Below are 230,686 nucleotides of genomic sequence, written 5' to 3'. Positions count from 1 at the left end.
CATCGGGGTGTCGTTCTCCTGTTCGGCCTTCGCCCGGACCTCGTCCGTCGTGAGCGCCACGCCCTCGTTGACGTGGGAGCTCTCCTCGAACACCGGGCTCTCCTTGAGCCGGAACCGGATCCACACGGCGAACAGCAGGATCACGGCGCTGCCGAGGAACGGGATGCGCCAGCCCCAGGCGAGGAGCTGCTCCTCGGAGAGGACGGCGACGAGGATGCCCCAGATCGCCGACGCACCGAGGGTGCCGCAGTTCGTGCCGAGCGCGACGAGCGAGGCGATGATGCCGCGACGCCTGGTCGGCGCGTACTCGGCGAGCATGACGCCCGCGCCGGAGATCTCCGCACCGGCGCCGAAGCCCTGCACGAGGCGCAGCACCACGAGAAGGACGGGCGCGAGGATGCCGATGTCGTGGACTGTCGGCAGTGCGCCGATGAGCGTCGTCGCACCGCCCATGAGGGCGATCGTGATGAACAGGACCTTGGTGCGGCCCACCCGGTCGCCGAGCCGTCCGAAGTACCACGCACCCACGGGGCGGGCGATGTAGCCGACCGCGTAGGTCGCCATCGCGGACACGACCGCGAGCGCAGGGCTCTCGCCTGCGAAGAACAGCTGGCCGAAGACCAGCCCGGCCGCGAGCGAGTACAGCTGGAAGTCCATGAACTCGAGCGCGGTGCCGAGCCAGCCGGACATCGCGGCACGTGCGAGATCGCCGGTGCTGCGCTCGGCCGGACTGTCCTTCATGGTGCCCGTGTCGGGCGGCGGTGCTGAAGTGGACATCGTTGTTCCTTCAGTTTCGGGCGGGACGGGGAAGGTGGACGGGGGAGGTCAGAACTCGATGAGGACCTTGCCGGAAGCAGCGGAGTCCTTCGCCGTCGCGAACGCCTCCACCGCTTCGGTCGCGGGGAGCACGTGCGTGACGACCTGGGCGATCGCGGGGTGGGCCGCGAGCATGTCGACGGCCTCGTCGATCTCCGTCGAGAAGCGGAACGTGCCGCGCAGCTGCACTTCCTTCGACACCAGCGGTGCGAGGTTCACGCCGATCGCGGTGTCGGCGAGCATGCCGACCTGGACGACGACACCTGCTCGGGCCGCCGACGCCACCGCTTGTGTGAGCGACACGGGCGCACCCGAGCACTCGAACACGACGGGGTAGCAGGTCGTCGGGACGTCATCGTGTCCGATGAGCAACGTCTCGTGGGCGCCGAGCGCGCGGGCTCGTTCGAGGGCGGATTCCTGGATGTCCCCGACGGCCACGTGCTCGACGCCGCGAGCGGCCAGCGCCGCGACGATCAGCAGGCCGACGGGGCCGGCGCCGAGCACGAGCGCGCGATCACCGAGGTGGCCGCCGGCGATCGTGAGCGCGTGCAGTGCGACGCCGAGAGGCTCGGCGAGCGCGGCGTCCCGCAGTGACAGACCTTCGGGCAGCCTGCGGAGCATGGGCTTTTCGACGAGCACGTACTCGGCGGCGGCGCCCTGGCGGTGCGGGAAGTCCGCGGCGCTGCCGAGGTAGTCGCCACCGGGCCACAGGTGTGGCCGGTCCGCGATGCCCTCCACCGGGGTGCCGTACCGCGCGGGGTGCACGGTCACCGGCGTGCCCTTCGCCCACTCACCACTCGGATCGGACTCGACTGTCGCGGAGAACTCGTGACCGGGCGCGAAGGGCTCGCGGACGAGGTTCTCCCCGTTCTTGCCGTGGAAGTAGTAGTGCAGGTCCGAACCGCAGATGCCGACGTACCGCACGCGCAGCAGCACCTCGCCGTCGGCGGGTTCGGGGACGGCGACGTCCTCGAGGCGCATGTCCTCGGCGCCGTGGATGAACAGGCCCTTCATCGGTGATCAGCTCCAGGAGGTCGGCAGGGCAGGCTCAGCGGGAAGCGGCGACGTCGGCGGCCGCGGCGCGCACACCGTCGCGGGAGATGAGGGTGAGCAGCTCGGCGACCCGGACGGTGAAGGCGTCCTGCTCGGCGAGGGCGTCCGGGAAGAAACCGCCGTTCATGATCCGGCGCACGTGGTCGGCAACGGTCACAGCGCCGTCGACGGCGGCGGCGAGCCGGTCGCGGGCGGGCTCCACGATGCGCTCGGCGAGCGGCTCCGGGGTGAAGCCCGCCGGCGGGGCGGCGCACGCGATCCACGCGGCGATGCACAGCGCGAGGTGGTGCGGCATGTCGCCGCGCCGGAGGTGGAACAGCGCCGCGTTGGGGATGCGCTGGAGGAGCTTGAGCGATCCGTCCGTGCCCACCTGGGTGGTCGCGTGCCCGATGAGCGGGTTGCGCCACCGGGCGTCCAGTTCGGACACGTACGCGTCGGCGTCGAACCCGGTGGGCGGGGTGAACGACGGAAGGTAGTCGTCGTTGATCCCGTTCAGGACCGCCTCGCGCACGAAGTCCTGTCCCCACGCGACATCGATCGTCGGCGCGCCGGAGAGGATTCCGAGGTAGGCGATGAGCGAGTGCGATCCGTTGAGCAGGCGCAGCTTGACCATCTCGTACGCCTCGATCTCGTTCGAGAACGTCGCACCGGCCAGATCCCAGGCGGGACGGCCGCCAGCGAAGTCGTCCTCGAGAACCCACATGGTGAAGTCCTCGGCGGGGACGGGACACAGGTCGTGGACGCCGAGCAGATCCGCGACGAGACGTGAGTGCTCGTCGGTCGTCTTCGGCACGATGCGGTCGACCATCCCGTTCGGGAACGACACCGACGAGGACACGAAGGACAACACGTCGTCGCTCACGCCTGCCGCCTGCAGGAACTCCTCCACCACGGCGCGCGTGACGTCGCCGGCTGACTGGAGGTTGTCGCAGGACAGGACCGCGAACGGCTCACCCGAGGCGGCGCGCTTCTCGAGACCGCGGGCGATCATGCCCACGGCGGTGCGCGGCGTCGAACCCGTCGCGAGGTCCGCGGCGACGGCAGGGGTGTCGAGCGCCAGCCTGCCGTTCGCGGGGTCGCGCGTGTAGCCGACCTCGGAGACGGTGAGCGAGACGATGCGGTGCGCCGGGTCCGCGATCGCGTCCACGACCGCGGCGGGGTCCTGGGCGGCTACGCCGGTGTCGCGGTGGACGTCGACCACGCCCGCCTCGGCGCCGTGTTCGGTGAGCTGGAGGATCGAGTAGATGTTGTCCTGGGCTCGCATCGGAGCCACGACCCGGTCCGACGAGTGCGCGAAGCCGCGGATGCCCCAGTCGCCACCGGCGGCGGCCATCGCCTGCGCGGTGTAGACCGCGCCGTGCGCGCGGTGGAAGTTGCCAAGGCCGAGGTGAACGATTCCCGTCCGGTCCGGCGCGGACGCTCCGATGCGCGATCCAGCGAGCACGCTCTTCCGGCCCAGTGGCTGTGTCATGACGTCCTTGTCCTTCCACGACGCACGGGCGGTGGTCCAGCACTGCCGCGCGTTGCGTTTCACATGGCGAACCGCTCGTTTTGTATGTCGGACCACAAGCTAGACTGACGTGGAGGCGCGATGCAACATCGACCGGGAAGACAATGGAGCCATGGAGACCGAACCCACGTCGGAGACGCCACCCGTCACGAGCCTCGACCGCGCACTCGTCGTGCTCGAGACGGTCGCGACAGCAGGCCCCGAGGGACTCGCGCTCAGCGAGATCGCGGCGAAAACAGGGATCAACAAGGGCTCGGTCCACCGGCTGCTCCGTGGCCTCGCGCACCGCGACTACGTGGCGCGCGACGGCGACGACCGCAACTACATCCTCGGCGAGGCGCTCAGGCGGATGGTGCGGACCTTCGGTGCCGACGACAACCTGCCGCTGCTGTTCCGGCCGCTGCTGCTCGAGCTGTCGCGCCGCACGGAGGAACTCGTCCACCTCGGAGTGCTCGACGGACGCCGCGTCGTCTACCTCGACAAGATCGAGCCGGAGCGCTCCGTCCGAGTGTGGTCGCGCGTCGGTCGACGCGCGCACATCGCGAGCACGGCACTCGGACGCGCGCTCATCGCCGCCGCTCCCCCCAGCGACTCGCTCCTGACCAGCTACGTCGAGGAAGCCGACCCCGACCACGCGCACCCCACGCTCGGCGAGAAGTTCCGCGCCGCGGTGGACTCCGCGCGCACGCACGGATGGGCGATCGAGAACCAGGAGAACGAAACCGGGATCGCCTGCGTCGGCATCGCCCTCACGTCCACGACCTCGCGAGACGTCGCGATCAGCGTCACCGGCCCCGCCGAGCGAATGACCACCGACCGCCTCGCCGAGATCGGCGCCCTGCTCCGCGAACTCGCCGCCGACCTCGCCCCGGAGGAGTACACCCTCACGCCGACAGCGGGATGACCAGGCTGAGTGCTCTGGTCGACCGGGCGAGCCTCCCCTGCTCACCGGCCACGGCACCCTCGCCATCACCCACCGCGAGGCGCCTCCGTTCCTGGCGCATGAACATCCTGACCGGATTTGCCGACAGCAATCTGCACATATGAGCACGCGCCGGTCCGCGAAAACCGGTAAATTGTCATCCAGGCCACAGGAAACACGGGGATCGCCTACTTGAACGTGTTTCTTCCGTCACCCGCAAGAATCGACTGAATGCCGAAAGGCAGGCAGCCGCTGCACCGAACGGATCAATCACGAGACGACCCGAGCGCGTGTTAGCACAGCTGATTCTATGAATTTCCACAGAGACTCCGCGGCGGACGGCAAGTAAGTTCGCAGATGCCGGGGCATTGATCCCGCGAATCACCTTGCCGCCGTGTCAACCAGAAGGAGCCGCGGTATGTCCTGCTCACCGGTGCCTGGGAGCGCTCTCTGGGTCCGCGAGGTGCTGGAGCAGGAATGGCGGCCGCGGTCCCGTCCGGTGGTGCGGCCGCTCTCCGGCGGCCTCGGCGAACCCCCGCTGACGCACACGGCAGGACTGTGGGCGTGCGCCTCCGGCGATCGGTCCTGGGTGTTCAAGGCGCAGCTCAACCCGGATGCCGTGCGCGATGCGGACTTCTACCCGCTGAAGCAGGGCGTGGTCGAGCACTGCGTGTCGCGCGGCGTTCCCGCGGCACGCGCGATCCCCACGGCGAGCGGTGCGCCCATCGCGCTCCGCGACGGTGTGGTGTGCGAGCTGCTCCCCCGCTACAGCGACGCGGCCCCGCACGGGGCAACGGCCGAACAGGTCGCCGAGGTCGTGCGCACCGCACTGCGGTTGCGCCACGCCCTGGACGAGGTCTCCCGCGCGACGGTCGAGGACCTGGCCCGCATGCCGGTGAATCCCCTCGTGGACCAGCCGGACTGGGCACTGGCCCTCGGTGAGGTCGAGGACCTGCTCAAGCTAGCCGAGGCCCGCGACGACGACTGGGCCGCACTGGCGGGCTCGGCTCTGCGGGAGGTGCTCGACACCGAACCGCTGCTGGCCGAGGCACCCGCGCCCCGCGCGGACTCCGCGGTGCACGCCGACCTGCACCGCCACCACTTCCTGCTGCGTTCCGGGCAGGTCGAGGCGATCCTCGACTTCGACAACCTGCGCGCCGGAGACCGGCTGCTGGACCTGGCCTGGACCGCCGAGCTGTGCCTGAGCGCGCCTGCGCCGGAGGACCCCGCCGGACCGGAGTCCCTGCGCGAGTTCGCCCGTCGATGCGTGGACGAGGAACTGCTCGAAGCCCGAGACCTCCGCAGGCTGATGCCGGCGTTGCTGGTGTTCTCGCTGCCCGTGCTCGTCGACATCGCCAAGGACATCCTCCAACGGGACATCCTCAGCCCGGTCTGGCAGCAGTACTTCCACCTGCTCTCCCCGGCCAGGAGAGCAAGAGTGCACAAGATCCTGCAAAACCTCTGAACAAATCCCTCCGGGGACGTCCCCCGTTTCCGATCGAGTTGAAACCGAGGGACGGCACAGCGCCGTGCCGTTTCCACGACGCACTGGAAAAGGTGAGCATGAGTTCGCAGCAAGTCGTGGCCCCCTGGCCGGCCGACCTGTCCTCCTACTGCTTCGAGGTCCCCTATTCAGAGCAGTCGATCCTGTTCGAGTCCGCATCCGGCGTTCGGCTGGTCGACGCCACCGGCAAGCGCTACCTCGACGGGCTTTCCGGCGTATTCGTGACGTGCTTCGGATACGACTGCGAGCCGATCGTCACCGCCGTCACCAAGCAGGTGCAGACGATGGCGTTCAACCCGCCGCTGCACGGCACCAACAAGTCCGCGATCGAGCTCAGCCGGCGGCTGGTGGACCTCGCGCCGGAGGGCATCACCGCGGCCAAGCTGGTCAACGGCGGCTCGGAGGCGGTCGAGGCCGCGATCCGGCTGGCCCGGCTGCACCACGCCTCGCGAGGCAACCAGGGCAAGCTGAAGGTGCTCAGCCACTACCACGGCTACCACGGCGCCACCTTCGGCTCGCTGTCGGTGACCGGCCGCCCCGACGTGACCCGGTTCGGCCCAGGACTGCCGGGAGTCGTGCACGTGTGGCCGCCCGACTGCCTGGAGTCCTTCTTCGGCGTGCCGCACGAGGATTCCGGCGCGCTGGCCGCCGCGATGATCGAGCGCACCATCGAGGCCGAAGGTCCCGACTCGGTGGCCGCCCTGGTGCTGGAGCCGGTCATCCACCTGCGCGGGATGGCGGTGCCGCCCGCCGACTACCTGCCGAAGGTGCGCGAGGTCTGCGACCGGCACGACGTGACGCTGATCTTCGACGAGATCGTCACCGGGTTCGGCCGCACCGGGGCACCGTTCGCCGCGCAGACCTTCGGCGTCACCCCCGACCTGATCTGCGCGGGCAAGGGCATCTCCGGTGGTTACGCCCCGCTGGCCGCGGTGCTGATCGGCGAGCACATCGCAGGCACGCTCGGCGAGCCGGGCGGACCGGTCTCGTTCGCGCCCTCGCACACCTACGCCGCCAACCCGGTGGCCTCGGCGGCCGGGCTGGCCGCGGTCGAGCTTTTCGAGAGCAGCAACGCGCTGGACTCGGTCGCCCGGCTGTCGGAGCGGACCGCGAGCGGTCTGCGCGCCCTGCTGGCCGGCCGGGGCGAGCTGCGCGCCGCCGGACTGCTGTTCGGCGTCACGGTGCGCCCGCACAGCGGCCCGGACCCGGAGGCGGGTTCCAAGGTCGCCGCCGCCTGCCTGCGGCGGGGGCTGATCGTGCGCGGCCAGGACGACTGGATCGTGCTCGCGCCGCCGTACGTGGCCGAGGACGCCGACATCGACGAGATCCTGTCGATCCTGGGCGAGGCCCTCGACGAGGTGTGCGGTGGTGCCGCATGAGCGAGCTGCTGTTCCGGTGCGAGGACCGGGTGATGAGTGTGCTGCCCACCCTGCGGGACGATGAGCGCGCGGTGGTCGAACGGGAGCTGGAGGCGCTTCGCGGGATCGAGCCCGCCGACCTGATGACCGAGATGCGCGCCGTGGCGCGGGCGGTGCCGGAGCGGGTCTACACCGACAGCGCCGACGTGCTGCTGCGGATGCACGAGATCACCGGTTCCGGCAACCACCAGAGCTGCCTGTCCTCGCTGGGCATCGTGCGGGCGTGCTTCGAGCTCGGTCTCACCGGCCAGGACGAGCAGGCACCGGTGCTGGTCGTCGGCCGCGGCCACATCGCTCCGAGCTTCTACGCCGAGCGCTACGTGCGCGGCGAGATCCCCTTCCTGCCACTGACCGCGCTGCACCACGGGCTGACCGGAGTCGTGCACAGCGACCTGGGGTTCACCAACACCATGCGCTACAGCCTGGGCGTGGGCGTGGCGCAGGCGGTGAGCACCGCGTGGGAGCTGACCCGCAGCGGCTCGCAGCGCAAGGTGGTGTGCCTGGCCGGCGACGGTGAGCTGCACGAGGGTTCGGCCTTCGAGGCGCTGCGCTTCGCACACGACGCGGGGCTGACCAACCTCGTGCTGGTGGTCGACGCCAACGACAAGGGCATCGAGCCGCTGAGCAAACCGCTCAACCGCGACTACCTGGCGGCCTACCTGCCGCGGCTGGAAGAGGTCGAAGGCACCGCGGAAGGCATCCACTCCGCACTCGGCAAGCTGATCGAGGCCCCGGGACCGGCGGCGCTGGTGTGCCGCACCGAGAAGGGGGCGCACAGCTTCAAGCCCAAGCCGACAGGCGCCGTCGCGAAACCGGCGAAGGTCTCGTTCGCCACCACCACCGGCCGCACGCTGGCCGAGCACCTGCGGTCCCGCCGGCGCTCCGCGGCGGTGTTCACCGCCGACATGGCGGCCCGGTTCGGGCTGCCGGACGGGCCGCGGTACACCAACGTCGGGCTGGCCGAGACCATCGGCGTCGGGATGACCCTCGGGCTGCCGGAAGACACCGTGAAGGTGGTCGCCACCGACGCCATGTACTACATGGACTCGCTGAACATGGTCACCGAGGCCACCACCAGCGTCTCCAACCTGATCCTGCTGGCGGGCCGCAGCTGGGGCGCCTGGGGCGGGGCGCACAACGCGTTCAACCTGCTGGGTCTGATGCTCAACACGCGGGTGTACGAGCCGATCAGCGCGCTGGAGCTGAACGCGTGTCTGGAACGCCAGCAGGCCCACCCCGGCACCGCGCACGTGCTGGCGATGGTGGACGCCAAGTTCGACCCGCCTGCGTGGGGCTGCTCCGCCGACATCGACGGCGCCACCTGGGTCACGCCACCCGCACCGGAGACCCGGCGAGCGGTGATCACCTTCGGCTACGCCGGGCTGCTGGTGGCCGAGGCCAACCAGGACGGCGGGCTGGCGCACCTGCACTGCGCGGCGCTGGACCCCGAGCTCGACCCGGAGCTGGTGCGCGGGCTGTCGGACTTCGCCGAGGTCATCTCGGTCGAGTACAACGGCGTCCAGGGCGGGTTCGGCGAGCGCCTGCGCGCCAAGTACCTCCTGCCCCTGCGGGTGCACGGCGTACGCGAGGACATCGCGAACGTGGTCCACGACCGCCAGCTCGTGCGCCACGGCATGAGCCCTCAGCAGCTCCGGAAGCTGCTCAGCGACTCCTCGGAGGTGATCGCGGGTGCGGGTGCACGCGCATGACTACCGGTCGCTGGACGTCTCGGGCATCCTCGACGGCGCGATCCTCATGCACCGCCAGATCGCGCACCTGCTCACCCGGCGCCAGAACGTCTTCCTGCACGACCTGACCCGCGGTGCCGAGCAGGTCAGGGGACTCCGCGACGGTGACGTGGTCTACGCGGGCTCGGGTCCCTACGCGTACCTCTACCACCGGTGGCGCGAGCGCAACGGCGTGGACTTCCGCATCGTGCGAGAGGTGCACACCGCGCTGTGGTCGGGGTACTGGCTCCAGGAGGAGCTGTGCGCACCCCTGGTTCGTCCGGGCGACATCGCGCTCTTCCCGACCGAGTACACCCGGCTGATGTACCGGCGCTGGTTCCCGTCGACCGACGTCGGCGGCTCGGCCGTCGCCTACCCGGTGCTGGACCGGCTGCCGCGGCTGCCCGCGCGCGGCACCTCCTCGGGGCCACTGCGGATCGGATACCTGGGCGCGTTGTCCCTGGCGAAGAACTTCGACCAGGTGCTCGACGTGTTCTCCCGGGTGCACCGCGAAACCGGCGGCGCGGCGAACCTCGTGGTCGCGGGCAAGCCGAACGCCCCGCAGTGGGAGGACGCGGCGGTCCTGGACCGGCTCGCGCGGTCCGGTGTGGACTCCTCGGCGGTGCGGATGGCCGGCATGCTGCGACCCGACGAGCTCTCGTCGTTCTTCACGCAGGTCGACGTGCTGATGTTTCCCAGCACGGCATCCCGGGAGACGCTGGGCAGGGTGGTGCTGGAAGCCCTCGCGCACGGCGTCGCGGTGCTGGCCGCCGACGTCGGTCCCGCGGTGGAGCTCCTGCCGGAGCGCAACCTCCTGCCGTCCACCTTGGACACCGAGTCGGAGTTCGTGATGAGCGAGGTCGGGCCGCTCGGACGCATCGACGGGGACGCGGCCGTAGCCACACTGGTGGAGCGCGACTTCGAACCCGCGGGGCTGTTGCGCATCGAGCCCTACGCCGACCGCACCTTCTGGCAGGCGATGACGGGCCGCCACACCACGCCCCAGATCCCCGCCGACGACCGGATCACCCGGGCGCTGCGGGTCGCTCCCCGCACCGGTGCCGACCTCGGCGTGGCGCTGGAGGAGTCGGCCGCCGTGTTCGCGGAGTACTTCGGCGGCGACTCCGACGCGCTGCTCGACCGGGTGGCCAAGGCCGAGGCCGAGACCGGGCGGGAACTGCCCGCCCTGCGCGAGATCGCGGGCAGCTCGAAGCGCAACCTCGCCGACTACAGGGCGCTGCCGCGGCTGCTCGACGGACTGGTGCTGCCGCCGCTGAGCTACCGGCTCAGCCGAACCGACGAACACGGGAAGTGAGCACATGGCACAGCACGACTACCACGACGACGTGTGCCTGGTGATCGGTGGAGCGCGGGGGATCGGCGCGTCGGTGGTGGAGGAGTTCGCCCGGCGCGGCGCGCAGGTCGTCGTCGCCGACACCGACCGGCTGCCGTCCCGCTACAACCACTACCGCTCGGCCGAGGTGACCGGCTTCGCCGAGGCGCAGGCACTGGCCGCCCGGCTCACCGCCGAGGGCCTGCGGGTGCGGGCCGCGCAGGTCGACGCGACCGACGAGGCGGCGGTCAAGCGGCTCTACGACGGCATCGCCGCCGACCCCGGCAGGCTGGACACCGTGGTCAACGCCTTCGGCGTGACCCACGTGTGCACTGTGGACGAGATGGAGCTGGACGAGTTCCGCTACGTCGTGTCCGGCAACCTCGACGGCGTCTTCCTGTCGTGCAAGCACGCGCTACCGCTGCTGAGGGAGAGCTCCGGGTCGATCGTGAACTTCTCCTCGGTGTCCGGGCGCACCGGATTCGGCAAGGTCGCGCACTACTGCGCGGGCAAGTTCGGCGTCGTCGGGTTCACCGCGGCGCTCGCGCTGGAGGAGGCCAAGCACGGGGTGCGGGCGAACGCGGTCTGCCCCGGCATCGTGCGGTCGAACATGTGGGAGTACCTGATCTCGGAGTTCACCCGCCCCGGCGAGACAGCGGAGGAGTGCTGGGAGCGGATGCGGTCGATGATCCCGCAGAAGGAGTTCCAGACCGGCGAGGACATCGCCGAGGCCGTGGCCTACCTGGCCTCGGCGCGCGCGGTGACCGGCCAGGCGCTGGGCGTGAACGGCGGGATGACGAACCCGTGAGCGAGGCGACATCGGCACCGGTCGGCACCCCGGTCGGTTTCGGCAGCGACTGGCGGCAGGTGGGCGACCCGGAGGCGTTCACCAGCTCCGACGGCGCGATGCGGGTCACCGCCCCGGCCGGGGCGGACCTGTTCTCCATGCCGGGCAGCTACGAGGGTTCCGGCGCGCCGATGCTGCGGCGCACGATCCGGGGCGACTTCACCGCGTGGTCGCGGGTGTCGGTCAGCGGCGAGAAGTTCGCCGACGCCGGCGGGCTGAGCCTGCACGCCGCCGACGGGTGGTTCAAGCTCTGCCTGGAGCGCACCCGCGGCGGCGGCTGGGCGGTGGTGACCGTGCTGTCGCGGCCGCACTCCGACGAGGCGATGGGCCCGGCACTGCCCGGCCCCGATGCCGAGCTGCTGCTGACCCGGCAGGGCACCCGGTACGCGGCGTTCGTCCGCGTGGCCGACGGTCTCGGGTGGCGCTTCGCGCGCACCTTCACCGGGTTCGACGACGCGGAGCCGGAGCTGGGGCTGTTCGCCCAGGCGCCGTTCTCCCCGTCGTGCACCGCCATCTTCTCCCCGCTGTCCCTCGGAACGAAGGCATTGCGTGACTCCCGTTGACCTGCCCGCCCCGAAGCGGGCGCAGACCGTCGCGGCAATGGTGCTGTCGCTGCCCCTCGGCGTCGTCACCGGGGCGGTCGGCGCCGCCCTGCCGCTGCTGCGCGAGGACTACGGCCTCAGCCCGACCGGCGGTGCCGAACTCGTCGTGCTCTACAACGCGGGTGCCTTCGCCGCGTTGGTCGCCCTCGGCGGCTCGTGGACGCGGCGTGCCCTGCCGGCCGTGCTCACCGCGCTGGTGGTCGTTTTCGCCTTCTGCTGCGCGGGAATGGCCTTCGCCGGAGCGGTGGCCGGGCCCGGCGTCGGCTGGCCGTTGATGTTGGCGCTGGCCACCGGCGCGGGCTTCGGCTACGGAGGACTGGTCCTGCAGCTCAACTCCTTCGTCGGTGAGTCGTTCGGCCACCGCCAGGTGCTGATGCTGAACCTGCTGCACGCAAGCTTCGGCGCGGGTGCGGTGGCCGGTCCGCTGTTCATGGGCGCGCTCGGCGGGGTGTCGGCGGTGCTCGCGGCCGCCGGGGGGCTGGCGGCGCTGTGCCTGCCCGTGCGGCGCATCGCACTGCCCCAGCCCGCGGCGGAGACGCTGGCGCCACGCAGCTCGCCGGTGGCCCTGCTGGCGATGTTCGCGGGGATCTCCCTGCTGTACGCGGGTTTGGAAAGCGCCATCGCGGCCTCGGCCTCGACGCACCTGGCCGCGGTGGGATACCCGGCAGCCGACGCCACGGCCCTGGTCGGGCTGTTCTGGGCCGGGCTCACCGCCGGCCGGCTGGTCGTGCCCGCGGTGGCCCGGGGCTGGAGCAGCCACCGGCTGGTCCTGACCGGTGTCCTGTCCGGGACCGCCGCGCTGATCTCCACCGTGCTACCCACCTGGGCACCGGTCGGCTACGCCCTGGCCGGGCTCGGTTTCTCGGTGGTGTTCCCCGCCGTGCTTGCGTGGGCGTTCACCGCGCTCGGCGACGGGCAGCGGGTCGCCTCGCTCCTGCTCGTCGCCAACCTGGCAGGCAGCGCCGCCCTGCCCGCCGCGGTCGCCGCGGCGAGCGGCTCGGCACCGGCGACCATCCCGGCGGCACTGACCGGGCTGGCAGTGCTGTGCGGCATCGCGATCCTGCTGCCGTTGCGCTGCACCCGCACCAAGACCGACCCGAACCCCAAGCACTGGAACGGAAAACCGCATGAACGCACCACGCCCCTCCCCGCAGCCGGTGACCGACCTGATGTGGGCGCAGTGGAAGACCAAGCTGCTGGTGAGCGCGCTTGAGACGGGCGTGTTCACCGCCCTCGCCGGTGGCTCGCTGCCGGAGGAGGCGCTGCGGGAGCGCGCCGGTGTGCATCCACGCACATCGCGCGACTTCTTCGACGCGCTCGTCGCGCTCGGACTGCTGCGCCGCGACGGCACCGGTTACGCGAACACGGCCGAATCCGCCGAGTACCTCCGCTCCGACCGGCCCGCCACCTACCTCGGCGACAGCGTCCTCCAGCAGTGCGCCGGGCTCGCCGACGACCTGACCGGGGTGCTGCGCACCGGCGTGTCGAGCCTCGACGTCAACACCGGCACCGAGTTCTACGACACCACCTACGCCTCCCCGGAGTCGGTGCGCGCGTTCCAGCGGGACATGACGGTGCTGAGCATCGGTTCGGCACTGGCGATGGCCGAAAAGTTCCCGTGGCAGGACTACAAGACGGTGGCCGACATCGGGTGCGCGGAGGGCGCGCTGCCAGGCCACCTGCTGCGCAGGCACCCGCACCTGCACGCGATCGGATTCGACCTCCCGGTCGCCGAGCACGGCTTCCTGGAGTACACCGGCAGGCTCGGTGTCGGCGACCGGGTGAGCTTTGCGGGCGGGGACTTCTTCGCCGACCCGATGCCCTCGGCGGACGTCCTCGTGCTCGGCCACATCCTGCACAACTGGGACGAGCGGCGGAAGCTGGAGCTGCTGAGCTCGGCGCACGCCGCGCTGCCCGAGGGCGGCGCGGTCATCGTCTACGAGACGTTGATCGACGACGGGCGCAGCGAGAACGCCGTCGGTCTGATCCTGAGCCTGATCATGCACATGGAGGTGCCCGGCGGCTACGACTACACGGGTGCGGACTGCCAGGAGTGGCTGCGGCGCACCGGTTTCCGGGGCACCTACGTCGAGCACCTGGACGGCCCCGAGTCGATGGTCGTGGGCTTCAAGTGAGCGAGCACTCGTCCCGCGTGGTGTTCTGGAACCTCTACGAGGCAGCCCTGGAACGCCGGCGCGGCGACGAACGACGCTGGCGGGCGCAGTGCGAGCTGGTGCGCGCGCTGCGCCCCACCGTGCTGATGACCACCGAAGGCTGGCACTGGAGCGACGCCGGCAGCGCGGCCTTCCACGACGCCGAGGACGCCTTCGGCATGCGGGGAGCGCTGTTCCCCGCCAAGACCGACTGCGACATGGCGATCTTCTGGCGTCCCGGAGTGGAACCGGTGCGCACCGATCCGCTCCCGTTCGGGCAGGCCCTCTGGCACGGCTACGGACAAGCCGTGCTGCGGCTGCCGGGCTGGGACGGTCCAGTGCGGTTCGTCGTCGCGCACCTCGACCCCTTCAGCCCCACGCACCGCCGCATCGAGTCCGACCACCTGCGCGCGCTCACCGACCCGCGAGCGGAGATACCGCTGGTGATCGGTATGGACGCCAACACCGTGCCACCGGGCGACCCGGAACCCGACTGGTTTCGCACACCGCCGCACAAGCGCGACCACCACCGGATGCCCGGCGAGACGACCTGCGACCGGGAACCCGTGCGGCGCATGCTCGGCTCCGACGAGCCGTTGCTGGTGGACGCCGGGGCGCACCGCGGTGACCGCTCGCCCACCGTCGGCCACACCGGCTCGGACGCGGCGGCCCGGCGCATCGACCTGTTGCTGCTGTCGCCGCGGCTGATCCCCACGCTGACGGGCTACGAGACCGTCCGGCACCCGCTGCTCGACGACACCGCGACGCCGGCCTCCGACCATCGGCCGGTGTCGGTGACCCTCTCCCCCTCGCCCCCGCAGACACGGGAAGGAACACCTTGCTGACCCGAGAGCACCTGGCCTCACTGCTCCCGCCCGGCGAGTTCTACCGCGCCGACGCCGAGGAGCTGGAACCCTACCGGCAGCGCTGCATCGAGCTGCTGGACGAGGCGAACGCGACGCGCACCGACGACCACGACACCCGCGCCCCGGTGCTGAAGGACCTGTTCGGCACGTGCGGGGTGCGCCCCTGGGTGTTCCCGAGGTTCCAGTGCGACTTCGGGCTCAACATCGAGCTCGGCGACCGGGCGCTGGTGAACTTCGACGTCATCATGCTCGACAGCGCGCCGATCCGGATCGGCGACGACGCCTTCATCGGTCCGCGCTGCCAGTTCTACACCTCCGACCACCCCTTCGACCCGGCGTTGCGCCGCGACATGTGGGAGATCGCCCGCCCGATCACCGTCGGCGACTCGGTGTGGTTCGGCGGCGGCGCGATCGTGCTGCCCGGCGTGACCATCGGCGACGAAGCGGTGATCGGCGCGGGCTCGGTCGTCACGCGCGACGTGCCCGCCGGGGTCCTCGCGGCGGGCAACCCCGCGCGGGTGCTGCGCCCGATCCGGAAGGAGGACCGTGGCGCCGCCGAGAAGTGACGTGACCGTGCTGTTCGACCTGGACGGCACCCTGATCGACTCGGTGCGGGGCGACTTCCTGGCGTGCTCGGCGCTGTTCGCCGAGCACGGCGGCGAGCTGCCCGCCCAGCGGTGGGCCGAGGAGGTCTGCGGCCGTCCGGACGGCTACGCGGAGCTGCTCGCCGAGCTGCCCGGAGCGGTCGACGACCGCTTCGCCCGGTTGCGGGAGCTGTGGGCGGAGCACATGAACCCCGGCGTCGTGGTCCTGCTGCCCGCGGTGCTGGAGCTGCTGGCGGCGCTGGAGTCGGCCGGGGTCGCGATGGCACTGGTCTCGGCATCGGACCGGGAGTGGGTGCGGCGCTGGCTCGTGCACTACGACCTGGCGCGGTTCTTCCGCGCCACGGTCTCCGGCGACGAGGTGGCCAACCGCAAGCCCGCTCCCGACCTGTACCTGGAGGCCGTGCGCAGGAGCGGGGCCGATCCGGGCCGCTGCCTGGCCGTCGAGGACTCGGTGACCGGTGTCCTCGCCGCCCGCGCGGCCGGAATCGCCGTCGCGGCCGTGCCCACCGAGCTGACCCGCGGCCTGGACTACTCGGCCGCCGACCACGTGCTCGACCGCATCGACGGGGTCGGCGCGCTGCTCGGCCTGCCCGCCTGACGAAAGGGGCCGTCGATGGCCTTGAAGAACGCGGCCGCCCGCTGGCTCACCGATTCGGTGCTCTACCAGGTCTACACGCCGAGCTTCGCCGACTCCGACGGCGACGGGATCGGCGACCTCGCCGGGATCACCGCACGCCTGGAGCACCTGGCCTGGCTCGGGGTGGACGCGGTGTGGCTCACGCCGTGCTTCGCCTCGCCGTTCCGGGACGGCGGCTACGACGTGCGGGACCACCTGCGCACCGCGCCGCGGCACGGGACCGACGACGACCTCACGGCTCTGGTCGAAGCCGCCGGACGGCTCGGCATCCGGGTGCTGCTCGACCTCGTCGCCGGCCACACCTCCGACACCCACGCCTGGTTCCGCGCCGCCGCCGACGATCCCGCCGACCACCGCTACATCTGGGCCGCGGAGAACGGGGCCGGGCTGCCCGAGGGCTTCACGCCCTCACCCGGCACGCGCCCCGGGGGCTACCTGCCGAACTTCTTCCCGTTCCAGCCCGCACTGAACTTCGGCTACGCGCGCCCGGACCCCCGCGAGCCGTGGCGGCAGCCGACCGATGCCGACGGGCCGGTGGAAAACCGTGCTGCGCTGGTCTCGATCATGGACCGCTGGCTGCGGCTGGGTGTCGCCGGCTTCCGGGTGGACATGGCGCATTCGCTGGTCAAGGACGACCCGGGCCACGGCGCGACGGCCGAGCTGTGGCGCGACGTCAGCGGCAGGCTGCGACGCCGGCATCCCGGTGCCGTGCTGCTGTCGGAGTGGGGAGATCCCGCGGTCGCGATCCCCGCGGGCTTCGACGTCGACCTGCTCGACCAGTTCGGCGGGGTCACCCTCGGCGGTCCGCTGAGGTCGCTGTGGCACAACCGGCAGGGCGTCGACTGGGACGGCTGGGACCCGGTGGACTGCTACTTCGCGCCGGAGGGCGGTGGTTCCTTCGAGCCGTTCCGCTCCGCGTGGCAGGCCGCCGCCGAGGCCACCGACGGGCTCGGCGTGATCGGGCTGCCCACCGCCAACCACGACTTCGCCCGCCTGGCCTGCGGGACGCGGACCGCGGACCAGCTCGCCGCGGCGTTCACCTTCCAGTTGACCTGGCCCACCCTGCCGGTCGTCTACTACGGCGACGAGATCGGGATGCGCTACGTGCCCGGTCTCGGCGACGTGGAAGGCAGTGTGCTCGTACCCGGCTACAACCGGGCCGGATCGCGCACCCCGATGCAGTGGGACGCCGGACCGAACGCGGGCTTCTCCACCGCACCCGCCGATCGGCTCATCCTGCCGGTCGACCCCGACCCGCGCCGCCCGGCGGTCTCCGAGCAGCGCGCCGACGAGAACTCGCTGCTGGCGCTGGTGCGCAGGCTGATCGGACTCCGGCGCTCGACTCCGGAACTCGGCTCCCACGGGTCCGTGGAGGTGCTGCACTCCGGTTATCCGCTGGTGTACCTCAGAGGCGGCCGATACCTGGTGGTCGTCAACCCCCGGGAGGAGCCTGCCACACATCCGGCACCGCACCTGGACACGTCGTCGGCGCGGTTGCTGGAGGGCTCCGGCATCCACCTGTCGGCAGGCGGGGTCAGCGCGGACGGCTTCGGATACGGAATCCACGACCTGTCCCGGTAGCCCGAGCGCCGGGAGCGCGGTGCCCGTTCGGAGTGATGGGGCTCCGGGCGGGCTCGCCGCTTGCGAAGCAAGGTCAGCGGCGGCTGCTCCCCCGTCAACTCCTTGGTCTGGACGAGTCCGCTGTGGACGACACAACGCCATCAGGGCGACGAACACGAACATCGTGCGGGGGCCGCTGAGGTCCACCACCCGCACGCACCTCGTTTCCGGGTGCCCGGTTCGCCGGCGATCTCCCGTCTCCACTCGCCGGCGCTCCCGATGGCACCCGGTGATTCCCCAGCATCGCGCCCATCGCGTTGACAACCGCGGGACGCGACTGCCAGCGTCGGCCGAGTACGGATCTGTCTACTTCAGATTCGCCATGTGTTCGTCTACTTGGGACACTGTCGGAAGAGGTCATGCGCGAAGTGCTCCGCGCCACGCCCGGCAGCGAGCCGGGAGCCACCAGCGGCGCCACTCAGCGGATGTACTCCGGACACACCCGCGGAGGCCACCGGCTGAGCTCGAGGATGCCGAGGGAGTACCCCTTCGACACCAGCGCGGGCCGGTTGGTGACCTTCAGCTTCCGCAGCAGCGTGGTCACGTGGTACTCCACACCCCCGCGCGACAGGAAGAGCTTGGCCGCGAGCTGGACGGTCGACTCGCCGGCCGCGACACCCTCCAGGATCCGGGCGTCGACCGGGCTGAGCAGCTTCTGCTTCGCGCCGGCGAGACGAGGCGGGCGTTCCTCCTCCTCGGGCTTCACCAGCACCATGATCGTCTCGACACGACCGTCGCCGCGCACCGCGACGCCGGTCAGCTCCCCCGCGAAGACCGACTCCTTCGGACCGACCGCCAGCATGTGCGCGTCGAACCGCGGGTGCTGGCCCTCCGCGAGCCGCTTGAGCTGGTGCTTGAGCACGCCCCGGACGCTGGGGTGCAGCAGACCGCAGAAGGACCGGTCCTGCATCTCGTGCGTGGTGCGGCCGAACTGCCGGCAGAACGACTCGTTGGCCTCCAGCACGCGCGCTTCCAGATCGAGGTTGGCCATGCACATCCCCGACTGCTCGAACAGCGAACGGTAGATGTCGCGATACACGCCGAGCTTTCGAGGGACCGCCGCCGGGGATGTCGTGGACTTGGCGATGACCGCGCCGGAACTCATCGATTATCGACCATCTTTCTCAAGGCGCCGAAGCAACGAATTCGAGGAGCAATTCCCCGGAAAATGCGGGAATTGTCGCAAAACTCAGCCTATGAATGGAAACGGCGAAGGTCAACAGCGCGGCCCGTTCGCCCTTAACCCTACGGTGCTTCGCGCCGTTGGTTCGGTCCGGTGCGGTCACCCCGGATGCGGCCCCCTGACCTGGTACAACGCGCGACAATGCCGGTGAGTGACGGGCAATGGGAGCAAAGTCGTCCGCATCGGCACCACAGCGCACGCGCTCATGTGGAAGTGTCCCGCGGAATGGAACCGGCGAGAATGATGAGCAACACAGCGACGATACTCCGGTTCGCGGTTGCGGATGGTTCCTCCGGCCCCGGGCTACAATCCGAGTGCGGCCGCAAGACCAGGCCGACCCGTGATGTTCAGTTTCCGGTACGAACTTGTCAAGTGCTTTTCGACCGCGCGACGGCTGATGGTCAGCTCCTCCGCGATCTCGGCGTTGGTGCGCCCCCGGGCCGCGAGCTCGGCCACGACCGCCTCACCGCGGGTGAGCTCCGGGCGGATCACCGGTGCCGACCCCGTGCTGCCGGCCATGATGTGCAGACCATCCTCCGCGGCTTCTCCCAGCCACTGGGCGCCGCACTGCTCGGCGGTGCGGCGACCACGCGCGAGGAGGCGATCGGCCTCGTCGCGATTGGTGTCGCGCAGGGCTTCGCCGAGCCTGATGAGGCTCTTGGCGCGCTCCAGCCGGTTGGGAGAGGTGCTGAGCACCTCGTTGGACTCGCGCAGCAGCGCGACCGCGCGAGCGCTGCCGCGGTGGATCAGCGCCCGGATGCGCAGCGCCCGGCCGAGCGGCGTGGGCGCGCCCCACGCCAGCGCGCGCTCGTAGTTCTCCTCGGCGAGGCGCACCGCCTCGCCGGTCCGGCCCATCCGGTGCGAGAGCACAGCCGCCCACGAGCGCCACGGATGCATCGCCGGGTTCTGCCACCCCGCGCTCTCCAGCAGCCGACCGCAGTCCAGGAACTGGGCGAGCGCGGCGGGGAGGTCGCCGCGTTCCACCGCGAGTGCGCCCGACAGCGAGCTCCGGGTCTCCATCAGCCAGAGGTCCTTCGCAGGCGGCGCCTTCTCCAGCACCCGCGTCGCCAGAGTCGTGTCCCGCTGCGCCAGGGCGACCAGCGCGAGAACCGTCGACGGCAACACCATCGCCTCGTCCGGCCACGACCGGTCGGTCAGCTCGAACGCGCGCTCTGCCTGGACGCGGGCCTCGGCCAGCCGGCCGCTGCCGAGCAGGAGCAGTCCCCGTTGCGCACCGACGAGCGCCTGCGGTGTCGAGTTGCTGTGGCGCCTCGCGTGCTCGTAGGCCGAGTCGACCCACGACCAACCGAGGTCCACCGAGTCCGTGGCGAGCAGGATCGCCGGCGCCAGCTGCAACGCCGTCATGGCGCCGTAGGAGTCGGTCGGTTCCTGTTCCAGCACGTCGCGGAGCCGGCCTGCGACCGATTCCGCCGTCGTCGCCGAACGCAGCGTCGCCGCCATCAGCAGGACCGTCCGCAGCTCGCGCTCCGCCGGTGTCGGCCAGTGCCCGTCGTCGGGCAGCCCGGCCAACCGGTCCACCGCATCGGCGAGCTTCGCCGGATCGCCGAGCCCCGCGAACCGGAGCCGCGCCTCCAGCCGCATCGCGAGATCCCGGTCGTGGCCCCGCAGATCGTCCGCGGGACCGAGACGCTCGGCGACGTCGCGCACCAGCTCGAAGACCAGCGTCCCGTCACCGGCCGCGGGAAGCGGAATCCGCGCCGCGACCGCCGCCCTCTCCCGCCCCGTTGGCATCAGCATGGCCGCCTGCGCGAGGTGGCGGAAAGCCACCCCCGGGTCCGCGTCCTGCTCCACCGCCGCCAGCTCGACCAACAGGCACGCCCGGTCGGCGCTGTCCGGCGGCAGATCCCGCACGGCACGCCGCAGGTAGCGCGAGGCCACCGCCGGCTCGCCCCGGCGTCGCGCGGCGGCCGCCGCGGCGCACAGCTGGTCGGTCTCCCAGCCCTCCCGGACGAGGTCGACCCCCAGCAACTGGGCCGCGACGTCCTCAGGCGGGCGACCGCTGCGGTCGAGCACGACCGCAGCCCGGCGGTGCAGCTCCGCGCTCTCCCCGGGGCCGAGCATCTCCTCGACCGCGGCCGGCAGCCCCGGGTCCAAGATCCCGACGTGCTCACCGCTCACCTCGAGCCAGCGGTCCGCCAGTGCGGCCAGTGCCGCCGGAAATCGCCAGGTATCGACCTCGGCCAGCCGCCGCACCACCCGCAGCTCCGCGCGGTCGCCCAGCACCGCGACCGCCTTGGCCACGGCAGCCACGTCGGCGTCGCGCCGCAGCAGCAGGCACAACCGCTCCTGCCGGAAGGCCGCGGCGGACTCGCGGAGCCGGTCCAGGTCGGCAGCCCGTCCCCTCAGCAGCTGGGACGACGCGCGGTTCAGCAGGGCCCGCAGCTCCGCGCAGTCGCCGCCCGTGAGGTCGTGGCAGGCCCGCGCGAACTCCTCGTCGTGGTCCGTGCCGAACTGCGCGGCGACGAGTTCGCGAACCGCCTCCAGCGGCAGGGGCTCAGCCCGCACGTGGTGTGCCGCCGCACCGGCGATCTCGCGGATCAGCGGGTCCCGGGTGCCGGCGCCGTCCGGCAGCACCACACCGATGAGCAGGCGCAGACCGCGGAGCCGGGCCGCCAGGAACGCCAGCGCGCGCGACGACGGCTCGTCCGCCCAGTGCAGGTCGTCGACGAGCAGCAGCACCGGCTCAGCCGCGCTGATCTCGGCCGACAGCGCGTGCAGCCCGTGCAGCACCCTCGCGAGCTCCGACGGCGCCTGTTCGGTGCGCTCGGATGGCGGGGAGCCGCAGACCAGCGGATCCAGCATCCTCCGCGTGGCCGCCGAGACCGCCACCTCGCAGTCCGGGACGAGCAGAGGCAGGAAGAGCTGGCGCACCACGCCCAGCGGGAATCCGCGTTCGCCGTGCACGCCCCCGGCCCACAGCACACGCGCCCCGGCACGGGTGCCGATGACGCCCAGCCTGCGCAGCAGGGCCGTCCGCCCCGAACCCGCGGAGCCGCCTATCAGCAGGACCCCTCCTGGCCCCGGCCGCACCCCGCGCACGGCCTCCTCCAGCACCGCCAGTTCGGCTTCCCGTGCCAGGAGCATCCGCCGCTCACTTCCCCCGGCCGGACCGCGCCCAGAACTCGGCCAGCTCCGCCCGGCCGCGGATGCGCAGCTTCCGGTAGACCTTCGTGAGCCGGAGCTCCACCGTGCGGATGGCCACCGACTGCTGCATCGCGATCTCCCGGTTCGTCACACCCCGCGCGGCCAGGCCGGCGACGGCACGTTCCTCTTCGGAAAGGACGTCGGTCGCCTCGCTCGGTCGCGGCGCGGGCTCCGAACGCAGGACCGACGTGTCGTGGAACTGCGGGGCGCTGCAGAGCTTCGCCAGCGAGACCTCCGGCATCTCGTCCAGCTTCGCCGAGACGCGCCACGTGTCGCTGAGCGCCTTCTCCTCCGCCACCAGCCGCCGCGCCGCCTCCCGGTCGCCGAGCCGGGCGTGCCCGGTGGCGGCGAGCGCCCGCCACCGCGACAGCATCGGGTTGTCCCAGTTGCGGCCGCGCAGGATCCGGCCGCACTCCAGCAACGCGGTCAGCGCGGCTTCGACCTCGCCGGCCTCCAGTCGCAGCCTGCCCCGCTCGCAGAGCAGGAACGCCCAGCTCACGCCCCACTGCGCGCCCGTCGGCAGGTCGGCCTCGGCGATCTGCCGCGCACGGGACATCCGGCCGCACAGGCGGTGAACGGCCACCTCGACGCCGACGTGGCGAACGGCGAGCGTCGGATGCCAGCACCGCACGGGCAGCGCGTCCGCGGCGGCGCGCAGGTCGTTGCACGCCCGCTCGTTCTGGCCGAGCCACACCGCTGCCTCGGCGCGGTGCAGCAGCGCCTGCGCGGCCAGCGCGCGGCTGCCCCGTCGCCGCGCCTCGGCCAGCACCGCGTTGAACCCGGCGAACGCGTCGCCCGGCTCCAGGCAGCACAGCAGTGCCCGGCTGGCCATGATCAGGGGCATCAGCGGCCCGTCACCACCGGACAGCGCCGTCTTCGCGAGGATCTGCGCGCGCTCGCGGTCCTGCCCCCGGGCAGCCAGGCGCCAGGCGAGCGCGCCGGCGCGGGCCGGGTCAGCCGGATCGTCCTCGATCGCGATCGGCGGCACCACCGGGATCTCCGGCTCCATCGGCCCCTCCTCCCGCACGATCCAGCCGAGCGCATCGAGCGCCTCGACCGATCCGGCGGGCAGGAAACCGGAACCACGCTGGCGCAGCGCCGAGATCAGGTGCCAGGCCGTCTCGTTGTCGCCGCGCGCCACGAGCATGTCGGCCGCGTGCAGCACCGACGGTGGCGGCCGCTCGTCCTGCGCGCCGGTCAGCACCTGCCACAACCGGCTGTCCGACGTCTCCGGGGAGTCGACGACCTCCAGCGCCGCGAGCCCGACCAGCACCCGGGCCCGTTCGTGCGGGTGCAGCGGCTCGTCCAGCGCCCGGCGGAACGCCGCCACGGCGCGCCCGCGCGCGCTCTGCCGCGTCCACTCCTCGGCGGCCGTGGCCAGCGCGGTGCCCGCCCAGGCCGCACCGACCGACGGTGCCCCGCAGAGCAGGTCGGCGACCGCCCGCGAAGGAATTCCGGTGCGATGCCCGAGTGCCGCGGCCCGCTGCCGGAGGAGGTCGCGTTCGCGGGGGTCCCCCAGCGCGAGGATGTCGGCCGCGAGACGGGGTTCGGCGAGCCTCGGCGACGGGCCCGGCAGCACCAGTCCGCTCGTCACCAGCGTTTCCACGGCCTCAGCCCGGTCGGCCGCCGACAAGCCGGTGAGCGTTGCCGCGGTCGGGAAGTCGAAGTCCTCCCCGCAGACGGCGAGCACGCGCAACAACTCCGCGGCGTGCTCGGGCAGGGCGCCGATGATCCGGTGCGCGCGTTCCGCCCGCACCGACCGCGCGAACCCGAGGAATTCCGGTCGCCGGGCCGGATCGGTCGGTCGCCCGTGCTCGGCCAGCAGATCCACGACCCGCCGGAGGACGGCGGGATGGCCGCCGGTGGCCTCGGCGGCGGCCTCGGCGAACTCCGGATCGGCTTCCTCCCCCGCGATGAGGGTCAGGAACTCGGCGGTCTCCTCGACGGTCAGCGGGTCCAACCACAGCTCGTGGACGTCGAAGGGGGCCTCGACATCGACGTGGCGGCTGAGCGGCCCGTGCGCGGTGAGGGCGAAGAGGACGGGAGCCCGGTCGGCGTGGCGGACCATCGCCTCCACGGTGCGCAGCGACCACGCGTCGGCCCATTGCAGGTCGTCGATGGCGACCACGAGCGGGCCGCGGCCGGCCGCGGCGGCGAACTCCCCGCACAGCGGCTCGATCGACGGCTCACCGGACGTGCACGCATCGGCCAGTTCGGCCGCGCGTCCGGGCGGGCACACCGAGTACAGCAGCTGCGTGACGGCGCTGAACGCAACCCCCGTCTCCGCGGGGGAACAGCGGGAGAACGCGGTGACGAATCCCGCGGCGGTGGCCGCCGCGGTCGCCCGGTCCAGGATGGCGCTGCGTCCGACACCGGGCGCGCCGGTCGCACAGACCATTCCGGACCGCCCGGACGCCAGCGCCCCGACGAGATCGGCGACGAGCCGCACCTCCGTGTCGCGTCCGATCAGGAAGGAAGGCGGCTGTACGGCAGGTGCCAGCGCACCAGTTGCACACCGTGCTTGCACCTGTACCTCCCAGTCACACCGCCGGATTCACTCGGACGCCGAACTTTGCACTGAAAGTCACTCACAACATACCAACCGCGAAAGCTCCGGGACCCGTACGGGGCGCCGGACACGAGCCTGTGGACGGTGGGTGAGCAGCTTGGCCGACCACGACACCTCGACACATCCCCGATCCGCCAAGCACTCCAACGCACTCCGCGCGACGAACGCCCGCGGACAAGTCCAAAGAGGACCGCGCTGCGGCGGGTGCGCAGCGTAGCGCCGGGTCAGGAGTGCGCACCCAGCGCGTCGGCCAGCTCGGCCCGCCCCTTCAGACCGAGCTTGCGGTAGACGCTCGTCAGGTGCAGCTCCACCGTTCGCACCGTGAGGAACAACGCCTCCGCGATCTCGCGGTTCGTGGCGCCCGTCACGGCCTTCGCTGCCACGCGGCGCTCACCTTCGCTCAGCACGTCCGCCGGTGACGCGGTGCCGCGGCGCATGCGACCACCCGCCTCGGCCAGCGCGGGCAGCGAAAGGCGCAACTGCAGCTCGTCGCGGCAGAGCACCGCCACGTCGATCGAACGGCGCAACCGGTCCCGCGCACCTTCGGCGTCGCCCCGGCGGAAAAGACGCTGTCCGAGCAGATACTCCGCCTTCGCGTACTCGAGCTTGGCGGGGCTGCCTGCCAGCAGGTCCACCGCCCCCGCGAGCAGGTCGATCCCGGCCGGCCCCGGCGTGAGCCTCCCCCGCGCGGCACGCACCATGCCCAGCGCGCGGCGCGTGCCCCAGCGCACGGCCTGCTCCTCGGCCAGCTCGAGGTCGGCGAACGCCTCCTCACCGCGGCCGAGTTCGATGAGCACGTCCACAGCGTCGTACCACCACGGCGCGAGCAGCGGGTTGCCGATTCCGCTCTCGGCCAGGCTGTCGCGGCAGCGGTGGAGGTGCTGCAGCGCGCCCACGTGGTCGCCCACGGCCGCCAACGCGCGACCGCGGGCGATCAACAGCCAGTGGTACTCGAAGGTGAACCGTTCCAGCCGTGGTCTCGTGACGGTCTCGAGGACGTGCAACGCCCGCGCGGGCTCTCCGCGCCGGACAAGCGCCAAGGCGAGCACCGCCTGCGGCAGCGCGACATCCGCCCAGGACTCCGGCATGACCATGTCGTGGGACGCCTGCGCGTCCGAAAGCGCCTCCTCGGCGTTGCCCGCCCACAGCTGCACGAGCGCGCGGGTGCTCGCGCACAGGGAGAACATCCACGCCGTGCCCCGCAGCTGGGCGTCCTCCAGCCAGCGGTTGAGGACCTCCAGCGACGCGTCGACGTGGTCGGCCAGGTACAGCGGCAGCACCGCGCTCAGCACCGCCCGCCCACCCAGCGTCACATCGCTGATCGCCCGCACCTGGTGCGCCCGGGCCGCCACCTCCGCGGCCGGCTGGCCCTGCAGGGCGGCCAGCGAAGCCAGCAGGGCGAGCAGCTGCCGCTCCTCGGCGGTGTCACCCGCGGGCAGCGGCACTCCCCGGAACCGCTCCCCGACCTGCCGGACCGTGGACTTCTCGTGGAGCCCCGAAAGCAGCAGCGCCGACTCGGCCAGCGTGCGCAACGAACGATCCGCCGGTGACGGGGCGCGACCGATCTCGGCATCGAGCGCGTCCAGTACCGACCCGACCAGTTCGAAGGCCCGGAGGGAGTTGCGCGCACCCAGTGACGTCAGCGCGTACTGGACGGCCAGCGGCACCCGCCGCCTCGGGTCGGTGACGAGGTCGAGCGCGCGGTCGAGGTGCCGCAGCGCCGCGCGCGGGTCGACGTGGGCCAGCACCTTGGCCAGGTGCACGAGCACGGGCACGTGGCTGTCGTCGGCTTCGAGGGCGCGCGTCAGGTACCGCGCGGCCGCCGCGGGGGCGCCGCGGCTTTCGGCCTCCACGGCGGCGTCCCGCAGCACGTTGGCGACCCACGGCTGCGGCGGTCCCGGCAGCCGCAGGAGCTGGCCCGCGACCTCCTCCGTCGAACGGCCGCTGTCGTTGAGCAGCATCGCCGCGCGCTCACGCAACGCCGTCAGCTCGGCCACCGGCACCGACTCCAGGACGGTCTGCCGGACCAGATCGTGGGCGTAGTGGAGCCGGTCGGGCAGCAGCAGCTCGTCGTCGCGGAGCGCGCGGACCGCGGCCGCGGCAGGTCCCGGCTGGGTACCCGCGAGCGCGGCGACCAGCTCGATGTCCTCGCCGCCGAGCACGGCGACGGCCCGCGCGACCGCGAGCGCGTCCGGGGACATCCGGTCCACCAGCGCCCCGGCGACGATCTGCCTGCCGAGCTCGTCGAGCGCGGCCGCGTTCACCGCGTCCTGCTCGACCGGCCCCTCGCGCAGGCGCGCGACGATGCTGCCGAGCAGGAAGGGAGTACCGCCGGTCACCTCGAAGCACTTGCGCACGAACGCGTCCTCCGGCTCGGCGCCGAAAGCGCGGCGGAGAACCGCCCGCACCGCCTCGGCGGTGAGCGGCTGGAGATCGACCGCAAGGCACCACGACGACGCACCGATCTCGGCCAGCACCTGCGGGTTCGGCACGTCGCGGCCCGTGCGCTGGGTCAGGAGCACCAGCAGCGGCAGCTCCTCCGAGCGGCGCAGCAGGAACCCCAGCCAGCTCAGCGAGGCCTCGTCGCACCAGTGCACGTCGTCGACGGCCAGGACCACGGGGCCCTTCTCGCAGAGCTCGGACACCAGCCAGTGCAGGCCGTACATCACCGAGTACGCGTCGACGGCCTCCGCCCTGGGCCGCGCGGGCAGCAGCGCGGGCCGCGCCAGCGCCGCACGACCCGCCAGGCGCGGGGAGTCACCGGTCAGACCCAGCGGTTCGAACAGCGCGCGCACCGCCGCGTAGGCGCTGGCGCCGCTCTCCGGGCAGCTCACCGACAGCACCGTCGGGGTGACCGGGTCCAGGTCGTCGAGTGCCGCGCCCAGCAGCTTCGTCCGGCCGATCCCGGCCGGTCCGCGCAGCAACACGGTCTGCCCCGTGCCGAGCGCGGCCATGCGGGCGCATTCCTCGAGCATCGACAGTTCCCGGTCCCGGCCGACGAGTGAGCTCACGTGCCCAGCCGCCCGCACGCGCATGCCGGATCTCCTCAACTCGACCGGACCGCGAAGCCGGGGCCGCCACTTCCGCATGATGGTAGCCCTAGAGGGGCACGCTACTGACCTGCACGTCGGCCGCACAACGGCCGCGTGCGGTTTCCAGTGTTTTCCCCAAGAACTCCGTGCCTCGAAGCCAGGCCCCGCACCGGCGGCGGCCGGAATTGGGGTTTCGCCTACTTCTGCCGCGATAGGAATGGGTCGCCACCGGCGGGGCGGTTCGGCGAACCGCCAGTACTCATCGTGGTGAGGAGACCCAAAATGGCGCCCTCGGCTGGGACCGGTTTGCTGCGCGGGCCGGACACGACGTTGCCGAACCGGCTGGCGCTTTCGGCACGCACCGTGCGGAACGCGCTGATCCCGACCCCGAAGCTGCGCGACTGGATCACCGAGCGCAACGCCGCTCAGCTGCACGAGGTGCAGCGAATCCCGTTCGCACGGCTGCACAGGTGGCGCTTCGACGACGCCACCGGCGACCTCGCCCACGACAGTGGCAGGTTCTTCCGCATCCAGGGCCTGCGAGCCAGCAGCGACCACGGGCCGGTGCCGTCCTGGACGCAGCCGATCATCAACCAGCCCGAGATCGGCATCCTGGGCATCCTGGTCCGCGAGATCGACGGAGTGCTGCACTGCCTCATGCAGGCCAAGACCGAGCCGGGCAACGTCAACGGCGTGCAGCTCTCACCGACCGTGCAGGCCACCCGCAGCAACTACACCCGGGTGCACGAGGGCAGCGCGGTGCCGTACCTGGAGTACTTCCGCCGCGCCGAGGAACGGCACGTGCTCAGCGACGTGCTGCAGTCCGAGCAGGGCTCCTGGTTCTACCGCAAGCGGAACCGGAACATGGTCGTGGAGGTGCACGAACCGGTCCCCGAGCACGAGGACTTCCGCTGGGTCACGCTCGGCCAGCTGCACGAGCTGCTCACCGAGGACAACCTGGTGAACATGGACGCGCGCACGGTGCTTTCCTGCATCCCCGGCGGATTCGAGGGCACCGGCGCCGGCGGATCGGAGCAGGCGGACACGCTGGCCCGGTCCTGCGATCCGCTGTCCGGCAGCCTGCACACCGCCTCCGAGGTGCGCAGCTGGATCACCTCGCGGCAGTCCGAGCACCTGGTGCACGCCGACCTCATGCCGCTCAACGCGGTGCGGCAGTGGCGGCGCGGGCCCGGCGAGATCCACCACGAGCGGCACAACTTCTTCAGCATCATCGCCGTCGACGTGCGCAGCAACAGCCGCGAGGTCGGCGGCTGGACCCAGCCGCTGCTGCGGCCGCACGGCATCGGGACGGTCGCCATGCTGGTCAAGCGGGTCGACGGGGTGCTGCACGCGCTGGTCAACGCCCGCGTCGAGCCCGGCTACCTCGACGTGGTGGAGCTCGCGCCGACCGTGCAGTGCACCCCGCAGAACTACGAACGGCTGGAAGTCGACTACCGCCCGCCGCTGCTGGACGTGGTGCTCGGCCGCACACCGGAGCAGGTGCTGTTCGACACCGAGCTCTCCGAGGAGGGCGGCCGGTTCTTCCAGGCCCGCAACCACTACCAGATCATCGAGGTCGCCCAGGACTTCCCGGACACCGGCCTGCCGGACTTCCGGTGGCTGACGCTCTGGCAGCTCACCGACCTGCTCAAGCACAGCCACTACGTCAACGTGCAGGCCCGCAGCCTGATCGCCTGCCTGAGGGGGTTGGCATGAGCGCCGTGCGGCTGGGAGTGCTGGGGTGCTCGGCGATCGCCCGGCGCCGCACGCTGCCCGCCGCCGCCCTGGTGCCGGAGCTGACCACGGCCGCGGTCGCCAGCCGCAGCCCCGAGAAGGCGCGGCGCTTCGCCGCCGAGTTCGGCACCGCCGCGACCGACTACGACTCGCTGCTGGCCGACCCCGGCATCGAGGCGGTCTACATCTCGCTGCCGACCGCGCTGCACCACGAGTGGACCCGGCGCGCGCTCGACGCGGGAAAGCACGTGCTGTGCGAGAAGCCGCTCACCGAGGACTCCGCGAAGACCCGTGAGCTGACCGAGCTCGCCGCGGACAAGGAACTGGTGCTGCGGGAGAACTTCGCGTTCCTGCACCACCCGGCGCACAGTCGTGTGCGCGAGCTGGTGGACCAGAACCGGCTGGGGCTGCTGCGCACGTTCACCGCGGCTTTCGGCATCCCACCGCTGACCGCCGGCGACATCCGCTACGCCGCCGAGCTCGGCGGCGGCGCGCTGCTCGACGTCGGCGTCTACCCGCTGCGCGCGGCGCTGTTGCTGCTCGGACCGGACCTGTCGGTGGCGGGCGCGACGCTGCGCGTCGACGAGTCGCTGGGAGTGGACGTCGCCGGGCACGCGCTGCTCGTCTCCGGTGGCGGCGTCTTCGCCAACCTGGAGTTCGGTTTCCAGCACTGCTACCGCTCGCGCTACGCGCTGTGGGGCAGCTCGGCGTCGCTGAGCATGGACCGCGCGTTCACGCCTCCGGCCCAGCACCAGCCGGTGCTGCGCATCGACGAGCAGGACCACGCCGAGGAGATCACGCTGGCGCCGTCGCACCAGTTCGTCTCCTCGGTCAGCGCGTTCGCGCATGCCGTGCGGCTGCGCAGCCCGTACGAGCGCGACTGGCTGGACGACGCGAACGCGCTCGCGGCACTGGTGGAGTCGGTGCGGGACCAAGCGGTCCTCGTTCCGGCGAAGGACCCGAACAGAGGACGTGAGCCTGATGGAGATCGTGGGGAACGGTTTCCTCGCGCGGAACCTGACCGCGCACTTCGGTGACGCGCACCCGGAGGTGACCGTGATCGCCGCCGGGGTGTCCACCGCCGCCAGCACCGACTTCCCGGCCTTCGACCGGGAGGGCGAGCTGGTCGCCGACGTGCTGCGCCGCTGCGGGCGGACCGCACGCACGGTGGTGCTGCTGTCCACCGCCTCGGCCGGCATCTACGGCGCGCAGGGCTCGCCGGGCACCGAGGACGGGCCGGTTTTCCCGCGCACCGTGTACGGGCGGCACAAGCTCGCGCTCGAGCGGGTGTGCGAGCTGTCCGGCACGCCGTACCTGATCATCCGGCTCACCCACGTGGTCGGCGCCGCCCAGCCGCCGGACCAGTTGCTGCCGACGCTGACCCGCAGCGTGCTCTCCGGCGTGGTGACCGTGCAGCCGGGCGCGCACCGGGACCTGCTCGACGTCCGGCACGTGGCACCCACGCTGGACGTCCTGCTGCGGCGCGGAGTCCGCGGCGAGGTCGTCAACCTCGCCACCGGGGCACCGATCCCGGTCCCGGCGATCGTGGACGGCATCGAGTCCAGACTGGACATCCAGGCGGTGCGGCGCACGGCGGCCCGGCCGCCGGAGCGGACCGTGGTGAGCACGGAGAAGCTGCGTACTCTCGTGCCGGAGTTCGCCGAGCACGACTTCGGCCACGGCTACCTCGACGACCTGCTGGACCGCTACCTGAGCTCACTGGTGCAGGACGCCCTCGCGCTCAACGCCTGAGCCTGACCGCCACCGTGGGAGTACCCGCCCGGGTACCCGTGAGTCTTTCCGGTCGCGCCGGCAACCCAAAAGACTCACGGACGCGGGAATCAGCTCACGAGACCGCGCAGCGAACCGACCACATCGGACGGTGCGGGCAGCGCGTTCGCCGCCACCGCGAGCTCTCGCGCCGAAGCGGTGAACGACGGCTCCCCCAGCAGCCGGTCCAGCGCCGACTTGATCCCGCCGAGGTCGGCTTCGTGGTTGGGGATGTCCAGTCCCGCACCGGCCGCGGTGACCCGGCCCGCCATCGCCGGCTGGTCGTAGCCGCACGGCAGCGACAGCTGCGGCACTCCGGCGACCACCGATGTCATGGTCACCCCGCCACCGCCGTAGTGCACCACCGCGTCGCACTCCGGCAGCACCAGGCTCAACGGCAGGTTCTCGCGAACGTGCACGCCCTCCGGCAGCGGACCGCTCCCGGCGACGTCGGCGGGAGAGGCCAGCAGCAGCACCTCGAACCCCAGCGACGCCGAAGCCTCCACCGCCTGCGGCATCTTGTTCACCACGGGACCGAACGTGCGCGTCGCCGAGCGCCCCCACACCACGCACACGCGCGGGCGGCCGGTGCGTCCGGGAAGGTCCAGCGGCACGGCGCCGGGGCCGTTGTAGGGGATGTACCGGCACGGGAGCAGATCGGCCTCGTTGCGCGGGCGAATGGCCGCCGGGCACGGGTCGAGCACGTGGTCGACGTGGTGGAAACCCATCTCGCCGACGCCGTAGCGCTCGAAGGCGGAGCTGGTGTCCTCCGGGGCCGCGGCCCGGCCCCGCGGGTGGCTGCCCACCGGGCCGTACTCGTCGGCGGTACCCACCGGACCCCACAGCTGCATCACGTCGGGCACTCCGGTGACCTTCGCGACCAGCGGGCCCTCCAGGCTCATCATGTCGTGCACCACCAGATCCGGGCGGAAGGACCGCGCGTAGGCCACCGCGGCGTCGGTGCTGCGCGTGGCGCGTTCGAGCAGCTCGGGCTGGATTCCCGCCTGCCACGTGGCGAAGTCGAAGGTGGTGACCTCCACCGGTTCCGCGGTGTCCGGGTGCAGCGGAGGCTCCGGGTACGGCCAGCGCCCCTGGATCGCCGAGAGCAGGTTCACCAGCCGCGCGCCGCGCAGGATGTCGATGCCGTCCAGCACCGGTACCGGCGTCAGGCCCGCCTGCGTCACCGCGGCCACATCGGTCTCGCAGCAGAGCACGCGCACGTCGTGCCCGGCCGCGCGCAGCGCCCAGCCCAGCGGGACCATCGGGAAGTAGTGCCCCGTCCACGACGACACCGCGAACAACACTCGCATGGCGCTCCTCTCCGCTCCGTTCCCTTCAGGACCACCAAGGTAGTTCGCCGTCAGGTGGGCGAATCCCCAGTATTCGGGCCGGATGGAGCACGCGCGGCCGCCGGGATCCCGCACGCCGCACGGCATCCGGCGAAGCGATGGACGAAAACCTAGTCTTCCCACGAGTTTTCGGCTGGTAGAGCGACTGGTCCGCCGGGACCGGCTGCCGCATGCTCGGGGCACGGCTCCCGGGGGCCGCGGTAAGTGCGGTGGCGGTCCCCAGGGCACCACGACTCCAGTTGCGGGGGATGCCACCGATGACCGTGCTCTCGACGGCCCGCACCGGCCGACCCGGCCACGGCGGACGGGACCCCGGGGCGCCGATGATCGAGGCCGTCGGCGTCGGCAAGACCTTCGGCCCGGTGCCCGCGCTGAGATCGGTCGACCTGGCCGTCCCCAGGGGCACCGTGCTCGGCCTGCTCGGGCACAACGGGGCGGGCAAGACGACGCTGGTGAACATCCTCACCACGATGCTGCCTGCCGGCTCCGGCACCGCCCGCGTCGCCGGCTTCGACGTCGCCGCGCAGCCGAGGGAGGTGCGCAAGCGCATCGGGCTGACCGGTCAGTTCGCCTCCGTCGACGAGCAGATGTCCGGGCGCGACAACCTGGTGATGCTGGCCCGGTTGCTCGGCGCGGACGCCGGACGGGCCAGGGCGCGGGCCGGCGAGCTGCTGGAGGCGTTCGACCTGACGGCGGCCTCCGGGCGGCGGGCCAAGACCTACTCCGGCGGAATGCGCCGGCGCCTGGACCTGGCGGCCTGCCTGGTCGGCAACCCGGAGGTGATCTTCCTGGACGAGCCGACCACCGGGCTGGACCCCTCCAGCCGGATGGCCGTGTGGGACATCGTGGAACGCCTGGTGACCGAGGGCACCACGGTGCTGCTGACCACGCAGTACCTCGACGAGGCGGACCGGCTCGCCGACACCATCACCGTGCTTTCGGCGGGGACCGTGATCGCCTCCGGTTCGGCCGCCGAGCTCAAGGCCCAGGTCGGGCAGCGGACGGTGACGATCGTGCCGGAGCCGGGCAGTGACCTGGCCGCGGGTTGCCGGGCGCTGCGGGCCGCCGGGATGGACCCCGCGGTCGGCCGGGAAGGCGCGGCGATCATCACGCCGATCGAGGCGTCGCGCGAGACCGCGACGGTGCTCCGCGTGCTGGAGGAGGCGGGCATCGAACCCGCCGAACTGGCCTTCGGGGAACCGACCCTGGACGACGTCTACCTCGCGCTGGCCCGCCACACCAGGACGGCGTGAACGCGCACCCGCGGTCGCCGGGCCCGCAAGGGCGGCGGTCGCGCGGTGCGGGCCAGGGCCGTGAGACCGCTCGACCGGCACGGCGCGCCCCGGTTCGCGGTTCCGGCCGGTGCTCCCGCGGCACCCGGCCCAACGGGCGCGCCTGCCGGAACACCTTCCGAACCTCAGTGGAGCGAGCATGACCGCAACCGCGCCGTTGCACTCGGACGCGCCGACCTCGTCCGCCCGGTGGGACGGGAGTTCCGTCCCCACCCAGATCGCCGTGCTGACGATGCGTTCGCTGCGCGCGTTCGTCACCGACCCCGGCCTCGTGCTGGTGGGGCTGATCCAGCCGGTGATGACGCTGTTCGTGTTCACCCAGATCTTCACGAACTTCGCGCTGGCCGCCAACCTCCCCAGCGGTACCGACTACCTCGACTTCCTGATGCCCGCGGTGCTGGTCAACCACGTGGTGCAGACCTCGTCGCAGACCGGCATCGGGCTGGTGGAGGACCTGCGCAACGGCATCGTCGCCCGCCTTCGCTCACTGCCGATCATGCCGAGCTCGCTGCTGCTGGCCCGCAGCATCTCGGACCTGATCCGCGGCGCGGTCCAGGTCGTGCTGATCATCGTGCTCGCCATGGCCGCGCTGGGTTACTCGCCGCAGGGCGGCCTCATGGGCACCGTGCTCTCGGCTCTGCTGACCCTGGGCGTCGGCAGCGCGCTGAGCTGGGCGTTCCTCGCGATGGGGGCGTGCCTGCGGCGGACCGAGCCGATGCAGAACATCAGCGTGCTGGTGATGGTGCCGCTGATGTTCATCTCCAGCGCTTTCGTGCCGATCAGCGAGCTGCCGGACTGGCTGGAGCTGGTCGCCCGGATCAATCCGCTGACCTACGCCGTCGACGCCTCCCGTGCGGTCGCCCTGGGCCTGGACGGCACCTACCTGGTGGCGCCGTCGCTGTTCATCAGCTTCGTGCTGGCCCTCGTCAGCGCACTGATCGCGATCCGCGGCTTCCGCCGCCCCCTGTAGCGGGCTCGCGTTTCGTCAACGGGCCTGCCACGGCGTGCCGTGGCAGGCCCGTTGGCGTCGAGGACTCGACTCACAGAGCCCGGCTCCACGACCGCGGAGGCCGTGGAGCCGGGCTCTGAGCAGGACCCGCCCGACGCTTCGATCAGGACTGACCGAGCTCGTTGTCCAGCATCTCGAACATGTCGTCGTCGGAGGCGCTGTCGAAGTCGAACCCGTCGCCGTCCTCGGCGCGATCGTCGCGCAGGGCCTGCCACCTGCCGCGCAGCAGCTCGAGTCGCCCGGTGACCTGCCCGTGCAGCTCGTCGTCGACTTCCACGTCCTCGAAGGACTTCAGCAGCCGGTCCAGCTCGGCCAGCATCGCCGCCGGGCCGTCCTGCGCCGGGGCCAGCTCCCCGAGCAGGTGCTCGACCAGCTCCACGGGCGTCGGGTAGTCGAACAGCAGCGTCGCCGGCAGCCGCAGGCCCGTCGCCGTCCCCATGCGGTTGCGGAACTCGACCGCGGTCAGCGAGTCGAACCCGAGGGCCTGGAACTCGCTCTGGGCCCGCACCTCCGAGGTGTCGGCGTGCCTGAGCACGGCCGCCGCCTGGGTGCGCACCACGTCGAGCAGCACCTCCCGCTGCTCCGTTGCCGCAAGCCCGTCGAGTCGCTGGGCCAGGTCGGCACCGCCACCTGCGGTGACGCGACGGGCCGGGGTCCGCACGAGTCCGCGCAGCAGCGGCCGGACCTCACCCTGCTCCCGCAGCGCGGCCAGGTCGAGCCGGACCGGGAGCAGCAGGGGCTGTTCGGAGCCCACGGCGGCGTCGAAGAGCGCGAGGCCCTGTTCGGCTGCCAGCGGCGGCATTCCGGAACGGGCGATCCGCTGGGCATCCTCCTCGGTGAGCGCGCTCGTCATACCGCCGGAGTCCCACGGACCCCACGCCAGCGACACGCCCGGCAAGTCCCGTGCCCGGCGGTACCGCGCCAGCGCGTCCAGGTAGGAGTTCGCGGCGGCGTAGTTGGCCTGCCCCGCCGCGCCGAAAACCCCGGCCACCGAGGAGAACAGCACGAAGGCGTCGAGGGGCAGCCGCTCGGTCGCTTCGTGCAGGTTCCACGCGGCGTCGGCCTTCGGCCGCAGTACGGCCGAGACACGCTCGGCGTCGAGTGAGCCGAGCACGCCGTCGTCGAGCACGCCCGCCGCGTGCACCACGGCGGTCAGCGGATGTTCGGCCGGGATCCCGTCGAGCAACAGGTCGAGCTGCTCGCGGTCGGCGAGGTCGCACGCGGCGACGGTCGCCTGCGCGCCCAGCTCCTCCAGTTCTGCCACGAGCTCCGAGGCGCCGTCCGCGGCCGGTCCGCGCCGGCTCGCCAGCAGCAGCCGCCGCACGCCTCGCTCGGCGAGGTGGCGGGCCATCAGCCTGCCGAGACCGCCGGTGCCTCCGGTGACGAGCACGGTGCCCTCGAGGTCCCAGGTGACCGGCTCCGCGGCTTCCGCACGCGCGAGCCGCAGCACCTTCGGCTCGTCGTCCTGAATGGACACCTCGGTCTCGGTGCAGCCGAGCGCCCGCAGCAGCGCGTCGGCGCTGATGTCCCCGTCGCCGAGGTCGATCACCCCGAACCTGCCGGGATTCTCCGACTCGGCGGTGCGCACCAGGCCGGCGGCCGCCGCGGCGGCCAGGTCGGAGTCAGCCCGCGTGACGAACACCAGCCGCGACGCACCGCGCCAGGACCGCACGAGTTCCAGCGCCCGGTGGACCAGCGCGTGCACCGGCTCCGGCTCACCGCCATCGCCGTGCAGCGAGCACAGCACGGGCCGCGACTCCGACTCCGGCACCGTACCGAGGTCGGCGTGCACCTCGGCGGTTTGCCCGGCCGACTTCAGCAGCTCCGCGAGGCCGAACGGGTCGCTGCCGACCAGCACCGGCGCCTCGCTCGGTTCCGGGACCTGCGGCAACGCCGTCCACGACGGCTGGAACAGCGAGTTCCGGCCGATGCCGAGACCACGCACCTCCTGCTGAGCCCGGGTGCGCAGCGTTGCGATCGAGGCGACCGGCTTCCCCGCCGCGTCCGCCAACGCGATGGTCAGCGTGTCCGGGCCGGTGCGCCGCATCCGCACCCGCAGCACCGAAGCGCCTGCGGCGTGCAGCGAGACTCGCTCCCACACGAACGGCACACCGCCCCCGGAGTCGGTGAGCATCGCCGCGTGCAGCGCGGAGTCCAGCAACGCCGGGTGCAGCCCGTAGGCGGTGGCGTCCACGTCGCCGGGGAGGCCGACCTCCGCGAACACCGCGTCGCCGTCGCGCCAGGCCGCCCGCAGGCCCTGGAACAGCGGGCCGTACTCGAACCCGAGGTCGGCGAAGGTCTCGTAGCAGCCCTCGACGTCAAGCTCGTCCGCCGCCGGAGGCCACTGGGCGTCGAAGTCCGCATCGTCGGGCCCGCTGCCCAGCACACCGCTGGCGTGGAGGGTCCAGTCGGACGCACCGTCCTGGCACGAATGCACGGTCAGCTCCCGCCGGCCCTCCTCATCAGGCGCCGCGGCGTACACCTGCACCCGCACGCCTCCCTCGGCAGGCAGGACCAGCGGAGCAACCAGCCTCAGCTCCTCGACCCGTTCGCAACCGGCCTCCTCGCCCGCGCGCAGCGCCAGCTCCAGCAATGCCGTGCCGGGCACCAGGACCGTGCCGCCCACCACGTGTTCGCACAGCCACGTGTGGGTGTGCCGGGAGAGCCTGCTGGTGAACAGCAGTCCCGCGGAGTCGGCGAGCTCCACGGCGGCGCCCAGCAGCGGATGTCCGGGCGCGGTCAGCCCAGCCGCGGCCACGTCGCCCGCGGCGGAAACCGGTGCATCAGGCCAGAACGTCCGCTGCTGGAACGGGTAGGTGGGCAGGTCCACGCGACGCGCACCGGGGAACAGCGCGCCCCAGTCCAGCCGGACGCCCCGCACGTGCAGGTGGCCGAGCGCGGTCAGCACCGCCTGCTCCTCCGCGGTGTCCCCGCGCATCGCCGGGATCAGCGCGGCGTCGGGGCCGGTCGACTCGCGGGCCATCGCGGTGAGCACGCCGTCCGGGCCGATCTCCAGGAACGTGCGCGCGCCCAGTTCGCCGAGCTCGCGGACGCCGTCGGCGAACCTGACCTCGTGGCGCACGTGGTCGACCCAGTGGTCCGGCCCGAGGTCGGTGATCTCGGCACCGGTCACGGTGGACACGATCGGGATCCGCGGTGCGCCGAAGGACAGTTCGGCCACGCCGGCGCGGAACTCCTCCAGCATCGGTTCCATCAGCGGCGAGTGGAAGGCGTGCGAGACCCGCAGTTGCGAGGTCCGGCGGCCGAGTTCCCGGAAGTGCCCGGCGATCTCGGCGACCGCCGCCTCGGTACCGGAGACCACGACGGCCCGCGGACCGTTGACGGCCGCGAGACCGACGTCGGACTCGCGGCCCTCCAGCAGCGGCGCGACCTCGTCCTCGCTCGCCTGCACGGCGGTCATCGCCCCGCCTTCGGGCAAGGACTGCATCAGCCGTCCCCGGGCCGTCACCAGCTTCGCGGCATCGGCCAGCGACAGCACTCCGGCCACATGCGCGGCCGTGATCTCACCGATCGAATGCCCGGTCAGGTGGTCCGGCCGGACACCCCACGCCTCGAACAGCCGGAACAGCGCCACTTCGACGGCGAACAGCGCGGGCTGCGAGAACTCCGTCCGGTTCAGCGCATCGGCGTCGTCGCCCCACACGATCTCCCGCAACGGGCGGTCGAGGTGCCGGTCCACGTCAGCGAACACCGCGTCCAGGGCTTCGGCGAAAACCGGGAAGCGGGCGTGCAGTTCGCGGCCCATGCCGAGCCGCTGCGAGCCCTGCCCGGTGAACAGCGCGGCGAGCTTTCCGGTCGTGGCGGAGCCTTCGACCACGGCCGGATCAGGGGTTCCGGCGGCCAGCGCGGTCAGCGAGCGCACCGCCTGGTCCTGGTCGGCGGCGAGCACGGCCGCCCGCCGGTCGAACGCGCTGCGGCCGGTGGCCAGCGAGTACCCGGTGTCGGCCAGGTCCGGGTGCTCGCTGCGCAGGTGCGCGGCGAGCCGGGTCGCTTGTGCGTGCAGAGCCTCGGGGGTCTGGCCGGAGACGACCAGCAGCGCGGGCCGATCGCTGTGCTCGCGATCCGATGGCGCGGTCTGCGGCCCTTGCTCCAGGATGAGGTGCGCGTTGGTGCCGCTGATCCCGAACGACGACACACCCGCACGCCGCACCCGACCGGTTTCAGGCCACTCGGTCGGCTTGGAGAGCAGCTCCACGGCCCCCGCCGACCAATCTACCTTCGACGACGGCGCATCCACGTGCAGGCTCTCGGGCAACACCCCATGCCGCATGGCCATGACCATCTTGATCACACCCGCCACACCCGCAGCAGCCTGCGTATGACCGATGTTCGACTTCACCGAACCCAGCAGCAGCGGAACCTCACGACCCTGACCATACGTCGCCAACAACGCCTGCGCCTCGATCGGATCACCCAACGTGGTCCCGGTCCCGTGCGCCTCCACCACATCCACATCGGACACATCCAGGCGCGCACTGTCCAACGCCGCACGAATCACCCGCTGCTGCGACGGACCATTCGGCGCCGTCAGACCATTCGACGCACCGTCCTGGTTGATCGCCGAACCCCGCAGCACTGCCAGCACCGGATGCCCGTGGCGTCGCGCATCCGACAACCGCTCCAGCAGCACCATTCCGATGCCCTCGGACCAGCCGACTCCGTCCGCCGCGTCCGAGAACGCCTTGCAACGCCCGTCGGGCGAGAGACCTCGTTGCCGGGAGAACTCGACGAACGCGGCCGGGGTCGACATCACCGTCACACCACCGGCCAACGCCAGCGAGCACTCCCCCGAGCGCAACGCCTGCGCCGCCCAATGCATCGACACCAACGACGACGAACACGCGGTGTCCACCGTCACCGCCGGACCTTCCAGCCCGAACGTGTAAGCCACCCGGCCGGAAGCGACGCTCGGCGCGCTCCCGTGCCCTTGGTAGCCGCTGTGCTCGGAGGCGGACAGCATGGTCCCGTAGTCGTTGTACATCACCCCGGCGAACACCCCGGTCCGGCCGCCGCGCAACGACACCGGATCGATCCCCGCCCGCTCGACCGCCTCCCAGCAGACCTGCAGCAGCAGCCGCTGCTGCGGATCGGTCGTGAGCGCTTCGCGCGGGCTCATCCCGAAGAACGCCGGGTCGAACTCGGCGGCATCGTGCAGGAACCCGCCGTGGCGGGTCGTGGAGGTGCCCACCGAATCCGGGTCCGGGTCGTACAGCGCGTCGAGATCCCAACCCCGATTGGCCGGAAAACCCGAGATCCCATCGCCACCATCCGACACCAACCGCCACAGATCCTCCGGCGAAGCCACCCCACCCGGATAACGGCACGCCATCCCGACCACCACGATCGGATCGTCCTCGACATCGCGGGTGACCTGCCGCGGCACCAGCACTTCCGGCTCCGCGCCCACCAACTCGCCGAGCAGGTGACCGGTCAGCGCGGACGGCGTCGGGTAGTCGAACACCAGCGTATGAGGCAGGCGCAACCCGACCTCGCTCCCGAGCCGGTTGCGCAGCTCCACCGCGGTCAGCGAGTCGAACCCGAGATCCTGGAAGGCGGCCTCCGGATCGACTTCACCCGCGCCGGAATGCCCCAGCACCGCGGCAACCTGGGCGCGGACGAGGTCCAGCACGAACTCGTGGCGCCGGTCCGAGTCCATCGCTGCCAGCCGCTCCCCCAGCGAGGTCGCTGCCGGGCGTGCCGCGATCCGCTGCCGAGCCGGGGTCCGCACGAGCCCGCGCAGCAGGTCGGGGACCTCGGGCTGCTCTCGCAGCACGGTGAAGTCGAACCGCACCGGCAGCAGCACCGCCCCGCCGCTGGCCAGCGCCGCGTCGAACAGCGCGAGGCCCTGCCGGTGGGTCAGCGGCGGCAGTCCGGACCTGGCGAGCCGCTGGCGGTCGGTGTCGGTAAGCGTGCCGGTCATGCCGCCGGTCTCCACCCACGGTCCCCACGCCAGCGACACCGCCGGCAGCCCGCTCGCGCGCCGACGGCGGGCGAGCCCGTCGAGGTAGGCGTTGGCAGCGGCGTAGTTGCCCTGACCGGCCGCACCGAACGTGCCGGCCAGCGAGGAGAACAGCACGAACGCCGAGACGTCACCGGCCAGTTCGTGCAGGTTCCACGCGGCGTCCACCTTCGGCCGCAGCACGGCCTCCAGCCGTTGCGGGGTGAGCGAGCCGAGCGCGCCGTCGTCGAGCACCCCGGCGGTGTGCACGACGGCGCCCACCGGGTGCTCGGCGAGCAGCCTGGCCAGCGCGTCGCGGTCGGCGACGTCGCACGAGGCGACCCGCACGTCGGCCGCCGACAGCTCCTCGACCAGTTCGGCCACGCCTTCGGCATCCGGTCCGCTGCGGCTGACCAGCAATAGTTCGCGGGCGCCGTGCTCGGTGACCAGGTGCCGGGCGACGGCGCGGCCCAGGCCGCCGGTGCCGCCCGTGACGAGGATCCGGCCGCACGAAGCCCAATCGACCGTCTCCGTCCGCTCCGGGGTGACGCGTGCCAACCGGCCTACGTGGCGGGTGCCACCGCGAATGGTCTGGGGCTCGGTCGCGCCGAGCGCCTGCGGCAACGCGGCCAGGGATTCGGGTGTGCCGTCGAGGTCCACCAACCCGAACGCGCCCGGGTTCTCCGCCTGCGCGGCCCGCACCAGACCCCGGACCGAGGACGCGGCGAGGTCGGTGGCGGCGTCCTCGGTGACGAAGACCAGGCGCCGCGAGCCGGCGAACCGCGCCTCGGCCTGTTGGAGGAGGTGGAGCACGCGGGCGCTCAGTTCGTGCACGGCCGCCGGGTGCGAGCCGGTCCGGCCCACCGGGACGAGCACCACGTCCACGTCCTCGGACAGCGCGTCGATGTCGGTGCAGACGTCCCGGTCCTCGGCCACCGCCGCGCCGAACTCGCCGTCGTCGAACCGCAGGACCACCGCGGAGCCCGCCTCAGTCCCGGTGTCTTCCGGCCGCCATTCCAGCCGGTACAGCGAGTCGTGCTCGGCGCCCCATGCCGCCTGCTCCGTGGAAACCGCGCGCAGGGACAACGAATCCACCGAGGCGACGGGTTCGCCGGAGGACGCGTCCGCCCTGATCGACACCGAGTCGGGGCCGTTCCGCGTGATCGTCACCCGCAGCGCGGTGGCGCCGGAGGCGTGCAGCGACATGCCCTGCCAGGAGAAAGGCAACGCGCCTTCGGGGAGATCGTCCAGCCACGCCGCCGCCTGCACACCGGCGTCCAGCAGCGCCGGGTGCACGCCGAACCCATCGGTGTCGGTGTCCTCCGGCAGCGCGACCTCGGCGAACACCGCCTCGCCCGACCGCCACAGCGCCCGCAAGCCCTGGAACACCGGACCGTAGGCCAAACCCGCTTCGGCGAACCGCGCGTACGCGCCGTCCAGATCGACCCGCTCAGCACCCTGCGGCGGCCACTCCGCCGCATCGGGGCCGGCCGGTGCGGGTCCGATACCGAGGACCCCGCTCGCGTGGTGGGTCCACGCCCGGCCTTCGGCGCTGTCGGGCCGCGAGTACACCTCGACGGTCCGCCTCCCGGCCTCGTCAGGGCCACCGACCCAGACCTGCACGCGGACCGCCTCACCGTCCGGCAGCACCAGGGGCGCGAGCAGCGCGAGCTCTTCGAGCCGGTCGCAGCCCGACTCGTCACCGGCGCGCAACGCCAGCTCGGCGAAGGCGGTACCCGGCACGACGACCGCGCCGCGCACCACGTGCTCGGCCAGCCACGGGTGCGACCGCGTGGAAAGCCTGCTGGTGAACAGGAACCCGTCTGCGTCCGCTCGCTCCACCGACGCGCCCAGCAGCGGGTGTCCGGCGGCGGTGAGCCCTGCCGAGCGCACGTCCCCGGCCCGGGCGGAGCGCATCGGCCAGAACCGGCGGTGCTGGAACGCATAGGTCGGCACGTCGGCCGGGCGCGTCCCGGCCAGCAACGGCGACCAGTCGACGGCGCGGCCGCGCGTGTGCAGTTCGGCCAGTGCGGTGAGGAAGGCCCGTTCTTCGTCCTGCTCCCGTCGCAGCAAGGCCACGGCGGCGGAGGCCGGTTCCTGCGCCGATTCGGCCGCGAGCGCGGTCAGCGAGCCGTCCGGGCCGACCTCCAGGAAGGTCCGCGCGCCGCGGCGCTCCAGCTCCCGCACGGCGTCGGCGAACCGGACCGCGGCCCGCACCTGCTCGACCCAGTGCTCGGGGTCGGTGAGCTCGCTCAGCTCACCGGTCACGGTGGACACGACGGGGATCGCGCCGGCGCCGAACGACAGGCTCCGCACCACTTCGCGGAACTCGTCCAGCATCGGCGCCATCAGCGGGGAGTGGAAGGCGTGCGAGACCCGCAGCCGGGTCGTCCTCCGGCCCAGCTCGGTGAAGTGCGCGGCCACGTCCGCCACGGCGGCTTCGGTGCCGGACACGACCACCGACCACGGGCCGTTGACCGCGGCCAGCCCCACTTCGGCCTCGCGATGTTCCAGCAGCGGGGCCACCTCGTCCTCGCTCGCCCGCACCGCGAGCATCGCGCCGCCCTCGGGCAGCGACTGCATGAGCCGCCCGCGCGCGGCCACCAGCCGGGCCGCGTCCGCCAGCGACAGCACGCCGCAGACGTGCGCGGCGGCGACCTCACCGACCGAGTGCCCGGCGAGCAGGTCCGGACGCACACCCCACGACTCCAGCAGCCGGAACAGCGCGACCTCGACCGCGAACAGCGCGGGCTGGGTGAACTCCGTGCGGTTCAGCGCGTCGGCGTCCTGGCCCCACACCACCTCGCGCAGCGGCCGGTGCAGGTGGGGGTCGAGGGCATCGGCGGCCGAGTCGAAGGCGTCCGCGAACGCGGCGAAGCGGGCGTGCAGCTCGCGGCCCATACCGATTCGCTGCGAGCCTTGCCCGGCGAAGAGGAACGCCAGCCCGCCTTCCACCGCCTTGCCATGCACCACGCCGCTGGGCGCTTTCCCGGACCACCTGCGCAACGCCTCCGCGGCCTCGGACGGCTCGTCGACGAGCACCACAGCGCGGTGCTCGAACGCCGTGCGCCCGGTGCACAGGGAGAACGCGATGTCGGCCGGGTGCTCCGCGGTGCCGTCGAGGTTCGCGGCGAGCCGCGCCGCCTGGTCGCGCAGCGCTTCCTCGGAACGAGCCGAGAGCACCCACGGCACCACACCGCCCCGCGGCTCGGACTCGCGTTCCGGCTCCGGTTCCGGCTGTTCGAGGACGACGTGCGCGTTCGTGCCGCTGATCCCGAACGAGGACACCCCGGCCCGGCGCGGACGGTTCCGCTCCGGCCACGCGGTCGGCTCGGCCAGCAGCCGCACGCGGCCGGACTCCCAGTCCACGTGCCCGGACGGCTCATCGGCGTGCAGCGTGCGCGGCAGCACCCCGTGCCGCATCGCCATGACCATCTTGATCACGCCCGCCACGCCCGCGGCGGCCTGCGCGTGCCCGATGTTGGACTTGACCGACCCCAGCAGCAGCGGCTCCTCGCGGTCCTGGCCGTAGGTCGCCAGCAACGCCTGCGCCTCGATCGGATCGCCCAGCACGGTCCCGGTGCCGTGCCCTTCCACCGCGTCGACCTCCTGGGCGGACAGCCCGGCGCCGGCCAGCGCCTGCCGGATGACCCGCTGCTGGGAGGGACCGTTCGGCGCGGTCAGCCCGTTGGAGGCGCCGTCCTGGTTGACCGCGCTGCCCCGCAGCACCGCGAGCACCCGGTGCTCGTTGCGCCGCGCGTCCGACAGCCGTTCCAGCACGACCACGCCGACGCCTTCGGACCAGCCCACCCCGTTCGCACCGGCCGAGAACGCCCGGCACCGGCCGTCCGGGGACAGCCCGCGCTGACGGGAGAACTCGACGAACGTGCTCGGCGTGGACATCACCGTCACCCCGCCGGCCAGGGCCAGCGAGCACTCCCCCGACCGCAGCGCCTGTGCGGCCAAGTGCATGCCGACCAGCGAGGACGAGCACGCGGTGTCCACCGTGACCGCCGGGCCCTCCAGGCCGAGGGTGTAGGAGACGCGGCCGGAGGCGATGCTGCCCGCGCTGCCGCTGCCCTGGTAGCCCTCCAGGTCCGGATCGTCGAGCAGGGTGGCGTAGTCGTTGTACATGACCCCGGCGAACACCCCGGTGCTGCTGCCGCGCAGGGACGCCGGATCGATCCCCGCCCGCTCGACCGCCTCCCAGGACACCTCCAGCAGCAGCCGCTGCTGCGCGTCGGTGGCCAGCGCCTCGCGAGGGCTCATCCCGAAGAACGCCGCGTCGAACTCGCCCGCGTCGTGCAGGAAGCCGCCGGAGCGCGTGTAGGACGTGCCGTGGTGGTCGGGGTCGGGGTGGTGGAGCGCGTCGAGATCCCAGCCGCGGCCGGTGGGGAACTCGCCGATCGCGTCCGCGCCGTCGGCCATCAGCCGCCAGAGGTCCTCCGGCGAGGTGACACCGCCCGGGTAGCGGCAGGCCATGCCGACGATGACCACCGGGTCGTCGGTGACCGCAGTGAGCGCGGCTGCCGGCGCGGTCGACTCGGCCGGAGTGCCGAACAGCTCCTCCTCGACGTGCCGGGCCAATCCCTCGGCGCTGGGGTAGTCGAACACGACGGTGGCCGCAAGCCGCAGCCCGGTCAGGGAGTTGAGCCCGTTGCGCAGCTCGACCGCGGTCAGCGAGTCGATCCCGAGCTCCTGGAATGCCTGCCTCGCCGGCACGTCCTGCGGTCCGGAGTGGCCGAGCGCCCGGGCGGCCTGCCCGCGCACCAGATCCAGCAGCACCGCCGCGCGCTCGTCGACGGGCAGTCCCGCCAGCCGCTCGGCGAGCGCGCGGGAGGCACCGCTGCCCGCGGAGGTCCGGCGCGTGCGAGTGGTGACCAGACCACGCAGGACCGCGGGGACGATCTCCTGCGATCGCAACGCCGCGAGGTCCAGCAGAGCCGGCACGACCACGGCGTCCTCAGTCGCGGTCGCCAGGTCGAACAGCCCGAGGCCCTGGCGGACCGGGAGCGGCGGCAGGCCCGAACGCACCATCCGCTCGCGGTCGACGTCGCTCAGACCGGCGGTCATGCCGCCGGTTTCCGCCCACGGCCCCCAAGCCAGCGAGACGCCCGGCAGCCCGGCCAGGCGCCGGTGCTGGGCGAGCGCGTCGAGGAAGGCGTTGGCGGCGGCGTAGTTGCCCTGCGCCGGAGAACCGAGCGTCCCCGCGAGCGAGGAGAACAGCACGAACGCCGAGACGTCACCGGCCAGCTCGTGCAGGTTCCACGCGGCGTCCACCTTCGGCCGCAGCACGGCCTCCAGCCGTTGCGGCGACAGCGAGCCGAGCACGCCGTCGTCGAGCACCCCGGCGGCGTGCACCACGGCGCCGACGTCGTAGCGCTGCAGGAGCGCGGCCAGCGCGTCGCGGTCGGCCACGTCGCAGGCGGCCACCTCGACATCGGCGTCCATCGCGGTCAGCTCGGCGACCAGCGGCACCACGCCTTCGGCCGTCCCGCCGCGGCGGCTGACCAGCAGCAGCCGGCGGACGCCGTGTTCGGCGACCAGGTGCCGGGCGACCGCGCCGCCCAGCCCGCCGGTTCCGCCGGTGATCAGCACGAGGTCGTCGGGGTCCCATGCCGCGGGCCGGGCGGACTCCGCGATCCGGGCGAGCCGGGCGGCCGACAGCACACCGTCGCGTACCCGCAGTTGGGGTTCGCCGGAGGCGAGCGCCTCCGCGATCAGGCCGGGGTCCGGTGCGCCTGCGTCGAGATCGAGCAGGACGAAGCCACCCGGGTTCTCCCGCTCGGCGGTGCGGACCAGGCCCCACACGGCGGCCGCGGCGAGGTCCCCGCCGTCGGTGGCGTGCCGGGTGACGAACACCAGGCGCTGCCCGGCGGGCTTGTGCTGGATCTTCTCCAGCACGTGGGCGGTCAGCGCATGCGCCGCCTCGTCGATCGGGCCGCGGCCCGCCGCGACGGGGACGAGCACGACATCGCGGCCTTCCGGGATACCGGCATCACGAAGGGCCTCGGCCAGCCCGAACCCGTCCCCTTCGACGGCGGCGGCGAACTCGCCGCCGTCGGCGCTCACCGGCGTCCACTCCAGCCGGAACAGCGAATCCTGCTTCGGGGCGGCGGGTTCGCCCGCGGCGCGCAGCGCCAGCGACTCGACCGTGGCCACGGCCGCACCCGACGGATCGGCCAGGGTGAGCGCCACCGTTCCGTCGTCGGCCGGGACGACCCGCACTCGCAGCGCGGACGCCCCGGCCGCATGCAGGGACACACCGTCCCAGGAGAAGGGCAGCCCACCCCGCTCGGCCTGCCCCCGGAGCTGCGAGATCACGTGCAGGGCGGCGTCGAACAGCGCCGGGTGCAGGCCGTAGGCGGCGGCGTCCGCCCGTGCGCTCTCCGGCAGCTCCACTTCGGCGAACAGCTCGTCACCGCGGCGCCATGCGGCGGTCAGCCCGCGGAAGGCCGGACCGTACTCGAAGCCGGCTGCGGCACTGGCGCCGTGGATTCCGTCCGGGTCGACCGCTTCGGCCCCAGTCGGTGGCCACGCGACCAGCTCCGCGCCGACCACGGCGCCGGAGGTGAGCGTCCCGCTCGCGTGCATGGTCCACGGTTCCTCCGGGTCGCCTTCCCGCCGCGAGTACACCTCGACGGGCCGCCGCCCGGATTCGGGTACCCCGAGCCGTACCTGCAACTGCACCGCACCGGATTCGGGCAGTACCAGCGGCGCGGCCAGCGTCAGGTCCGCGATCCGGTCGCAGCCGACCTCGTCGCCCGCGCGCGTGACCACCTCCACGAACGCCGTGCCCGGCAGCAGCACAGAGCCGCCCACCACGTGTTCGGCCAGCCACGGCGCGGTGATGCGGGAGAGCCTGCCGGTGAACAGCAGCTCGCCCGACTCGGCCACCTCGACCGCCCCGCCGAGCAGCGGATGCCCGGCCGGACGCACGCCGATCGAGGTGGCATCGCTCGCCGCCGTGGTCGGCACGGGCCAGAACGACTCGTGCTGGAAGGCGTAGGTGGGCAGCGGCACGCGCCGCGCGCCGGGGAAGACCGCCGGCCAGTCCAGCTCGACACCGCGTGCGTGCAGCCGGGCCATCGCCTCGAACGCGGTGCGCTCCTCGTGCTTGTCCTTGCGCAGCAACGGGAACGCGGCCGAGCCGTCCGGGGCGGACTGCTGGGCGAGCGCGGAGAGCACGGAGTCCGGTCCCAGTTCCAGGAACGTGGTCGTGGCCAGCTCGTGCATGGTCCGCACGCCGTCAGCGAAGCGGACCGCCTCGCGGACGTGACGCACCCAGTAGTCCGGGGTGGCGATCTCGGGGCCCGCCACCGCACCGGTCAGGTTCGACACCACGGGGATCTCCGGTGCGCTGAACCCGAATCCGGCGATCTCGGCCGCGAAGTCAGCGAGCATCGGTTCCACCAGCGGGGAATGGAAGGCGTGCGACACTCGCAGCCTGGTGGTCTTGCGGTCTTCGAAGTGCCGCGCGATCTCGCGCACCGTCTCCTCGGCGCCCGAGATCACCACCGAACCCGGGGCGTTCACCGCCGCGATCGAGACCTCGCCGGTCAGCAGCGGCAGCACCTCGTCCTCGGTGGCCCGCACCGAGATCATCGCGCCGCCGGGCGGCAACGCCTGCATGAGACGGGCCCGCGCGGCGACCAGCTTCGCCGCATCCGCCGGCGACAGCACACCGGCCACATGCGCGGCCGCGATCTCGCCAATGGAATGTCCAGCCAGGTAATCCGGCCGCACACCCCACGACTCCACCAACCGGAACAACGCCACCTCGACCGCGAACAACGCAGGCTGCGAAAACTCCGTCCGGTTCAGCGCATCGGCATCCTCACCCCACACGACCTCCCGCAACGGGCGGTCGAGGTGCTTTTCCAACTCGGTGAGCGTGCTGTCGAAAGCCTCGGCGAACGCCGGGAAGCGGGCGTGCAGATCGCGCCCCATGCCGAGCCGCTGCGAACCCTGCCCGGAGAACAGGAAGGCGAGCTTGCCCTCGGCTTCCTCGCCCTCGGTCAGCAGCGGGTCGGCTTCGCCGGTGGTCAGCGCGGCCAGTCCGCGCAACGCGTCGTCGCGGTCGCCGGCGACGACCACCGCGCGGTACTCGAAAGCGGACCGGGTGGTTGCCAGCGAGTACCCGAGGTCGGCCCGGGAGAGCTCCGGGTGGGCCTGGACGTGGCCGAGCAGCCGGGCAGCCTGCGTACGCAGCGCCTGCCGGGTCCGCCCGGACAGCACCCACGGCAGCACGCCCGCGTCGGCCTCCGCGCGCTCGACCGGTTCGGACGCGGGGGCCTGCTCCAGGATGACGTGCGCGTTGGTGCCGCTGATCCCGAACGACGACACACCCGCGCGCCGCTCGCGTCCCGTGTCGGGCCACTCGGCCGGCTCGGCCAGCAGCTCGACCGCGCCGGCCTCCCAGTCCACGTGGGACGACGGGATCGCGGAGTACAGGCTCTGCGGCAGCACCCCGTGCCGCATGGCCATGACCATCTTGATCACACCCGCCACGCCCGCGGCAGCCTGCGTATGACCGATGTTCGACTTCACCGAACCCAGCAGCAGCGGAACCTCACGGCCCTGGCCGTAAGTGGCCAGCAACGCCTGCGCCTCGATCGGATCACCCAACGTGGTCCCGGTCCCGTGCGCCTCGACGACATCGACCTCGTCGCCGGATAGACCGGCACTCGCGAGCGCCTGGCGGATGACCCGCTGCTGCGAAATGCCGTTGGGCGCGGTCAGCCCGTTGGACGCCCCGTCCTGGTTGACCGCCGAACCGCGCAGCACCGCCATGATCTCGTGGCCGTTGCGACGGGCATCCGACATCCGCTCCAGCACCACGATTCCGACGCCCTCGGACCAGCCGACACCGTCCGCCGCATCCGAGAACGCCTTGCAACGCCCGTCGAGTGCCAGCCCGCGCTGGCGGGAGAAGTCCACGAAGGTGCTCGGCGTGGACATCACCGTCACGCCGCCTGCCAGCGCGAGCGAGCACTCCCCCGCGCGCAACGCCTGCGCCGCCCAATGCATCGACACCAACGACGACGAACACGCGGTGTCCACCGTCACCGCCGGACCTTCGAACCCGAAGGTGTAGGCGACCCGGCCGGAAGCGACGCTCGGCGCGCTCCCGTTGCCCCGGTAGCCCTCGAACTCCTCGCCGGGAAGCATGGTGCCGTAGTCGTTGTACATCACCCCGGCGAACACCCCGGTCCGGCCGCCGCGCAACGACACCGGATCGATCCCCGCCCGCTCGACCGCCTCCCAGGACACCTCCAGGAGCAACCGCTGCTGCGAGTCGGTGGCCAGCGCCTCGCGAGGGTTCATCCCGAAGAACGCGCGGTCGAACAGGTCGGCGTCGTGCAGGAACCCGCCTTCGCGCACGTGCGTGCGGCCCGGCGTCTCCGGGTCCGGGTCGTAGAGGGCGTCGAGATCCCAACCCCGATTGGCCGGAAAACCCGTGACCCCGTCCCCACCATCCGACACCAACCGCCACAGATCCTCCGGCGAAGCCACCCCACCCGGATAACGGCACGCCATCCCGACCACGACGATCGGATCGTCCTCGATGCGCGCCGGCACAGGCGCGGTGACCACCTCGACCTCGGCGCCGAACAGTTCGTCGTGCAGGTATCCGGCAAGCGCGGTCGGAGTCGGGTAGTCGAAGACCAGCGTCGCGGGCAGGCGCAACCCGGTGTCGGCGTTGAGCCCGTTGCGCAGTTCCACCGCGGTCAGCGAGTCGAACCCGAGGTCCTGGAACTGCCTGGTGGCGGGCACCGATGACGCCCCGGAGTGGCCGAGCACCACCGCGATCCGCCCCCGCACGAGCTCCAGAACCGCCTCGCGCCGCTCGTCGGCGGGCAGCCCGGCCAGCCGGGAGGCCAACCCGTCGGCCGCCGCCGAACGGGCGGCGGTACGGCGGACCGGAGTCCGCACCAGGCCGCGCAGCAACGACGCGACCTCGCCTCCCGCCCGCAGCGCGGCGAGGTCCAGGCGCACCGGCAGCGGCGCTGCCTCGGCACCCGAAACCGCGGCGTCGAAGAGCGCGAGACCCTGTTCCAGTTCCAGAGGAACCATTCCGCTGCGGGTCAGGCGTTCCACGTCCACGTCGCGCAACGACCCGGTCATGCCGACGTCCTGCGTCCACGGCCCCCACGCCATCGAGGTCGCGGCCAGCCCGGCCGCACGCCGGTGCCGCGCCAGGGCGTCGAGGAAGGCGTTGCCCGCGGCGTACCCGCCCTGTCCGGCGCTGCCGAAGCTCGCCGCGACCGACGAGAACAGCACGAACGCCGTCAGCTCGTGGTCACGGGTGAGCTCGTGCAGGTTCCACGCGGCGTCCACCTTCGGCCGCAGCACGGCCGAGACCCGATCCGGTGTCATCGCACCGACCACGCCGTCGTCGACGACACCGGCGGTGTGCACCACGGCACGCAACGGCCGTTCGGAGGGGATCGAGTCGATCAGCTCGGCCAGCGCGGTGCGGTCGGCGACGTCGCAGGCGCGCACGGTCGCCTCCGCGCCCAGCTCGCGCAAGTCCGCGACCAGGTCCGCGGCTCCCGGCGCGCCGGCTCCGCGGCGGCTGAGCAGCAGCAGGTGCCGGACACCGTGCGCGCTCGCGAGGTGCCTGGCCAGGGCGCCGCCCAGGCCACCGGTGCCGCCGGTGATCAGCACGGTGCCCTCGGGCTCCCAGGTGATCCGCTCGTCCGGCACGCTCGACCGCGCCAGCCTGGCCGCCAGCACCTCCTCGCCGCGCACCAGCAAGTCGTGCTCGTCGGCCGCCAGCGCGGACGGGATGGCCCGCGGCGAAGCCGCGTCGTCGGCCTGGACGATTCCGAACCGGCCGGGGTTCTCGGTCTCGGCCACCCGCACGAGCCCGTGCACGGCTGCCGCGGCGGGGTCGGTTTCCGCGCTGCCGGTGGCGAACACCAGGCGGGCGCCGGCGAAGCGCTCCTGCGCCAGCCACTGCTGGATCAGTGCGAGCGCGCCGGTGGTGAGCTCGTGCGCGGAGTCGGCGAGTTCCGAGCTGCCTGCAACCGGCACGACGACCCGCTCCGGCACCTCCGCCAGCTCGTCGAGCTCGGCGACGTCGTGCACCTGGACTCCGGCCGAGCGCAACCGGTCAGCGAGGTCAGATTCTCCCAGCACCGCAACCGAGTCCGGCTGCGCGCCGGTCCGGACCGAATTCCAGTCCAGCCGGAACAACGACTGCCGCGCGATGGTCTCGGCACCGAGCCGCTCGGCCGGAACTTCCCGCGCCAGCAGGGATTCGAACGTCGCGACCGGCGCACCCCGGTCGTCGGCGACGACGACCTCCACCGCATCCTCACCCGCGCGCGAGATCCGTGCCCGCACGGTGGAGGCACCCGAGGCGTGCAGCGCGGCGCCCTCCCAGGCGAACGGCAGACCGCCCCGGCTGATCGGTCCCAGATCCTCGAACGCCGCGGCGTGCTGCGCGGCGTCCAGCAGCGCCGGGTGCAGGCCGAAGGCGGACGCCTCGGCGTCGTCGGGCAGGGCGACCTCGGCGAACACCTCGCCGGCACGGCGCCACACGCGACGCAGCCCGCGGAAGGCCGGGCCGTAGTCGAAGCCGATCTCGGCGAGCCGCTCGTAGCAGCCGGTCAGGTCGACCGCCTCGGCGCCGGTGGGCGGCCACTCGGTGAGCGCGACCGGCTCCGGCGCACCGGTGCTCAGCACTCCGGTGGCGTGCCGGGTCCACTCGCCGAGCTCGTCGGCGCGGGCGAACACCTCCAGCGCCCGGCGCCCGTCCTCGTCCGGCGCCGCGACCCGCACCTGCAACCGGACGGCGCCCTCGGCGGGCAGCTCCAGCGGCGCAGCCAGGGCGAGCTCCTCCACCCGCGCGCACCCCGCCTCGTCGGCCGCACGGATCGCCAGCTCCACGAATCCGGTGCCCGGGAACAGGACCCGGCGGCCGACGACGTGATCGGCCAGCCAGGGCTGGGTGTGGACGGACAGCTCGGCGCCGAACAGCAGTTCGTCGCCACCGGCGAGCTCCACGGCGCGCCCCAGCAGCGGGTGCCCGTCACCGGCTACAGGGCCGGCGGCGAGCGCGTCACCGCTGGCTCGCCCGGAGCCGTGCGGCCAGAACCGCTCGTGCTGGAAGGGATAGGTCGGCAGGTCCACGCGCCGCGCACCGGTGCCTGCCAGCATCGCCGCCCAGCGCACGTCGACGCCGGCCACGTGCAGCCGGGCGAGCGCGTGGGTCGCGGCGACCTCTTCGCGGCGGCCGTTGCGCAGCAGCGGCACGGCCACCGCCGGTTCGGCGGTCTCGGGCACCATCGCGGAGAGCACCGCGTCCGGGCCGAGCTCCAGGTGGGCCCGGACCCCGCGGTCGTGCAGCACCCGCACCGCATCGGCGAAGCGGACCGCCTCGCGGACGTGTCGGACCCAGTGGTCCGGTGACGAGAGCTCGGCCGAGTCCACCGCCCGGCCGGTCAGCGTGGACACGATCTGGATGTCCGGCGCTGCGAAGGGCAACCCCGCCACGACGGAGCGGAACTCCTCCAGCATCGGCTCCATCAGCGGCGAGTGGAAGGCGTGGCTCACCGCGAGCCGCTTGGCCTTCAGGCCCCGTCGCTCGCACTGCGAAGCGATGCCGACCAGCACCTCGTCGGCACCGGAGAGCACGATCGAAGCCGGTCCGTTGACCGCCGCGACACCCACCCGCTCCTCGTGCCCGGCGATGATCTCGGCGGCCTCGGACTCGCCGGCCTGCACCGCGAGCATCCCACCGCGCTCCGGCAGGGACTGCATCAGCCGCCCACGCGCGGCGACCAGCTTCGCCGCATCCGCCAGCGACAGCACACCGGCCACATGCGCAGCCGCGATCTCACCGATCGAATGCCCCACCAGGTAATCCGGCCGCACACCCCACGACTCCACCAACCGGAACAACGCCACCTCAACCGCGAACAACGCAGGCTGCGAAAACTCCGTCCGGTTCAGCACATCGGCGTCCTCGCCCCACACGACCTCCCGCAGCGGGCGGGGCAGGTGAGGATCGACTTCGGCGAGCACGGCGCCCAGGGCTTCGGCGAACACCGGGAAGCGGGCGTGCAGATCGCGCCCCATGCCGAGCCGCTGCGAACCCTGCCCGGAGAACAGGAAGGCCAGCAGGCACTCGTCGGCGGCCAGCCCGGTCGCGGCTTCGGTGAACCCGTCGGCGCCGGCCAGCAGCACCGAGCGGTGTTCGAAGGTGGACCGGGACTCGGCCAGGGTCAGCGCGATGTCGGTCGCCGGAACGCCGGGATGGTCGGCGGCGTAAGCCTTGACGAGGTCGACGTGCGCGGCCAGCGCCTCCGGGCTGCGAGCCGAGACTGGCAGCGCGATGACACCGGGCTCGATGCCGTGCGCGCGAGGCTCCTCAGCGACGGCAGCCGCCTGCTCGAGGATGACGTGCGCGTTGGTGCCGCTGATCCCGAACGACGACACACCGACACGACGCACGCGGCCGGTATCGGGCCACTGCCGGGCAGAACTCAGCAGCTCGACCGAACCTGCCGACCAATCCACCTTCGACGACGGCGCATCCACGTGCAGGCTTTCCGGCAACACTCCGTGCCGCATGGCCATGACCATCTTGATCACACCCGCCACGCCCGCGGCAGCCTGCGTGTGACCGATGTTCGACTTCACCGAACCCAGCAGCAGCGGAACCTCACGACCCTGACCGTATGTCGCCAGCAACGCCTGCGCCTCGATCGGATCACCCAACGTGGTCCCGGTCCCGTGTCCCTCCACCACATCCACATCGGACACATCCAGGCGCGCACTGTCCAACGCCGCACGAATCACCCGCTGCTGCGACGGACCATTCGGCGCCGTCAGACCATTCGACGCACCGTCCTGGTTGATCGCCGAGCCCCGCACCACTGCCAGCACCGGATGCCCGTGGCGTCGCGCATCCGACAACCGCTCCAGAACCAGCACGCCCGCGCCCTCGCCCCAGCCGGTGCCGTCGGCGGCCTCGGCGTAGGGCTTGCACCGGCCGTCGGCGGCCAGTCCCTTCTGCGAGGTGAACGCGACGAACGGTCCCGGCGTCGCCATCACCGAAGCACCGCCGGTCAGCGCCAGGGAGCACTCCCCGCCGCGCAGCGCCTGCACCGCCCAGTGCAGCGCCACCAGCGAGGAAGAGCAGCCGGTGTCCACCGTGGCCGCCGGGCCTTCCAAGCCGAACAGGTAGGACAGCCGGCCGGAGATCACGCTGGCCGCGTGCCCGGTCGTGGAGTACACCTCCACGTCCTCGTCGGATGCGGCGATGACCTTGCCGTAGTCCTGTCCGGTGGTGCCCATGAACACCCCGGTCTGGGTCCCCCGCAGGGAGGCCGGGTCGATGCCGGAGCGCTCGACCGCCTCCCACGCGGTCTCCAGCAGCAGGCGCTGCTGCGGGTCCATGGCGACCGCCTCGCGCGGGGAGACGCCGAAGAACCCGGCGTCGAAATCGGCCACGCCGTCGAGGAAACCGCCTTCCCTCGCCAAGCTCGCACCCTCGCCGTCGCCTGCGAGCCGGGCCAGGTCCCAGCCGCGGTCGGCAGGGAAAGCCGAGAGCGCGTCGCGGCCCTGCTCGACCAGGTCCCACAGCTGCTCCGGCGTGCTCACCCCGCCCGGGAACCGGCAGCCCATGCCGACGATCGCGATCGGCTCGGCCGAGGCCGACACCAACCGCTGGTTCTGCTCGCGCAGCCGCTCGATCTCCTTCAGCGAGGAGCGGAGCGCTTCGACGTACTCGTTGTCGGAGCCGGTCATCAGGCTCTCTCCCGCCTCAGTCGCCGGTGCCGGTCGCCAGTCGCAGCAGGCTCTCGGCATCCATGTCGTCGATCGAATCCGCCGGTACCCCGGCCGCCTCGGGCTCCTGCCCGCCGTCCTCGGCCAGCCGCAGCACCATGTCCAGCAGCCCGGCCTGGCGCAGCCGGCTGAGCGGGATCGTGGCGAGCACCTCGCGGATGCGCGCGTCCGGGTCTTCGGGTCCCTCGTCGGCCGCGGCGTCGCCGAACAGCTCGGCGGCCAGCAGGTTCGCCAGCGACGACGGGGTGGGGTGGTCGAAGACCAGTGCCGCGGGCAGCGGCAGGCCGGTGGCCGCGCGCAGCCGGTTGCGCAGTTCGACCGCGGTCACCGAGTCGAACCCGACGTCCTTGAACGCGCGGGAGGCCGGGATCGCCTCCGCCCCGTCGTAGCCCAGGGTCGCCGCCGCTTCGGCCCGCACGAGGTCGAGCAGCGCGCGGGAACGCTCCGCCGCGGGCAGTCCGGCCAGCCGCTCGCGCAGGCCCGATCCCGCGGCCCCGGCGGGCTCGGCCTCGGCGGCTCGCAGCGCTTCGCGGACCTCGGCCAGCTCCGACAGCAGCGGGCTCGGGCGTACCGAGGTGAAACCGGGCGCGAACCGCACCCAGTCCATCGAGGTGACCACGGCGGTCGCGACACCGTCCACAATGGCCTTGCCCATCGCGTCCAGCGCCTGCTCCGGGCGCATGGCGACCACGCCGTGCCGCCGCAGACGCGCACCCACCGCCGCTTCGGTGGCCATGCCCGCCTCGCCCCAGGTGCCCCACGCGATGGAGGTCGCCGGGAGCCCGCTCGCGCGGCGGTGTTCGGCCAAGCCGTCCAGGAACGCGTTCGCCGCGGCGTAACCCGGTTGACCACCGCTGCCCCACGCGGCCGCGCCGGAGGAGAACAGCACGAACGCGTCGAGCTCCCGGTCCCGCGTCAGCTCGTGCAGGTGCAGGGCGGCGTCGCGCTTCGAGCGCAGCAGCGCCGCGAGCTGGTCGTCGGTCAGCTCCCGCACCGCGTCGTCGCCTTCGGCCACCCCCGCGACGTGGAACACCGATGTGAGGTCGTCGATACCGCCCAGGACTCCGGAAAGCTGTTCGCGGTCGCCCGCGTCGCACGCCGCCACGGTCACCTTCGCCCCGAGCATCTCCAGCTCGGAGGCGAGCTCGTCCGCGCCGGGCGCTCGCGGTCCGCGCCGGCTGGTGAGCACCACGTGCTCGGCGCCGCGCTCCACCGCCCACCTCGCCACGAAGCCGCCGACGCCACCGGTGCCGCCGGTCACCAGAACCGTGCCGCGCGCCCGGAACTCCTCCGGTCGCGCGGGCGGGGCGTGCACGAGCCTGCGGCCGAACAGGCCGGACTCGCGGACCGCGACCTGGTCCTCATCGCCCGAAAGGACCGCGCGGAGTCCGCCGACCACCCGCTCGTCCACAACGTCGGGCAGGTCCACCAGCCCGCCCCACATCTCGGGATGCTCCAGGGCGACGACCCGGCCGAGTCCCCACACCCCGGCCTGCTCGGGGTCCACGTCCTCGTCGCCGATCGCGACCGCGCGGCGCGTGACCGCCCGCAGCGGCACGTCCAGCCCCGCGTCCAGCAGGGCCTGCACCAGCCGCAGCGTCGCCGACAACTGGGCCGGGACCTCGCCCGGTGCCGACGGCTCGACCTCGCTCAGCAACGACACCACGCCGGTGATCTCGTGCTCCGCGGCCACTTCCGCGAGCCTGTACGCCAGCTCCGCGCGCTGCTCGGATCCGGCCGGAAGCACCACCACGTCCTCGCCGAGGCCGTCGACGACCGCCGAGACCCACCTGTCGAGGGACTCCGGCACGACCACCAGGCGCATCCCGGTAGCCGCCGGCTGCGGCTCGGCCAGCCGGGTCCAGCCGACCCGGTACCGCAGCGAGTCCACCACCGCGTGGTGCCGCCTGCGCTCACGCCACTGCGACAGGGCCGGGAGCACGGTGCCCAGCACGGCGCCGTCGATCCCGAGCTCTTCGGCCAGCGCTTCCGGCCGGCCGTTCTCCACCAGCTCCCAGAACGCCGAGTCCGGCTCGTCCCCGGTCCTGCGCCGCGGGGTGAGCCAGTAGCGCTGGTGCTCGAACGGGTAGGTCGGCAGCTCCACGGTGCGAGCAGGCTCCCCGGTGAACAGCGCCGTCCAGTCCACCGCGACGCCGTGGGAGTACGCCTCGGCCAGCGACAGCAGCAGCCGGCGCGGGCCGCCTTCGTCTCGCCGGAGCGTGCCGAGCACGACCGCCGGGTCCGGGCAGGCGGCGTCGATGGTCTCCTCGACCGAGGACGCCAGCACCGGGTGCGCGCTGCACTCGATGAACACGCGGTGCCCGTCGGCCAGCAGCGCGCGCGTGGCCTGCTCCATCCGCACAGTGCGGCGCAGGTTCGCGTACCAGTAGTCGGCGGTGAGTTCGGTGGTGTCGATCCGCCCGCCGGTCACGGTCGAGTAGAACGGAATCCCGGCCGGACGCGGCGAGATCGCCGACAGGACCTCGGCCAGTTCGTCGCGCACCCGCTCCACGTGCGGGCCGTGCGAGGCGTAGTCCACGGCGACCTCACGGGCGCGGACTCCCTTGTGCCCGCACTCCGCGATCATCTCGGCCAGCGCCTCGGGTTCGCCGGACACGACCACCGACGACGGGCCGTTCACGACCGCCACGGAGATCCGGCCGTCCCACGCGCCGATCAGGTCGGCGACCGCGTCCTCGGAAGCCGCCACCGAGACCATGCCGCCCTGCCCCGCCAGTGCCAGCAGGGCCTTGCTCCGCAACGCGACCACCCGCGCGGCGTCGTCGAGCGACAGCGCCCCGGCCACGTGCGCCGCGGCGATCTCGCCCTGTGAATGGCCGATGACCGCGGCGGGCTCGGTCCCGTGCGCCCGCCACACCTCGGCGAGCGCGACCATCATCGAGAACAGCGCGGGTTGCACCACGTCGACGCGTTCGACGAGGTCCGGATCGGCCGATCCGCTCAGCACCGCGCGCAGCGACCAGTCCACGAACGGAGCCAGCGCGCGTTCGCAGTCGTCGATGCGCGCGGCGAAAACCTCCGACGAGGCCAGCAGGTCGCGGCCCATCCCCCACCACTGCGCACCTTGGCCGGGGAACACGAACACCGGTCCCGCACCACCGACATCGGTGCCCTGCACCACGTTGGTGGAGCTGCCCGACGACGACAGCGCCTCCAGGCCCGCGGTGAGCTCGGCCCGGTCTGCGCCGACGACGACCGCGCGGTGCTCGAAGCTGCTGCGCGTGGTCAGCAGCGACCAGGCGAGGTCGGCGGGCTCCGCTTCCACCAGTGGCAGCAGCCGGGCGGCCTGCTCGCGCAGCGCGGTGCCCGAACGGGCCGACAGCACCAGAGGCACGACCTCGTGGACCGGCGCGACCGGCTCACCGTCGACCGCCTCCTCGGCATCCGCCTGCTCCAGGATGACGTGCGCGTTCGTACCGCTGATCCCGAACGCCGACACCCCCGCGCGGCGCGGGCGCCCGTGCCACGGCCACTCGACCGCCTCGGTCAGCAGCCGCATCCGGCCGTCCGACCAGTCCACGTGCTGGGTGGGCCGCTCGGCGTGCAGCGTCGGCGGCAGCACCCCGTTGCGCAGGGCCAGCACCATCTTGATGACACCCGCGATGCCCGCGCTGGCCTGCGCGTGCCCGATGTTGGTCTTCAGCGAACCCAGCCACAGCGGACGCAGCGGGTCGCGGTCCTCGCCGTAGGTGGCCGCCAGCGCCTGCGCCTCGATGGGGTCGCCGAGCGCGGTACCGGTGCCGTGCGCCTCAACGACGTCGACCTCGCCCGGTTCGACACCGGCGTTGGCCAGCGCCTGGCGGATCACGCGCTGCTGGGCGGGTCCGTTCGGGGCGGTGAGCCCGTTGGAGGCGCCGTCCTGGTTGGTGGCCGAGCCGCGCACCACCGCCAGCACCGGGTGCCCGTTGCGCGTCGCGTCCGAAAGGCGTTCCAGCACGACGACGCCGACGCCCTCGGCCAGGCTCATCCCGTCCGCGCCCTCGGCGAAGGCCTTGCACCGCCCGTCCGCCGAGAGCGCACCGAGCCGGCTGAAGCCCAGGAAGTCCTGCGGCCCCGCGATGACCGTCGAGCCTGCCGCCAGCGCCAGCCCGCTCTCCCCGCTGCGCAGCGACTGGCACGCCAGGTGCAGCGCCACCAGCGACGACGAGCACGCGGTGTCCACCGTCACCGCCGGGCCCTCCAGCCCGAGCAGGTAGGAGATCCGCCCGGACAGGACGCTGGCGGCGGCGCCGGTGATGAACTGCCCCTCCGTGCCGTCGGCGACTCCGAACGCGCCGGCGCTGTAGCCCTGGTGGCTCGCCCCGACGAACGTGCCGGTGGCGCTGCCGCGCAACGTCTCCGGCACGATCCCGGCGCGCTCGATCGCTTCCCAGGCGGTTTCCAGCAGCAACCGCTGCTGCGGGTCCATCGCCCGGGCCTCGCGCGGGGAGATCCCGAAGAACGCGGCGTCGAAACCGGAGGCGTCGTCCAGGAAGCCGCCACGCACCGAGTACGTCGTTCCCGCTCGGTCGGGGTCCGGGTCGTAGAGCCCGGCGGTGTCCCAGCCGCGGTCGGCGGGGAACTCCGAGATCACGTCGGCTCCCTCGGACACCAGTCGCCACAGCTTCTCCGGGCTGTCGGCACCGCCGGGGAACCGGCACCCGATGCCGACGATGGCGATGGGCTCATCGGAGGCGGCGACCGCGGTCGCGGCGTGGGCTTCCCGCTCGCCGGAGAGCTGCGAGCCCAGGTGCACCGCCAGCGCCGACGGCGACGGGTGGTCGAAGACCACGGTGGTGGGCAGGGTCGTGCCGGTCGCGCGCACCAGCCGGTTGCGCAGCTCGACGGCGGTCACCGAGTCGAACCCGATCTCGCGGAACGTCCTGCGCTCCGCCAGGCCCGCGCCGTCCGCGTGCCCGAGCACCGCCGCGGCCTCGCCGCGCACCAGTTCCAGCAGGGTCCTCGCCCGTTCGGTTTCGGAAAGCGCGAGCAGCCGGTCGGCGAAGCCCTGGGTGCCGGTGGCCGCAGCGGTCCGGCCGGCCTGCCGCACCTCCGGCACGTCGTCGAACAGCGTCGTCGGCCGGCCGGAGGTGAACACCGGGTGGTAGGTGTCCCAGTCGATGTCGGTCAGGGCCAGCACCGAGGCGTCCTCGTCCAGGGCACGCTTGAGGCCCGAGTACGCCGTGTCCTGGTCGAGGATCCGCAGTCCGGTGCGCCGCACGCCGTGCCGGTCGGCCTCGGCGAGCTCCGGCGAGTCCGGCCACTTGCCCCAGTGCAGGGACAGCGCGGGGCGCCCGCGCGCCCTCCGGTTCTCCGCGAGCGCGGCGAGGTAGGCGTTGCCCGCCGCGTACGCCGCGTGCGACCCGCTGCCCCACATGCCCGCGATCGAGGAGTAGAGCACGAAGGCGTCCAGCTCCTCCTCGTCCAGCAGTTCGTCGAGATGCCGGGCGCCGGCGACCTTGGCGTGCACGGTCTCGGCGAAGTCCTCCAGCGTGGTCTTGTCCAGGGTGTGCAGACCGATGACCGCGGCCGCGTGCACGACGGTGCGGATCACGTGGCCTTCTGCCCTCAGACGGTCCAGCATCGCCGCGACGGCATCGCGGTCGGTGACGTCGCAGGGCTCCACGGCCACCGCCGCGCCGTGCTCGGCGAGCTCGGCCACCAGTTCCGGCATCCCCTCGGCGGCGAGCCCCCGCCGCGAGGTGAGGACGATCCGTTGCGCACCCTGCCCGGCCAGCCACCGCGCCAGATCCGGCGCGATGGCGCCGGTTCCCCCGGTCACCAGGACGGTGTCACGCGGCGCCCAGTCCCGGACCGGGCGTGGCGGCGCGGCCCGCACGAGGCGGCGAGCGAACACCCCGGCCGACCGGACCGCGAGCTGGTCCTCGCCGTCCCGCTGCGTCAGCGCCGCGGCCAGCAGCCCGGCCGGGCGCCCGTCGAGAGCGGCGGGCAGGTCCACACTCCCGCCCCAGCGCTGCGGATGCTCCAGCGCGGCGGTCCACGCGACGCCCATCACCTGCGACTGCACCGGGTTCGGCAGCGACTCGTCCGGTCGGCAGCGCACCGCCTCCCGCGTGAGCGCCCACACCGGGGCCTGGACTCCGGCGTCGCCGAGCGCCTGCACCAGCGAGACCGTCAGAGCCAGCCCGAGCGGCATGGCCGGGTACCGCTCGCCCGGCCGCTCGGCGAAGGCCAGTGTCGACACGATGCCGCTGAGACCGTCGGTGTCGGTCAGCCTGGCGGCGAGAACGTCCCGGTCGACGCAGGATTCGTCCAGCACGAGGCGCCGGACGTCGGCGCCCTGGCCTTTCAGCGCCTCGAGCACGTCGTCGTCCGCTGCCTCGGCGGTTGTGACCAGCAGCCAGTCCCCGGCGAGCGGGGCCGACCGCAGACCCGCGAGCGGCTTCCACCGCACCTCGTAGCGCCAGGCGTCGGACTCGGCGATGCCCCGGCGTTGGTCGTGCCACGACGACAACGCGGGCAGGACGGCTTCCAGTGCCTGCTGGTCGACGTGCAGGTCCGTCGCCAGCGACTCGGCATCGCCGCGCCGCACGGCCTGCCAGAACCCGGCGTCCTCGGCCTCGCCGGGCGCCGGAGCGGTCCAGAACCGCGCGCGCTGGAAGGGGTAGCTGGGCAGCTCCACCGCGCGGCCCCGGCCCAGCCCGTGCTTCCAGTCCACCGCGGCTCCGCGCACGAACGCCGAGGCCACGGAGGTCAGGAACCGGTCCATGCCGCCGTCGTCGCGGCGCAGCGTGCCGACCGCGACGGCGGGCTCGGCGTGGTGCTCGATGAGCTCCTGCATCCCGCCCAGCAGCACGGGGTGCGGACTCACTTCGATGAACGCGCGGTGCTGCTCGTCGAGCAGTGCCTCGATCGCCGGGGCGAACAGCACGGTCTCGCGCAGGTTGCGGTACCAGTACGCGGCATCCAGCTCACCGGGTTCGGACCACCGCCCGGTGGTGGTGGACAAGAGCGGGATGCGTGCCGCCTGCGGCTCGACGCCGGCGAGCTCGGCGAGCAGTTCCTCGCGCAGCGTCTCGACGTGGGCGGAGTGGGAGGCGTAATCGACCTGGATGCGCCGCACCCGCACACCGTCCCGGGCCAGCTCGCCGAACAGCTCGTCCAACGCCTCGGGGTCGCCCGAGACGGCGACCGAACGCGGCCCGTTGACCGAGGCGACCGAGATCCCGCGCGGCGCCACCAGCGGTTCGACCTCGGCGAGCGGCAAGGGGATGGACAGCATCCCGCCCGCCCCGGCCAGCCGCCGGGCGATGGCCTGGCTGCGCCGGGCCACGACCTTCGCGCCGTCGGCGAGCGACAGCGCGCCCGAGACCACCGCGGCGGCGATCTCGCCCTGCGAGTGCCCGACGACCGCATCGGGCCGGAGGCCGTGCGAACGCCACAGCTCGGCCAGCGAGACCATCACCGCGAACGTCGCGGGCTGCACGACGTCGACGCGCTCCAGGGAAGGTGCGCCGTCGGCTTCGCGCAGCACGTCGGTCAGCGACCAGTCCACGTGCGGGCGCAGCGCCTGCTCGCATTCGGCGATGCGGTGGGCGAAAACATCAGAGCTCGTCAGCAGGTCAGCGCCCATCCCGGCCCATTGCGAGCCCTGACCGGGGAAGACCAGCACCGTGCCGCCGTCCACATCGGCCGTTCCCTCGACCACGTCGGCGCCCGGAGCGCCGCCGGCAGCCGAGCCGAGTGCGGTGACCAACTCGTCGCGCCCGCGTCCGAGGACGACAGCCCGGTGCGCGAAGACCGAGCGGGCGCTGACCAGGGAGTGCCCGACGTCGCGGGCACGTAGCTCCGGGTTCCGCTGCACGTGGTGCAGCAACCGCTCCTCCTGCTCCCGCAGCGCGCCTTCGCTGTGCGCCGAGACCATCCACGAGACGACCGGGCCGGTCCGGTCCGGTTCCTCCGCGCCGGTGTGCTCCTCGGTCTGCTCAACCGGAGCCTCCTCCAGCACCGCGTGCGCGTTCGTCCCGCTGACGCCGAACGACGACACCGCAGCGCGCCGAGGCCGCTCACCCCGGGGCCACTCGACCTGTTCGGTCAGCAGCCGCACCGCGCCGGACTCCCAGTCCACGTGCGAGGACGGACGCTCGGCGTGCAGCGTTCTGGGCAGCGCCCCGTGCCGCAACGCCTGCACCACCTTGATCACGCCCCCGACCCCGGCGGCGGCCTGCGTGTGTCCCACGTTCGACTTCAGCGAGCCCAGCCACAGCGGCCTCTCGCGGCCCTGCCCGTAGGCCGCCAGCAACGCCTGCGCCTCGATCGGGTCCCCCAGCCGGGTTCCCGTGCCGTGCGCCTCGATCGCGTCCACATCGGACGGACGCAGGCCGGCCGCCCGCAGCGCCTGCTCGATCACCCGTTGCTGTGCCGGCCCGTTCGGCGCGGTCAGCCCGTTGGACGCACCGTCGGAGTTCACCGCCGACCCGCGCAGCACCGCAAGCACGCGGTGGCCCTTGCGGCGCGCGTCGCTGAGCCGTTCCAGCACGACGACACCGGCGCCCTCGGCCCAGCCGGTGCCGTCGGCGTCGTCGGAGAACGCCTTGCAGCGGCCGTTCGCCGCCAGCCCGCCCTGCCTGCTGAACTCCACGAACAGCGACGGGTCGGACATCACGGTGACCCCGCCCGCCAGCGCCAGCGAGGACTCGTCCTCGCGCAGCGACCGGGCCGCCAGGTGCAACGCCACCAGCGACGACGAGCACGCGGTGTCCACCGTGAGCGCCGGGCCCTGCAATCCCAGCGCGTAGGCCAGCCGTCCGGACATGACGCTGGAGGCGGTGCCGGTCATCGTGTAGCCCTGCAGCTCATCGGCCACAGCCTGCGAGCGGCCCCAGTGGTAGGCGCCGACGAACACCCCGCCCCGCGTGCCGCGCAGCGAGTCCGGCGCGATCCCGGCGTTCTCCACCGCCTCCCAGCACACCTCCAGCAGGACGCGCTGCTGCGGGTCCATCGCCCGCGCCTCGCGCGGGGAGATCCCGAAGAAGTCAGCGTCGAACTCGTCGGCGTCGTGGAGGAAACCGCCCGAGGTGGTCGCGCTGTCCCGCGCCAGCCGCGCGAGGTCCCACCCGCGGTTGGCGGGCGGACCCGAGATCGCGTCACCGCCGCCTGCGACGAGCTCCCACAGATCCTCGGGCGTGCGCACCCCGCCGGGGTAGCGGCAGGCCATCCCGACCACCGCGATCGGCTCGCGGGCCCGGCCCTCCAGTTCGTCGATGCGCCTGCGGGCGTGCCGCAGGTCGACGGTCATCCGCCGCAAGTAGTCGACGACTTTTTCCTGCTGGTCTTCCTGCACCGGTCAGTCCTCACATCAGCAGCGGGAGAAAGGTGGTCAGACGACGAACTCTTCGTCGATGAGGTCGAGCAGCCGGTCCACGGAGGCGTCGGTGATGTCGGCGTCGGCGACCGGTGCGGCGGAACCGCCGCGCACCCGCGCGGCGATCCGGTCGAGGCGGGCGGCGAGCTCCTCCCGCTGCTCGGAGTCGCCGGCGCCGGCGAGCACCCGCTCCTCGAGGTCGTCCAGCTGCACGGTCAGCGACTCCGAGCGGTCGTCGGCCAGTGCCTCGTCGAGGAACTCCGCGACCGAGGCCGGCGTGGGCCGGTCGAAGACCAGCGAGCTCGGCAGCGCGAGCCCGGTCACCCGGCACAGCCGGTCCCGCAGCTCGACACCGGTCAGCGACTCGAAGCCCATGTCCTTGAACACCCGGTCCGCCCCGACCGCGTCGAGCACGCGATGCCCGAGCACCGATGCGGCCTCCGCACGCACCAGGTCGAGCAGGAACGGTTTGCGCTTGCCTTCCGGCACGTCGTCCAGCCGCGCGGACAACCCGGGCCGCTCCGGTTCGGCCTCCGGCACGACCGGACGTGCACCGGCCTGCTCCGGCCAGTAGCGCTCGCGCTGGAACGGGTAGGTCGGCAGGTCCACCGGCCGCGCGCCGGTGCCCTCGAACAGCTCGCGCCAGTCGACCTCGGTGCCGGTGACGTGCAGCCGGGCCAGCGCGGTGACCCAGGCGACCTCTTCGTCGCGGTCCCGGCGCAGCGCGGCCACCACCGAGGCCGGGGCGTCGAGAGATTCGTGCACCATCGGCGAGAGCACGCCGTGCGGCCCGAACTCCAGGAACGTGGTGACGCCCGCGTGGCGCAGCGCGCGGACGCCGTCGCTGAAGCGCACCGGCTCGCGCACGTGCCGCACCCAGTACTCCGGGTCGGCCAGCTCGCCGGGCTCCGCGACGCGGCCGGTCAGGTTGGACACGACCGGGATCTCCGGTTCGCCGAGGCTGATCCCGCGCACGACCTCGCGGAAGGCGTCGAGCATCGGCTCCACCAGCGGCGAGTGGAAGGCGTGCGAGACGCGCAGGCGGTTCGTGCGGCGGCCGAGTCCCGCGAAGTGCGCGGCGACACCCTCCACCGCGTCGGCCGTTCCCGACACGACCACCGACCGCGGCCCGTTGACCGCGGCGAGGCTGACCTCCGGCGTCAGCAGCGCGCGCACCTCGTCTTCACCGGCCTGGATCGCCGCCATCGCGCCGCCCGCAGGCAGCGCCTGCATCATCTTGCCGCGCGCGCTGATCAGCGCTGCCGCGTCGGGAAGCGACAGCGCACCCGCGACGTGCGCCGCGGTGATCTCGCCCACGGAGTGCCCGGCCACGTAGGCGGGCCGCACGCCCTGCGACTCGGCGAGCCGGTGCAACGCGACCTCGATGGCGAACAGCGCGGGCTGGGTGTGCTCGGTGCGGTCCAGCCGCTCGGGGTCATTTCCCCAGATCACGCTCCGCAGCGGGTGGTCGAGGCGCCGGTCCAGCTCATCCAGCACCTCGTCCAGTGCCGCAGCGAAAACCGGAAACCGGTGGTAGAGGGCTTGGCCCATGCCGATGTGCTGCGCACCCTGCCCGGAGAACACCGCAGCGAGCGACCCGCCGTCCACGACCCCCCGCGCGGCCTCGACGAGCTCACCGCCCGTGCTCAGCAGCACCCCGCGGTGCTCGAACGCCGACCGGCGCGTGGCGAACGAGAAACCGAGATCAGCCACGTCGGCCGCGCCTGCGAGCTCGACGGCGCGGGCGATCTGCGCTTCCAGCGCGGCCTCCGTGCGGCCCGACACCGGGATCGCGACCGCGGCGGGCGTGACGCGCGCCGGAATCTCCTCCTGCGGGGCCGATATCCCCTGCTCCAGCACTACGTGCGCGTTCGTCCCGCCGATGCCGAACGACGAGACCCCCGTGCGGCGCGGGCGGTCCCGGCGCGGCCACGGCACGTGGTCGACGAGCACCTCCACCGCGCCGGAAGCCCAGTCCACCTCGGATGTGACCGCGCGCAGGCCGCCGATGCCGGGCAGGACTCCGTGCCGCATCGACAGCACCGCCTTGATCAGCCCCGCCATCCCGGCCGCCGCCTGCGCATGCCCCAGAGCACCCTTGACCGAACCCATCAAAAGCGGTGCGGCGCGGTCCTGGCCGTAGGTCGCCAGCACCGCCGCCGCCTCGACGGGGTCCCCGAGCCTGGTTCCGGTGCCGTGCGCCTCCAGCGCGCCGACGTCCGCGCCGGCCAACCCGGCGTCGGCCAGCGCGGCACGAATCACGGCCTGTTGCGCCGCACTGTTCGGTGCCGTGAGCCCCGACGAAGCGCCGTCGGAGTTCACCGCCGAACCCCGCACCACGGCGAGCACCTCATGACCGTTCGCGCGCGCCCGCGACAACGGCTCCAGCACCACCACCGCGACACCCTCCGACCAGACCGTGCCGTCGGCGTCGGCGGAGAAGGGCTTGCAGCGCGAGTCGGGCGCCAACCCGCCCTGACGGGCGTAGCCGACGAACGACGCCGGCGTGGACATCACCGTCACACCGGCCGCCAACGCCATCTCGCACTCGCCGGACCGCAGCGTCCGGCACGCCGTGTGCACGGCGACCAGAGAGGACGAGGACGCGGTGTCCACAGTGATCGCAGGGCCTTGCAGCCCCAGGAAGTAGGCCAGCCGCCCGGAAGTCACCGCCGGGGAGAAGCCGGTGACGGCGTGTCCGGAGAGGTCTTGCGGGCAATCCCGCGCCGCGACGGCGTAATCGTGCCCGTTCGTCCCGGCGAACACCCCGGTCCGGGTGCCCTCCAGCGAAAGCGGATCGGTCCCGGCGCGCTCGATCGCCTCCCACGCCACTTCCAGCAGCAGCCGCTGCTGGGGGTCCATGGCCAGCGCCTCGCGTGGTGAGATCCCGAAGAACGCGGCGTCGAAATCAGCCGCGTCCGCCAGGAAACCGCCCTCCGCGGGCACTCCCGCCGCGCTCAGGCCCGCCAGGTCCCAGCCGCGGTCGCCGGGCAGCGCCGACATAGCGCAGCCGCCCGAGACGACCAGCTCCCACAACTGCTCCGGGGACCGCACCCCGCCAGGGAACCGGCACGCCATCGACACCACGGCGACGGGGTCGGTCTCGCCGTCCGGGGCCGTCTTACGCGGGATAGTCATGCACTGCACCACCTCTGGCCTGGCTCGGGCGGGACCGCCACCACTGGTCACGGCGACCGTATTCGCGGCACCGCTGTACTTTTCCCCAGATTCGGCGAGGACCACGGTGGGAGGTGGTTGCCAGAACTAGGGATTCTCCTCGTCCTGATGTGGGAGAAACATCCTCGCCAGCACCGGCCCGCGTCCCGTCGGGACCCCGGGACGGCCAACTCGCGAAGGGTGTTGTTCATGGAGTCGACCCGGCGGCCGGTCCTGTTCGTCAGCCATCCGGAGAGTGGGCTGCTCAACCCGCTACTCGTGCTGGCCGAGGAGATGTCCCGGCGCGGCGTGGAGGACCTGCACTTCGCCACCGACGACAACCGGCGCGACGAGATCGAGGCGCTGCGCGACGACACCCCGGTGCGGTTCGTGCCGCTGGGCCCGGTGGTGCCGGAGATGTCGGCGGTCACCTGGGACGACGAGACCTACCGCGAGGTCACCCAGCGTTCGCGGTTCAAAGCGCACCGGGCCGTCATCCGGCACACGTTCTCCCCTGTGGCCCGCATCGCCAAGTACCGGGCGCTGGAGAAGGCGGTCGAGGAGATCCGGCCCGCGCTGATGGTCGTGGAGAGCATGTGCTCCTACGGCTACGAACTGGCCATCACCAAGAAGATCCCCTTCGTGCTGGGCGTGCCTTTCATGCCCAGCAACGTGCTCACCTCGCACGTGCCGTTCGCGAAGTCCTACACCGGGCCGGGCTTCCCCGTGCCGCACTCCGGGCTGCCCTACGCGATGAGCTTCGCGCAACGGATCGCCAACCAGCTCTTCAAGTTCCGCACGCTGGCGATGTTCATGACCAGGGAGCTGCGCGAGCGGGCCGCTCTGGACCAGCAGATCCGCGACGACCTCGGGGTCTCGCGCGAGGCCGCCGGGTTCATGTCCCGCATCGAGCACGCCGAGATGGTGCTGTGCTATTCGGTACCGGAGCTGGACTACCCCTTCCAGGTCCCGGAGCACATGCGGCTGGTCGGCACGATGGTGCCGCCGCTGCCGCAGGCGCCCGACGACGGCGGGCTGCAGGACTGGCTCAGCGCCCGCGAGTCGGTGGTCTACATGGGTTTCGGCACCGTCACCCGGCTCACCGGCGAACAGGTGCACGCACTGCTGGAGGTCACCCGCAGGCTCGGCGACCGCGGCACGCACGTGCTGTGGAAACTGCCCGCGGAGCAGCACCACCTGCTGCCGGACCGCGGGGAGCTGCCGGACAACCTCCGCGTGGAGAAGTGGGTTCCCTCGCAGCTGGACGTGCTCGCGCACCCGAACGTGCGGTTGTTCTTCACCCACGCCGGCGGCAACGGCTTCCACGAGGGACTGCACTTCGGCAAGCCGCTCGTCGTGCGTCCGCTGTGGGTGGACTGCGACGACCAGGCGGTACGCGGCCGCGACCTGGGCGTCAGCCTCACCCTGGACCGCCCCGAGACGATCGACGTGGACGACGTGCTGGACAAGCTGACCCGGGTGCTCGACGAGCCCTGCTTCCGCGCCCTCGCCGAGCGGTTCAGCCGGCTGCTGCACGAGGCCGGGGGCCGAGAGCGGGCGGCGGACCTGCTGCTGCAACTGCCCGCGATGCGCGACGACCGAGAGGCGAGGATCTGACGATGCCGGTGCGCTACCCCGTGTCCAAGCCCTGGCTGGCCGGGCGGGAGCTCGAGTACACCACGCAGGCCGTCACCGAGGGCTGGATCTCCTCGCAGGGCCCCTTCGTGCGGCGCTTCGAGGAGGAGTTCGCCCGCTACAACGCGATCGCGCACGGCGTCGCCTGCTCCTCCGGGACCACGGCGCTCACGCTGGCGCTGCGCGCGCTCGGGGTCGGTCCCGGCGACGAGGTGATCGTGCCCGAGTTCACCATGATCGCCAGCGCGTGGGCGGTCACCTACACCGGCGCCACACCGGTCTTCGTGGACTGCGCGGACGACCTGAACATCGACGTGGCGCTCATCGAGGAGCGGATCACCCCGCGCACCAAGGTGATCATGCCGGTGCACGTCTACGGCAGGCGCTGCGACATGGACCCGATCATGGAGCTCGCCCACGAGTACAACCTGCGCGTCGTGGAGGACTCCGCAGAGGCGCACGGCATCCGCCCGGTCGGCGACATCGCCTGCTTCTCGCTGTTCGCCAACAAGATCATCACCGCGGGCGAAGGCGGCATCTGCCTCACCGACGACGGGCGGCTGGCCGCGCAGATGGAGCACCTGCGCGGCATGGCGTTCTCCCGCGACCACAGCTTCCTGCACAAGAAGCTCGCCTACAACTTCCGGATGACGGCGATGCAGGCCGCGGTCGCGCTCGCCCAGACCGAGCGGCTCGACGAGGTCCTGACCGCCCGCGCCCGGATCGAGAAGCGCTACGACGAGGGGTTGCGCGACGTCGACGGCATCACGCTGATGCCCCGACGCGATGTGCTGTGGATGTACGACGTGCTGGCGCGCGACCGCGACGGCCTGCGCGAGTTCCTGGCCCGGGAAGGCATCGAGACGCGGCTGTTCTTCAAGCCGATGAGCCGCCAGCCCGGCTACCTCGCCCCGCACTGGCGCGAGCTCAACGCCAACCGGTTCGCCGAACGAGGTCTCTACCTGCCCACCCACACCGGGCTCACCGCCGACGACCAGGACCACATCGTTGGCAAGGTGCGCGAGTTCTACGCCGCTGACGACGACTGAGGAACGGGCCATGACCGGAACCGATACGAGTCTTGCCGACTTCCCGATGCGGCGTCCCGGCGTCGCGTTCCCTCCCCCGGAGTACGCGCACTTCCGCGAGCAGCCCGGCCTGGTCCGCTCCCGGTTGCCCACCGGCGCGGCGGTGTGGCTGGTGACCCGGCACGAGGACGTGCGCACGGTGCTCACCGACCCCCGCGTCAGCTCCAACCCGGACCACGACGGCTTCCCCAGCCTGCTGGGCAGGACCGGCGGGGTGCCCTCGCCGGACACCATGCCCGGCTGGTTCGTCGCGCTGGACCCGCCGGAGCACGACCGGTTCCGCAAGACCCTGATCCCGGAGTTCTCGGTGCGCCGCATCCGGCAGCTGCGCCCGGTGGTCGAGCGGATCGTCGGCGACCGCATCGACGCGATGCTCGCCGCGGGCGGCACCGCCGACCTGGTCGCCGACTTCGCGCTGCCGGTGCCGTCGCTGGTGATCTCCGGCCTGCTCGGGGTGCCGGAGGTCGATCGGGACTTCTTCGAGTCCAGGACACGGGTCCTGGTCACCACGACCTCCACCGACCAGCAGCGCGAGGCCGCCACCAAGCAGCTGCTGCGCTACCTCGACCGGCTGATCGCGATCAAGCGGAAGCGCCCGGGCGACGACCTGATCAGCCGGTTGCTGGCCGCGGGCACGATCACGCCCGCGGAGCTGTCCGGGGTGTCGATGCTGCTGCTGATCGCAGGACACGAGACGACCGCCAACAACATCGCCCTCGGCGTGCTCACTCTGCTCATGCACCCGCAGTGGATCGGCGACGCCGGGGTGGTCGAGGAACTGCTGCGCCTGCACTCGGTGGCCGACCTCGTGGCGCTTCGGGTCGCCACCGAGGACCTCGATGTCAGCGGACAGCTGATCAGGGCGGGTGAGGGCATCGTGCCGCTGGTCGCCGCGGCCAACCACGACGAGGGCGCCTTCGGCTGCCCGCACCGGTTCGACCCCGGCCGCAAGGCGCGCCACCACGTGGCGTTCGGCTACGGCGTGCACCAGTGCCTCGGGCAGAACCTGGTCCGCATCGAGATGGAAGCGGCCTACCAGGCGCTTTTCGACCGCATCCCCGGCCTGCGGCTCGCGCGGCCGGCAGCGGAACTGCCGTTCAAGTACGACGGCGTGCTCTTCGGGCTGCACTCGCTGCCGGTCCAATGGTGAACGGACTTCCCGACCCGCGAGGAGGACTCATGGTTGAGATCAGTGTCGACACCGAACGTTGCGTGGGCGCGGGCCAGTGCGTGCTCTCCGCCCCCGACGTCTTCGACCAGGACGACGACGGCATCGTGACGGTGCTGGAGGCGAACCCCGACGCCGACCAGGCGGCGGAGGTCGTGCAGGCCGAGCGGATCTGCCCGGCGCAGGCGATCACCGTGCGAGAGGGTTGAGCCTCGTCGGCTCGCCGTTCGACTTCCGGCGCTGCGGCGTCGGAAGCCGAACGCAACTTGATCGGCCGCGTCAGAGGTGCTCGGCGAAGAGCACGCGGCGGTAGGCCCATCTACGCGGCCGTAGCCCAGAACATCACCACCGAGTCGCAGGTGCGCACCACAGTCGAGTACCCGCGCTGATCTCGGTGTGGATCTTGCCGCCGTGGAACGGCTTCGGGGTGAGCTGAGCGAGTTTGTGGGCAAGGTGTTCGCCTCGGTGGCGCGGAAGGATCAGCGGCGGCAGGAGGACTGTTATCTGCGCGGGTTGATGCTGGATGGCCCGCGGAAGTCGATTCAGCCGATGGCTGAACGATTGCCGGATGGGAACATGCATGCCTTGAGACTTCCAGCGCGGCATCGCCGAACTCGGCATCACCTTCATCCGGCCCGACCGCCGCGATGAGAATTGCCGTCACGGCAACCTCGCGCTGATCCGGCAACGCACCGAGTCGATCATCAACACCGCCAAGGCCCGGCTCTCGATCGAGGGCCACGGCGCCCGAACCCCGGCCGGGATCATGACTCGCACCGCCCAGCGCATCGTCGCCCTGGCCGCGGCCATCTGGCACAACTGGGCCACCAACGCCCCGGTCAAACGTTCCCTCGTCGCCTACGACCACCGAGAACTCGGGGAATCAACCATCCAGCATCGGCGGCAGCCGCGTTCCAGCACCAGTTCGACGGGTCCGTCGAAGGCCGAGAGCAGATCGCCGGATACGGCCACGCCGTTCAGGTTCGCGGGAGAGCAACCTGTACGGCGTTCTGCCATGAGGTTGTCCGGCCGTGCCGCTTCACACCGTCGAAGTCACCGTTTCGGCCCAGTAATCAACAAAGGATGTAGTGGTGCACCATCAGCGACCTACTTTCGTAGATGCGAAATGCCGCCTTGGTTGCTAGCGACCGGGCACCGCACCCTGCTGAAATGATTGTCGCCATCGGAATTTCGGGGATCCGATGCTCGCAGCGGGGGAGCAATCTATCGGCCGGAGTCGTTCACTGCGGGAGATCCGGCTGGACAAGAAAGGAGATCGCACCTGGCGGTTTCAGTACCGGGATCGACAGTCTTGCCATTACTGAAATGAGGATGAAAATGAAGCGCAGGACAATTTCTTTGCTCGGCATGGCGGCTCTGACTGGAGCAGCGATGGCCGGTTTTGCTCCGGTGGCCGCGGCCGCGGACGACGCCGCGGAGGCCCAGGCTGGAAAGTTCTGGGTCTACCAGCACGACGACTACAAGGGGGGCTGGTACGGGTTTTCCAACACCGACTGGACCTTCACCAACAACTACTGGACGAACGCCGGAAACTCGGTCAACGACGGGGCGAGTTCGATGAAGAACGAGACCTCCCGTGAAGTCGTGATGTACGAGCACAAGGGCTATGCGGGAAGGACCTATTACGCCAAGCCGTATTCGGTCGACAGCGACCTGACGAACAACGGGTTCGACAACATGGCCAGCTCGCTCAGGTTCCGCTGAGCACCCGACCAATGAGTGGGGGCGCCGGCACCATTGCTGGTGCCCCCACGTCGTCCCGCAAGGGGGTTCAGTCACATGTCAGCACGCCGCCCGGTCCTGCTTCTGGCAGCCCTGTGGCTGGTCGCAGGGTGCTCCACCTCGACCGCGGAATCCGAAGCCGGCGACACGATCGCACCTGAGCCCTCTCATCAGGCGCGGAACATCGTGCTGCCGTTCGATTCCTACGAACTCTCTCTCAGTGACTACTACACCATATCCGATGCGCAGGACGTGCTCGCTCGCGAGTGCATGCGGGACCGGGGGCTGGAGTACCCGGTCATCGACCGGCCGACTGATGCCGAGGAGGTGAAGAACCGACGCCGCTACGGTGTCATCGAGCCTCTCGTCGCTGATCGGCTGGGCTACCACGTGAACGAGCACATGCCCGATCCGTACGGGATCGCCAAGAAAGAGGAAGTCCGGCAAGCAGGACTTGCCGAGAAGGAAGCCGAAGCTTTGGGCGACCCCGAGGTCGGGTGCAGTGCCCTGGCTTACAAGACGCTGGTTCGTGAGGCTGATTCCGATGTCAGCACAGATCTGTTCAACGGCCTGGGCGAGAAGATCATGGCCGAATCGCAAACGGAGCCCGAGGTAGCCCGAGCTTTGCGCGAATGGAGTGAATGCATGAGCAGTGCGGGCTTCGACTACTCGAACCCGTATGAGGCCGCGGGTGACGACCGGTGGTGGAAGGAGGGTGGCGAACTCGCGTCCAAGGAGGAAGTAGTCGCAGCCAGGGCCGACGTGCGTTGCAAGCAGCGTGTCGGGCTTGTGGGGATATGGTTCGAAGCGGAAAAGAAGCTCCAGCAGAACGCGATACGGGAGCACCCCGAATACTTTGCGGAGTTGGCAGCCGCGGGGCAGCGGCACATTGCTGCCGCTAAAGCCGTGTTGGGAAGGTAATCGGTCGGCGGATTGTGGAGTCGGGCGCGAAGCGGCGTTTCGGGATGGCGTGGAGGTTGTGCCAGCGGATCGGACCCATCGCGCGGAGCCGGACCGCGTCTGACTCGCCCCCCACCCTCGCCGTGCCCTGGCGCTCGTGAGCACCAGGGCCGCGAAGTAGGCGTTCCTCCGGCGCACCGGCCGCAAGCCGCACCGCGGCTCAAGCTCGGGGATCACCAGGTCACCGGCAGCTCCAGCAGACCACCGGACAGCTGCCCCGTCTCCATCCGCAGTTCCTCGGCGGGCACCGCGACCCGCAGGGTCGGGATGCGGCCGAACAGGGTGCTGAACGCGGTTTGCAGCTCCACCCGTGCCAGGGGTGCGCCGATGCAGTGCCAGATGCCGTGCCCGAAGGTCAGATGCGAGTTGGGCGCGCGCGTGATGTCGAACTCGTCCGGCCGGTCGAAGGCCGCGTCGTCGAAGTTCGACAGCGTGAAGTCCAGGAGCACCAAGTCACCCGCGCGGATGGTCGTGCCCCCGACCTCCACGTCGGCGGTGGCGTAGCGCGGCAGCATCGAGCTGCCCGCCTTGGCCGCGCGCAGCACCTCCTCCACCGCGATCGCCATCGCACCGGCTTCGCGCATCGCGGCGTCCCGCATCTCCGGGTTGTTCGACAGCACCAGCACGCCCACGTCGATGTGGCTGATCACGCTGTCCAGGCCCGCGAACAGCACGCCCGCGGCGAGCGTGCCGATGCGCTCGTCGTCCACCCCGGCCTCGCACAGCCGCGAGATCACGTCCTCACCGGGCCTGCCGCGCTTGCGCCCGACCAGCTCCGCCAGGTAGCCGAACAGCTCCTCGGCGCCCCGCTCGGCCGCGGCGGGGTCGTCGAGCACCGCCATCCGCCCCATCAGCTCGACGATCCTGAGCCGGTCCTCGGCAGGCACTCCGATCAGCTCGTAGAGCACGTTCAACGCGAACGGCTGCGAGAACACCGAGTGCAGGTCAGCGGGCGGGCCCTGGGCCAGCAGCGCCTGCACCGTCTCCTCGGCGAGCGCCTCGACCTTCGGGCGCAGCCGGGCCAGCCGGCGCGCGGAGAAGCTCGGCGTCAGCAGCGAGCGCATCTCGGCGTGCAGCTGCCGCGCCCGCTCCGGATCGGTGTCGGTGATCAGCAGGTTGAAGAACGGGGTGTCGACGTAGCGGGGCGCCGACGGCGGGTCCGGGTGCGAGCGGTTGAGCCGCTCGTCCTTGAGCAACTGCTTGACCGTGTCGTGCCGGGTCACCAGCCACGCCTCGTCACCGGCGGGAGTGCGGACCTTGCACACGGGTGCCCGCGCCTGCAGGTCGCGCAGTTGCTGTGGCGGGCGAAGCATGGCCGACGGGCCGGTGCCGAGCTCGGGCAATTCGCTCATGGGCGGTTCCTTCCCGATGTGGAGGGGTAGGCGGATATCGGTGTCCGGACGACGTCGGCCGGAGACAGCGCGTGGCGGTGGCCGGGCCGCGGCGAGCGGCGGAGTCAGCGTTCGACGGGAACCAACCCGGCCAGCCAGTCGCGCATGATCCCGGCGGTGCGGTCGGAGTGCTCCTTGGCGAGCGAGAGGTGGTCGGCCTCGACGGTGCGCACCGCGTCGGTGTCGATCGGCGGCTTCGGCGTGCTGCCGCGGCTGCCCGGCAGCGGCACGGAGCACTGCACCAGCAGCGTCGGCGCGGTGGTCACCGGTGCGTCGCTGATCGCGACGACCTTGTCGTACCAGTGCACCATCGCCGACAGGCGGGCGCTGTTGAGCTTGACCGAGGGCGAGTCGATGTCGGCCAGGTAGTAGCGGGCCACCTCGTCGTAGTCGACGTCGTCGCTCTCGTCGTAGCGCAGGCTCAGCGTGTCCAGCAGGATCACCGCCTCCGGCCGCACTCCCCAGGTCGCCTCCAGCATCCCGGCCGCGTGGTAGGCGATGGTCCCGCCGGTGGAGTGCCCGACCAGCACGAACGGGTCGCCTTCGCTGCCGTGCAGGGCGCTTTCGGCCACCGAACGAATCGCGGCGGTGCCGTCCTCGGGAAGGTTCTCCCCCGCACCGAAGCCGACCAGCGGCAGCGCCGAGACGTGCCTGCTGCCGCGGAAGTGCGCGGCGATCCGGGCGTACTGGTGCACCCCGCCGGTGGCTCCCGGCGAGCTGACACAGATCAGCCGCGGATCGGTGGGCCCGTCGGACAGTGTGACGGGTTCGGGCAGCACGTCGAGCTCCGCGGGGGTCTCGAACGTCGGACGGGTGGCGGCGACCGCACCGAGCATGCGCATGGATTCCTTCTGCTTGCCCGAATGCACGCCCGTCAGGAAGAGGTTCACGAGGGTGTCGTTGGGGTTGCCCCCCTGGGCCTGCCCGGCCGTTGCCCACTGGTCCTGCATCTCGTTGCGCAGCCAGCGGGCAAGCGCGGCCGGGGTCCTGGTGTCGAACACGACCGACGAGGCCAGCCGCAGGTCCAGCGCCTCGCCGAGCCGGTTGCGCAGCTCCACCGCGATCAGCGAGTCGAAGCCCAGCTCCAGGAATTCTCGCTCGGCGTCCACGGCGGAGGTGTCGCGGTGGCCCAGGACCGCCGCCGCCTGCTCGACGACCAGGCCGGTGATCAGCTCCTCCCGCCCGGCCGGGGTGGTCTCGCGCAAACGGTCCCGCAGCGTCTCCTGCGAGAACCCGGAGGAGGCCGCGGCGCGGCGTCGTGTGGGAACCAGTTCGCGCAGCACGGACGGAACGTGCCCCGGCGCCCGCACCCCGGTGGCGTTGGTGCGGATCGCCACCACCAGCTCCTCGTCGCGGCGCAGCGCCGCGTCGAACAGCGCCAAGCCCTGCTCCACGGACAGCGGTGGCAAACCCGAGTCAGCCATGCGCTGCACATCGGTCGCGCTGAGTTCGCCCGTCATACCGCTGGTCTGCGCCCACGGACCCCAGGCCAGCGATGTCGCGGTCAGTCCCTGGTCGCGGCGGAACCGGGCCAGCGCGTCGAGGAAGGCGTTGCCCGCGGCGTAGTTGCCCTGGCCGGGACCGCCCAGGACACCGGAGGCCGAGGAGTACAGCACGAACCGCGCCAGCGGCAGGTCGCGGGTGAGCTCGTGCAGGTGCCACGCCGCGTCGGCCTTCGGCGCCAGCACTCCGTCCAGCCGCTCCGGTGTCAGCGAACCGATCGCGCCGTCGTCGAGCACCCCCGCGGTGTGCACGACCACGCTCAGCGGGTGCTCGGGGGCGATTCCGGCCAGCAGGTCCTCCAGCGCGGAGCGGTCGGCGACGTCGCACGCGGCGACCCGCACCTCGGCCCCGTGCGCGGTGAGTTCGGCGCGCAGCTCCAGCGCGCCGGGCGCGTCCGGTCCCCGCCGGCCGGCCAGCACCAGGTGGCGCACACCGTGCTCGGACACCAGGTGCCGGGCCAGCTCCGCGCCCAGCCCGCCGGTGCCGCCGGTGATCAGGACCGTGCCTTCGGCGTCCCACCCGGGCTGATCCTCACCGGTGCCTTCCAGCGGCAGCAGCCGGGCTGCCCGGGCCTCGCGCTGCCGCAGAGCGAACTGCTGCTCGTCGGTGCCGAGCAGGCCCGGCAGCAGCGCCGCCGAGGTGAACGCGTCGTCGAGGTCGGCCAGCAGAAGCCGTCCGGGGTTCTCGGCCTGCGCGGACCGGACGAGCCCGCACACGGCGGCGGCTGCCGGGTCGGTGACGGGTTCGGCGTCCACCGCGACCGCGCCGCTGCTGACGAAGACCAGGTGGGTGCCGGCGTACCGCTGGTCGGACTGCCATTCCTGGAGCAGCGCCAGCGCGCGGTGGGTCAGCTCGTGCACCGCCCGCGGACCGGCCGAGTCGCCGCGGATCGGTACCAGGAAAGCGTCCGGGAGCGCGCCGACCCCGTCCAGGGTCTCGGCGTAGCCGATGACTTCCTCGTCCGCGCGGTGCAACGCGTAGGCGAGGTCGAACTCGTCACCTCCGATGATCGCCCAGCGCTTCCCGCGCACCGACTCGGGCACGGGAGACGGCAGCCACCGCACCCCGAACAGCGAGCTCTGCTCAGCGGCAGGTGACGTCTCCGTTGCCTCGCCGGGATCACCGAAGGTCAGGGACTCCACGCTGAGCACCGGGTTGCCCTGGGTGTCGACGGCGACGAGCTCGACTCCCTCACCCGATGTCGCCCGGATGCGCAGCGCAGTGGCACCGGTGGCGTGCAGGGACATCCCGCGCCACTCGACCGGCCGGGCCGCCGACGTGCCCGCGGCGGCCGCTTCGGGATCGGCGAGCGCGGCGGCCCGCGCCGCGGCGTCCAGCAGCAGCGGGTGGATACCGTGGCCGTCGGTGGCCTCGACCCCGGTGGGGAGCGCCACTTCGGCGAAGACCGCGCCGTCGTGCCGCCACGCGGCACGCAGGCCGTCGTCCACAGCCCCGTCCTCCAGCGCCACCGGCTCAGCCTCCGCGGGCACGGCCACGTCGAAGTCGACCGGCTCCGCGTCCGCGACGAGGACGCCGCTCGCGCACGCGATCCACGACTGCTCCCGCGCATCGGCCGGACGAGCGTGCACGGTGAACCCGCGCTGTCCCGTCTCGTCCGGTTCGGCGACCTTGACCTGCACCGACTGCGGTTCGCCCGCGTTGAGCGGTGCTTCGACGGACAGGGCCCGCACCCGGGCGCACCGGGTCTCGTCGCCTGCCCGGATCGCGAGTTCGGCCAGCACCGCTTCGGGCACCCGGTCTCCGCTGAGCCAGGGGTGCGTCTTCGCCGACAGGCGCCCGGTCAGCAGCAGTTCGCCACTGCCTGCCACGCCGGTCGCGGCGCCGAGCAGCGGGTGCTCGACGCGGCGCAGCCCGAGTCCGGTGGCGTCCCCGGTGGACGCGGCGGGAGAAGGCCAGTACCGCTGGTGCTGGAAGGCGTAGGTCGGCAGGTCCACCCGCCCGGCCCCGGTACCGGCGAAGTACTCCGCCCAGTCCACGTGGTGTCCGCGCACGTGCAGGCAACCGAGCGCACTCGCGAACGCGGACTCCTCCGGCCGGTCCCCGCGCAGCGCGGAGACGACTGCGGCGGTCTCGGGCAGGGATTCCTGCGCCATCGCCGAAAGCACGCCGTCCGGGCCGATCTCCAGGAACGTCGAGGCACCCTGCGCGGCCAGTGCGCGCACGCCGTCGGCGAACCGCACGGCCTCCCGCGCGTGCCGCACCCAGTACTCCGCGGTCCGCAGCTCGGCGGCCGTGGCGACCTCACCGGTCAGGTTCGACACCACCGGGATCGCGGGCTCGGCGAAGGACAACGCCGCGATCTCCGCGCGGAATCCGGCGAGCATCGGCTCCACCAGCGCCGAGTGGAACGCGTGGCTGGTGCGCAGCCGCTTGGTCCGGCGTCCCTCGGCCTCCAGCCGCCCCGCCACGGCGAGCACTGCGTCCTCCGCGCCCGACACGACCACCGAACGCGGGCCGTTGGCCGCCGCGATCGACACCTCGGCGCTCAGCGTCGGTGCGACCTCCTCCTCGGTCGCCTCCACGGCGACCATCGCACCGCCGGTCGGCAGCTCCCGCATCAACCGCGCGCGGACCGACACCAGCCGCGCGGCGTCCTCGAGGGAGAGCACCCCGGCGACGTGCGCGGCCGAGATCTCGCCGATCGAGTGCCCTGCCAGCAGGTCGGGCTTGATCCCGAGCGATTCGGCCAGGCGGAACAGGGCGACCTCGACGGCGAACAGGGCGGGCTGGGTGTTGCCGGTGTCGTCCAGCGCCGCGTGGTCCTCACCCCAGATCACATCGCGCAGCGGCGAGGCGCGGTGGCGGTCGAGCTCGGAGAGCACCTTCTCCAACGCCTCGGCGAACACCGGGAAGCGGCCGTGGAGCTCGCGGCCCATGCCGAGGCGCTGCGAGCCCTGCCCGGAGAACAGGAAGGCGAGCTTGCCGGTCGAGGTGCCGACGACGCCGCGGGCGACCTCGTCCACTCTGGACCCGGCGGCCAGCAGCACGGCCCGGTGCTCGAATGCCGAACGCCCCGTCGCCAAGGAGAAACCGACGTCCACCGGATCGAGGTGCGGTTGCCGCTCGTGCAGCGCGGTGATCCGCTCGACCTGGGCGGCGAGGGCATGCGCGGTGCGGGCGGACACCGGCCACGGCACCGCCGCCGGTCTCGGTTGGTCCCGCTCGACTCCGTCGCCCTCCGGCTCGGGGCCCTCCTCGAGGACGACGTGCGCGTTGGTACCGCTGATGCCGAAGGACGAGACCCCGGCGCGGCGCGGCCGGTCGACGTCCGGCCACCGGGTGCGCGCGGTCACGAGCTCCACCGCACCGGTGTCCCAGTCCACGTGCGGCGACGGTGCGTTGACGTGCAGGGTCGGCGGCAGCTCGCGGTGCCGCATCGCCTGCACCACCTTGATCACGCCGGCGACTCCGGCCGCGGCCTGGGTGTGCCCGAGGTTCGACTTCACCGACCCGAGCAGCAGCGGAACCTGGCGATCCCGGCCGTAGGTCGCCAGCAGCGCCTGCGCCTCGATCGGGTCGCCCAGCGCGGTACCGGTGCCGTGCGCCTCGACCGCGTCCACGTCGGCGGGGGACAGACCGGCACTGGCCAGCGCCTGCCGGACGACCCGTTGCTGCGCGGGTCCGTTCGGTGCGGTGAGCCCGTTGGACGCGCCGTCCTGGTTCACCGCGGAACCGCGCAGCACCGCCAGCACCGGATGGCCGTTGCGCTGGGCGTCGGCGAGCTTCTCCACCACCAGGACGCCCACGCCTTCCGACCAGGCGGTGCCGTCGGCGTCGTCGGAGAACGCCTTGCACCGCCCGTCCGGGGCGAGCCCGCCCTGCCTGCTGAACGAGGAGAAGTTCGCCGACGTGCTCATCACCGTCACGCCCCCGGCCAGGGCCAGCGAGCATTCCCCGCCGCGCAGCGACTGCGCGGCCAGGTGCAGTGCGACCAGCGACGACGAGCAGGCGGTGTCGATCGTGAGCGCCGGGCCCTCCAGCCCCAGCGCGAACGCCAGACGGCCGGACAGCACGCTGGCGGCCATGCCGGTGGAGGCGTGCCCCTCCATGTCCTGCCCGGACGACAGCAGCAGGTGGATGTAGTCCTGCCCGGTGGTGCCGACGAACACCCCGGTCCGGCTTCCGCGCAACCGCTTGGCGTCGATCCCGGCGCGCTCCAGCGCCTCCCAGGACACCTCCAGCACCTGGCGCTGCTGCGGGTCCATCGCGACCGCCTCCCGCGGCGAGATGTCGAAGAAACCCGCGTCGAAGTCGGCCGCCGCGCGCAGGAAACCGCCCCGCTTCGTGGCGCTGCGACCGCCGCCGAGCTCGTCGAGGTCCCAGCCCCGGTCGTCGGGGAACCCGGAGATCGCGTCCCCGCCCGCGCCCACCAGGTCCCACAGCCGCTCCGGTGAGTCGGCGGCGCCGGGGAACCGGCAGGCCATCCCGACGATCGCGACCGGCTCGTGCCTGCCGGACTCGGCCTCCTGGAGGCGCCGACGCGTCTCGTGCAGGTCCGCGGTGACCCACTTCAAGTAGTCGACGAGCGTGCTTTCGTCCGGCATCGTCGGTGCACCTTCCTCTCTGCCCGCGAAGGGGACCTTCGCCGCGCTGGCGAGCGGCCCGGGTACGGCGGTGGCGCTCAGCCCTCGTTCCGCCTGCCGAGTTCGTTGTCGATGAACGCCAGCACCTCGTCTGCGCTGGCCGTCTGGAGGCGGTCGCCGATCGCGGGTTCGTCCACGCCGCCGTCTGCGCCGGAGCCGTCGCCGCAGCGCTCCAGCAGGCGGCGCAGCCGCGTCGCGAGTTCGCCGCGGACCTCCTCGCCGGGACCACTGCCGTCCAGGGCGCGTTCGATCCGGTCGAGTCCGGCCAGCAACGCGGCCGCACCCTCCTGCGGCCCGCCGCCGAGGCTCTCGGCCAGCAGCACCGCCACGGCCAGCGGCGTCGGGTGGTCGAACACCAGCGTGGACGGCAGCCGGACACCGGTGACCGCGGCGATCCGGTTGCGCAGCTCGACGGCGGTCAGCGAGTCGACGCCGAGCGCGCGGAACTCCCGCTCCGCGCCGATCGCGTCGGTGGAGCCGTGTCCGAGCACCGCCGCCGCCTCCGCGCGCACCAGTCCCAGCAGTTCCTGCTCACGCGCTTCGGGATCAAGCCCGGACAGACGCTCCGCCAGCGCACCGCGCGCCGCGGAGTCCGCACTGCCGGCCACCGTGCGGCGGGCGGACCGGACGAGTCCGCGCAACAGTGCGGGCACATCGCCGCGGACCCGGTCGGTGCCGCCGGTGATGCCCAGCGGGACCACGAGCGGCTCGTCCGCGCCGATCGCCGCGTCGAACAGGGCCAGGCCGCGTTCGACCGGCAGCGGAGGTACGCCGTTGTCGTTGATGCGGCGCAGGTCCCGGTCGTCGAGCCCGGCGGTCATGCCGGTGCTCTGCTCCCAAGCGCTCCAGGCCAGCGACACCGCGGGCAGCCCCGCGGCGCGCCGGTGCGCGGCCAGCGCGTCGAGGTAGGCGTTGCCCGCCGCGTAGTTGGCCTGCCCGGGGCTGCCCATGACACCGGAGGCCGAGGAGTAGACGACGAACGCCGCCAGGTCCAGGTCCCGGGTCGCCTCATGCAGGTTCCACGCACCGTCGACCTTGGGCCGCAGCACCGCCTCCAGCCGTTGCGGCGTGAGCGACTCGACGACGCCGTCGTCGAGGACTCCGGCGGCGTGCACCACGGCGGTGAGCGGATGTTCGGCCGGCACCGCGGCGACCAGCTCGCGCACGGCGTCGCGGTCGGCGACGTCGCACGCGGCCACGGTGACCTCCGCGCCGTGGTCGAGCAGTTCCGCGCGCAGGCCCTCCGCTCCGGGAGCGTCCGGACCGCGGCTGCCGGCCAGCACCAGGTGCCGCACGCCGTGCTCGGCGACGAGATGACGGGCGAGCACACCGCCGAGCCCGCCGGTGCCACCGGTGATCACAACGGTGCCGTCCGGGTCCCAGGCACGGGGCACCGTGAGCACGATCTTGCCGATGTGGCGGGCCAGGCTCATCTCCCGGAACGCCTCGGGGGCGCGGCGCACGTCCCAGGAGCGCACCGGCAGCGGGCGCAGCGCGGCGTCCTCGAACAGCGCCACCAGCTCGCGGAGCATCGCCTGGATGCGGTCCGGATCGACCAGGCCGAGGTCGAAGGCCCGGTAGTCGGCGCCGGGAAGGTCCTCGCGGATGTCGGTCTTGCCCAGCTCGATGAACCGGCCGCCGTCGCCGAGCAGCCGCGCGGAGGCGTCGACGAACTCGCCGGAGAGCGCGTTGAGCACGACGTCGATGCCGCGTTCCCCTGCCACCTCCGCGAATTCGCCCTCGAAGCCGGTGGTCCGGGAGGAGGCGATGTGGTCGTCGGCCACGCCCAGCTCCCGCAGCGCGTCCCACTTGCCCTCGCTCGCGGTGGCGAACACCTCCGCGCCGAGGTGCCGCGCGATCTGGATCGCGGCCATGCCGACGCCGCCGGCACCGGCGTGGACCAGCACCCGCTCCCCCGCGCCGAGCCCGGCGAGGTCGACCAGCCCGTGGTAGGCGGTGAGGAACGCCAGCGGTACCGAGGCGGCAGTCGTCCAGGACCACTCCCGCGGCACCGGGGTCAGGAAGCGCTCGTCGATGGTCCCCTGCGGGCCGAACCCACCGAAGAGCATGCCCATCACCCGGTCGCCGACCCGCAGGTCCCGCACCTCGGGGCCGGTCTCCACGACCACGCCCGCGGCTTCGGAACCGAACAGCCCGGCCTCTCCGGGGTACATGCCGAGCGCGTTGAGCACGTCGCGGAAGTTCACGCCCGCGGCCTCGATCCGCACCCGCACGTCGCGGCCGGTGAGCGGCTCGACCGCGCAGGGCACGAGGGTGAGTCCGTCGAGGCTGCCCTTGCGCGTGCTGTCGAGCCGCCACGCGGTGCCGGCGGGCGGCACGAGCGCCTCGCCGTCGGCGAGAGGGGCGAGCCTGCCCACGTGCAACCGTCCGTTGCGCAGGACCGCCTGCGGCTCGTCCTGGTCCCCCAGGCCGAGCACCGCGGGCAGGGCGGCCATGGACTCGGCCGTGCCGTCGAGGTCGGCCAGGAGGAAGCGCCCCGGGTACTCGGCCTGCGCGGAGCGCACCAGACCCCACGCCGAGGCCGCCGCGAGGTCGCTCGGCCCGTCGCCGTCCACCGCCGCACGCGTCACGAACACCATGCGGGAGTGGGCGAACCGGTCGTCGCCGAGCCATTGCTGGACCAGCTCCAGCACCCTGCGGTTCACCGCGTGCACCGCCTGGACGTCGTTGCCGCCCACCAGCGGCACCGCGACCGCCTCCGGCACCGGATCCGGCAGCTCCGTTAACGCCGGGACCGGCTCGCCGAGCCGCAGGCCCCACTCGTCTAGCCCCAGCACCGCCCACGTGCCGGACACGGGTCCGGCCTCGTGCGGCACCCAGTCGACGTGGAACAGCGACTTCGACTCGTCCGGGCGGGTCGTGCTCGGCCGATCGGATACCTCGCGCACCACCAGCGAATCCACCGACAACACCGGAACGCCGTGCGGGTCCGCGGCCACGATCCGCACGGAGTCCTCGGCGTTCTTGACGATGCGCACCCGCAGTGCCGCGGCTCCGCTCGCGTGCAGCGAGACGCCGCTCCAGGAGAACGGCAGGAGTCCACGACCATCCCCTTCGGACAGTGCGAACACCGTGGCGTGCAGGACCGCGTCGAGCAGCGCAGGATGCACCCCGTACCGCTCGGCGTCCTCGGTGCGCTGCGGAAGCCGCACTTCGGCGAAGAACTCGCCATCGCCCTGCCACACCGCGTGCAGACCGCGGAACAAAGACCCGTAGGTGAGGCCACTGGCGGCGTAGTCGTCGTAGATGCCCGCGATGTCCACTTCGGATGTGCCAGGGGGTGGCCAGGTGCCGGTGTCGAAGTCCAGCACGTGCTCGGCTTCGGTGAGCGTGCCCGTGGCGTGCTGGGTCCACTCGCCCCCTGGATCGTCGGCGGGCCGGGAGTGCACGCGCAGCTCGCGTTCGCAGGACTCGTCAGCCGCACCGACGCGCAGCTGCACCCGCAACGCGCCCTGCGCGGGCAGCACCATCGGCGCGGCCAGAGTGAGATCGCGGACCTGCGCGCAGCCGGCCTGGTCGGCCGCGCGCACGGCGAGCTCCAGGAATCCCGTGCCGGGGAACATGATGTGACCGCCGACGACGTGGTCGGCCAGCCACGGGTGCGAAGCCAGCGACAGCCGTGCGGTGAACAGCAGCTCGCCGCTGCCCGCGAGTTCGACCGCGGCCCCCAGCAGCGGGTGATCGGCACTGGTCAGGCCGAGCCCGCTCGCGTCGCCGCGATCGACCGCCGCCCGCGGCCAGAACCGCTCGTGCTGGAAGGCGTAGGTCGGCAGGTCCACCCGCCGGGCACCGGAACCGGCGAAGAAACCGCTCCAGTCGACCTCCACGCCGTGCGCGTGCAGCCCCGCCAGCGCGGTCACGGCCGCGGTCCGGTCGTCGCGGTCGCGGCGCAGCACCGGGACCACCGGCGTGCCGGGCTCCAGCGAGTCCGACGCCATCCCCGCCAGCGCGCTGTCCGGGCCCACCTCCGCGAACACCGAGGCGCCTTCGGCGGCGAGAGCCTGCACTGCGTCGGCGAAACGCACGGCCTCCCGCACGTGGCGCACCCAGTGCTCGGGGTCGGCCAGCTCGGCGGCGGTGGCCACGCGCCCGGTCAGCGTCGACACGACGGGAAGCCGGGGCCTGCCGAACGACAGCCGCCGCACCACCGAGCGGAACTCCGCCAGCATCGGCTCCATCAACGGCGAGTGGAACGCGTGGCTGACGGTGAGCCTCCTGGTCCTGCGACCGCGCTCCTCGAACACCGCCGCGATGCGCTCCACCGCCTCGGTGACTCCGGACAGGACCACCGCGCCGGGCGCGTTCACCGCCGCGATCGCCACGTCGGGGCCGAGCAGGGCCGCCACCTCGTCCTCGCTCGCCCGCACGGACACCATCGCACCGCCCGCGGGCAGGGCCTGCATCAGCCGCCCGCGGGCGGCGACCAGCTCGGCGGCGTCGGCCGACGACAGCACGCCGGCGATGTGCGCGGCGCTGATCTCGCCGACCGAGTGGCCCGCGAGGAAGCCGGCCCGCACTCCCCAGGATTCGAGCAGCCGGTAGAGCGCGACCTCCACGGCGAACAACGCCGGCTGGGTGTAGGCGGTCTGATCCAGCGCCGCGGCCTCCGGGGTGCCCGGCTCGGCGAACAGCAGCTCGCGAAGCGGCCGGTCCAGGTGGCGGTCCAGCTCGGCGAGCACCTCGTCCAGGGCTTCGGCGAACGCCGGATACCGCGCGGCCAGTTCCCGCCCCGCTCCGGGGCGCTGCGCCCCCTGACCGGAGAACAGCACGGCGAGCTTGGCGGGATGCTCAGCGGTTCCGCGCCAAGCGGCGGAGCCTTCCGCGAGCCACGCCGCCAGCGCGTCGCGCAGCTCGCTCCGGTCGGTGCCCACGACGGCGAGCCGGTGCTCGAACGCGGCACGTCCGGTGGCCAGCGACAGCGCCGCGTCCGCCGGGCGCAGGTCCGGGTCGGAGTCCACGCGGGCGAGCAGTTCGACGACCTGGTCCCGCAACGCCCGCTCGGTGCGGCCGGACACGATCCACGGCACCGCACCGGGAACGGGCTCGGGCTCCACCACGGCCTCGTCGCCGGGGGCCTGCTCCAGGACGGCGTGCGAGTTGGTGCCGCTCACCCCGAACGAGGAGACCGCCGCCCGGCGCGGACGGCCGGTCACCGGCCACGGCCGCGTCTCGGTCAGCAGCTCGACCGCACCGGCGGACCAGTCGACGTGCGAGGAGGGCTGCTCGGCGTGCAGCGTGCGCGGCAGCACGCCGTGGCGCATCGCCTGCACCACCTTGATCACGCCGGCGACTCCGGCCGCCGCCTGGGTGTGCCCGAGATTCGACTTGACCGAACCCAGCAGCAGCGGCACCTCGCGATCCTCGCCGTAGGTGGCCAGCAGGCTGCGGGCCTCGATCGGGTCACCCAGCGGCGTGCCGGTCCCGTGCGCCTCCACCACGTCGACGTCCGAAGTGGACAGATCGGCCGCGGTGAGCGCCTGCTCGATCACCCGCCGCTGGGCCCGTCCGCTCGGCGCGGTGAACCCGTTCGACGCACCGTCGGAGTTCACCGCCGAACCCCGCAGCAGAGCCAGCACCGGATGCCCGTTGCGGCGGGCGTCGGAAACCCGCTCCAGCAGCAGGACTCCAACGCCTTCGGACCAGCCGGTCCCGTCGGCGGCGTCGGAGAACGCCTTGCAGCGCCCGTCGGTGGCCAGCCCGCCCTGGCGGCTGAACTCCACCAGCGAGCCCGGAGTGCACATCACGTTGACCCCGCCGGCCAGCGCCAGCTCGCACTCCCCCGCGCGCAGCGCGTGTGCCGCCTGGTGCAAGGCCACCAGCGACGAGGAGCACGCGGTGTCCACGGTGACGGCCGGGCCTTCCAGACCCAACTCGTAGGCGAGGCGACCGGAGGTGGCGCTGGCCGCGATGCCGGTGCCCACGTTGCCGTCGGCGTCGTCCAGCGAGCGCACCAGCAGGTGGGCGTAGTCCTGCCCGTTGGTGCCGACGAACACTCCGGTACGGCTGCCGCGCAGTCCGGTGGCGTCGATCCCGGCGCGCTCGATCGTCTCCCATGCCACCTCGAGCAACAGCCGCTGCTGCGGGTCCATGGTGAGCGCCTCGCGGGGCGAGATGCCGAAGAACCCGGGGTCGAAGTCGGCCGCGCAGTCCAGGAACCCGCCGCGCCGGGTGACGACGTTGCCGCGCTCGTCGGTGCCGGCGCCCCGCAGCGCCTCCAGGTCCCAGCCGCGGTCGGTGGGGAACTCGCCGATGGCGTCGCCACCGCCCGCGACCAGGTCCCACAGGTCCTCCGGTGAGGAGACCTTGCCGGGGAAGCGGCATCCCATCGAGACGATGGCGATCGGTTCGGTGCGCGCGGCGTGCAGCTGCCGGTTGTGCCGCCGAAGCCGCTCGGTCTCCTTCATCGCGGCGCGCAGGGCCTTCTCGACCCGGGAGTGCGCGGTCGGCTCGTTGGAGGTCATCATCCCGCTCCGTCGGTCTCGGATCAGTCGGTCGGATCAGTCGGTCGGGTCAGTCCGTCTCGTCGGCGCCCTCCAGCGCCGCGCGCACCAGGTCGTCGAGCGCCATGGAGTCGACCGACTCGTCGGCGTCCTCCGCTCCGTTCGTGCCATCGCCGTCGGCGCCCTGCTGTTCGGCGAGGGTGAGCAGCGAATCCAGCACCCCGGCGTCCCGCAGCCGCTCCAGCGGCACCGCGGCCAGCAGCCGCCGGATCCTGGTCTCCTCACGGCCCACGCCGCCGGGGTCCTCCCGGCGACCTTCGGACCCGGCGTCGTCGAGACCGAGCTCGTCGAGCAGGTGCCCGGCCAGCGCGGCCGGCGTCGGGTGCTCGAACACCAGCGTCGCGGCCAGGCTCAGGCCGGTGGCGGCGCCGAGCCGGTTGCGCAGCTCGACGGCGGCCAGCGAGTCGAACCCGAGGTCGCGGAACGCCCGCTGCGCTCCGACCGCATCGGCCCCGGTGTGCCCGAGGACGTCCGCGCAGCGGGCCCGCACCAGGTCCAGCACCACGTCCATCCGCCGTCCCGCGGGCAGCTCGGTCAGCTCGTCGCGAAGCGACGAGCCTCCGCCGACCGGGACCTGTTCGGTCGCCGCGGCGGGTTCGGCGTAGCCGGGCAGGTCCCGCAGCAGCGGGCTCGGCCGCGCGACGGTGAACGTCCGCGCGAACCTGTCCATGTCCACTTCGGCCACGAGCGGAGCGGCGAGGTCGCCGACCGCCAGCTCGCCCAGGGCCTTGAGCGCCAGCTCCGGTGCCATGGCGGCGATCCCGGTGCGACGGGCGCCGTCGCCGGCCCGCGCCCCGGCGGCCATGCCGTCGCCGGCCCACGCTCCCCACGCGATGGACGTCGCGGGCAGGCCCTCCGCCCTGCGCCGTTCGGCGAGCGCGTCGAGCACCGCGTTGGCCGCCGCGTAGTTGGCCTGTCCGGCGTTGCCGACCGCCGCCGCGGCCGAGGAGAACAGCACGAAGGCCGTCAGACCGCGGTCGCGAGTGAGCTCGTCGAGATGCAGCGCCGACGCCACCTTCGTGCGCAGCACCGGAGCGAACCGCTCGGGGGCGAGCCCGTCGATGATCCCGTCGTCGAGCACCCCGGCCGCGTGCACCACGCCGGTCAGCGGGTGCTCCTCGGGGATTCGGTCGAGTACCGCCGCCAGCTCGGCGCGGTCGGTCACGTCGCAGGCTTCGATCACCGCCGAGGCCCCGATCGCCCCCAGCTCGTCACGGAGTCCGGCCGCTCCGGGCGCGTCCAGGCCGCTGCGGCTGAGCAGCACCAGGTGCCGCGCGCCGTTCTCGGCGAGCCAGCGCGCGACCCGCGCGCCGAGGGAGCCGGTACCGCCGGTGACCAGCACGGTGCCGGTGGGCGACCAGCTCGTCCGCGGCCGTTGCGGCTCGGGAACCAGCCGCCGGCCGAAGACCGCCGAGGAGCGCACCGCGACCTGGTCCTCCCCGTCGATCCCGGCCAGCACGGCGGCGAACCTCTCGGTCACCCTGGCTTCGAGCCGTTCGGGAAGGTCAACCAGGCCGCCCCAGCGGTCCGGGTGCTCCAGTGCGGCGACCCGTCCGAGCCCCCACACCCCGGCTTGCGCCGGGTTCGCCGGGGCCTCCGAGCATCCGGTGGAGACCGCGCTGCGGGTGACCGTCCACAGCGGAGCGTCGATACCCGCATCGCCCAGTGCCTGCAGCAGCGTCGCGGTCAGCGCCGGTGCCTGCGGCACGGTGTTGCCGGAATCCCGCAGGGCCAGCAGCGACACGACACCGGTGGCCGAGCACCCGCGCAACCGCTCGGTGAGCTCAGCGCGGCTGATCTCGCCGACCTCGATGCGCTTCGAGGCACCGAGCACACCGAGGACCTGCTCGGTCCACTCGTCCGCGAGGCCCTCGGGCAGCACCGCCAGCCAGTCCCCGCTCGGTGGCGCCGAGGGCTTCGCGATCAGCGGCTTCCAGTGGAAGCGGTGCCGCCAGGAGTCCACGATGGACTCCTCTTGGTGCTGCTTGCGCCAGCCCGACAACGCCGGCAGGACTTTCGCCAGGGCTTCGTCCTCGACGTCCAGCCGCTTGGCGAGCGAGGCGAAGTCCTCCTCCGCCACGGCGTTCCAGAAGGTCTCGTCCGATGCCTCCGCGGCGACTTCGGGCTCGGGGGCCTCGGGCCAGAAGCGCTCGTGCTGGAAGGCGTAGGTCGGCAGGTCCACCCGGCGACCGGTTCCGGCGAAGAACTCCGACCACCGCGGCGAGGCGCCCGAGACGTGCAGTTCGGCCAACGCGGACACCAGGACCGCCTCCTCGCCGCGGTCGCGGCGCGTGGCCGGGACCGCCGTGGCGTCCGCCCCCAGCGTGCCGGTGACCAGCGCGGAGAGCACCGCGTCCGGCCCGAGCTCGCAGAAGGTGCGCACGCCGCGACCGGCGAGGGTACGCACGCCGTCGGCGAAGCGCACCGCGTGCCGCACGTGCCGCACCCAGTACTCCGGGTCGCACAGCTGCTCGGCGGTGGCGATGTCACCGGTCAGGTTCGACACGACCGGCACTTGCGGGGCGTCATAGGTGACTTCCCGTGCGACGCGCCGGAAGTCATCGAGCATGGCGTCCATCAGCGGCGAGTGGAACGCATGGCTGACCCGCAGGCGCCGGGTCCTGCGACCCTCCGCGGCGAGCTCGTCCGCGATCCGGGCGACCTCGGCCTCCGCCCCGGCGATCACTACGGAGCCGGGACCGTTGATCGCGGCGACCGACACCTGCTCGGTCAGCCGTGGGAGCACCTCGTCCTCGGTGGCCTGCACCGAGATCATCGCTCCCCGATCCGGGAGCGCCTGCATCAACCGCGCCCGCGCGGCCACCAGCTTCGCCGCGTCCGCCAGCGACAAGACCCCCGCCACGTGCGCGGCGGCGAGCTCACCGATGGAGTGCCCGGCCAGGAAGCTCGGTCGCAGGCCCCAGGACTCGACCAGCCGGTACAACGCCACCTCGAAGGCGAACAACGCCGGCTGCGTCCACCCCGTCTCATCCAGCAACCCCGCCTCAGCAGAACCCTCCTCAGCGAACATCACCTCCCGCAACCGACGATCCAGCTCCAGATCCAGATGAGCACACACCTCATCCAAAGACTCAGCGAACACCGGGAACCGACCACACAACTCAGCACCCATCCCCACACGCTGCGAACCCTGGCCCGAGAACAGCAACGCCAGCTTTCCGGGCCGCGAGGCATCGCCGCGCAGCACGTTGCCGACCGCGCGGTCCTCGGCCAGCGCGGTGAGCCCGGCGATCAGGGAGTCGCGGTCCTCGGCCAGCACCGCGGCCCGGTGCTCGAAGTGCGCACGGGTCGTGGCCTGCGAATGCGCGAGGTCGGCGAGTGCGCCCTCGTGCCCGGCGAGCCGCGCGGCCTGTGCCCGGAGAGCCTGGGGTGTGCGGCCCGAGACGACCACCGGCACCACGGTCGCCGGGGACTCGACGGGCTCGGCCACCTCGGTCGCCGGCGCCTGTTCCAGCACGACGTGCGCGTTGGTGCCGCTGGCGCCGAACGACGACACGGCGGCTCGCCGCGGGCGCCCGGTCTCCGGCCAGGGAGTGGCCCCGGTCAGCAGCCGCACCGCGCCCGAGTTCCAGTCCACGTGGGTGGAGGGCTCGTCGACGTGCAGCGTCCTGGGCAGCACGCCGTGGCGCATCGCCAGCACCGTCCGGATCACCCCGGCGACGCCTGCGGCGGACTGGGTGTGCCCGATGTTGGACTTCACCGACCCCAGCAGCAGCGGCCGCTCCCGGTCCTGCCCGTAGGTCGCCAGCAACGCCTGCGCCTCGATCGGGTCACCGAGGCGGGTGCCGGTGCCGTGCGCCTCCACCGCGTCGACCTCACCGCCGGGCAGGCCCGCGTCGGCCAGCGCCTTGCGGATCACCCGCTGCTGCGCCAGCCCGTTCGGCGCGGTCAGCCCATTGGAGGCGCCGTCGGAGTTGATCGCCGAACCGCGTAGCACCGCGAGCACCTCGTGCCCGTTGCGCCGCGCGTCGGACAACCGCTCGACCACAAGCATCCCGACGCCTTCGGCCCAGCCGGTGCCGTTGGCGGCCTCGGCGAACGCGCGGCAGCGCCCGTCCGGCGACAGCGCCCCCATCTCGCCGAACTCCACGAACCCGACCGGGCTCGACATCACCGTGACCCCGCCGGCAAGCGCGATCGAGCACTCCCCGGTGCGCAGTGCCTGGGCGGCCTGGTGCAGCGCGACCAGAGAGGACGAGCAGGCGGTGTCCACCGTGACGGTCGGGCCCTCCAGGCCGAACGTGTAGGCGAGGCGTCCGGAGATCAGGCTCGCCGACTGCGCGGTCCTGGCGTGCCCGATCTGCCCGGCAGGCGGCTGGTAGTCACCGGTGCCGCCACCGACGAACACGCCCGCGTCGGTGCCGCGCAGCGAAGCGGGGTCGATGCCGGCGCGTTCCAGCGCCTCCCACGCCGCCTCCAGCGTGATCCGCTGCTGCGGGTCCATCACCAGCGCCTCGCGCGGGGAGATGCCGAAGAACCCGGGGTCGAAGTCGGCGGCGCCGGGCAGGAAACCGCCTTCCCGGACCGCCATCGCCGACAGGTCCCAGCCGCGGTCGGTCGGTGCCGGGCCGATGGCGTCGACCTCGTCGCGCAGCAGCCGCCACAGGTCCTCCGGCGAGCGGACGCCGCCGGGATAGCGGCAGCTCATGCCGACGATCACGACCGGGTCGTCCTCGACCGCGACCGGAGCCGCGGCGGCGGCCTCCGTTCTCGTACCGCTGAGCTCGGAGTTCAGGTGCGCGGCCAGGGCGTTGGGGGTCGGGTGGTCGAAGACGAGCGTGGCTGGCAGCGCCAGCCCTGTCTCAGCGGTGAGGATGTTGCGCAGGTCCACGGCGGTGAGCGAGTCGAAGCCGAGGTCGCGGAACGCCAGCTCCCCTTCCAGCGCTTCGGGGTCGGCGAAGCCGAGCACGCGGGCGGCGGAGGTGCGGACCAGCTCGAGGATGCGCTCGGTGCGCTCGGACTCCGGCATATCCGCGAGGTCCTTGCGCAGCGCGTTCGCGCCGGGCTCGTCCCGCACGGCCTCCGGCAGTTCGGCCAGCAGCGGGCTCGGCCGCTCGGCGGTGAACGCGGGAGCGAACGTCGGCCAATCGACGTCGGCGATGGTCAGCACCGTCTCGTCGCCGCCGATGGCGCGGCCGAGGGCGGTCAGCGCCCGCCGCGAAGCCAGCGCCGCGAGCCCGTTGAACCGCTGGTGCGCCGCGGCCTCGTTCTCCGCGACGTCCCATGCGCTCCAGGACACCAGCAGAGCGGGCAGCCCGCGGGCCCGTCGCCGCCTGGCCAGGGCTTCGAGCCGAGCGCCGGCCGCTGCGTCCTCGGCGCGACCGCGCACGCCCCACGTGGCGGCGATCGAGGACATCAGCACGAAGGCTTCGAGCTGCATCCCGGCCGTCAGCGCGTCCAGGTTCTCCGCGACCTGCGCGGTTCCGGTGTGGAACACCGCGGTGAGTCCGGTCAGCTCCGCCAGGGCGCCGGCCAGCGCCTCGCGGTCGGCCGGGTCGCAGTCGAGGACCGTGGTGGGCACATCGAGCTGCGGGCCGGTTCCGAGAAACACCACGTGCTCGGCTCCGCTGTCCGCGAGCCAGCGGGCGAGGTGACCACCGGCCTCATCCTCGGCGCCGGTCACCAGGACGGTGCCGTGGGGATGCCACGGGGAGGAGCCGGGCGCCGGGGCGTGCACCAGCCTGCGTCCGAACGCGCCGGTGGCACGTACCGCCACCTGGTCTTCCTCACCACCGAGCACACCGGGCAGCCGGGAGATGGCCCGCTCCTCGGGCTGTTCCGGCAGATCGACCAGTCCTCCCCAGCGCGCCGGGTGCTCCAGCGCCGCGACGTGTCCGCGGCCCCATAGCTCGGCCTCGGCGCCGGGCTCCTCCGAGGCCCCGACCGCGACGGCGCCGCGGGTGAGCAGCCACAGCGGCGCCGAGACACCTCGCGCCTCCAGCGCGGACAGCAACTCCACCGGGCGAGCACCCAGCAACGAGACGACACCCGCATAACCGCCGGCGAGATCCGGCAGCGCACCGGCGTTGACTTCGCGGAACTCCGCACCGGACAGCGCATCGCGGACCGCTCGGGTCCAGTCGTCCGAGGCACCCTCCGGCACCAGCACCAGCCAGTCGCCCCGCGACGCCCCGCTCGGCGGCGGCGCCGGCAGCGGCTTCCACGTCGTGACGTAACGCCATTCGTCCACAACGGACTGTTCGTGGCGTTCCCGCCGCCAGGACGACAGGGCCGTGACGACGCTCGACAGCGCCTCGTCGTCGACGTCCAAGGTCTGCGCGAGCGAGCCCAGATCCTCGCTTTCCACGGCCGTCCAGAACTCGCCGTCCAGCGGATCGGCGTGCACCGCCGGTTCCGGCCAGAACCGCTCGCGCTGGAAGGCGTAGGTGGGCAGGGTGACCGTTCGAGCGGCAGTGCCGTCGAAGAACGCCTCCCAGTCGATCCGCACGCCTGCGGTGTGCAGGCGGGCCAGCGCCGTCGTCAGTGCGATCTCCTCGCCCCGGTCCTTGCGCAGCGACGCGACCAGCAGTGGCGCCTCGGCGTCGGCGAGGCTTTGCTGCGCGAGGGCGGTCAGCACGCCGTCCGGGCCGATTTCCAGGAAGCGGGTGACGCCGTGGTCGCGCAGGCTGCGCACGCCGTCGGCGAAGCGCACCGGGCGGCGGACGTGACGGACCCAGTGCTCCGGGTCGCACAGCTGCTCGGCGGTGGCGACTTCACCTGTCAGGTTCGACACGACCGGGATTCGCGGTGGCTCGAAGGACAGTCCGCGGGCCACGCGGCGGAAATCGCCGAGCATCGGGTCCATCAGCGGCGAGTGGAAGGCGTGGCTGACGGGGAGCTCGCGGGTCCGGCGGCCCTGCTCGGCGAAGTGCGCGGCGACGGCTCGGGCGGCTTCGGCCTCACCCGCGACGACCACGGCCTCCGGGCCGTTGACCGCGGCGACCGACACCTGTTCGGTCAGCAATGGCAGGACCTCGTCCTCGGCGGCCTGCACCGACACCATGACTCCGCCCGCCGGGAGAGCCTGCATCAACCGCGCTCGTCCGGCCACGAGCTTCGCGGCGTCCGGGAGCGAGAGCACACCGGCGACGTGCGCCGCGGCGATCTCTCCCACCGAGTGACCGGTCACGTGATCCGGCACGATGCCCCAGGATTCGACCAGCCGGTACAACGCCACCTCGAAGGCGAACAACGCCGGCTGCGTCCACCCCGTCTCATCCAACAACGCCGACTCCGGAGAGCCCTCCTCAGCGAACATCACCTCCCGCAACCGACGATCCAGCTCCAAGTCCAGATGAGCACACACCTCATCCAAAGACTCAGCGAACACCGGGAACCGGCCGCACAACTCACGACCCATCCCCACCCGCTGCGAACCCTGACCCGAGAACAGGAAGGCGCTGCGGCCGCCCGCCGCCTCCGCGACCCCGCGCGCCGCCTCGACAACACCGTCTGAAGTGGACAGCAGCACCGCCCGGTGCCGCAGCGCAGCGCGCCCGGTGGCCAGCGAGTAGGCGATGTCCACTGCGGACTCGTCGGAGCCTGCCGCGAACCCGGTCAGCTGCTCGATCTGCGCGTCCAGCGCGGGTCCGGACCGCCCGGACACCACCCACGGCACCATCTGCGGCCGCACGCGCGGCTCTGGACGTGCCGCGGTGTGCTCGGGCGCCTGCTCGACGATCAGGTGCGCGTTGGTGCCGCTGACGCCGAACGCCGACACCCCGGCCCGGCGCGGACGACCCGCGTCCGGCCAGGCGGTCTCGGCCCTCAGCAGCTCGATCGCGCCGGTCTCCCAGTCGACATGGGTGGTGGGGTTCTCGGCGTGCAGTGTCTTCGGCAGCACGCCGTGCCGCATCGCCAGTACGGCCTTGACCACGCCCGCCACCCCGGCGGCGGCCTGGGCGTGGCCGAGGTTGGACTTGACCGCGCCCAGCAGCAGCGGCTCGGAACGCTCGCGGCCGTAGGTCGCCAGCAGCGCCCGCGCCTCTATCGGGTCACCGAGCCGGGTGCCGGTGCCGTGCGCCTCCACCACATCGACGTCCATCGTGGACAGTCCAGCGTCGGCCAGCGCCCGCCGGATCACCCGCTGCTGCGCCAACCCGTTCGGTGCGGTCAGGCCGTTGGAGGCACCGTCCTGGTTGACCGCGCCGCCGCGCACCACGCCCCAGATCTCGCGCCCGTTGCGCACCGCGTCGGAAAGCCGCTCCAGCACCAGAATCCCGACTCCCTCGGACCAGGCGGTGCCGTCGGCGGCGTCGGAGAACGCCTTGCAGCGCCCGTCCGGGGCGAGCCCGCTCTGCGTGCTGAACTCGACGAACGAGTCCGGCCCCGACATCACCGACACGCCGCCGGCCAGCGCCAGGGAGCACTCGCCGCCGCGCAGCGCGTTCGCGGCCCAGTGCAGCGCGACCAGCGAGGACGAGCACGCGGTGTCCACCGTGACCGCGGGTCCCTCCAGGCCCAGGGTGTAGGACAGCCGCCCGGACATCACGCTGGCGGTGTTGCCGGTGGCGACGTGGCCCTGCACGTCCGCGGCCGCCTTGCGCAGCAGGTCGGCGTAGTCCTGACCGTTGGTGCCGACGAACACGCCGGTGTCGCTGCCGCGCAGCCGTTCCGGGTCGATCGCGGCCCGCTCCAGCGCCTCCCAGGTGGTCTCCAGCAGCAGCCGCTGCTGCGGGTCCATGGCCAGGGCTTCACGCGGGGAGATCCCGAAGAACGGCGCGTCGAAGTCGGCGACGCCGTCCAGGAACCCGCCCTCGCGGGTGGCTGAGGCCCCCGCCGCCAGCGCGTCGAGGTCCCAGCCCCGGTCGGTCGGGAACGGGCCGATCGCGTCACCGCCGGAGGCCAGCAGCTCCCACAGGTCCTCCGGGGAGCGGACTCCGCCGGGGAAGCGGCAGCCGATGCCGACGATGGCGATCGGGTCGTCGTCGGTCCGGGTGAGAGCGGCGGGCGCGTCCTGCGGCAGGGAGCCGACGAGCCCGGCCAGCAGGAAGTCCGCCAGGGCCAGCGGCGTCGGGTGGTCGAAGACCAGGGTGGACGGCAGGTCGAGCCCGGTCGCGGCGGCCAGCGCGTTGCGCAGCTCGACCGTGGTCAGCGAGTCGAACCCGAGGTCGCTGAAGGCGCGCTCCACGTCGATCGCCGCGGGATCGGAGTGCCCGAGCACCACCGCGACCTGGGCCAGCAGCAGGTCCAGCACGACCGGGCGGCGCTGAGGCGCCGGTAGGTCGGCCAGTCGCGCAGTCAGTCCGCCGGAGACCGGGACGGCCTCGTCCGCGCGGCTCTCACGAACCTCCGGCAGGTCGCTGACCAGCGGGTTCGGCCGTGTGGCGGCGAAGGCCGCGACGAACCGCTCCCAGTCGACGTCGGCGACCGCGAGCACGGTGTCGTCCTGCTCCAGGGCTCGGCGCAGCGCCGCGATGGCCCGTTGCGGTGCCATCGGGCTGAATCCGCCGCGCCGCACCCGGTCCTGGACGCCGCCGTCCACGGCCATGCCCGCCTCCGCCCACGGGCCCCACGCGATCGAGGTCGCGGGCAGCCCGGCCGCGCGGCGGGCCTCGGCCAGCGCGTCGAGGTAGGCGTTGGCCGCGGCGTAGTTGCCCTGCCCGGCCCCGCCGATGGTCCCCGCGGTGGAGGAGAACAGCACGAACGCCGACAGGTCCACCCCGGCGGTGAGCTCGTGCAAGTTGCGGGCCGAGGTGACCTTGCTGCGCAGCACCGACCGGAACTGCTCCGGGCTCAGCGCGTCGAGCACGCCGTCGTCGACGACCCCGGCGGTGTGCAGCACCGTGGTCAGCGGGAACTCCTCCGGGACCTCGCGCAGCAGCGCGGCCAGCGCGTCCCGGTCCGCGACGTCGCAGGCCGCGATCGTGACCCGCGCACCGAGCTCGGCGAGCTCCGCGCGCAGTTGCTCGGCACCCGGGGCGTCCTGACCCTGGCGGCTGACCAGCAGCAGATGCTGCGCGCCCGACTCGGCGAGCCAGCGGGCGACGCGGCGGCCGATTCCGCCGGTGCCTCCGGTGACCATAGCGGTCCCGCCGACGCTGAAGGGCTTCTCCTCCTCCGCCGAGACCGGGGCGTGGACGAGCCGGCGCGCGAAGATCCCGGACGGCCGCACGGCCACCTGGTCCTCGCTGCCGCCGAGCACCGCGGCGAGGCGCTCGGCGACGTTCTCCCCGCTCGCCGGGAGGTCGATCAACCCGCCCCAGCGCTGCGGCTGCTCCAGCGCGAGCGTCCGCCCGAGGCCCCACACCGCGGCCTGCTCCGGGACGGTGCCCTGCTCGGCCCGGCCGACGGCGACCGCTCCGCCGGTCAGCAGCCACAGCGGGGCGTCGATCCCGGCGTCGGCGAGAGCCTGGACGGCCGCGGTGTTGAGCAGCAGTCCCGCCGGGACGTCCGGCACGGTCTCGCCGCCGCCGAGCGCGAGCAGGGACACGACTCCGGCGAACCCATCACTGCCGTGCGGGAAACCGGCGTCGTCGGCCTCGGTCCGCAGCCGCCAGGCCAGCTCGGCGCGGTCCGCGCGGGGCACCTCGACGCGCACGACGTCGGCGCCGAGCGCTTCCAGCACGTGGTTCATCCGGTCCTCGTCGACCGATGCCGGCGTCAGCACCAGCCACGTGCCCCCGGGTGCGCTGTCCCCGCCGCGCACGGGCTTCCAGGTGCAGCGGTACCGCCATCCGTCCACAGTGGAGTTCTCCTGGCGCTTGCGGCGCCAGGACGACAGCGCGGGCACCATCGTGCGCACGGTCTGCTCGTCCAAGTCCAGCCCGGAGGCCAGCGCGGAGGTGTCGGACCGCTCCACCGCCGCCCAGAACTCCGCGTCCACCGTGTCGACCGCGGCTTCTTCCGCGGCGGTCCGCTCCGGCCAGAACCGCGTGCGCTGGAAGGCATAGGTGGGCAGGTCGACGAGACGGGCTCCGGAGCCGGCGAAGAACTCCGGCCAGTCCACGTCCAGCCCGGTGACCTCGAGCCGGGCCAGCGCCGTCGTGATCGCCTCGGTCTCGTCGCGGTCGCGGCGCAGCACCGGTACCAGCAGCGCGTCGTCACCGACGGTCTCCCTGGCCATGCCCGACAGCGCGCCGTCCGGGCCGAGCTCCACCATGGTGGTGGTACCGGCCTCGGCCAGGTACCGCACGGCGTCGGCGAAGCGGACCGTGCCGCGCACGTGCTCGACCCAGTAGTCGGCCGTGCACAGCCGTTCCGCGGTGGCGGGCGAGCCGGTCAGGGTCGACACGATCGGGATCGTCGGGGCACGGTAGGTGACCGACTCGGCGACGCCCCGGAACTCCGCCAGCATCGGCTCCATCAACGGCGAGTGGAACGCGTGGCTGACGTTGAGCCGCTTGACCCGACGACCCTGCGCCTCGAAATGCCCCGCGACCGCGGCCGCCTCGTCGCCATCACCGGACACGACGACCGAGTGCGGACCGTTGACCGCCGCAACCGACACCCGCTCGGTCAGCAGCGGCACCACCTCGTCTTCCGCGGCCTGCATGGAGATCATCGCGCCGCCTTCGGGGAGCGCCCCCATGAGCCGGCCGCGGGCCGCGACCAGCGCGCACGCGTCCTCCAGCGAGAACACACCCGCCACGTGAGCGGCAGCGATCTCACCGACGGAATGTCCCGCCAGGTAGTCCGGGCGCACGCCCCAGCTCTCCACCAGCCGGAACAGCGCCACCTCCAGTGCGAACAGCGCGGGCTGGGTGAAGGCGGTGGTGTCCAGCAGCGCGGCCTGCTCGGTACCGGCCTCCGCGAACAGGACGTCCCGCATCGGGGTGTCGAGTTCGGCGTCCAGGCAGGCCAGCACCTCGTCGAGGGCGTCGGCGAACACCGGGAACCGGCCGTACAGCCGACCGCCCATCCCGGCGCGCTGGCTGCCCTGACCGGTGAACAGCAACGCCATCCGACCGCCGGAAGCCCTGCCCAGCACCAGGTTCCCGGCCGGAAGGCCATCGCGCAGCGCGGTGAGCCCGGCGCGCAGCCCGGCCTGGTCCGCCGCGACGACCGCTGCCCGCCGCTCGAACCGGGACCGGGCGGTGGCCAGTGAGAACGCCAGATCGGTCAGGTTCAGCTCGTCGGCCCCGGACAGCAGTCGCGCGGCCTGCGCGCGCAGAGCGGTTTCGGTGCGCGCCGACAGCAGCGCCGGGACGACGCCGCCGATCGGCGTCCCCGCCTGCTCCTCCGCCGCCGGTGGCTGCTCCAGGATCGCGTGCGCGTTGGTGCCGCTGAGCCCGAACGACGACACCGCGGCGCGGCGCGGACGCCCGGTGTCGGGCCACTCGGCCTGCGAGCCGAGCAGTTCGATCGCCCCGGACGACCAGTCCACGTGCGAGGACGGCTGGTCCAGGTGCAGCGAGCGCGGCGCGCTGCCGTGCCGCAGCGCCATGACCATCTTGATGACACCCGCGACTCCGGAGGCCATCTGGGTGTGCCCGATGTTGGACTTCACCGACCCCAGCAGCAGCGGCCGCTCCCGGTCCTGCCCGTAGGTCGCCAGCAACGCCTGCGCCTCGATCGGGTCACCCAGCGCCGTGCCGGTGCCGTGGCCCTCCACGACGTCGACCTCCTGCGGCCGCACACCGGCGTCGGTCAGCGCCGCGCGGATCACGCGCTGCTGCGACAGCCCGTTGGGCGCGGTCAGCCCGTTGGACGCGCCGTCGGAGTTGATGGCCGAGCCCCGCACCAGCGCCAGCACCGGGTGCCCGTTGCGGCGCGCGTCGGACAGCCGCTCCACCAGGACCAGGCCGATGCCCTCGGCCAGGCTCATGCCGTCGGCCGAGTCCGAGTAGGCCTTGCAGCGGCCGTCGGCGGCCATCGCGCGCTGGCGGCTGAAGCCGACGAACGCGCTGGGCGTCGACATCACCGACACTCCGCCCGCCAGCGCCAGCGAGCTCTCCCCCCGTCGCAGCGACTGGCACGCCAGGTGCAGCGCGACCAGCGAGGACGAGCACGCGGTGTCCAGCGTGACCGCCGGTCCTTCCAACCCGTACAGATAGCTCAGCCGCCCGGACAGGATGCTCGCCAGCGCGCCGGTGATCATGTGGCCCTCGGAGCCGTCGGCGGCGTTGGCGTTGTAGTCCTGGTAGCTCGCGCCGATGAACGCACCCGTGCTGCTGCCGCGCAGCCGTTCCGGGTCGATCCCGGCGCGCTCGAAGACCTCCCAGGTGGTCTCCAGCAGCAGGCGCTGCTGCGGGTCCATCGCCAGCGCCTCGCGCGGGGAGATCCCGAAGAACTCCGCGTCGAAGTCGGCCGCGTCGTGCAGGAACCCGCCGCGCGTGGAGTAGGTCCTGCCCTGCCGGTCCGGGTCGGGGTCGTAGAGGCCCTCGGCGTCCCAGCCGCGGTCGGCGGGGAACTCCGAGATCACGTCCGCACCGCTGACCAGCAGCTCCCACAGCTGCTCCGGAGAGCTGACCCCGCCGGGGTAGCGGCAGCTCATGCCGACGATGGCGATCGGTTCGTCATCGACGGCCCCTGCGGTCGTGGAGCCGGTCTCCACGGCGGTCGTCCCGGCGATCTCGGTGCGCAGGAACTCCACCAGCGCCGAGGGGTTCGGGTGGTCGAAGACCATCGTGGTCGGCAGCGTGAGGCCGGTCGCCGCGGCGATCCGGTTGCGCAGCTCCACCGCGGTCAGCGAGTCGAACCCGGCGTCCCGGAACGCGCGGCGTTCGCCGAGGGCCTCCGACGAGGTGTGCCCGAGGGCCGTGGCGGCCTCGGCGCGCACCAGATCGAGCAGCATCCGCTTCTGCTCCGCAGCCGGCCGGCTGCGCAGTGCCGCGGCGAACTCGCCGCCCACGGCGCTCGCACTGGCCTGCTCGGCCCGCTCCGCGATCGCGCGGACCTCGGGGATCTCGTCGAACAGCGCGGTCGGGCGGGCGGCGGCGAACACCGGGTGGTAGCGGTCCCAGTCCACGTCGGCGACCGCGAGCGCGGTCTCGTCGTGCTCCAGGGCACCGCGCAGCCCCGCCAGCGCCAGCCCTGGGGGCATGAAGACCAGCCCGCTGCGGCGGATCTCGTCCGGGTCGACGCGTCCGAGCTTCTGGTCGTCGGCCCAGATCCCCCACGAGACCGATGTGGCGGTCAGCCCGCGAGCACGGCGGTTCTCGGCCAGCGCGGCGAGGTAGGCGTTGCCCGCGACGTAGGCGGCGTGCCTGCCGCTTCCCCACATGCCCGCGGTCGAGGAGAACAGCACGAAGGCGTCGAGCCGGTCGTCGTCGAGCAGTTCGTCCAGCAGCCGGGCGCCCACCACCTTCGCGCGCAGCACGTCGGCGAACGACTCGGTCGTGGCCTCGGAGATCGGCTCCAGGCCGATGAACGCCGCGGTGTGCAGCACGGTGCGAACCGTGCGGCCTTCGTTCTCCAGGTGCGCCAACAGGTTCCGGACCGACTCGCGGTCGCCGAGGTCGCAGGGCAGCATCTCGGCGTCGGCACCCAGCTCGGTCAGTTCGGCGAGCAGCTCGGCCGCTCCCGGTGCCTGCGCGCCGCGGCGGCTGGTGAGCACGATGTGCTCGGCGCCCTGCTCGGCCAGCCAGCGCGCCAGATGCGGTGCGAGGGTGCCGGTGCCTCCGGTGACCAGCGTGGTCCCCCGCGGGGTCCAGGAGCGCGCCGGCGCGCGGTCACCCGCCGGGGCGCGCACGACGCGGCGGGCGAAGACCCCCGAGGCGCGGACGGCGAGCTGGTCCTCCTCGCCGATCCCGGCCAGCGCGGCGGACAGCCGCTGCCCGGCCCGCTCGTCGAGGTGCTCGGGCAGGTCGAGCACGCCGCCCCAGCGCTGCGGGTGCTCCAGCGCGGCGGTCCAGCCGAGGCCGAGGACCTGCGCCTGCTCCGGGTTGGTGACCCGTTCGGCGCGGGTGGTGGCCACGGCGCCGCGGGTGAGCAGCCACAGCGGGGCTTCGACCTCGGCATCGCCGAGGGCCTGGACCAGGGTCACCGACAGCGCCAGGCCGAGCGGGAGCTCGGGGTAGCGCGTGGTGGGCTGCTCGGCCAACGCCAGCAGGCACACCGCACCGGCGATCCGCTCGGCGTCCTCGGCCGCTGAGATCTCCGCGGCCAGGCGTGCGGTGGCTGCCTCGCGGTCCAGGCACGACTCGTCCAGTTCCACGCGCCGCACCCTCGCCCCGTTGGCGGTCAGCGCGGCGGTCACCGCCGAGTCGTCCACTCCCGCGGCGGTCACCACCAGCCAGGTGTCGGACAGCACCGCCGAACCGATGCCGCTCAGCGGCTTCCAGACGACCCGGTAGCGCCATGAATCCACAGTGGATTCATCGGTGCGTGCGCGTCGCCACGACGAGAGCGCGGGCAGCACCGCCGCCAGCGAGTCCTCGTCCACGTCGAGGCGATCGGTCAGCGAGTCGAGGTCCTGGGCTTCGACGGCGGCCCAGAACTCCGCCTCCGCCGCGTCGGACTCGCGCACGGCCGGCGCCGGCGCGGCGGGCAGGGCCCAGAGGTGCTCGTGCTGGAACGCATAGGTCGGCAGGTCCACACGCCGTGCCCCGGTCCCGGCCAGCGCAGGGCCGAAGTCCACGGCGACGCCCCTGGCGAACAGCTCCCCCGCCGACAGCAGGAACCGGTCCACGCCGCCTTGGTCCCGGCGCAGCGTGCCGCAGGCCACGACCGGCCGCCCGGCCGCCTCGACGGTCTCCTGCACGCCGATCGTCAGCACCGGGTGCGGGCTGATCTCGACGAACACCCCGTGCTCCTGCTCGACGAGAGCGCGGATGGCGGGTTCGAAGCCCACGGTCTGACGCAGGTTCCGGTACCAGTAGGCGGCGTCCATGCCGGTGGTGTCGAGCCAGTCCCCGGTGACCGTGGAGAAGAACGGCACGCTCGGGGTTCGCGGCGCCACGGGGGCGAGCACGTCGAGCAGTTCGGCCTCGAGCGCTTCGACGTGCGCGGAGTGCGAGGCGTAGTCCACGGCGATGCGCCGCACCCGCACGTCCTCGGCGGTCAGCTCCGCCCGCAGATCCTCCAGCGCCGACGGGTCTCCGGAGACCACGACCGAACGCGGTCCGTTGACCGCCGCGACCGACAGCCCCGCGCCGATGCGGGCTTCGACCTCGGCGGCCGGCAGCGCGATCGACATCATGCCGCCGGCACCGGCCAGCGTCCGGGCGATCGCCTGGCTGCGCAGGGCCACCACCCGCGCGGCGTCCTCCAGCGACAGCGCGCCGGAGACGCAGGCGGCGGCGATCTCGCCCTGCGAGTGCCCGACCACCGCGTCCGGGACGACGCCGTGGTGCTCCCACAGCGCGGCCAGCGAGACCATCATCGCGAACGACGCGGGCTGCACCACGTCCACGCGCTCCAGCGACGGCGCTCCTTCGGCCTCGCGCAGCACGTCCAGCAGCGACCAGTCCACGAACGGCTCCAGCGCGGCGGCGCACTCGGTGAGCCGCTCGGCGAACACCGAAGACTCCGCCAGCAACCGCGCGCCCATTCCCGCCCACTGCGAGCCCTGGCCGGGGAAGACGAACACCGTCCCGCCGTCGGCCTCGGCGACCCCGTGCGCCACGCCGGTCCCTGCCTGCCCCGCGGCGAAGGTCTCCAGCGAGCTCACCAGCTCGTCGCGGTCGGTTCCGACGAACACCGCGCGGTGCTCGAACCGGGCGCGCGAGCTCAGCAACGAGTGCGCGACGTCCACCGGCCGCTCGCCGCCGACGTGGGCGGCGAGCTTCGCCGCCTGCGCACGCAGCGCGGACTCGCCCCGGGCCGAGAGCACCCACGGCACCGCATCGCACGGGACCTCGACGACCCGCGGTTCGGCAGCGGTCTCGTCTTCCGCCGAAGGCTGCTCCAGGACGGCGTGGGCGTTCGTGCCGCTGATGCCGAACGACGACACGCCGCACCTGCGGACCTCGGCCTGGGGCCACTCGGTGTTCTCGTGCAGCAGCGCCACCGTGCCCGGCGACCAGTCGATGTGCGAGGAGGGCTGGTCGGCGTGCAGCGTCTTCGGCAGCACGCCGTGCCGCATCGCCAGCACCATCTTGATCACGCCGACCACCCCGGCGGCGGACTGGGTGTGGCCGATGTTGGACTTCACCGAGCCCAGCAGCAGCGGGCTCGCCGGGTCTCGGTCGCGGCCGTAGGTGGCCTGCAACGCCTGCGCCTCGATCGGGTCGCCCAGCGCGGTTCCGGTGCCGTGCGCCTCCACGACCTGCACGTCCGTGGCCGACAGGCGCGCGTTGGTCAGCGCCTGCCGGATCACCCGCTGCTGCGACGGACCGTTCGGCGCGGTCAGTCCGTTGGACGCGCCGTCCTGGTTCACCGCCGAGCCGCGCACCACCGCCAGCACCGCGTGCCCGTTGCGGCGCGCGTCGGAAAGGCGTTCCACGAGCAGCATCCCGACGCCCTCCGACAGCGTCATGCCGTCGGCGTCGTCGGAGAACGCCTTGCACCGCCCGTCCTGGGCCAGCCCCCGCTGGCGGCTGAACGCGATGAACGCGTCGGGCACCGGCATCACCGTCGCCCCGCCGGCCAGCGCCAGGTCGCTCTCGCCGTTGCGCAGCGACTGGCAGGCCAGGTGCAGCGCGACCAGCGAGGACGAACACGCGGTGTCCACAGTGACCGCCGGGCCCTCCAGGCCGAACAGGTAGGACAGCCGGCCGGACAGCACGCTCGGACTGGTGCCGGTGACCATGTGGCCTTCGGAGCCTTCGGTCGCGCCGCTGCCGTAGTCCTGGAAGCTGGAGCCGACGTAGGTGCCGGTGCGGCTGCCGCGCAGCGAGTCCGGGTCGATCCCGGCGCGCTCGAAGGACTCCCAGGTGGTCTCCAGCAGCAACCGCTGCTGCGGGTCCATCGACAGCGCCTCGCGCGGCGAGATCCCGAAGAACCCGGGATCGAACCGCCCGGCGTCGTGCAGGAATCCGCCCTGCGTGGAGTACGTGGTGCCCGCCCGGTCCGGGTCCGGGTCGTAGAGCCGGTCGACGTCCCAGCCCCGGTCCACCGGGAAGTCGGAGATCGCGTCGGCTCCGCCGGAGACCAGGTCCCAGAGCTGCTCCGGGGTGTTCGAGCCGCCCGGGAACCGGCAGGCCATGCCGATGATCGCGACCGGCTCGCCGGTGGCGACCGCGGCGGCGGCGACCTGGTTCTCCTCGGCGGCGCCGACCAGTTCGCCCTGCAGGAAGGCAGCCAGAGCCTGGGCGCTCGGGTAGTCGAAGACCAGCGTGCTCGGTAGCGCCAACCCGGTCGCGGCCGCCAGCCGCTTGCGCAGCTCCACGGCGGTCAGCGAGTCGAAGCCGATGTCGCGGAACGCGCGGCGCTCGGGCACCCGGTCGGCCGAGGCGTGCCCCAGCACCGCCGCGGCCTCGGTGCGCACCAGGTCCAGCAGCACGCGCTGCTGCTCGTCCTGGTCCAGCCCGCGCAGCCGGGCCGCGACCTCGCCGCCCGGCTCATCGGCCGGCCCGTCCAGCGCGCGGACGCCGGGGAGCTCGGAGAGCAGCGGGCTCGGGCGACCCGAGGTGAAGACCGGGTGGTAACGCGACCAGTCCACGTCGGCGACGGTCACCGCCACGTCGCGCTGCACGACGGCGCGTGCGAGCTCGGCGACGGCGCGTTCCGGCGCGAGCATGCCGAGGCCCTGGCGGCGCAGCGAGTCCGCCATGGCCTCGCCGGTGGCCATGCCAGCCTCCGCCCACGGCCCCCACGCGATCGCGGTGGCGGTCAGTCCGCGAGCGCGGCGGTGCTCGGCGATCGCGTCGAGCTGCGCGTTCGCCGCGCCGTATGCGCTCTGCCCGCCGCTGCCCCAGACCCCGGCGATCGAGGACAGCAACACGAAGAAGTCCAGCTCGCGGTCACCGAGCAGCGCGTCCAGGTTCGCCGCCCCGGCCACCTTCGCCGACATGACGGTGGCGAACTCGGCCAGGCCGGTGTGCGCGATCGGGTTGTCCTGCCCGATCCCGGCCGCGTGCACCACTCCGGTGAGCGGGTGCTCCTGCGGGATCTCCGCCAGCACCGCGGCCAGCGCCTCGCGATCGGCCACGTCGCAGGCGGCGATGTGGACCCGCGCACCGAGGTCGCGCAGCTCTGCGGCGAGTTCGCCCGCGCCGGGGGCGTCCGCACCTCGGCGGCTGGTGAGCACGAGCCGGTCGATCCCGCTGCGCGCCAGCCAGCGGGCGACCTCCGCTCCGAGGGCACCGGTACCTCCGGTGACGAGCGCCGTCCCGGACGGGCGGAACTCGCGCGCGCTCCCGGCGATCGGGTGGTGCAGCAACCGCCGCCCGCGGACACCGGACGCGCGCACCGCGATCTGGTCCTCCCCGTCGAGCCCGCTCAGCGCGCACGCCAGTCGCGCCCCGCCCTGCCGGTCCAGCTTCGCGGGCAGGTCCACCAGCCCGCCCCAGCGCTGGGGGTGTTCCAGGGCGGCGACGCGGCCGAAGCCCCACACCGCGGCCTGCGCCGGGCTGGTGACCGGATCATCGGGGCCGGTCGACACCGCACCCCGGGTGAGCGTCCACAGTGGCGTGTCCGGGGCCAGGTCTCCGAGCGTCTGGGTGAGCACCACGGTCAGCGCGAGCCCGGCGGCGAGCGCGGGTTGCGCGGCGCCGGGCCGCTCCTCCGCCGCCAGCAGCGAGACGATCCCGGCCACCGCTTCCAGGTCCGCCAGCCGTTCGGCCATCGCCTGCTGGTCCAGGCAGTCCTCGTCCAGCACGACCTCGCGCACGCTCGCGCCGTGCGCCTGCAGGGCTTCGACCACGTCGCCGCGCTCGGCGTCCTCGGTGGTGACCAGCAGCCAGGTGCCGTCCAGCACGGCCGGCGCCGGGGTGCTCAGCGGGCGCCAGTCGATGCGGTAGCGCCACGAGTCCAGCAGCGCCTTCTCGTGCCTGCCCTGCCGCCAGGACGACAGCGCGGGCAGCAGCGAGTACAGCGAGGCGTGCTGGGAGTCCTCCAGCCCGAGAAGCGCGGCGAGCTCCTCGCCATCACCTCGTTCGACCGCGCCCCACAGCTCGTCGTCCTCGTCCACGCGCGCGGCGAGCGCGCTGGTCTCCGGCCAGTACGGCTCGCGCTGGAAGGCGTAGGTCGGCAGGTCGACCCGCGCACCGGGGAACATCGCCGACAGGTCCACCGGGACGCCCCGCACGTGCAGTCGGGCCAGCGCGGCGGTGAGCGAGAAGACCTCTCCCCGCTCGGCGCGCTGGGCGGGCACGGACTCGGCCTCGTCGCCGAGGACCTCCTGCGCCATCGCGCTCAGCACGCCGTCCGGGCCCAGCTCCAGGAAGGTCCGCGCCCCGGCCTCGGCCATGGCGCGCACGCCGTCGGCGAACCGCACCGTCGCGCGCACGTGCTCGACCCAGTACTCCGGCGAGCACAGCTCCGCCTCGGTGGCCGGCGCACCGGTCACGTTGGACACGACCGGGATTTCCGGCCGCTGGTAGGTCAACTCCTCGGCGACCGCGCGGAAATCGGCGAGCATCGGCTCCATCAGCGGCGAGTGGAAGGCGTGGCTCACCGACAGCCTCTTGGTCCTGCGGCCGGCGAACCGCGCGGCGACCGCGCCGACGGCCTCGTCCGCGCCGGAGATCACCACCGAGTCCGGGCCGTTCACCGCGGCGAGGGAGACCCCGCCGGTGAGCAGCGGCGCCACCTCTTCTTCGGTGGCCTGCACGGCGATCATCGCTCCACCCATGGGCAACCGCTGCATCAGCCGGGCACGGGCGGAGACCAGCGCGCACGCGTCGGCCAGCGAGAGCACCCCGGCCACGTGCGCCGCGACGAGCTCGCCGATGGAGTGGCCCGCCACCTGCGCCGGCTTGACGCCCCACGACTCGACCAGCCGGTACAGCGCCACCTCCAGCGCGAACAGCGCGGGCTGGGCGTAGCCGGTGTGGTCGAGCAGTCCGGCCTCGGCGGTGCCGGGCTCGGCGAACAGGACCTCGCGCACCGGCCGGTCGAAGCCGGCGTCGAAATGCGCCAGCACCTCGTCCAGAGCGGCGGCGAACACCGGGTGCCCGTCGTAGAGCTCCCGTCCCATGCGGGGTCGTTGGCTGCCCTGCCCGGTGAACAGCACCGCGAGCTTGCCCGGCTGGGTCTCACCGGCGACCAGCGCGGGGTCGGGCCGGTCCGCTGCCAGCGCGCGTAGCGCGCCGAGGAGTTCGCCGCGGTCGCTGCCTACCACGGCGGCGCGCTGCTCGAAGGCCGAGCGGGTGGTGGCCAGCGAATGCGCCACGTCGGCCGGGGCGAGATCCGGATCGGATTCGACATGGGCGACCAACCGGGCCGCCTGAGCGCGCAGGGCGTCGCGGGTCCGGCCGGAGAGGTGCCAGGCCACGACCCCGCCGCTGGTGCCGCGCTCGGCGGCGGGCGCGGCCTCGGGCTGTTCGAGAACGAGGTGCGCGTTGGTGCCGCTGATGCCGAAGGACGACACCCCGGCGCGACGGGGGCGGCCCACGTCCGGCCAGGCGGTCTCGGCGGTCAGCAGCTCGACCGCACCCGACTCCCAGTCCACGTGCGAGGACGGCTCGTCGGCGTGCAGCGTGCGCGGCAGCACCCCGTGGCGCATCGCCATGACCATCTTGATCACGCCCGCCACGCCCGCGGCGGCCTGGGTGTGGCCGAGGTTGGACTTGACCGCCCCGAGCAGCACCGGGTGCTCGCGGTCCTGGCCGTAGGTGGCCAGCAGGGACTGCGCCTCGATCGGGTCACCGAGACGGGTGCCGGTACCGTGCGCCTCCACCACGTCGACGTCCGATGTGGACAGACCGCCGCTCGCGAGCGCCTGCCGGATCACGCGTTGCTGCGAGGGCCCGTTCGGCGCGGTCAGCCCGTTGGAGGCCCCGTCCTGGTTGACCGCGGAGCCGCGCACCACGGCCAGCACCTCGTGCCCGTTGCGGCGGGCGTCGGAGAGCCGTTCCAGCACCAGCATCCCGACGCCTTCGGACCAGCCCACGCCGTCGGCGTCGTCGGAGAACGCCTTGCAGCGACCGTCCGGGGAAAGCCCGCGCTGCCGGGAGAACTCGACCAGCGCCGCCGGGGTGGACATCACGGTGACACCGCCGGCCAGCGCCAGCGAGCATTCCCCCGCGCGCAGGGCCTGCATCGCCCAGTGCATCGCCACCAGCGAGGACGAACAGGCGGTGTCGACGGTCACCGCGGGGCCTTCCAGGCCGAGGGTGTAGGCGACGCGGCCCGAGGCGATGCTCGCGGAGGTGCCGCTGCCCTGCAGGCCCTCGTACTCCCCGCCCGCGAGAACCGCGCCGTAGTCGTTGTACATCACCCCCGCGAACACGCCGGTCCGGCTGCCGCGCAACGACTTCGGGTCGATCCCGGCGCGCTCGACGGCCTCCCACGACGACTCCAGCAGGAGCCGCTGCTGCGGGTCGGTGGCCAGCGCCTCCCGCGGGCTCATCCCGAAGAAGGCGGGGTCGAACTCCGCGGCCTCGTGCAGGAACCCGCCGGAGCGGGTGTAGGCGGTGCCGAGGTTGTCGGGGTCGGCGTCGTAGAGCGCGTCGAGATCCCAGCCGCGGTTGGCGGGCAACCCGGAGATCGCGTCGGTGCCCTCCCGCACCAGCCGCCACAGCTCATCCGGTGACGACACGCCACCCGGGTAGCGGCAGGCCATGCCGACGATCACGATCGGGTCGCCGGACACCGCCACCGGTGCCGCGGTGTCTTCGGCGGACTCCGCGCCGACCAGCTCACCCAGCACGTACTCGGCCAGCGCCCGCGAGGTCGGGTAGTCGAACACGACGGTCGCCGAGACCCGCAGGCCGGTGGCGGTGGCCAGGCGGTTGCGCAGCTCCACGGCGGTCAGCGAGTCGAAACCGAGGTCCTGGAACGCGCGGTCGGGCTCGATGTCGTCGGCTCCGCCGTGCCCGAGCACCGCCGCGACCTGGCTGCGCACCAGGTCGAGCACGGCCTCGAGACGTTCTCCGGCGTCGAGCGCGGCGAGCCGCTGCACCAGCCCGGCCGCCCTGCCGGAGCCAGTGACCGCGGAACGCCGCGCGGGCGTGCGGATCAGGCCGCGCAGGAACGCCGGGACGCCGCCGCGCGAGCGCAGCACCGGCAGGTCCAGGCGCACCGGCAGCAGCACCGGCTCGCCTGCTCCGAGCGCGGCGTCGAACAGGGCGATGCCCTGCTCCGGCTCCAGCGGCGGGGTCCCGCTGGCGGCCAGCCGGTGCAGGTCGGTTTCGGCCAGCCCGCCGGTCATCCCGCCCGAGGACGACCACGGACCCCAGGCCAGCGACAACGCGGGCAGCCCGGCGCCGCGCCGATGCCGGGCCAGCGCGTCGAGGAAGGCGTTGGCCGCGGAGTAGTTCGCCTGCCCGGTGGCTCCGACCGCCCCGGCCAGGGAGGAGAACAGGACGAACGCGTCGAGGTCGTGGCCGCGGGTGATCTCGTGCAGGTTCCAGGCCGCGTCCACCTTCGGGCGCAGCACGGTGGAAACCCGCTCCGGCGTCATCGACTCCAGCACTCCGTCGTCGAGGACGCCCGCAGCGTGGACGACCGCGGTGAGCGGGTGCTCGGCCGGGATCCCGGCGACCAGGTCGGCGACGGCCTCCCGATCGGCCGCGTCGCAGACGGCCACCCGCACGTCCTCCGCCCCGTGCTCGGCGAGCACGCCGACCAGCTCGCCCACGCCTTCGGACTCCGCACCGCGACGGCTGCAAAGCAGCAGGTGCCGCACACCGCGCTCGGTCACCAGGTGCCGGGCGAACATCGCCCCGAGGCCGCTGGTGCCGCCGGTGATCAGCACCGTGCCCTCGGGGTTCCACTCCGGCGCGGTGGCTTCTGGCAGCGACGCTCGCACCAGCCGCGCGGCCTGCAGTTGTGCCCCCTGCACGCGCAGTTGCGGTTCGTCGGCCAGACCGATCGCCTGCGGCAGCAGCGCCGCGTCGCTCCGGGCATCTCCGCTGAGGTCGATCAGCCCGAACCGGCCGGGGGTTTCGGCCTCCGCGGTGCGGACCAGTCCCCACACCGCCGAGGCAGGCAGATCGTCGCCGCCGGTCGCGCTGCGCGTGACGAACACCAGCCGCCCGCCGGTGGAGCGCTCGAGCCAGGACTGCGCGATCGCCAGCACGTGCGCGGTCAGCTCGTGCACGGCCGCCGGCGACGGTGTCCCACCGTGCACGGGGACGAGCACGACCTCGGCCTCGTCCGGGAGCTCAGCGATGTCCTCGACGAACGGGACCTCACCCAGCAGTGCCCGCACGCCGAGGGGATCAGCCCCCAGCACCGCGACGTTCTCGGGCGCCGACGAGCGCGGCGCGACCGGCGACCAGTCCAGCCGGAACATCGACTCGCGCTCGGTCGCGCCCAGACGGCGTTCCCCGGCGGGCCGCAGCACCAGCGATTCCACCGACGCGACCGGCGCGCCCGACTGCTCGGCCACCTCCAGCGACACCGCGTCGTCACCGGCGCGGGTCAGGCGCACCCGCGCGGTCGAAGCGCCGCCGGCGTGCAGCGTCACGCCCTCCCACGAGAACGGCAGCCTGCCGCGGTCGTCCTCGCCGAACCCGGCGAACACCGAAGCGTGCAGGGCCGCGTCGAGCAGGGCGGGATGCACGCCGAACGCGGCGGCGTCGGAGCCCGCCGAGTCGGGCAGCGCGACCTCGGCGAACACCTCGTCGCCGCGCCGCCACGCGGCGCGCAGGCCCTGGAAGACCGGCCCGTAGCCGAAGCCCTCCGAAGCCAGCCGCTCGTAGAGCCCGTCCAGCTCCACCGGCTGCGCGCCGACGGGCGGCCACTCCGGGCCGAACTCGGCCGCCTCGGCCGGCCCGGCGGCCGTGAGCACGCCGTCGGCGTGCCGGGTCCACGGCTGCTCGTCATCGCCGTCCGGCCGCGAGTACAGGGCGAGCGAGCGCCGCCCGGACCCGTCCGGCCCGCCCAGCCATACCTGGACCTGCACGCCGCCTCGTTCCGGCAGCACCAGCGGCGCGGCCAGTGTCAGCTCCTCGATCCGGTCGCAGCCGACCTCGTCGCCTGCGCGGATCGCCAGCTCCACGAACGCCGTGCCGGGCAGCAGGGCCGTGCCCCCCACGGTGTGGTCGGCCAGCCAGGGATGGGTCTGCGCGGACAAGCGCCCGGTGAGCAGAACGCCGTCGGAGTCGGCCAGCGAGACCGCGGCGGCCAGCAGCGGGTGGTGCGCGGCACCGAGTCCGGCCGAGCGCACGTCACCGTCCTGGGCGCGCATCGTCTTCGGCCAGAATCGCCGGCGTTGGAAGGCGTAGGTGGGCAGCTCGATCCGCTGGGCCCCGGTTCCGGCGAAGAACTCCGTCCAGCGCACCGCGATGCCATGCGCGTGGAGTTGCGCAACGGCCTGCGTGATCGCGGATACCTCGTCCTGCTTGGCGCGCAGCGCCGGCACGGCGACAGCCTCCTGCGCGGAGGAGTCCGCGAGGCAGTCCGGAACCGCGGCCGAGAGCACCCCGTCCGGCCCCAACTCGAGGAACGCCCGCACGCCGTGGTCGCCGAGCCAGCTCACCGCGTCGTGGAACCGCACGGCCCGCTGGACGTGCTCGACCCAGTAGTCGGCCGTGGCGAGCTCGCGCGCGGTGGCCTGAGCACCGGAAACGGTGGACACGATCGGCAGCAGCGGTTCCTGCGGCGAAAGCCGTTCCACGACCGCGCGGAACTCCGCCAGCATCGGCTCCATCAACGGCGAGTGGAACGCGTGGCTGACGTTGAGCCGCTTGACCCGACGACCCTGCGCCTCGAAATGCCCCGCGACCGCGGCCGCCTCGTCGCCATCACCGGAGACCACCACCGAGCTCGGCCCGTTGACCGCCGCAACCGACACCCGCTCGGTCAGCAGCGGCACCACCTCGTCCTCGGCAGCCTGCAACGCGATCATCACGCCACCGGGCGGCAACTCCTGCATCAACCGGCCCCGCGCGCACACCAGCGCGCAGGCGTCCTCCAGCGAGAACACACCCGCCACGTGAGCGGCAGCGATCTCACCGATGGAGTGACCGGCCAGGTAGTCCGGACGCAGGCCCCACGACTCGGCGAGCCGGTGCAGAGCGACCTCGACGGCGAAGACGGCGGGCTGGGCGTAGCGGGTCCGGTCCAGCAGCGCCGCCTCCGCGGTGCCGGGCTCGGCGAACATGACCTCCCGCAGCGGGCGGTCCAGCTCTGTGTCGAGCTGCGCGAGCACTGACTCCAGCGCGTCGGCGAACACCGGGAACCGGGCGTGCAGATCACGCCCCATGCCCAGACGCTGCGAACCCTGCCCGGTGAACAGGAACGCGAGCTTCGAACCGGACTGCGCCGTGCCGCGGACCAGACCGCGCGCGTCCTCGCCCGCGGCAAGCGCGCGGAGCCCGGCGAGCACGTCATCACGGTCGTGCGCAGTCAGCACCGCGCGGTGTTCCAGGGCCGCTCGGGTCGTCGTTGTGGACAACGCGACGTCCAACGGCCGTGGTTCTCCGGCCTCGACCACCTCCAGCAGCCGGGCGGCCTGCTCACCCAGCGCCTCGCGGGTCTTGCCGGACAGCGCGATCGGCACGACCTCCGCGGCCACCGCGGGTTCGGTCTGCTCGGCCTCGACCGGTGGGGCCTGCTCGATGATGGCGTGCGCGTTGGTGCCGCTGATTCCGAACGACGAGACCGCGGCGCGGCGGGGCTGATCGCCCTGCGTCCACGGGATCTGCTCGGTCAGCAGCCGCACCGCGCCGCTGCTCCAGTCCACATGCGACGACGGCTCGTCCACGTGCAGCGTCCGGGGCAACACGCCGTGGCGCATCGCCATGACCATCTTGATCACGCCGGCGACACCGGCGGCGGCCTGGGTGTGGCTGATGTTGGACTTCACCGAACCCAGCCACAGCGGACGGTCCCGCTCCTGACCGTAGGTGGCCAGCAGCGCCTGCGCCTCGACGGGATCACCGAGCACGGTGCCGGTCCCATGCGCCTCCACGGCGTCCACTTCGGACGCCGACAGCCGCGCGTTCACCAGCGCCTGCTGGATGACGCGCTGCTGCGACGGGCCGTTGGGCGCGGTGAGCCCGTTGGACGCACCGTCCTGGTTCACCGCACTGCCGCGCACCACCGCGAGCACCTCGTGCCCGTTGCGGAGCGCGTCGGACAGCTTCTCCAGCACCAGCACGCCCGCGCCCTCGGCCCAGCCGGTACCGCCCGCGCTGTCGGCGAACGAACGGCAACGCCCGTCGGCCGCCAGCCCGCCCTGCCTGCTGAACTCCAGGAACGTCGCCGGGCTGGACATGATCGTGACCCCGCCCGCCAGCGCCAGCGAGCACTCCCCTGCGCGCAGCGAGTGCGCGGCCAGGTGCAGCGCCACCAGCGAGGACGAGCACGCGGTGTCCACGGTGATCGCCGGGCCGACCGCGCCGAAGGTGTAAGACAACCGTCCGGAGAGGACGCTCGCGCTGTTTCCGGTGAGCTGGAAGCCGTCCACGTCGTCGGCCGGCCCGACGCGGTAGTCCTGCGCCATCGCCCCCATGAACACACCGGTGCGGCTGCCGCGCACCGAAGCCGGGTCGATGCCCGCGCGCTCGAACGCCTCCCAGACCACCTCCAGCAGCACGCGCTGCTGCGGGTCCATCGCCAGCGCCTCACGCGGGGAGATCCCGAAGAAGCCGGCGTCGAACTCGCTCGCGTCGTGCAGGAACCCACCGGAGCGGGTCGCGGTGTCGAGCTCGTCGACGTCCCAGCCGCGGTCGGTGGGAAACCCGGAGAGTCCGTCGCGGCCCTCGGCTACCATCCGCCACAGGTCCTCCGGTGCGCTCACGTCGCCGGGATAGCGGCAGCTCATGCCGACCACGGCGATGGGCTCCCGCGCCGCGTCCTCCAGCTCCTGCACACGCGCGCGGGACCGCCGCAGGTCGGCGCCGGCCCGCTTGAGGTAGTCCCGGAGCTTCTGCTCGTTGTCCATTTCCACCCTCAACCCGTCTGCGGCCGCCCCCGCGGACGGGCCGGAGCCCCGCCCGCTGCGGCAGTTCCAGGAGCGTTTTGGTGCGCCCGGGCACGGCGAACGCGCCGGGCGCGCGAACTCACGTCAGCACGGGGCCGGTCGCACGCGCTTCCTGCCCATCGGCATGCGCTCAGTTTCCTCAACCCAGTGCAGGGAAATCCCTAGATCGGCCCGATGTGGAAGGCATCCTCCACGGCAGGCCGGGCCTCGTCAGCCCGCGGACCCGTCGATCACCAGCTCGCGGCGGAGAGCACCGCCGCGTAGTCGCGCTCGCGCGATGCCTGCCGGAGGTCGCTTTCGACCATCATGGTCATCAGCTCCCGGAAGTCCACGGTCGGCTCCCAGCCCAGCTGCTCGCGAGCGCGCGTGGAGTCGGCGCACAACGTCTCCACCTCCGCCGGGCGCACCAGCTCCGGGTCGATGGCGACGTGTTCCTCCCAGTCCAGGCCGGCGGCCTCGAAAGCGATCCGCACCGCCTCGCGCACCGAGTGCATCCGGCCGGTTCCGACCACGAAGTCCGAGGGCTCGTCCTGCTGCAGCATCAGGTGCATGGCCCGCACGTAGTCGCCCGCGAAGCCCCAGTCCCGCACCGCGTCGAGGTTGCCGAGGTAGAGCTTGTCCTGCAGCCCGAGCTTGATCTGCGCCACCGCGAGCGAGATCTTGCGGGTGACGAACTCAGCGCCCCGGCGGGGCGACTCGTGGTTGAACAGGATCCCCGACACTCCCCACACGCCATAGGACTCGCGGTAGTTCTGGGTGATGTAGTGCCCGTAGGTCTTGGCAACGCCGTAGGGGCTGCGCGGATGGAACGTGGTGCGCTCGCTCTGCGGGGTCTCGGCCACCTTGCCGAACATCTCCGACGACGACGCCTGGTAGAACCGGACGCCGCCGGACCCGGAGTTCGCCCCCGAACCGCCGCGCCCGCTGACGATGCGGATCGCCTCCAGCATCCGGAGCACGCCCATGCCGTTGACCTCGGTGACCAGCTCGGCCTGCTGCCACGACATCGGCACGAACGAGATCGCGCCGAGGTTGTAGACCTCGTCCGGCTGCACCAGATCGACCGCCGAGACCAGGCTGCCCTGGTCCATCAGGTCACCGTCCACGAAGGTCACGTCGGCGGCCAGCCTGCTGATCCGCGACTTGCGCGGGTTGGCCTGGCCGCGGATCAGCCCCCACACCTGGTAGCCCTGCGCGAGCAGGTGCTCGGCCAGGTACGAGCCGTCCTGGCCGGTGATCCCGGTGATCAGCGCACGTCGGGACATCTGTTCCCCTTCCACCACCTGCGACAACGAAGCACCCGTGCGGACGGCGGGCGGCGCGGCGGAGGCGGTTCGCGCGGGGCGAGGCGCGCCGGGCACCGGCGGGTCGACGGGCGTCCGCCGGGCGACTCGGCCCGGCCGGAGCGGTGTCCGACGCTTGCAGCCGCCCGCACCGCATGTCAAAGGAACCAGCGCGATCCCGGGAAAATCCAGCCGGAAACTAGGGAATCGACAAGTTCTGCGCGCCGCACGCCCGGGTCGGCCAACACTAGGAATTTCCCGGTCCGCGTGCTGCTGTACTCGGCGACGAGTGCGCTGACGCCCCCAACCCCCGGAGGAAGCCCGTGTCCGATCTAGCCCCAGGAAGCTGGCTGCGGCGCTATTTCCCCTCCCCCGAAGCCGCGGTGCGGCTGGTGTGCTTCCCGCATGCGGGCGGATCGGCGAGCTTCTACCGGCCGGTGGCGTCAGCGCACTCCACACATGCCGACGTCGTGGTCCTGCAGTACCCGGGCAGGCAGGACAGGCACCGGCATCCGTTCATCGAGACGATCGACGACTACGCCGACGCGATCACCTCGGTGCTCGCGTCCGAGCCCGAGCTGCCGACGGCGTTCTTCGGACACAGCATGGGCGCCACGCTGGCGTTCGAGGTGGCGCACCGGCTGGAGCTGGGCGCGGGCCGGCCACCGCGGGCACTAATCGTCTCCGGCCGCCGCGCGCCCGGCACCGTCCGCGAAGAGCGGGTCCACGAAAGCGACGACGAGGGCTTGCTCGCCGAGCTGCGACGGCTCAACGGAACCGGAGCGGCGCTGGACGACGAGGAGATCGTGCGGATGTCACTGCCGGCCATCCGCAACGACTACAAGGCGATCGAGACCTATCCCCCGCGCCCGAACCGCTCGGTCAGCTGTCCGGTGTGGGCCCTGGTGGGCGACGACGACCCGAAGACCACAGTGGACGAGGCGTTGCGGTGGAAGCACCACACCTCCGCGCTGTTCGGGATGCGCACCTTCCCCGGCGGGCATTTCTACCTGACCGAGCACGCGTCCGCGGTCAACGCGGAGATCCGCAAACGGCTCGACGAGCTGGAGCAGCCGGCTTCCAGTCGATGAACGGAGTTGGGGAATCCGGGCACCCACCGCCGTTCATGCCGCGGCGTCGGCGCGGACTGGACGTTCCCCGAGTGGGCGGCGGCCATGCACGGCACGGCCAAACCCCACTACCAGCCCGAGGACGTCTACGCGGGCACCCTGCTCGGCCGCCTGGAGGCCCTGCACTCCGGCGTGACCACGATGCTGGACTGGCACCACGTCGCGCAGGGCCGCGAGCACGAGGACGCCGCCGTCGCCGCTCTGCGGGACGCGCCGGGACGGTCGATCTTCTGCCTGGGCGCCGGATGGGGCACCCCCGCCCCCGTCGACGCCGAGATCCGCCGCGTCCGCTCCGACCTGCCCGGCGACGGCCTGGTCACCATGGCGCTGGGCCTGCGCGGAGCCGATGACACCAGCATGGGCACCGTCGCCCGGGAGCTGGAGCTGGCAGCCGAACTCGGCCTGCGCACCAGCCTGCACACCGTCGCCGCCGGGACGCAGCGCCCGATCGCCGACTTGCACGAGCACGGTCTGCTGCGCGACACCACCACGTTCGTGCACGCCAACGGGATCAGCGACGAAGAGCTACGGATGCTCGCCGACGCAGGCAGTTCGGTGTCGATCAGCCCGGACGTCGAGCTGAAGATGGGATTCGGATCACCCATGACCGGCCGGGCGTTGGCCGCCGGCCTGCGCCCGACGCTGTCCATCGACGACGTCCCGTCGGTCGGCGGCGACATGTTCTCCACCATGCGTACCGCCTTCGCCGCGCAGCGCGGCCTGGACGGCGGCCTGCGCTCCCGGGACCTGCTGGAGTTCGCCACCGTCGATGCCGCCCAGTCGTGCGGGCTCGACGCCCGAACGGGCAGCATCACGCCCGGCAAGGACGCCGACCTCGTCCTGCTGCGCGCCGACGACCTGACCGTGTTCCCGGTCACCGACCCGGTCGCCACCATCGTCAGCGCCGGCCATCCCGGTCTGGTGGACACCGTTCTCGTCGCCGGCCGCGTGGTCAAACGCGACGGCGTGCTGGTGGGCGTGGACCTGGCGGCGCTGAGGACCCGACTGGTCGAATCACGCGACCGGATCGCGGCGGCCGCCGGCATTCCGCTCGACGGCACGTGGCGCCCACTGCCGGAATCGGAGTAGAAGCACCTGGCTGTGCACGTCAAAACGGTGCCCGAAGGGGGTAAGCCGACCCAATCCGACTTGTGGTTCCTCGAGGGTCGGCCCCGCCTTCGAATCGACACCCCTGGCACAGGCCGTCCGGAAACCCGTGCTCGACCGCGGTCAGCGCCCCGCATCGTGATCGGAACGCAGGTCGCGCCCCCGGGTTTCCCGGACGATCAACGCGCAGACCAGGCCGGTCAGCGCCGCCACAGCCCACAGCGATGCGATCGGCCAGGAGGCACCACCTGCCGCGTTGACGAGGGCACCCGTCACGAGCGGCACGAACCCTGCCACGACACCGCCGAGCTGATAGCCGATCGACGTGCCGGTGTACCGGACGTTCGGCCCGAACAGTTCCGCGTACAGCGCGGCGGTGGGCCCGTACATACCCGCGTGCGCTACTGCGAGCGCGAGCAGCATGGCCAGCCAGGTGAGTCCCACCTGCCCGGTCGCCAGCAGCCAGAAGAACGGGAAGGCGAGCAGGGCGGTGAACGCGGCAGCGGTCAGGAACACCGGACGTCGGCCGAGCTTGTCGGACAGCGCACCGAAGTAGGGCACCGTCAGCCCCTCGACCACGGCCGCGATGAGCATCCCCGTCAGCAGTACGCTCCGCGACAGGCCGAGGTGGGCAGAACCGTACGACAGCACGAAAACCGAGACGATGTAGAACGGGACGCCGGCTGAGACATACATGCCGACGGTCAGGGCGATCGCCTTCCAGTGGTGGCGCAACGCCTCCACGGCCGGCAGCTTGCGCACCCGCCCCGACTCCTTCACGTGGACGAACGCCGGAGTCTCGGTCATGTGGGACCGGATGAACAATCCCACCACGATCAACACGATGCTGAGCAGGAACGGGATCCGCCAGCCCCAGGTGAGGAGATCGTCGTCGGGCAGCAGGGAGAGCGCGGCGAACACGCTGGACGACAGCACGAGACCAAGGGGAACGCCCATCTGCGGCAGGCTGCCGTAGAAGCCGCGCCGGTGGCGCGGCGACGACTCCACAACCATGGTCACCGCGCCGCCCCACTCGCCGCCGACGGCGAAGCCCTGCAGGAAGCGCAGTGTCACGAGCAGGATCGGCGCCCAGATCCCGATGGTCTGGTAGCCAGGTAGCAAGCCGACGAGGACGGTCGCCGCGCCCATCAGGAACAGCGTGAGCATGAGTGCGTTCTTGCGCCCCACGCGGTCCCCGAAGTGCCCGAAGATGACACCGCCGAGCGGGCGGACGATGAATCCCACCGCGAACGTGGCGAATGCGGCCAGCGTGCCGGCCGCGGGTGAGAACTCGGGGAAGAACTCCGTGCCGAAGACCAGCGCCGCGGCGAGACCGTAGATGTAGAAGTCGTACCACTCGATCGTGGTGCCGATCATGCCGGCCAGCCCTGCTCTGCGGGTGACGGCCGGAGGCACCTCGTTGCGTCGTTCATCTGCTTCGGCTGCGAAGTGGGTGTTGCTCATGCGGGTTCACCGCTCTCGTCGTTGGGAGTCGGGGGAACTGCCTGACCGGGTCAGAGAGCCGGCACCAGGCCGCCGTCGCACCGGAGGGCAGTGCCCGTGATGTATGCGGCCGGTGCGCTGCACAGAAATGCGGCCGCGGCGCCGAACTCGTCCGGTTCGCCGTAGCGCCCCGCCGGGATCGCGGCCTTGGACGCGGCCTCCACCTCGCTCAGCGACTGGCCGGCGCGCTGGGCGGTGGCTTCGTCGATCTGCCGAGCGCGGGGAGTCGCGATGCGCCCGGGCAGCAGGGAGTTGACCGTCACGCCCTGGGGAGCGACCTCGGTGGCGAGGGTCTTCAGGTACCCGGCGAGCGCCGCCCGGCCGAGGTTGGACAGCGAGAGGTTCGGCAGGGGCGCCTGCACACTCGTCGAGCTGATGCTCAGGACGCGGCCCCATCCCTTCTCGAGCATCGCGGGGAGGACGCCCTGCACCAGGATCTGCTGGGGTTTGACCAGGGTGGCGATGGCCTGCTCGATCCCGGCGGTGTCGGTGGCGCGGGCCGGCCCCGGAGCTGGACCTGGTCCGTTCAGGACGAGGATGTCGAGGTCGCCGACAGCCTCGCGGGCAGCCGCGAGGAGCTGCTCCGCACCACCGTCCGCGAGCAGGTCGCAGCTCACGCCGACCGCGTTGGGCAGTTCACCTGCCACCTCCTCGGCTCGGTCGCCCGACCGGCCCGTGACCACGACGCTGACGCCTTCTCCCGCCAGAGCCCGGGCGGTCGCCCGGCCCAGCCCGGACGTGGACGCGCACACGAGTGCGGTTTTCCCATGCAGACCGAGTCGCATTCCGTCTCCTTGTCTCAAATATAAGACGTCGTCTGACAACCAAGGCAGATGGTTGCCCGCCCGAAGCCGCACGTCAAGACTTGACTCCGCTCGATACCTGAAACCACAATCCGAGTTCTCAGACTTAGTCCAATATTTCGTCGTCCTCTGAACGGCCTTTGGCATCCGCATATCGAGAGGCATGAGAGTGACCGCCACCCAGCCCCAAGCTCCAGCCGCAGTCCCGGCCTCAGCCCGCGAGCGGCCTCGCATCGCGCGACAGCGTCCCCGGTGGACCGAGCTCCGGAAGCTCCTCCGGCTGCGCCGACCAACTCTCAACCCGGTCGAACGGCGACTCGGCGCCGCGCTGAGCATCGGCGATCTGCGGGCGGTGGCGATGCGCACGACTCCGCGCGCGGTGTTCGACTACGTCGACGGCGCGGCGGACGCGGAGCTGACCGCCCGGCGGAACACGGCCGCGTTCGCGGCGGTCGAGCTCGTGCCGGAATACCTGTCCCCAGTCGACCACCCGGACCTTTCCACGGGCGCGCTCGGGCGGGAGATCTCAATGCCGCTGATCTTCGCGCCGACCGGCTACACCCGGATGATGCACCACGAGGGCGAGGCGGCGGTCGCACGCGTCGCCGCCCGCCACGGCCTGCCCTACACACTGTCCACAGTGGGCACTTCCACCGTCGAGGACATCGCCGCGTCGGCTCCCGGCGGCGAGCACTGGTTCCAGCTCTACCTGACCCGCGACGAGCGCCTCAACGCGGAACTGCTCGACCGCGCGCTGGCGGCCGGGTTCACCACCGTGGTCCTCACCATCGACACCCCGGTGGCGGGCAGGCACCCCAAGGATGTTCGCAACGGCCTCACGATCCCACCGTCGCTCACCACGCGGACGCTGTTCGACATGGCCCGCCACCCGTCCTGGGTGCTGAACAAACTGACCACCGCCCCGATCACGTTCGCGTCGCTGAGCAGCATGGCCAGCGGCGCGATCGACGCCGTGCGGGTCGCCGACGTCGTGTTCGAACCGACGCTTAGCTACGACCACCTGGCCTGGCTGCGCGCTCGCTGGCCGCATCGGCTGCTGGTCAAGGGAATTCTCAGCCGACGCAACTCACGCCGCGCCATCGAGACGGGCGCGGACGGTGTGATCGTGTCCAACCACGGCGGGCGGCAACTCGACCGCACACCGGCCACACTCGCCGTGCTGCCCGAAATCCGCGATGAGCTCGACGCCGACGCGCTGGTGATCCTCGACAGCGGCGTCACCCACGGCCAGGACATCATCGCCGCGATGGCGCTGGGGGCGGACGCGGTCATGATCGGCCGTGCCTACCTGTACGGCCTGATGGCCGGCGGCGAGCGCGGTGTGGAACGCGCCATCACGATCCTGCGCGAGGAGTACTCGCGCAGCCTGCAACTGCTCGGCCTGAACTCGACCGCCGCGATCGCGCGGCATCACGTGCGTGTGCCTTGAGCGATCCGCGGGCGGACGACGATGCCCGATCCATGCGCGCCACGGGAACCTGCCCACCTGAACGGGAAGCGGGATTGTCCCGGCGCCAGGGGCAGAGAAGCCGGGTCGAAGGACAGGCACTCAGAGCACGGCCTGCGAGCCACGGCGTGGGCCCGGACCCGACGCCGGTCGGCGATGCGAATGCGATCGCATTCGCTCAGGTGGTGCGAGGCACCAGCGGGGGCGCTACCGCAGTCGGCAGCGCCCCCAGCACACACCCGACGGGTTTCCGCGTCAGCAGCCCGGCCTTCAGCAGGCACGCTGGGGAATCCCCAGCGGGTTCGCGTCGCGCAGCGCCGGCGGCAGCAGGTGCTGCGGCACGTTCTGATACGCGACTGGCCGCAGGAACCGGGAAATGGCCTCGGTCCCTACCGAGGTCGTGGCCGGCGCCGTCGTGGCCGGGTAGGGACCACCGTGCTGCTGGGCAAAGGTGACCGAAACACCGGTAGGCCACTGATTCCACAGCACACGCCCGGCTTTGGCCGCCAGGACCCGGATCAACTCCCCTGCGACCACGTCGTCGTCCTCACCCTGGATGGACGCGGTCAGCTGCCCGTCGATGACCTTCGCCACCTCGATCAGTTCGCTCTCGTCCGCGTACTCGACGACCAGCGCGGCCGGCCCGAACACCTCCCGGAGGTGCGCCTGCGGAGCACTCAGCAACTCGGCCGACGTCGTGCGCAGGACCGTCGGCGACGCGTGATGGCCATCCACCAGGACACGCACTCCCACGGTGTCGCGCAACTCCCCCAGAGCACTGGCGTAGGAGCCCCGGATGCGGTCGTTGAGCAGGGTCAGCGGCTCGTCCGGGACCGCACCGGGCAGCCGGTCCACGAGCTCGGCCGACTCAGGCACCAGCAGGATTCCGGGCTTCGTGCAGAACTGTCCCGCACCGAGCGTGAACGACCCCACGAACTCCGAGACGATCGCGGGCCCGCGCCGCTCGGCGGCGGCATTCGTCACGAACACCGGGTTGACGCTGCCGAGCTCACCGAAGAACGGAATCGGCTCCGGTCGGCTGGTGGCGATGTCGAACAGCGCTCGGCCCGCCTCGATCGAACCGGTGAACGCACCCGCCTTCACCCGCGGGTCCACCATGACGGCACGGCCGGCCTCTGTCCCGAAGACAACGTCGAAGAGCCCCTCGGGCGCACCGGCGGAGGCCAGTGCGTGCTGCACAACCTCCGCGGTGGCGGCCGAAAGCTTCGGGTGGCCGGAATGCACCTTGACGATGACCGAGCAGCCCGCCGCGAGCACCGAGGCGGTGTCCCCACCGGCCACGCTGAACGCGAACGGGAAGTTGCCGGCGGCGAAGACGACGACCGGGCCGAGAGGTTCGAGCACCCGGCGGAGATCGGGACGCGGGCCCATCGGCCATGCCGGATCGGCGTGGTCGATCGTCGCCCCCAGGTACTCGCCCCGCGTCACCACCTGGGCGAAGAGCCGGAGCTGGAACACGGTCCGGGCCATCTCGTTGTGCAGCCGGGCTTCCCCGAGGGACGTCTCCTCGTCCGCGAGCACCACGAGCTTCGGCTCGGCCTCCTCCAGCGCCGAGGCGATGGCCTCCAGAACCGGGGCGCGGTCGGGCGGCCGGAGGCGGCTCCACTGCTCGAACGCGCCGGCGGCGGTGTCGAGCTTGTGCGCAAGGACTTGCGGGCTCGTCGCACCGGTCATCAGGCACACCCCTCAATGTTGTGTCTAATATTTCGAACATTGTCTCTCACTTAGTACACCGTGGCATGGCCTCCTTAGCCTCGTCAAAGCCTTGACGGCGACTGATTCCGTCTTGATACTCGACCAGCAAGACATCGTCTGAAGTTTCATACAAGGGGCGTGGCTCGATGAAAGCAGCAGTACTGCACCGGCCCAGTACGCCGTTGACCGTCGAGGACGTCGACCTCGACGACCCCGGACCGGGCGAGGTCCTCGTCCGCGTGCTCGCCGCCGGGGTGTGCCACAGCGACCTGCACTACATGAACGGCGATCTCAACGGCCGCCTGCCCGCGGTGCTCGGACACGAAGGAGCCGGTGTCGTCGAGCGGGTCGGCGAAGCCGTGACCCGGGTCCGCCCCGGCGACACCGTCGTCACCTTGTGGCGCCCGCGGTGTGGCGACTGCACGTTCTGTATGACCGGTCGCCCCGCTCTGTGCGCGCTGGGCAAGGTGCAGGCGAGTTCGGGCGGCCTGCTGGACGGGACGTCGCGGCTGGGCCTGAACGGCGAGAAGGTCCACCACCTCATGGGAGTGTCCTGCTTCGCCGAGAAATGCGTGGTGTCGGACCGGTCGGTCGTCGTGATCGATCCGACCGTCCCACCAGCGATCGCGGCGATCACCGGCTGCGCCGTGGTGACCGGGGCCGGCACAGCGCTCAACGTCATGGAGGACGCCACCGGGGCGGGCGTCGTGGTCATCGGTGCCGGCGGTGTCGGCCTCAGCGCGGTGATGGGCCTGCGGCTCATCGGCGCCAACCCGATCGTCGCGGCCGACACCGTGGACGCCAGGCTGGAAAAGGCGCTCGAACTGGGCGCTACCCACGCGGTCAACGTGCGCACGCACGACCTGGCCGACGAGCTCACCAGGATCTCGCCGAAGCCGATGACCTGGTCGCTGGACGCGGTCGGCACTCCGCAAACCCTCGCGCAGGCATTCGAGACCGTGGGAACCGGCGGAACCGTGGTCGCCGTTGGCCTCGGCAAGGTGGGGGCCACCGTCCCCGTGCCCATCAATCCCTTGGTGCAGCAGGAGAAGCGGCTGATCGGCAGCCTTTACGGCTCGGCCAACACCCCGATCGACATCCCGAAGCTGGTCGATCTGTTCAAGACCGGGCGCCTGCCACTCGACAGGTTGCTCGGCGAGCAGTACGAGCTGCCGGAGATCAACGAGGCGTACGCCGCGCTGTCGCGAGGTGTCACCGGCCGTGCGGTGATCACCCCTGGTGGAAAGCGGTGAATGGGGACCGGCTCACGAAACGCCGGGCGCCCCGAGGCGTTGCGACATCGCTTTTGCCCCCGCGAGGACGAGCTCGACGTGGCGCTGCTTCTGGGAATCGCTCCACCGCACGACAGGCACCGAGATGCTCATAGCCGCCACGCAGGCACCGAACCTGTCGTACACCGGCGCGGCGACGCAGGCCGCGTGGTCGTTGGACTCGCAGTTCTCTTCGGCCCAACCGCGCTCACGCGCCGCGTCCAGGTCGGCCAGCAGCCGCCGGCGGGTGCCGATGCTGCTCGGCGTCATCTTCTGCAGTGCCCGGTCGTCGGGGAACAGCGCGTCGAGTTCGGCTGCCGGCAGAGCGCTCAGCAGGGCCTTTCCGCCGGCGGTGCAGGATGCCGGTAGTCGACTGCCCGCCTGCGACACGAGGCGGACCGGGTGCGTGCTGTCGATGCGGACGATGAACACGACGAACGCGGCGTCGCGCACGACGACCTGGACCGTCTCGCCGCAGGCGGTCGCGACCTCAGCCGCGCACTCGCGCCCCACCGCGACGAGGTCGAGGCTGCGCTCGTACCCCGCGCCGAGCCGCAGGACCTTGATTCCGAGCGCGACGCGTCCGGTCTCCTTGGACACGGTGACGTAGCCGCGGTCGGCCAGCGTGTTGACGAGCTCGTGCGTGGTGGCCCGCGGCAGCCCGAGCCGCCGCGTGATCTCGGGAACCCGCAGCCCCTCGTCCTCGTCGACGAGCATTTCGAGGATGTCCAGGCCCCGGCGAAGGGCCGGAGCGGTCAGACGGGCCATGAGTTCCTCCAGCACCAACTAGCAGACACTGTCCAAAATATCAGACACTAGCGACACCTGAGGAGCGACCGGTGAAGACGGAGCTGATCCCGGAACTGGCCCAGCGATTGTGGCAAGCCGGTAACGGCGCGCCCCCTGCCCACCCCGGTACCGCCGATTGGCTCGATGAGCTGGAACTGGCCTACGCCGTCCAGCACGCCACCCGCGACCTGGCGATCGAAGCCGGTGATCGGGTGATCGGCTACAAGGTCGGCCTCACCTCGCAGCCTGCGCGAAATGCCTTCGGTGCCGGCGAGTCGGCGGCTGGGTATCTGCTCGCCGACCGGCTGCTCGAGGAAGGCCAGCCCCTGTCCACGGCCGGACTGTTCGAACCGAAGGTGGAGATCGAGATCGGCTTCCTCCTCGGCGAAGCGCTACCGGGCCCGAACGTGACCACCCGCGATGTCCATGACGCCACCGCCGCGGTCGCACCTGCCTTCGAGATCGTCGACAGCAGGTGGCGCGGGGGCGCGCGGACACTCCCGATGCTGGTCGCCGACAACACCAACGCGGCACACGCCGTGCTGGGATCTCACGTCGCACCACCCTGGGACCAGCCGGAGATCCCCACCACTCTGTCGATCAACAACCGGACGGTGCCGGGCAACGCAACCGCCGTCATGGGCGACCCCGCCGAGGCGGTCGCGTGGCTGGCCGGACACCTGCTGCGCAACGGAGCGCGGCTGGAAGCCGGCGACATCGTACTGAGCGGAACCTTGTGCACCCCGACGGCGATCAGCGCCGGCGATCGGCTGGTCGCCGACCTCGGCGAGCTGGGCCGGATCGCCGTCGACGTCAACTGACCATCGGCGCCTCAGCCGAGCGGTCAAGAGTCCGGGAGCAGAACGGGTCCGGGCAGATCGCAGGAGGAGTGCCGCACCGGTGGCGCATTCCCCACATCCGGCCTTCGGTGCCCGCCCGCCACAGCAGGTGGGCACCGAAGGCCCCTCGGGGTTCTCCAGCGGCGCCGCGGAGTCGCGCAGCGCCACCGAACATCCCGTACCCCTGTTCACGCGCCGAGTGTCGTCTTCAGTGCGGCCAGGCCCTTGGTGTAGATGTCGTGGAACAGGCTGGCTGCCTCTCCTTCGCTTGCCCCCGCCGGTGTGAAGGTGCCGGACCACTCCACACGGCTCTGCGCGCCGGACACCTCGTGCACGGTGAGGGTCGAGCGGTAGCCGGTGACGGGGAACGGGGCCTGGAGAATGGAGTAGCTGTACGTGCGCGCCTGCTCATCGAACGCTTCGAGGCGCTCTACGATGACGCCGCCTTCCTCATTGGTGAGGCTGCGGACGCGACCGCCCTCGCTGAGCTCGCTCGCGGGAATGTAGGGCAGCCAGTCGGGCAGGGAACCGAAGCCTCCGACGAGCTGCCAGACGCGGTCGGCGGACACGGGGACGTCGATGGTCGCGGTCGTTGTTGCCATGGTCATCTCCTGTCAGGCGAGGTGGAGGGTCAGGCGCTTGGCAGGGGGGCGTCCGGCGCGATCAGCCCTTCCGCACGCAGAGCCGTCCAGAAAGCCGCCGGGACGGTCTCGCCGAGCGCGGCGACGTCCTCGGCGATGCGGCTCGGGCGGGTGGCACCGGGTACGGCCGCGGTGACGGCGGGGTGGGCGAGGGAGAACTGCAACGCCGCCGCCTTGATGCCCACGCCGTGCTGCTCCGCGAGTGACTTGATGCGCTCCACCTTGGTGACGATCGAGGCGGGGGCCTTCTGGTACTCGAAGTGCTGTCCGCCGGCCAGCACACCGGAGCTGTACGGCCCGCCGACGACGATGTCGACATTCCGGGCCTCGGCGGCCGGCAACAGCCGCTGCAGGGCGCGCTCGTGGTCGAGCAGCGTGTAGCGGCCGGCGAGCAGGAACGCGTCCGGCTTCGGTTCCTCGAGGTCAAGCGTCATCTCCAGGGGCTCGACCCGGTTGACGCCAAGGCCCCATGCCTTGATGACGTCCTCGTCGCGCAGCCTCTGCAGAACCCGGAATGCGCCGGTGCGGGCGGACTCGTACGCGGCCAGCCACTCGTCGCCGTAGAAGTCCTGCGCGACGTCGTGCACCCACACGATGTCGAGGCGGTCCGTCCTCAACCGCTTGAGGCTGTCCTCGATGGAGCGCAGTGTGGCGTCGGCCGAGTAGTCGTTGACGATCTTGTTCGGGCGTCCGTGCTCGAAGAGTCCGCCCTTCTCGCCCAGGTCGCGGCCAGAGGGATCCTCGACCTCGTCGAGGATGACGCGGCCGACCTTCGTGCTCAGGACGAACTCGTCGCGGGGGTAGCCGGACAGCACGTCACCAAGCCGGATCTCGGACAGGCCGGCGCCGTAGAAGGGGGCGGTGTCGAAGTAGCGGACGCCCTTGTCCCAGGCCGCCTCCACGGTGGCCGCAGCCTCCTCATCGGGGATGGACCGGAACATGTTGCCCAGCGGCGCGGTGCCGAATCCCAGATGGCCGGGCAGGAAGGACTCGATGGACATAGTGCGGATCCTTGCTTCATGAGCTGTGACGGAGACTGCTTGCCGCGCGATATGCGCGCTCCGCCGGTCTGACGAGTTCGAGGCTAGGATCGACACCTTGAGACTGTCCAAGACTTACTTCGACATACTTGAGTCCTTCGAGGTCTTACATGCTTGACTTGCGACAACTCCGCTACTTCGTGTGCGTCGCCGAGACCGAACACGTCGGCCAGGCAGCCGAGCGGCTGCACATCTCCCAGTCGCCGCTCAGCCGGCAGATCGCGCAACTCGAGAAGAACCTGGGTCTTGCCCTGTTCGAGCGCGGCCAGCAAAGGATCCGGCTCACCCGCGACGGCCAGGTCTTCCTGACCGAAGCCCGTGCGCTGCTGAGGCATGCCGACCGTCTGGAGAGCCTGGGCCGTCGCCTGGGCCGTGGAGAAGAGGGCGGCCTTTGCATCGGCTACGTCGCCGACGCCATCCACACCGGCATCTTGCCCGGGGCACTGCGCGCGCTGCACGACGCACGCCCCGACGTCCACATCGCTCTGTACAACCTGTCCCCCACCGAACAGTTCGAAGGCCTCCGCCAGCGCAGCCTCGACATCGCACTCGTCCACGAACCTCCGCCCACGGACGACCCCGACCTGCTGGCGGCACCCCTGCTCCAGGACCCGTTGCTACTCGCCCTACCCGCGAGGCATCCACTCGCCGGCCAGGAGGAAATAGCTCCCAGCGACCTCGACGGTCAACCGTGGATCGCAGTCGAGAACGCCCAGGACCCCGCCTGGCGGGACGCGTTCATCGCCGCCTGCACCGCGGCAGGCTTCACACCCGACGTCCGCTTCAACGCCGCCGAACCACTGACCGCGCTCGGCCTGGTCGCCTCCGGACTCGGACTCGCGTTCATACAGAAGAGCATGGCCCGCGCGACCACCGAGGAGGTCGCGGTGCGAACGCTTCCCTGGCACGACGTGTCCGCCCAACTGTGGGCCGCATGGCATCGAGTCGATCTGCGTCCTGTCGTGACATCGTTCCGCGCCACCGTCCTGCACACGAGCAGTTCCGGGTAGCCGCCCCGCGGGGCCCCATCCCGGTCTTGGGCCAATCTTCGGGAGTGCCTGGATGTGCATGCAGACCGCGGCCGGCGGCTGGCGGACAGTTGACGCACTGCCGTGGCACAAGCCCTCGCTTCCATGCCAGCTTGACAGACGAGCAAGAGGCAGACCCGTGAACCTACTGGAGTCCGGGTACCTGGGCGGAGTGGCGAAATCAGGCCGTTACGCTTGATGGTCGCCAGGAGCGGGGTGGTGTCGATGGCGGTGATGCCGTCCAGGGGGCCGACGGTGCCGGCGAGGAAGGCGTAGAGGGCGTCGAGGTCCTCGGCGGCCATGGCGGCGACCAGGTTTGGCGGGGCCGGTGGTGGCGGCGCAGAACCGGACTTGTGGATGGGTGCTGAGGGTCCGTGCGGTCTCCTGGAGCGCGCCGGACCGTACGGCGATTCCACAGCAGGGCCTCGGTGTGCGCCTGATCGGCTATTGGCGGCCGAGGAGGTCGTCGGCGATGGTCCGGAGGTGCTCGCGCATGGCCGCCTGGGCCTGTTCGGGGTCGCGGTCGCGCAGGGCCTCGACGATCGCGGTGTGTTCGCGGTGGTAGCACTGCTGCCGCTCGGAGGTGGAGACGCGGCGTTTGAGGCCGCCCCAGATGGGCAGGGCACGCGCGGCGTTCATGACGTCGAAGATGTTCATGAGCAGGCCGTTGTGCGCGGCTTGGGCTATGGCACGGTGGAAGTCCGCGTCCGAACGCTCGAAGTCCTCGTAGTCGCCGGTCGCCTGGCCGCCGCGGTCGAGGCGGTCGGCGATGCGGTCCAGGTCGGCCTGGGTCGCGACCCGGGCGGCGAGCGCGGCCACCGGAGGTTCGACCAGGAGCCGGACCTGCATGATCTCGGCGGGGCTGGTGTCCTCCGGCGCGGGCGTGGCCGTGCCGGCCGCCGCGTCGGTGACGAAGGCTCGATGTCGTGGCGATTCGACCGGAACAGCCGCCATATCCAGTCACACGAGTTCCGCCATCGTGAAACTCGTGCTCTGCCGATGCCTTCTGTGGTGTCATCCTGGTCAATGCACACGGAGGCGGCAATGCTCCGTTGTGCCGAGCGGTAGCACAACTCCGTCACGTCACGTCAAGGCATGTAGCTGCGCGTCGCCTCGTCGAAGTCCTCCGAGGGAGCCCGGCCACGCTCCGCAGCTGGCCTGTTCGAACCGGAGGTGGAGATCGAGATCGGCTCCGTCCTAGGCGAGGCACTATCGGGCCCGAACGTGACCGCCCACGACGTCCACAACGCCACCGCCGCGGTCGCACCTGCCTACAAGAGCGTCGACAGCAGGTGGCGCGGGGGGCGCACGGACACTCCCGATGCTGATCGTGGTACCACCGTCACCCTGCTGTCGGTGTGCCCGGCGAAAGCCCGGGACACCGCATAGCCGAAGTGGCGCTCCACCCAGGTCAGGGTGGTGTGGCGCAGCCAGCGCGTGCTGATCTGCTGCATGGCCACCCACGGCAGACGCGTGCCCAGCCTCGTCCACAGATAGCTCGTTGCGGGTCCGGTCAGCGGACTGAGCGCGTTGGTGGCTTCGGCGGCGGGTGCAAAACTCCCTGAATCGCTTCCCGGGGAGGTGGCTCCACCGAGGTGGACCCACCAGTGCCGCAGACCGCTCGGAGAGCCGCACTTGCGGCCCTTCCCCTGCTTCGCGTTCGCGCGCCACCGCACGGAGGATCAGATTGAGCGTTCAGAGCAATCGCGCACGGCAGCGGACGAAGGCCGTCGTCGCGAGCTGGGTAGGCACCACGATCGAGCTCTACGACAACGCCGCCTACGGACTGGCTGCCTCGCTGATCTTCGCGCCGCTGTTCTTCCCCAGCACCGAACCGCTGGTCGGGACCATCCTGTCGCTGTCCAGCTTCGCCGTGGGTTTCGTCGCCCGTCCGCTGGGCGCGGTCGTCTTCGGGCACTTCGGTGACCGGGTGGGGCGCAAGACCACGCTCATCGTCACCCTGATCATGATGGGCACCGCAACCTGCGCCATCGGCCTGCTGCCGACCTATGACCAGGTCGGCCTCCTCGCGCCGGTCCTGCTCGTCATCTGCCGCATCCTGCAGGGCATCAGCGTGGGCGGCGAGTACGGCGGGGCGGTCCTCATGACCGTCGAGCACGCCGGGAGCCACTGGCGCAGCTTCTTCGGTTCCCTGGTCAACACCGGCACCACCGCCGGTCTCCTGCTGGCCAACCTCGCATTCCTTCCGGTGTTCTCCCTGCCCCGGGAAGACATGCTGGGCTGGGCTTGGCGCATCCCGTTCTTGATCAGCGCCGTTCTGGTGGTCGTCGGGTACTTCGTGCGCAGCGCCGTCGAGGAGAGCCCTGATTTCGCTCGTGTGAAGGAATCCGGTGGCGTGGCCTCGCGGCCAATCGAACAGCTGCTGCGCCACAATGGACACACCGTGCTCCTGCTTGCGTTCGCCATCCTGGCCGCCGGCGTGTCGTTCACGATGGCCACGGTGTACTCACTGACCTACGGTCCGACCGGTCTGGGGCTCGGCAACGACACCATGCTGGCCGTTCTGCTGCCCGCGACCGTCATAATCCTGTTGGCCATCCCGGTTTTCGGTGCACTGGCCGACCGGGTGGGTGTCCGGCGGGTCTTCCTGATCAGCGCGGCAAGTCTCGTCGTGCTGCCGTTCGCCTGGTTCGCGCTTCTCGAAACCCGCCAATACTGGCTGATGCTGCTCGGCTTCGCCCTGCTGTTCATCGGCTACTCCGCGAACTACGCGGTCGTACCGGCCTATTTCGCCCAAGCGTTCCCGCCTGCGCTGCGCTACACCGGCATGTCCATCGGCTTCACCAGCGGTCTCATCCTAGGCAACGCATTCGCGCCGACGATCGCCACCACACTCTTCAATGCCACAGGCAGTTGGTACTCCTTGGCCGTCTACATGGGAGGCACGGCACTGATCTCGCTGATCGCCGGTGCCTTCCTTCGCTACTCGGACGCCGATGCCGACGCAACCGCCGCGGTCGCGACGACCGCCCCCTGACTGATCGTCGCCCGCACATCAAACGGAAGTATGGCCAGGTTCAGCTTCGGCCTGACCATGCCCCCATCCGCCCCGTGGTGGGCTAATCTCATCACCGACGTGGATCCCGAAATCACCGCAGAACACCACCAGGTCGGACCTTCGTTCTCATCGCCCCCATGCCGCTACAACGCGGAGCCAACAGTAGAGCGCCCGCCCATGACGAACACCCGCAGCACCACATCGAGCTCACCCGCGGACCCTCCGGAATCGTGCGGAGCGCGCGGGGCGCTGGCGAGCCGGGTGCAAGTTGGCAGTCTCGCCGGATTTCTCATCGGTGCGGTGGTGGTCCTGTCGGCGAACGCCGCGCTGCTCCCGCACCAGATGCTCGCCTGGGGCTGGCGGGTACCGTTCCTGCTCGCGCTGCCCCATCGGGACGATCGGACTCTACCTGCGCAGCCGTCTCGCAGAGACCCCCGAGTTTCTCGCAGCACGCAGCCGGGTGTCCGAACAAGAAACCGACGTCACCGATCAGGGGCCACGAGCGTTCCTGCTCGTCGGCGTGTCCGTCCTGCACATCGTCGGCATCTACATGGTTTACACCTACGTGCAGAGCTACCTCATCCAGCTGCACCTGTCCGCCTTCAGCGCCACCGTGGTGATCGGCTTCGCTTTGCTTGTCGGTGTCTTCCTGGTGGCCGCGGGCGGCCGAGCCGCGGACCGGAAGAGCAGCCCCAGGATGCTCCTGGCGTCATCGGTCGTCGTGCTCTGCTGACATATCCGTTGTTCGCCGCGCTGGCGAGCGCTCCGCCTCTGTGGCAGGTGGTCTGCTGCACCGTGCTGCTGTCTGCGGGCCCGGCGTTCTACTCGGGCGTCGCGCCGATCGCCTTCGTCGAGCTCGTCCCGGTGCGCGTGCGGGGCGCGTCATCGGCGTGTCGTACAACGTCGTCGCGGCGGTGCTGGGCGGTTCGGCGGTCTTCATCTGCCAGGCGCTGGTCGAGCTCACCGGCGACAAGCGGGCACCCGCCTACCTGCTGCTGGCCGCGGCAGCAGCCAGCGCGATCGCCGCACTTGCACTCGTCCGCCGGTCCGCGGGCCACCCCAAGCCCTCCCCCTCGACCCTGCCCCTGGCTGCGGAGGCCGGTTCATGACCGCCCTTACCTTGTCCTACGCCCGCGCTCTGGTGGCTGCCGCGACGGCCCAGGCCTGGCGCACCACCGAGGACGCGGAGATCATCGCCAACCATCTCTCGACTGCGAGCGTCGTGGGCTGCCCTTCAGCGGCCTGGTCCCGCCCACTGTCCATAGTGGCGGGCGCGCCGACCGCAAGACCCTGCTGCACCCGCGGGTGGGCCGCATGCTGATGGACTGCGAGACCCTGGTCACTCCCGACCAGACACAGCAACTGCTGGTGCTCACACCCGCGGACCCCGAGACCCGCGAGCGGCTGGAGCTGCTTCGGGTGCTCGGCGAGCGCAGCCATCCGACGCGCCGGGCCCCACACCAGCGGGACCCTCGCCGACGTCAATCTGGAGACACGCCGCCCCGCCCGGCCGGTCGGGGCGGTTGTGCATATGCTGGCCACCGCTCATCGAGGAGGGCCGGGACCTGTCCTCGATGAGCGGCATCCCTGCTGACAGCTCCTATCGTCTGCCGCCGGCCTGACGGCCCGTCCTCACTTCAGGTGCCGGGCGAAGAACCGGTTCCCGTCGTCCCCCTCGAACTGCGGGACGCCGGTGTGCCCGCCCATATTGGCGTGCAGCGTCTTCTCCTTCGAGCCGAAGGCGTCGAACAGGTCCAAGGCCAGCTGCCGGTCGTTTCCTTCGTCGTCCCACTGCAGCAGGACCTGCAGCGGAATGGTGACCTCCCGAGCCTCCTCGAACATGGTGCGGGGCACGAAACTCCCGGCGAACAGAAGGGCGGCCGAGATGCGCGGCTCGACCACCGCCAGCCGGATGCCGATGGCGATCACCCCTCCCGCGTACCCGACCGGGCCGCCGATCTCGGGCAGCGACAGGAGAGCGTCCAGGGCGGCCCGCCATTCCGGGACCGCCTTGTCGACCAGCGGGAGGACGAGCCGGTCGACGACCTCGTCGTCGACCGGCTCGCCGGCCTCCAGCGCCCGGTGCAGGTCGGCGCGGGCCTCCTCGGCGGCGGCGGAACGGGGCCGGTCACCGCTCCCGGGCAGCTCGATGGTGGCCGCGGCGAAGCCCTCCGCCGCGCAGTGCCGGGCCCGGGCCACCAGTCGGGGGTACATCTTGTGCAGTCCGCCGGGGTGGCCGAGCAGGATCAGCGGGGCCGGTGCGGATGCGGATCCGGGCCTCCACAAGACGCCGGGGATCTCGCCGAGGGTGAATTCGCGCTCGAGGACATCGTCGTCGAGGCGCTGTTCGGAAGTGAATCGCATGGTCGTGCCTTTCGGGAGTGCTCGTCAACGGCGCTCCCGGACGACCTATCGTCCGACCGTGACCCCGGAGGGGAGCACCCATGTCGATACGTTCACGGGTACCACCTCCTCGGTCTCTCGCACGGCCGCCGGAAAGCTAGCAGTGGTCGCCGTGGTCCGCCAACAGGTTTTTGCGGAGGCTCCCGGGCCCCGCCGCGAAGGCGGTCACGCTCAGCCGGCAAGATCCAACGGACTCACAGCCGCTCGCTTGACAAGTGCAGAGAAGCCACCGCCACCATCTCGGCACACGTCGGAACGACGGTTCGACTCAGTGCACGAACGGGCGGTTCGACATCACCGTCCGGACAACCGGTCCAATGCCGACTGGCTCTCATCGTCCGCGGCGCGGTAGATCACCAACAGCTGGTCCGGATCTTGCAGCGGCGTGAGCGTTTCGAAATGCACTGCGATCGACCCGACGTCAGGGTGCCGCATCACCTTGCGCCCACGGCCGTTGACCTTGACGTCCCGCCCGGCCCACAATCGCGCGAATTCCTCGTCGCCGTTGATGAATTCGGCGATGAGGTCGGTCAACACCTGATCCTCCGGATGCGCGGCCCACGCAGCCCGCAGGTGGGCGATCGCCTCCCGCACGACGCGTTCGCGGTCGACGTAGAAATCACGCATCTTCGGATACATGAGGCAGAGCCATATCGCATTGCGCTGCGACGGCGGCAGGGTGTCGAAATCCATCAGCAGCCTCGCCATTCCGCCGTTCCAGGCCAGGATGTCGTAGCGGTGGTTCATCACCATGGCCGGCAGTGGCGACAGGTCGGCGACCAGCCGGCCCAGCGGCGGCGCTGCAGTGGTGGCCGGCTTGTCGGCGTTGCGGGGGCGCAGCTGGGCCAGGTCGAAGAGATAGGCGCGTTCGTCGCGGCCCAGGCGCAGCGCCCGGGCGAGCCCCTCCACCACCTCCGCTGAGGGCCGCAGCCCACGGGCCTGCTCCAACCGCACGATGTAGTCGATGCTGACCCCGGCCAGTTCGGCGACCTCTTCGCGGCGCAGTCCCGGGGTCCGCCGGGCCTGCCGACGCGCCGGCAGGTCGAAGTCCTCCGGGTCCAGCCGCTCGCGTCGGGTCCGCAAAAACGCGGCCAGCTCCTGGGTCGTGTCCACGGTGCGGGTCGTCATGCCCGATCCAACAGCCAGGGTAGGACTGGTGTTCCCAGGCACTCCTTTCCCTTACCCCCGGCTCGCTGTGATCCCAGTCTTGTTCTCGACACCGGATCACAAGCACAGGAGAACACCATGTCGCTCACCCTCGACACCTACCGCCTGCTGGGCCGCTCCGGGCTGCGCGTCTCACCGCTGGCGCTGGGCACGGCGACCTTCGGCATCGAGTGGGGCTGGGGCGCTGAGAAGGACGATGCGCGCAAGCTGTTCGACCTCTACGTCGAGCGCGGCGGCAACTTCATCGACACCGCCAGCACCTACACCAATGGCAGCTCCGAGCGCATGCTGGGCGAATTCGCCCGCGACAACCGCGATAGCCTGGTGCTGGCGACGAAGTACACGACGCTGCGCCGGCCCGGCGATCCGAATTCCGGTGGCTCTCACCGCAAGAGCCTGTTCGCGTCGGTGGAAGCCAGTCTGCGACAGTTGAACACGGACTACATCGATCTGCTCTACCTGCACGTGTGGGACTTCACGACGCCGGTCGCGGAGATCCTGCGCGGCATGGACGATCTGGTCCGGCAGGGCAAGGTCTTGTACGTGGCGATGTCCAACGCCCCGGCCTGGGAGATCTCGCGCATGCAGGCGATCGCCGACCTGCGCGGCTGGTCGCCGCTGGTCGGGCTGCAGATCGAATACAACCTCATCAACCGGGCCGCGGAACGTGATCTGATCCCCATGGCACGGGCGTTGGGACTGGGTGTGACCCCGTATTCACCGCTGGCCGGCGGGGTACTCACCGGCAAGTACAGCCGCGACGACCTGACCGCGGCGAACGCCGGATCCGGGGAAAGCATCCGCAAGAGCTTCAACGCCGGCCTGGGCATGGTCACCGAGCGCAACCTCGCGATAGCCGATGTCGTGCAGGAGGTCGCCACGGAGCTGGGCCGCACATCCGCCCAGGTCGGGCTGGCCTGGACTCTGCAGAACCCGGGCGTGACGGCACCGATCATCGGCGCCCGCACCCTCGAGCAGCTCGAGGTCAACCTGGCTGCCCTGGAGGTCGACTTCACCGCCGCCCAGGTGGCCCGTTTGGACGAGGCCAGCGCGATCGAACTCGGCTACCCGCACGACCTGCTCGCCAGTGACCACATCCGTACTGTGACCAATGGCGACCTGAAGATCGAAACCCGCAGCTGATACCCGACCGAGCGCCGAGGGCAGCACTACCCCTGGACGCGCATGGCGAGGTACTTGGTGAGCACCGTGGCGAATGGTTCGGGGACACGCGAACGGGTCACCGAGCCGCAGGAGCACTTGGTTGCGGACCACACCGGTCGACGCAGGAACCCACCGGCAGGAGAGCAGCACTCACTACGGCCACACGGCGATCGCCGCAGCGGAAACCCGAGACGTTCTCGCGCTTCGTCGAGCTTGGCGCCGCGTTTCCCAAGGGTTATCGGAACGAGCCCGTTCCTCTAGAGGGCCTGCTCATACTGATCACCGTGATCGACGAGTTGCAACGCGAGTACGCGGAAACGCGAGACCTCCTCGGCGCCCTCCAGCAGCGCGTGGTCCGCCTCGAGGTCGGTTCAGAATGGAGCAGTTCGTTGCAGCGACTTGTCCGCGAACTGGCCGATCAACTCGAACACGCCGTGGACCAAATGCAACAGCCCCCGGCGGACCAGGTGGAAGAGCACGACGAGGAGCCGATGCGCTTCGGTGCAAGACCAGCACGGCTTCGGTAGAGCGACCCAGATCGGTGGCGTGTCGATCAACACGGCGCCCGCAAGGCAGGTGTGGCAACTACCGAGGCGTCCCACTGTCGCCGCACCGCTACCAGGCGTCCTCGAGCGTGTAAGGCCGGCTCCACAGCGCCACTTCCAGGGTGACCGCTTTGAACCACGCCTGGAACATGCGCTCGACATCGGCCTGGTCGTGCCCCTTCTGCGACAGGAAGGGGCGGATCGTGGCCGTGACCGGGTAGACGAACGCGATGATGTGGCGCAACGGGACCTGGTCCACCGCGTTGACGTGGTCGGTCTGGTCCTTCTTCGACCGGGTGTGGCGAAGTGCGATCTCGTGCTGGTAGTCGAGCCACGCCTGGTCGTAGGGCCGCTGGCAGGTGTCGAGGATCCACTGCTCGAACCGCGGTCGGACCCGCTCCAGGTAGTTCGAGTCGGGTTCACCGCCCGGCGGCGAGAAGTAGGCGAGCAGGTGCGGATGCGCGGCGACGTAGTCGTACCACGTGCTGACCACGTCACCGACCTGTTCGGCGAGGACGTCGCCGGCCATGCGCAGCGCCTGGTCGTCGTCGGCCGTCCACAGCAGGGTCTCCTTGAGTTGGTCCAGCTCGGCCATCGTGACCGGTGACCTCGCAACCTGCGTCTCGCCGTAGGTGTACCCGGGGATAGCGCCCGCTGTACTCATGGGAACTCCTGTGGTCGACGTCGCGCGGACACCATGGGCATACCCCGCAGGTGCGGCGCTTCCACGTGAACACTCGTTCGGCGTCAGCCGCCCCGAGGGTCTGCTGACCTCCGTCGGCGTCAGCCGACGCGCCGCGAGGTCGTCGGGCGAGTCGTCCACCGGGCCGCCGCGGGCGCATGGGAGTTCGTGCTCGACCAGCTGCACGCTGAATTGACGCAGATGATCAGCCACGCGCAGGTCGTGAGCGCGGCGAAGGCGATGGCGAACAGGCCCAGGTCGAAATCGCCGAACACCATGTGCACCAGGACCACCAGTTGGAGGAGTCCTGCCAGCGCGAAGATCACGGTGGCAACAGCTCGGTGCAAACGGTCACTGAGGTCCAGCGTGTTCCGGTCACCTCCGGGATCGTGCGGCATCATCATGACCGCCAAGTGGCTCGGGTGAAACCTCGTGCCGGGCGCTCGGAATCTCGTGCCAGTCGTGGCCGGTGTACGAGCACGGGTCCTCGACCAGCGACCGGGCCCAGGCCAGGTCGGCTTGGGACGGGCCGGCGTCGTTGGCGTACTCGACCAGGTCGAGGGGGTTCCGCGTGATCATGCGCGTGACATCGGCCTCGGCTACTCCCTTCTCGAACACGGTTTGCGCGAAGATGCGCAAGGCTTCCGCCGGCAACGGGTTGTGGCGCTGGCCGGTGTCGGAGACCAGCAGGCATCTCGACGCCCCGATCCGCTGGATGCTGTATGCGATCTTCTCGGGGATGGCGTAGTGCCAGGCCGGTGAGACGGTGCAGTAGCCGAACTCCGGCATCGCCCCGAGGCGCGCGATCTCCTCCAGCGTGTCGAGGTCGAGGTTGGGCACCTTGAAGTAGGGGTGGGTGACGACGATCTTCTCCACCCCGACGTCACGGGCCTCTCGGACCAGCGCGACGATCTCACGCGGTGCGAGGTGGCAGGTGCCGAGGATGGCGCCGTAGGAGGCGACCAGTTCGAGCACCTCTTTGATCTCGGGCTTGAGCTTGCCGTCGGAATCGGCGATCCAGATGCCCTCCGCTTGGCTGCGTCCACCGGCTTGGGAGTCGTAACCGCCGGTGCCGCCGTGCATCTGGGCGTGGTAGCCCGCGTCGACCGTCGGCATCCACACTTCCTTGCCACCGAGCCGCAGAGCCGCTTCGACCGCGGCCGCGTTGATGCCGCCGACGTAGTAGTTGGGCACGATCCCGCCGTACACCCGGATGTTCGGGATGACTCGCTGCACCAGGTAAGCGCGGGACACGGTGCTCTCGTGGTGGCACTTGAGAACGATGGCCTTCATGCCGGCGTCCCGGGCCGCGCGGACGATGTCGAAGTCGTCGGCCAGGCGCGGGAACAGGTCCGGGTACGGATGGCAATGCAGGTCGACGGCCCCGGCAAGATCGATCAGAGGGCCGTTGTAAGTTCGGGTGTTCACGGGATCTTCCCTTTCTGATCAGGAGTCACTGCCATCGGCTGTGACGATTTGTGCATAGGTCTGGGGATCGGTCGCGCCTTCGGTGACGACGACGAGCACCGACGCGTGCGTTCGAGGTCGGCGCGCGCTTCGCGGAATCGCGGGATACGGCCGTGTCCCGGGTGGACAGCCTCGCCGGGCGCGGCCCGCACGAGCGGGTGTACGTCACCGGCAGCACCGCCGACGGGCGCACCACGGTGACCTTCGGGGACGGGGTGCACGGCGCGCGGCTGCCCAGCGGCCACGAGAACGTGCGCGCACGTTACCGGTTCGGCACCGGCAAGGCCGCCAACGTCGGTCCGGAGCGCATCACCCAGGCGGTCACCCGGCCGCTGGGCGTCACCGGGGTGACCAATCCGCTGCCCGCCACCGGTGGCGCCGACGCCGACGGGCCCGCTCTGACCCGCCGCACCGTTCCACTGGCGGTGTCGGCGCTGGACCGTCTGGTGTCGCTGCGGGACTACGAGGACTTCTCCCGCTCCCGCGCCGGGGTGGGCCGGGCCTCGGCCCGCCGTGTCTTCGACGGCAAGCGCGAGGTGCTGCACGTGACCGTTGCAGGGGTGGACGACATCCCGATCGACGCCGACTCCGATCTGCTGCGCTCGCTGCGGGCTTCGCTGCTGGACCACGGCGACCCGCGGCTACCGGTGCGGGTCGAGCCGCGCGAGCTCGTGCTGCTGGTGGTCTCGGCGAAGGTGAAGCTGCTGCCCGACCACGCGTGGGAGTGGGTGCAGCCGCGCATCCGGCAGGCGCTGCTGGCCGAACTCGGTTACGCGGGACGGGAATTGGGGCAGCCCGCGCACCTGTCGGAGGTGCTGGCCACCGCCCAGTCGGTGCCCGGCGTGTCTCATGTGGACGTCGACGTGTTCGGCGGAGTGCCCGCCTCCGTGACACCGGGCGAGACGGCCGACCTGGGTGACCGGCTCAACCCGCCGGCGGCCACGGTGCCCGCACGGCTCGCCGAACACGCGGAGGAGCGCTACCAGGTCACCGATCCCGACGGTGAGACGTTGACCGAAATCGCCGTGCGCAACGGGATTTCGCTCACCGAACTGCTGCGGCTCAACCCGGACATCACCGACACCCGCAGGCTCCCGCCGGGCCGGGCGGTGTTCGTGCACCGCGGCATCCGGCCCGCGCAGCTGGCACTGCTGGCACCGGACATCGCCGACACGCTGATCCTCACGGAGGTCCGATGAGCAGGGATCCGGACGCGCTCGCGCGGCTGCTGCCGGAATGGCACCGGATGCGCGACGCCGAGCAGGGCGAACCGCTGCGCGAGCTCCTCGACGTCGTCGGAGAGCAGCTCGACCTGGTTCGCGAGGCGATCGAGCAGCAGCACGAGGACTGGTTCGTCGAAACCGCCGCCGAGTGGGTGCTGCCCTACCTCGGCGAGCTCGTCGGATACCACCGCTTGCCCGGCTACGAGCGGGTCTCCACCGCCGGTCTGCGCGACGGCGGCGACCCGGCGCAGGCGCGGCGGCGGCTCGCCGAGGCGCTGGCGCCGCGCCGGGACGTGGCGGCCACCGTCGGAAACCAGCGCCGCAAGGGCACTCTCGCGCTGCTGGAGGAGCTGGCCGCCGACACGGCGGGCTGGCCCGCTCGGGCGGTCGAGCTGTCCCGGCTCGTCGCGCACTGCCAACCCGTCCGGCTGCTGGGACCGCACGTCGGACCGCACGGCGAGCGCGCGGACCTGCGCGACGGTGCGGCACTGGACCTCGCCGACGGCCCGTTCAGCTCGGTGGCACGCACCGCCGACGTGCGGCGCGCCGGCTCCCGGCGTCGCCCCGGCGGGCCCACCGATCCGGCCGACCGCCCGCTGCTGCGGCCCCCGCTCGGCGTCGTCGAGCACTACGCTCCCCTGGCGTGGGTGGCCGGCGAGCAGAAGATCGTCGACATGCGGTTGACCTTCGGGATGACCTGATCCCGTTCCACACCCGAGATCCGCCGGTGGGCCGGGGTGTGGTCGACCGGCAGGGCCGACGGTCGGGGTGATCACGTGGTCGGTCCACCGCACCGGCACCGCCGCGGGCAAACGGGTGCAAGCACTCCGCGGCGCCAAGAACCCACCATCGTGCTGCCGGACGTGGACGTGGACTACACAGCGAATCACCTCGCCGGGCTGCATTCGGCTCAGCCGGAGAGCGGTGCATGGCGATTTCCACCGCCGTCGCCGTGGGCCGTGTCGCCCACCGGCGCCTCGACGCGATCAACGATTCGTCGGGCCCAGCGTGTTCGACCACGTCACCCCAGAAATGGAGATCTACCGCGAAGACATCTTCGACCCCGTGTTGTCCGTGCTGTGCGCCGACAGTCCACGGCCCCGAAGGCGTCCACTTCTACACCCGGGGCCGTGGCCAGCCGATGACCGCACACCTCGAAAGCATTCGATCGCTACTGAGCCGTTGGCCCGGCGTGCGGCTCGAACCAGCCTCGTGGCGCCTGGGAGACCTCCGGTGCGCTGCGGGGCTTGCCGGGCTGGGCAGCCCAGCGGATTCCGTTGGCGATGATGCGTTGGACCTCAGCTTGGTTGTAGACCGGGTAGTGCTCGTCTCCGGGGCTGAAGTAGAAGATGCGCCCGTTGCCGCGCCGGAAGGTCGCTCCGGAGCGGAACACCTCACCACCGCTGAAGGAGCTGACGAAGACCAGCTCGTCCGGTGCCGGGATGTCGAAGAACTCGCCGTAGGTCTCCTGCTCCGGGATCACGACCGGCTGGGCAACTCCTTCGGCGATCGGGTGTGCCGGAGCAACGGTCCACAGCACTTCCCGTTCGCCCGCGTTGCGCCAGCTCAGCGAGCAGGTGGTGCCCATCAGCTTGATGAAGATCTTCGAGAAGTGCCCGGAGTGCAACACCAGCAGTCCCATGCCGCCGAGCACGTGCCGGTGGACTCGGTCGACCACCTCGTCGTCGACCTCGTCGTGCTTCACGTGCCCCCACCACAGGAGCACGTCGGTGTCGGCGAGCACCTGTTCGGTCAGCCCGTGCTCAGGATCGCTGAGCACCGCACAGCGCACGGTGGCATCGGGAATCTGCGCTTCGATCCCTGCCGCGAGGGCGCCGTGGATTCCATCCGGGTAGTAGTCACCCATCCCGGGGAGAACGGTTTCGTGGAAGGCCTCGTTCCACACGGTGATGCGAAGGGGCTGGTTCATGCGAGGACCACTTCCTTGTTCTGCGCCGCGGACTGGTAGCAGGCGTCGATGACCCGCGCACGTTCCAGCGCGAGGGAGCCGTCGTAGTCCTCCCACTCCTCGGGTGTGCGGAGCACTCGGACGAAGTTGTCCACGACACCCGCGTGGTTGGTTCCCTGCTCGGCTTCCGGCTTGTAGTCGGCGGCTTCTCCGTCGAGGTCGCGGTAGACGACGAGATCGGCCACCGGGGTGTCGGTGGCGCCGACGGCTTTGAGCTCGGCTCCACCGTCGGTGCCCAGCACGCTGAAGTCGATGAGATCGACCGGGTCGCGAAACGCCGCCCACGAGGTCTCCAGCACCAGCGTCGCGCCGGTGGACAGACGCAGGAAAGCGGCGGCGAAGTCCTCCACCTCGAACACCGCGGGGCTGTCGCCGCCTGCCGGGGGTGTCGTGCGACCGATTCCGCGGCGGCCCAGCTCGCCGTAGGTCACCGCGGTGACCGAGGTGACGCGCGGCTCGCCCAGCACGAACAACGAGTAGTCCAGCACGTGCACTCCGATGTCGACCAGCGGGCCACCGCCGGACATGTCCTGGTTGGCGAACCAGCCACCGCCCGCGGGGATGCCGCGCCGGCGCATCCAGGAAGCCTTCGCGTAGTAGGGACGGCCGATCTCGCCTTGGCGAATGATGTCGCCGAGCACCTGGATGTCACCGCGCAGGCGGTGGTTGAACACCACGTCGAGCACCCGCCCGGCGTCACGTGCCGCGTCGACCATCCGCTGCCCCTCGACGCCGTTTCGCGCGAGGGGCTTCTCGGTGAGCACGTGGAGTCCGCGTTCGAGCGCTGCGATGGCGATCGGCGCGTGCAGGTAGGTCGGTACCGCGATGCTCACGGCGTCGAGATCGGCAGCCTCGATCAGGTCTTCCCACTTCTGGAACAGAGCGCTCACGCCGTACTGCGTGCCGAGAGCGGCGAGCGGGCCTGTCTCCATTCCCGCGATCGCGGCGATCTCGACGTTCGGCAGCTCGTGGTAAGCAGCGAGGTGCTGCCTACCGGCCCAGCCGATGCCGATGATACCGACGCGGAGCCGCCGGTCGCTGGTGGCCGGCAACATGCGGTCACTCATGATCGTGTTCCTTCGTTCGCAACAGGAGAGGTGGTCGAGCCAGGCCGCATCTCACGGCGACCGCGCCGCGGGGACTTTGCGCCGGCTCTGTCGGTCGGGTCCTGGTGGGGTAGGTGGATGACGCTCGGCGCGGGGCCTCGGGCGTGTCCGCGGTGGCGGAATCCGGCTTGTCGAGGTGTGGCCGCCATAGCCGTTGTCGAATCGATTCGATCACATCACGTCGGTAGTTTTCCGGCAACCCGTCGAGACGTCAAGGAAGAACTTGCGACAGGGGCCCGCGATCGTCGATGTGGTAGCTGACTGCAGGATCCGGCCAGGAACCGCTCACTGCTCCCGTTCCGGCGGGTAGCTGGAGGTGCCGGACAGGCGGCGGACCGCGTCGAGCGTCTGCTCGCGGTCGTGAGACCGGGTGCCGAGGGCGCGATGAATCGTGAGCCCCTCGATGAGGGCGTCGAGTTCACGCGCCGTGGCCTGGTCGAAGTGACGCTCCAAGGCCAGTCGGCTGCGCCCCATCCATTCGCTGAGCAGACCGCGGTAGGCGGGTTCGCGAGCCGCCAGGGCGTACAACTCGAGCGTGAGGACGAGGTCCTGGCGAGTGGCGAACACGTCCTCGTAAATGATGCCGGCAACGGCTTCGGCCGCCTCTTCCAGGCTGCGGGCCGCCCCCATGCGACGCTCGAACGCGGCGATCACACCGTGGATGAACCGGGAGAACGACTCCCACAGCAGTTCGTCCATGCTCTCGAAGTGGTAGGTCATCGACCCCAGCGGCACGTCCGCCCGAGCAGCGATCTTGCGGTGCGAGGTACCCGCCACGCCCTCCTCCGCGATCAGCTCCAGGGTCGCGTCGACGATGCGCGTTCGTCGCTCCGGATCGAAGCGCCGGCTTCTCGGCATGGCCCGCAGTACCTCCATCAACGACACCCGGTGAAAGGACGCGGTCGAGCAGCGTCCGGCACGACGGCCGGACGCTGGACGGGCGGCGAGCTCGACCGACGAGGGCCCCATGCCTCCAGGGCACGATGCCACCCCGCTCACCAGGTGCGATCACCGGCGCCGGAGTCACCTTCCCGATGCGTACGCTCGTACACATCTAATGTACGGTCGTACGCATCGCACCGTCCACACCCCGAACACGCCTCGCCGACGGAACCATGTCTGGAAACCCCCGAACAGCTCACAACGCAGCCGCCGCACCCGTGGCCCCGACTGCCCGCCGCCGGTCACTGCAAGCGATCTTCTTCCGGCTGGGCTTGTCCCTGGCTTCCTGGGTCACCCGCACACCCGCGATCCGGGACGCGCTCGCCGCGTCCACGGGACAGATGGGCCTGGTGCTGTTCGGCCTGTCCATCGGCTCGATGACCGGCATCCTCACGGCCGGCCCCCTCGTTCGACGGCTGGGCACGAGGCCCGTGATCGCGGTGAGCACCGCTCTCGCGATCTCGGGCCTCGCGGTGCTGGGCGCTGCCACCGCGCTCGGCCTCGCCTCCGTGGCCTTCACCGGCCTGCTGCTGTTCGGCGCGGGCATGGGTTGTTCGGAAGTCGCCGTGAACATCGAGGGCGCCGAGGTGGAGCGGCAGGCTGATCGGCCGCTGATGCCCCTACTGCACGGCACCTACAGCGCGGGCACCGTCGTCGGCTCCGCGCTCGGGCTCGTCTTCGCCCACATCGGGACCGGAGTCCTGTGGCACCTGCTCGTCATCGCGGCCGCGGCGATCGTGATCGCAGCCAGGAGCATTCCCGCCATCCCTTCCGGTTTCGGCGTGCAACGCGCACCGTCCGGCCGCAGCGCGACCACGGGGATGCGCGAGCAGCTGGCTCTGTGGGCGGACCGCCGCATCGCCCTGATCGGCTGCGTGGTGCTGGGCATGGCATTGGCGGAGGGATCGGCCAACGACTGGCTGGCTCTGCTCATGGTCGATGCCCACGGCTACTCCCCGGCGACCGGCTCACTCCTCTACGCCGCATTCGCCACGTCCATGACCGCCGGGCGGTTCGCGGGAGAGGCACTCGTCAGCCGCTTCGGCCGTGCGCACGTGGTCCGCGCCAGCGCGTTGTGCGTCACGCTCGGAGTGGCCCTGGTGATCTTCACGGCGAACCCGATCGTGGCAGTGGCGGGAGTGGTCCTGTGGGGCCTGGGTGCTGCACTCGGATTTCCGCTCGCGATCTCGGCGGCGGGTGACGGCGGCGGAGACACGACCTCCCGCGTCAGCGCGGTCGCCACGGCGGGATACCTCGCCTTCCTGGTCGGCCCGCCGATGCTCGGCTTCCTCGGGGACCACTTCGGCCTGCGCCACGCGATGATCGTCGTGCTCGTGCTCGCCGTCTTCGCCGCGGCCACCGCCTCCGCCGTTCGGCCACCAACCCGGGTGACGAACCCGGGCGACTCCGGTGCTCCCACCCACGACCCCGTCCCGGACGCCGAGCGATGAGCATGCGCACGTTGAACGACGAGGCACGTGGTCCAGCCCGCGAACCCGCATCGACCGGACTACGCCTCCTGGCGGTGCTGTGCGGTCTGCTGGGCGCTCTGGCCGCGCTGGCCGTCCCGTTCCTGCCGGTCCACCACCAGGCCACGACGTTGCAGTGGCCGACCGAGCAGGGCACTCGCGCTGTTTCGGCGCCGCTGGCGGCATACTCGCCGATCGGCCTGGACCTGCGGGTTCCGTGCTCGACCGCGCGCGGGCTGGACGCGCGCAGCCCCGAGCCGGCGGTGCTGCTGAGCACGAACCCACCCGAAGCCGAGTACGGCGACCTCACCGGCCTGCGGCTGGAAGTCCAGGACGAGCGGCTGCGCCTCATCGTGCGAGGCCGGCAGCTCGGCACCGCTCAGCTGCCGGATGGTGACTGCGCGATCACCGTGCACTCCGATGGCAACGGCACCACCGCCGATATCGGTGACCAGCCCATCGCGCACGCACCCGGCGACATGCGCCCCCAGCTCACGGTCATCTACTCCGATGTGGACGGACAGGCCGACGACGTGCGCGGCCTGTCGTTCTCGGCCGAAGTCGACAACCGCTACGACACCCAGCCGACACGGCTCAAACTCGGCTTCATCGCGTTCGCCCTGCTCGGCTGCGGCGGATCGCTCCTCGCGCTGCGCCGGATCGACGCAGCAACGGCGCACCGGCCGCGGCGGCGTCCGCGCAAGTGGTGGCGTCCAGGTTTGCCCGACCTCGTCGTGACAGCAGCACTGCTGGCGTGGTGGCTCATCGGGGCGATGACCGCCGACGACGGCTACTTCCTCACGATGGCCCGGGTCCGCGACGACCTCGGCTACGTCAACGACTTCTACCGCTGGTTCTCCGGCACCGTCGCGCCGATGGGCTGGTTCGTCGAGCTCCAGGCGCGGTGGGTGGCGATCTCGACCGCCACGCCGTGGATCAGACTGCCCGCACTCGGCATGGGCCTGCTGAGCTGGCTGCTGATCAGCCGGTTCGTGCTTCCCCGGCTCGGGCAACGGGTGCGCCGCAGCCGCGCCGCCGGGTGGGCCGCCGCCGCGGTGTTCCTCGCGTGCTGGCTCCCCTACGACAACGGACTCCGGCCGGAACCCGTTGTCGTCGTCCTCGCCCTGCTCACGCTGTGCGCGGTGGAGAACGCCGTCGCCACCCGCCGCCTCGCGCCCGCCGCACTCGGCCTGATCGCAGCGGCGTTGTCGGTGGCGGTGAACCCGCACGGCATGGTCGCCGCACTCCCGTTCATCGCGTCGGCCAAGCCGCTGGTGCACCTGCTGCGCCGACGAGCCGACCGGTTCGGCTGGGCGGCGGTGCTGGCTCCCGTCGCGGCCGCGGGCCTGGTGATCCTCACCGTCGCGTTCTCCGACCAGACCTGGGGATCGGTCCGCGACGCCACCGCGGTCCGCGCCGACATCGGTCCATCGCAGACCTGGTACGAGGAGCTGAGCCGCTACGCGCTGCTGTTCAGCCAGTCCCCCGACGGCTCGCTCACCCGCAGGTTCCCGGTCCTGCTGATGCTGCTGTGCCTGGCCACGTGCGCGGTCGTGCTGCTGCGCCGCGGGCGGATCCGCGGTGCCGCGCTGGGCCCGAGCCGCCGGCTGCTGGTCGTCGCCGGGCTGTACTTCGTGGCCCTGGCGCTCACCCCGACCAAGCACACCCACCACTTCGGCGTGCTCGCCGCCGTCGGCGGCTCCGTGGCGGCGTTGACGGCGCTGGCGACCAGCAGCACGGTGCTGCGGTCGCGGCGGAACCGGTCGGTGTTCTTCGCCGGGCTGATGGTGGTGCTGGCGTTCTCGTTCACCGGCACCAACGCCTGGTGGTACGTCTCCGGCTGGGGCGTGCCCTGGTTCGACAAACCACCGTCGATCGACGGCTACGCGGTGAGCACCGGTCTGCTCCTGGTCGCCGCGGGCTCGGTGGTCGTGGCGTTCGTGGAACACATGCGGCTCGACGAGCACCGCCCCGAGATCACCACCGAAGAAGACCGGTCGCGCGCCCTGCGGCTCGGCACAGCACCGCTGTCCATCGTGTGCGCACTGCTGATGATCGCCGAGCTCGCCTCCCTGGCGAAGGTGGTCCCCGAGCGGTGGGACAGCTACAACATGGCCCAGGACAACATCCGCCAGCTCGCGGGCGCCAGCTGCGGCTTGTCCGACTACGTCTACGTCGAGAGCGACCCCACCGCGGGCATGCTCGCGGTGTCCGCTCAGCAGCCGTCCGCCGCGAAGCCGGGAGGCGTCACCTCGGTTGACCCGGAGGAGCCACCGGAGACGTACCTGCGTACCGCGAACACCGGCTTCCGCCGCGACGGCCTGCCCGCGACGGCAGAGGAGGACGGCAGGGCCGACTGGACGCCGCCGCACCGCTTCGGTTCCGACCGCGCACCGGTGTGGGGCAGCCACGGCTCCCCCACCAGCACCGGAAACCTCCGAACACCGTGGTACGACGTCCCCGAACGCGCTTCCCGCGGCGAGGTTCCGGTCGTTGTCAGTGCGGCGGGCCTTCTCGGCGCGCCGAACTCCCTCCACGTCGAGTTCGGCCGGGACACCCCGCACGGCTTCGAAATCCTCGACCGCGTCGAAGTGACGAAGGACCCAGCACGGCAGTGGCGCGATCATCGCGTGCACGTGGACCGACGAGCCCGAGAAGCGACCAAGATGCGGGTCACCGCCCGCGACCGCGCGCTCGGCAAGGACGGCTGGCTCGCCCTCAGCGCACCGCGCGCACCGCACCTGACCCGCATGACCGACGTCGTCGGCGCCTCCCCCACCTTCGTGGAATGGACCGCCGCGCTGGTCCACCCCTGCCTGGACATCACCAGCATCCACCACGGAATTGCCGACCTGCCCCGCTACCGCGTCGCAGGCGGCGACGAGGTCCGCGGTGTGGGCCAGGGCTGGTCCTCGCCCGACAGCGGCGGCCCGTTCGGCTACCTCAACGTCGCCACCAGCATGGTCGAACTGCCCACCTACCTGCGCAACGACGTGACCAGGGACTGGGGATCGCTGTACGCGGTGCACCCCTACGAACCCGACGCCCTCCCCGCGAGCGCGGCGATGCGACTGCGCACCGAGACCCATTGGGGCTGGTGGAGCCCCGGCCCCACGCCGAAGCCCCTGCAGCTTCCCGGCGACGTCCCCAACTCCAACGACCGAGCCGACGTCCAGCTCACACCCGACGAGCAATGAGCACGAGCTTCCAGCGAGGTCAGGCCTTCGCCTCGGACAACGACGTCTGTGGCTCACGCCCATCCTTCACTGTCGTACCTGCTGTCGTTTCGGGCAGAAAAGCCAGGCACAGCAGGGAGATCAAGACGGAGACGACCACGTAGCCGACGACGGCCCACGCCGATCCGGCGGCCGAGTCGCACGCTCGGCGCCCGCCTCGCCCGTAGCGACCGGGTCATCTGGGACGGCGTCGCGGCACTGCGCGCGCTGCTCGCTCGGGAATGGCGCGTCGTGATCGCAACGGCGTCCGAACACGAACTCGCGGCAGCGTACCTGCGGGGCATCGGCCTGCACGCAGTCGAACTGATCGCGTCCCGCATCGACCCGACGACCGGCCGGTTCCACGTGCACAACCACGGCACCGAGAAGCCCCGCCAGCTCGAACTCGCCGGCATCGGCACCGGCTGGACGGTCGCCTACACCGACTCCCTCAACGATCTGCCCCTACTGCAACGAGCCACACGGCCGATCCTGGTGAACCCGAACCGCAAGCTAGTGCGCAGAACCACCGACCGCCTCGGCACCACTCCCGACATCGTGAGCTGGAACGGGGCGGCGCTTCACGACTGACACACCGAACAGGATCCACCGCATCGGCTTGCCCTGACGCAATCGAAGTGCGCCGCTGGACGAGATCGCCGGAGTCGCACCCTTTCTCCTGACCAGATCGCGCTATCGCCTACGAGACTGCTCCGCTGAGGGTTTCCCTCCCGGTCCCGAGGACCTCGAACGTGCTCGATATCTCCTCTCGCGGCATGTCGAGGGCCAGCGCGAGTGATAGCGCAACGCGGGCCTTCATGCCGTCCAGATCCCCTGCCGGGATCAGCCCGGCATCGAGAAGATCGGTCTCCGATCCGGTGAACCCGCCGTAGGTCTGGCGCAGGACGTCCCCGGCGCCTGTGCGTGAGGTGAGTACGACGGGCATCCGGTGCGCGAACTCCCTCAGCCGCATGGCTTCGGCAATCGGCAGGTGCCCGCCGCCCATCCCTTCGATGACCACGCCGGGAGCGGCTTGCGCCGCGGTGAGCCACCAGCCGCCGTCGCCGAGACAGGCGCGGACGAGCGGGATCCGCGGGATTTCCGCTGGGTGGGTCGGTGCGGTGAGCAGGACGTGCCGACTGTCGGGCGGGGCCAGATGCACTCGGTCCTCGACGATCTCGCCGACCGACCCCGTCGGCGAGGTGAACGCGGCGATCGAGGAGGTGTGGCGCTTACGTACGGTACGGGCGGTGTGGATCTCGGAGGCCAGGGTGACCAGGACGCCGTGGCTCCTGGCGGCCGGGGTGGCGGCCAGACGCACCGCGTCGAGCAGATTGGCCGGCCCGTCGGCGCCGGGGTGGTCGCTGTGGCGCATGGCGCCGGTGACCACGACCGCCATGCCGTTGGCAGACAACAGATCCCAAGCGAAGCTGGTTTCCTCGATGGTGTCGGTGCCCTGGGTGATCACCACGCCATCGAGGCCCGCCTGTCGTGCCCGTTCGATCCGGTCGGCGACCTCGAGAACCTGTGCCCACCCGATGGAGCAGGACGGGACCGGGTCCAGTGAATCGACCTCCAGCGCCGCTACCTGATCGAGTCCAGGCACGGCAGTGAGGAGTTGGTCGCCGGTGAGCCGTGGTCGGGCTCGTCCGTTCGCGCCGGTGGTGGAGGCGATCGTTCCACCCAGGGCGATGATGCGGATGCGCGCTGCGCTTTCCACGAGTCGGCCTCCAATTGTCTGGTGGTCACCGGGTGCGAACAGCCGCTGCTACGGCTGTTCGCACCCGGTGTCGTTAACACCTGTGTGAGGCGCCAGCCGGTGTCAGTCGCGAGTGTCGATGCTGTCCAGCGATTCCGTGCCCGTCTCGGGCGCCCATGCCCAGCAGACGAGAGCACCGAGGAACAGCACGACGACGCAGCCGCCGAGCGCGACGTTCATGCCGTATCCGTCCGCCACGAGTGGAAGCAGGAACGTGCTCGCCGCGGAGCCGATCCGGCTGGCGGCAACGGCGATTCCCACGCCGGAGGCGCGGAGGTCGGTCGGGAAGAGCTCCGGCGGGTAGACGAACTCCAGGTTGACCGCTGCCGCGAGCACGAAGGCGAATGCCGTGAACAGGGCCACTGAGACGACAGGTCCGCCGAGGTCGGCCAAGACCGTGAGCCCGGCCAGCAATGCCCCGCCGACTACGAAGGTCCCGATCAGGAAGAGCCGGCGGGAGATCTTGTCGATGATGAGCAACCCGACGATCGCACCGGCCAGCAGGAAGACGTTGTAGAGGGCACCGGCTCCCAGCTTGCTGGTGACCCCGAGTGCCGCCATGACCTGGGGTGAGAAGGTGCCGAGGGCGAAGAACGGGATGACCTGGCAGACGTAGAACAGGGCGCCGACGGCGGTCCGCTTGCGGTGGGTCGGGTTGAACAGGGTGCGCATGCCGCGGTGGCTCGTGGTGGGCGCCGCGGTGGGTGGGGTCACGTTCGGGCCGAGGTGGCGCCGGACGACGGTTGCCGCCTCCTCGTCGCGCCCGTGCCGGGACAGCCACAGCGGTGCTTCGGGGACTCCGAGCCGGAAGCCGAAGACGAGCAGTGCCGGGATGGCGCTGACGGCGAGCATGTAGCGCCAGGAGTCCTCGCCGTGCCCGGTGAGCAGGAAACCGATCAGGTAGGCGAAAACGTAGCCGCCGGCCCAGGCCACGGCCAGCAGGCTCATCAGCCGGCCGCGGAACCTGCGCGGCGCGTGTTCGGTCACCAGGGACTTGCTGACGACGTAGTCCGCCCCGAGCACGAGACCCAGCAGCAGCCGCAGGACCAGCAGCTGGCCCGGCGTCTGGACGAAGAACTGCGCCAGCGACAGCACGGCGAAGGCCAGCATGTCCCAGGCGAAGATCTGCCGGCGCCCGATGCGGTCCGCGATCGGTCCTACGATGACCGCGCCGAAGAACAGACCGGCCAGCGTGGCCGCGCCCAACAAGCCGACCCACAGCGGAGTGAGTCCGAGGGTGTTGGTGGCCGCGGCGATGACGATGCCGATGATGCCGAGGATGAAGCCGTCGCTGAACTGCCCGCCGGTGCCGGCGATGGTCACCCTGAGGTGGAAACGGGTGAGCGGAGCGTCCTCGTAGGCGAGAGCAGTGGCGGTGTTCGGGGCTGAGGTGCTCATGCCGACCGCCCCCCGTTCCCGGAGTCCCCGCGCAACCGGCCGGTGGCGGTCTCGTAGCCCTCTGCGGCCGACAGTTCGACCCACTGGTCCAGCGCGCCGGTGAGGTTGCGCTCCCGGTGGACGCCGTTCCACGCCAGGCCGTTGACGCAGCGTCGAGCGAAGGTCTCGGCGGCGGCGGTGATGTCGTCGAAGATGGTCGTCAACGCGTCCAGAATCACCGGCTCCATCACGTTGAGCTCGAGCTCGCCTGCGGCGACGGCACAGTCCACCACGTGGCTCTGACCCCGGACCCGGTAGCTGAGCTGCATGACGTACTCGGGGACCACCGGGTTGACCTTGGCAGGCATGATGGACGACCCGGCCTGCACGGCCGGGATCGTGAGGTCACCGAATCCTCCGTGCGGGCCGGAGGAGAGGATCCGAAGGTCGGCGGCGATCTTGGCCATGGCGATCGCGGCCCGAGTTCCGGCCGCGGCGATCTCGGAGTACGGGTCCAGGTGCGCCAGGCTGTCGTAGCGGTTCTCCGCGCTGGTGATCGGACGCCCGGTCAACGTGGCCAGCACCTCGGCACACCGCTCGCCGAACCCCGCCGGAGCGCCGATACCGGTGCCGACCGCCGTCGCCCCGATCGGGACCGACCCCAGCCCTGCGGCAGCGCTCGCCAGCCCGGCCGCGACCCGGCTGATCGCCGCGGCATGGCCCCGGTGGGTGTCCCCGGCGGTGAGGACCACCGCGTCCTGCAGGCACGTGCGCCCGAGGTGCGGAGTCTGGTCGAACTCGGCCGCCTTGCGTTCGAACGCGGCGGACAGCTCGCGCAACGCAGCGACCGGCGCCTCGGTCAGTTCGAGGATCGTCAAGGCCATCGCCGTCGGATAGGTGTCGTTCGTGGACTGCGATGCGTTGACGTGGTCGTTCGGGTGGACCGCGACCCCGGCGATCGTGCTCGCACGCGCCGCGACCACTTCGTTGACGTTCATGTTGGCGGTGGTCCCACCGCCGCCGTGGACGAGCGAGGTCGGGAACTGATCGGCGTGCTCGCCCGCGATGATCTCCTGGCACGCGGCGACGATGGCCTCGCACCGGGCCTCGTCGAGTACCCCCGACGCGTGGTTGACCCGTGCGGCCGCGAGCTTGACCCGGGCGTAGTTGTGCACGAAGGGCATCAGGTCACCGAAGGTGCGGCCACGCACCGGAAAGTTCTTCACACCCAGCTCGGTCTGGGGCCCGTACAGCTGATCTCGGGACGTCGTGGAGCCCACATCGGCAGTCATCGGCCGTCTCACTCTCCTCTTCGAAAGCGACCTGGTCACCGCGGTTGTCCGCGGAGCCGCAACGCTAAGCAGGCCTCCCCGAACGGTCCATCGCTGTTGCCGACAAAGCAACATACTGATCAGCATGAGCTGGGGAGATGCCAAGTCTCTTGATCATCGTGTTGTCACCACAGCAACGTATGAGACGCTTTCGAGCATGGATTCGGGAGCGGAACGCGTCGCCGCACTTCTGTTGGCCTTCGGCGCGGGGGGAGCCGCCAACGACCACGGGGTGAGCGACCTCGCCCGGGCCGTCGGGCGAGAGCGAAGTCAGGTCTCACGAATGCTCAAGGCGCTCGAACGCGGCGGCCTGGTCGAGCAGGACCCGCAAACCAGGCGCTACCGGCTGGGATGGACCCTGCTCGTGCTGGCCGCGAGCGCCGGAGACGAAGCGCTGCTCCGCGCGGCCCGGCCCGCGCTGCGCGGGATCGTCGCACGCACCGGCGAGGTGGCGTTGCTGTCCGTGCAGCGGGGGAACCGATCGTTCACCGTCCTGCGCGAGGAATCGAACCAGTCCCTTCGCGCCGGCGGCTGGGTGGGACGCAGCTCCCCGATGCACTGCACGGCCTCCGGGAGAGCCCTGCTGTTCGACTCCGACGACGAACTCGTCGAAGCGCTCACCGAAGAGGATCTCCGAACCCCCATCTCCGGCCCAGCGGCACCGCGGAACCTCGACGAGCTGCTGGAACGACTGTGCACCGAGCGCGCCAGGGGTTACGCGACGGCCAGCGAGGAGGTGGAGATCGGCCTGACCTCGGTCGGCGTCCCGATCCGCGACCACTCCGGCATCCTGACCGCCGTCATCAACATCTCCGGTCCCACCTCCCGTCTGATCGGCAGGATCGACGAATCGGCTCGCCGGCTCCGGGTCGCGGCCACGGCAATCGAGACGGCCCTGAAACAGCCATACGGGAAGGACGCAGCGCTGCCCGCCCGGCCAAGAATGCCGGCGGAGTAGGCGGCGACGCCGTTGCTGCAGCCCAGCAGGAAGTGCGCCGGGCATCGTCGTCTGGACGAAGCCATCCAGCGGCGTCACCGCGACCCGCGCGTCCTCCAGCGTCAACGGTCCGCAACCGGACTATCTGGCACAACTGGCCACCAAGCCCCGGTCAAACGTTCCCTCATCGCCTACGCCCACTGAGAACTCAGGAACCAATCATCTGGGCGCGAGCACACGCTCCGGTTACCGCGCAGTCCATGGACCTACGGTGCTCACCACCCGCATGATGCCCAGGAGCGCTCCCGGGGTGTGCCGGAGCCCGCCTTCAGCGCAGGCTCGGTTCGGGCTCGAGGTCGACCGTCGGACGGGCCCCGGAGCGCTCGGCCCCGATCCCCGCTGCCACGACGAGCGCGATCCCGGCGACGGCGCTGCCGTCCGGCACCTGATGCAGCGCAACCAATCCCACGAGCAGCGCGATCGCGGGTTCCAGCGCCATCAGCGTGCCGAAGGCGGCGGTGGTGAGCTTGCGCAGTGCGATCAGTTCGAGGCTGAACGGCACCACCGGGAGCAGCACCGCGAGTCCGAACCCGATCAGCAGCAGGTGCAGATCGAGGGCACCGAAGACGACATGGGCGTCTGAAAAGAGGACCACCACGGTCGCCGCGACCCCGGCGACCGGCATCGAGACGGCGAGCCCGCGCAGCCCGTCCACCTCGTCACCGACCCGCTGTGTGAGCAGGATGTAGCCGGCCCAGCACGCAGCCGCCGCCAGCGCGAACGCAACGCCCACCGTATCGACGTCGGCGTGCCAAGGCTTGGTGAGCAGCAACACTCCCGCCCCGGCGACGAGCGCCCACAGCCGGGCCCGACCGCGACCGCGCACGACCGCGACGCCGAGTGGTCCGAGGAACTCTAGAGCACTCGCCGTGCCGAGCGGGATCCGCGCGATCGCGGCCATGAACAGGAACGTCACGCCGGCCGTCACCACGCCGAGCAGCACGCAGGTCACCAGGCCGCGCCGGGTGAGGTCACGCAGCGGGGGCCGGACCACGACAAGCAGCAGCAGGCCCGCCCAGGTGAGCCGGAGCCACGCGGTGCCTTCGGTGCCGAGGCGGTCGATGAGACCGACGGACACGGCGAGGCCGAGCTGGACGCAGAGCATGGCGACGACGGCGAGGCCGGCGGCGGTGCGGCTGGAGCGAGTCACACGGCCAGTAGAGGACAACAGGAACGTTCGCGTCCACGTGACTTTCGTGGACGTATCGTTCATCATTCGTGAATGGAGACCCGGCGACTCGAACTGCTCGTCGCCCTGGCGCGGCTCGGCTCGATGCGCGAGGTGGCCGACGAGCTAGGGGTTACGACGTCCACGGTCTCTCAGCAGTTGACCGCGCTCGCGCAGGAAACCGGGACGGCGCTGTTGGAGCCGGTCGGCAGGCGGGTTCGGTTGACCCCGGCCGGAAGGCGGCTGGCCGATCGCGGCATCACGATCCTCGCAGCCGTTGACGCGGCGTGGTCCGACCTCGATCCCACCGCGGAACCCGCGGGCACCGTGAGGGTTGCGGGGTTCGCCACGGCGATCCGGCGGTCGCTGCTCCCGCTGCTCGCCGACCTGCAGCGCAGCCACCCCGCAATCCGGCTGCTGATCGCCGAGCACGAGCCCGCGGAGGCGCTGGACCTCCTCGCCGACGACACGATCGATCTCGCGCTGGTCTACGACTACGCCCTCGCACCGCGAACCTTCGACGACCGGGTCGAGACCACACCACTGTGGACGACGCGCTGGGCACTCGGGGTGCCCGCAGACGCGCCCGAGGGCGGGACGACCGCCCTCGACACCGTGGCCGCCCACCGGCACGACGACTGGATCGTCAACTCCCGCAACGACGCAGACGAGCGGGTCGTTGCGGCCCTCGCGGCGCACGCCGGGTTCTCCCCGCGCATCGCACACCGGGCGGACAGTCTCGACCTGGTGCAAGACCTCATCGCGGCCGGCTTGGGAGTGGGCCTGCTGCCCGAGGACCATCCGGTTCGCCCGGGCGTGCACCTGATCTCTTTGGACGAGCCGGAAGTACTACTACGCGCCATCGCGGTCGTCGGCCGAGGACGAACCGAATGGGCGCCGTTAGCCCTGGTCACAGCCCGCCTCACCCGCTGATCCGGGCACGCCGCATCGCGACGCACCCTCTCGTCCGGGACCGGGAGCACAGGCGTCGCCTTGAAACCGACTACGGGGCCGCGCACATGGCCACGACCTGGACAACACAATCGGAACTTCGGCACCACCCTGTCACCCGACAAGTGCGAACCGGCGAGAGTACGCAATGGCCCAGCCCACGCTGCGGAACTGGACCGCTCCGACCGGCGAGGGCCTCTGGCACGCCACCGGCGTCGGCGGACGCCACCCCATCGCGATCTGCGGCCACGAACTGCGGCGACCGCTCGAGCCCCGACGTCCTGGACGCCACGCTCCCACGGCAACCCATGGCGACCTGTTGCGCTCCGCCGTTCACGGCCACGCACAATTCACCGAGATCCTTTCCTGGGACCCGCCGTGAAGACGGGATAGCGGCACTCGTGCGGTATTGACGCGGTCGCGGTACGGCACGGTGTCGGTGTTGTCAGCCGTGTTCCGGGGGATCTTCCTCCCCCCAAGTCATTCGTGAACCCTCGGCACGAAGTCGCGAAGCTTGTCTCCCGGTGAGCCGGGTCGCCTTCGTCGAGGGTGTCCCTATGTCGGTGGCCAGCCTTCTGGTGGGGCTTTGGGCTTTGTGGACGATCTGTCGCTGAGCATGGCGAACAGGAAGTCGCAGTGGCCGGCTTGCGGGCAGAGCGCCCGTGCGGTCGCAGGAGCACGAGTCTGTGGCCGGACGGGGGAATTCTCCGCGAAGCGCGGATATCCGGTTGACCGCGAGGGCGCGCCCAGGCCACGGTGACGCCATGCCTGAACGACCCGAGGCCTCGGAGCTGGGGCCGTCGTGGCCGGAGAGTAGAACTCAGCTGTCCAGGCAACAGAACTTCCGCCAGTTTCTCGGTTCGCACGTGCTCAACGAAACCGGTGCCGCGGCCACGCAGGTCGTCCTCCCGCTCACCGCGGTGCTGGCCCTGGGCGCCTCGGCCTGGGAAATGGGCCTGCTCCAGGCGGCGAACTACGCCGCGTACCTCGTGCTGGGGTTGCCCGCGGGAGCCTGGGTGGAGCGGATGCGTCCGCGCCGCGTGATGATCAGCGCCGACCTGGTCCGCTTCGTGGCGCTGCTGTCGCTCCCGTTGGCGTGGGCGGCCGGACTGCTGTCGCTACCGCTGATCTACCTCGTCGCTCTGCTGCTGGGCACCGCCCAACTGTTCGGCGACATCGCCGATCACACCTACCTGCCCCACCTGACCGGGGGCAGCGGGCTCATCGAGGGCAACAGCCGCCTGCAGCTGGTCCGCTCCGGTTCCGAGCTCGGTGGCCCGGGCGTGGGCGGGCTCTGCGTGCAGTGGCTCGGAGCCCAGGCAGCGCTGATCGCCAACGCCGCCGCTTCGGCACTCTCCGCCGTGCTGCTGTGGCGGATCGCGCTGCCCGACGCCGACCCTGCGCCGGCTCGCGGTGGGCTGGCCGGTCAGATCGGCCAGGGTGTCACCTTCCTCCTGCGGCATCGTGTGCTGCGAGCGCTCGCGCTATCCGCCAGCCTCAACAACCTCGTCTTCTCCGCGATCTTCGCGCTCGACGTCGTCTTCTTGACCACAGTGGTCGGTCTGCCGTCGGGAGCAGTGGGGATCCTGCTGGCTTCCGGCGCAGCGGGGGCGTTGCTGGGTGCCCGCATCGCCCCGCGGCTCAGCCGCGCCTTCGGCGGCGCCCGCGTCGCGTTGTTCGCGGTCCCCGCCGCGGCGCCGTGGGTGTTTTTGATCCCGCTGACGGGAAACGGGTGGATGGTCGCACTGTTCGCACTGGGACACGTGGCGATCGCCGTCGGCGTCACGGTCTTCGACATCATGCAGGTCAGTTACCGCCAGCGCGCATGTCCCCCGCACCTGCTCAGCCGCATGACCGCCATGTTCCGGTTCGCGGTGTGGGGAGCCGCCCCGCTGGGCGCGGTGTTCGGCGGCGCCTTGGCCGAATTGCTCGGCGTGCGCACCGCGTTGTGGTCGCTGGCAACGGCGTTGCTCATCGTCTCGCCGGTGCTGCTGCTGTCCCCCTTGCGGAGGATGCGCGAATTCGACGACGGATCTTGACGACCGATCCTGCTAGCGTTGTGGTCATGGAGAATCTTCCGGAGCGCTTGAACGACGAAAAACTGTTGCAAGGACTGGGCGAGTTCGGTATTCGAGCGGCGACGATAGCCTACCTCCCGGTCGGTTTCGGTGACTATCACTGGAATGTGACCGGCGCTGACGGCCAACGGTGGTTCGCCACTGTCTCCGATCTCGAGCACAAGGAGCACTGCGGCGACAATGCGGCGAGCGCCCTGAAGGGCCTGCGCCGGGCGATGGGCACCGCGGCATGCCTGCACGAGGACGGGCTGGATTTCGTTGTGGCTCCCGTGCGCACCACCGGGGGCGAACTCCTCGTCGAGTTGGACGAGCGCTACGCGCTGAGCATCTTCCCTCTCCTCGCCGGAGAGTCCGGCGAATTCGGCCAGGTCCTGGCCACGACGGAACGAGATCAGGTCCTCGACATGCTGGCCCGGCTGCACACCCGCACTGCGCCGGCGTCGACCCCACGTACTGTGCTGGACCCGTCGGGACGCCGCAGCCTGGAAACCGCCCTCGATGAGCTCTCCGGCAGTTGGGACGGCGGGCCCTTCGCCGAACCGGCCCGGGAACTGGTTGCCGAGCACGCCGAGCTGATCCGCACCCGGCTGGCTGACTTCGACCGGTTGGCCGACAACGTGCGGCAACGCGATGCGGCGCTCGTCGTCACCCACGGCGAGCCGCACCCCGGCAACCTGCTCCGGACCGATGACGGCTACCTGCTGGTCGACTGGGACACCGTCGGACTGGCTCTCCCCGAACGCGACCTGTCCGTGGTCTCCGACGATCCCGCCGCGTTCGCCCGGTACGCGGAGGTGACGGGCAAGGACGTGGACGCGGCAGCCCTGGCCCTCTACCGACTGCGGTGGAGCCTTGTCGACCTCGCCGAGTTCGTGGTGTGGTTCCGCGGTCCGCACACCCGAACCCCGGACAGCGAAGCGGCATGGAAGGGCTTCACCGAAACCGTGGAGCAACTCGCCGACCCGAGTCCTCGCGGCTGAACCACCTTCATCGGCGATCTTCGGCTCGCCATCAGCAATCTTCGCTCGGTTCTTCGTGGTTAGTCGTCGGGCGGACCGGGCGATGCGTACCGAAGCGTGGATGAGCTGGGCTCGGATGGTGCCGGTGATGGCCTTGGTGTGAAAAGCCGAGGCCAGGTCTCCTGCGGCGCGCAACAGGTTGTAGCTGGGGCTTCGGCCCTCGGCCAGGTTGCCCGGTGTGAAAGGGTCCCCCACCGTTCCCCACCGCCGGATGCCCGCTCACCTCTTCGGGACCCGCACGACGCGCGCGGCGGCCCTGCCCGCCACCGCCGCACAGGGCCGCCGCTCCGGTCCCTCCGTCACGCCGCTTGAGCTGAAGTGTGACAACCTTTGACCTGGTAGTCCTGGCCATTCACCGCTCGTGGTGTACGCGCGGCGTTGGTCCTGGTGCTCTGCGTGGTCATGCTCACGGAGCGCTCCCGTAGTCGAATCGTCCGGACATCGTGGGCTCGGGCGTCCGCGGGTCGAAGTGCCCGGCCCCGAGCTTGGCGAGGTAGGCGTCCTGGTTCGGGACGTCGTAGACCCACTCCTGCAACCACCGCTGCAGGGCGTCCGGAGCGCTGCTTATCGCCGACCTATCCCGGTAGAAGTCGTTGTCGCGGTCGTAATAGCCCTGCATGTATGACGGGTGGTCCCCACGGGGACGCGCCACGATCGCGTCGACTGCGAAGCCGGGGATGACGGTCCGGTTGGGGTCGGCGCGGACGACCGAGCGGTCGACGATCTCCTCGACGACGACAATGGCGCGTTCCGAGGCGACGACGACCTCCTGCTGGGGCCCGGGGATGCCCCAGATCTGCACGTTGCCCTCGACCTATGTCAATCGATTGCACTGGCCCGGATGTTTCGCGTGGCTGTTGTGCTGGCCTGATCGGTTTCGGATTGGGTTTTCGACGGTGTTTTCTGGTCGGTGGGTCTGGTTGGTGGCCCGTTCAGCGGGTTGGCTGCCGGGGTTCCACGGGCCCGGTGAGTGTCCTTTCGCTGGTTGTTGGGGTGGGTTTGGGCTGGTCAGTCGGGGTGTAGTCGGGTCAGTGCGGTGGTGACCAAGCTGGTCCAGGGCCAGTGCGCGGCGAAGCGGAGCCGGGTTCGTCGGGCGTGGCGGGACAGCCGGGCTGCGGCGGAGAACAGCCGCAGGCGCAGGCGTTCGGGTTCCCAGCGGCGTGCGGGCTGGTCGTGCAGGGCGAGCAGTTTCAGCCAGGTGGTGAGTTCTGTGGCGAGACAGACGATCTCGATCCAGATCCGGTTGGCGTCGAAGCCGTGCAGGGGCAGGTTGCGCAGCCCGGTGTCCTTCGCGGCACGAATCCGGTCCTCGCAGCGGGCGCGGCGGCGGTGCCGCAGCTCGAGATCCGGGAGTTGGCCCGCGGGTGGTGTTGGTGGCGAACGCGGTCAGCCGCAGTCCGTTGCGGTCGGTGAACCGCAGTTGCGCGCCGGGGTGCGGGCGTTCGGCGTACGATGACGCGCATCCCGGGCGGCCAGGCGGTGAGATCGATCAAACCGGTCAGCTCGGCCACCCACGCCCCGTCCCGGACCTTGCCGTCGGCGTCGTAAGCGGGCGTCCACACATGCTCAGGGATCTTCTCGACCGCGGCAGCGGTGGTCTCGGTGAGGGTGAACCCGACCGAATACTGCAGCCGCCGGTTCTGGCAGTACCGCAGGAAGGCGTGGGTCCCGCCGCTGGAATCGGTGCGCACCAACACTTTCTGGCCGACCCGATACCCCGGCTGGAACGGCAACTGCGCCAACGCCGCCGCCAGCACCTGCTGGTGGTCGGCCGCGGTGTTGTTGAAGTTCGGTGCGGCACGTTCCTTGGCCGAGTGCGCCGTCACCAGCGTGGCATCCAGGTCAATGACGAGCGGATGATCGGCGCTGATCCCCGTGATCGGGTGCGCGGTCACCGGCGCGTTCCCACGCCACAGCGCGGGCCGCGGCCCGCGCGACCCGAATGGCCGCCACCGCCCTGACCGCGTCGCCGGCCAGCATGGACAGCAGCCGGGACACGGTCGAATCCGAGGCCACCTGCCCAAACACACCCGGCTCGGCCCGCAGCAGGCCGATATCGGCCAGACAGTCCCCACCCAGCGCGATCGCCATGGCGAGATCGAGCACGATCTTGCCCGGATCATGCGTGGCCAACGGCTTACGCCACGGCGATAACGCCGCCGACAGCGCCGTGGCCAGACCGGTCTTCTCCGCGGTCCGCAGCAGCGTGACCGCCCCGCTGCGACACGGCCCCCACCGACATCCTGCACGCCTCCGCCGAGTTGTTCGCCAGCAAGGGCGTCGCCTCGACCACCGTGCGCCAGATCGCCGCCCGGGTCGGAGTCCAGTCCGGCGCGCTGTGCCACTACTTCCCGTCGAAGATCGCCATCGTGCGCGAAGTCGTCACCACGTACCTGGAGCAGCTGAAGGCGGGCTACGACGAGGTCGCACTCCGCAGCCTCGACCCGCGCGCGGGACTGCGCGCCATCGTGGAGGTATCGCTGCGCACCGTGGAGGAAAGCCCGCACGCCACCATCGTCTACCAGACCGAACTGGCCAACCTTCGCGACGATCCCGGCTACCGGGACGCCAAGAAGCTGGCCGACGAGGCCCAGCAGATCTGGCTGGAAACGATCGAGGACGGCAAGCGAGCCGGAGTCTTCCGCGAAGACATCCCCACCAAGGTCTTCCACCGCTTCATCCGAGACGCGGCCTCGCTCTCCATCAAATGGCGCCACCCGGACGACGCCTACACAGCAGAAGAACTCACCAGGGACTGCCTGAAGATCGTCCTCGACGGATTCACCACCTGACCGCAACCACTGAACAGACACGAAGATCGCGACGGCCGAAGCGCCGGTGCGGCATATCGTCCGCATATCGAAAATCTCATACGTGCTGGCAACACCGCGCTGTCTTGACTTGAGGCATGGCCAGCGAACTGGGTTTGATCCACAGCGGAGCGACCGCGGACCGTCGCGCCCGAGCGATGGCCGAGCCGTGCCCTTCGCCCACGGTCTTCGGGTGCAGTCCGGACGAAGCCGCCGTGTTCCGCGAGATGGGGGCTCGCCTCGGTGCATCGCCAACGATCGTCGAGGAGGCCGTCGATGAAACCAATGCCGAACTGGTGCGCGGCAGCCGATGTATCAGCGTGAGCCACAAGACTCGGGTCACCAACTCCGCGCTTCTGGCGCTCAGCGAGGCCGGTGTGGAATACATCTCAACCAGAAGCATCGGCTACGACCACATCGACCTGGAGTACGCCGAGCGCGTCGGCATCTCGGTGGGTAACGTCGCTTACTCACCGGACAGCGTGGCCGACTACACGTTGATGTTGATGCTGATGGCCGTGCGCCACGCGAAATCCACTGTCCGTCGCACCGATTCTCACGACTACCGACTGAGTGAGACCCGCGGCAAGGAACTGCGCGACCTGACCGTGGGCGTGGTCGGAACGGGGCGCATCGGCACAGCAGTGATCGACCGGCTGCGAGGCTTCGGGTGCCGCGTGCTGGCCCACGACAGGCCGTCCCACGCGAGCGCTGACCACGCACCTCTGGACGAACTGATCGAGCAGAGCGACATCGTCACGCTCCACACCCCGCTCACCGCGGACACGCACCATCTCCTCGATCGCCACCGCATCGAGCGGATGAAAACCGGCGCGTACATCGTCAACACGGGGCGCGGACCGCTGCTCGACACCGAGGCCCTCCTGTCGGCGTTGGAGAGCGGCAGGTTGGGCGGTGCGGCGCTGGACGTCCTCGAAGGCGAGGAAGGGATCTTCTACGCCGACTGCCGAAACAGGCATCTCGAGAACGAGGCCCTGGTGCGGCTGCAGCGCCTGCCGAACGTGCTGATCAGTCCGCACTCCGCCTACTACACGGAGCACGCCCTGAGGGACATCGTCGAGAACAGCCTCATCAACTGCCTGAACTTCGAGAACGGGAGAACAGCATGAGCAGGTTGAAGGTCGCAGTCATCTTCGGAGGCGCTTGCGAGGAGCATCCCGTTTCGGTCAAGTCGGCGCGAGAGGTGGCGAGGAACCTCGACACCGAGAAGTACGAGCCGCTCTGGATCGGCATCACGACCGGCGGCGACTGGAGGCTCTGCGACGGCCCCGACGCGGATTGGGATAACGCCAGCGCTCGTCCGGTCACCCTGTCACCTGACCGGAGCTTGCACGGCCTGCTGCTCACGGGGGAGGAAGGCTACGAGACGGTTCGCCTCGACGTCGTCCTACCGATGCTTCACGGCAGGCTCGGGGAGGACGGCGCGATCCAGGGCTTGTTGGAGCTCTCCGGCATCCCCTACGTCGGCTGCGGCATTCAGGCCTCGGCCGCGTGCATGGACAAGGCCTTGGCCTACACCGTCGCCAAGAGCGCGGGAATCGCCACCCCGGTGTTCTTGGTGGTCGAGGAGAACGAAGAGGTCGGCCCCGACCGCCTTCGGTATCCCGTCTTCGTGAAGCCCGCCCGTTCGGGCTCCTCGTTCGGCGTCAGCAAGGTCACCGGAGCTGACGAATTGCCGAGCGCACTGAGTGCGGCGCGGCAGTACGACTCGAAGGTCCTGATCGAGGAAGCCGTGTCCGGCAACGAGATCGGTTGTGCGGTCCTCGGTGACCTGTCCGGCCTGGTCACGGGCGCGGTGGACCGGGTCGACCTCTCGCACGGATTCTTCAGGATCCACCAGGAGGTCTCCCCTGAGACCGGATCGGAGAACTCGACCTTCATCGTTCCCGCCGACATCTCCGACGAATCGCGCCAGCTCGTCCAGGAGACCGCCAAGACCATCTACCGGGCCCTGGGCTGCGAGGGACTCGCCCGTGTCGACATGTTCCTCACCAACGACGGGCGGGTGATCCTCAACGAGGTCAACACCATGCCTGGCATGACGTCCTACAGCCGCTACCCGCGGATGATGGCCGCCGCAGGGGTGCCGCTGTCCGATCTGATCGACCGGCTCATCTCGACGACGTTGGACGGGAAGACGCGATGAATGACGACTTCGTCTACGTCGACGATCAGGTGCCGGGCGTCCGCTGGGATGCCAAGTACGCCACCTGGGACAACTTCACCGGCAAACCGGTGGACGGCTACCTCGCGAATCGCATCGTCGGCACCCGGTCCCTGTGCGCGGCCCTGGAGCAAGCGCGCGAGAAGGCAGCGTCCCTCGGCTTCGGACTGCTCCTCTGGGACGGGTATCGCCCGCAACGCGCGGTCGACGGCTTCCTCCGCTGGTCCGAACAGCCGGAAGATGGCCGGACCAAACTGCGGCACTACCCGAACATCGATCGGGCCGAGATGGTCGAGCACGGATACGTGGCCGCGAAGTCGGGCCACAGCAGGGGTAGCGCGGTCGACCTGACGCTCTACCACCTCGCCACCGACGAGCTGGCTCCCATGGGTGGCGGCCACGACCTCATGGACCCCGTCTCACATCATCGAGCCCGAGGAATCACGCCAACCGAGGCCCGAAACCGCGAGCATCTCCGTTCCGTCATGGAGGACTGCGGATTCGATCGGTACGACCGCGAATGGTGGCACTACACACTCAGGAACGAGCCTCATCCCGATGACTACTTCGACTTTCCCATCACCTGAACGGAATCTCCGGTGCGTCTCGCAATGGGGGTGCTTGGAACGCAACGACGAGGTCGTCATGCGGCGCACCGACCGATCGGGGCTGGAGGTCTTCTTGCCGCGCACCGATCCCTCGCGGCTGCACGACTGGGCCTCCGACGGATACCGCTCAAGCGAGGAGTACCTGTTCTGGTCCCGCAAGGTCTGCGGTTTGGCGTGTCTGCAGTCGCTGCTCCACGGCTGGACCGACGTCCGGCTGACGATGGGCGAACTTCTCGCGCTGGCACTCGAGCGGGACTGCTACGTGGTGGAGTCCTCCGGCAAGGTCGGAGGACTAATCTACCGGCCGTTCATGGCCTGGGTCAGCTCACAGTTCGGATTCCACTGCGTACTGGTCGAGCACACGCCGATTCACGTGTCCAGCCGAGAGGTGCGCCCTGGGCAGGTCATGATCGCCTCGGTATCTCCCGAGATTCGCGACCCCGACACCCACGCGCCGCAACGAGGAGGCCACCTCGTGCTTGTCTATGCGGTCGAGGACGGGGTGGTGCGGTTCCACAACCCGTCGGGCTACTCCCACAACTCAGACTCCGCATCGCTACCCCTGCACGTATTCGAGCGGTTTCACGCAAACCGAGGAATCCTGATCAGAGCGGCACCGCGGCGAACGAAGCTTGGAGCGAACCATGCGAATACGACCAGCGCGCAGCGTTGACGCCGAAGCCGTCGACGAACTGCTCTGCCAGCTGGGTTATCCCCAGGATGATCGGCCAGCGACAGCCGCTCGGCTCCATGCCTGGTTCGACGACCCGGCCAGTGCGGCCTACATCGCCGAAACCGACGACGAGTCACTCGGCGTCATCGCCGTCCACGTCTGCCCGTTCTTCGAACGCGAAGGCGCCTGGGGCCGAATCACCGCACTGGTCGTCTCCGACCGAGCACGCGGAGACGGCGTCGGCTCCCGGCTCGTCGAGACCGCCGAGTCCTTCGCCGCCGACCGCGGATGCGTTCGAATGGAGGTCACCAGCAGTGATCGACGACCGGACGCGCACAGATTCTACGAGCGACGCGGGTACACCGGCCAAGCCCGAATCTCGTCCCGCTTCCTACGGGACCTGCCGGCCTGTCGCGGGTAGTCGTACCGTGACGCAGAGCCCGCCGTCGGCGCGCGGGCTGAGCGAGAGCGTTCCGTCGTGCGCTCGGGTGATGCTCTTGGCGATCGCCAGACCGAGACCGGCACCTACATGGTCGCTGCGGATGCGCTCGGTGCCGCGCTGGAACGGCTCGGTGAGGGTGGAGACCACGTGCGGACCGAGCTTGTCACCGGTGTTCTCGACCGTAAGCACGGCGGCCTCGGGGCCGACAGCGGTGCTGACCTGAACGGTGCCGTGTTCGGGCAGGTTGTGGACGATCGCGTTGTGCAGGAGGTTCGTGGTCAACTGCAGCAGGAGCGCATGGGACCCGACGGTCGGGGTGATGTCCCCGGAGGTTTCAATGACAACGTCATGCTTCTCGGCAAGAGGGATGAGTGTTTCGGTGGCTTCTTCCGCGATGAGAGACAAGTCAACGTCATCTCGGGCGAAGGAGCGCTGGTCAGTGCGGCTCAGCATGAGCAAGGCTTCGGTGAGGTCGATCGCTCGGGCGTTGACGACGCGGAGGCGTTCGTCGAGCTCGCTGCTTTCCCGGCTAGGATCGTTGCGAGCGACGTCGAGCAGGGTCTGCGTGATCGCAAGTGGAGTACGCAGCTCGTGAGAAGCGTTCGCTGCGAAGCGCTGCTGTTCGGCGACATGTGCTTCGAGCCGTGCGAGCATGCCGTCGAAGGCATCAGCGAGCTCTCGGAACTCGTCCTGGCGCCCCTCCAACTCGATCCGGTGAGAGAGCGACCCCCTCGCAGCCGTGCGCGTGGCATCGGTGATGCGGGTCAACGGGGCCAGCATCCGCCCAGCGAGAATCCACCCTCCGACGAAACCGAACACCAGGAGGAACACAATCGCGGCGATGGCCGCCGGCGCGAAGTCACGCAGCAGCTCGGTGCCCGAAGGCGCGATCACAACCTCGCCAGCGTCCTGCGCCCTCTCCCGGTAGTCGCCCAAGAACACCGCAAAAGCCCCGAGCAGCACAGCACCGGCGAGCAGGAGGAAGCCGGCATAACTGAAGGTGAGCTTGAGACGAACGCTCAGCCCAGACGCCCTATCCACGCTCGCCTCCCCCGCCCTCGGCGTCGGTTCCCGTGTCGATGCGGTAACCGACGCCGGGCACAGTGGCGATCAGCCAGGGTTCGCCGAGCCGCTTGCGCAGTGCGGATACAGTGATGCGCACGGCGTTGGTGAACGGGTCGGCATTCTCATCCCAAGCCCGTTCCAGGAGCTCCTCGGTGCTGATGACACCGCCTTCGGCGGCCACGAGGACTTCGAGCACCGCGAACTGCTTCCGGGTCAGCGCGACGTACCGACCGTCCCGGTAGACCTCGCGGCGGAACGGATCCAGCCGCAGGCCGGCAAGCTCCTGCACGGGCGGCCTGCTGTGGGCACGCCTGCGGTCGAGGGCTCTGAGACGGAGCACGAGCTCTCGCAGCTCGAACGGCTTGGTGAGGTAGTCATCAGCGCCGAGCTCGAACCCGGAAGCCTTGTCGTCCAGCCGGTCCGCAGCGGTGAGCATCAGGATCGGCATTCCGCTGCCCGAAGCGACGATGCGTTCGGCAACCTCGTCGCCGGAGGGCCCAGGGATGTCGCGGTCGAGGACGGCGATGTCGTAGGCGTTGATGCTGAGCATCTCCAGAGCGGTGTCACCGTCCCCGGCGATGTCGGCCGCGATCGCCTCCAGACGCAATCCATCGCGGATGGCCTCGGCCATGTAGAGCTCATCCTCGACTACCAGCACACGCATACCCTCCATCGTAGGAGCGAACGGATATCGCTGACGTATCGAACGAACCCGCCCTGCGGAGGAACAGCGCCGCGCAAAACCGAACCGGCTGGGGAACCTCTACCAGGCCGTTGAACTGCAATTTCACTACGATCCCGCTGGACGAGCCGCCCAAATGAAAATTCACCCGGCGAACGGGTGAATCGACCTTGTGCCCGAGGACGGACCTGAACCAAAACCCCCACCCTGTTCGAGCCTGCGGTGCTGGGCCTGTCAGGCGGTACCTCAGGTGCAGGTCGGCTATGAAGACGACCCATACTCCTACCCCACCCAACACGGCACCATCGACCTATGACAGCACACTGACCAGAAGAAGGGACGGCATGAACACTGCTGTCAACGCTGAAATCGCCTGACCGCCAATATGCGCCTACGAAAGCTGCCCAACGACCGCCCTTCGAGCGCCTCAGCCACCAGCTCTCCCGTGCGTCCGCCGACGCCGCAGCCAAACTGCGGGCGGTCAGACCGCTTCGGCAGCTTGGCACGCGCGAGCAGCCTTTGAGTCGGTAGTGCGCGCCGGGGACGCTTCGGCGGTCGCGTACGCCGCTGACCCGCTATCACGGACGCAGCGCGGCTCCGGGTTCCCCACTTCCGTGTTCAGCCAGCCGCGCTGGTTGCGGTTGCGCAAGGTGGGCGGGCTTGAGCCCACCAGTCCCCGTGTGCGGTCAACTGCGTCGGCGGGTGAGCCGGTCAGGTGGTACCGGGTGTGCTCGGAAGTTCGACGTGACGACGGTCCCAGCGCGAGGGGACATCAGGTGAACGCCTCGACGGCCAAAGCCAGTGCGGCGGATGAGGCGTTCACGCCCGCTTCCGGGGTCAGCGGCAGCCGACGACGGTCAGGTCGTGGCAGTTGCTGATGATCGATTGCCGAGTGTCGTTGAGGAGCTCGTCGAGCAGGCGCAGCCGGTACGCCTGCACGGTTCGCCGGTGCGCGACGATGTGCCCCTTCGCGCGCCGGTGCGCGGTCTCGGACAGGTGCGGTTGGACGAGCCTGACGTGAGTGCGGGTGTCGTGCCGGTGCCGATCGAGCGCGTCCACGAAATCCGCCGCCGACGCTCGCACGCCGTCATGCCACGTCGCCGACCAGGGCCTGCCCTGTTCACCCAGCCGCTCGCGCAGCCGATCGGCCAGCGGCTCCCGCTCCATCATTCCCTTGTTCTTCATTGCCTGGCTGGCCAACTGCTCGAACGGGACCAGCGAGATCTGACGACCCGCACTCATGGAAGCCGACGCCTTCACGTGGATCGCGGTGAGCTGCCCGCCGGCGGTCAGGTGCAGGAAGTCGGCGACCTCGCCGTTGCCGTCATCGCACAGCAGCCACCCGGACCGGCACTGGTCGACGACCCAGGCGAACAGCGAGGTGTCACCGGGTTCCGCGATGTTTCGGTGGATCTGCTGGTCGTTCGATCCGGTGGGCTTCTCCTCGCTGATCGAGTACCCGTTGAAGTCGCCGAACTCGATGTTCGTGAACGGCGCTGTGCCGATGTTGCGGCGAAACAACGTCCGCCCGTTGAAGGCGTGTCCCGACCCGTACAGCACGCGCAGCAGGCTTCCGCTGTTCAGGTGCTCTTCCATCGCACGCAGCTCGGGGTGCGGCGTTCCTCCCACGTGGCGTACCCCGAACCTGAAGCCGCCGCGGACCGCTACCGGGGTGAGTTCGAGCTCGGTGGTCCCGCCGTCGGCGGTTACGCGCAGAGTCGCGGTGGCCGCGTCGTCCCGGCCGTGCACTTCCAGCTCCGCGGAGCGCAGGAATTCGGCGCACCGCAGGACTTCCTCGTCGGTGGTGTCATCGGCGCAGTCCTCGATCTCGAGACTCACGTCGACGGCCAGGCGCACCTTCGTCACGTCTTTTTGGCAGAATCCTCGCAGAAGATCAACGAACCTCACATCTGTCTACAGTGGTCCCGGCGCGGCGCACTCCGCGACATGCATCCGACCGGGTGCACAGCGGCAGGCACGCCCATCGCATGAGCGCGTCATGCGCGAACTGGTTTTTGATCCGGCATGAATCGACCTGTTCGCCGACGTGAGATCAGGAGTACCAGCCCGGCTCGGGCAGTCGGCCGTTGAGCTCGAAGTCGCCGACCTCGCGCAGCTTGTACGCGATCGGGTCGTGGAGCGTGTGAGTCCGCACGTCGCGCCAGTACCGGTCGAAGCCGAGCGAGGAAGCGGTCGCCCGCGCTCCCATGACTTCGAAAGCCCGGCTGGTCACGCCGAGCGCGACCTTGCTCGCCTGGATCTTGGCCGCAGCGACGAGCACCTCCAGCTTTCCGCGCTGCTCGGCATCGATCAGTTCCGGCGCGTCGTGCGCGCCCTGCATCTCCTCGACGGCGCGATCCACGAACGCCTCTGTCGCCTGCAACGACGCGCTCAGCTCCCCATACGTGCTCAGGATGTAGGGATCGCGGTTGGCCGACTCCACGCCCTCGGCGAGCGCCCACGGGCGCGTGCGCTCGTTCGTGTAGCGCTTCGCCGCAGCCAGCGCACCCTGCGCGATACCGAGGTACATGTTGACGAACACCAACTGGTGGATCGGCGTGGTGATCGTCGCGTAGGCCGGCACCACCTGCACTTTGTCGGTGTAGCCCAGGGCATCGCGCCACGGCACCCGGACATCGTTGACCTCAACGCTGCCGCTTTCGGTCAGCCGCTGGCCCATGTTGTCCCAGTCGTCGTTGCGCACCAGACCCGGGTCGTCGGAACGCACGAGCCCGAACACGCGCTTCTCGGTGGGCTGACCGGTCTCGTCGACGACCACGCCTTCCAGGACGACCACGTCGCTGACCCGGCCGCCGGTGGAGAAGAACTTGCGGCCGCTGAAAACCAGCTCGTCACCGACATCGCGGACCACGAGGTCCGCATCGCGCGGGTTCACCGCCGCACCCCAGAACCAGCGGTTCTCAGCCGAGAGCGGTTCCCACCGGTCCCGCTGCTCCTCGGTCCCCCACAGTCGCGGCATGAAGTTCCACAGGTAGTGGTAGCCGAGCAGCTGTCCCAGCGAACCGTCGGCCTTCGAGTCGGCTGCCTCCCATAGCGCCTGCGGCGGCGCTTCAGCTCGTTTGCTCCATTCCGGCGAGCGGCCGGTGCGGATTCCGCCACACGGTCGCCCCATACCTGGGTAGAGGCTAGTACGAGGCTGTCCCGGTCGTAACGACGTTGCCGTCGGCGGACACACGACGCCCCGCGTACCTGCAGCAGGTTCGCGGGGCGCCTTCCAGTGGAACGCCTGGCCCGCTTGGGGGGACCGAGCCAAAGCGACCACTTGCTTGCGGGCAGCTCGGCTAGCAGGAGCTTGTAACACCGGCTCCATCGGCATGCTCGCACTCCGCGGAGGATCCGTCGCCGGAGCCACTCATCATGGCTTCCAACTCATCGGAGACCAGAGCTGCGAGCTCCAGGGCTGCCTCCGGGCGGATACCGAGGTCCGCCGCCGCTGCGTGCACCGCGGACCGCAGATCCGGCGTGGTCGAGATGTGGCCGACCGTGGCCGAGATCAGCTTCGCGGGGATGTCGGCAGAAAGGCCGAGACGGGCGGCGACGTCGGTGGCGATGGCCCGCGCCCCGGTCGTCGCCGAACACACGCCGGTCTCAGGCAGCTCGAGCTGGACATCGCGGGCGGCCTCCCAGTCACCGGCCAGCGCGGCGGCGATGGAGCGGACCTGTTCGTACCCGGTGGCCATGAGGAACGTGGGCGCGCGGCCGTAGGACTTCATGCCGACCGCGAAGTAGTTGGGCTCGGGGTGGGAGAGCTCGTCGACACCGTGCGGACGCACCGAACCGCAGGAGTGCAGGTTCGGGTCGATCAGCGGCGCTAGCTCCCGCGTGCATCCCAGCGCCGGATCCAGTTCCAGACGCAACTCATCGGCGATCGAGTGGTCGGGACGGAATCCGGTCGCTGCGACGATGCGGTCCACAGTGATCTTCTGTTCTCCGCCCGCACCGTTGCCGCTCACCTCGACCCGCTTGTCATCGGTGAGTTCCAGCCCTCGCACGCCGAAGCCGGCGAGCAGCTGGACGCTCCCCGAGTCGACCAGCGCCTTCAGGCTGCTGCCAAGCGCGCCACGTCCAGGAAGCGCATCAGCATCACCGCCACCGAACGCACGGTCTGGGCTGGCCCCTCGCACTGCCCATGTCACCGTGGTTTCCGGTTCCGCCCGCACGAGCTCAGCAAGCGAAAGCAGCGTGTTCGCCGCTGAGTGCCCGGCGCCGACCACGAGGATGTGCTTGCCGGCGAGGCGGTCTCGATCGGCACCGAGGACATCCGGCAGTGAGGGCTCGACGAACTCCCCCATCTCGGTCTCGCCGCGCGCGGCAAGTCCGTTCACGCCCAGCACGTTCGGGGTCTGCCAGGTACCGGACGCATCGATCACGGCTCGGGCGAGCAACTCGTCGCCGTCGGCAAGACGCACCACGAAAGGCGCTGCCTGACGTCCGGCAGTCCGCACCCGGTCGAAGCCGTCCCGCGACAGCGCCACCACCCGGCTGCCGTAGCGGATGTGCGGTTCCAACACCGGGTGAGACGCCAGCGGCCGAAGATAGCCGTCAACCAGCTCGGCACCACTGGGCAGGTGGTCAGCGTCAGGCAAGCTCCACCCGGTGGCTTCCAGCAGACGCCGCGCCTCTGCGTCGGTGTTGTAGCGCCACGGGCTGAACAACCGCACATGACTCCACTCCGACACCGCCGCGCCCGCACCCGCGCCCGCCTCGAGCACCACGAACCGCAAGCCATGCCGCGCCAAGTGAGCGGCAGCAGCCAGACCCACCGGGCCGGCGCCGATCACGACCACTGGCAACTTCTCAGCAGAGGCCTCATCCTGCTTGACCACGGGCCGACTCCTCACTCGAACAGTGAACGTAACTATAAACAGGATACACTGTTGAGAAGTTGGATGGGCGACTTCCCCGCAGGACGGCACTGCAGCGCAGAGTCGAAATGCCGCCGGATACGCACTCGTCGTGCGTATCCGGCGGCATTGCACGCTCGCTCAACCAGCTCCGTGGTTGGTCGGCCGAGGTCGCACTACCGCTGAGCGCCGCGTCACCCATCGTGCGGGGCTATCCGGTTCTGAGTTGGACTGGCCTCTCGCCCCGGTATGGACTGATCACTTCAGTCGTAGCTCTTGCCCCGCGTAGCCGCCGCCGACGAACTCCGAGGCGATCTCGGCGGTCGGGACGGCCTCCTGCTCGGCCAGCCACCGCTCGGCGTCGATGGCCGCCGCGCAGCCGGAGCCCGCGGCGGTGACGGCCTGCCGGTAGGTCTTGTCGACCAGGTCGCCTGCCGCGAAGACACCGGGCAGCTTGGTGTGGGTGCTGGGCTGCTGGACGAGCACGTACCCCTCGTCGTCGACGTCGATCTGGTCGCGGACCAGCGCGCTGCGCGGGTCGTGGCCGATGGCGACGAACATGCCGGTCACGCCGAGCTCCGAGGTCTCGCCGGTCACCGTGTCGCGCAGCTTGAGCCCGGACACCGAGCCGTCGCCGAGGACCTCGTCGACGACGGTGTTGGTGATCCACTTGATCTTGTCGTTGGCCCGTGCGCGCTCCAGCATGATCCGGGAGGCCCGGAACTCCTCGCGCCGGTGGATGATGGTCACCGAGCGGGCGAAGCGGGTCAGGAAGGTCGCTTCCTCCATCGCCGAGTCGCCCCCGCCGACCACGGCGATGTCGTGCTCGCGGAAGAAGAACCCGTCACAGGTCGCACACGCCGAGACACCGCGGCCGAGCAGGCGCTCCTCACCCGGCACCCCGACGTAGCGAGCGGCGGCACCCATGGCGAGGATGACGGCGCGGGCGCGGTAGGTCTGGCCGTTGGCGTGGACGGTCTTGATCTCGCCCGACAGCTCCAGCGACTCGACGTCCTCCGCGCGCAGCTCGGCACCGAAGCGCTCGGCCTGCGACCGCATCTGCTCCATCAGGTCGGGGCCCTGGATGCCCTCGCGGAAGCCCGGGTAGTTCTCCACCTCGGTGGTCGTCATCAGCGCACCGCCGAACTGGGTGCCCTCGAAGACCAGTGGTTCGAGCTCCGCCCGAGCCGCGTACACCGCAGCGGTGTAACCGGCCGGGCCAGAGCCCACGATGATCACGTTGCGGACGTCGCTCACTGGGTTGTCTCCGGCACGAGTTCGACCAGCAGGGCGCGGACGCGGCGGTCAATGTCGTCGCGGATCGGGCGGACCTCGTCGACGGTTTTGCCTGCGGGGTCGTCAAGTTCCCAGTCGAGGTAGCGCTTGCCGGGGAAGACGGGGCAGGCGTCGCCGCAGCCCATGGTGATCACGACATCGGCGGCTTCGACGGCGTCGAAGCTCAGCTTCTTCGGGAACTCCTGGGACAGGTCGAGCCCGAACTCGTTCATCACGTCGACCACGGCAGGGTTCACCGTGTCGGCGGGGGCGGAGCCGGCGGAGCGGACGGTGACCCTGCCCTGGGCGTGGTGGTGCAGCAGCGCGGCGGCCATCTGCGAGCGGCCGGCGTTGTGCACGCAGACGAACAGGACTTCGGGGGTGGAGGACACGAGGGCTCCTCGGTTCTTGGCGATGTCGGCCAGCCGCTCACGGGCGTAGCGGGTGGCCAGGGTGGTCAGCAGGGTGTGCACACGAGCCGTCGCGGCGAGTTCCCGGTAGGTCTCGGCGAGCACGGCGTGGATGGTCTCTTCGGCGAACACGCCGCGGAACTGGGAGCGCAGGTCGGTCGCGGCGTGGTGGAGGAGTGCGGCGACCTGGGCATCGGCCGGCCGGTATTCCTCGGCGTCGTGGTGGTGGCTAGGTGGTGGTCCGGGCATGGTGAGCCTTCGGCGTGGTGGAGGTGGGGGCGAACCAGCGGCGGGCGGCCAGGGAGACGTAGACCAGGCCGACGAGGACGGGGACCTCGATGAGGGGGCCGACGACTCCGGCGAGGGCTTGGCCGCTGGTGACGCCGAAGGTGGCGATGGCCACGGCGATGGCGAGTTCGAAGTTGTTGCCCGCGGCGGTGAACGACAGCGTCGCCGAGCGTTCGTAGTTCAGCCCGATCGCCTTGCCCAGGGCGAACGATCCGGCCCACATGACGGCGAAGTAGATCAGCAGCGGTAGCGCGATCCGGGCCACGTCGAGGGGGTTGGAGGTGATGGCATCGCCCTGCAGCGCGAACAGGATCACGATGGTGAACAGCAGCCCGTAGAGCGCGACCGGTCCGATCCTGGGCAGGAACCGGGATTCGTACCAGTCACGTCCCTTGGCCTTCTCACCCAGCTTGCGGGTGAGGTAACCGGCCACCAGCGGGATGCCGAGGAAGATCAGCACGTTCTTGGCGATCTCGGCCGCCGAGACTTCGAGGCCCACGGCGGGCAAGCCGAGCCAGCCCGGCAGAACCGAGAGGTAGAACCAGCCCAGGCCGGCGAAGGCGATGACCTGGAACACCGAGTTCAGCGCGACGAGCACGGCCGCGGCTTCGCGGTCGCCGCAGGCCAGGTCGTTCCAGATGATGACCATCGCGATGCAGCGCGCCAGGCCGACGATGATCAGACCGGTGCGGTACTCGGGCAGGTCGGGCAGGAAGACCCAGGCCAGGACGAACATCAGCGCCGGACCGAGGACCCAGTTCAGCACGAGCGACGAGACCATGAGGCGCTTGTCGCCGGTGACGGTGTCGAGCCGGTCGTAGCGGACCTTGGCCAGCACCGGGTACATCATCACCAGCAGCCCGAGCGCGATCGGCAGCGAGACCCCGTCGATCTGCACGGTGTCCAGCACCGGGCCGAGGCCGGGAATCCAGCGGCCGGCCAGCAGGCCGACCACCATCGCCGCACCGATCCACACCGGCAGGAAGCGATCGAGCGTGGACAGTTTGGCGACCACGGCGTTGTCGGTGTTCTGGCTCATGCGGTCACCACCGCATCCGCCGCGGGGGCCAGCGAGTCCGACAGCAGCCGCAGGGTCTCGGGGCGGACGCGGTAGTAGATCCACGTCCCGCGCCGCTCGCCCTCGATGATCCCGGCCTCGCGCAGCACCTTGAGGTGGTGCGAGATCGTCGGGCCGGACAGCTCGAAGGCGTCGGTCAGGTCGCACACGCAGGCCTCACCGCCGGCGTGGGAAGCGATCAGCGACAGCAACCGCAGCCGCACGGGCTCGCCGATCGCCTTGAACACCTTGGCCAGTTCCGCAGACTGCTCGGCGGTCAGCGGTTCGCGCAGCACGGCGGTCGCGCAGGGTTCGGCCTCGTGGCACGAGACGATCGGCAGCTCTTGTTTCGGCATGCGTCTAACTTGACATCCATCGATATAAGAACGCAAGCTCGACGGCGGCTTCCCCGCCGCGGTGTGAGGGGAGCCTCGTCGCACTCCTGGTTGGATGTGCGGGAGCGACGCAAGTCAGGAGGCAGTGTTGGCCGACGTCCGAGACGTGGTGGTGATCGGTGGCGGACAGGCTGGGCTCGCAGCCGGTTACTTCCTCCGCCGCGCGAAGCTGGACTTCGTCATCCTCGATGACCAGCCCGAACCCGGCGGGGCCTGGCGCCACTACTGGGACTCCTTGCGGTTGTTCTCGCCCGCCGAGTACAGCCCCCTCCCGGGCTGGTGGATGCCCCGCCAGCCCGGCGAGGAGTTCCCCACCGGAGATCACGTCGTGGGCTACCTCGCCGACTACGAGAAGCGCTACCAACTGCCGGTGCGGCGTCCCGTGCGGGTGGAAGGGGTGCATGACGTCGGCGCCTGGCTCGCGGTGCAGACCGACCAGGAGTTGTGGCGGGCCGGGATCGTCATCAGCGCGACGGGCACCTGGGACGCGCCCCATGTCCCCTCGTATCCCGGGCAAAGCGCGTTCTCTGGTCGTCAGCTGCACACCGACTCCTACCGCTCGCCGAAGGAGTTCTCCGGTCAGCGCGTGGTCGTCGTCGGTGGTGGCAACTCCGCGGCCCAGATCCTCGCCGAGGTCTCCACCGTCGCGGAGACGACCTGGGTGACCAGGCGGCCACCGCGGTTCATGCCCGACGACGTCGACGGCCGGGTCCTGTTCGACGTGGCCACCCAGCGCGAAACCGCCCGGCGGGCCGGGGTGCCCGACACCGGGGGCACACGCAGTCTGGGTGACATCGTGATGGTTCCCAGCGTCCTCGATGCCCGTGAACGTGGAGTGCTGCACGCCGAGCCCATGTTCGACCGGCTCACCGAACACGGCGTCGCCTGGGACGATGGCCACGGACTCGCCTGCGACGCGATCATCTGGTGCACAGGGTTCCGCCCCGCGCTGCGACACCTGGCACCCCTGCAACTGCGTACCGAGGACGGTGTGGTGCCGACCGATGGAGCGCGCAGCGTCCAGGAGCCCCGACTGCACCTGCTGGGCTACGGAGACTGGACCGGCTGGGCCTCAGCCACCCTGGTCGGGGCAGCCCGGACCGCGAAGTCGGCGGTCGCCGAGATCCTGGAGCAGTTCGAGAGCGACGAGGCAGCCGTGTAGTCGCTCATGGTTTCGACGCGGTTGCCGGCTGGGTCGCCAACGCGAGCACCGCACCGAAGATCGCCATGCAACCGAGCAGGACAAACAATGCGGGGTATCCCCCCATCGCCGCGGCGATCGCCGCCCCGCCCCACGGCGCGAGGGCGATGGCAAGCATGAGCGGAGCCGACAGCAGACCGCTCAGGCGCCCGTAAGCCGCGGTACCCCAGCGGTCGCTGATCGCGGTCGCCTGCAACAACGTGAAGATTCCGCGTGTCATACCCACGAGCATCGCCGCCGCGGCCAGCAGCATGAACGGCCCCGGCACCAGCCCGAACAGAACCGTGGCCACGGCGCAGGCGAGGAAGATCAGCGCGGTACGGCTCCGCGCACTGGTACGCCGCGCCATCTGCCCGTACCCGAGACGTCCCAGGACCTGCCCGACCCCGCCGAGCCCCAGCGCCCACGCGGCGAGCTGGGAATCGAACCCCCGCTCCGTCAGCAGCGGCACCTGGTTGATCACGACCGCATAGACCCCGAAACCACCGCAGGACATCGCCAGCAACAGCGCCAGGAACGGGCGACTTCTCGCGATGGCCGCAGCATTGCCGTTGGCCGCGGTGTGTTCGATCTGATCGTGCTCCGGCCACGGCAGGGTGAGCCCCGCGTGCAGCGGGATTGTGATCGCACCGACGAGCACGGCCAGGACGACGTAGGTACCGCGCCAGTCCAGGCGCTCATTCAGGACAGCCGTGAGCGGGGCGAAGACCGTGCTGGCGAGTCCGGCCACGAGGGTGAGCACGGTGAGGGCGCGGACACGATCCGGCCCGTACCAGCGAGTCAGCGCGGCGAACGCGGGTGGGTAGAAGGTCGCGGCCATCGACAGGCCGGCTATCGCCCATGCCGCCATGAACAGCTCATAGGTCGGGGCAAAAGCGATGCCGACCAGCGCAGGCACAGCCAGGACCGAACCCGCCGTCATCACCGCCCGAGGACCGCGGCGGTCGAGCCAGCGCCCCACGGCGATACCCGCCAGGCCGGAGACGATCTGGCTGACGGAGAACGCCCACGTCACCGCGGGAAGCGACCAACCCGTCTGCCTCGTGATCGAGGGAGCGAGCACGGGAAAGGCGTAGTAGAGCACGCCCCAACTGGTGATCTCGGTGACGCACAGGGCGATCAGGGCCCGACGCCGCCGAGCGTCACTGCCGGGCGGCGCGGCGACGTCGGTCGGTCGTGCTTCCGGGCTTTGCATGTCGCGAGGTCAGCGCTTCCCGACGGGTGGGGCGACCAATTCGACGAACTGCTGCTGCGGCGCGGAGCAACAGCCACCGCCCTGGTCGTCGTCTGGTCCGTCGAAGAGCCCGGCTCCACCGCAGACCCCGGTCTCCGGAAGCGTGAGTTCGACCCGTTCGGCTGCTTCGGTGTCTCCGGCGATCGCGGCGACCACGCTTCGGGCCTGCTCGTAGCCGGTCATCGCCAGGAACGTCGGCGCACGGCCGTAGCTCTTCATCCCCACCAGGAACACACCGCTCTCCGGCTGGGCCAGCTCCTTGGCTCCGTGGGGATACACAGTGCCGCACGAATGCACGTTCGGGTCGATCAACGGCGCCAGCGCGGTTGGAGCCTGCAGGACCGGGTCGAGCTCCAGGCGTACCTCCGACAGCCAGCTCAGGTCAGGGCGAAAGCCCGTAAGGACAACAACTTCGTCCACGGGCTCGGTCTTGTGCCCTTCGAACGATGTCAGCACCAGGCGGCCGTCGCCGTCCTCGTGCACCGCTGCGGTGCGGAACCCCGTCATCGTGCGCACGTATCCGGCTTCCGCGGCCTGCGCGGCACGCTGCCCCAGCGCCCCCCGAGCCGGCAACTGGTCGGCCTCACCACCGCCGAAGACACCCGCGGTGCCGCGGCGTAGCAGCCACACGACCTCCGTGCCCGGATGCTTCTCAGCCAGCCCCGCGAAGGCCACCAACGCGGTCAACGCCGAGTGCCCACTCCCGGCTATCGCGATCCGCGTGCCCGCATACCGGTCGCGCTGCTGCGGCGCGTTCAGGTCGGGCACGCGATAAGCCACGCGATCGCTTGCTGCGCGCTCCCCCACCGCCGGAAGCCCGTCCCCACCCAACGGGTTCGGGCTGCCCCAGGTTCCGGAAGCATCGATCACTGCTTGCGCGGTGATCCGCTCCTCCCCTTCCACCGTGGCGACGTGCACGGTCAGCGGTTCGCTACCGCGGCCCGTATCGACGACCCGGTCCCGGCCCCTCCGAGCCACGCCGACCACTCGCGCACCGAAACGCACCCTCTCGCCCAATGCCACCGCGAGGGGCTGCAGGTACTCCCGTGCCCAGTCGGACCCGGTCGGATACCGCACCGGGTCCGGCGCCTGCCATCCGTGCTGTGCCAGCAACCGGACCGCCGCGGGATCAACGAGCTCCGCCCACGGGGAGAACAGCCGCACGTGGTTCCACTCCCGGACCGCGGCACCGGCTTCGAAGCCGGCCTCCAGGACCAGCGGCTGAAGGCCGCGCTCAAGGACATGCGCGGCGGCGGCGAGCCCGACGGGGCCTGCGCCGACCACCACGACCGGCAACTCGTTCACGACTCTCCCCTTTGCATCGATGAACTTCGATGAAACTGCCTTGAATGTATCGACGCATGTCGATTGACGCAACCATCGATTGGTGTCGATACTGGTCGCATGACCTCGACAGCCCGCGAAGCCGAGTTGCTGCCCGCCGAGGACGCGGCCACCTACGCCGAGTGGTTCGCATGCCTGGCCGAGCCCACCCGTGTCCGACTCCTGCAGGCGGTGGCGGTCGCCGGATCCAAGTCGGTCGGCGAGCTGACCGAGCAGCTGGGCATTAGCCAGTCGACCTGTTCACACCACGTGCGCAAGCTCGCCGAGGTGGGTTTCGTAGCACTGAACAAGCAGGGGACGACGACCCGGGTCTCGATCAACCCCGCTTGCTGCACCGGACTCCCCCACGCCGCCGACGCCGTCATGGGCGTACTGGCACCACGCCCCTGCTGTCCGGACAATCTTGCGTGCGATGTCACCGTCCGACCACTCGAGGCAGGCGACTGGTCAGCCGTTCGACGGATCTACGCCGAAGGCATCGCCACCGGAAACGCCACCTTCGAGACCGAGGTGCCGACCCGCCGGGCCCTGGAATCAAAGTGGCTACCCGGCCACCGCTGGGTTGCCGAGCTCGAAGGCGAGATCGCCGGATGGGCTGCCGCCAGCCAGGTGTCGAACCGGACCTGCTACGCCGGAGTCGCCGAGACCTCCGTATACGTGGGCGATGCCTTCCGCGAACGCGGCGTCGGCAAGGCCCTGCTGCACAAGCAGGTCACCGCTGCGGACACCGACGGCCTGTGGACGCTGCAGACCTCGATCTTCCCGGAGAACCGAGCGAGCCTCGCCCTGCACCACTCCGCCGGCTTCCGCACCGTGGGCTTTCGCGAACGGATCGCCAAGCACCGCGGGATCTGGCGGGACACCGTCCTCCTCGAACGGCGCCGCTCCGTCGAGAGCCCGGAGTGAGCAGGACTTCCACAGAAAGGCAGCAGGTACATAAGGCGCCACCACCGGACCCGATACCGGCGCACACCTAACGCACACATCCTCGCCTCTGACATCGCCCGCAGGTCACCGTCCAGCAAACCCCATTGTCAACAGGATTCACTATTGACAGTAGCGGCGGTATGCGTGACGCTCCTGGCGATCAGTTCGCACTGAGGGAGGCTCCGATGGCGCGTGTCCAGCTAGCCCTCAAGGTCTCGGACCTTGAAGCTTCGATCGACTTCTACTCAAAGCTGTTCAACACCAAGCCGACCAAGCTCCGGCCGGGCTACGCCAACTTCGCCGTCGCCGAGCCCCCACTGAAGCTCGTGCTTTTGGAGGGCGAGCCCGACCGAGCGACGGTCTTCGATCACCTCGGCGTGGAGGTGGACTCCACCGAGCAGGTGGACGGCGCGACCAAGCGCCTGGCAGACGAAGGACTCGAGACCACCACCGAAGAAGAGGTCGCGTGCTGCTACGCGTCGATGGACCGAGTGTGGGTGTACGGCCCAGGAAAGGAGCCGTGGGAGGTCTACGTCGTCAAGGGCGAGGCCAACACGACCGGCGACGGCGGGTCGCTCAGCATGCGCGAACTCAACCGCGCCCTGCTCGCCCGGCAACTCCTGCTCGACCGCCGCAAGCTGCGCCTCACCAACGTGCTCGAGCACCTGGTCGGCCTCAACGCCGAGAACCCCGACTCGCCCTACATCGGCCTGTGGAGCCGCCTCGAGGACTTCCGCTTCAGCGCTCTCGCCGAACTGATCAACGAGCGAGAGGCAGGTACGAGTCGGCAGATGCGCGGGGCCAAGCACCTGACCAGCGCTGCCGACGTCATGGCGCTGCGCCCCTGGGTCCAGCCCCTGCTCGAGGACCGGCTCCAGAGCAAGCACGGAGACGCCCTGGAGGGAGTCGACCTCGCGGAGCTCGTCACAGCCGCGAAGACCCACCTCGCCGAAAAGCCGCTCACCCACGAGCAACTCGGCAAGGCTCTCGCCGAGCGCTGGCCGCAGCACGACACCGAAGCGCTGGCACAGGCAGCAGAACACTTGCTACCGCTTGTCCAGGTTCCCGCGGGCAACGCGGGTGAGGTCGCCGCGAACAGCACCGTCGAGGCGTGGTTCGGCCGCCCGGTCGACGAGTACGCCGAACCGGACAAGATCGTTCTTCGCTACCTCTCCGTGTTCGGCCCCGCCGCGATCCGGGACGCCGAGTACTGGTCCGGCATCAAGGGCCTGAAGGAGGTCTTCGAACGGTTGAGGCCCCAGCTGAAGACCTTCCGCGACGAGCGCGGCAAGGAGTTGTTCGACCTGCCGAACGCACCTCGTCCCGGCGCGGAGGCGCCGGCCCCGGTGCGCTTCCTCCCCGAGTCCGACAACCTCCTGCTGTCGCACGCCGACCGCCACCGGATCATCACCGATGACGACGCCGGCAAGGTGTTCGACACGGACGACAGCTGCCGGGCCACCGTCCTGGTCGACGGCTACGTCGGCGGCACCTGGAGCGTGGAGCAGAAGGACGGCACCGCGGTCCTCACCGTCCAGCCCTTCAAGCCCCTGTCCGATGAGGACAGTGCGGCGGTGCGCGAGGAAGGCGCCCGGCTTCTGGCCGCCGTCGCCGCGGAAGCCGGGGCGCACGAGATCGAGATCGCCCCGGCGGGCTGACCACTCCACGGAGGCATCGCGCGGCTCTGGGCGGGGCGAGGACCCCGCCCAGCGCCCCCACGTGCCTCATGAAGCGCGCTCTGGCCATCGACTGACTCGACCTCGTGCCCTGAAGGCGAAGAGTCACCCGCTTCGAGCAGTCGCCACCGTCGGCAATCACTTGCGTGATTGACAACAGTATTTACTATTGATATGAGTATCAGCATGTCACGTGCCCTGCTCGTCCCGCTCTCGCCGCCAGCGGAGCGATCCAGTGACCGCCGACGAACAGCTCGAGCCCCACGCACAGGAGGCGGCGATGCATAGCTGGAGCGAGACGCTCTTCATCTTCGGCGCACTCTTCGTCGAGCTGGTGGCGCTGTTCCTGATCGTCGGGTTCGTCGCAACGTTGATCAACAGGCGAGTGGGCGACAAGCGCCTCCAGGCATGGCTCGGAGGCGGACGCATCGTCGCTCCGCTGAAGGGCGTCGTACTCGGTGCGATCACCCCGTTCTGCTCCTGCTCGACCATCCCCGTTCTCGTGGGACTCGTGCGGGCCGGCACGCCTTTCTCCGCCTGCACGGCGTTCCTGATCTCGTCCCCCTTGCTGGACCCGATCATCCTCGGGATCGTCGGCCTGCTCTTCGGCTGGAAGATCATGATCGGCTACGGCATCGTCACCTTCATCCTCACCGTGCTCATTTCGCTCGCGTGGGAACGTCTCGGCCTTGAGCGCTACGTCAAGAAGGTGCGAGTGCAGGGCAGCTGGAACCCTGACACCCCGTGGGCGGGACTGCGCGCCGAGGCTGGGCCGGCGTGGCGCCAGACGACCTCGGCTTTCCGACCGATGATCCTGCCAATGGTCATCGGCATCAGCGTCGGAGCGGTCATCTACGGCGCCGTGCCCCAAACCTTCCTCACGACCGTGGCAGGCCCGGGTGTGGCACTGGCAGTACCGATCGCCGCCCTGATCGGCATCCCCTTGTACATCCGGATGGAATCGGCACTGCCCGTCGGTCTCGCGCTCTCCTCCGCCGGGATGGGACTGGGCCCGATCTTCGCCCTCCTCATCGGCGGAGCCGGCGCCAGCCTGCCCGAAGTCAGCATGCTCACCGGAATCTTCAAGCCACCACTGGTCGCGGCCTTCGTGGGGTCGATCCTCACGGTCGCGATCACCGGCGGCCTGATGATCCCGCTCATCGCCTGAGACCAACGATCAAGGAACGGAGGATGAAGACCATGGCATCGAAAGGCCTTCTCGGACGCCTCTTCGGCCGCGGGCAGTCGGACGGTGGTGGCTGCTGCGGTGGCGGCGTCACCATCATCCCGGAGGACGAGGCTCCCGCCGACAAGAAACCAGGTTCAGGAGTCGACGTCGTCGTGGTGACCAACAGCTGCTGCAACCCCGCTGACAAGCCGCTGGAGGACCGCGCGTTCCGCGTGATCGACCAGGCCATCGCGGAAACGGGCGTCGAAGCGGAAGTCAGGGCTGTTTCCGCCACGGACGCGATCGCCGGCGCCATGCCGTCCGACATCGTCACCGAGATCCAGAACCGGATCGCGCAGGGCACGCTCGAGCCTCCGGTGGTCCTGGTCGACGGGCGCATCGTCACCGGCAACGGTGTCGACCACAAGGACGTGGTCGCCGGACTGGCCGCCACCACAAACGTGGCCAACTGAGGGCGCGAACTACCGCCCTTCCGGCTGGCTAGCACGCCCGGGCATCGGCCTTGGCCCGTCCGCGGCGACTTGTTCCTGCCCGAAAGCGGCGAGAGACAAAGTCTCTCGCCGCCGATGGAACGCGTTCTAAGAACCGCATCACCGCCCAGCACCTGAACGCCTCGACGGCACCGTGCACCGGACCTCCACACCCAACCTGGGGATCAGAAGACCCATGTCAGAAGCCAATGCAAACGCGTCGTCTCCCACTACCGATCCGGACACGGCGGACCGCTGGCCCGCCCGCCTGTGGGTGCTGCTCACCGTCCTGTGCCTCGCCTTCTTCCTGGACGGCCTGGACATCACCCTGATCGGCGTGAGCCTGCCTTCCATCGGCAACGAGCTCGGCATGACCACTGCGGAACTGCAGTGGATCGTCAACGGCTATCTGCTCGGCTCCGGTGGTTTCCTCCTCCTGGGCGGCCGGAGCGCCGACCTGCTTGGGCGCCGCAAGGTCTTCCTGATCTCGGTTGCGGTCTTCGGCCTCGCCTCCCTCTTCGGCGGGCTCGTCAACGATGGCCTCCTGCTCATCCTCTCCCGCCTCGTCAAGGGCATCGCAGCAGGTTTCACCGTGCCGACGACATTGTCCATCGTGACCACCACCTTCCCCGAAGGGAAGGCGCGAAACCGTGCAGTCGCGGTCTACGGAGCGATCGGCGCGAGTGGGTTCTCCTCGGGTCTGATCGTGGGCGGCTTGATCACATCGATCAGCTGGCGATGGATCTTCCTGTTCCCGGTGCCTTTGACGTTGGCCGTGCTCATCGTCGGAATGCTCGTCATCCCCAAGGACCGCCCGGCGGCCAAGGGTCGGTACGACATCCTCGGCGCCGTCACCCTGACCGCCTCACTGCTGCTGCTCGTCTACACAGTTGTCACGGCTCCCGACACCGGCTGGTTCAGCGCGCGGACCCTCGTCCTCCTAGGAGTGGCGGTCCTGCTGCTCGCCGGGTTCGTTCTCGTGGAGAAGCGCGTTCGCGATCCGCTGGTGCGGCTGGGGATCTTCCGCAGCGGCGCGCTGGTCCGCGCGAACCTGTCCTTCGTCGCGCTTCTGGGTTCCTACTTCAGCTTCCAGTTCGTCATCACCCTGTACCTGCAGGACACCCTGAAGTGGACTCCACTCCAGCTCGCGCTCGCGCTGCTGCCGGTCGGCCTGATCGTGGCGTTCGGTGCTCCGATCGCGGGGAGGTGGATCGGCCGGGTCGGTACGCCCCCGCTGATCGTCCTGGGCCTGCTCTCCGAAGCAGTGGGATTCCTACTGCTGCTCAGGCTGGACACCCACCCGTCCTACCTGACCGCGATCTTCCCCACCACGCTCCTGGTGGGCATCGGCTTCGCACTGACATTCCCGTCGGCCAACGTGCAGGCGGTCGCCGGCGTCGACGCCCAGGAGCAAGGCCTCGCAGCCGGGATCCTGAACTCCTCGGCACAGATCGGTGGCGCTGTGGTGCTCGCGGTGACCACCGCGATCATTTCAGCAGGCCGCGCTCCGAACACGCCTGGCGCACAGGTCTCCCCCGAGGAGATGCTCGGCTTCTTCCGTCCGGGCCTCATCTTCTGCGCCGCCGTAGCCACGGTGGGGGTCGTTGTGATCCTCGGCCAGATGTTGGGAAGCCGGAACAGCGCGCGCCGCGCCACACCCGCAGCGGCCACGGCATCGCGCGATGCCGAGTAAACCGGCAATTTCTGATCGAGGTCCGCAGCGGGCTGAGAGCGGACTCATCGTGGTTGGAGGGCGACCCGTGGATCTGAATGAGATCACTGCCGCGGTGCGACAGCACCCGGACATCGATGACGCACTCGTGACCACCGCCATCAGCCCGCACAGCGGCGAGGAAGAGTTGCTCGTCTACGCCGTGCCCAGCGGTTCAGCACAGCGTTGGGGACGTCTGGTGGAGACCGCCACAGCATGCCTCGTCGAGGGTATGGCCGAACAGCGCGAGGCCCTCCGGACCTGGCGCGACTTCTGGGATGCTCTCGACGAGATCAGCGTGCTGGTCATGGCGAGGACCCTTGCCCAGTTGGGCGCGTTCCGGACTCCCGAGCAACCGGTATCCGTCGACTCCCTGATGCAGCGATGCGCCGTCGCACCGGACCACGAGCCGCTGTTCCGGCAATGGATGCACGTCCTGGCCGACAACAAGATCTTGCGCTCCGGGCCAGGGCCGGATGAGTACGCGTGTAGTGACACGCTGTCTGCGACGGAGCTCGACGAACAAGTCGAGAAACGAATGGCGGCCTTGGTCGTGGACGGTGTCGAGCGGGTCTTCACCGACTACTTCGTCAGTTCGGCAGCCCAGCAGGTCGACCTCCTCCGCGGCGAAGCAAGTCCTCTACCACTGCTGTTCCCCGATGGTGACCCGACGCTTGCTGAGACGTTCTACGCGCGGAATCCGATCTCGGTCGTGCTCAACGGGGTGCTGGCCGAGACCGTCGCGAAGGCTGTCGAACTCGGGCCGACGGATCGTCCCGTGCGAATCCTGGAGATCGGCGCCGGCACCGGAGCCACCTCGACGACCGTGCTCAGCCGACTCCCGGCCGAACGCACCCGATACTGCTTCACCGACGTCTCGCAATACTTCACCGACCACGCCAAGCAACGCTTCGCCGAACACACGTTTGTCGACTACGCCGTTCTCGACCTCAACAACCACCCCGGCGACCAGGGCTTCGCACCCGAGTCGTTCGACGTCATCATCGCCGCCAACGTGATCCACACTGCCAGGCGCATCGACCACGCGCTCGAGCGGCTGCGACCGCTGCTCACACCTTCCGGGTTGCTCGTCGCGATCGAGCGAACAGCGAACACACCAGTGCAGATGGTGACCGTGGGCTTCCTCGAAGGGTTCAGCTACTACGAGGACCAGCGCAAGGAGTCCAACCTTCCGCTCCTGTCCCCCGCGGGCTGGGTGACAACTCTGCAGGAGGGCGGGTTCCACAGGATCGCCACGCTCCCTCAGGGCGCAGCAGCGACGACCGAACTGGCCGAACACGTGATCCTGGCCGAACGATCTGCCGATGATCCTCCGGTGGCCAGGCGGGTGAAGCTGCATAGCGACTTGGCCATGCTGCTGCCCGATCCGAACGCGTCGTTCCACATCCTGCCGGTGGAGCAGATCCCACGTCGTCCTGACGGACTCGTCGACGAACGCTCGCTGCCCTCTCCATGGGACGAGGCGTGACCGAAACCCGTGGAGGGGTGCCGATGTTCGACCGACTCGTCCAGCAGGTGCGCGACTTCACCGCGGCCGAGCTGCTCGACCAGCAACCGCTGTTCGATTCCTTCACGACCGCTCCGCTCCCGCAATACCAGAAGTTCCGCGAAACCGGGCTCATGAACTGGTGGCTGCCGGAGGACCTCGGCGGACGCGGGTGCTCGCTCGAGGAGAGCGTCGACATCGTCTCCGAACTCGCCTACGGCGACGCCGGCACCGCATTCACGTTGTTCATCTCGGTGCTCGGCACGAGCATGGTGTCGCTGTACGGCAGCGACGACCTGCGCAAGCGATACCTGGCGCCAATGGCCGCGGAAGGGGGATTCTGCGCAACCCTCGGCAGTGAGCAGGCCGCCGGCAGCGAGCTCGGCAAGATCACGACCTCAGCTGTGCGCTCCGGAGGCGACATCGTCCTCAACGGTGCCAAGTACTTCTCGACGAACACCGACTTCGCCGACTTCCTCGTGATCCTGGCGAGAGCCGACGACGAACTCTCCGAGCACATCGCCGTCGTGGTACCCCGGGACACCACTGGCGTCCACGTCACGAAGCGATGGGAGATGAACGGTCTTCGCTCCTCGGCGACGTACGAGGTGGGCCTCCGCGACTGCCGGGTCCCTGCCGACAATGTCCTGGCCGGGCCGGGACTGCGTCTGCTGGAAGTCGGACTCAACGCCAGCCGGATCCTCATCGCCACCACAGCCCTCGGTGTGGCGCGAAGAATCCGCGACATCTGCATGGACTACGCAGAGACCAAACCGCTGGGTGAGTCGCAGCTCGTCGACAACGCCGTGTTCGCCGGAAAGATCGGTCAGATGGAGATGCTGATCGATGTGATGCGCAACCAGTGCCTGGCAGCAGCCCGCGAGTACGATGCGGTGATGGCAGGACCTGGAGCAGCCGCGGAGTTCCTGCGGCGCGGGACACTGAAGTCCGCACTGGCATCGAAGATGTTCTGCGGCCAGCAGGGCTGGGCGATCGCGAGCACAGGCTCGGAGATGTTCGGCGGCCTGGGCTACACCCACGAGCACGTCATCGGGAAGCTGCTGCGCGACATCAGGTTCGTGTCGATCGTCGAGGGCGGCGACGACGTCCTGCGCGACCTGATGTTCGACCGCTACGTGATCCCGGTGTCGAAGCGAACCTGACTATCACCGGAGCAGCCGCCGCAGCCACATCGCCGTCAGTTCCAGGACGAGAACGACCGCGAACGTCATGAGCATGATGAGGGTGACGACCTCGTACTCGCGTGTCCGCGTCGACTGCAGCAGGAAGAAGCCGACTCCACCGCCGCCGACGATGCCCAGGAGCGTGGCGGCACGGATGTTGACGTCGAGCTGGTAGAGGGTGTCACCCACGACTGCGCCCAGGGCTTGGGGCAGTGTGGCGGCGACGTAGACCTGAAGCCGCGAGGCACCGGTTGCGCGCAGAGCCTCCCCTGGCCCCGGATCCACCTCTTCCAGGGAATCAGCCACGAGCTTGCCCAGAAGCCCTGTCGCTCCGATGGCCAACGCCAGCGTTCCCGCAACCGGGCCGAGCCCCACGATGACCACCAGGACGATCGCCAGAACGAGCTCGGGCATCGCGCGAATCATCAGGATTGCCCCACGGAAGAGCAGGTATACCCGTCGGCTGGGAGCGACGTTCCTGGCGGCGAGCGAGCCCGCCGGGATGGCCAGCATGGCACCGATCAAGGTTGCCGCGCAGCCGATCTGGATGGTCAGCCGCAGTGCCTCCATCAGCTCGTCCATTGCGCCTGCGGCTCCCGGCGGCCAGAAATGCCCGAGTGTGGTGAGAAGACCTGCGATACCACCTCTGGCCTGGCTATCGAGCACACCGCTGCCCACAAGCGCCCACAACACGGCTGCCACAGACAGACCGCCGTAGAGATACCTGCGAACCCGCCTGGCCGACCAGGGTGGCGACACGCTGGGCAGTCCCCGCGAGCTCCGGCTCGTCCCCACCGCAGCCGAGTCGCCCCGCGGGATCCGAGCGCTGAGGGCTTTCGGCCTGGCCCCCTCGCGGGTGGTGTCCCGCAGCAGCGCCCGGCGTAGCGTTGCCGAAATCCATTCCACAAGCACGCACAGGGTCAGCAGGATGAGAGCCCACGCCACGCCCAGGGCGAAGTTCAGGCGCGCGAAGGCTTCCGACATCTCCATACCGATCCCGGCCACCCCGACGAACCCCAGGATCGCCGAAATCCGCAAGTTGATGTCGAAACGATGCAGGCCGACTGCCACGAACGCAGGCAGAACGAGCGGGAACACCCCCGTCCAGAGTTGCTGCGCTCGGCTCGCCCCGGCAGCGCGGAGCGCTTCGCGTGGACCAGGATCGATCTGCTCGAGCGCATCGGCGTAGAGCTTGCCGATCATGCCGACGGAATGAAGCCCCATGGCCAGCACACCCGGCAGCACACCGAGCCCGAAGAACCGGACAAAGACGATCGCCATCACGACGTCCGGCACGACCCGGGCGACGACGATGCCCGCGCGTGCGCACATCCGGCCGACTTCGGTCCGCTTGGTGTTCGCTGCGGCGGCGACCGCCAACGGGATGCTCAGCAGCACCGAGAGGAGGGTGGCGAGCAGCACGACGGACAGCGTCATCCCCACCTGGCGCACGACGTCGGAGAGTGGCGGGAACTCCAGCGGCCAGATTCGACGGAGGAAGCCGATCGCGTTGCCGTAGCTGTCGAGAAGAGTGGCGATGTTGATGCGGAGGTCGACCAGCGACCAGATACCGAGCCCGACCAGAAAGACCAGTACGAGGGCGGCGACGGTAGTCGGCGGAGCAGGCGGGCGGAGCCCCGCGTTTCTCGACACGTCCGGCTTTTGGGCCATGTGAGGTCCAGCGGTCACGGTCTTCATGCGCGGCTTCGCGGGGTGTGCGCCACCGGCCGGGGCCCGACGCGGTCGTACACCTTCATCGCCGCGTCGGTGTCGAGCTCGTCAGCTGTCCCTTCCATGACGATCTGCCCGTCTCGGAGGCCGATGATGCGATCAGCCCAGGACAGCGCCAGGTCGACCTGGTGCAGGCTGCAGAGCACCGTCAGGCCGTCCTCGATCGCGATGTTCCGGATCAAGCGCATCACGGTCTGGGCGGACTCGGGGTCCAACGAGGCCACCGGCTCGTCGGCGAGCAAGATCTGGGGCCGTTGCATGAGGGCCCGAGCCACGGCGACACGCTGCTGCTGACCGCCGGAGAGCGTGTCCGTCCGCTGGAAAACCTGCCCGGCGAGACCAACGCGGTCGATGTGCTCGAGCGCTTCCCTGCGCAGCTCCTTGGAATAGCTGAACAAACCGAGACGGGGCCCGGCCAGCCGGCCAAGTGCTCCGCTGCAGACGTTTTCGAGCACGCTGAGCCGCCCGACCAGCTGGAACTGCTGGAAGATGAACCCGATGCGCCGGCGCACCCCTCGCAGCGTGCGTTCGTCCGCCGCCCCCACATCCGTTCCGAGCACCGACACGGTGCCCGACGTCGGCTGGTGCAGACCGTTGACGTGCCGGAGCAGCGTGGACTTCCCGGAGCCGGAGAGTCCCAAGAGCACGACGATCTCCGCGGGTGCGACTTCCAGGGTGACTCCGCTCAGTGCGGTCACCGCAGGCGTGAACTGCTTGGTCACGTTCCTGAGCCGCACCACCGGCTGCTGATCGGTTTCCATCTGGCCTCAATCTGCTTCGCTGCTCAACGCTGGACCTGCCCGACAGTCCCGTCAGCCGGTCTTGCAGATCTGCGCACCGGTCACGCGGCAGACGTCGCGGATCGGTTCGAAAGCCTGGTCGTCGACCGGCACGAACCCCCAGAACCCGGCGATGTCCTTGACCTTCAACGCGTCGGCGTTGCCCTTCTCCGCGACGACCTTGGTGATGGTCTCGCGCAGTTGCGGGTCCACCCTCTCCGAAATCGCAAGCGGCGGATTGACGATCGGCTGAGAGGTCCAGATCTTCACGAACGCCCCAGGATCGATTTCTCCCTGCTTCGGAAGGATCTTCTCCAGCATGACATCGTTGACGGCACCAGCATCGCAGTCACCGTCGCGGACCGCGAGGACCGACGCATCATGTCCGCCGGCGTACTGAGGGGTGTAGTCGCCCTCCCGTAGGCCGGCCTCGGCGAGGCCGCCGAGCGGGTAGAGATATCCGGACGTGGAATTGGGGTCGACGAAGCACACGCGCTTGCCTCGCAGATCTGCCAGCGAGGCGATGCCGCTTCCGGCCTTGGCGATCACGTACGAGTGATAGCCGGAGGGCGCACCCCGTTCGAGCACCGGAACCGCGACCGGCTGGATTCCGGCGCCGGAGTCCTTGGCCAGGACGTAGGAGATCCCTCCGTAGAATGCGAGGTCGATGGTGCCGGCCCGCTGGCCTTCGATCAATGCGGCGTAGTCGGTGACCGTTTCGACCTGGATCCGCTTTCCGGTCTCCCTGCCGATCAGGTCGACGATCGGCTGGTAGTTCTGCCCCACCGAGCTGGAGTTCTCGTACGGGATGATGCCGAAGACGAGGGCATCGTCACCGGTCTCCGCGGCGCTGGGCCCGCACGCGGCAACGCCGAGCACGGCGATCGCAGCCCCGATGGCTGCAACGGTTCGTCTTCTCATGGTGCTCAACACGGTCACGACACTCCTCGATCAGTTGCTGATGCGGTTTCCAACGCCGTCGCGCCCGGGACTTCCCGCATTCCCAGCGACACGGTCTCCGCGCACAGGCGGCTCAACTGGCCCATGTCGTGCGAGACCACCAGCAGCGCCCGCTGTCCGACCAGGCGCTGCAGAGTCTTCTCGACCTCGGCGACCGAGGCTTCGTCGAGGGCGCTCGTCGGCTCGTCCAGCAGGATGACCCGAGGATCCAAGGCCAACGCTCGCGCCAACGCCAGTCGCTGGCGCTGTCCGACCGAGAGCTCGACGGCCGGCGAATGCAGCCGGTCCGCCACTTCGTCCCACAGACCGACCTCGACCAGCGCGGTCTTGGCACGCTGATGCAGCTGGCTGCGCGAAGCTCGGACCACGTGCCTGATGCCGAACAGCGCGTTCGCCAGGATGCTGTCAGGGAACACAACGGGCACCTGCGGCACGAGTACCGCGCGCGCCCGAAGGTCCGCGAGTACCGCAGGTCGCTGGCCGACGACCTCGGTGTCGAGAACACGAGCGCTGCCGTCCGCGTGCAGTGCGCCGGGCAGCAAGCCGACGAGAGCCCTCAGCACCGTCGACTTCCCCGCCCCGGACGAGCCGCACAGACCCACCGCGGCGTCGTCGGGCACGGCGAACGAGACCGGCCCGACCAGCGGACGTTTGTCCTTGTACACGGTGAGGTCGCGTACTTCCACAGCATTCATGAGCGCTCCCCTTCCAGACGTCGACGAGCCGGGATCGCCGCTGCGAGGAGCACCACCACGATCACGACCAGCACGGTGGCTCCGCCCCAGGCGGCTTGCAGCGCGGCCGGGTCGGCGGCGTCCTGGGCGAGGGTGAACACGTGCGTCGGGAGGCTGACCACGGGTGCGTCAGCCACGCCCGTCGGTAAGGCACTCGCTCCGGCGAAGACGGTTGCGGTGAACAGCAGCGGGGCGGTCTCTCCCGCTGCGCGCGCAAGTCCAAGGAGTAGTCCGGTGATCAGTGCTGGACGTGCGTGCGGTATCACCACGGCGCGAACGACTTGGCTTTGGCGCAGGCCCAACGCTTGGGCGGTCTCGCGCCTGCCCGCCGGCAACGCGGCCACCTGCGTCGCCACAGCGAGTGCGACCACGGGTGTGGCGACGATTGCCAGCAGCACCGCGCCCGCAAGCCAGCTTTTCGACCAGCCCAGGGTCGAGCTGAAAAACCAGTAACCGGCAAGTCCGAGCAGGATCGTGGGGACACCACCGAGCGTGACCGTCATGGTCCGAAGCCATCGTTCGGCGCGGGGGCTTGCGAACTCCGCCATGAGCAGGCCGAGAGCGAGTCCGAGGAAGGCCGCGATGACACCCGCGGTCCCGACGAGCAGCAACGTTCCGAGGATCTGGTTGCGCACGCCCCCGCCACTCGCCCCGACCGACGGCGTGAACCAGAACGCGGGGTTCAAGGCGTGCAGGCCGCGGCTCACGATCGCGACCGCGATGCCGACAGCGAGCAGGATCGGCACGGCCATCAACGTGCGGAGCACGGTGACCGCCGCACGGTCCCACGTGAACCGGAACGAGGACGCGCGTGGACTCGTGCGGCGGGAGTTGCCAGGCCGGTTCAGCCTTCTTGATTGAGCGAGCAGTGTGACCGCGGCGACGATGCAGAGCAGGATCGCACCGAGTGCGCACAGCGAGGCCCAGTGGTCGCCGGCAGTTCCGGCGAGCATCGGCTCAGGCCCACCGAGCTTGGTCGTGATCGTCTGCCCGGGCCTGATCAGCGACTCGAAGAAGTTCCCCAGCCCGACCACCTGGCCATCCGCGCGGCCGATCACCAGGAAGATCGCGATCGTCTCGCCCAGCGCTCGTGCGAATCCGAGCACCGCTCCGGCCAGCATTCCGCCGCGCGCCAGCGGGACGACAGCCGATCGGATCACCTCGATGCGTGTCAACCCGAGTGCTGCCGCGCTCTCGCGGACGTCGTTCGGGACATCCGCGAGGGCGTCGACGGAGACCGAGACGACCGTCGGAATGACCATCACACCGAGCAGCAGACCTGCGGCCAACAGGCTGTCCCCACCGGGCACGTCGAACAGCCCGCTCACCAGTGGCCGAATCAGCGCGACGCCGAGCAGGCCGTAGACGATCGAGGGCACGGCCGCGAGCACCTCGATTCCGCTGCGCAACCTGCGACGCCAGCGCGTCGGCGTCAGCTCATGCAGGGCAAGCGACGCCGACCACCCGATGGGAAGAGCGATGAGCAGGGCGAGCACGCTGACCACGGCCGTGCCCCACAGCATCGCGACCGCTCCGAAATGGCCGCGCTGCGGGCTCCAGATCTCGCCGGTGAGCATCGCCCACCAATCCACCGGCCCCGAGGTCATCCCGAGAACGATGAACACAGCAGGTAGGAGAGCCGCGGCACCGACACCCGCGGCGCCGATGCCGACGGCTAGCAGGAGCCAACGAGCCCGCCGCGGTCGAGACCGGGTGCTACCGAACCCGGTCCGATCCGCCTCGATGGTCGCGGCCGTCACTGCACTCCCAGCTTCGCGAGGTCGAGGTAGCCGTGTCCGGTGACGAAGCGCTGTCCTTCCGGGGAGACGACGAAGTCGATGAGAGTGCGCACGTTGCCCTCAGGTGGACCGTCAGTGACCAGCAGGAGCGGTCGGGCCAGCGGGTACTTGCCGGATCTCACGTCTTCACCGCTGGGGAGCGCGCCTTCGACCGAGACGACTGCGAGTTCCGGCTGACCTTCGGTGAACGCGACCGAGAGCGGGGCGACCGCGCCGGGTGTTGTGGCGAGTTTGGTGCGGGTCTCTTCGTTGCCACCAACGATGGCGTAGTTCCCACCCACCGGGTCCGGCGGCGCTCCCGCTTCGTCGCCGTACAAGAACTTGTCGAGGACTTCGCGGGTACCGCGCCCGGGCTCCTTGTTGTATACGTACACGGGGAGGTTCGGGCCGCCCAGTTCACTCCAGTTGGTGACTTTTCCTTCGAAGAGCCGCTGCACCTGGTCGCGGGTCAGCGATCGCACGCCGGCGTCGTAGACCTCGCGGTGGATGACGATCGCGACCGCGTCCCGTCCGATCTCCGTTGCCACCAGTTCTGCGTTCGAGTAGCGCTTGCGGTCGGCGTCACCGAGTGGCTTCGAACTCATCGCCACGTCGATCTGGCCACTGGCGAGTTGTGCCAGGCCGCCTGCCGACCCGCCCTGCGTGTCCAGTGTGACCGTCAGTCCTCTGCCGCGGAGGACGTTCGCCGAGTCGGCCACTACCGGATTGACGGTCGTGGATCCGCTGACCCGAAGAGTCCCGTCGTCCCCGGCACAGCCGGTCAACCCTGCGATGGCGATCACGGTGCCGACGGCAACAGCTCGAAGCGCTGCCCTCCGCGGCCGCAACCGGTCCAAGCGCTCGAGGAGACGTTGGTCCAGGCCAGCTCTACGCACAGTCCCTCCAATGGTGTTGACTTCTCGCCTGACGCGGGTACGGGGCGTGACGGATCTTCCGAACGGTGCTGAGATGCCGTCTGCGATCAGAACGAAGGCGGCGCGGCTTTCCTCAATGCAGCCGAGAAGCGATCCCGGATGGCTTCAGGGGTGTGCGTGTTGGTTGCGCGGGGTGGCACCGCCCCTGTGCGCCGCTTCGTCGGGATCAACACCAGATGCGGTCCGGGCGCCCTGCGTGCCTCCTCGAAGCGTGTCCGCACCTCGTCGAGGCTGTGGCACCGGTGTGCCGTCCGGTATCCGGCCGCCACAGCAACTTCCTCGATCCGTGTCGCTGTCGAGGTGGTCCGTTGCCCACCCGTCGACTCATGAATGCCGTTGTCCAGGACGACGTGGACCAGATTCGCCGGAGCTTGGTCGCTGATCGACGAGAGCGTGCCCATGTGCATCAGGACGGCGCCATCACCGTCGAGGACCACGACGGTGCGTTCCGGTTCCGCCATGGCGACCCCGAGAGCGATCGACGAGGCGTGTCCCATCGAGCCCTGCATGTAGAAGTTCCGGGGTTGGTCGTCGATACCGAACAACTCGCGCCCGGTGTAGCCAGTGGTCGCGACGACCGGATCGCCATCGGCCAGCTTCGACACCAGCCGAACGACCTCGGCGCTGTCGAGCCGGCCCTCGTCCTCGGCCGGGACAGGCCCTGCGGCCTTGCCCACCGCTCCCTTCTCGACGAGCACGAACGGTGCCTGTCCCTTTTCCAAGGTGGCCTCTGCGGCTCCGAGGATCTCGGCGAATCGCTCCGGACCGTCGTCAGCGCCCAACCGCCAGTGCGGAAGGCCGAGCAGGTCCAGCAAGGGATGGGTGAGACCACCCATCACCTCGTGCTGCGGCTCGTCATCGGCAGGGTCCGGCCATCCGCGGAGGCTCACGAAGGTGAGGACCGGGACCTGGTAGGTCATCACCAGCGACGTGAGCGGGTTGACCAGGTTGCCCAGCCCGGAGTTCTGCAGCATGACGTAGGCACGTCCTCCGGCCAGTGCCACGCCGGCCGCGGTGGCCAAGGCGGCCCCTTCGTTGGCAGCCGGGACGTAGCTGCCCGGTGTCCGGCTCAGCAGCGCGATCGGACCGCCGAAGAACGAACACGGGACACCACTGGCAACGGTGAACCCGCGTTGTGCCAGCTCGTCGCAGAACAGTTCGGCTGCAATCACTGACCGTCCTCCAGACGCGCTTGGCCGGAGGCCACGTTGGGTGCGATGCGGATCCGCTGGTAGCTGGAAGTCCCAGACGCGGCCTTCGCGGGCTGCGTCGTGTTCGCCGGTGACGGGTTTCGAGACGACCACGCGGGGCTGTACTCGATCCGGACGACGATGATGGTGATCGTCGTACCGCCTCCGTGGCCGACCATGAGCACGTGATCGCCCGGTCCGACCTGGCCCGTTTCCACCAGGTGCTCCAAGCCCATGATCTGGTCGTTGACCGTGAGGTGTCCCCACCCGTGGCCGAAGTCTCCGAGGCCTTTGTCCGGATCGACGCCGATCGGGTCCAGGATGACTTTCAGGTAGGCGTCCCTGGCGGTGAACACGTGCGTGACGCGGGTGACGTCTTCGGGTCCGATGCCTGCTTCGGCCAACGTCGCCAGCGCGGTCTCGGCGCGGAGATCACCCTGGCGGGTCACCATCCATTCGACGGCGGCGCCTTCGCCGACCGCGGCCATGCGTTCCCTGAAGTCGACCTTCGTGCGGTTGTCGATTGCGGTGGGGACGAGGGGTTCTTCACCGCGGTAGAGATGTTCGAGATCCGACGTGGAGACCGTCTTGATCGCCATGAGCCGCGCGAAGCCCTCGTGCTTGGACAGCAGGACAGCCGTGGCGCCGTCGCCGAGGACACCGTTCTGCAGACCGAAGGACCAGCGGTTGAAGTCCGGTGTGCCGAGGTTGTCCGCGCCGGTGAGCAACGCCTCGGTCCGCTCCGGGACGGCCATTAGGTAGGACGCCGCCAGCTCCATCCCGCTCATCGTTCCGTTGCACGCCTGCCAGACGTTGTACGAGGGGATGTCGCGGTCGGTGATGTTGCGCAGGACGTACTGGTGTGCCGACCATCCCACCGGCCCTTGCTTCCAGCTGCCCGAGTGCATGTGCAGGTCGATGTCGTGAGGAGCTCGCCCGGAGCGCTCGATGGCTTCGCGGGCTGCCAGGACCGCCATGTCGGGTGCGGACAGGTCGCCGGCGACAGTGGCGCCGGTCCAGCCGTACCACTCGTAGTCCTCCGGGTCGTACAGCCCGAGTTCGACCGCGCGTTCCGCGCTCATGACGTCCGGGAGGTGACTGCCCAACCCGGAGATGTAGAGAGGGGTCTTCACGAGCTCAGCCCTTCCTGTGGTCCAGCGGAACAGCGCTGTCAGACCGCCGGTGCCGCGGTGCGGATGTTTTCGGCGACAGTGGTGATGGAGCCGTTGTTCAACAGCTTCACCGCGGGAAGCTTCACCTGGAACTCGCGCTCCACCCGATTGCGGAACTCCATGAACATCAACGAATCCATGCCCATCTTCTTCAACGGCAGCCCGACATTGATCCGTTCCGCACGCATCCCCAGCACCGCCGCCGCCAAGTCGACCAACCGCACCTCCAGCTCACCCCCGGCGTCAGGCCCTGCCTCTGCCGAGGATTGCTGGCTCGTGACGGGACCCACGGGTGCCGGGGTGCTGCTGGCCGACGCGGTCGGTTCGGTGTCGGCCACCGTTGCTCGCCCGTTGGCCGGTTTCGCAGCGGTGGAGTGGCTGCTGGCTGACGCGGCGCGGATGTTCTGCGCGACGGTGCTGAGGGAGCCGTTGTTCAACAGCTTCACCGCGGGAAGCTTCACCTGGAACTCGCGCTCCACCCGATTGCGGAACTCCATGAACATCAACGAATCCATGCCCATCTTCTTCAACGGCAGCCCGACATTGATCCGTTCCGCACGCATCCCCAGCACCGCCGCCGCCAAGTCGACCAACCGCACCTCCAGCTCACCCCCGGCGTCAGGTGCCACCACCGACTCCGCGACTGCGGGTGTGGGCGCCGTCGGCTTGCTCCGCTGCGCTGGCTCAGGTGTGCCGGCGGCGGTTTTCTGCGTGGGTACTGGCGACTCCACGCCGTTGGTCGTCTGAGAAGCGGGGCCGAGCCGGACTGATCGGATCGCGGTTGCCGGCGTGGCTGCTGGTGGCACTCGGCTGGAGCCGCGATCGCTACCAAGCAGGCTTCGCAGGTGCGGCGAGGTTGCTGCGGTGGGATAGGCCTCTGCCCAGCTCGGCCAGTCGACGCGCAGGACGGCGACTTGTGTCTGGTCACCGCGAAGAAGGTCGTTCAGCACAGTCGTGCCTTCGGCCGGACTGAAGTGCGACATCCCTTGCGGCAGGACGCTTCGTCCCTCGTCGCGTGCCTTGCGGGCCATCATGCCGACGCCGCCCCAGTACCCCCAGTTGATCACCAGGGCGGGCTTGCCCTTCCCCCGGCGGTGGTGAGCGAGCGCGTCGAGGAAGGCGTTGCCCGCGGCGTACCCGCCGAGGAAGGGTGAGCCGAGCACCGTGGCGCCGGAGGAGAACAGCACGAAGAAGTCCAGCTGCTTGTCCTCGACCACGCTGTGCAAGCTCCACCCACCGGAGACCTTGGCGTGCAGGAGCTCGTCGAGCTGTGTCGGTTCCAGCTCCCGCACCGCGATGTAGTCGACGGCTCCAGCGGCGTGCAGGACGCCCCGCAGGGGCGGCTCTCCGGCATTGCTCCGTTCGTCGAGGACCGCACGCATGGTTTTGGCATCGGCGACGTCGACCGCGACGTACTCGACGTCGGCACCGCGGTCGGCCAGGCTTCGCAGCAGTGCGATCTTCGGCGCGACCGGGTCGTTCGGTCCGACGGTGTCCCAGGTGTCGACGGCCGGCAGCGGGGTCCGACCTGTCAGCAGGAGGTGCTGGGCTCCCTGGTCGACCAGCCAGTTCGCCAACGTCGCGCCGATGCCGCCGAGCCCTCCGGTGACGAGGTAGGTTCCGTCCGGCCGGACCACGTCACCCTGGGCGTGCACCGAGGTCCGCCCGGTCTCGGAGAAGGACAGCAGCACCCGGTCGCCAGCGGCTCGCCGCACGGCCGTCCGGATCGCATCGGAAGCTTCCGTCGCGGAAATCTCCACGTGCTCCAACGGCGGGACGATGTCCCGTTCGGCCAGCTCGAGTACGCCTGAAATGGCCTCGCCGACCCGGTCAGCCCGGGCTGCGACGGCCAGCGACGCATACGGGACCGCCGCCGCCTCTGCAGTGCTGAGCCCGCGCGGCTTGCGCGCGACTCGGGAAGCAGCCGCCGTGATGTACGGCGACGCCGGGTCGTCCGTCAGGGAAGCGACCTCGTCACCGACGGCGAAGCCGGCAGCGTCGTTCCCTACGGCCTCGACGACGCCCGTGACCTCGTTGCTCGTGGCCGACTGGCCGAGCGCGGCATGCACCGCGCGGATGACGACCTCGCTGGCCTGCGGAGTCGGGACCTCATCGGCGCCAGTAGCACGTCGGGTTAGCCGCGCAGCGAACCGTCGACCGTCGCGGAGGGCGAGCTGGTCTTCGTCATCGGGACGCAGCAGCTGCTCGACCAAGGCGGGGATGCTGTCGGCGGCCTGGTCGATGTCCACCAGGGCCGTCTGCAGCTCCGGGTGTTCGGCTGTGATGGTCCGTCCCAGGCCCCACAGCGTGCCTTGGAACGGCGCGGTGACGACATCGTCCTGGGTGACCTGCTGGCTCTCTCGACTCACCAGCCACAAGCGGGGCTTGCTGACGAGACCTGCCGTTTCCAGCGCCTGCACGAGGTTGACGACGCTGTGGCAGGCGAAGGTTCGGGCACGTCCGATTTCGGCGGACGTCGCATCGAGGGGTGGGGTGGCGTCGAGGCTCCACATGTGCACGATGCCCTGCAGCGGGCCTTCCGCGGAGATCTCGTTGAGGACCTCGGCGAGTCCGCCGACCGAGTCCGGGTTGATCCGGTACCGGTCGGTACTCGTCTTCCCCGTGCGGGCCGCAGTGGTAGCCGCGATCACCCGGTGCCCGCGCTCCTGCATCGCTTGGACCACGGCGCGGCCCGTCGGCCCGCTGTCGGCGAGCACCAGCCACACACCGTCGTCACTGCTCGCGGACGTCGCTACGGCTTCTGCTGCTTCGCTGGGCAGCCATCGCAGCTCGTAGAGCCAATCGTCGTGCTGAGCAACGCGAGCACTGGGCTGAGGTTCGCCGGACGTGGGTGTGCCGTTCGTCGCCGTCTTCACGGGGGGCATCGCTACCTCTTTGAGCGGTTCGGGGGCATGGCCGGCCAGGTACTGAAGACGCAGCCCGCGCAGTTCGGCGATGAGCTGTCGATCTCCGTTGAACACGCGCACGTCTCCTTGGAAGGAGTCGACACGGCCCGTTCGACCGAGGAGGACGTGGACCCACAGGTCCGGTTCAGGCGTGCGGTAGAACCGCGCCTCGTCGATGCTCCCGAGAACGAAGGGCGCGTCCTGCCCTGGTGCGACCTCGGGGCGAGCCGCGACCAGGGAATGGGCCACTGCGTCCAGGATCGCCGGATGGAACTCGTGGTGGTCGAACGTAGGCCGGATCGACTCGCGGCATCGCAGCCGCGCCAGGGCTTCACCGTCGGTTCGCCGCACTTCCTCGATCGCCTGAAACGCGCCGTCCCACTGGTTTCCCAGGTCGGCGTGCCACGGGTAGAAGTCCGCCCGCGTCTGGTACTCCGGGCACCGCGCACTGATGTCGGTAAAGGAGCCGTCCAGTTCGCGCACCGCGTCCGGGATGGCACGCACCCGCGCTTCGGCGTGCAGTGTCCATTCCTGCTCCGCATCAGTACGGCTGCGCAGTTGGAACAGGAGATCCTCACCGCGGTCGGCGAGGGTCACGCGCACGATCGTCACCTCGCCATCCGAGAGGAGGACGGCGTGGCGGAACCGGATGTCGCAGACCGCGATCGGCACCTGGCCGAGGATCTTGTGCGCTCCCGCGGTGGCCAACTCGAGGTAGGCGGCCCCCGGGAGGACGATCGCGCCATCGACCTTGTGGTCGCGGAGGTAGGAATTCCGCTCCAGATCGATCGGACCTTCCCACGACCGGCTACCTGGCTCGGCTGCCACTTCGACGCCGAGCAAGGGGTGTGCGGCTGGCGCCGTAGTCGTCTTGGCGTCTTCGGCGGGCGGTGCGGTATCCACCCAGAAGGAGTCGCGTTGCCACGGGTACTTCGGCAACGGCACGAATCGCCCTCCGGGCGTCACCCGCTCCCAATCGATCGGTACGCCGCGGGTGTGCAGCTTGCCGAGCGAGGTGAGCAACGTTGCTCGCTCCGGCTCCTCTCGGCGGAGGGAACCGATGGCAGTGCCCACGCCGGTGTGCGCGGACACGGTCGCGTCGATGGCGTTGACCAGCACCGGGTGGGGGCTGATCTCGATGAACACGGTGTCACCGCGTTCGAGCTCGCCGAGCACGACGCCGACGAAGTCGACGGGCTCGCGGATGTTGCGCGCCCAATACGCCGCATCGAGCCCCGCCCCGTCGATGACCTCTTTCAGCAGGGTCGAGTGGATCGGGATGGAACCTGACCCGGGGGTGATGTCGGCCAACGCGGTGAGCAGTTCCTCGCGAATGCTGTCGACTTGCGGTCCGTGCGAGGCGAAGTCCACGTTGATCCAGCGGTTGAACACGTCCTGCTCGTCCAGTGCGGCGAGGATCGTGGAAAGTGCTCTGCGCTCGCCCGACAGCAGCGTGGAGGTCGGGCTGTTCGCGGCGGCGATGGAGACCTGATCCTCGTGTCCGGCGATGGCTTCGGCGGCTGCCGCGGCCGAAAGTTCCACCCACGCCATCGTGCCCTGCCCGCTCAGCCGCTTGGCGATCGCGCTTCGCCGGCAGATCACCGCTCCCGCATCGGCGAGGCTGAGCGCGCCCGCGACGTAGCTCGCCGCCGCCTCCCCCATGCTGTGGCCGAGCACCACGTCGGGCTCGATGCCCCAGGACCGCCACAGCGCGGCCAGGCCGACCTCCATCGCCCACAGCGTGGGTTGGATGACATCGAGCTCCGCGAACCGGCCAGCGTCGGCGGTGCGCAGGAGTTCGATGACCGACCAGCCCGCTTCTGCCCTGATCACCTGGTCGCACTCGCGCAATGCCGATCGGAAGACTGGCTCCGAGTCGAGGAGTTCCCGGCCCATCCCGATCCACTGCGATCCCTGCCCCGGGAACACGAAGGCGATTCGCGGACGGTCTTCACCCACGTACTCGGCATACGGCAGCCCCGGTGCGTCACCGTTTTCGGCGAACCCGCGCAGCGCGGCGGCCGCCTCGGACGCCGACGCCGCAGGTACGGCCAGGCGCACATCTTGATGTTGACGGCGCACCGCTGCGCTGTAGCAGATGTCGAGCCAGTCCCCGGCGGTGCGTGCACGTGAGTCCAGGGAGTCGGCATAGCGCCCGGCGAGTTGCCGCAATGCCTCTGGCGTCGAGGCGGAGACGGGCAACAACGCGGCGCGGTGCTCCACGCGGGTCTGGCTCTGTTTTTCCGATTCCACGCCAGCCGGTGACTCCGGAGTCGCGAGAACGACGTGCGCGTTCACACCGGTGAGGCCGAAGCTGCTAACGCCCGCCAACGTCCGACGTCCTCTCGCGGGAAGCGGCGTTCGTGCGTTCGGCAGTCGGAACGGAAGCTCGCTCCACGGGACAGCGGGGTTCGGGGTGTGCCGGTGCAGGTTCGGGGGCACCTCCCCGTGCTCGAGGCAAAGGACTGTCTTGATGAAGCCGGCGATACCGGCTGCGCCCTCAGCGTGGCCGATGTTGGTCTTGACCGAGCCAACAAGGCATTCCTGCTCCGCGGGACGCCCCGCCCCGAGCACCGCGCCCAACGCTTGCAGTTCGACAACGTCACCTACCGCTGTCCCAGTACCGTGGGCCTCGACGTAAGCGACGTCCGCGGGGTTGACTCCGGCTTGCCGGTAAGCGCGGCTCAGAACGCCCTGCTGCCCTTCCTCGCTGGGGGTCACCAGGTAACCGTTGCTCCTGCCGTCGCTGCCCACGGCACTGCCCAGGATCACCGCTCGAACCCGGTCGCCGTCCGCCCGGGCTCGGGACAGGGGCTTGAGAATCACCGCTCCGATGCCGTCGCTGCGGACGAACCCGTCCGCAGCCTCGTCGCCGAACTTGCATCGCCCGTCGCCGGCGAGCATTCCGGCGCCGGAGTAGATCGTTCCCTCTTCCGGCAGCAGGACCATGTTCACCGCGCCCGCCAGCGCCATCTCGCACTCACCGGAGCGGATGGCCTGCGCGGCGAGGTGGACCGCGGTCAGCGAGGACGAACATGCGGTGTCCACGGTGAGCGTCGGGCCGCGGAGGTCGAAGCTGAACGCCAGCCGACCCGAGGTCATCGCACGGGCAGCCGACCCGATCAGACCGTAGAACTCGAGCGATTCCCTGTTCTGGTACTGCAGGTGCCAGTACTCGCCACCCTGCTGGCCGACGAAGACACCGGTGTCGGACCCGGCGATCCCGTCGACCGGTACTCCGGCGTCCTCGAATGCCTCGTACGCGACCTCGAGCAGAAGCCGCTGCTGCGGGTCGACACGCGTCGCCTCGCGTGGCGAAATCCCGAAGAAGGTGGCGTCGAACTCGTCAATGCGTTCGAGGAAGCCACCCCATCGGCTGCTCGTCCGGCCCGGTGAGGACGGAGCGGGTTCGTAGATCGCGTCCACGTCGTAGCGGTCTTTCGGGATCTCGGTGATCGCGTCCGAGCCCGCGCACAGCTGCTGCCAGAATTCCGCGAGGTCGGCGGCACCTGGGAATCGTCCGGCCATACCGACGACAGCGATGGGGTCGACGCCTTCCGGGGTGGCCTCCGCCTGATGATCGGCCCACCCGCTCCTGTTGCTGCGCATGTTCACAGTTCCTCAGTTCGTGATTGCCACAGACGGAGACGCATGGCTTTCGGAGCGCCCGGCGACGTGCAGGAGAGACGGCTCCGACATCTCGTCCGGCTGCGGAATTCCGAGGAGATCCAGCACGGTTGGCGCCACGGACGGCAACCGCGGTTGAACACCGGTACGCACCAGTCCCGGCGCCCCGTTGTGCGCGGGAACCAGTAGGCAAGGGACCTTGTTGTGGGTGTGTCCCCCATACGGTCGGCTCGTCCCGTCGTCACCGCGTTGCGACATCTGCTCGCCGTTTCCGTGGTCCCCGACGAGCAGAACCCAGCGGCCCTTCGCACGGGCCTCCTGGCAGATCCGCCGGACGGCCAGGTCCACGGCCTCGGTGCCACGGACCGTCGCCGCGTAGTCCCCGGTGTGGCCGACGACGTCGATGTTGGCCAGATTGGCGATCACCAATGCCACGTCATCACGTGCCGCAGCGTCGACGACGTGCTGGGCAACACCTTCGACGTTCATCTCTGGCCTGGCGACGTAGTCTTCGCCATCTGCCGACGGCACGCACTGGTGTTCCTCGACAGGACGGGAACGGGAGTCCCGGCCGTTGATGAAGAACGTCACGTGCTCGAATTTCTCCCGTTCGGCGATGCGCACGGATCGGGCGCCGACTGCCTCCAGGGCGTCCGCCAAACCACCCGACGCGTCCGCGCGTGGCACGAGAGCGGGGACAGGCGTGCGGGTGTCGTACTGCGCGAGGCTGAGCAGACGCACTCCTGCGCGTCCGCTGGTCGACAAGCGCTCGGCGACCATGTCAACCAGCGGTGCCGTCCGATCGCTGCGGAAGTTCGCGAACAGGATCACGTCCCCATCGCGGACACCGGTGAACGCCCCACCGGCTACCGAGATGACGGTAGGAGGCAGGGACGAGTCACCGGGCCCGACGGCGGCCGAGATGGCGTCCGGCGCCGTGGTCTCCCCCTGGCCGTCGATCAGCAGCCGGGTTGCGGCATCGGTCAACTCCGCCTTGCCGCTCTTGTCCATCGCGTAGTTCCGCCCGATTACCGTGGCGAACCGGCCGACTCCTGCCGAGTCCGACATCGCCATCAGGCGTGCCAGGTGGCCGCCGGCGGTCCCGTCGGCGACGTCGCGGCCATCGGTGATGGCATGCAGCCACACGTCGCCGAGGCCGGCATCCGAAGCTGCGTGCAACAGTTCGGAGAAGTGCTCGATGTCGGAGTGAATCCGTCCGTCCGAGCACAGCCCGATCAGGTGCAGCGCCGCACCGGTTCCCGCGAGTTGCGCGCATGCCTCCCGCAGCATCAGGTTGGTGCGCAGCTCGCCGGACTCGGCTTGGCGCTGAACCAGCAGGCTGTCATAGGCCAGGGGCCGACCTGCCCCGATCACGAGGTGGCCGATCTCCGAGTTGCCGACCACGCCATCCGGCAGGCCGACGGCCGGTCCCGACGCTTCCAGCAGCGGGCCCGGACAGGACCGCAGCAACTCGTCCAGGAACGGCGTGCTGGCCGCATCGATGGCATTGTCGGGCCCCGGTGGCGCGTGGCCCCAACCATCGAGGACCAGCAGTACTCCGCCTCGCCGTGTCACGAGCTCTTCCCGCGCAGATCGTCGAGGCGCTGCCAGAAGGACGGGAAGGACTTGCGCACGCACCCCGGGTCTCGGATGACCACACCCGGCGTGCGCAATCCGGCGATCGCGAACGCCATAGCGATGCGGTGATCGTCGTAGGTGTCGATGACGGCACCCTTGGGTTCGCCGCCGCCCCGGATCGTCATCGTGTCGATCGTGGTGTCGACATTGACACCCATTTTGCTGAGCTCCGTGCTGACCGCGTCGATGCGGTCGCACTCCTTGACACGCAGGTTCCCGATCCCGGTGATGTGGGTGCGGCCCTGGGCGTACGCTGCAACGACGGCAAGGGTCGGCGCGACGTCGGGCATGTTCGACATGTCGATGTCGATGCCGGTCAAGCTGCCGCCCTCGAGGGTGATGCTGTCCGCCGTGACGTCGGCTCGACACCCCATCTTCACCAGCGCGCTGACCAGTCCGACATCACCCTGAGCGGAGTCACCGTTGATGCCGGGGATGCGCACCCGCCCGCCAGTGATGGCCGCCGCCGCGAGGAAGTACGACATCCCGGACGCGTCCGGCTCGACCGTGATGTCTCCGCCCTGGTACTGCTGACCTGCCTTGACCGAGAAGTACTCGTACCCACGGCGGTCGACGGTGACTCCCGTGCGCCGCATGGCGGCGACCGTCATGTCGACGTAGGGCTTCGAGACCAGGTCGTCGAGCAGGGTTATGTCGACGTCGTTGCCCGCGTGCGGAGCGGTGATGAGCAGGCTCGTGGTGAACTGGCTGGAAACGGTGCCGTGGATGCCGGTGGTACCGCCGTCGAGACTCGGGCCCTCGATCATGATCGGCGGTGATCCATTCCTGCGCACGGACAGGGCGGAAACGCCGAGCGGAGCCAATGCCTCCAGCAGATGCCCCATGGGCCGCTCCTGCATGCGTTCGTTCCCGGTGAGCGTCGTCGTGCCCTGAGCGAGACTCGCCATTGAGATCAGCAACCGGATCGGCGTGCCGGCGTTGCCCATGTGGATCTCCTGGGCCGGGGCTCGCATCTCACGGCCGTTCGGGGTGATCGCCACAGTGTTCGCGGCATCGTCGATGACGACGTCCACGTGGCCGAACGCGCGGAGCGCCTCGGCGAGAAGGACCGTGTCCTGCGAGAGCAGCGCGTTGTGCAGCGTAGTCGGTTCGGAGCACAGGCCGGCGATGGCGAGGAAGCGATTGGTGTAGCTCTTCGAACCGAGGACCTCGATGGTGGCGTCAACGGTGTCGACGGGCGTGATGGCGATCTCGTCGAGGTCAAGGGTCCGCGCCTTGTCAGCAGTCGTCATCTTCGCGCTCCTTCGCTCGGGGGTGTGGGCCGCGGACGGAAGTTCAGGCACTGTCGACTCCGGTGCGCGCCTTCAGCCACACATCGCGGAACGGCTGCAGGCGACACACCAGCTCGTGCTCCGGTGTGCGGTAGGTGTCGACATCGCCGCTGATGAACTGCGGCGACGCGGTGGGCAAATGGGCCGCAGGGATGAAGCTCTGCGGTGAATCCGTGATGTTGAAGACGCACAGAAGCTGGACTTCGCCGTTGCGGCTGCTGCGCTTTACAGCCCAGAGCCCGCTGCCGACATTGACCGCGACGGCCTGCGAACCAGGCCCGCAGGCCGCTTCAAAGGCCGAATCCGCCTCCGCGCATTGCGGAAACCAGCCGTGGCCCGGGGCCCCTGCTATCGGCTGTACCTCGTCCAGCGAGCCGGTGAGCGCAACGGTCACACGCGCTGCGAGTCGACGCCACCGGGCGTCGCCGGTGGGCTGGCCGTTTTCAAGCTCCTGCCTCAGCAGTCGCCCCGGACTCATCGCGCCGCTCCGCTGTTCGTGGCGGCACCGGCAGCGCTCTCCACTGCTTGCTTCTCGGCAGCATCGCGGACCACGGTGAGGAACGCCGCGAGAATCGGATGCACGGAGTCGGCGGTGCTGGACAGCTCGGGCTGGAAGAGGCAGCCGACGAAGAACGGGTGGTCCCCGATCTCCGCCGCACGTGGGGAACCAGTGGGGTCCCAAGCGCAGAAGCGAACCTCCCCCTGGGCCGCGGCGTCCATGAACTCCTGGACGATGCCGTCCTGGCACTGCAGGAGCTCGTCGACCTCGACTTCCTGCCCGTAGATGGTTGACAGGCGAGAGCCGGAACGCAGGCTCAGGCGGACGCGATGCTCGGTATCGGTCGAGCACGCGCTGGGAAGGATCAAGTGCTCGATGGGCTCGAGATCGTCACCCAGCTCGGCCACCTCGGGCAACTCGAGCACGTTCTGGGCGTACTCGAGTACGGCGCTGAAGAACCCACCGCAGGTGCCGAGGAACGGGACCTTGGACTCCCTCGCGAACCGGATCGCGCGATGCACGCCCTGCTGCGCCCGGTACGGACCTCCCGGGACGACCCAGATCCCGTCGTAGACGGTGAAGTCGGTCGCGTCGGTGATCTCGGTCGTGGGAACCCACTCGGCAACGATTCCGAGTTCCGGCAGGAGGGCCTCGATCCGCGGATGCGAAGGCTCGTCGTGATTGTACTGGTCGCCGACCAGCGCCAATCTGGGTTTCACCGCAGCAGACACAAATCCTCCCACCAGTCGAATGCCCGGACGGTCATGCCCCGGTTCGCCGAGTTCGCCGACAACGGCAGTCAGCTGAATCAGAACCCCACACAAAAACGTTGCGCCGACACGCCGTGTCAGGGCTAGGAGCAAGACTAGAAGCACTCACCTGCCCGGCAACCCCTAGCCGACCCCCTACCGGCAGACCACCTGCCCCCACCCGCCGAAAAAACGGGAAACTGGGAACGCCAGGACACACCGCCACTCAGGAGTGTGGGCTGAACGGACTCGTCTTCGAGGCACATTAGGAGGTGCTCTGCTAGGACCATCAGTCGCAGCCAGCTAGCACGTTCGCCAGCGATCGGAAACTCCCTCGCCGAAAAAACCCACGCCACATGGCGCGCCACGAAGCCCTGCCCACGGCAGAGCTTGATCGGCCCACGCCAATACGCCCGCCAGAAAGACCAACGCGCAGGCGGCCAGTGCGACGATGCGTACCCCCGGGCAGGACCCCGAAGGGCCGATTGTGTTCCCATCTTTCGCTATCGTTCAATAGGGTTAACGTGCTGATCGATACTGCAGGGTTCGCGAGGGGGACGCGTGGGTGCGCCATGCAGTGCACAGAAACATCCCGAAACTGGCACGCCCACATCTGAACGAGGGGCGCTACCCACAAAATTCGCGAGTCCTACCAGGTTTCGATTTCCAAACAAGAGCGCGTTCCTGCCTGGGCCGACCGTGGCACACATCCACAAATTTACCCAGCCGTCTCCAACTGACGCCGCAATCTTGACGTCAATGGAGCACGAAAGGCAACAGGAGCTTCTTATGACCTTGGTCGACCGCGACAGGGAGATTGCGGCTTTGGAGGAGCTGCTGATCGACTGCCAGCACTCCAGGGCGAGGGTCGCGGTGATCAGCGGGGACGCGGGCAGCGGCAAGACCGCCCTGTTGCACGCGTTCGCCCAAGGTGCGACCGAAGCCGGCGCGGTGTGGCTGAGTGCCACGGCCTCCCAAGCCGAGCAGTCCATGCCGTTGGCGGTGCTCGACCAGATCATCCGTCGGCCTGAGCTCAGTCCGGAGCTGACCGACCGCGCCATCCAGGTGCTCGATCGTGTCTCGTTGGATTTCGCACTCGAAAGCCCGGCTTGCCACGAGATCAGCGCGTCCCTGACTCCCGTGCTGCGTGAGCTCTGGAAGCTCTTGCACGAGTTGACCAGTCAGCGTCCCGTAGTCATCAGCGTTGACGACGTGCACCACGCCGACGACTACTCGTTGAAGTTCCTGTTGTACCTGCTGTCCCGGCTTCGCTCCGCCCCGCTGCTGGTGATCTTGACCGAGCGAATCCAGCCTCCGCAGTTCGAGTCGGTCCTGCCCGCAGACCTTCCCGAACAGCCCTACACCCATGCCATTCGACTGAAGCCGTTGTCCCGCAACGGCGTGGAGAAGCTGCTGTGCGAAACCTTCGGACCGAAGGCCGCACGGGCTCTGGCCGGCCCCATCGAGCAGATGGGTACCGGATGCCCGACCCTGATCCAGGCGCTGATCGAGGACACCCAGGCACACGTTGCGACGTCCCACCACACTCCGGTGGCGGGGGAAGCATTCGGCCAGGCCGTGGTTCGTTGCGCTGAACGGAGTGGACCGCTCATCAAGAAGTTGGCTCGCACGATCGCGATCCTCGACGAGTCGGTATCTTCTGCTCTGCTCGGCAAGATGCTCGACCTCGACAACGCATTCGCGGCCCAGGCGCTGTCCGCGTTCACCGCCAAAGGCGTCGTAGGCAACGAAGGCTTCCGGCAAACAGCCGTGCGTGACGCGATCCTCGACAGCATCGCACCGCAGGAACGGATGGCGATGCACCGCAAGGCCGCGGAACTCCTCTACAACGCTGGAGCCCAGCCTTCGGTCGTGGCGCGCCACATCATCGCCGCCGGAAGTGTGTGCGATCGCTGGATGATCACCACCCTGCAGGATGCCGCGGAGGACGCGCTGAACGCCGACAACACCGACCTGGCGATTCGATGTCTCCAGCTGGCACAACAGATCTGTGCGGGTATGACGTGCGACATCTCCGACCGAGCAACGCTGACATCCCTGCTCGCACGTGCCGAATGGCGACGCGACCCTTCTGCGGCGCTTCGCCACCTCCCGCTGCTCGAGTCCGCCGCCCGTGACGGCAAGCTCGAGGGTCGACACGCCATGATGCTGCTCGTGCAGCTGTTGTGGCACGGTCGCAGCGACGCCGCCCTGGACATCCTCAACTGCATCATGCAGACCTACTACGGCACGATGACCTTCGAGAACGGCGCGCCGTCGACCGCCGACACCTCCCTGCTGTGGCTCTTCTGCCTCTACCCCGACTTCCTCAAGCAGATCACAGCCGAGAACGACTGCACCGCTGACAGCCCTTTCGATCCCATCGCGGTGACATCGCAGTTGCAGGAAGCCGCCGCACTGGCCAAAGCACTGGCCAGCCACAGCGACAAGGACACGCTCGACATCGCCGAACGCATCCTGCAGAGCGCACATCTCAGCGACCGCGCATTGGCCCCGCTGACCGCGGCGCTCGTCGCCCTGATCTGCATCGACAGGCTGGACATCGCGACCAAGTGGTGCGACGCCCTCCTGGTCGACTCCGAGGAGCGGAACGCCTCCACGTGGCACGCCGTGTTCGCCGCTCTCCGCAGCATCATGAGCGTGCGCGAGGGCGACCTGTACGCCACTCGGCAACACGCCGGCAAGGCGCTCGAACTTCTCTCCCCCAAGAGCTGGGGTATCGCCATCGGCATACCGCTGGCCAGCATGCTCTCGGCCTTCGTATCCACAGGTGACCACGCCCAGGCGGAGGCCGTGTTGAAGACGCCCGTGCCCGAACAGATGTTCCTCACGCCGGTCGGCCTGTTCTACCTCCACGCCAGGGGGCAATACCACCTCGCGGCCGAACGGACCCACGCTGCGCTGAGCGACTTCCAGATGTGCGCGAAATTGATGACGCGTTGGAACATGGATCTACCGGCGCTCCTCCCATGGCGGACCGACGCAGCACTCGCCCACCTGCAACTCGGCGACGAGGCATCTGCCCGGCGCCTTGCCGAAGAGCAGCTCCGGCTCGTTCCCGCAGGACACCACCGACCCCGCGGACTCGCCCTGCGCATCCTTGCTGCCGTGAGCAGCCTCCGGGCACGTCCCCGGCTGCTCCAAGATGCGCAAACAGCTCTCCAGCTGTGCGATGACAAGCTCGGAACGGCCCGGGTGCTCGCGGACGCCAGCCAAGCACATCACGAGCTCCACAACGGCAGCCTCGCCCGGAAACTGGCAAGACGTGCGCACGAGCTCGCTGAACAGTGCGGCGCCGAGCCGCTGGCACGACTGATCTTTCCCAATAGGCTGACGAGCGACCATGCCTCCGAAGGCAGTTCGATGGCCAGGAGCAGCGAGCTGAGCGATGCTGAACTGCGTGTGGCGGCGCTGGCCGCCGGCGGACACACGAACGTCGAGATCGCCAAGAAGCTCTACGTCACGGTCAGCACGGTCGAACAGCACCTGACGAGGATCTACCGGAAGCTCGCAGTCGATCGAAGCGAGCTCTCCTCAGTGATCCCGCTGGATCCCACCGTCGTATCGATCGATGCCTCAGCAGCGTCGTGACCACCCCTAGCTCCCCGTGTTCGACGCGTGCGGAGTAGGGGGTGCCTTACGGGTACCCGCGAGCGATTCCGGCCCCCTACTGTCGAGACCGTCGCGCAGCCGTGCCGCACCCGCCAGCACTGCCCGTTGGCCGGACAACGCCTTGCGCCAGCGGCCAGGGCGTTCTTCGCGATCGCAGTGCAGGGACACTACAAAAGATCGGCAGGTTGCTGTCATGAGCTGGAACTTCATGGACGCGGCAAGTCGGGAGAACATCGACAGGGTCTGGCGCCAGGAGGCCGCCGAGGCACTGGAGTTGGTCTCCGATCCCTCGATCTGGGAGGCCCCGACCGCAGCCGGGCACTGGCAGGTGCGCGACGTCGTCGCTCATCTCGTCCACAACACCGAGGGCTACCTGCGCGCCTTCGCCGCACCGCGAGGTGAGGCGGACACCACGGAACCGATCGACTTGCACGACATGGCCTCGATGATGAACGACGGGGCTCTCTCGTTGCGCACCGTCGAACGCGCCGAGCTCCTCGATCGACTCCGAGCAGACCTGGAGCGGCTGCTCAAGGCCGTGGCCGACCTCGGCGACGACGAGTGGGCTGGCTTGATGCTCCCGCACGACTACCTCGGCCCATCGCCCGCGTGCTTCTACCCGATCTGCCAGGTCCTGGACTACGCGGTTCACGCATGGGACATCCGGCAGGGCCTCGGAACCGCCCACGCGTTGGACGGCGACGCCGCCGATCTGCTGGTACCCGCGTGCTTCCTCCTGTGGAGCAACACCAACGACACCACGGGCGTCGAGCCGTTCAGCATCGGCATCAGGGTGACCGCGGGACGAAACGCCGGCGACACGAGGGCGTCGGTGACCAGCGAGGGGCTCAAGTTCACGACAACCGGACTCGATGATGTCGATGACGTCATCGAATTCGACCCCGCCGGCCTTGTCTTGACCGCGAATGGCCGTATCAACGGCGGTACCTACCGCGGCAACCGGCAGGTTCTGGACCGCTTCCGCAACCTCTTCTTCAGCGTCTGACGAACGGGACTGACGACCACATGGACGAGGAACTGATCCTGCTCAACCCGGGTCCTGCGTGCACCTCCCGGGCCGTGAAGAACGCCCTGCTGCGCGGCGACCTCTGCCACCGGGAACCCGAGTTCGCGGAACTGCTCACCTCGCTGCGGGACGCTGTGCCTCGGGCCGTCGGACTCGGGAACACCCATGAAAGCATCCTGCTCACCGGGTCCGGGACCGCCGCGATGGAGGCGGCGGTCATCAGCGCTGTGCGGCGCGACAAGGCGATCCTGGTCGTCAACAACGGCGTCTACGGTGATCGCCTCGCCAAGATCGCCCGCGCCAACGGCATCACCGCGCATGAAGTGTCTCCGTCCGGCGACGGCCTTGCCCGGTGGACGACCCCCATCGATCCCGACGCCGTGCGGACAGCACTGCGCGAACACCCGGACATCGACGCGGTCGCGGTGGTGCACCACGAGACGACCACCGGGATGATCAATCCGATCAAGGCGATCGGGGAGGTCGTCGCCGAAACGGACGCGGTTTATGTCATCGACTCGATCAGCGGGATGGGCAACGAAGACCAAGACCTTGCCGAGGTCCAGGGCGACATCCTCTGCGGCAGCGCGAACAAGGGCCTGCACGGGCTGCCCGGCCTCTCCTTCCTCATGTGCTCCGACAAGGGGATAGCCCGGCTGTCCGAGGTGCCGGCTCGAAGCCTCTACCTGAACGCGGCGAGCTACCTCAGCGCCCAGCGCAAGGGCGAGGTTCCCTTCACCCCAGCTGTCCAGGTCTGCTACGCCCTCGACGAAGCGCTCGAGGAGTACGAGGCCGCCGGTGGCTTCGCAGCCCGTACACACCTGTACCGAGAGCGGGCCGAACTCGTCAGGTCGAGCTTCGCCCGTCTGGGACTGCGGATCCTGATCGAGCAGCCGCACCGGGGAAACTCGGTCACGACCCTGCACCTGCCCGACGGCGTGTCGTACCCGAGCCTCCACGACGAGCTGAAATCCCACGGCTACGTGATCTACGCGGGCCAGGGCGGCCTCTCCACCGAGTACTTCCGCATCTGCACGCTCGGCGAGATCCCCTGGCACCGTCTCGAACAGCTCGGAGACGCCCTGGAGCAGTCGATCAAAGCCGCCCGGTCCTGAAACACAACCGGTTCCGGGCAACGGAACACGGACTCCGACACTCGCGCATGCCTGGAGGAATTCACTCGTGGGGCAGAACACGGACAAATCACGACGGCACTTCCTCCAAGGATCGATCCTCGGCAGCGCGAGCCTCGCACTCTGGAGCTCATCGGCCACCGCGCCCACGGCAGACGCGATCGAGACCCCGCTGCCCACAGACCCGGGACGAAGCCTGCCCCTCACCGCTACCGTGCGTACTGAGGGCCACGACTTCACCCGCGGGTCGGCGGCGCTCGAGCCCGACGCGGTCGTAGCGACCGCTTGCCAGTTCTGCAACGCGAACTGCCGGATGCACGTCAGCCTGAAAGCGAACCGCATCATCGACATCAAAGGCGAACCGTACGACCCAGTACAACTGGGAAATCTCTGCGTCAAAGCGCCGATGATGCCCGAGCTCGTCTACAACCCCCTGCGCCTGACCAAACCGCTCCGGCGCGTCTCCGGCCAGAAAGGCTCACCGGACACCAAGTTCGAGCCGATGTCCTGGGACGAAGCCCTGGACATCATCGCCCGCCGACTGCTCGAACTGCGCGATGCCGGCGAAGCGAGAGCGATCGCCAACCGGACAACCGGACGCCTCCCCCGCGGAGTCGGTTCGCTCGTCGCCAGACTGTTCGCCCTCCTGGGCAGCCCGAACAACACTGACGTGGGTCCGGTGTGCAACGACGCCGGCGCCAACGCGCTCAAGGCGACCTTCGGCCTCGGCAACTTCACCAACGGCTACGGGACGGACCAGGCGACCGGCAAGGAGGACTTGGGGGCGGCGCGCTACCTGCTCTTCCTCGGCACCAACCAGGCCGAGACCCATCCCGTGACGTTCGAGTACCTGCTGCGCAGCCGTGTGCAGACGGGAGCGAAGCTCGTCGTCGTCGATCCGCGCCGTACGGCCACCGGTGAGATCGCCGACGAATGGATCGCCCCCAAACCCCACACCGACCTCGCCATGGCCCTCGGGATGCTGCACCACATCGTGCTCAACGACCTGCACGACCAGGCATTCGTGGACCGCTGGGTCCTCGGCTTCGACGAGCTGAAGTCGTACCTGCTCTCCAGCGGCTACACACCTGAGTGGGCAGCAGAGGTCACCGGTGTGCCCACCCCCACGATCAAGCAAGCCGCCGAGGAATACGCCTCGACAACCCCGGCGGCGATCTTCTGCAATGCGGGCATCTCGCATCAACTCGGCGCCTTCGACACCTACCGCGTCCTCACCTTCCTCGCGGCCGTCACCGGCAACATCGGAGTCCTCGGCGGCGGCTGCAACTTCATGCACAACACCTGGCCCGGCGACCTCGAACTGCCGCCGCTGCGGGCGGCCACTCCGAATACGGGGGCCGCTCTGCCAGTGGGCCCGGACTACTTCGCCGAATCCATCCTCACCGGCAAGCCCTACCGCCTCAGCGCGATCATCACGCAGGGCAACCCGCTGGTGTCCTCGGCCAATACCGGTCGTGTGAAGGAAGCCTTCCGCAAGCTCGACTTCTACGTCTACACGGGCCTTTTCATGGAGGAAGCCGCCTACTACGCCGACGTGATCCTGCCGGTGTGCAGCGCACTGGAGTTCGAAGGCGTCTACATGCGCCGCGACGACCGGGCCATCCGATGGCAGAACGCCGTGGTGCCGCCCGTCGGCGAGTCGAAGCCGGACTGGCACATCTGGATCGAGCTCGCACATGCCCTGGCGCGCAACGATCGGAGGAACCCGCCGTCGTACTGGACGCAAGCGTTCCCCGAGCAGTGGGCCGACTACCGGTCCCTCTGGTCCGAGTTCGTCGAGCACACACCCGGTATGAAGGGGATGAGCGCGCAACGCCTCGACGCTCGCGCCGAACCGTTGCGCTGGCCGTGCCCGACACCGGAGCACCCTGGCGTCAGCGCCCTGTTCCTCGACCATCCGACCTGGTACGAAGCCGCGGCGGCCCTTGGCCACGAGGGCAAGCGGTTCCTGACCCCCAGCGGTAAGGTCGAGATCTACACACCCGAACTCGAGCAATCCCTCTCCGCTGCCGGGCACTCGGCGTTGCCGACCTTCTACACGCATCCGGAGGTCACCGGCGGTCATCCGACAGTCGCGTACACCGACCGGCTCGTGACGAACCCGGTGAACCCGAAGGCGCTCACCCCTGTCGTGCACCTGGGCGTGCCGCCAACAGGCGATGTGCACCACCGCTACCCCTTGATGGGAATGACCGGACGGCCCAGCGTCGTCCATTTCGCGTCGGTCACGCACTGGACCCACACCGGCAAGCAGCTGAACGGCCTCCGGTTCATCCAGATCCACCCTCGGACCGCCAAGCGCAACGGCATCTCCAACGGTGACCCGGTCGTGGTCGAGAGCCCGCGTGGCAACGTCACCGGAGCTGCACTGCTGTGGGAGGGAATCCGGGAGGACACCGTCTTCGTGCCCAACGGCTTCGGGCCTGCCCAAAGCGTCGGCGACCTCTTCAGCGATCCGCGCTACGAGGCCGCCAACACCCTCGTCGACGATCACTACTTCGACAACCTGTCCGGGCAACAGGCGTACAAGTGTTTCGCCTGCCGAGTCCGCCGCGCCTGAGGCACCGTGCGCCCGAGCCCCGAGGCGGGCTGACGCTCCGCCCCGTCCGCAGTGACCTCAGCGGCCGACATCGACCAGCAACCGAACGTAATACCAGTGATTGTTGGTAATAGAGTCCGGTTTGTGATTGAATGACACCATGGCACGCGAGCTGGACATCGAGCTGTGGGACGTGACGGCGCCGACGGTGACCGAGAAGGCACGCCGCCTTGCGCCCATGCTCAAGGCGGTGGCCGACGAAACCCGGCTGACCTTGATGCTGCTGCTGGCCGAACGACCCCGCACGGTCCGCGAGCTCACCGACGCCACCGGGATGAGCCAGACCCTGGTCAGCCACCACCTCACGCCGCTCCGTGAGCAACAACTGATCATCGCAACACCCAAGGGCCGCAGCAACGTGTACTCGCTGTGCTGCGACGGCTTGGTCGAGCCAGTCCGACTGCTCGCCTCGCTCGCAGCGACCGGCCCCGGCGCAGACTGCTCGTCAGCGTCCAGCGGTCCGGCGGCTGCGCACCAGCCCGCGACCGACGCCCTTTCCGTCGAGTAAGCCCCGCTTGGGACGGACGAGTGAAAGCATCTCCGAGCATGCGAATGTTCGTGAAAACGCTTGCCCACACGGCGGCGTTTCAGCCAAGGTCGATCTGTGCCTGACCGACAACGCAGCGTGTCCGTCAGCCCGGGCTGCTACCGCGGCCCGCTGACGGCATACCCGCTTTCAACCGAGGGCGCCGAGCTTCTCGCCAAGACGTTCAAAGCTATGGCCGACCCCGTTCGCCTCCGGCTGCTGTCGCTGATCGCGTCACATGAGAACGGCGAGGCCTGCGTCTGCGACCTCACTGAAGCGTTCGATCTGTCGGGCCCGACGATCTCGCACCACCTCAAGGTCCTTCGCGAAGCCGGACTCATCGAAGGCGAGCGCCGCCGAACCTGGATCTACTACCGGGCACGCCCGGAGATACTCCACCAGCTCGCGCTCACTCTGATGCCCGACGACGAGCCCGCCGACGTCGCCACCGCAGTCTGAATTGTGTTCGCTGCGTTCTCTCCGCGTTGTGCTTCCCCTCGTAGCGTGGAGACCTGAACTGGGAAGAGATGATCAGGTCGTGGGAGACAAGAGGCGTCGGTTCGATCCGGAGTTCCGGGCGGGCGCGGTGCGGATCGTGGAGGAGACCGGGAAGCCGGTCGCGCAGGTCCGCGGGAGTTGGGCGTTAGCCCCTACACGCTGCATAACTGGGTGACTGATCGTGGCCGCGCCGAGAGGGAGCAGGGTGAGCTGGATGAGGCCGAGCGCGCGGAGCTGACGCGGTTGCGGGCAGAGAAAGCCGCGTGGTACAAGGAGAAAACGGAGTTGGAGATGGAGCGTGATGTCCTCAAGCGCTCCGTGGTCCTGTGGGTCAAGGATGCGATGAACCAGTGATCGAGGCGGAGCTCATCGCGTTCCAGAGGACCGGTTTCGGCGTTCCGCACGCGATCGCCTGCCGAGCGCTAGGAGTCTCGCAGTCCTGGTTCTACAAATGGATCAACCGCAACCCCACCCGGCGTGAGCAGCGGCGCGCACAGCTGGATGAGCAGGTCCAGGCGCTGTTCACCGCCTCGGGTGGCACCTACGGCAGCCCCCGGATCACCGACGATCTTCGGGAAGCCGGCTGGAAGGTTTCCGAGAAACACCGTGGCGGCACGGAGGGCCGAACTCGGCCTGGCCAGCCGTGCGGTCAAACGGCGGCGGTCGTTGACCCGGTCCGGAAAACGGCCCGTGGCAAGGGATTTGGTGCGCCGGAAGTTCACCGCGGTGGCTCCGGATGTGTTGTGGTGCGGTGATCTCACCCAGATCGACACCGATGAGGGACCGCTCTACCTCGCCACGACCGAGGACCTGTTCTCTCGGCGGATGCTGGGCTATGCGATGTCGGCCCACCACGACTCGGCGCTGGTGACCGCGTCCCTGCGGATGGCCGCCACCACCCGCGGCGGTCAGGTCGACGGGGTGATCTTCCATTCCGACCGCGGGTCCGAGTACACCGCCACGGTCACCGGCAGGACCTGCCAGGCGTTGGGTATCACGCAATCGATGGGTCGGGTCGGATCAGCCCTGGACAACGCCGCCGCCGAAGCGTTCAACAGCACCGTGAAGGTCGAGTTCGTCCACCGGCGCCTGTACCGTGCCACAACTTATTTGTGGGCCGCGACCAGGGGGTTCGTTGACCGCCGCGATCAGGCCATGATCGCCGATCATGGTGTTTCGACTGATGTACCTGGCGTCGGTAACGGTGTTCGCATGGCTGAGACTGGTCGCCCGGCGTACCGCGGCCAAGGACGCCGAAATCCTGGTTCTGCGACATGAAGTGGCAGTATTACTGCCGCCAACTGAAGCGCCGACCTCGTTTGTCATGGCCGGATCGAGCAACTCTGTCCGCGCTGGCCCTCTTACTTCCCCGCGCCCTGCGACGGGCCCGGATCGTCACACCGACACTCTCCTGGCCTGGCACCGGCGTCTGATCGCCAACAAGTGGACCTATCCCTCACGGCCTGGTCGCCCACCGATCACCACCGAACTCCGCGACCTGATCGTCCGCCTGGCCCGAGAAAATCCCAGGTGGGGCCATCGGCGCATCCAAGGCGAACTGGTCGGCCTCGGGCATCACGTGGGCGCGGGCACCATCCGCCGCATCCTCCAGAACTCTCGCCTTGGCCCCGCTCCACGCGAAGCCGACACCTCATGGCGCAGTTTCCTCCACGCTCAGGCATCCGGCCTGCTCGCCGTCGATTTCTTCCACGTCGACACCATCAGCCTTCGCCGACTGTACGTCCTATTCGTGATGGAGGTTCGCACCCGCACCGTGCACATCCTCGGGGTCACCGCCCACCCGACTGGTGCCTGGACCGCCCAGGTTGCCCGCAATCTCCTCACCGACCTCGGCGAACGCGCCGCATCGTTCCGGTTCCTGTGGCGCAGGCCTCGGCAGACTCGACGCCAACCTCGCCGCTGTCGCCGTCGGCGGTGGCGACAGGCAGATCCCTCGGCAGATTGACGTCCATCTCAACCATGAACAGCACGATCTCTCCTTACGGTGGGTGACTCGGGACTCAGCCGAGGACGCTGGGGAGCACGATGGCCGCCCACAGCAGGGCGGGGGCGTCGGTATCCATCCCGGCTGGTCAACCCGATCACCTGCACCAGCCCGTGATCCACTACCGCCACAGACCCGTGATTACGGGCCAACCTTTAGCTCATGTCAGAGTTCGACAGGCAATCAGAGCGATTCCGATACGAAGCGGTCCCTTCAGGCTGCTGGAGCGCCCGGGCCGACCGGCGCAGGCACGACCGCACTGGTTCGCCATCTCATCCTCACGTTACTCGAGGATGAGACCCGTACTGGCGCGGTGCCGGTACGGGTCAACCTCAGCCGTTGGAACCCTGCCTCGAATCCCTCGTGGGTGTCCGTTGGGTGAGCAGTCGTACCGCGATCAGCAACTCGATGACGTCCGCGACGCGCCGCAGGTCGCGCCCGGTGCGTTCGGCGATCCGCTCCAGCCTGTAGTACGTGGTGTTCACGTGGACGTGCAAGCGCTGCGCGGCGGCCTTCGCGTTGAGGTCGCTCGAGGCGTATTCCAGCAGGGTCTCGATGAGGGCGCTGCCCTTCGCCGCGTCCTCTTCTACGAAGGAACGCAGTTCCGGCCGGATGAGCCGCAGTGCGATCGGATCATCGCGAAACACGAGGTAGTCGAAAGTGGACAGTCTCGGCAGCGCGACAACTCCTGATGTGCCGCCGAGGTTTTCGCGTGCGAGGCGCGCTTCGGAGTAGGCTCCTGGCACGTCACCCAGTCCTGCGTGCACGGTGCTGATTCCCAGCGACAGGGCCACTTCCCTGCGCGAGAGCTCGGTGAGCGTGGCCTCGAAGGCGTCGATGGCGGGGCGCACGTCACCGGTGACCGGCGCGATGCTGACCACCTCGTCCTGGCGCATGACGGTGAGCGCTTTACCAGCTCTGCGAACGATGTTTACGACGTCGCGCAAGTGCAGGTCCTCGGGCAGGGCCGAAACCGGCGTGGCGGTCGCGACGACGAAGCTCGCCGCCCGGTCCAGGCCCGCCGCGCGCAGGACGTCCTGCTTCGGTCCGGCCGGGATCGTCCGGCCGCTGATCAGGTCTTCCAGCAGATCGCGGGCCACCCGGTCCGCGTCGGCGACCTGGTGCTGCTGGGCGGCCAGGTACGCCTCGCCGGCGACCGAGCTGCCGACTTCGATCACCCGCATCAGCTCGGCGACGATCTCCAGCGCGGCCTCCCGCATCCGGGAATCGCTCCGAGCGGCATCCAGCACACCCCTCCACAGCGTGCCTTGGGAGATCCGGAAAGCTCGCAGGAAATCGGACAGCGAGACGCCCTGGCGCACCCGTCGCGCGGCGTGCTCACCAGTGCTCGGGAAGTCCTGGGGTGTCGCCGGACGTCCCTCCTCCAGACAGGCCACCAGGGTTCTGAAAATCGCTTCGATGTGCGCGCCGAGCTCGTCGCGGAGATCCGGGTCCGGGCTCTTCCGATAGGCCGGAACCTGTTCCCACACGGCCTCCGCCGCTGCCGCCACCAGGTCGTCCAGCGACTCCTTGACCAGTGCGACGGCTCGACCGCTGTCCGACACCGGGCCGCGTTCGGCACCGGAGTTCTGTTCCCGCGGCATGTCACGTCCTGTCGTCCGCGTATGGTCCCGACACGACCGTAGCACTCATTTGTGGTTCAACCACAAAGAGATCTTGCGAGATCGGTGGTTCGACCATCGTGTGCCGCGCCGTTGCGCGAGGGATAGTCGTTGTTTTCCACCAACCTCGAACCCACCAGGAGGGGGATGCGGGGTGCAACGGACCGACCTCGGCGACCTGTCCGCTCGGGTGATGTCGCAGCTTTCGCACCTGGCCGACTACGCGTTGGCGTTGACCGCCAAGGAGATCGATGTCTACCGCGAGGGCAAGCTTGTCCCGTTCGTCGAGCTGCGCCGGTCTGTCGAGCGCAACCTGAGAGCGCTGCTGGACGCGATCGGCGCGCCGGACCGTCGCCACGACTTCTCCGTTGTGCACGGCACAGGTCGCCGCCGCGCACGCCAAGGCGTGCCCTTGAACGATGTGCTCGGCGCCTACCGGATTCTGTTCACCGCGGTGTGGGAGCAGTTCGCCGACGCAGCTCGCCAGGATCCGGATTCCCTTCCGCTGGAATCTCTTTTGTCAGTAACCACGGTGTTGTGGCAGCTCAACGACGACTACGCGACGGCGCTGACCGAGTCGTACCGGGCAGCCGAGGTCCATCACTCCGAACGGCGTCGACAGCAACGAGCAGCGTTGCTGGAGTCGCTGTTCACCGGCCAGCCCGTCCGGGGAACCACTCCGTGGGAGGTAGCCAAGCTGTTCGATCTTCCGCGACGCGGTGATCTCGTGCTCGTCGCTGCCGAGCCGTTGCGCGGTGCGGAGGAAAGCCTGCCCGGCATCGAACGCCGGCTCGCACGACTGGGACTCCACTCGGTCTGGCGCATGACACCGGTCGCGCAGACGGGCGTCGTCGTTCTCCGGGAGGGCATGTTCAACAACCTGGTCGAAGTGCTGCGCACGACCGCCACCGCGCGAACGGGCGTGAGCCCGATCTACCACGCCGTGGCGGAAACGGCACGTGCGGTTCGTCTCGCATGCGCAGCGCTGCATCGGCTTCCGGAGGATGCCGTGGAGGTCTCCGTGCTCGGGGGTAGGCCGCTAACCGGCCTGCTGGCGCACAGTGCGGACGAAGGCGACCGCATAGTCGAGCAAGTCCTCGGTCCGGTGCTCGCGCTCCCAGCGCAGGACCGCGATGCACTGCTCGACACCCTCCAGACGTGGTTCGACCACGACGGTTCGGCGGACAACGCCGCGCAGCAGCTGTACTGCCACCCGAACACGGTGCGCTACCGGCTTCGGCGCCTCCACGAACTGACTCATCGCTCCTTGACCCGTCCCCACGACGTGGCCGACCTCGCCGTCGCGTTGGAGGCCTACCACCAGCACCGCCGACGACCGCTGTGATCCACCACGAATGTCACCGCGAACAGGATGAGTTATGTCGCCCACCAAGGCCATTGGCAAAACGGGTGGTCAGGCGCATGAGGTGTCGAGATCTGACGTGAGCACATTCGCATCGGGCCTCTTCCTTTGCAAGCATGCAGATGTGCGAGCCGGAATACCTGTCACCTGAACCACGGCAGGGAACAGAAGCATTCGATCGCAAGTCCTGGACGCAGGAAAACGAACACGGCATTCGCGCAACGTCAATCGAAAATCCCAACCTGGAACAGGAAAACATTCATGGCCAACACCAATCGCATTCTGATCATCGTCACCAGCATCGGCGAGTACGAGGAGGTCGGATTCCGCACCGGGCTGTGGCTCGGCGAGCTGACGCACTTCTACGACGTCGTCGAACGGGCCGGGTTCACCTCCGTCATCGCCAGCATCGACGGCGGGTACGTCCCGATCGACCCGGAAAGCCTCTCCCACGACTTCCTGGCCGAACTGGGCACCGCGAAGCGCTACGCCGACCGGGAGTTCATGAACCTCCTGACGAGCACGAAGTCCGTGGCCGAGGTCGACGCCACCGACTTCGACGCCATCTATCTCACCGGTGGTCACGGCGTGATGTACGACTTCCCGCAAAGCGACCGCCTCGCCGAGCTGATTCGCGAGTTCCACGAGTCAGGCAAGGTCGTCTCGGCGGTCTGCCACGGCCCGTGCGGACTGCTCAGCGCCAAGCTGTCCAACGGCGAATACCTGATCCACGGCAAGAACGTCACCGGCTTCTCCTGGCCAGAGGAGGAACTTGCCCAGCGGGAACGCGCCGTCCCCTACAGCTTGCAGGACGAGCTGAAGAAGCGCGGAGCCGCGTACACGGTGGCCGACAAGCCGTTCGAAACCTATGTGGTCGAAGACGAAAACCTGATCACCGGGCAGAACCCGGGCAGCGCCGGAGCCGTTGCCGACGCGGTGGTCAAGCAGCTCAGCTGAATCACCGAACAGCGACAGCAGGAAGTGTGGCGGCGGGTCTGGAACCCGCCGCCACACCGTCACAACTCCCGCCACGGGTGGATCATCCCGCGAATGGCCGCTCCCTCGCGAGTTCCTGCCGTGCGACCGAGCGCCGGTGCACGGCGTCGGGTCCGTCGACGATGCGCAGGACGCGGGCCCAGCTGTAGAAGTAGGCCAGCGGAGCGTCATCGCTGACCCCGGCGCCGCCGAAGACCTCGATGGCGCGGTCGATCACGGCGGTGGCCATGGCGGGAGCGGCCACCTTGACCGCGGCGATCTCCGTCTGCGCGCCCTTCGCGCCGTACTGGTCGATGAGCCAGGCGGTATTCAGCACCAGCAGGCGGGCCTGCTCGATGTCGATGCGGGACTGGGCGATGAGGTCTCGCACCACGCCCTGATCGGCCAGCGGACCGCCGGAGGCCACCCGGGACTTGGCCCGCCCGACCATGAGGGCCAGGGCTCGCTCGGCCATCCCGATCGCACGCATGGCGTGGTGGATCCGGCCCGGCCCCAGCCGGGCTTGGGCGATCATGAAGCCCTCGCCCTCTCCGGCGAGCCGGTTACCGACCGGAACGCGGACGTCGTCGATCACGATCTCGGAGTGCCCGTGCTGGTCCTGGTAGCCGAACAGCGGTAGGTGCCGCTCGATCGTCAGCCCGGGTGTGTCCCGCGGTACGAGGACCATGGACTGCTGCCGCTGTTCCGGTGCGTCAGGGTCGGTCTTGCCCATCACGATGAAGAGCGCGCAGCGCTCGTCGGCGGCGCCGCTGGTCCACCATTTGCGGCCGTTGATGACGTAGTCGTCGCCGTCGCACACGATGGACGTGGTGATGTTGCGGGCGTCGGAGCTGGCAACGGCGGGTTCGTCATCGCGAACGCCGAGCGGATGTCGCCGGCGAGCAGGGTTCGAGCCACCGCGCCTTCTGCTCGTGCGTGCCGAACAGGTGCAGCATCTCCATGTTCCCGGTGTCCGGCGCCTGGCAGTTGATCGCCTCGGGCGCGATGACCGGTGACCAGCCAGAGATCTCAGCGACACTGGCGTACTCCAGGTTCGACAGACCCGACAGGTGCGGCAGGAACAGGTTCCACAACCCGCGCTTCTTGGCCTCGGCCTTGAGGTGCTCGACCACCGGCGGGTGCTCGTGTTCGCCGTTCTCCTCGCGCCACTGTGCGTAAACCGCTTCGGCCGGGAAAACATGCTCGCGCATGAAGTCCCACATACGGTCACAGGTGTCCTGTGCCTTGGCGGAGAGGGCGAAGTCCATCGTGGTGCTCCTTGCTGATCAGTGACCTGACATCCCGCCGTCGACGGGCAGCGTGATTCCGGTGATGTAGGAAGAGGCGTCGCTGGCGAGGAAAACCACGGCGGGGTCGAGTTCGTGCTGCTCGCCGAGTCGGCCGAGTGGCGAAGTCTGTTGTAGGAACCGGCCGAGCTGCTCCTGGGGCACTACGGCGGACATCTCGCTGGCGAAGTAGCCGGGTGCGATCGCGTTGACCCTGATCCCCTTGCGTCCGGTCCATTGCTGGGCGAGGTCGCGAGTGAGTCCGATCAGCCCGGCCTTGCTGGCGGTGTAGGCGGCTTGCGGTGCGAAGGATGTGATCAGGCCGAGCACACTGGCGATGTTGACGATGCTGGAGCCGGGTCGCATCACCCGTGCACAGGTTTGCGCCATCCAGTAGGCACCCATGAGGTTGACGTCGACCACACGGCGAAACTCGTCGGGCGTCTCCCGCAACGCCGGCACCGCGGTGCCGATGCCTGCGTTGTTCACCAGGATGTCGATCCGGCCGAAGGTGTTCATACCGGCTGTGACGACTGCTGCGCAGTCGTCCGGCTCGGAGACGTCGGTGCGCCTAGTGACGACCTCGCGGCCAGCCGCCTCGACCTGTCGCGCGACCTCTGCCAGCCGGTCCTCCCTGCGCGCGCCGAGGACGAGGTCGGCACCCGCGGCGGCGAGCGCCCGCGCGAACCCCGCGCCGAGACCGGAGCTCGCCCCGGTCACCACCGCGACCTTCCCATCGAGACGGAACGCGTCGAGCACGGGCATCAGCGACCACCTCCGATGAGCATCTCCAGTCCTTCCTCGGCGATGCGGACGATCTCCTCGTCCAGATCGCCGAAGTCCTGGCCTGCCATAGCGCCCGCGGCGACCCGGGCCGCGATTCCCTGCGCGATCACCGCGAATTTGAAGTGCGAGAACGCCTCGTAGTAGCGGATGCCCGCGAGGTCCCTTCCGGTCCGTGCCGCGTAGCGTTCGACGAGGTCGGCCCTGCGGGGAAAGCCCGGCAGCGAGGTGACCGTGGGGCTGAGCGCCCGCTGCGGCTCCCCCGGCTCCCGCCAGTAGAACAGCAGCAACCCGAGGTCGGTCAGCGGATCGCCCAGGGTGGACAGCTCCCAGTCGAGCACGGCGGCCACGGTGCCGGGACCGTCGCTACTCATCAGGCAGTTGTCCAGCCGGAAGTCACCGTGCACGATCGTCGGTGCGTGGCTCGCCGGCAGCCGCGCGGCGAGTTCACGGCCCAGGGTGTCGACGGCGGGCACCTCGGCGGTCCGGCTGGCCTCCCACTGACCCTGCCACCGGCGCACCTGCCGCGTCAGGAAGCCGTCTGGACGGCCGAATCCGGCAAGGCCGGCCGCTTCCGGATCGACGGCGTGCACGTCGGCGAGGACGTCGATCAGGGCGTTCGCCATTGCTTCCCGCTCCGGTGCGGTGTCGGCGTAGCCCGTCGGCAGCTCGCCACGGATGACGTGGCCCGCTACCTTCGCCATGACGTAGAACGGCGCACCGATGACGTCGGCGGTCTCCTCTCGTGCGATGACCCGCGGCACAGGAACCGAGGTGTTCGCCAGAGCCCGTTGGACTCGTGCTTCGCGTCCCATGTCGTGGGCGCTGGGCAGGAGGTCACCAGTGGGCGGTCGGCGCAGGATCAGTTCCCCCGCCTCGCTGGTGAGCTCGAAGGTCAGGTTCGACTTGCCTCCGGCGATCAGCGTCGCGGTCAGATCCAGCCATGCCTGATCGCCCGTGGTACACGCGAGCATCGGACCGAGCCGCTCGGGTTTGACGAGCTCTCGGACATCTGCTCGACCTGACGTTGTGGTCTCGCCCATCTGGTTTCTCGGTTCCTTCCAGTCGTCCTCGCGCGGCGGCACGCCGGGGTCCGGTCACGGCACCAGTTCGCGTTTGAGGATCTTGCCGGTGGCGGTCATCGGAAAGCTGTCGCGGAACTCGATGATCCGCGGGTACTTGTAGGCCGCCATGTTCTGCTTGCACCACGCCAGAAGCTGTTGCTCGTCGAGCTCGGCTCCGGGTTCCCGGATGACGAAGGCCTTGACCTCTTCGCCGTGACTCTCATGTGGCACACCGAGCACGGCTGCAAGGCTGACGCCGGGATGGGTGAGCAGCACTTCTTCGACTTCGCGGGGATAGACGTTGAATCCGCCGCGGATGATCATGTCCTTCACCCGGTCGACGATGTAGAGGTAACCGTCCCGGTCGCGGGTGGCGACGTCGCCGGTGTGGAACCAGCCGTGCTCGTCGATGGCCTTCGCCGTGGCTTCCGGCCGGTTCAGATAGCCCTTCATCACGTTGTGCCCCCGGATGCAAATCTCGCCGGGTTCATCAACCGCGGCCTGCGTCCCGTCGGGCCGGCGCACTCGCACCTCGACGCCCCACATCGGCAGTCCGATCGACCCGGGGCGGCGTTGCTCCCCGGTGCGGTTGAACGTCGCGACCGGGCTGGTCTCCGACAGGCCGTAGCCCTCGAGGATCGGCACCCCGAACCGCTGCTCGAACCCCCGGAGCACCTCGACCGGCAGGGCGGCGCCGCCGGACAAACTCATCCGTAGGTTGCTCGCGATCGCGGCGAGGTCGAATCGCTCCACCGATTCCAGCGAGAGGAGAGCCCAGTACATCGTCGGCACGCCCGCGAAGACCGTCACGCGCTCGCGCTGCATCGTCGCGAGCGCCCGCTC

134 protein-coding genes and 7 pseudogenes (2 of these 141 running past the window's edge) are annotated in these 230,686 nt (G+C 70.4%); 74 read left to right on the top strand and 67 right to left on the bottom strand.

All coding sequences use genetic code 11. The annotated features are described in order from the left end of the window. The 3 genes in view from HUO13_RS15115 to HUO13_RS15105 are tightly spaced (at most 48 nt apart) and all read right to left on the bottom strand, a layout consistent with a single transcriptional unit that may run on beyond the window. On the bottom strand, positions 1-777 hold the 5' portion of the coding sequence (locus HUO13_RS15115) for an MFS transporter (protein WP_211901975.1). It extends 624 nt beyond the left edge of the window; 777 of the gene's 1,401 nt are visible here — the first part of the coding sequence; its start codon is at positions 775-777; its stop codon lies beyond the left edge, outside the window. Positions 778-825: 48 nt separating this feature from the next. Then, positions 826-1,830: an L-idonate 5-dehydrogenase gene (locus tag HUO13_RS15110; RefSeq protein ID WP_211901974.1), complete on the bottom strand. Its 1,005-nt coding sequence runs from the start codon at positions 1,828-1,830 to the stop codon at positions 826-828. 34 nt (positions 1,831-1,864) lie between these two features. Then, positions 1,865-3,340 (bottom strand): mannitol dehydrogenase family protein, encoded by a 1,476-nt coding sequence (locus HUO13_RS15105; protein ID WP_211901973.1) that lies wholly within the window; start codon positions 3,338-3,340, stop codon positions 1,865-1,867. Between the two features lie 151 nt (positions 3,341-3,491). Here HUO13_RS15105 and HUO13_RS15100 point away from each other — a divergent pair, with 151 nt between their 5' ends. The 13 genes from HUO13_RS15100 (at position 3,492) to HUO13_RS15040 (ending at position 17,574) form a co-directional block, all read left to right on the top strand. Further along, complete coding sequence (locus tag HUO13_RS15100) at positions 3,492-4,283, top strand: IclR family transcriptional regulator (RefSeq protein ID WP_211901972.1); 792 nt, start codon at positions 3,492-3,494, stop codon at positions 4,281-4,283. Positions 4,284-4,719: 436 nt separating this feature from the next. Next, entirely contained in the window at positions 4,720-5,766 is a 1,047-nt protein-coding gene (locus HUO13_RS15095; RefSeq protein WP_211901971.1) for a phosphotransferase, read from the top strand. A gap of 98 nt (positions 5,767-5,864) precedes the next feature. Next, positions 5,865-7,184 carry an aspartate aminotransferase family protein gene (locus HUO13_RS15090; protein WP_211901970.1) on the top strand — a complete coding sequence of 440 codons (1,320 nt, stop codon included), beginning with the start codon at positions 5,865-5,867 and terminating at the stop codon, positions 7,182-7,184. Continuing rightward, a complete protein-coding gene (locus tag HUO13_RS15085; protein WP_211901969.1) occupies positions 7,181-8,932 on the top strand; it encodes a 1-deoxy-D-xylulose-5-phosphate synthase N-terminal domain-containing protein in 1,752 nt (583 codons plus the stop codon). The genes HUO13_RS15090 and HUO13_RS15085 overlap by 4 nt, the downstream gene beginning before the upstream one ends. Then, positions 8,913-10,265, top strand: a complete 1,353-nt coding sequence (locus tag HUO13_RS15080) for a glycosyltransferase (protein ID WP_211901968.1) — start codon at positions 8,913-8,915, stop codon at positions 10,263-10,265. The genes HUO13_RS15085 and HUO13_RS15080 overlap by 20 nt, the downstream gene beginning before the upstream one ends. Before the next feature lie 4 nt (positions 10,266-10,269). Then, positions 10,270-11,091 carry an SDR family oxidoreductase gene (locus tag HUO13_RS15075; RefSeq protein WP_211901967.1) on the top strand — a complete coding sequence of 274 codons (822 nt, stop codon included), beginning with the start codon at positions 10,270-10,272 and terminating at the stop codon, positions 11,089-11,091. Further along, positions 11,088-11,693 (top strand): DUF1349 domain-containing protein, encoded by a 606-nt coding sequence (locus HUO13_RS15070; RefSeq protein ID WP_211901966.1) that lies wholly within the window; start codon positions 11,088-11,090, stop codon positions 11,691-11,693. Before HUO13_RS15075 ends, HUO13_RS15070 begins: the two co-directional genes overlap by 4 nt. Then, complete coding sequence (locus tag HUO13_RS15065) at positions 11,680-12,945, top strand: MFS transporter (protein ID WP_211901965.1); 1,266 nt, start codon at positions 11,680-11,682, stop codon at positions 12,943-12,945. The genes HUO13_RS15070 and HUO13_RS15065 overlap by 14 nt, the downstream gene beginning before the upstream one ends. Continuing rightward, positions 12,860-13,867: a methyltransferase gene (locus HUO13_RS15060; RefSeq protein WP_211901964.1), complete on the top strand. Its 1,008-nt coding sequence runs from the start codon at positions 12,860-12,862 to the stop codon at positions 13,865-13,867. The genes HUO13_RS15065 and HUO13_RS15060 overlap by 86 nt, the downstream gene beginning before the upstream one ends. Beyond that, positions 13,864-14,730: an endonuclease/exonuclease/phosphatase family protein gene (locus HUO13_RS15055; protein ID WP_211901963.1), complete on the top strand. Its 867-nt coding sequence runs from the start codon at positions 13,864-13,866 to the stop codon at positions 14,728-14,730. Before HUO13_RS15060 ends, HUO13_RS15055 begins: the two co-directional genes overlap by 4 nt. Then, complete coding sequence (locus HUO13_RS15050; RefSeq protein ID WP_249124837.1) at positions 14,724-15,317, top strand: sugar O-acetyltransferase; 594 nt, start codon at positions 14,724-14,726, stop codon at positions 15,315-15,317. The genes HUO13_RS15055 and HUO13_RS15050 overlap by 7 nt, the downstream gene beginning before the upstream one ends. A 1-nt stretch (position 15,318) precedes the next feature. After that, on the top strand, positions 15,319-15,954 hold the full coding sequence (locus tag HUO13_RS15045; RefSeq protein ID WP_211901962.1) for an HAD family hydrolase: 636 nt from the start codon (positions 15,319-15,321) through the stop codon (positions 15,952-15,954). A gap of 15 nt (positions 15,955-15,969) precedes the next feature. Further along, positions 15,970-17,574 carry an alpha-amylase family glycosyl hydrolase gene (locus HUO13_RS15040; protein WP_249124834.1) on the top strand — a complete coding sequence of 535 codons (1,605 nt, stop codon included), beginning with the start codon at positions 15,970-15,972 and terminating at the stop codon, positions 17,572-17,574. A 457-nt stretch (positions 17,575-18,031) separates the two neighbouring features. Here the strand turns inward: HUO13_RS15040 and HUO13_RS15035 are convergent, their stop codons facing one another. From HUO13_RS15035 to HUO13_RS15020, 4 genes are all read right to left on the bottom strand, one after another. Continuing rightward, the gene (locus HUO13_RS15035; protein WP_211901961.1) at positions 18,032-18,718 is read right to left on the bottom strand and encodes a LuxR C-terminal-related transcriptional regulator; all 687 of its coding nucleotides are present in this window, start codon (positions 18,716-18,718) and stop codon (positions 18,032-18,034) included. Positions 18,719-19,099: 381 nt separating this feature from the next. Next, entirely contained in the window at positions 19,100-21,901 is a 2,802-nt protein-coding gene (locus HUO13_RS15030; protein WP_211901960.1) for an AAA family ATPase, read from the bottom strand. Between the two features lie 7 nt (positions 21,902-21,908). Continuing rightward, on the bottom strand, positions 21,909-24,488 hold the full coding sequence (locus HUO13_RS15025; RefSeq protein WP_282976595.1) for an AAA family ATPase: 2,580 nt from the start codon (positions 24,486-24,488) through the stop codon (positions 21,909-21,911). A gap of 266 nt (positions 24,489-24,754) precedes the next feature. Continuing rightward, positions 24,755-27,565 (bottom strand): ATP-binding protein, encoded by a 2,811-nt coding sequence (locus HUO13_RS15020; protein ID WP_211901958.1) that lies wholly within the window; start codon positions 27,563-27,565, stop codon positions 24,755-24,757. Between the two features lie 279 nt (positions 27,566-27,844). On the opposite strand from HUO13_RS15020, the gene HUO13_RS15015 reads away from it, so the two are divergent. Genes HUO13_RS15015 through HUO13_RS15005 form a run of 3 tightly spaced genes read left to right on the top strand, consistent with a single transcriptional unit; the run spans position 27,845 to position 31,048 of the window. Next, positions 27,845-29,278, top strand: a complete 1,434-nt coding sequence (locus HUO13_RS15015) for an NDP-hexose 2,3-dehydratase family protein (protein ID WP_211901957.1) — start codon at positions 27,845-27,847, stop codon at positions 29,276-29,278. Beyond that, entirely contained in the window at positions 29,275-30,333 is a 1,059-nt protein-coding gene (locus HUO13_RS15010; RefSeq protein ID WP_211901956.1) for a Gfo/Idh/MocA family protein, read from the top strand. The genes HUO13_RS15015 and HUO13_RS15010 overlap by 4 nt, the downstream gene beginning before the upstream one ends. Next, complete coding sequence (locus HUO13_RS15005; protein WP_211901955.1) at positions 30,278-31,048, top strand: NAD-dependent epimerase/dehydratase family protein; 771 nt, start codon at positions 30,278-30,280, stop codon at positions 31,046-31,048. The genes HUO13_RS15010 and HUO13_RS15005 overlap by 56 nt, the downstream gene beginning before the upstream one ends. An 89-nt stretch (positions 31,049-31,137) precedes the next feature. On the opposite strand, the gene HUO13_RS15000 is transcribed toward HUO13_RS15005, so the two are convergent. Beyond that, on the bottom strand, positions 31,138-32,376 hold the full coding sequence (locus HUO13_RS15000; protein WP_211901954.1) for a nucleotide disphospho-sugar-binding domain-containing protein: 1,239 nt from the start codon (positions 32,374-32,376) through the stop codon (positions 31,138-31,140). Positions 32,377-32,672: 296 nt separating this feature from the next. Here HUO13_RS15000 and HUO13_RS14995 point away from each other — a divergent pair, with 296 nt between their 5' ends. After that, entirely contained in the window at positions 32,673-33,668 is a 996-nt protein-coding gene (locus HUO13_RS14995) for an ATP-binding cassette domain-containing protein (RefSeq protein WP_349253373.1), read from the top strand. Positions 33,669-33,846: 178 nt separating this feature from the next. After that, positions 33,847-34,677: an ABC transporter permease gene (locus tag HUO13_RS14990; protein ID WP_211901953.1), complete on the top strand. Its 831-nt coding sequence runs from the start codon at positions 33,847-33,849 to the stop codon at positions 34,675-34,677. 142 nt (positions 34,678-34,819) lie between these two features. Here the strand turns inward: HUO13_RS14990 and HUO13_RS14985 are convergent, their stop codons facing one another. The 3 genes and pseudogenes from HUO13_RS14985 to HUO13_RS14945 all read right to left on the bottom strand — a co-directional run. After that, the gene (locus HUO13_RS14985; RefSeq protein ID WP_432757840.1) at positions 34,820-55,498 is read right to left on the bottom strand and encodes an SDR family NAD(P)-dependent oxidoreductase; all 20,679 of its coding nucleotides are present in this window, start codon (positions 55,496-55,498) and stop codon (positions 34,820-34,822) included. After that, the gene (locus tag HUO13_RS37425; RefSeq protein ID WP_249124832.1) at positions 55,455-64,781 is read right to left on the bottom strand and encodes a type I polyketide synthase; all 9,327 of its coding nucleotides are present in this window, start codon (positions 64,779-64,781) and stop codon (positions 55,455-55,457) included. Before HUO13_RS37425 ends, HUO13_RS14985 begins: the two co-directional genes overlap by 44 nt. 36 nt (positions 64,782-64,817) lie before the next feature. Then, positions 64,818-67,913, bottom strand: a pseudogene (locus HUO13_RS14945) (type I polyketide synthase); the annotation flags it as partial. 255 nt (positions 67,914-68,168) lie between these two features. Here HUO13_RS14945 and HUO13_RS14940 point away from each other — a divergent pair. The 8 genes and pseudogenes from HUO13_RS14940 (at position 68,169) to HUO13_RS14905 (ending at position 74,513) form a co-directional block, all read left to right on the top strand. After that, complete coding sequence (locus tag HUO13_RS14940; protein ID WP_211901950.1) at positions 68,169-69,575, top strand: glycosyltransferase; 1,407 nt, start codon at positions 68,169-68,171, stop codon at positions 69,573-69,575. Between the two features lie 2 nt (positions 69,576-69,577). Further along, positions 69,578-70,642 carry a DegT/DnrJ/EryC1/StrS family aminotransferase gene (locus tag HUO13_RS14935; RefSeq protein ID WP_211901949.1) on the top strand — a complete coding sequence of 355 codons (1,065 nt, stop codon included), beginning with the start codon at positions 69,578-69,580 and terminating at the stop codon, positions 70,640-70,642. 10 nt (positions 70,643-70,652) lie between these two features. Next, positions 70,653-71,831, top strand: coding sequence for a cytochrome P450 (locus HUO13_RS14930; protein ID WP_211901948.1), 1,179 nt, complete (start codon positions 70,653-70,655; stop codon positions 71,829-71,831). A gap of 29 nt (positions 71,832-71,860) precedes the next feature. After that, positions 71,861-72,058: a ferredoxin gene (locus HUO13_RS14925; RefSeq protein WP_211901947.1), complete on the top strand. Its 198-nt coding sequence runs from the start codon at positions 71,861-71,863 to the stop codon at positions 72,056-72,058. Positions 72,059-72,245: 187 nt separating this feature from the next. Continuing rightward, a pseudogene (locus tag HUO13_RS14920) lies at positions 72,246-72,440 on the top strand (transposase); the annotation flags it as partial. Between the two features lie 13 nt (positions 72,441-72,453). Further along, a pseudogene (locus HUO13_RS38350) lies at positions 72,454-72,717 on the top strand (IS982 family transposase); the annotation flags it as partial. Between the two features lie 470 nt (positions 72,718-73,187). Next, positions 73,188-73,574 (top strand): peptidase inhibitor family I36 protein, encoded by a 387-nt coding sequence (locus HUO13_RS14910; protein ID WP_211901945.1) that lies wholly within the window; start codon positions 73,188-73,190, stop codon positions 73,572-73,574. A gap of 75 nt (positions 73,575-73,649) precedes the next feature. Then, positions 73,650-74,513 carry a hypothetical protein gene (locus HUO13_RS14905; protein ID WP_211901944.1) on the top strand — a complete coding sequence of 288 codons (864 nt, stop codon included), beginning with the start codon at positions 73,650-73,652 and terminating at the stop codon, positions 74,511-74,513. 212 nt (positions 74,514-74,725) lie between these two features. Here the strand turns inward: HUO13_RS14905 and HUO13_RS14900 are convergent, their stop codons facing one another. From HUO13_RS14900 to HUO13_RS14880, 5 genes and pseudogenes are all read right to left on the bottom strand, one after another. Then, positions 74,726-75,904 carry a cytochrome P450 gene (locus HUO13_RS14900; protein WP_211901943.1) on the bottom strand — a complete coding sequence of 393 codons (1,179 nt, stop codon included), beginning with the start codon at positions 75,902-75,904 and terminating at the stop codon, positions 74,726-74,728. A 104-nt stretch (positions 75,905-76,008) separates the two neighbouring features. Beyond that, positions 76,009-82,011 (bottom strand): annotated as a pseudogene (locus tag HUO13_RS14895) (type I polyketide synthase); the annotation flags it as partial. Between the two features lie 77 nt (positions 82,012-82,088). Further along, positions 82,089-88,487: a type I polyketide synthase gene (locus HUO13_RS14890; protein WP_432757858.1), complete on the bottom strand. Its 6,399-nt coding sequence runs from the start codon at positions 88,485-88,487 to the stop codon at positions 82,089-82,091. Positions 88,488-88,581: 94 nt separating this feature from the next. Beyond that, a complete protein-coding gene (locus tag HUO13_RS14885) occupies positions 88,582-116,412 on the bottom strand; it encodes a type I polyketide synthase (RefSeq protein WP_211901940.1) in 27,831 nt (9,276 codons plus the stop codon). 269 nt (positions 116,413-116,681) lie between these two features. Then, positions 116,682-117,716, bottom strand: a complete 1,035-nt coding sequence (locus HUO13_RS14880; protein ID WP_211901939.1) for a GDP-mannose 4,6-dehydratase — start codon at positions 117,714-117,716, stop codon at positions 116,682-116,684. A gap of 341 nt (positions 117,717-118,057) precedes the next feature. On the opposite strand from HUO13_RS14880, the gene HUO13_RS14875 reads away from it, so the two are divergent. Continuing rightward, complete coding sequence (locus tag HUO13_RS14875) at positions 118,058-118,825, top strand: thioesterase II family protein (RefSeq protein ID WP_211901938.1); 768 nt, start codon at positions 118,058-118,060, stop codon at positions 118,823-118,825. Positions 118,826-118,831: 6 nt separating this feature from the next. Beyond that, on the top strand, positions 118,832-119,953 hold the full coding sequence (locus HUO13_RS14870) for an amidohydrolase family protein (RefSeq protein WP_249124831.1): 1,122 nt from the start codon (positions 118,832-118,834) through the stop codon (positions 119,951-119,953). A gap of 141 nt (positions 119,954-120,094) precedes the next feature. Here HUO13_RS14870 and HUO13_RS14865 read toward each other — a convergent pair whose 3' ends face one another. Further along, a complete protein-coding gene (locus HUO13_RS14865; protein WP_211901937.1) occupies positions 120,095-121,435 on the bottom strand; it encodes an MFS transporter in 1,341 nt (446 codons plus the stop codon). A gap of 50 nt (positions 121,436-121,485) precedes the next feature. Next, entirely contained in the window at positions 121,486-122,259 is a 774-nt protein-coding gene (locus tag HUO13_RS14860; RefSeq protein ID WP_211901936.1) for an SDR family oxidoreductase, read from the bottom strand. Positions 122,260-122,635: 376 nt separating this feature from the next. On the opposite strand from HUO13_RS14860, the gene HUO13_RS14855 reads away from it, so the two are divergent. Continuing rightward, positions 122,636-123,727, top strand: coding sequence for an alpha-hydroxy acid oxidase (locus HUO13_RS14855; RefSeq protein ID WP_249124830.1), 1,092 nt, complete (start codon positions 122,636-122,638; stop codon positions 123,725-123,727). 288 nt (positions 123,728-124,015) lie between these two features. Here the strand turns inward: HUO13_RS14855 and HUO13_RS14850 are convergent, their stop codons facing one another. Beyond that, positions 124,016-125,440, bottom strand: a complete 1,425-nt coding sequence (locus HUO13_RS14850) for an aldehyde dehydrogenase (NADP(+)) (RefSeq protein ID WP_211901934.1) — start codon at positions 125,438-125,440, stop codon at positions 124,016-124,018. A 167-nt stretch (positions 125,441-125,607) separates the two neighbouring features. Here HUO13_RS14850 and HUO13_RS14845 point away from each other — a divergent pair, with 167 nt between their 5' ends. Beyond that, the gene (locus HUO13_RS14845; protein ID WP_211901933.1) at positions 125,608-126,714 is read left to right on the top strand and encodes an alcohol dehydrogenase catalytic domain-containing protein; all 1,107 of its coding nucleotides are present in this window, start codon (positions 125,608-125,610) and stop codon (positions 126,712-126,714) included. A 12-nt stretch (positions 126,715-126,726) separates the two neighbouring features. Here the strand turns inward: HUO13_RS14845 and HUO13_RS14840 are convergent, their stop codons facing one another. Next, entirely contained in the window at positions 126,727-127,500 is a 774-nt protein-coding gene (locus HUO13_RS14840) for an IclR family transcriptional regulator (protein ID WP_211901932.1), read from the bottom strand. Between the two features lie 71 nt (positions 127,501-127,571). On the opposite strand from HUO13_RS14840, the gene HUO13_RS14835 reads away from it, so the two are divergent. Then, on the top strand, positions 127,572-128,342 hold the full coding sequence (locus HUO13_RS14835) for a 2-keto-4-pentenoate hydratase (protein WP_211901931.1): 771 nt from the start codon (positions 127,572-127,574) through the stop codon (positions 128,340-128,342). Between the two features lie 206 nt (positions 128,343-128,548). On the opposite strand, the gene HUO13_RS14830 is transcribed toward HUO13_RS14835, so the two are convergent. Then, the gene (locus HUO13_RS14830) at positions 128,549-128,962 is read right to left on the bottom strand and encodes an SRPBCC family protein (protein WP_211901930.1); all 414 of its coding nucleotides are present in this window, start codon (positions 128,960-128,962) and stop codon (positions 128,549-128,551) included. Positions 128,963-128,991: 29 nt separating this feature from the next. After that, complete coding sequence (locus HUO13_RS14825; protein WP_211901929.1) at positions 128,992-130,002, bottom strand: aldo/keto reductase; 1,011 nt, start codon at positions 130,000-130,002, stop codon at positions 128,992-128,994. Between the two features lie 149 nt (positions 130,003-130,151). On the opposite strand from HUO13_RS14825, the gene HUO13_RS14820 reads away from it, so the two are divergent. Beyond that, on the top strand, positions 130,152-131,051 hold the full coding sequence (locus tag HUO13_RS14820; RefSeq protein WP_211901928.1) for a LysR substrate-binding domain-containing protein: 900 nt from the start codon (positions 130,152-130,154) through the stop codon (positions 131,049-131,051). Between the two features lie 462 nt (positions 131,052-131,513). Here the strand turns inward: HUO13_RS14820 and HUO13_RS14815 are convergent, their stop codons facing one another. Further along, the gene (locus HUO13_RS14815) at positions 131,514-132,023 is read right to left on the bottom strand and encodes a FadR/GntR family transcriptional regulator (protein WP_211901927.1); all 510 of its coding nucleotides are present in this window, start codon (positions 132,021-132,023) and stop codon (positions 131,514-131,516) included. Positions 132,024-132,340: 317 nt separating this feature from the next. After that, complete coding sequence (locus tag HUO13_RS38345) at positions 132,341-132,523, bottom strand: hypothetical protein (RefSeq protein WP_432757839.1); 183 nt, start codon at positions 132,521-132,523, stop codon at positions 132,341-132,343. A 233-nt stretch (positions 132,524-132,756) separates the two neighbouring features. Here HUO13_RS38345 and HUO13_RS14805 point away from each other — a divergent pair, with 233 nt between their 5' ends. The 4 genes from HUO13_RS14805 to HUO13_RS38080 all read left to right on the top strand — a co-directional run bounded on the left by HUO13_RS14805 (position 132,757) and on the right by HUO13_RS38080 (position 135,666). Further along, the gene (locus tag HUO13_RS14805) at positions 132,757-134,067 is read left to right on the top strand and encodes an MFS transporter (RefSeq protein WP_211901926.1); all 1,311 of its coding nucleotides are present in this window, start codon (positions 132,757-132,759) and stop codon (positions 134,065-134,067) included. A 481-nt stretch (positions 134,068-134,548) separates the two neighbouring features. Continuing rightward, positions 134,549-134,821 carry a hypothetical protein gene (locus HUO13_RS37420; protein ID WP_249124829.1) on the top strand — a complete coding sequence of 91 codons (273 nt, stop codon included), beginning with the start codon at positions 134,549-134,551 and terminating at the stop codon, positions 134,819-134,821. A 157-nt stretch (positions 134,822-134,978) separates the two neighbouring features. Further along, on the top strand, positions 134,979-135,197 hold the full coding sequence (locus tag HUO13_RS37415) for a hypothetical protein (protein ID WP_249124828.1): 219 nt from the start codon (positions 134,979-134,981) through the stop codon (positions 135,195-135,197). Continuing rightward, on the top strand, positions 135,118-135,666 hold the full coding sequence (locus HUO13_RS38080; protein WP_282976586.1) for a hypothetical protein: 549 nt from the start codon (positions 135,118-135,120) through the stop codon (positions 135,664-135,666). Before HUO13_RS37415 ends, HUO13_RS38080 begins: the two co-directional genes overlap by 80 nt. A 54-nt stretch (positions 135,667-135,720) precedes the next feature. On the opposite strand, the gene HUO13_RS14790 is transcribed toward HUO13_RS38080, so the two are convergent. After that, positions 135,721-136,452, bottom strand: coding sequence for an alpha/beta hydrolase (locus tag HUO13_RS14790; protein ID WP_211901925.1), 732 nt, complete (start codon positions 136,450-136,452; stop codon positions 135,721-135,723). 333 nt (positions 136,453-136,785) lie between these two features. Continuing rightward, a complete protein-coding gene (locus HUO13_RS14785) occupies positions 136,786-137,619 on the bottom strand; it encodes a helix-turn-helix transcriptional regulator (RefSeq protein ID WP_211901924.1) in 834 nt (277 codons plus the stop codon). A gap of 117 nt (positions 137,620-137,736) precedes the next feature. Here HUO13_RS14785 and HUO13_RS14780 point away from each other — a divergent pair, with 117 nt between their 5' ends. Both HUO13_RS14780 and HUO13_RS14775 read left to right on the top strand, forming a co-directional pair. Next, positions 137,737-138,801 (top strand): aldo/keto reductase, encoded by a 1,065-nt coding sequence (locus tag HUO13_RS14780; protein ID WP_211901923.1) that lies wholly within the window; start codon positions 137,737-137,739, stop codon positions 138,799-138,801. Positions 138,802-139,106: 305 nt separating this feature from the next. Further along, on the top strand, positions 139,107-139,349 hold the full coding sequence (locus HUO13_RS14775; RefSeq protein WP_211901922.1) for a hypothetical protein: 243 nt from the start codon (positions 139,107-139,109) through the stop codon (positions 139,347-139,349). Positions 139,350-139,437: 88 nt separating this feature from the next. On the opposite strand, the gene HUO13_RS14770 is transcribed toward HUO13_RS14775, so the two are convergent. The 3 genes from HUO13_RS14770 to HUO13_RS14760 all read right to left on the bottom strand — a co-directional run bounded on the left by HUO13_RS14770 (position 139,438) and on the right by HUO13_RS14760 (position 141,477). Continuing rightward, positions 139,438-140,031 carry a protoglobin domain-containing protein gene (locus tag HUO13_RS14770; protein WP_211901921.1) on the bottom strand — a complete coding sequence of 198 codons (594 nt, stop codon included), beginning with the start codon at positions 140,029-140,031 and terminating at the stop codon, positions 139,438-139,440. Between the two features lie 119 nt (positions 140,032-140,150). Further along, complete coding sequence (locus HUO13_RS14765; protein ID WP_249124827.1) at positions 140,151-140,396, bottom strand: hypothetical protein; 246 nt, start codon at positions 140,394-140,396, stop codon at positions 140,151-140,153. Positions 140,397-140,424: 28 nt separating this feature from the next. Continuing rightward, positions 140,425-141,477, bottom strand: a complete 1,053-nt coding sequence (locus HUO13_RS14760) for a DUF6282 family protein (protein WP_211901920.1) — start codon at positions 141,475-141,477, stop codon at positions 140,425-140,427. 152 nt (positions 141,478-141,629) lie between these two features. On the opposite strand from HUO13_RS14760, the gene HUO13_RS14755 reads away from it, so the two are divergent. The 3 genes from HUO13_RS14755 (at position 141,630) to HUO13_RS38075 (ending at position 144,026) form a co-directional block, all read left to right on the top strand. Beyond that, positions 141,630-142,715 carry a putative baseplate assembly protein gene (locus HUO13_RS14755; RefSeq protein WP_211901919.1) on the top strand — a complete coding sequence of 362 codons (1,086 nt, stop codon included), beginning with the start codon at positions 141,630-141,632 and terminating at the stop codon, positions 142,713-142,715. After that, positions 142,712-143,440: a hypothetical protein gene (locus HUO13_RS14750; RefSeq protein ID WP_211901918.1), complete on the top strand. Its 729-nt coding sequence runs from the start codon at positions 142,712-142,714 to the stop codon at positions 143,438-143,440. Before HUO13_RS14755 ends, HUO13_RS14750 begins: the two co-directional genes overlap by 4 nt. 67 nt (positions 143,441-143,507) lie before the next feature. Further along, positions 143,508-144,026: an aldehyde dehydrogenase family protein gene (locus tag HUO13_RS38075; protein ID WP_349253372.1), complete on the top strand. Its 519-nt coding sequence runs from the start codon at positions 143,508-143,510 to the stop codon at positions 144,024-144,026. Here HUO13_RS38075 and HUO13_RS14740 read toward each other — a convergent pair. The 3 genes from HUO13_RS14740 to HUO13_RS14730 all read right to left on the bottom strand — a co-directional run bounded on the left by HUO13_RS14740 (position 143,911) and on the right by HUO13_RS14730 (position 146,690). Continuing rightward, the gene (locus HUO13_RS14740) at positions 143,911-144,669 is read right to left on the bottom strand and encodes a ThuA domain-containing protein (RefSeq protein WP_211901917.1); all 759 of its coding nucleotides are present in this window, start codon (positions 144,667-144,669) and stop codon (positions 143,911-143,913) included. The two genes, HUO13_RS38075 and HUO13_RS14740, sit on opposite strands and share 116 nt — an antisense overlap. Beyond that, the gene (locus HUO13_RS14735; protein ID WP_211901916.1) at positions 144,666-145,775 is read right to left on the bottom strand and encodes a Gfo/Idh/MocA family protein; all 1,110 of its coding nucleotides are present in this window, start codon (positions 145,773-145,775) and stop codon (positions 144,666-144,668) included. The genes HUO13_RS14740 and HUO13_RS14735 overlap by 4 nt, the downstream gene beginning before the upstream one ends. Positions 145,776-146,099: 324 nt before the next feature. Beyond that, positions 146,100-146,690, bottom strand: coding sequence for a TetR/AcrR family transcriptional regulator (locus HUO13_RS14730; RefSeq protein WP_211901915.1), 591 nt, complete (start codon positions 146,688-146,690; stop codon positions 146,100-146,102). Positions 146,691-147,028: 338 nt separating this feature from the next. Between HUO13_RS14730 and HUO13_RS14725 the strand changes: the two genes are divergently transcribed. The 3 genes from HUO13_RS14725 to HUO13_RS38070 are packed head-to-tail and all read left to right on the top strand — an operon-like array spanning position 147,029 to position 152,031. Further along, entirely contained in the window at positions 147,029-148,207 is a 1,179-nt protein-coding gene (locus HUO13_RS14725; protein ID WP_211901914.1) for an MFS transporter, read from the top strand. Between the two features lie 2 nt (positions 148,208-148,209). Beyond that, positions 148,210-151,422, top strand: coding sequence for an arabinosyltransferase domain-containing protein (locus HUO13_RS14720; RefSeq protein ID WP_211901913.1), 3,213 nt, complete (start codon positions 148,210-148,212; stop codon positions 151,420-151,422). A gap of 48 nt (positions 151,423-151,470) precedes the next feature. Continuing rightward, positions 151,471-152,031, top strand: a complete 561-nt coding sequence (locus tag HUO13_RS38070) for a haloacid dehalogenase-like hydrolase (protein ID WP_211901912.1) — start codon at positions 151,471-151,473, stop codon at positions 152,029-152,031. 109 nt (positions 152,032-152,140) lie between these two features. Here HUO13_RS38070 and HUO13_RS14710 read toward each other — a convergent pair whose 3' ends face one another. The 3 genes from HUO13_RS14710 to HUO13_RS14700 form a co-directional block, all read right to left on the bottom strand. Continuing rightward, a complete protein-coding gene (locus HUO13_RS14710; protein WP_249124822.1) occupies positions 152,141-153,160 on the bottom strand; it encodes an asparaginase in 1,020 nt (339 codons plus the stop codon). A gap of 102 nt (positions 153,161-153,262) precedes the next feature. Continuing rightward, on the bottom strand, positions 153,263-154,597 hold the full coding sequence (locus HUO13_RS14705; RefSeq protein ID WP_211901911.1) for an MFS transporter: 1,335 nt from the start codon (positions 154,595-154,597) through the stop codon (positions 153,263-153,265). Then, the gene (locus tag HUO13_RS14700) at positions 154,594-155,868 is read right to left on the bottom strand and encodes a lyase family protein (RefSeq protein WP_211901910.1); all 1,275 of its coding nucleotides are present in this window, start codon (positions 155,866-155,868) and stop codon (positions 154,594-154,596) included. The genes HUO13_RS14705 and HUO13_RS14700 overlap by 4 nt, the downstream gene beginning before the upstream one ends. 124 nt (positions 155,869-155,992) lie before the next feature. Between HUO13_RS14700 and HUO13_RS14695 the strand changes: the two genes are divergently transcribed. Beyond that, complete coding sequence (locus tag HUO13_RS14695; protein ID WP_249124820.1) at positions 155,993-156,865, top strand: IclR family transcriptional regulator; 873 nt, start codon at positions 155,993-155,995, stop codon at positions 156,863-156,865. Between the two features lie 307 nt (positions 156,866-157,172). On the opposite strand, the gene HUO13_RS14690 is transcribed toward HUO13_RS14695, so the two are convergent. Then, a complete protein-coding gene (locus tag HUO13_RS14690; RefSeq protein WP_249124818.1) occupies positions 157,173-158,054 on the bottom strand; it encodes an EamA family transporter in 882 nt (293 codons plus the stop codon). Positions 158,055-158,126: 72 nt separating this feature from the next. Here HUO13_RS14690 and HUO13_RS14685 point away from each other — a divergent pair, with 72 nt between their 5' ends. The 3 genes from HUO13_RS14685 to HUO13_RS14675 all read left to right on the top strand — a co-directional run bounded on the left by HUO13_RS14685 (position 158,127) and on the right by HUO13_RS14675 (position 162,081). Then, positions 158,127-159,005: a LysR family transcriptional regulator gene (locus HUO13_RS14685; protein ID WP_211901909.1), complete on the top strand. Its 879-nt coding sequence runs from the start codon at positions 158,127-158,129 to the stop codon at positions 159,003-159,005. Positions 159,006-159,787: 782 nt separating this feature from the next. Beyond that, positions 159,788-161,062, top strand: a complete 1,275-nt coding sequence (locus HUO13_RS14680) for an MFS transporter (protein WP_211901908.1) — start codon at positions 159,788-159,790, stop codon at positions 161,060-161,062. Between the two features lie 26 nt (positions 161,063-161,088). Further along, complete coding sequence (locus tag HUO13_RS14675; protein WP_249124816.1) at positions 161,089-162,081, top strand: phosphotransferase; 993 nt, start codon at positions 161,089-161,091, stop codon at positions 162,079-162,081. 445 nt (positions 162,082-162,526) lie between these two features. Here the strand turns inward: HUO13_RS14675 and HUO13_RS14670 are convergent, their stop codons facing one another. Both HUO13_RS14670 and HUO13_RS14665 read right to left on the bottom strand, forming a co-directional pair. Next, a complete protein-coding gene (locus HUO13_RS14670; RefSeq protein ID WP_211901907.1) occupies positions 162,527-162,922 on the bottom strand; it encodes a CoA transferase in 396 nt (131 codons plus the stop codon). Between the two features lie 206 nt (positions 162,923-163,128). Further along, positions 163,129-164,340 (bottom strand): annotated as a pseudogene (locus tag HUO13_RS14665) (IS1380 family transposase); the annotation flags it as partial. Positions 164,341-164,360: 20 nt separating this feature from the next. Between HUO13_RS14665 and HUO13_RS14660 the strand changes: the two are divergent. The 6 genes from HUO13_RS14660 to HUO13_RS14635 all read left to right on the top strand — a co-directional run bounded on the left by HUO13_RS14660 (position 164,361) and on the right by HUO13_RS14635 (position 168,817). Beyond that, positions 164,361-164,912, top strand: coding sequence for a TetR/AcrR family transcriptional regulator (locus tag HUO13_RS14660; RefSeq protein WP_349253380.1), 552 nt, complete (start codon positions 164,361-164,363; stop codon positions 164,910-164,912). Positions 164,913-165,088: 176 nt separating this feature from the next. Continuing rightward, on the top strand, positions 165,089-166,060 hold the full coding sequence (gene vanH, locus HUO13_RS14655; RefSeq protein WP_211902894.1) for a D-lactate dehydrogenase VanH: 972 nt from the start codon (positions 165,089-165,091) through the stop codon (positions 166,058-166,060). Next, positions 166,057-167,097: a D-alanine--(R)-lactate ligase gene (gene vanA / locus HUO13_RS14650; RefSeq protein ID WP_211901906.1), complete on the top strand. Its 1,041-nt coding sequence runs from the start codon at positions 166,057-166,059 to the stop codon at positions 167,095-167,097. Before vanH ends, vanA begins: the two co-directional genes overlap by 4 nt. Continuing rightward, complete coding sequence (vanX, locus tag HUO13_RS14645) at positions 167,094-167,702, top strand: D-Ala-D-Ala dipeptidase VanX (protein ID WP_211901905.1); 609 nt, start codon at positions 167,094-167,096, stop codon at positions 167,700-167,702. The genes vanA and vanX overlap by 4 nt, the downstream gene beginning before the upstream one ends. 34 nt (positions 167,703-167,736) lie before the next feature. Then, positions 167,737-168,396 (top strand): hypothetical protein, encoded by a 660-nt coding sequence (locus HUO13_RS14640; RefSeq protein WP_211901904.1) that lies wholly within the window; start codon positions 167,737-167,739, stop codon positions 168,394-168,396. Next, positions 168,368-168,817: a GNAT family N-acetyltransferase gene (locus HUO13_RS14635; protein WP_211901903.1), complete on the top strand. Its 450-nt coding sequence runs from the start codon at positions 168,368-168,370 to the stop codon at positions 168,815-168,817. The genes HUO13_RS14640 and HUO13_RS14635 overlap by 29 nt, the downstream gene beginning before the upstream one ends. Here HUO13_RS14635 and HUO13_RS14630 read toward each other — a convergent pair. The 9 genes from HUO13_RS14630 to HUO13_RS14590 all read right to left on the bottom strand — a co-directional run bounded on the left by HUO13_RS14630 (position 168,788) and on the right by HUO13_RS14590 (position 178,836). After that, the gene (locus tag HUO13_RS14630) at positions 168,788-169,879 is read right to left on the bottom strand and encodes a sensor histidine kinase (RefSeq protein ID WP_211901902.1); all 1,092 of its coding nucleotides are present in this window, start codon (positions 169,877-169,879) and stop codon (positions 168,788-168,790) included. The genes HUO13_RS14635 and HUO13_RS14630 overlap by 30 nt on opposite strands. Beyond that, the gene (locus HUO13_RS14625) at positions 169,872-170,567 is read right to left on the bottom strand and encodes a response regulator transcription factor (protein ID WP_211901901.1); all 696 of its coding nucleotides are present in this window, start codon (positions 170,565-170,567) and stop codon (positions 169,872-169,874) included. The genes HUO13_RS14630 and HUO13_RS14625 overlap by 8 nt, the downstream gene beginning before the upstream one ends. Before the next feature lie 855 nt (positions 170,568-171,422). Next, the gene (locus HUO13_RS14620; protein WP_211901900.1) at positions 171,423-172,451 is read right to left on the bottom strand and encodes a hypothetical protein; all 1,029 of its coding nucleotides are present in this window, start codon (positions 172,449-172,451) and stop codon (positions 171,423-171,425) included. A gap of 187 nt (positions 172,452-172,638) precedes the next feature. Beyond that, positions 172,639-173,718 (bottom strand): acyl-CoA dehydrogenase family protein, encoded by a 1,080-nt coding sequence (locus HUO13_RS14615; protein WP_211901899.1) that lies wholly within the window; start codon positions 173,716-173,718, stop codon positions 172,639-172,641. Between the two features lie 169 nt (positions 173,719-173,887). Next, complete coding sequence (locus HUO13_RS14610) at positions 173,888-175,432, bottom strand: FAD-dependent oxidoreductase (protein ID WP_249124814.1); 1,545 nt, start codon at positions 175,430-175,432, stop codon at positions 173,888-173,890. A gap of 276 nt (positions 175,433-175,708) precedes the next feature. Further along, positions 175,709-176,707, bottom strand: a complete 999-nt coding sequence (gene trxB, locus HUO13_RS14605; RefSeq protein ID WP_211901898.1) for a thioredoxin-disulfide reductase — start codon at positions 176,705-176,707, stop codon at positions 175,709-175,711. Next, entirely contained in the window at positions 176,704-177,384 is a 681-nt protein-coding gene (locus HUO13_RS37405) for an arsenate reductase ArsC (RefSeq protein ID WP_249124812.1), read from the bottom strand. Before HUO13_RS37405 ends, trxB begins: the two co-directional genes overlap by 4 nt. After that, a complete protein-coding gene (gene arsB, locus HUO13_RS14595; RefSeq protein WP_211901897.1) occupies positions 177,365-178,462 on the bottom strand; it encodes an ACR3 family arsenite efflux transporter in 1,098 nt (365 codons plus the stop codon). The genes HUO13_RS37405 and arsB overlap by 20 nt, the downstream gene beginning before the upstream one ends. Next, complete coding sequence (locus tag HUO13_RS14590; RefSeq protein WP_211901896.1) at positions 178,459-178,836, bottom strand: ArsR/SmtB family transcription factor; 378 nt, start codon at positions 178,834-178,836, stop codon at positions 178,459-178,461. The genes arsB and HUO13_RS14590 overlap by 4 nt, the downstream gene beginning before the upstream one ends. 127 nt (positions 178,837-178,963) lie before the next feature. Between HUO13_RS14590 and HUO13_RS14585 the strand changes: the two genes are divergently transcribed. Further along, positions 178,964-180,037 (top strand): ArsO family NAD(P)H-dependent flavin-containing monooxygenase, encoded by a 1,074-nt coding sequence (locus tag HUO13_RS14585; RefSeq protein WP_249124810.1) that lies wholly within the window; start codon positions 178,964-178,966, stop codon positions 180,035-180,037. Between the two features lie 4 nt (positions 180,038-180,041). On the opposite strand, the gene HUO13_RS14580 is transcribed toward HUO13_RS14585, so the two are convergent. Together HUO13_RS14580 and HUO13_RS14575 are read right to left on the bottom strand one after the other, a co-directional pair. Next, on the bottom strand, positions 180,042-181,271 hold the full coding sequence (locus HUO13_RS14580) for an MFS transporter (RefSeq protein WP_211901894.1): 1,230 nt from the start codon (positions 181,269-181,271) through the stop codon (positions 180,042-180,044). A gap of 9 nt (positions 181,272-181,280) precedes the next feature. Next, positions 181,281-182,615: an NAD(P)-binding domain-containing protein gene (locus HUO13_RS14575; RefSeq protein WP_211902891.1), complete on the bottom strand. Its 1,335-nt coding sequence runs from the start codon at positions 182,613-182,615 to the stop codon at positions 181,281-181,283. A gap of 99 nt (positions 182,616-182,714) precedes the next feature. Between HUO13_RS14575 and HUO13_RS14570 the strand changes: the two genes are divergently transcribed. The 7 genes from HUO13_RS14570 (at position 182,715) to HUO13_RS14540 (ending at position 191,297) form a co-directional block, all read left to right on the top strand. Continuing rightward, on the top strand, positions 182,715-183,560 hold the full coding sequence (locus tag HUO13_RS14570) for a helix-turn-helix domain-containing GNAT family N-acetyltransferase (protein ID WP_211901893.1): 846 nt from the start codon (positions 182,715-182,717) through the stop codon (positions 183,558-183,560). A 206-nt stretch (positions 183,561-183,766) separates the two neighbouring features. Continuing rightward, a complete protein-coding gene (locus tag HUO13_RS14565) occupies positions 183,767-185,239 on the top strand; it encodes an ArsI/CadI family heavy metal resistance metalloenzyme (RefSeq protein ID WP_211901892.1) in 1,473 nt (490 codons plus the stop codon). A gap of 253 nt (positions 185,240-185,492) precedes the next feature. Next, positions 185,493-186,425, top strand: coding sequence for a permease (locus HUO13_RS14560; protein WP_249124808.1), 933 nt, complete (start codon positions 185,493-185,495; stop codon positions 186,423-186,425). A 173-nt stretch (positions 186,426-186,598) separates the two neighbouring features. Further along, a complete protein-coding gene (locus HUO13_RS14555) occupies positions 186,599-186,898 on the top strand; it encodes a hypothetical protein (protein WP_211901891.1) in 300 nt (99 codons plus the stop codon). A 214-nt stretch (positions 186,899-187,112) separates the two neighbouring features. Then, a complete protein-coding gene (locus HUO13_RS14550; protein WP_249124807.1) occupies positions 187,113-188,609 on the top strand; it encodes an MFS transporter in 1,497 nt (498 codons plus the stop codon). A 67-nt stretch (positions 188,610-188,676) separates the two neighbouring features. Next, positions 188,677-190,116: a class I SAM-dependent methyltransferase gene (locus HUO13_RS14545; protein ID WP_211901890.1), complete on the top strand. Its 1,440-nt coding sequence runs from the start codon at positions 188,677-188,679 to the stop codon at positions 190,114-190,116. Between the two features lie 23 nt (positions 190,117-190,139). Then, a complete protein-coding gene (locus HUO13_RS14540; RefSeq protein WP_211901889.1) occupies positions 190,140-191,297 on the top strand; it encodes an acyl-CoA dehydrogenase family protein in 1,158 nt (385 codons plus the stop codon). A 3-nt stretch (positions 191,298-191,300) separates the two neighbouring features. Here the strand turns inward: HUO13_RS14540 and phnE are convergent, their stop codons facing one another. The 13 genes from phnE to HUO13_RS14475 all read right to left on the bottom strand — a co-directional run bounded on the left by phnE (position 191,301) and on the right by HUO13_RS14475 (position 211,422). Beyond that, positions 191,301-193,016 (bottom strand): phosphonate ABC transporter, permease protein PhnE, encoded by a 1,716-nt coding sequence (phnE, locus tag HUO13_RS14535; protein ID WP_249124805.1) that lies wholly within the window; start codon positions 193,014-193,016, stop codon positions 191,301-191,303. Continuing rightward, complete coding sequence (gene phnC, locus HUO13_RS14530) at positions 193,013-193,810, bottom strand: phosphonate ABC transporter ATP-binding protein (protein WP_211901888.1); 798 nt, start codon at positions 193,808-193,810, stop codon at positions 193,013-193,015. Before phnC ends, phnE begins: the two co-directional genes overlap by 4 nt. A 51-nt stretch (positions 193,811-193,861) precedes the next feature. Further along, positions 193,862-194,767, bottom strand: coding sequence for a phosphate/phosphite/phosphonate ABC transporter substrate-binding protein (locus tag HUO13_RS14525; protein ID WP_249124802.1), 906 nt, complete (start codon positions 194,765-194,767; stop codon positions 193,862-193,864). Next, on the bottom strand, positions 194,764-195,483 hold the full coding sequence (locus HUO13_RS14520; RefSeq protein ID WP_211901887.1) for an ATP-binding cassette domain-containing protein: 720 nt from the start codon (positions 195,481-195,483) through the stop codon (positions 194,764-194,766). The genes HUO13_RS14525 and HUO13_RS14520 overlap by 4 nt, the downstream gene beginning before the upstream one ends. Next, the gene (locus HUO13_RS14515; RefSeq protein ID WP_249124801.1) at positions 195,480-197,147 is read right to left on the bottom strand and encodes an ABC transporter permease subunit; all 1,668 of its coding nucleotides are present in this window, start codon (positions 197,145-197,147) and stop codon (positions 195,480-195,482) included. The genes HUO13_RS14520 and HUO13_RS14515 overlap by 4 nt, the downstream gene beginning before the upstream one ends. A gap of 131 nt (positions 197,148-197,278) precedes the next feature. Next, complete coding sequence (locus HUO13_RS14510) at positions 197,279-198,103, bottom strand: phosphate ABC transporter substrate-binding protein (RefSeq protein ID WP_249124800.1); 825 nt, start codon at positions 198,101-198,103, stop codon at positions 197,279-197,281. Positions 198,104-198,282: 179 nt separating this feature from the next. Then, entirely contained in the window at positions 198,283-199,407 is a 1,125-nt protein-coding gene (aepY, locus tag HUO13_RS14505; protein ID WP_211902885.1) for a phosphonopyruvate decarboxylase, read from the bottom strand. Next, positions 199,404-200,558, bottom strand: a complete 1,155-nt coding sequence (locus HUO13_RS14500; protein ID WP_249124799.1) for a ketoacyl-ACP synthase III family protein — start codon at positions 200,556-200,558, stop codon at positions 199,404-199,406. The genes aepY and HUO13_RS14500 overlap by 4 nt, the downstream gene beginning before the upstream one ends. Positions 200,559-200,596: 38 nt before the next feature. Next, positions 200,597-207,112, bottom strand: a complete 6,516-nt coding sequence (locus HUO13_RS14495) for a type I polyketide synthase (RefSeq protein WP_211901885.1) — start codon at positions 207,110-207,112, stop codon at positions 200,597-200,599. Between the two features lie 12 nt (positions 207,113-207,124). Continuing rightward, positions 207,125-208,705 (bottom strand): 2,3-bisphosphoglycerate-independent phosphoglycerate mutase, encoded by a 1,581-nt coding sequence (gene gpmI, locus HUO13_RS14490; protein ID WP_211901884.1) that lies wholly within the window; start codon positions 208,703-208,705, stop codon positions 207,125-207,127. After that, positions 208,702-210,021: a 3-phosphoshikimate 1-carboxyvinyltransferase gene (gene aroA / locus HUO13_RS14485; protein WP_211901883.1), complete on the bottom strand. Its 1,320-nt coding sequence runs from the start codon at positions 210,019-210,021 to the stop codon at positions 208,702-208,704. The genes gpmI and aroA overlap by 4 nt, the downstream gene beginning before the upstream one ends. A gap of 43 nt (positions 210,022-210,064) precedes the next feature. Beyond that, entirely contained in the window at positions 210,065-210,454 is a 390-nt protein-coding gene (locus HUO13_RS14480) for a hypothetical protein (protein ID WP_211901882.1), read from the bottom strand. Positions 210,455-210,534: 80 nt separating this feature from the next. Continuing rightward, entirely contained in the window at positions 210,535-211,422 is an 888-nt protein-coding gene (locus tag HUO13_RS14475) for a glutamine amidotransferase-related protein (RefSeq protein WP_249124798.1), read from the bottom strand. 675 nt (positions 211,423-212,097) lie between these two features. Here HUO13_RS14475 and HUO13_RS14470 point away from each other — a divergent pair. From HUO13_RS14470 to HUO13_RS37390, 10 genes and pseudogenes are all read left to right on the top strand, one after another. After that, entirely contained in the window at positions 212,098-214,920 is a 2,823-nt protein-coding gene (locus HUO13_RS14470) for a helix-turn-helix transcriptional regulator (protein WP_211901881.1), read from the top strand. 214 nt (positions 214,921-215,134) lie between these two features. Then, positions 215,135-215,947 (top strand): maleylpyruvate isomerase family mycothiol-dependent enzyme, encoded by an 813-nt coding sequence (locus tag HUO13_RS14465; RefSeq protein ID WP_211901880.1) that lies wholly within the window; start codon positions 215,135-215,137, stop codon positions 215,945-215,947. 20 nt (positions 215,948-215,967) lie between these two features. Further along, a complete protein-coding gene (locus HUO13_RS14460; RefSeq protein WP_211901879.1) occupies positions 215,968-217,083 on the top strand; it encodes a pyridoxal-phosphate-dependent aminotransferase family protein in 1,116 nt (371 codons plus the stop codon). Positions 217,084-217,315: 232 nt separating this feature from the next. Then, entirely contained in the window at positions 217,316-219,682 is a 2,367-nt protein-coding gene (locus HUO13_RS14455) for a molybdopterin-containing oxidoreductase family protein (protein ID WP_211901878.1), read from the top strand. 139 nt (positions 219,683-219,821) lie between these two features. Then, the gene (locus HUO13_RS14450; protein WP_211901877.1) at positions 219,822-220,229 is read left to right on the top strand and encodes an ArsR/SmtB family transcription factor; all 408 of its coding nucleotides are present in this window, start codon (positions 219,822-219,824) and stop codon (positions 220,227-220,229) included. A 96-nt stretch (positions 220,230-220,325) separates the two neighbouring features. Further along, positions 220,326-220,706, top strand: coding sequence for an ArsR/SmtB family transcription factor (locus HUO13_RS14445; RefSeq protein WP_432757838.1), 381 nt, complete (start codon positions 220,326-220,328; stop codon positions 220,704-220,706). 210 nt (positions 220,707-220,916) lie between these two features. Next, positions 220,917-221,099 carry a hypothetical protein gene (locus HUO13_RS14440; protein WP_211901876.1) on the top strand — a complete coding sequence of 61 codons (183 nt, stop codon included), beginning with the start codon at positions 220,917-220,919 and terminating at the stop codon, positions 221,097-221,099. Continuing rightward, positions 221,072-221,335, top strand: a pseudogene (locus HUO13_RS37395) (IS3 family transposase); the annotation flags it as partial. The gene HUO13_RS14440 and the pseudogene HUO13_RS37395, both read left to right, overlap by 28 nt. Continuing rightward, a complete protein-coding gene (locus HUO13_RS14435) occupies positions 221,247-222,023 on the top strand; it encodes an IS3 family transposase (RefSeq protein ID WP_249124797.1) in 777 nt (258 codons plus the stop codon). The pseudogene HUO13_RS37395 and the gene HUO13_RS14435, both read left to right, overlap by 89 nt. Beyond that, on the top strand, positions 221,914-222,711 hold the full coding sequence (locus HUO13_RS37390) for a helix-turn-helix domain-containing protein (RefSeq protein ID WP_249124796.1): 798 nt from the start codon (positions 221,914-221,916) through the stop codon (positions 222,709-222,711). Before HUO13_RS14435 ends, HUO13_RS37390 begins: the two co-directional genes overlap by 110 nt. A 371-nt stretch (positions 222,712-223,082) precedes the next feature. On the opposite strand, the gene HUO13_RS14425 is transcribed toward HUO13_RS37390, so the two are convergent. Then, entirely contained in the window at positions 223,083-224,354 is a 1,272-nt protein-coding gene (locus tag HUO13_RS14425) for a PucR family transcriptional regulator (RefSeq protein WP_211901874.1), read from the bottom strand. Between the two features lie 172 nt (positions 224,355-224,526). Here HUO13_RS14425 and HUO13_RS14420 point away from each other — a divergent pair, with 172 nt between their 5' ends. Together HUO13_RS14420 and HUO13_RS14415 are read left to right on the top strand one after the other, a co-directional pair. Continuing rightward, complete coding sequence (locus HUO13_RS14420) at positions 224,527-225,717, top strand: PucR family transcriptional regulator (protein ID WP_211901873.1); 1,191 nt, start codon at positions 224,527-224,529, stop codon at positions 225,715-225,717. A gap of 279 nt (positions 225,718-225,996) precedes the next feature. After that, positions 225,997-226,692 carry a type 1 glutamine amidotransferase domain-containing protein gene (locus HUO13_RS14415; protein WP_211901872.1) on the top strand — a complete coding sequence of 232 codons (696 nt, stop codon included), beginning with the start codon at positions 225,997-225,999 and terminating at the stop codon, positions 226,690-226,692. A gap of 82 nt (positions 226,693-226,774) precedes the next feature. Here HUO13_RS14415 and HUO13_RS14410 read toward each other — a convergent pair. From HUO13_RS14410 to HUO13_RS14395, 4 genes and pseudogenes are all read right to left on the bottom strand, one after another. Beyond that, a pseudogene (locus HUO13_RS14410) lies at positions 226,775-227,978 on the bottom strand (acyl-CoA dehydrogenase family protein). 18 nt (positions 227,979-227,996) lie between these two features. Beyond that, positions 227,997-228,761: an SDR family NAD(P)-dependent oxidoreductase gene (locus HUO13_RS14405; RefSeq protein ID WP_211901871.1), complete on the bottom strand. Its 765-nt coding sequence runs from the start codon at positions 228,759-228,761 to the stop codon at positions 227,997-227,999. Then, on the bottom strand, positions 228,761-229,753 hold the full coding sequence (locus HUO13_RS14400; protein WP_211901870.1) for a phosphotransferase family protein: 993 nt from the start codon (positions 229,751-229,753) through the stop codon (positions 228,761-228,763). The genes HUO13_RS14405 and HUO13_RS14400 overlap by 1 nt, the downstream gene beginning before the upstream one ends. 123 nt (positions 229,754-229,876) lie before the next feature. Then, positions 229,877-230,686: the 3' portion of a long-chain-fatty-acid--CoA ligase gene (locus HUO13_RS14395; RefSeq protein WP_211901869.1), read on the bottom strand. 741 nt of this gene lie beyond the right edge of the window; only the last 810 of its 1,551 coding nucleotides appear in the window; the start codon falls outside the window, past its right edge; its stop codon occupies positions 229,877-229,879.

Origin of the sequence: Saccharopolyspora erythraea (assembly GCF_018141105.1) — a bacterium.
GTDB lineage: Bacteria > Actinomycetota > Actinomycetes > Mycobacteriales > Pseudonocardiaceae > Saccharopolyspora_D > Saccharopolyspora_D erythraea_A.
This window is presented reverse-complemented; position numbering and strand designations above follow the sequence as displayed.

What these genes read in the sequence shown, in the direction of transcription:
- HUO13_RS15110 (WP_211901974.1), bottom strand. Translation starts at nt 1,830, where the DNA reads ATGAAGGGCCTGTTCATCCACGGCGCCGAGGACATGCGCCTCGAGGAC.
- HUO13_RS15105 (WP_211901973.1), bottom strand. Translation starts at nt 3,340, where the DNA reads ATGACACAGCCACTGGGCCGGAAGAGCGTGCTCGCTGGATCGCGCATC.
- HUO13_RS15100 (WP_211901972.1), top strand. Translation starts at nt 3,492, where the DNA reads ATGGAGACCGAACCCACGTCGGAGACGCCACCCGTCACGAGCCTCGAC.
- HUO13_RS15095 (WP_211901971.1), top strand. Translation starts at nt 4,720, where the DNA reads ATGTCCTGCTCACCGGTGCCTGGGAGCGCTCTCTGGGTCCGCGAGGTG.
- HUO13_RS15090 (WP_211901970.1), top strand. Translation starts at nt 5,865, where the DNA reads ATGAGTTCGCAGCAAGTCGTGGCCCCCTGGCCGGCCGACCTGTCCTCC.
- HUO13_RS15085 (WP_211901969.1), top strand. Translation starts at nt 7,181, where the DNA reads ATGAGCGAGCTGCTGTTCCGGTGCGAGGACCGGGTGATGAGTGTGCTG.
- HUO13_RS15075 (WP_211901967.1), top strand. Translation starts at nt 10,270, where the DNA reads ATGGCACAGCACGACTACCACGACGACGTGTGCCTGGTGATCGGTGGA.
- HUO13_RS15060 (WP_211901964.1), top strand. Translation starts at nt 12,860, where the DNA reads ATGAACGCACCACGCCCCTCCCCGCAGCCGGTGACCGACCTGATGTGG.
- HUO13_RS15040 (WP_249124834.1), top strand. Translation starts at nt 15,970, where the DNA reads ATGGCCTTGAAGAACGCGGCCGCCCGCTGGCTCACCGATTCGGTGCTC.
- HUO13_RS15035 (WP_211901961.1), bottom strand. Translation starts at nt 18,718, where the DNA reads ATGAGTTCCGGCGCGGTCATCGCCAAGTCCACGACATCCCCGGCGGCG.
- HUO13_RS15030 (WP_211901960.1), bottom strand. Translation starts at nt 21,901, where the DNA reads ATGCTCCTGGCACGGGAAGCCGAACTGGCGGTGCTGGAGGAGGCCGTG.
- HUO13_RS15020 (WP_211901958.1), bottom strand. Translation starts at nt 27,565, where the DNA reads ATGCGCGTGCGGGCGGCTGGGCACGTGAGCTCACTCGTCGGCCGGGAC.
- HUO13_RS15015 (WP_211901957.1), top strand. Translation starts at nt 27,845, where the DNA reads ATGGCGCCCTCGGCTGGGACCGGTTTGCTGCGCGGGCCGGACACGACG.
- HUO13_RS15010 (WP_211901956.1), top strand. Translation starts at nt 29,275, where the DNA reads ATGAGCGCCGTGCGGCTGGGAGTGCTGGGGTGCTCGGCGATCGCCCGG.
- HUO13_RS15005 (WP_211901955.1), top strand. Translation starts at nt 30,278, where the DNA reads ATGGAGATCGTGGGGAACGGTTTCCTCGCGCGGAACCTGACCGCGCAC.
- HUO13_RS15000 (WP_211901954.1), bottom strand. Translation starts at nt 32,376, where the DNA reads ATGCGAGTGTTGTTCGCGGTGTCGTCGTGGACGGGGCACTACTTCCCG.
- HUO13_RS14995 (WP_349253373.1), top strand. Translation starts at nt 32,673, where the DNA reads ATGACCGTGCTCTCGACGGCCCGCACCGGCCGACCCGGCCACGGCGGA.
- HUO13_RS14990 (WP_211901953.1), top strand. Translation starts at nt 33,847, where the DNA reads ATGACCGCAACCGCGCCGTTGCACTCGGACGCGCCGACCTCGTCCGCC.
- HUO13_RS14985 (WP_432757840.1), bottom strand. Translation starts at nt 55,498, where the DNA reads ATGCCGAGAGCCTGCTGCGACTGGCGACCGGCACCGGCGACTGAGGCG.
- HUO13_RS14940 (WP_211901950.1), top strand. Translation starts at nt 68,169, where the DNA reads ATGGAGTCGACCCGGCGGCCGGTCCTGTTCGTCAGCCATCCGGAGAGT.
- HUO13_RS14935 (WP_211901949.1), top strand. Translation starts at nt 69,578, where the DNA reads ATGCCGGTGCGCTACCCCGTGTCCAAGCCCTGGCTGGCCGGGCGGGAG.
- HUO13_RS14930 (WP_211901948.1), top strand. Translation starts at nt 70,653, where the DNA reads ATGACCGGAACCGATACGAGTCTTGCCGACTTCCCGATGCGGCGTCCC.
- HUO13_RS14925 (WP_211901947.1), top strand. Translation starts at nt 71,861, where the DNA reads ATGGTTGAGATCAGTGTCGACACCGAACGTTGCGTGGGCGCGGGCCAG.
- HUO13_RS14910 (WP_211901945.1), top strand. Translation starts at nt 73,188, where the DNA reads ATGAAGCGCAGGACAATTTCTTTGCTCGGCATGGCGGCTCTGACTGGA.
- HUO13_RS14905 (WP_211901944.1), top strand. Translation starts at nt 73,650, where the DNA reads ATGTCAGCACGCCGCCCGGTCCTGCTTCTGGCAGCCCTGTGGCTGGTC.
- HUO13_RS14900 (WP_211901943.1), bottom strand. Translation starts at nt 75,904, where the DNA reads ATGAGCGAATTGCCCGAGCTCGGCACCGGCCCGTCGGCCATGCTTCGC.
- HUO13_RS14885 (WP_211901940.1), bottom strand. Translation starts at nt 116,412, where the DNA reads ATGGACAACGAGCAGAAGCTCCGGGACTACCTCAAGCGGGCCGGCGCC.
- HUO13_RS14880 (WP_211901939.1), bottom strand. Translation starts at nt 117,716, where the DNA reads ATGTCCCGACGTGCGCTGATCACCGGGATCACCGGCCAGGACGGCTCG.
- HUO13_RS14865 (WP_211901937.1), bottom strand. Translation starts at nt 121,435, where the DNA reads ATGAGCAACACCCACTTCGCAGCCGAAGCAGATGAACGACGCAACGAG.
- HUO13_RS14860 (WP_211901936.1), bottom strand. Translation starts at nt 122,259, where the DNA reads ATGCGACTCGGTCTGCATGGGAAAACCGCACTCGTGTGCGCGTCCACG.
- HUO13_RS14855 (WP_249124830.1), top strand. Translation starts at nt 122,636, where the DNA reads ATGCGCACGACTCCGCGCGCGGTGTTCGACTACGTCGACGGCGCGGCG.
- HUO13_RS14850 (WP_211901934.1), bottom strand. Translation starts at nt 125,440, where the DNA reads ATGACCGGTGCGACGAGCCCGCAAGTCCTTGCGCACAAGCTCGACACC.
- HUO13_RS14845 (WP_211901933.1), top strand. Translation starts at nt 125,608, where the DNA reads ATGAAAGCAGCAGTACTGCACCGGCCCAGTACGCCGTTGACCGTCGAG.
- HUO13_RS14840 (WP_211901932.1), bottom strand. Translation starts at nt 127,500, where the DNA reads ATGGCCCGTCTGACCGCTCCGGCCCTTCGCCGGGGCCTGGACATCCTC.
- HUO13_RS14830 (WP_211901930.1), bottom strand. Translation starts at nt 128,962, where the DNA reads ATGGCAACAACGACCGCGACCATCGACGTCCCCGTGTCCGCCGACCGC.
- HUO13_RS14825 (WP_211901929.1), bottom strand. Translation starts at nt 130,002, where the DNA reads ATGTCCATCGAGTCCTTCCTGCCCGGCCATCTGGGATTCGGCACCGCG.
- HUO13_RS14820 (WP_211901928.1), top strand. Translation starts at nt 130,152, where the DNA reads ATGCTTGACTTGCGACAACTCCGCTACTTCGTGTGCGTCGCCGAGACC.
- HUO13_RS14815 (WP_211901927.1), bottom strand. Translation starts at nt 132,023, where the DNA reads ATGGCGGCTGTTCCGGTCGAATCGCCACGACATCGAGCCTTCGTCACC.
- HUO13_RS38345 (WP_432757839.1), bottom strand. Translation starts at nt 132,523, where the DNA reads ATGCAGCAGATCAGCACGCGCTGGCTGCGCCACACCACCCTGACCTGG.
- HUO13_RS14790 (WP_211901925.1), bottom strand. Translation starts at nt 136,452, where the DNA reads ATGCGATTCACTTCCGAACAGCGCCTCGACGACGATGTCCTCGAGCGC.
- HUO13_RS14785 (WP_211901924.1), bottom strand. Translation starts at nt 137,619, where the DNA reads ATGACGACCCGCACCGTGGACACGACCCAGGAGCTGGCCGCGTTTTTG.
- HUO13_RS14780 (WP_211901923.1), top strand. Translation starts at nt 137,737, where the DNA reads ATGTCGCTCACCCTCGACACCTACCGCCTGCTGGGCCGCTCCGGGCTG.
- HUO13_RS14770 (WP_211901921.1), bottom strand. Translation starts at nt 140,031, where the DNA reads ATGAGTACAGCGGGCGCTATCCCCGGGTACACCTACGGCGAGACGCAG.
- HUO13_RS14750 (WP_211901918.1), top strand. Translation starts at nt 142,712, where the DNA reads ATGAGCAGGGATCCGGACGCGCTCGCGCGGCTGCTGCCGGAATGGCAC.
- HUO13_RS14740 (WP_211901917.1), bottom strand. Translation starts at nt 144,669, where the DNA reads ATGAACCAGCCCCTTCGCATCACCGTGTGGAACGAGGCCTTCCACGAA.
- HUO13_RS14735 (WP_211901916.1), bottom strand. Translation starts at nt 145,775, where the DNA reads ATGAGTGACCGCATGTTGCCGGCCACCAGCGACCGGCGGCTCCGCGTC.
- HUO13_RS14730 (WP_211901915.1), bottom strand. Translation starts at nt 146,690, where the DNA reads ATGGAGGTACTGCGGGCCATGCCGAGAAGCCGGCGCTTCGATCCGGAG.
- HUO13_RS14720 (WP_211901913.1), top strand. Translation starts at nt 148,210, where the DNA reads ATGCGCACGTTGAACGACGAGGCACGTGGTCCAGCCCGCGAACCCGCA.
- HUO13_RS14705 (WP_211901911.1), bottom strand. Translation starts at nt 154,597, where the DNA reads ATGAGCACCTCAGCCCCGAACACCGCCACTGCTCTCGCCTACGAGGAC.
- HUO13_RS14700 (WP_211901910.1), bottom strand. Translation starts at nt 155,868, where the DNA reads ATGACTGCCGATGTGGGCTCCACGACGTCCCGAGATCAGCTGTACGGG.
- HUO13_RS14695 (WP_249124820.1), top strand. Translation starts at nt 155,993, where the DNA reads ATGAGCTGGGGAGATGCCAAGTCTCTTGATCATCGTGTTGTCACCACA.
- HUO13_RS14685 (WP_211901909.1), top strand. Translation starts at nt 158,127, where the DNA reads ATGGAGACCCGGCGACTCGAACTGCTCGTCGCCCTGGCGCGGCTCGGC.
- HUO13_RS14680 (WP_211901908.1), top strand. Translation starts at nt 159,788, where the DNA reads ATGCCTGAACGACCCGAGGCCTCGGAGCTGGGGCCGTCGTGGCCGGAG.
- HUO13_RS14675 (WP_249124816.1), top strand. Translation starts at nt 161,089, where the DNA reads ATGGAGAATCTTCCGGAGCGCTTGAACGACGAAAAACTGTTGCAAGGA.
- vanH (WP_211902894.1), top strand. Translation starts at nt 165,089, where the DNA reads ATGGCCGAGCCGTGCCCTTCGCCCACGGTCTTCGGGTGCAGTCCGGAC.
- vanA (WP_211901906.1), top strand. Translation starts at nt 166,057, where the DNA reads ATGAGCAGGTTGAAGGTCGCAGTCATCTTCGGAGGCGCTTGCGAGGAG.
- vanX (WP_211901905.1), top strand. Translation starts at nt 167,094, where the DNA reads ATGAATGACGACTTCGTCTACGTCGACGATCAGGTGCCGGGCGTCCGC.
- HUO13_RS14635 (WP_211901903.1), top strand. Translation starts at nt 168,368, where the DNA reads ATGCGAATACGACCAGCGCGCAGCGTTGACGCCGAAGCCGTCGACGAA.
- HUO13_RS14625 (WP_211901901.1), bottom strand. Translation starts at nt 170,567, where the DNA reads ATGCGTGTGCTGGTAGTCGAGGATGAGCTCTACATGGCCGAGGCCATC.
- HUO13_RS14615 (WP_211901899.1), bottom strand. Translation starts at nt 173,718, where the DNA reads ATGGGGCGACCGTGTGGCGGAATCCGCACCGGCCGCTCGCCGGAATGG.
- HUO13_RS37405 (WP_249124812.1), bottom strand. Translation starts at nt 177,384, where the DNA reads ATGCCCGGACCACCACCTAGCCACCACCACGACGCCGAGGAATACCGG.
- arsB (WP_211901897.1), bottom strand. Translation starts at nt 178,462, where the DNA reads ATGAGCCAGAACACCGACAACGCCGTGGTCGCCAAACTGTCCACGCTC.
- HUO13_RS14590 (WP_211901896.1), bottom strand. Translation starts at nt 178,836, where the DNA reads ATGCCGAAACAAGAGCTGCCGATCGTCTCGTGCCACGAGGCCGAACCC.
- HUO13_RS14580 (WP_211901894.1), bottom strand. Translation starts at nt 181,271, where the DNA reads ATGCAAAGCCCGGAAGCACGACCGACCGACGTCGCCGCGCCGCCCGGC.
- HUO13_RS14570 (WP_211901893.1), top strand. Translation starts at nt 182,715, where the DNA reads ATGACCTCGACAGCCCGCGAAGCCGAGTTGCTGCCCGCCGAGGACGCG.
- HUO13_RS14565 (WP_211901892.1), top strand. Translation starts at nt 183,767, where the DNA reads ATGGCGCGTGTCCAGCTAGCCCTCAAGGTCTCGGACCTTGAAGCTTCG.
- HUO13_RS14550 (WP_249124807.1), top strand. Translation starts at nt 187,113, where the DNA reads ATGTCAGAAGCCAATGCAAACGCGTCGTCTCCCACTACCGATCCGGAC.
- HUO13_RS14540 (WP_211901889.1), top strand. Translation starts at nt 190,140, where the DNA reads ATGTTCGACCGACTCGTCCAGCAGGTGCGCGACTTCACCGCGGCCGAG.
- phnE (WP_249124805.1), bottom strand. Translation starts at nt 193,016, where the DNA reads ATGAAGACCGTGACCGCTGGACCTCACATGGCCCAAAAGCCGGACGTG.
- phnC (WP_211901888.1), bottom strand. Translation starts at nt 193,810, where the DNA reads ATGGAAACCGATCAGCAGCCGGTGGTGCGGCTCAGGAACGTGACCAAG.
- HUO13_RS14520 (WP_211901887.1), bottom strand. Translation starts at nt 195,483, where the DNA reads ATGAATGCTGTGGAAGTACGCGACCTCACCGTGTACAAGGACAAACGT.
- HUO13_RS14495 (WP_211901885.1), bottom strand. Translation starts at nt 207,112, where the DNA reads ATGCGCAGCAACAGGAGCGGGTGGGCCGATCATCAGGCGGAGGCCACC.
- aroA (WP_211901883.1), bottom strand. Translation starts at nt 210,021, where the DNA reads ATGACGACTGCTGACAAGGCGCGGACCCTTGACCTCGACGAGATCGCC.
- HUO13_RS14470 (WP_211901881.1), top strand. Translation starts at nt 212,098, where the DNA reads ATGACCTTGGTCGACCGCGACAGGGAGATTGCGGCTTTGGAGGAGCTG.
- HUO13_RS14465 (WP_211901880.1), top strand. Translation starts at nt 215,135, where the DNA reads ATGAGCTGGAACTTCATGGACGCGGCAAGTCGGGAGAACATCGACAGG.
- HUO13_RS14460 (WP_211901879.1), top strand. Translation starts at nt 215,968, where the DNA reads ATGGACGAGGAACTGATCCTGCTCAACCCGGGTCCTGCGTGCACCTCC.
- HUO13_RS14450 (WP_211901877.1), top strand. Translation starts at nt 219,822, where the DNA reads ATGGCACGCGAGCTGGACATCGAGCTGTGGGACGTGACGGCGCCGACG.
- HUO13_RS14435 (WP_249124797.1), top strand. Translation starts at nt 221,247, where the DNA reads ATGAGCAGGTCCAGGCGCTGTTCACCGCCTCGGGTGGCACCTACGGCA.
- HUO13_RS37390 (WP_249124796.1), top strand. Translation starts at nt 221,914, where the DNA reads ATGGTGTTTCGACTGATGTACCTGGCGTCGGTAACGGTGTTCGCATGG.
- HUO13_RS14425 (WP_211901874.1), bottom strand. Translation starts at nt 224,354, where the DNA reads ATGCCGCGGGAACAGAACTCCGGTGCCGAACGCGGCCCGGTGTCGGAC.
- HUO13_RS14415 (WP_211901872.1), top strand. Translation starts at nt 225,997, where the DNA reads ATGGCCAACACCAATCGCATTCTGATCATCGTCACCAGCATCGGCGAG.
- HUO13_RS14405 (WP_211901871.1), bottom strand. Translation starts at nt 228,761, where the DNA reads ATGCCCGTGCTCGACGCGTTCCGTCTCGATGGGAAGGTCGCGGTGGTG.
- HUO13_RS14400 (WP_211901870.1), bottom strand. Translation starts at nt 229,753, where the DNA reads ATGCTCGCGTGTACCACGGGCGATCAGGCATGGCTGGATCTGACCGCG.